The following is a 223,097-nucleotide window of genomic DNA, read 5'->3' as shown; positions in this document are numbered from 1 at the left end:
TCGCCCGTCACGACGGGTGCGGATTCGATGGTGTAGTACACGCCGTTTTCGTCGATCGACGGCACGACCTCTTCACCGACGCCGGGCACGACGTCCGGATCGGTGCCGCGGGCCACGACCGGATTGAAGGTCAGTTGCGCCGTGGTACCAATGATGTCCTTCAACTCGCTGGCACTGCCGATCCCGGGCACCTGAATCAGGATCCGGTCGGTGCCCTGACGCTGGATGGTCGGCTCACGAGTGCCAACCTCGTCGATCCGGCGGCGCACGATTTCAAGTGCCTGACGCACCGTTCGATCATCCGAGGCCAGTTTCTCCGCCTCGGACAGTTTTACGATCAGGGTGTCGCCGTCGGCGCTGACTTCGATATCCGTGGCGCCGACCCCGGTCAGCGTCTGCACCTGACGGGCCAGCCCGCGCACCGCTTCCAGAGCGCTTGGCATTCCGTCCGGCTGGCTGATACGAACGCGAATCTCATCCGGGGCCGAGGGTTGACGGCGGATCGTTCCGACCGTCGCCCGTTCGTCCCGCAGGGCATCACGAACTTCGGGCCACATGGCCTCCATCCGCGTCTCGTAGACATCGCCAACCTGAACTTCGGCCAACAGATGCGCCCCACCGCGAAGATCAAGCCCCAGGTTGACCAATGACGACGGCAGCCAATCGGGCCATTGCCCCGCTTGCGCCTGCATCTCGGGCGTGTCGATGCCCAGTTCGATGGCGGCCCTGGCGTCGTTCGATTGTTCGACCCGCGTGTAAAACGCGTTCGGCAGGGCCATCAGCAGGCCAACCACGCAGACCAGCCAGATCAGGACCCGTTTCCAGGTATCAATTTGCAGCATTACCCTGCCTTTTCAGGAAGTTGCGACGCGAAGTTACTTCGCCGGTTCGGTCTTGTTCAGCACCTGAGCGATGGTCGACTTGACCACACGAACCCGGACGCCGTCCGCGATCTCGACCTCGATCTCGTTTTCGCCTTCCTTGACCTTCGACACTTTGCCGATGAGGCCACCCTGAGTGACGACCTGATCGCCGCGGCGCACTGCCTCGACCATGGCCTGATGTTCCTTCATCTTCTTCTGCTGCGGACGGATCAGCAGGAAGTACATGATCGCGAAGATCAGGATGAGCGGGAGAAACTGGGCGATTGCGCCACCTTCCATGGGACATTCCTTTTTTCTTGAGGTCGCAGAGTGAGCACCGCGAATTTGCCGGGAAACTATGCCTTGAAATCAACCTTTGCAAGCGATGGCCGACTTGGCATGCCGTGCAACAGTGTCACGATCCCCGAAGATGATGAATTACACCGCAGATATCCACTAGGATGGTGCGGGGCTTTGGGTATAGTCAAAGTCAGGGAGGACCCATGCGGAGTTTCGTCAAGTCCCCATTTCCATTGGGTGTTTTGCTGTCCATGCTGTTTGCGGCTTGGGCCTTTTCGGTGCCTGCCATGGCTCAGGATGCCCCGCAGGACGTACCCGAAGCCGACAGCGCCGCCGCCGAGACTTTCATGGCTCCGGTCGTCGTTGACGGCGACACCTTGTTCCACATTCGAGGCTCCAGCGCCCTGCCCGCGCCGGAAAGGGCCGAGAACATTCAGGATGCGATCATCAAGGTCGCCGAATCCTCGGATGCCGCGGATGTCGACATCACCTATCAGGACACCGAGATAGGCACCCGCATTCTGGCGGACGGGCAGATGGTCACCATCGTTACCGAGGCCGATGCCGAGCTGGAGCAGATGGAACTGAGCGTCCTGACGGTCTTGCATGGCGACGCCATCCGTGACGCGATCATGGCTTACCGGGCAAACCGCACGGACGAGGCGCGTGTGTCCGGTGCGATCGAAGCGGCCGCGTGGACGTTGGGGTTCATCGTCTTCGTTCTGGTGATCCTGTGGCTGCACAGACGCATTCGGCGACGCACCCTGATCTTTGTCCGGCGATACCTTAGGGACGTGGAAGAAGCCACCGCGAAAAGTGTACAGGCCGAGGCGATTGCCGCACTGATCCGATACGGGCTGAATTTTGGCCTGCTGATCATCTTCTTTCTGGGTTTCTATTACTATCTGTCGTTCGTTCTGCTGGCATTTGCCGAGTCGCGGTACTTTGCGCAGCTGCTACTGACCTACCTGACCGAACCGGTTCTGCTGATCTTCCGGGGTATCCTCAGCTACATCCCGAACATGATCATGCTGGCGTTGATCGCCTGGGTGACGATGTACATCATCAAAGGCATGCGGGTGTTCTTCGACGCGGTCGAGGCCGGCACTTTCGACATGGGCGATTTCGAGAAACACTGGGTCAATCCCACGTTCAATATCGCGCGTGTCGTGGTGATCCTGATCGCCCTTGTCTTTGCGGTTCCCTACATTCCGGGCTCGGACTCGGCGGCCTTTCAGGGTCTGACCATCCTGGTTGGCGCAATGCTCTCTCTTGGCGCGAACTCGGTTGTCAGCAACATGCTGGCTGGACTTTTCGTAATCTATCGCCGGTCGACCTCGATCGGTGACCGCATCCAAATCGGTGAACACATCGGTGATGTGGTGCAGATCAAACTTATGGAAACCCACCTGAAGTCCATCAAGAACGAGCTGATCTCGATCCCCAACGCCCAATTGATGAACTCGGACGTGGTCAATTTTTCCAAGCAGACCGACGGCAAGGGCCTGCTTTTGCACACGACCGTTGGGATCGGCTATGAAGAGCCCCCCGAAAAGGTCGAAGCCATGCTGATCGAGGCAGCCCGTCGCACCGATGGGCTTCGCGCCCACCCCGAGCCCTTTGTCCTGTGGACCGCGCTGGCCGATTACGCGATCAACTACCAAATCAACGCCTACACGACCCGTGGCAACTCGATCCCGCGGATCAAGTCCGACCTACACCGCAACATCGTTGAGGTGTTCAACGAGAACGGTGTTCAGATCATGACGCCATCTTACGTTGCCGACCCGCCCGAGCCGAAGATCCCGACCCATCCCTGGGACGGTCGACTGGCACATGAAGCGGTTGAAGACACGGACAACTAGGCCGATTTTCCAACCCAGTGCTACACCCTGCCCGTCAGATGGTGCATAAGCGGCCCTAGTGATTCACTTGCCAAGGATCTGACCTATGCACGACATCCGCGCAATTCGCGAAAACCCAGCAGCTTTCGACGCCGCGCTCGCGCGCCGGGGGGAAGCTCCGGTATCGTCAGATCTGCTGCGCCTGGATGAAAGCCGCCGGGCAAAGATCCTGGCAGCCGAAACGGCGCAGGCCGAACAGAACAAGGCCAGCAAGGAAGTCGGCGCAGCCAAGGCGCGCGGCGACGAAGCCGAGTTCGAGCGTCTTCGGGCACTTGTGGCCGAAAAAAAGGCCGAAATCGCCCGTATGCAGACCGAGGCCAAGGATATCGACGCCCTTCTGACTGACCAGTTGGTTCGCATCCCGAACCTGCCGGCCGAGGACGTACCCGACGGCAAAGACGAGAATGACAATGTCGAAGTTAAACGCTGGGGCACGCCGCGGGACTATGACTTTGAACCGAAAGAACACTTCGAGATCGCCTCGGTTCAGAACGGCATGGATTTCGAAACCGCGGCCAAACTGGCAGGATCTCGTTTCGTGCTGCTGTCGGGCGGTGTGGCGCGCATTCACCGGGCGCTCGCGCAGTTCATGCTGGATACGCATACCAACGAGAACGGTCTGACCGAAGTGAACGGCCCGGTTCTGGTGCTCTCCGAGATGATGCAGGGCACCGGCCAGCTGCCGAAGTTCGGCGAAGACAGCTACCAAACCCGCGAGGGGTGGTGGCTGATCCCGACCTCCGAGGTGTCGCTGACCAACATCGTCAACAATTGCGTCATCGAGGAAAGCTATCTGCCGCGCCGCTACACGGCACATTCGCTGTGCTTCCGCTCCGAGGCGGGCTCGGCCGGCAAGGACACGCGCGGCATGCTGCGCCAGCACCAGTTCGAAAAGGTCGAAATGGTTTCGGTCACGCATCCCGACAAATCGGACGACGAACAGCAGCGCATGCTGCGCTGTGCCGAAGGCATCCTGGAAAAGCTGGGCATTCCTTATCGTACCGTCGTCTTGTGCACCGGCGACATGGGGTTTGGCGCGCGCCGGACCTTCGACATCGAGGCCTGGCTGCCCGGCCAGAACACCTATCGCGAGATCAGCTCGGTTTCGACCTGCGGAGATTTCCAGGCCCGTCGCATGAATGCGCGCTTCCGGCCTGAAGGTGGGGGCAAACCTGAATTCGTGCACACGCTGAACGGATCGGGCTTGGCTGTGGGTCGCTGCTTGATCGCGGTCCTGGAAAACGGCCAGAACTCCGATGGCACCGTGACCCTACCCGAGGTTCTTTCGCCGTATCTTGGCGGCAAGCTGACCCTGCAGGCTGACGGCACGCTGGCGTAACCTTTGGCGGTCACCCCAGCCGCGACCGCATTTCTTCAGATCAAGGCAAGGAAGTGACTACTTCTTTGCCTTTTTCTTGGCCTTCTTGTCCTTTTTGTCTTTCTTGGACTTACCGTCGGCCTTCTCTTTTGCCTTCTTGGACTTCTTGTCTTTTTTCGACTTGGCCTTGGATTTTATCTTTTCCTTCGCCTTCGAGATCGCCGCTTCCATCTCTTTCTTTTTCTTTGCTGCCTTTTCGGCCTTGGCTTTGGCCTTGGCCTTCTTCCGGGCCTTGGCCTCTGCTTCGGCTTTCTCGGCTGCCACCTTGGCCTCTGCGTCGGCCTTGCGCGCAGCAGCTGAGGTCCGAGATTGCGCCGTCTGGCGCGTTGGGGCCTTCGGTGGTCGGGTCTTGGCCACGGGTGCAGCGCCGGAGGTGGCCTGTTTGGCGGCGGCGATCAATCCGGGCGCCCGGCGCGCTCCGATACCGGGAACGGCGACCAGCACAGCCGGCTTGGCCCTAGCCAGGTCCTCGGCCGTCTTGAAGCCATTGTCGTTGAGAGCGCGGCCAAGTGCTTCTCCGATGCCGCGAATCTTGGTCACCGCTGTCATTCCAAAACTCCTAAACGATCCAACTTAAAAACTACGTCCGGTAGGCGGCAAGACAAGGCCTCGGTCTGCACAACCTTTGGAGAACCGCCTTTAACTGCCCCGTGCCAGCTCACCGGTTTCACCCTGTCGCGGAAAGGGAACCAGCCGCTTGGCATCTTCATCCCACAGCTTCAGGTTCAGCGCGGCCACCGCCTCGGGAAATTTGATCCGGCGGGGTGTGTATTCGGGTGGCAAGTTGTAGTGACAGGCGCGCAGCCGGTAGGACGGAATGCGCGCATTGAAATGGTGGATGTCATGCAGCGTGATGCAGGCGACCGCATTGTCGAACCACCATCCGAAATCCAGCGCTGACGAACCCTGAAGCGCCGCCAGTTGCGGGTCCAGATCCGGGCGGCGATCCCAGTAGGTGTCCTCGAAGTTGTGCTGAAGATACACCAGAAACACACCCAGCATTCCGCCGAGAAACGAAAAGGCCAGCCAGACGAGTATGCCTGTCATGCCAGCAATCCAATACAACAAACCTAGGAAAACCACGATGGACAGGTTGTGCAGCACGACCCCGCGGACACCGAACCGCACCGTGTTTTTGGGCCAGCGATAGCGGACGAAATACGTGAACAGGGCCCCGACCGGCACCAAGATGAAGGGATTGCGGTAAAGCCTGTAGAACAGACGGGTTTTCCAATCCGCTTCATTCCATTCCCGCAAGGTCATCGTGTTGATTTCACCGGTCTCCCGATGTTCGAGATTGCCGATGCCTGCGTGATGCAGATTGTGGTTCTGTTTCATCACTTCGAAAGGAGCGAAGGTGAACGGCGACAGCACGTGGCCAGCCCATTCATTCTGCCGTCGGGTTTCGAACAGCGAATGATGACCGCAATCATGCTGAAGAACATAGAGACGCACTGCCGAAAAGGCCAACACGATCCCGGCCGGGATCATGATGAACCACTGATCCACATAGACGATCGCCAGCGTCAGCGATGCGAAATACACCACGAACGTCCCGAAATAGCTGAGCGCGGCCAGCCGGTTGTCCTGCACCGCGTACTGTCTCGTATATTCTCTCAGGTCCATCCAGCCCGCTCCCCACGATGGTCCGGTTCAATAGTCCTTGCGAAATTTTGCACGTCACAGGCACGCGCAAACCGCGCGCGAAATGAATGCACGCATGCGAATGCTAGCGCGATGCTTGGGGGCTGTCACGCCCCAAGCCCGAAAATGCTGAAAATTGGCGCAGTTACGCCTTGCCCTTGAGATGTTTAGCCAGCGCACCCGCATTTTTCTTGCGGCGCCCCTTGTAGGGGTTCTTGTCCCCCTGGCCGCGCAGCGTCAGCCGGATCGGGGTTCCGGGCATGTCGAAATCCTCGCGCAGACCGTTGACCAGATACCGCGAGTAGCTTTCCGGCATCTTGTCCGGGTGCGAGCACATGACGACAAAACCCGGCGGGCGCGTCTTTGCCTGAGTCATATAGCGCAGCTTGATCCTGCGCCCCTGGGGGGCTGGCGGTGGGTGCTGCTCCAACATGGCGGTCAGCCAGCGGTTCAAGGCCGCGGTGGGAACCCGACGGTTCCACACATCGTGGGCGCGCAGGATCGCATCACGCAGCCGCTCCAACCCCCTGCCCGTCTTGGCCGACACGGTCACAAGAGGCGCGCCGCGCAGTTGGGGAAGCAGGCGTTCGAACGAGGTTTTGAGCTCGCGCAACTTCTCCTGCTTGTTATCCTCGACATCCCACTTGTTCACCGCGATCACCACGGCACGTCCTTCACGCTCGGCCAGATCGGCAATGCGCAGGTCCTGCTGCTCGAACGGGATCGCCGCATCCAGCAGGACAACCACGACTTCGGCGAACTTGACGGCGCGCAGGCCGTCCGACACCGAGAGTTTCTCGAGCTTTTCCTGTACCTTGGCCTTCTTGCGCATACCGGCGGTGTCAAAGATGCGCATGGGGGTGCCACCCCAGTCCAACTTCAGACTGATGGCGTCACGGGTAATGCCGGCCTCGGGACCGGTCAGAAGACGATCTTCACCCAGGATCTTGTTGATCAGCGTGGACTTGCCCGCATTCGGACGCCCGACAACGGCCACCTGCAGCGGCTTGTCCGGCGTAATTGCAGGGGCTTCGCCTTCGGTTTCCCCATCCTCGTCCAGATCGATATCCGTTTGCGGAACGTCCTCTGGCTGCTTTTCTTCCATGGCGTCAGCCAAAGGCATCAACGCCGCATAAAGGTCAGTCATGCCTTCGCCATGCTCGCCCGAAAGGCGGATCGGCTCGCCCAGACCCAGGTTGTACGCCTCGAGCACACCGGCATCCGCCGCCGCCCCCTCGGCCTTGTTGGCCGCCAGGATCACATGCTTGGACCGCTTGCGAAGAATCTCGGCAAACATCTCGTCGGTCGGGGTCAGGCCCACACGGGCGTCGATCATGAACAGGCAGACATCGGCCATGTCCACGGCACGCTCGGTCAGGCGCCGCATCCGGCCCTGCAGGCTGTCGTCGGTGGCATCCTCCAGCCCGGCCGTGTCGATCACGGTAAAGCGCAGGTCACCCAGCCGCCCTTCACCCTCACGCAGATCGCGGGTAACGCCGGGCTGGTCGTCCACCAGCGCAAGGCGCTTGCCCACAAGGCGATTGAACAGGGTGGATTTGCCCACATTGGGGCGCCCCACGATGGCGAGGGTCAAAGACATGATACTCAACTTTCAAGACTCAGACGCGCCCTTTAACGCATCTCGTCGTCAACGGAAAGCGTGCAGTTGCCCTTTGGTCGAAACCACGTAGAGTGTCTGGTTCGCAACCACCGGTGCCGTTGTCGCCCCACCCGGAACCTCGACCTGATGCACCAGCGTGCCGTCGACAGGGTTGTAGAACCGCAGATAACCGTCGTTCGAGCCGATGACGATGCGTCCACCCGCCATGATGGGGCCGTAATGCGCAAAGATCGGTCCGCGACGGTTGGGCTTGTCCTTGACGAAGCCCGGCAGGTCGATGGCCCAGACCACAGACCCGTTTGACACGTCCAACCGCACCAACTGGCTGCGGTCGCTGATCAGGAATACGCTGTTGCCGACCGGCCAGACGGTATCGACCGCGCCTTCGAAAGCGGTCCAGATCCGTTCGCCCGAGCTGGCGTCGAAGGCGACCGTGCGTCCCGAGTGGTTGCCGATGTAGATCGAGCTTCCGGATACGATCGGGCCGCCTGTCACATCCACGATCTGCGCTGCGGCCCGCCCTCTGCGGCCGCCGGCGACCGACGCGTTCCAGCGACGGATACCGCCTTTGCGGAAAGCAGCCGCCACATCACCGGACCCAAACGCAAAGACTGCGAACTCGTTCGCCAATACCGGCGCCGGAGCTCCCAGGACATTGCCGACGCTGGGCGTGCCCTCGATCTGCCAGGCAATGCGCCCGTCCTTTGCATCAACCGCCCAGCCAGTCTGATCCCCCGCCACAAGGTAAAGCAGGCCGCCAGATACCAGCGGCGCTCCGCTACCGGTCGCGTTCAGTTTCTTTTGCCAGCGAATACCGCCGGTGCGCGCATCCAGAGCGGTCAGACGGCCGAAACCGGACGAAACGTACAACGTGTTGTCTGCATAGGCGATGCCGCCCCCGGTTGCCTGCTCTTCGCCATCCGTGGCGGGGACCAGGTTTGTGCTCCAGACCAGTTGCCCCTGAGGAGAAACCGCGGAAACGGTTGCCGCCGCGTCCAAGGTGTAGATTAGGCCACCTGCGACAACCGGATCAGCAGTGATCCTTTGTTTGCGCCCGTCGCCGGCCCCGATCGAGGTTGACCAGATGCGCTGCGGCGCGGGGCTGAGCGCCGCGTTGGTGGTACGGAAAGCCGCGGTTCCCGGGCTCTGCGACCATTCGGCATTGCGCTTTGCGGCCGGCAGGCTGATCGGTTTGGCACCGGTTGTCTGAACGGTTTCCAGATCCTGGGCCGGGCGGATGTCTTCACGCTCGCCCGGCAGGATCACTTCGGGTTCCTCGCAGGCGCTCAGCGCCGTCAGCGCCAGGGCTGCGACCGGCAAACCAAATCGGGAAAATAATCTTTTTTCCATGAAACTCCGAACTCGCCTGTCTTGGTTCACTGAAATGGGCCGCGTATCAACCCTGCTGTGCGGTGATCGGTTCGGGCGTTCCGCCCAGCGCGACGATCAATTGGGTTGCACGCTGCTGGATGTCGGCACTGACCTCTGCATCCTGACGGATGGCCTGCAGACGTTCCAGCGCGGCCTGAGTGTCACCATCGGTGAGGTCGATCAGGGCCAGTTGCTCCTCTGCCAACAGACGCAGCGGCGCGCCCGGAGCGGCCAGCGACTCGAACTGTTGCCGGCGCTTGGCGGCGGGCATGGTTTCGGACTGCAACAACAGGGCCTTGAATGCAGCGATCGAGCGGTAGATTTCCGGCAGATCACCCTGAACAGCAATCGCGTTCAGCTGTTCAACGGCCTGTTCGGCCGATCCCGACTCGGACAATGCGCCCGAGAGGAGAAAGCCCAAAACAGCCTGCTCGCCGGCCGAATTGGCCGTGACCTGCGCCAACGCACCGGCACGTGCGGAAGCGTCGTTCAGCTGCATCGCGGCCAGAATATCGTCGCCCAGCTTCTGCGCCTGACTGGCGTCGCGCGCCTTGCGATATTCATTGAAAGCCGCACCGCCCACGATCAGAACAACGGCCAGAACACCGACCCAGCCCCATCGACGCAGCTGCAGGTAAAGCCGGTCGCGGCGCACCTCCTCGGTGACCTCATCAATGAAACTGTCGACGTCGCTCATTCCTGCCCCCGGGCGTTGCATTCAGCTTTCTGGCGCCATGTCATACCCCGGCGCCATCAGCAAGCCAAGTACCCGAAATGCACAATTGCTCAGCGTCAGGGCGCTCTTGCGAAAAAAATCAAACCAAACTATTCAGTTCAGTATGGACTTCGCGCACGCACGCCCCCATGTCATTGCGTGCCCACCGGCATTTGTGCGGACATAATATTTTAAGGAGAATGACGGCATGCGATTGATATCCCTCGTCAACGCCGTATTGGTCATCGTTGCATTGTATTTCGTGGTTTTCGAGCGCGATGCCCTGTTTGCATTTGCCGGTCGCGAAGATGCTGCGAGCCAGTCTGACGCTGGCGCTGAGGCAAACGATGCCTCGGCTGTGCAGGCCGTTGGGGTTGTTGCGTTGCGCTCTACTGCGCGCGAAATCGACAGCGCCGTTCTGCTGCGCGGTGAAACCAAAGCAATCCGTCAGGTCGAAGTTCTGGCGGAAACCACGTCGACCGTCATTTCGGAACCCAAGCGCAAAGGCACCTTCGTCGAGGCCGGCGATCTGCTGTGCGAATTGGATCCCGGCTCTCGCCCGGCACAGCTGGCCCAAGCCAAGGCCGCCAAGCTGGAGGCTGAAAGCCGTGTGCCCGAAGCCGAAGCGCGGCTGGAGGAAGCACATGCCCGCGTTGCCGAAGCCGAAATCAACCTGACTGCCGCCCGTAAACTCTCGGAAACCGGCTTCGGCTCTGAAACCCGACGGATCGCGGCTGAGGCCGAGATGAGCGCAGCCAAGGCCGGTATCAAGGCGGCCGAGGCCGAGTTGAAGGCCACCGAAGCCGGCATCGAGGCCGCCGAAGCGGCGGTTGCGGCTGCCGAACTGGAATTGGACCGCATCACCATCGAGGCCCCGTTTCAGGGTCTTCTGGAAAGCGATGCCGCCGAACTGGGTAGTCTGATGCAGCCCGGATCGCTGTGCGCGACCGTGATCCAGCTTGATCCGATCAAGCTGGTCGGCTTCGTTCCTGAAACCGAAGTGAACCGTGTCACCGTCGGCGCTCCGGCGCAGGCACAACTGGTGACCGGACTGCAGGTCGAGGGCCGTGTGACCTTCCTCAGCCGTTCGGCGGACGAAACCACCCGCACATTCGAGGTGGAAATCACCGTTCCGAACCCCGAGCTTCTGATCCGGGACGGGCAGACCGCAAGTATCCGCATCGCGGCCGAAGGCGCCAAGGCTCACTTGCTGCCGCAATCGGCGTTGACGCTGAACAATGAAGGTCAGCTGGGCGTTCGGACGGTCGGAGCCGGTAATGTCGTCGATTTCGTACCCATCCGCCTGTTGCGTGACACGGCCGACGGTGTATGGGTCGGCGGTCTTGCGGAAACCGTAGACATCATCGTGGTCGGACAAGAGTTCGTGACCGCCGGTGTGGTCGTAGCGCCCACCTACAAGGACGTTTCCCAATGACTGGCATAGTCAGCTGGGCCGCCGACAGGGCCCGAATGGTTCTGGCATTCATTGCCATCTCGCTGATCATCGGCGGGTTTGCCTATGTCAGCCTGCCCAAAGAAGGCGAGCCGGACATCGAGATTCCGGCCCTGTTCGTGTCGGTTCAATTTCCGGGCATTTCGGCCGAAGACAGTGAGAACCTGCTGATCAAGCCGATGGAAACCGAGCTTGCTGATCTGGACGGCCTCAAGGAGATGACCGCCACCGCCGCCGAGGGCTATGCGGGCATCGCGCTTGAGTTCGACTTTGGCTGGGACAAGACAGCCATTACCGCTGACGTGCGCGACGCGATGAACAGTGCGCAGGCCGACTTCCCCGAAGGCGCCGAGCAATACACGCTGACCGAGATCAACTTCTCGGAATTCCCGATCGTCATCGTGAACCTGTCGGGTGCCGTGCCCGAACGCACGATGGCGCGGGTCGCCAAGGACCTCCAGGATGAGCTCGAGGCGCTGGATTCGGTCCTTGAGGCCGGGATCGCCGGCAATCGCGATGAAATGCTGGAAGTGGTCATCGATCCGCTGCGGCTTGAGGCGTACAACGTCACCGCGGCCGAGCTGATCAGCGTCGTGCAGAACAACAACCAGCTGATCGCCGCCGGTGAGGTCGAGACCGAACAGGGTGCGTTTTCGGTCAAGATTCCTTCGTCCTTCAAGACCGCACAGGATGTCTACGGACTGCCGATCAAGGTCAATGGCGACCGGGTCGTGACCTTGGGCGAACTGGCCGAGATCAACTACACCTTCGAAGACCGCGAAGGGACCGCCCGCTTCAACGGCGAACCGACCGTGGCGCTGCAGGTCGTCAAACGCAAGGGTTTCAACCTGATCGACACCGTGGCCCAGGTGAAAGAGACTGTCGCCAAGGCCGAGACCAAGTGGCCGGCCGAGCTGCAGGCTGCCGTGAATGTCGGCACTTCGAATGACCAGAGCCGTATCGTCGGTTCGATGGTCAGCCAGCTGGAAGGTTCGGTCCTGACGGCCATCGCGCTTGTAATGATCGTGGTACTGGCTTCGCTGGGTACCCGTGCGGCACTGCTGGTGGGCTTCGCGATTCCGACCTCGTTCCTGTTGTGTTTCGCGTTTCTGGCCATCATGGGGGTCAGCATCTCGAACATCGTCATGTTCGGCCTGATCCTGGCCGTGGGGATGCTGGTCGATGGCGCCATCGTGGTCGTGGAGTATGCCGACAAACGCATCAAGGAAGGCGTCGGCCCGATGCACGCCTATGTCGAGGCAGCCCAGCGGATGTTCTGGCCCATCGTCTCGTCAACCGCTACGACGCTGTGCGCCTTTCTGCCCATGCTGTTCTGGCCGGGCATTCCGGGTGAATTCATGGGGATGCTGCCGGTCACGCTGATCTTCGTTCTGTCGGCCTCGCTGATCGTGGCGCTGATCTACCTGCCGGTGATGGGCGGTGTCTCGGGCCGGTTGAGCCGCGTGTTCGACCGCAGCTCGGATTGGTTGCGCGCGCGGACGCCGTGGTGGGTGCGTGCCGTCTTGGTTCCGCCGTCGGTCTACATGATCTTCCTGGGCGCAATGCAGCTGCTGAACCCCACGTATCTGCTGCCGGAAGGCGCAGGCGGTGGGTTCTTGCTGGGCGCAGTTCTGTTCCTGTTCGGCGCCTTCGCCGGATCGGTCACGCTGAGCGCAGCCCGGATCGAGCGGAAGCCGGACGAACGTGTCCACACGGCCAAGGAACATACGCCCTTCGGTTATGTCATCAAGTTCCTGGTCGGCAATCCGATCATGCCGATCGTCTCGATCGTGGCGGTAGGCTTTGCGGTGATGACGGTGATGACCATGTACGGCCAGAACAACCGCGGCGTCGAATTCTTCGTCGAAAGTGAGCCGGAACAGGCCACCGCCTATGTCCGCGCACGGGGCAACCTGTCGCTGGCCGAGAAGGACGCGCTGGTTTTCGAGGCCGAACAGGTGATCAGCCAGCATCCGGCAGTGATCAACGTGTTCTCGTTCGCCGGTGAAGGCGGCCTAAACCAGAACAACGGCGGGGCGCAGGCTCCGGCGGACACGGTGGGCCGCGTTCAGTTCGAGATCATCCCGTGGGAGGATCGCCCGAACGTGTCAGAACCGGTCGCAGGCGGATTGTTCGATAAGCACACCGTCGCGCCCGAGTATGACGGCGATTTCGTGATCGAGCAGTTGAACGCCGAGCTTGCCAAGCTGCCGGGTTTCGTTGTCGAGATCCTGCCGTTGGAACAGGGTCCGGCATCGGCCAAGCCCGTGCACCTGCGGATCAAGGGCGACAACTGGGACGACCTGACCGGCGCCACGCTGACCGCGCGCGAAGTGTTCGAAAACACCCCAGGCCTGATCAAGATCGAGGACACCCTGCCCTTGCCCGGCATCGATTGGCAGATCGACGTCGACGTGGCCAAGGCCGGCCGGTTCGGCGCCGACGTGGCAACCGTGGGCGCGATGGTGCAGTTGGTGACCCGTGGCATCCTGCTGGGCGAAATGCGCCCCGAAAGCGTGGATGAAGAGATCGAGATCCGCGTTCGCCTGCCCGATCAGGATCGGGTCCTGTCAACGTTGGATACGCTCAAAGTGCGTACACCGGACGGGCTGGTGCCCTTGTCGAACTTCATCACCCGCAAACCGGTGGCAAAGCTGGCCGAAATCAACCGCGTGGATCAAGAGCGCTATTACGACGTCAAGGCCGATGTGGAACCCAGCCTGAGCAAAGTGGTGATCGCCACCCCGGACGGAGAACAGCGGCTGGCCGTGGTGCGCGAAGTGACCGAAGGCTCGGAACCTGAAGGTGCGACGGTCAACGGTGCCGATGGTACGGCCTATTCTCTGGTTCAGTTGACCGGCGCCGAAACCCTCCAGGAGGTGCAGGCCGCCATTGATGACGGCGACGCCCGCCTGACGCTGATCAACCCGAACGAGCGGATCGCGGTACTGACCGAGTGGCTGGACACTCAGCCCTTTGCCAACACGATCACTTGGGAATGGACCGGAGACCAGGAGGACCAAGCCGAGAGCCAGGCCTTCCTCTCCAGCGCCTTCCTGGCCGCGCTGGGTCTGATGTTCGTGATCCTGCTGGCGCAGTTCAACTCGTTCTACAACTCGGTGCTGGTGCTGCTGGCGGTGGTTCTGTCCACCACCGGCGTGCTGATCGGGATGATGGTGATGCAACAACCCTTCTCGATCATCATGACCGGGACGGGCATCGTTGCGCTGGCGGGGATCGTGGTGAACAACAACATCGTTCTGATCGACACCTACCAGGAATACAGCCGCTACATGCCCCGGATCGACGCCATCGTGCGCACGGCCGAGGCGCGGATTCGTCCGGTTCTGCTGACCACGCTGACCACGATGGCGGGCCTGACGCCGATGATGTTCGGCCTGTCACTGGACTTCATCAACGGCGGCTATTCGATCAATAGCCCCACCGCGCTGTGGTGGAAACAGCTGGCGACGGCGGTGGTGTTCGGCCTGGGCATCGCCACGGTTCTGACCCTGATCGTGACGCCCTCGTTCCTGGCGTTGCGGGTGTGGGTGACCACCTATGCCATATGGCTGGGCAAACTGTTGGCCCGCGTGACCGCCGGCCGTTCCAGCCAGATCGCGCAGGATATGGCGATCGGAGACTCGGCCCGCCGGATGCAGGCGACGGAAATCGTCTGGACCCAGGATGAGGCTGCAGATGCCGAGGAAAGCCCGGGCGACACACCGGGGCATCCGCTCAAAGCGGCGGAGTAACAAAAAAACGGGCCGGTACAGCCGGCCCGTTTTCATTTGAAACCCTAGCTGAAGCGGATTCAGGCCGCCTGCGTATCCGATTGCTGGCGGTTCCACAGCTGGGCATAGCGCCCTTCACGGCGCAGCAACTCGTCGTGGGTGCCTTGCTCGATGATTTCGCCCTTTTCCAGAACGACGATCTGGTCGGCCTCGGCAATCGTGCTCAGGCGGTGGGCGATGGTGATCACCGTACGCCCCTCGCCTGCGCGGGCCAGGGCATCCTTGATGTCCTGCTCGGTGTCGGTATCCAGCGCGCTCGTGGCCTCGTCCAACAGCAGGATCGGCGGGTTCTTCAACAGCGTCCGCGCAATGCCCACGCGCTGCTTCTCGCCGCCAGACAGCTTCAGGCCACGCTCTCCCACCTTGGTCTCGTACCCCTCGGGCAGAGAGATGATGAAGTCGTGGATTTGGGCGGCTTTTGCGGCGGCTTCGATCTCGGCCTGCGAGGCCCCCTCGCGGCCATAGGCGATGTTGTATCGGATCGTATCGTTGAACAGCACTGTATCCTGCGGCACCACGCCGATGGCGGCGTGCAGGCTTTCCTGCGTCACGTCGCGCACATCCTGCCCGTCGATCCGCAACGCGCCCTTGGTCACGTCGTAGAACCGGAACAGCAACCGCCCGATGGTGGATTTGCCCGAGCCGGTCGCGCCCACGATGGCAACGGTCTGCCCCCCCGGCACCACCAGAGAGACACCGCGCAGGATCTCGCGGTCCGGATCATAGCCGAAATGCACATCGTCCAGTTCGACCCGGCCTTCGGTGATCTGCAGAGGTTTTGCGTCTGGCTTGTCCACCACCTCGGCCGGCTGCTCCAGCAGCTGAAACATCTGGCCCATATCCACCAAGGCCTGCCGGATCTCGCGATAGACGGTGCCCAGAAAGTTCAGCGGCACGGTGATCTGGATCATGTAGGCGTTGACCATCACGAAATCGCCCACCGTCAACTGCCCGTTCTGAACGCCGATCGCGGCCAGAACCATCACTCCGATCAGGCCACAAGTGATCAGGAAGGACTGACCAAAATTCAGGAAGGCCAGCGAGTATGCCGTTTTCAACGCGGCCTGCGCATAGGCCTTCATCGACACGTCATATCGTTCAGCTTCGCGCCGTTCGGCGTTGAAATACTTGACGGTTTCGAAATTCAGCAGGCTGTCGATGGCGCGCTGGTTGGCCTCGGTATCCTGGTCATTCATCTCGCGCCGCAGCTTCACGCGCCATTCGGTGACCGTGAAGGTGAACCAGATGTACAGCGCGATGGTGACGGCCACCACGACCAGGTACCAGACGTCGAACAGCCACATCAGAACCACCGCCACCAGCAGCAGTTCAAGGATCAGAGGGCCGATCGAAAACAGGAGAAAGCGCAGCAGGAACTCCACGCCCTTGACCCCGCGCTCGATGATCCGGCTGAGGCCGCCCGTTCGGCGGGTCACATGATAGCGCATCGAGAGCTGGTGGATGTGCTGGAAGGTTTCCAGCGCCAGCGCCCGCAGCGCGCGTTGCCCCACCGGCGCGAACAGCGCATCGCGCAACTGCTGGAACCCCACCGTCATCATCCGCGCCACGCCATAGGCCACGGTCAGCCCTACGGCGCCCAGCGCCAAAGGCGGCACGCCCTCGCCCGCCAACGCGTCAACCGCGCCTTTGTACAGGATCGGCGTATAGACCGCGATCAACTTCGCCAGAACCAGCATGGCCATCGCGAAGACCACCCGCCGTTTGACCCACGGCTCATCTTCGGGCCACAGGTACGGAGCCACTTTTCGGATAGTCAGCCAACCCGACTTGCGTTCGTCCATCTGTGGCATGTCTGCGGAATGCATAGGCGCAAGTCTTCTCATGTCTGACCCGGAAAGCTTCGAGGCCGGGCGAAAACCCGGCCCCGCAAGACCTAAGCCTTTATTCCGGGATGGTGAAGACCTGGCCTGGATAAATCAGGTCGGGGTCGCGGATCAGGTCGCGGTTCGCATCGAACAGGCGGACATACAGAACACCGTCGCCAAAACGCTCTCGCGAGATCGCCCACAGGGTATCGCCCTTTTGCACGGTAACGGACCGGATCGGCGTGCTCTGGTCGGCGCCCGGCACCGCATCCTGCGCCTCGGCCGCCTGCAGAACTTCAACCGGCTCGCGCTTGAACGGCGTTTCCAGACGGCTCAGCACCGTTCCGTCCGTGTCGACTTCGTCAACGCGCAGCGTATAGACACCGGGATCGACTTCTTGGATTTCCCCGCGCCAATCACCGTCCTGCCCTGGCGTGATATCGGCCACCAGCTTGTTGTTCAGATAGAGCCGAACCGCAGCACCCTCGGACACACGGCCGGACAATTGGACATCGCCAGCGTCGGAATAGCCGATCGTATCAAGCGCAACCTGCTCGGGCGACGCGTCTTCGGACGACGGCGACTGGACAAGCTCAACCCCTTCCTCACCGGACCGCAAAACGGCCACCTGCTGGCTTTCGCTGGATTGAGTCTCGGTCGTGGCCTCGGGTGAGGTTGCTTCTTCGTCCCGCGCCCCGGAAACGGTCTCGTCCGCTTGCGCGACCTCGGTGTCCTCTGCGACTGCGGCCGCAGACGGCTGTTCCGCCGTTTCGTCCTGCGCTTCGGTGTCCGTGCTGGCGACTTGCTCGTCCTTAGCGGGTGGCGCAGGCGGCTTGGGCAACGCGGCAATCAGATAGTCATCCGATTGCGCAGACCGGGTACCGTCACCGGCTTCAAGAACCAGACCTCGCGCGGCCTCGCTGAAGGGGATGGTGACGAACTCGGCGAACTGGCCGCTGCCATCGACCGTGAAGCTGTGGATCGGCTCGCCATCCAGCAGGATACGAATTTGACTGCCCGGGTCGCCTTTGCCGGACAGCAGCGCATTGCCGTCGGGCTCCACGAATATCTGGTCGAGCGTCGGAGCAGTTGCGGCCGCGTTAGCCTCGGGTGTGGGAGCAGCCTCTGCCGGCTGTTCTTCAACCGTCGCGTCCTGCGCAGTCTGCTCGTCGGTCGCAGTTTTCTCTTCGGCTTCCGGCGCGGTTGCTTCTTCGGTCTCGGTCGAGGTCTGAACCTCGTCCGCGTTGTCAGTTTCCGCAACGACCTGCGAGTCCTCTGCATCCGGGCTTGGTGCCGGTGCAGCGGCTGGCTCAGTCGTCTCTTCGCTGGCGCTTTCGGCGACGGCCTCTTCCGTAGTGGACTGTTCAGACTGCGGCGCAGGACCGAAGACACCCGAAAGATACAAGCCCCCGGCGCCAATCACAGCCAAGATACCCGCAAGGATACCCCAGACGAATGCACCCGACCTACCGCTTCCCGATTTGGCGTCCATGTTTTTTCCTTCACTCCGCAGCGCAAATGCCTTGACTCAAAAGCTTTCCGCCGAACGGTTGAGCCAATTTACCAATCCCGCTATCACGGGTCAAAACCTCTGACACAACCCCGGAGTCGCTGTTTGATGTCCCAGAAATCGATCTGTGTGTATTGCGGGTCACGCAATGGCGCGAATTCGGCCTACACAAAGGCCGCAGGCACCTTTGGACGGCTGCTGGCCGCCGAGGGCTGGCGGCTGGTCTACGGTGCGGGTGACGTGGGCCTGATGGGTGAAGTCGCCCGGGCCACGCAAGCGGCCGGAGGCGAAACCTTCGGCGTGATACCGGTTCATCTGCTCCGGCGGGAAGTGGGAAAAACAGATCTGACGCGTTTTGTGGTCACCGAAACGATGCACGAGCGCAAGAAAGTCATGATCATGAATGCGGATGCCGTGGTCGTGCTGCCCGGCGGACCCGGGTCGTTGGACGAGTTGTTCGAGGCACTGACCTGGCGCCAGTTGGGCCTGCATGACAAACCCATTCTGGTGATGAATGTGGACGGATACTGGGACGCGCTTCACACGCTTTTGGATCAGGTGATCGACGCAGGTTTTGCGGATGCCTCCTTGGCCCGTTTCATTACCTGGGTCGACGACGCCGAGTCCGCGATGGACGAATTGCGCAAGTTATTGAAATAATAGGCGTCACGGGCGGCTTCCCCGCCCGTGAGTCCCGAACTAGCTAGATCAGGCGGTCGAGGTGCGCAGTTGGCGTTGCAGCACCTTTTCGACCTTGTGCAGTGGATGATTGGTCAGGGTCTTGTCGACTTCGGCTACGACTTTGGCCAGAACTTCGCTGTGAAGGCGCCGGCGCAGCAGGCCCAGGACCTGTGGGCTGGCAACCAGAACAAGCCGCTTGTACGCGCCCTTCAGCCCTTTTTTGTTGAGCAGGTTGGCCACATCCTGGACAAACAGGGATTTGGCGTGAGTGCGCCAGGTGTCTTCTTCCACCGCAGATTTCTGGTTCGGCCCGGTATCATTTCGCCGTCCCGCCCGATCCGAGGGCTTGCTCCGCGCGGCGAGATGATCATGTTCCTCAACTGATACGACCACCAGATTGGGGTTCTCGGCATCCGTCACGTTTTCAGTGAACAGTGCTTTTTCCCCGTCGGCGATGATGACCCAAGTACCCTGTGCAAGTGCGACCATTGCGATCTCCCGTTGTGGTTTTCGTGGCCGTCCCCCGCCCGAACAAGAACAGCCAACATCTTGCACCCACGGCACAATTTGGCAGCTATTCCCTCATTGTTTTGGTTTTGGCGGTTCTCTCCTCCCGCAACTAACAGCTAATCACTCTTTGGCGTCTTGCAACGGCGCATGCGCGCAAAAGTTGACGTATCGGCAAGTTTCCACCCGAAGCGCAGATCAGGCCGAAATTTCGACAAGCGTAATCTCGGGTGTAACACCAAACCGGACCGGAAGGATCGAGCACCCAATGCCGCCGGAAACTACCAGATCCTTTCCACCTTCGCGCACCGGGCCGTAGGCATAGCGATTGCCAAACAGCGAGGGCACCACGGGCGACCACCCAAACAGTCTGATTTGACCACCATGCGTGTGACCGGACAGTGTCAAGGCAACGCGATCTGGCACTTGGGGAAATATGTCCGGTTCATGCGCCATCAGGATGACGGGCGCGTCATCGGTAATCTGCCGCAACGTGCCGGACAGATCGTCCAGGCCGCGGTATCGCCCATTGCCCTCCACGATGGCCAGTTGGTCTTCGAGGCCCGCCAGCCAGATTCCCGGACCATCCAGTTTCTGCGCAGAATTGGATAGGACCGGGATGCCACTCGCGGCCAACGCATCGGCATATAAGTTGGGCCCACCGCCCCGGCGTTGAGCGGCCGTATCATCCCACCAGTCATGGTTTCCCAGCACCGCGAAAACCCCATGGCGCGCGGTCAGTCCGGCAAGAACCGGGGTGATGTCCGCCATCGCGACAGGTTTCGAAACCATCCTGTGGCTGGCGGTGAAATCCCCCAGCAGCAAGACCAGATCGGCATCCAGCGCATTTGTGCGCCTTACGACCTGCTTGATACGCTTTACGGTAACGAATGGCTCGCCGGCATGAAGGTCGGCGATGACCGCGATCCGCAGCGGAGGCGCCGTCCAGTCCGCGCGCTTGAGCTTCCATTTGCGAACCCGCAGCCGCATAGCCGGTTCGATAAAGAACCCGTACAGCGAAACAACAAGGCCTGCCAGCGTCACCGCCAGCAGGCCCTTGATGAACCCTCGTCGGGTCAAGAGTTACATCCGCGATGCAACGTTTTCCCAGTTCACCAGGTTGTCGAGGAAGTTCGACAGGTAGGCCGGACGCTTGTTGCGGAAGTCAATGTAGTAGGAGTGCTCCCACACGTCGCAACCCAGAAGCGCCGTCTGGCCGAAGCACAGCGGGTTCACACCGTTTTCGGTTTTGGTAACCGCCAGCGAACCGTCGGCATTCTTGACCAGCCACGCCCAGCCCGAACCGAACTGACCGGCACCGGCCGCGCTGAACTGCGATTTGAACTCCTCGACCGAACCGAAGCTTTCAACCAACGCCTTTTCCAGCTCGCCCGGCATCTTCGACTCGCCCGGACCCATCATTTCCCAAAACTGGTTGTGGTTCCAAAGCTGGCTGATGTTGTTGAAGATCCCGTTCTGTGCGACGGCCGACTTGTCATAGGTGCCGACGATGATCTCTTCCAGCGACTTGCCGTCCCACTCGGTCCCGGCGATCAGCTTGTTGCCGTTGTCGACATAGGCCTTGTGGTGCAGATCATGGTGATATTCCAGCGTTTCCGCCGACATGCCCTTGGCTGCCAGCGCGTCATGTGCATAAGGAAGATCAGGAAGTTCAAAAGCCATCTCGGCCCCCTGTAAATTTGTGTTGCGTTCCCAAGGTTAAATGCTTTGGCAACCGCCGCAGGTCAAGGCCCGAGCGCAGAAAACCCGGAGGTCCGCGATGCTGACGCAGGCGCGCAAGATGTTCTACCGTGCCCGCGGTCATTGTGCAGGCAACCTGAATGGCGAGGTGTTCCGGCTGGACCCCTACCATTCGAAATTCTGGCGCAAGGCCTCAAGCGGCGCGTGGGAGCCCGAGACTTTCGTGGTCCTGGACCAGCACCTGTCGCCCGACCGCGACTATCTGGACATCGGCGCCTGGATCGGGCCGACGGTTCTTTATGGCGCGCGCAAGGCCCGGCATGTCTGGTGTTTCGAACCCGACCCCACCGCCTTTCGCCATCTGGCCTGGAACCTAGACCTGAACGACATCCGCAATGTCTCGGCCTTTGGCGTGGCTTTGTCCGACCGGTTCGGCGTGGCGCGCATGGCTTCAGTCAGGGGCGAGCGCGGCGACTCCACCAGCTCGCTCCTGCATGACGGCGCGCATGGAACCGATGCCCTGACCATCGCCTGGGACCAGTTCACCACAGCGACGGACTTGACATGCATTTCGCTGGTCAAAATGGACATCGAAGGGGCGGAGTTTGCGGTTCTGCCGACGCTCGCCGACTGGCTGCGGGAGCAGAAGCCAGCCCTGTATCTGTCGCTGCACGCGCCCCTGTTGGACCAAAACAACCGCGCCGAACGGGTCGAAGCCCTGCTTGCTACGTTGTCCTTCTACTCGAACATGCACGATGAAGCCGGGCGCCCAATCTCGGCCCAGGACTTGCTGGGCCCGAGCGCTTTGACCCAGTACCGTAGCGTCCTGTTCACGGAATAGAGTTCCGTGACGGAAACTCTACGCAAACGAGAGTTTGCCCTTGAACACCCGACGACGCAGTGTTCATTTTCCTGTATTGATCATTGAAATTACAGGAAAATTGACTTGCGACTTATTCCATTTCTCGCCGCGGTTCTGACGGCACAGGCGGCTGCCGCATCCCCCACGGCTTACAAGTGTACGATCACGAAAAAGGATTGCCACGGCTGGGTTGCACCCGAATATGCCTTTCAAATCGACCCCGAGGCCGGCACGGCCCAAGCCGCCAGCAACTACCATGACTGGACCAACGCGCAGCTTCGGGATCGTTGGGGCCAAGGGCTTTCGGATGATCTGGAACGTGACGCTCAAGAGTACCGAAGGTCAGGCCATTCGCATGCGCTATCAGGCGAATCTTGCGACAGATGGCGGGCTGAAGGTGAGCGGCAGTTTCGTGAATGTCGGGGCATCGAACAAACCCTACGGAACCGGCAGATGCGAGGTCGTCAAATAATGAAAAGCCCCGGTAGTGTCCGGGGCTTTTTCTGTCTGCCAAGGTGGGGTCGGGTTCAGTAGTATCCGACCTCGCTGCCGGGCTGCGCCGCAACCTTCAGCAGCTTGAACACGTAATCCGCCACCGATCGGAAGCACACCACGCGAAAGGATTCCGCGTCGTCCATCCAGAACGCCCCCGCAACCTGCGCCAGGCGCGTGCGCCGGATCTGACCGGGCTGGAAGGCATCGGACGAGAAATCGACGGGCGCAACCTTGCCCAGCACCTCACGCGCGGTCGATCCCGAGACCCGGAACACCGCCCGCGCGTCCGAGACGTTGACCGCCAGCGCGTGAACGCCGCTCAGCGCGCCCTGCATGGCGGCCAGTTTGGCCTCGACCTCGGCGTAAGGAACCAGCACCAGCAGCTCGTCCGGCGACATCCAGCAGACGCCGGTCTCGCCATCGACGAAAGCCTCGCGCTGGCCGGGCATCTTCTGGCCGGTGGCGTCCTTGACCGCCTTGATCACCAGCTTGTCGGACAGATCGCCGCGCAGGGTGATCATCCCCTGCAGGCCGCATTCCTCGATCCGGGCGATGCCGTCAAAGCTTGCGTGGTTCAGTGCGCTGATGGGTTCAGACATTCTGCTTCTCCCCGTCCTTGTCGTAGAACACCGGGTCCACGATCTTGGCCTTGTAGATTTTGTCGTCGGTGCCCGGGAATTCGATCACCTCTCCCATGCGGTTCGGCCCGTTCTTGACCAGCCCCATGGCGATGCCCCGGCCCAAATTGGCCGAGTAATAGGTCGAGGTCACGCGCCCGATCACGTTGCGCTGGCCGTTGGCATTCACGCCCTCGCCCACCGCATAGGCGCCGTCGGGCAGAACCGATCCATCCACAGTTTCCAGACCCACCAGTTTCCAGCGGTCCGGGTCGGTCATGTGAGAGCGTTCCTGCGCCCGCTTGCCCAGGAAATCCTCTTTCTTCTTCGAGATCGCCCAGTGCAGCCTCAGGTCCTGCGGGATCACGGTGCCGTCGGTCTCGTCCCCGATCATGATGAAGCCCTTCTCGGCCCGCAGAATGTGAAGACATTCCGTGCCATAAGGCATCACGCCAAACTCTTTCCCGGCCTCCATCAGGGAATCCCAGAAGGCCTGCCCCTGGCTGGCGGGCACCGCGATTTCATAGGACAGCTCGCCCGAGAACGAGATACGGTAGGCCCGGCAGTCGAAACTGCCGATCTGGCCATCGCGCCACTCCATGAAGGGCAGCGCCTCGCGGCTGACATCCATGCCGCCGAGCTTCTCCAGTACCTTGCGGGCGTTGGGGCCCACCACGGCGACCTGGGCGTATTGCTCGGTCACGTTGGCGACATAGACCTTCCAGTCCCACCACTCGGTCTGCAGCCATTCCTCCATATGGGCATGGATGCGCTCGGCGCCGCCGGTGGTGGTGTGGCACAGCCAGGTGTCCTCGTCGATCCGGGCCACCACGCCGTCGTCGATCAGGAAGCCGTTTTCCGAGCACATCAGGCCATAGCGGCATTTGCCGACCTTCAGCGTGGACATCATGTTGGTGTACATCATGTCCAGAAACTTGCCCGCGTCCGGGCCCTTGACGATCAGCTTGCCCAGGGTCGAGGCATCCAGCAGCCCGAGGTTTTCACGGGTGTTCTTGACCTCGCGGTTCACCGCGTCATGCACGGTTTCCCCGGCTCGGACATAGGCGTAAGGGCGGCGCCAGTGGCCCACCGGCTCCCAATCGGCACCATTCCGGTCATGCCAGTCATGCATCGGCGTGCGGCGGATCGGCTGGAACACCTCGCCGCGCGCCTCGCCCGCGATGGCGCCCATCGAGATGGGCGTGTAGGGCGGGCGGAAAGTGGTGGTGCCGACCTTGGGAATCTCCGACTCCAGCGCATCAGCAAGGATCGCCAGGCCGTTGATATTGCTCAGCTTACCCTGATCCGTCGCCATGCCCAGCGTGGTATAACGCTTGGTGTGCTCGACGCTTTCATAGCCCTCGCGTGCGGCCAGTTGCACATCCGAGACCTTCACGTCGTTCTGGAAGTCCAGCCACGACTTCATGCGCAACTGCACCTCGGCCTTAGCGGGCATCAGCCAGACGGCCTGCATCGGCGCTTCCGTCTCAGTCTCGCCCTGCGGAGCCTTGGTGTTCTTCGGCTTGAACCCGGCTGCCTTGGCCGCGGCCTTGCCCGCGGCGTGGGCATCGGCCAGAACCTCGCCCAGCGCCAGCGGCCCGCTTGCCGAGCCCGCGGCCACAACAAAGCCTGCGCCATTCGCGCCCAGCGGCGGACGGTCAGGATCAGGGCGGAAATGGGCGTTGGCTTCGTCCCAGATCAGCTTGCCGCCGCAATGGGACCACAGGTGCACCACCGGAGACCAGCCGCCCGACATGGCAACCGCGTCGCATTCGACCTCTTCCCGAGCGCCGCCGATGCCTTCCTGGTTGCAGATCGCGACCTTCTTGACCCGCTTGCCGCCCTTGACCTTGGCGATGGCCTTGCCGGGATCGACCCGGATGCCGAGGCTGCGCGCCTCGTCCGCCAGCGGCCCGGCCGAGGGACGGGCATCGATGACGCGCAACACATCCACGCCAGCCTGTTTCAGAATGATCGCGGTTCGGTAGGCGTCGTCATTGTTAGTGGTGACGATCACGCGCTCGCCCGGGGTCACGCCCCAGTTCACGACATAGTCGCGCATGGCCGAAGCCAGCATCACCCCCGGCACGTCATTGCCGGCAAAGGACAGCGGGCGCTCGATCGCACCGGTCGCCGTAACGACCTGTTTGGCGCGGATGCGCCAAAGGCGGTGGCGCGGGCCCTGGGTGCCCGGTTTGTGGTCGTTCAGACGCTCGTATCCCAGCACGTAACCGTGATCATAGACCCCAGCCCCCATGCAGCGCGACCGCATGGTGACGTTGCCCATTGTTTCGAGTTCGGAAACCAATTGTTCCACGAACTTATCCACAGGCTCGTCGTTGACGGTGCCGCCGTCGACAGGCGCGCGCCCCCCCCAATAGGCGGTCTGCTCGATCAGCATGACCTTGGCGCCCGATTGCGCGGCGGCTTTGGCCGCCTGCAGGCCCGCAACACCGCCGCCGATCACCAATACGTCGGTGAAGGCATAGAAGTGTTCATAGGTATCCGCGTCGCGGCTGTCCTTATCGGGCGCCTTGCCCAGACCGGCGGACTGGCGGATGAACGGCTCGTACACATGTTTCCAGAACGGCTTGGGGTGGATGAACGTCTTGTAGTAGAACCCCGCCGGCAGGAACCGCGCCAGAGCCGTGTTCACCGCGCCGATGTCATATTCCAGGCTGGGCCAGTGGTTCTGCGAGATCGCGGTCAGGCCGTTGAACAGCTCGGTCGTAGTGGCGCGCTGGTTCGGCTCGAACCGGTTGCCCTGCCCCAAACCGACCAGCGCGTTGGGCTCCTCGGCGCCGCTGGCCACGACGCCGCGCGGACGGTGGTATTTGAATGACCGGCCGACCATCATCTGATCGTTGGCCAGCAGGGCCGAGGCCAGCGTGTCGCCCTGATAGCCTTGCATCGCGGTACCGTTGAATGAAAACGTGACCGGTTTCGATCTGTCGATCAGGCGACCTTGATTTGCGAGACGGGTGCTCATGTTGCGGACCTTTCGCAGGTGGAGGCACCAAGACCTCCGGCGGATGTGTTCTTGAAAAGACGAAGCATCAGGAGAACTCTCTCCACGTCCAACCCGGCCGTTTGGCCGAAATCGCATCGCGGATCTCCTGCGGCGGCTCGGTGACCTGGGCCGAATAGGTGCCGAACACCTCGAGCGTCGCCGTGCAGCGCGCGGCATGGAACCACTTGCCACAGCCGTTGCTGTGGCGCCAGCGTTCAAAATGCACGCCCTTGGGGTTTTCGCGCATGAACAGATAGTCATGGAAATCGTCGTCCGACGCCTCGGGACCGAAGCGTTTCAGATGCGCTTCGCCACCGGCGGTCAGTTCGGTCTCTTCGGCGTCGACGCCGCAATAGGGGCACTTCAGGATCAGCATGTGGCTACTCCTTGCTTGAAATCTTTCGACCACACGCCCAAGTCTAGGGTATGGATATTTTGACGATAATTCTGACCGTTGTAGGCACGCTTGCCGTCATTGGGCTGATCGCGTTTTTCATTTTCCGGTCTGAGGAAAAGAAGGCCATCAAGCCAAAATCCGACAGCCCGAAAAGTTCTGAGACCATTCACGGAGCACATTGGGGCGACTGACATCAGTGCGCGACCCCGGCGGCGACGCTTTCGTCGATGAAGCGGCCCTCTTTGAACCGGTCCAGCGAGAACGCCTCGGTCAGCGGGGAATGCCCGGTGGCCATCAGCTGCGCCATGCCCCAACCCGAGCCGGGGATGGCCTTGAACCCGCCGGTGCCCCAACCGCAATTGATGAAGCAACCGCCCAGCGGCGTCTTGGACAGAATGGGCGAGCGGTCGCCGGTCATGTCCACGATGCCACCCCACTGGCGCAGCATCTTCAGCCGCGAGATCATCGGGAAGGTTTCGACCAAGGCGCGGACGGTTTCCTCGATATGGTGGAAGCTGCCGCGCTGGGTGAAGTTGTTGAACCCGTCAGTGCCACCGCCGATCACCATCTCGCCCTTGTCGGATTGCGACATGTAGCCGTGTACGGTGTTGGCCATCACCACCACGTCCATGCAGGGCTTGATCGGCTCGGACACCAGCGCCTGCAGGGCCAGCGCCTCGACCGGCAGGCGAAAGCCCGCCATCTCGGCCAGCTGGCCCGAATGGCCCGCGACCACGATGCCCAGCTTGTCACATTCGATGGCGCCCTTGGTCGTCTCGACCCCTGTGACGCGACCGTTTTCAGACCGGACGCCCGTGACCTCACACTGCTGGATGATGTCCATACCCATATTCGAACAGGCACGCGCATAACCCCAGGCCACCGCATCGTGGCGTGCGGTACCTCCGCGCTCTTGCCACAGCGCGCCAAGGACCGGATAGCGCGGGCCGTCGATGTTGATGATCGGGACCAGCTGCTTTACGCGCTCGGGCTCGATCCATTCGGTCTTGACCCCCTGCAGCGCGTTGGCATGCGCCGTACGCTGATAGCCGCGCACCTCGTGCTGGGTTTGCGCCAGCATCATCACGCCGCGCGGGCTGAACATCACGTTGTAGTTCAGATCTTGGCTCAGATCCTCGTACAGACCGCGCGATTTTTCGTAGATCGCCGCCGACGGGTCCTGCAGATAGTTCGAGCGGATGATGGTCGTGTTCCGCCCGGTATTGCCGCCGCCCAGCCAGCCCTTTTCGATCACTGCGACGTTCTGGATACCGTAGTTCTTGCCCAGATAATACGCCGTCGCCAAACCGTGCCCGCCGGCACCGACGATGATCACGTCATACCGTTTCTTGGGTTCTGGCGAACGCCAGGCGCGCTCCCATCCGGTGTGATAGCGCAGCGCCTCTCGCGCTACGGCAAAGGCTGAATAGTGTTTCATGAGCGAATCCGTCCGGTTCGTGATTGGCCGAAGATATGCCGTGCGGCGACAGATTACCCCTGCCGTACAGCGCCGCAATATCGCACTATTGCGACATGTAGGCCATTCGCGGCCATTTGTCCCTTTTTTCCGGGCGCGCGCAGGTCTAAGTGAGGGCAACAATTCCGGAGAGATCATGACATTCTGGGTTCTGCTTCTGCTCTTTGCGCTGTCGATCACCGCATTCCTGGCCTTTGGCCTGACCCGAACCCGCCGGCGACAGGAACATCCGGCGGCCTACGATTTGCGGGTCTACAAGGAACAGCTGGCCAGCGTTGATCGCGATCTGGCCCGCGGAGTGATCGCCAAAGCCGACGCCGAGCGGGTTCGGACCGAGATTTCGCGCCGTATCCTGGCCGCCGACGCGCAAATCCGTACCGGTGACGCGACGACCGGGCCGTCGACCACTGTTCGGTTGGCCGCCATTGGGTTCGTTGCCCTGGTTCTGATCGGCGGAGCGTTTGCTTTGTACCGCCAACTGGGCGCTGCCGGATACCCTGATCAGCCGCTTTCAGCGCGCATGGAGATGGCCGCCGAACTGCGTGAGAACAGACCCGGCCAGGAAGAGGCCGAGCAGATGGCCCCGCCCGTCGAAGCGCCTCAGCTTGAAGACAGCTATGCCAACCTTCTGAACCAGCTGCGCACGACCGTGGCCGACCGACCGGACGATCTTCAGGGTCACATTCTATTGGCGCAGCACGAAACCAACGCGGGCAATTTTCAGGCCGGTTATGAAGCCCAGCGCCGTGCAATCGAGTTGATGGGGGATGAGGCCCCAGCGGACGCCTATTCTAACCTGGCAGAAATGCTGATCCTGGCGGCAGGGGGCTATGTCTCGCCCGAAGCCGAAGCGGCCTTGCGTCAGGCACTGGAACGCGACCCGCAATCGGGACCGGCGCGCTATTACTGGGGACAGATGCTGCTGCAGATCGGACGGCCGGACCAGGCTTATCGCGTCTGGATGGACACGCTGCGCACTTCGCCGCCGGGCGCGCCTTGGGCCAACGCCATTCGCGCCCAGATCGACGAACTTGCCTGGCGCGCCGGCGTGTTCAACGCGCCCGAAATCGCAGCTGCTCCGGCGGGTCCGGGCCCCAGCCAGTCGGATATGGAAGCAGCGGCGGAAATGACGCCCGAGGAGCGTCAAGAGATGATCCGCGGCATGGTTGACGGATTGTCGGACCGGCTGGCGACCGAAGGTGGTTCTCCGCAGGAATGGGCTCGACTGATCTCGGCGCTTGGGGTGCTGGGAGAAACCGAGCAGGCCGCCGCGATCCGCGATGAAGCCGCGACCAAGTTTGCCGAAGACCCTGCCGCGCTTGAACTGATCAACTCGGCCGCGCAGCAGGCTGGTCTGTCGCAATGATCCACGATGTGTTCGAGGATTTCGCAGCCGCACTGCCCCCGTTGCAGGCGCTGATGGGTCTGGACCTGGGCGAAAAGACGATCGGCGTGGCTGTTTCCGACCGCATGCGCGGCGTAGCCAGCCCACTTGAGACCGTGCGCCGCAAGAAATTCAAGCTGGACTCTGCCCGCCTTCTGGAAATCGCTGCCGACCGCGAGATCGGAGGGATCGTTCTTGGCCTGCCCATGAATATGGACGGATCCGAGGGTCCAAGGTGCCAATCGACCCGCGCGTTTGCCCGCAACCTGTCCCAACTGACCGACATCCCGATCGGGTTCTGGGACGAGCGTCTGAGCACAGTTGCGGCAGAAAAGGCACTTTTGGAGGCGGATACGACACGAAAACGTCGCGGACAGGTTATCGACCACGTCGCGGCGGGTTATATCCTGCAAGGAGCGCTGGACAGGCTGCGCTTTCTTTAACGAGCCCGGAGACCGGCGATGACGAACATGATTTGGAAAAGGAACGAGGTCGAAAGCCCCTGTGTCCAGATCTGCGTCGTGCATCCGACCGAGCGTATCTGCACCGGCTGCTATCGCACCATCGACGAAATCACGCGCTGGTCGAAAATGGACAGCTCGGAACGCGCCGAAATCATGAATGACCTGCCTGCCCGCAAGCCTCGCTTGGCCAAGAGACGGGGTGGTCGCGCGGCCCGTCTGGACAAATCCTGACCTTCAAAGGGCTTTGTCGGTCTTCCGGCTCTCTTCTTCATCTTTCGCAGTGTCTGCGCATGTCTTCACACCGGACCGTTGCCCGGCCTTCAATTCACTGCGGAACAAACGGGTGATTTCCGACTTGCTGGTCTGCGACCGTCGAAGACTGGCTTCCTGAAAATCAACTTCGACAGCCGCGCTGGTCATGGATTTTCTTTTCAAAAACTTGATCAGCCGCATACGAGCCTTCCTGAATAAATCTGCGTCGCTGCGGGCCGGTCGAGAGCTCGGAAAAAGGGGGGTCGAGCCGTATAACTATGCGTGAGTGAGTGGCGGCCCGCAGCGACGATTTGCGCATACCGGAGTCAGGCTCTTGAGAAAGGGGGAAAACCTGCCGTCGCGCTTCAATTTTTTTACCAATTAGACAAATCAGCCGGAGAGACTCAACAGTTACAATGCCTTCGCGCCTCGCGGTTGGGCGAAAAGGACGTAACGTAACAAGTTGGACCGGCCCGCGACAGCGTCATGTGTCAATCCAGGATTTGCCCCGGACGCGCAGCGCGGCCCAATCATTCGGGCCGCGCGCCATCGTCATCCGGCAGCCAGCCACGCCTTGGCGTTTTCAATCTCTTCGGACGGGAAAAACTGGGTGCGTGTACCCAGAATGTGACCCCCCACGCGCTGCGCGATGTTCTGCCAGGCCTTGTCGCCGACGATGGCTGCCCGATCCAGCATTCCCACGTGACCGCGGGCCAGACGGAAATGCGCGGCCAGAGCGGTCAGCCCTTGCCAGCCATCGAACTCCCTCAGATCAATCAGCAACCGGAACGCATCCCGGTCACCCAGGATGGCATCCAAATCGGCTTCGGCCTTTTCGTATTCCTCGGGGTCCAGCTTACCCATCAGGCTGACCTGCACGCATGGCCCGCCTAAATCCACAATGTGGATCGCGCCCAGAGATTCACGGATCCAGCGGCGCGCTTCTTCCAGCTCGGCCAGCTCGAACACCTGCACCGGACAGGGCATCAGCGGCGCAGCCAGGCGCACGCTGGTCTGGACCCAGCCCTTGTCTGCGACGACCGCAGCGCGATCGAACCCGCGCCAATGGCTTAGGCCCAGCTTGGTATCTTCCCAAGCAGCGCCCAGATCGTAGCCTTTGAACTCGGGGCCGACGATAACCAGCAGGCGGACGGCGTCATGTTCCGCCAGCGCAGCCTCGATTGCGGGAACCAGAGTGTTTGTGTAATCGGCGCTTGTAACTTCGCCGGACAATTCGATTTCGATCAATGCACCGTCGGAATTCTTGTGGACCGTAATCATTTTGAGCCTCCAAAGCCAAAGAATGGCAGAAGGTTACGGGGATTCGATCCATTCGGCCACACCGCCCGGCAGCTCGGGCCGGAAATAGGCAATCATCCGTCCGTCCGGCCCCGCCGTTGCCCCCGCCCCCCAAGGCGCGACCCCATGCAGACAATGGCGATGCAACACGTAGGTTTCGCCGGGCGAGGCCGACACTTCGATACGCGGGCAGGTTTCGAACACTTCGCGACGAGCAGCCTGATAGGCCTCGGTGATATCGGTCTGCGCCCACTGAGCGCGAGGAACACCGGCCAACGCAGCCCGGAATGCCGCGCCCATGATCCTGTGGCTGCCATCCCAAACGACCAGAGGCGCGGCATCTGCGCTCGCCTGTGTCAGTGGGATACCCAGGACCCATGCGTGAGGTTCGTCGATCTTGCGCCGACGGTCCGGGCCGCCGGGTTTCAGGCCATCCACATGCGCCGCGTCGCGCTTGGCCCGGTATCGGGCCGCCGCCTCGTTCTCGCCCCTGCGCGGGCGCGGATAGCCGGGATAGACGACCGAGACCTGCCCCTTGTGCAATTCGATCGATCCATAGTGTTCATCCAGAAACGCGACAGCCTGCCCGCTCAACGGGGCTGAGGCCCCGACACGCCCTGCCCCGTCATTGGGCAGAGCATCGACGCCGATGAACCAGGTGCCTTCGCAATCCAACCACTGCCGGTGGGCTGGGTCACTGGCGGCCTGCTGCGCCAGTGGTAGGGCGTGGGCCACCCAGTCTGCTATGGGCTGGTCGTAGGGGAATACTTCCCAACCCCGCGACCAGAAAGGCCTTACCACCCTACTGCCTTGCGCAGCATATTCAGGGCCACCAGCGTGAGGAACACGGCAAACACCCGTTTGAGCGGCTTGGGGTCCATCGCATGGGCCAGTTTCACCCCCCAGGGCGCGGTGATCATCGTCATCGCAACAACCACACCAAAGGCCACAAGATTGACGGCGCCGATTGTCAGCGGCGGACGGTGTTCAGCTGCGATCGGCAGAAACAGAAAGCCCAGTACCGAGGGTACGGCGATGATCACGCCAAAGCCCGCGGCGGTCGCAACGGCCCGATGGATCGGTGTGTTGTAGAGGCTCATCAGGGGCACCCCAAAGCTGCCGCCGCCAATTCCCATCAGCACCGACAGAAACCCGACCAAAGGCGAAATCACCAACCGCTTCAGCCCGCCGGGCATGGCATCACCCAATCGCCATTCGGACTTGCCAAGTCCCAGATAGGCGCCAATCACCATTCCAAGGATACCGAACAGCGCCTGCAACGCTTCCGTGCGCAGGGCCGAGGCGACCAGTACGCCAACAATCGCACCGACAGCGATACCCGGACCCCAACCGCGTAGAATATCCCAATCGACAGCGCCTTTCTTGTTGTGACTCAGCACCGAACGAACCGAAGTCACGATGATCGTGGCAAGTGACGTCGCAAGACACAGCTGCATCAGCTGCGGGCCACCATATCCTAGCGTTTGAAACGCGTAGAAGAAGGCCGGCACCAGAACGATCCCGCCACCTACTCCCAAAAGGCCAGCCAAAACACCGGCGAGCGCGCCGATCACAAGCAAAAGGCCCAGCATCTGGGCCAGCAACATCGTATCGGGCATCCGTCCCCCTTGGTCCCCGGCCCGTGGGCCGTCTTAAACTACTTGCGCCGCCTCGGCATCCGGTGCCACGCGGGACAGCGCGCCCAGAACCACGTCGGGTCCGGCATGGTCTTTGACCGCGCCTTCGGACAAAGCACGCCTCCAACCACGAGCGCCCGGGCGTCCTGTGAACAATCCCAGCATATGTCGGGTGATCTGGTGCAACCGCCCCCCGCCGGCAAGATGCCGATCGATATAGGGCAGCATTTTCATCACGACTTCAACCGGATCCGCCTTTTGCCCCGACCCGTAGATCAGCGGGTCGGCATCGGCGAGAATATCGGTCGGCTGATGATAAGCAGCCCGGCCGATCATCACTCCGTCCAGTCCGGCGTCCAGATGCACCTGGGCTTCGGCCAGTGTCGTGATGCCTCCGTTGATCGAGATGTGGAGATCCGGAAAACCGGCTTTCATCCGGTGAACCAGATCGTAGTCCAGCGGCGGTATATCCCTGTTTTCTTTGGGGCTAAGCCCCTGAAGCCACGCTTTGCGGGCGTGTATCGTCACGCGCTGACAGCCGGCGGCGCGAATCCGATCCAGAAAGTCGGGCAATACGTCCTCGGGGTTTTGGTCATCCACGCCGATCCGACATTTGACCGTGACATCGACATCAACAGCTTCCCGCATGGCGGCCACGCAATCGGCGACCCGACCCGCCTCTTTCATCAAGACGGCTCCAAACGTTCCTGATTGAACCCGATCCGACGGGCAGCCGCAGTTCAGGTTGATCTCGTCATATCCGGCCTCAGCCCCGAATGCGGCCGCCTGAGCCAGCTCCCGCGGGTCAGATCCGCCCAATTGCAGAGCAACGGGGTGTTCCTCGGGGTTATGGTCCAGAAGATGCAGCGCTCCACCCCGTACCAGAGCAGGGGCCGTCACCATTTCCGTGTACAAAAGCGTTTCAGCACTGAGCAAACGGTGCAGATACCGACAGTGCCGATCGGTCCAATCCATCATCGGCGCAACCGACAAGCGCGCAGCGCGAGTGACTTCGCTGCGATCAGCATGTGCCCGAGATTGAAACCCAGCCATCAGTGCACGTTCCTTTTTGTGGCCCAGACAAAAGTGCGGCGCCCGGCCAAGCCGGGTCCGCGCTAGGCGTCTACCACTGTTTGACGCCAGATTTCCACCATCGGATTGCTAGGCCCGGACGTCCTTTGGAGATTGTTCCGAGCGCTCGGCAAAACTGCCGCGCGTCCGGTTGGCGAAAGCCACCAGCGACAGCATCACCGGCACCTCGACCAGAACGCCTACCACCGTGGCCAGAGCCGCCCCCGAATTCAGGCCGAACAGGCTGATGGCGACGGCCACCGCCAGTTCAAAGAAGTTCGATGTGCCGATCAGTGCGCAGGGCGCCGCAATCCGGTGCGGCACGCGCAGGGCAAAAGCCGCCGCATAAGCCACCGCAAAGATCCCGTAGGACTGGATCAGGATCGGCACGGCGATCAGCGCTATAACCATCGGGCGGTCCAGGATCACCTGCCCCTGCAGGCCGAACAGGATGACGACGGTCGCGATCAGGCCAACAACGCCCCATGGTTTGATCCGGTCGCGGAACGCCTCGATCCGCTCGGCCGAGCCCAGCCGGTTGCGCGTCCAGACACCTGCCGCCAGGGGCAGCGCCACGAACAGGACAACCGACAGGACCAGCGTCTGCCACGGAACCGAAATGTCGGTCACACCCAGCAGGAAGGCCACGATCGGAGCGAACGCAAAGACCATGACGATGTCATTCACCGACACCTGCAGCAGGGTATAGTTCTCGTCCCCCTTGGTCAGATGCGACCAGACGAACACCATTGCCGTGCAGGGCGCCGCACCCAGCAGGATCAGCCCCGCGATATATTGCTGGGCATCGGCGGGCGCGATCAGGTCGGCGAAGACGTATTCGAAGAACAGCACGCCCAGCGCCGCCATGGTGAAGGGCTTGATCAGCCAGTTGACCACCAGCGTGATCGCCAGCCCCTTGGGCTGTTTTACCACGTCGCGCAGGCTGCTTGGGTCCACCCCCACCATCATCGGATAGACCATGGCCCAGATCAGCACCGCCACCACCAGGTTGACATTGGCCACCTCGGCCGCCGCGATGGCCTGGACCAAACCCGGCGCGAATGAGCCGATGGCGATCCCGGCGGCCATTGCCAGCGCGATCCACAGGGACAGATACCGTTCAAATACGCTCATGCAGAGATCTCCGAAGTTGTGTGGGGCTGCAAGCGCCCCGCAGCCAAGGCGGAAAGCGCGACCATGGCGGCCGCCGTCCCGAGCATCAAGGGCAACCCGCCCCATTGATAAGTCAGGCCGGACAGCAGCGTACCCAACAGCCGCCCGCCCGCATTGGCCATGTAGTAGAAACCCACATCCATCGTCACCCGCTCGGCCCGGGTGAAGGCCAGGATCAGATAGGAATGCAGCGAGGAATTCACCGCAAAGACCGCGCCAAAGGCCAGCAGGCCACCCACCAGCGTCAGCGTCAGCCACGGCGCGGGCTCAGAGGACATCAGCGCAGCCACCGTCAGGACGGCCGGCACGCAGGCCAGCCCCCAGGCCCAGCTGCGCGCCGCTGCGACCAGATCGGCCTCATCCCGCGCCCCTGCCCGCAGCAGACGCGGGGCGGCAGCCTGAACAATGCCGTACAGAATGATCCACAAGGCCATGAACCCGCCGATCAGAAAAAAGGCCGAGCGGTTGCCGACTTCGCTGCCATCCGACAGCACGGCGTAGAAATAGATCGGGATGCCGACGACGAACCAGACGTCGCGCGCCCCGAACAGGAAGACCCGCGCCGCGGACAGCCAGTTCACATTGGCCGATTTCGAAAAGACCTCGGAAAATTTAGCGCCCTTGCGGCCCTTGGGCAGCCCCGGCGGCATCGCCAGCAGCACCGCCACCAGGATCAGGAACAAGACCCCCGCCATGCCCAGCACGGCGCCGGCAAAGCCGAACCCGGCCAACAAGGCCGCCCCCAGCAGGAAGCCCAACCCCTTCACCGCATTCTTCGACCCGGTCAGCACCGCGACCCAGCGGAACAGTCCGTTGCCCTCGGTGGGGGCCAACAGCTTGACCGCCGATTTCGACGACATCTTGGTCAGGTCCTTGGCCACCCCGCTGGCGCCCTGAACGACCATCACGAAGGCGACCGACACACCGATGGTCCAGCCCGGATCCAATTGCGCCAGCGCCAGCAAGGCCAGCACCTGTATCGTCAGCCCCGCGTACAGGGTCGCGGTCAGACCGAACCGCGCGGCGATCCACCCGGCGGCCAGGTTGGTGGCCATCCCGGCGATCTCGTACAGCACGAACAGATAGGCCAGCTGAACCGGTGAAAAGCCCAGCGTGTGAAAATGCAGCAGCACCAGCATCCGCAGGGCGCCATCGGTCAGCATGAAGGCCCAATAGGCAGCCGTGACGGCCATATAGGCCGACAGCCCGTCGGGACGTTGGGAAGCGCTGGTCAAAGCGATGCCCCGACCATCATCGCGACATCCACCAGCCGATGCGCATAGCCCATCTCGTTGTCGTACCAGGCATAGACCTTTACCTGCGTTCCGTTCACCACCATGGTTGACGGTGCATCCACGATGCTGGACCGGGTGTCATTGGTATAGTCGGTCGAGACCAGAGGACGCTCCTCATAGCCCAGAATGCCGGCCAGAGGTCCCTCGGCCGCTGCCTTGAACAGGGCATTCACCTCTTCGGCGGTGGTTTCGCGTTCAACCTCGAACACGCAATCGGTCAGCGAGGCATTCAGCAGCGGCACCCGCACCGCATGCCCGTTCAGCCGCCCCTTCAGTTCGGGATAGATCAGGGTGATCGCCGTGGCGCTGCCGGTGGTCGTGGGGATCAGCGAGTTCAACGCCGAGCGCGCACGGCGCAGGTCCTTGGCCGGGCGATCCACGATCGTTTGCGTGTTGGTCACGTCATGAATCGTGGTGATCGAGCCGTGCCGGATGCCCAGGCTCTCGTGGATGACCTTGACCACCGGGGCCAGGCAGTTCGTGGTGCAGCTGGCCGCGGTCACGATGCGGTGGCGCGCCGGGTCATAAGTGCCTTCGTTCACGCCAAAGACGATATTGGCCGCATCACCATCCTTTACCGGAGCCGAGACCACCACCTTCTTCACACCGGCGTCAAAGTAAGGGGCCAGCTTTGCCTCGGTCTTGAAGACCCCGGTGCAGTCGATGACGACGTCGACGCCCTCAAGCGGCAGATCCGACAGGTTGCGGGTTCCGATGAAGGGCAACCGAACGCCGTCGATGGTGACCGAGTTTTCGTCATGACTGAAGTCGGCGGCCCAGCGGCCATGCACGGTGTCGAACTCCAGAAGATGCGCGTGCATCGCGGGGTCCCCCACCGCATCATTGATCCAGGCGATCTGCGCCCCTTTCTCAAGCAGGGGTTTCAAGGCCAGCTTGCCGATGCGGCCAAGGCCGTTGAGAGCATAAACGGTCATGCGGTTTCTCCGGTATGGGTCTGGCCGATGTCATCCACGGCCTTCTGAAGGGACATACGGTCTAGGGTTTCGAACGGCAGCGACGAAAAGGTCAGGATCCGGTTGCGCAACGCGCCGTAGGCCTGCTGGAAGGCAAGGCGTTTTTGGGCCTCTGTTCCCTCGGCCTTCACCGGATCGGGCATACCCCAATGCGCGCTGACCGGCTGCCCGGGCCAGGCGGGGCAGTCTTCGTTCGCAGCCTGATTGCATACGGTGAACACGAAATCGAACTTCGGCGCGCCCGGGGCCTGGAACTCGCTTACATTCTTGGCGCGCAGGTCCGAGATGTCGTGCCCATTCTGCCGCAGCACCTCAAGCGCCGCTGGGTTCAACTGGGACCGCGGACGTGTACCGGCAGAAAACACGTTGAACCGGTCGCCGCCAAGCTGCTTCAACAGGGCCTCGGCGAAAATCGAACGCGCGGAATTCCCGGTGCATATGAACAATACGTTGTAGGTACGCGGGGCCTTGGCCGCATGCGCGTCAACGCCGTTGAGTGGACTGGGCGCGCAGAGTTCCGGACGCCCACGGCAGCAATCCAGCAGAAGGTAATCGAACGTCTGCCCCACGGCGTCCATATCCACCGAGTAGCGCAAGGACGTCCCGACCCTTTCCTGCGTCACAAGGCCGGCCTGCATCAGCGCGTTTACGTAGTTGGACAGCGTATTCGGCTTGAGGTCCAACGCCATGGCAATCTCGGTCGCGGGTATGCGATCGGGATACCGGCGCATCAACAGCCGGAAAACGGCCAACCGAGCCGGATGACCCAAGGTGGACAGGCGGTCGGGAATCACTTTTTCCATAATTCATGGATATTCGAATTACAGACGAAATCAAGTGCCCGTTTTTTGGCGCGTTTAAACCGCAGGCAAGATTTTACGATTGGCCACAAAGATGCCCCTCGCCCAAAACGGAACGACGGGTGAATTGATATTGAAGAAAATGGTGCGGCCGAGAAGACTCGAACTTCCACGGGTGTTACCCCACAGCGACCTCAACGCTGCGCGTCTACCAATTCCGCCACGGCCGCACTGCCTGTGACTAGGTAGGCGGCGTATAGACGCTTGGCAAAAGGATGTGAAGAGGCAAAAGCAACCGCATTGGAATTCCCGGCCTGCAACCATATCTGTGGGGTCATGAAACCCGATGCCACATCGCAGCAGGAGCATCCGATGACCACACCCGATCCCCGCCCCGTCATCCAAGTCGACATCGTATCCGATGTCGTATGCCCGTGGTGCATCGTCGGGTTTCGCCAGCTTGATCTGGCGCTGGAGCAGGAGAACGTGCTGGCGCAGCTCCGGTGGCACCCGTTCGAGTTGAACCCCGCAATGGGGCCAGATGGCCAGAACCTGCGAGAGCACATCATGGAGAAGTACGGCTCGACCGCCGAGCAGAGCCAGCAAGCCCGAGACCGGCTGACCGCGCTGGGTGCGGATTTGGGTTTCACGTTCAATTTCAATGACGACAGCCGCATAGTGAACACCTTCGCTGCACATCAACTTCTGGACTGGGCCGAAACGCAAGGCAGGCAACACCCTCTGAAGCTGGCCTTGTTCAAGGCCTATTTCACAGATCAGCGGGATGTTTCGAAAGTTGAGGTATTGCTGGATGCCGCTCAGACCGCCGGCCTCGACCCAGACGCCGCCTGCGCGGCATTGGAATCGGGCGCGCATGCAGGCCCGGTAAGGCAAAAGCAACAATTCTGGACCAGCCGAGGCATCACCGGAGTTCCAGCAATGGTTTTTGGCGGCAAGTACCTGCTGACGGGTGCGCAGGGCACCGAGACCTACGCTCAGGTCCTGCAGCGATGCCGGGCCGAGGCCGCCTAACCTCTTTCGCTTGGACAGCAGGACGGCTATGAGGCGCGCATGGAATGGAAGATCACCGACGGACTGACCGACTATGACACCGCCGTCGCCTTCATGGAGGCGCGGGTGGCCGAGATTGCGGCCGGAACCGCGGACGAGTGCATCTGGTTCTTGGAGCATCCGCCGCTCTATACGGCCGGAACATCAGCCAAACCCCAAGACCTGACCGACCCGGATCGATTCCCGGTCTATGCCAGCAAGCGCGGGGGCGAATACACCTATCACGGACCTGGCCAGCGGGTCGTCTATGTCATGCTGGATGTCGGAAAGCGCGGCCATGATGTCCGCCGCTTTGTCAAACAGCTGGAAACCTGGGTGATCTCGGCACTGGCCGAGTTCAACGTCCACGGAGAAATCCGCGAAGGCCGTGTCGGTGTGTGGGTGCCGCGCAAGGACAAGCCGCTGACCGTCAGCGGCGAACCAGCCGAGGACAAAATCGCTGCGATCGGCATCCGCTTGCGGAAATGGATCAGCTTCCACGGCATCTCGATAAACGTGGAACCGGACCTGGAGCATTTTTCGGGCATCGTTCCCTGCGGCATCCGGGAGTTCGGCGTGACTTCGTTGGTGGATCTGGGATTGCCGGTGACAATGGCCGATGTCGATGTGGCTCTGCGCAAAACCTTTACTGAGGCTTTCGGCCCCGAGGCGGCCTGACCCCCTCGCATCGACCATGGTTTCGAATCGCAGAATCTGACCCCGCGGAACGACAATCCTCGATACAGGGTTCTTCTGTTTCTCAATATGGTCGCAAATTTCCGAAGATTGCCGCGAATTGCCTTAAAATTTAGGGAATCTCCTTCTTCCTTCCACACAACAGCCGCAGTTTGAGGTATCATGAATATACCGTTCAAGAGTGAGTGGTATGTTAACCGGTGATCGCGGCCAGCCCGCGAAAATCGATCAAGTGTTTGGTTACGAGTCTGCCGTTCCGACCCCATATCGGAACGGCAATTCTCGTTTTTGGGGCCTCAGTTTTCGCCTGATTGGTCCGCGGCATGGCCGAACCGCATGGTCTTTGGACAGGACCGACCAGCCATTTCCACCTCAAGCGTCAGGTGGCCGATCCCAAAACTGTCGCGCATTGCCTGTTTCACCAGACCGCGCACCTGTTCAGCCTGCGACCAGGCGCAGTCTTCGACCACCAGATGCGCGGTAAGTGCGGGCTGGTTTTCCTGCATGCTCCACAAGTGGACATGGTGAACCTCGCGCACGCCATCCATTGCCTCAATGGCCGAGGCGACCTCCTCGGGGTCCAGATCGGGCGGCGCGCCAAGCATGAGAACACGGATCGTTTCTCCGATCTCGCTTTGGACATGCCACAGGATGTAGAGCGAAATCAGAATGGTGACGGCCGGGTCGACCCAGGTCCAATTGAACAGGATCACAGCCACCCCGGCCACGATCACTGCAACCGATCCCAGCGCATCAGCAACGTTGTGGAAAAAAGCCGCGCGGATATTCATGCTGGTTTTTGCCATGCTATAGGTCAAAAGCGCGGTAGTCAGATCCACCACCAACGCCAGCATGGCAATCCAGACCACAAGCCAGCCGTCAATCGGCTCGGGCTTAAAGAACCGGGTCACCCCTTCGTACATCAGGTACACGGCGATGACGATCAGTGTGGTATAGTTGACCAGCGCCGCGACCACTTCGGCCCGACCGTATCCGAAGCTCATGCGCGGGTCGGCTGGGCGCCGGGCAATCTTGCGGGCAAAGAACGCGATGATCAGTGCAATCGCGTCGGAAAAATTGTGCAGAGCGTCAGCGATGAGCGCCAGCGACCCCGAAAAGATCCCGCCGACCACCTGTGCCAGCGTCAGAAACATGTTGACCGCGATGGCCCATGCCACCCGCGCGTCTCCGGCATCGGCGTCGATTTGGGCGTGGTGTTTGTGTCCGGCGTGGGAATGATCATGCGCCATGATGTCGTGTCCTTGTCTGGGTCATGGTCCATACCTAATTCCTCTAGTGACTAGAGGTTCAAGGGGGATTGCAGAAAATGTTCTCGATCGGGGATTTGTCCCGGCGCACAGGCGTCAAAGTCGCCACGATCCGGTTTTACGAAGAAAGGGGCCTGCTGCCACCGCCGGAACGGACCGCCGGCAACCAAAGGCGTTATGACCGCGGCGCGCTCGAGCGGCTGCACTTTGTCAAACACACGCGCGATCTTGGACTGCCATTGGCCGATGTCGAGGCCCTGCTGTCATTGGAAGGCGCCCAAGGCGCCGATCTGAACCGGGCACACGAAATCGCCGAGCGGCAACTGGCGGACCTGCAGGATCGGATTGCAAAGCTGCGCCGGCTCGAGACCGAACTTGCCCGGATCGCAGCGGCCTGCGACGGGCAGCACGACCACGTCTGCTCAGTCTTGCAGGCGTTTGGGGATCACGATGCCTGTTCAGGGACGCATCAGGTGCCTCCACCCGTCACGCCAGCGCAGCCCTGATGCGCTCGGCGTGTTTGGCGATCTCGTCGAAATCGCCCATCTTTCCGGGCGGGCGCAGAGAGACGCCCTCGTGCCGGGGCAGGACATGGAAATGCAGGTGAAACACCTCCTGCCCTCCGGCCGCCTCGTTGAACTGCTGGATGGTCACCCCTTCGGCGTCAAAGGCGCGCATGACCGCACGCGCCAGTTTCTGAACCGTGGTCATGACTGCGGCCAATTGCTCGGGTGTGGCATCCAGCACGTTGCGGCAAGGCGTTTTCGGGATCACCAGAAGGTGCCCGTCCGCACGCGGCATGATATCCATGAAAGCCAGCGTGTCCTCATCCTCGTAGACGCGGGTCGAGGGGATCTCGCCCCGCAGGATCTTGGCAAAGATGTTTTCGGGATCATAAGCGGTCATGGTGGGTCTCCGACAAAGGGGCTGCGTGCTGTTCTGCGGCCAAGCCCGCAGCGGGTCAAGGCGTGATTCCGCCCTTGGACAGCCCCTGTCCTTGCAATTCGCCCGATCATCCCCAGATACCGGTCATCCAAGGCCGATATCGCGCGGGTGTCCTCCTGCCCCGCGACAATTATTCTTGATCCAGATCAAACTCGGCCATTGAAGGCCGCCCCCTTGCATTCTAAAACCAGCAGGAATCCCGCGCGCCGGAGAGGTCCGGCTGCGCGGTCTATTTGCAACAGGAGGCACCTAAATGGCAGACGCAGCCATTCATGGTCACGATCATGAAGACCAGCGCGGGTTCTTTACCCGGTGGTTCATGTCGACCAACCACAAGGATATCGGGATCCTTTACCTGATCTTCTCGGCCTTTGCCGGGTTCATCTCGGTCGCGATGACCATCTACATGCGGCTTGAGCTGATGCATCCGGGCGTTCAGTACATGTGCCTGGAAGGCTTCATGGCCGACCCCTGCACGCCCAACGGACACCTTTGGAACGTGATGATCACCTATCACGGTGTCCTGATGATGTTCTTCGTGGTCATCCCCGCCCTGTTCGGCGGTTTTGGCAACTATTTCATGCCGTTGCAGATCGGTGCGCCGGACATGGCGTTCCCGCGGATGAACAACCTGTCCTTCTGGCTGTATGTCGCCGGTACCTCGCTGGGCATCGCCTCGCTGCTGGCCCCAGGCGGCAACGATCAGGCCGGCTCGGGTGTGGGCTGGGTTCTTTACCCGCCGCTGTCGACGACCGAAGGCGGCATGTCCATGGACCTGGCGATCTTTGCCGTGCACGTATCGGGCGCCTCCTCGATCCTCGGCGCGATCAACATGATCACCACCTTCCTGAACATGCGTGCCCCGGGCATGACCCTGTTCAAGGTTCCGCTGTTCAGCTGGTCGATCTTTGTCACTTCGTGGCTGATTCTGCTGTCGCTGCCGGTTCTGGCGGGCGCGATCACCATGCTGCTGATGGACCGCAACTTCGGCTTCACCTTCTTTGACCCGGCCGGTGGCGGTGACCCGATCCTGTACCAGCACATCCTTTGGTTTTTCGGCCACCCCGAAGTGTACATCGTGATCCTGCCCGGTTTTGGCATCATCAGCCACGTCATCGCCACCTTCTCGCGCAAGCCGATCTTTGGCTATCTGCCGATGGTCTGGGCGATCATCGCAATCGGCGCACTGGGCTTCGTCGTGTGGGCACACCACATGTACACCGTCGGAATGTCGCTGCGCCAGCAGGCGTACTTCATGCTGGCCACGATGGTCATCGCGGTTCCGACGGGGGTCAAGGTGTTCTCGTGGATCGCCACCATGTGGGGCGGCTCGATCGAGTTCAAGACGCCGATGCTGTTCGCCTTCGGCTTCCTGTTCCTGTTCACCGTCGGCGGTGTGACCGGTGTGGTTCTGTCGCAGGCCGGTATCGACCGTGCCTACCACGACACCTACTATGTCGTCGCGCACTTCCACTACGTGATGAGCCTGGGTGCAGTCTTCGCCATCTTTGCCGGGGTGTACTTCTACTTCTCGAAGATGACGGGCCGTCAGTACTCGGAGTTCTGGGGCAAGGTGCACTTCTGGATGTTCTTCATCGGTGCAAACCTAACCTTCTTCCCGCAGCACTTTCTGGGCCGTCAGGGCATGCCGCGCCGGTATATCGACTATCCCGAAGCCTTCGCTCAGTGGAACTTCGTCTCGTCGATCGGTGCGTTCGTCTCGTTCGCTTCGTTCCTGCTGTTCTTCGGGATCGTGTTCTACGCCCTGTTCCGGGGCGCCAAGGAAACACGCCCGAACCCGTGGAACGAATACGCGGATACGCTGGAATGGACCCTGCCCTCGCCGCCGCCCGAGCACACGTTCGAGCAGCTGCCCAAGCAGGAAGACTGGGACAAGGGCCACGCGCACTGATCCCTTCCCGAAAACAGAAAACCCCGCCTTCACGGCGGGGTTTTTCTTTTACTGTTCGCGCTCTATCGGCCATCGCATTCCGCGGGCCGTCGCAATATCGTTGAAAATCGGGTATCCTTGGGGCGCCGCATGTCCGGCCAATCTCCGAGGTCACCATGCCCGATATTGATTTCTGGTACTCCATCGGCAGCACTTACAGTTTCCTGACCATCATGCGTCTGGACGACTGGTGCGCAGAACATCAGGCGCAGGTTAACTGGCGCCCTTTCGACGTGCGCGCGGTCATGTCTGAACAGAAGAACATTCCGTTTGCGGGCAAACCGGTCAAGTCGGCCTACATGTGGCGCGACATCGAACGCCGCGCAGCCAAGTACCATATCCACGCCAAGCTGCCCGCCCCCTATCCGATTTCGAACCTCGAATTGGCCAACCAGGTCGCGCTGCTGGGAATCCGGGAAGGATGGGGCAAGAGCTTTACCCAAAACCTTTACAGGATCTGGTTTGAGGACGGTATCGAAGCCGGCAGTGAAAACGCCATGTCCGAGGCTCTGTTCCGCTGCCAGCTGGACCCGCTGCCAGTCCTAGCCCGCGCGCGCAGCCCCGAAATCGAAACCGCGTTGAAAGCTGAAACCGAAACGGCGGTGGGCCTCGGCGTATTCGGCGCGCCCAGCTTTGTTACGCGGGGCGAAGTGTTCTGGGGCGACGACCGGCTTGAGGACGCGCTGTCCTGGGCGAGGGTCGGACACGTCGTTTGAAATTGGCAATCGACACCGGATCAGCAGGCGCTATTTTTGCAATATGCCCTACCATTGGAACGACGGCTCGAACTCGGAACAGGAATTGCGCCTTTGGCCGCACAATTCCCTGCCACCGCGCGGCGCGATGGCCGTAGTGCTATCGGTTTTCCTGTTTGGACTGATCCCCCTGCTTGCTGTTCTGGGATCGGTTCTGCTGTGGGGGCTATTGCCGTTCCTTCTGTTGACGGTGGCAGGCCTATGGCTTGCGATCCAGGCAAACTATCGGTCCCGAAACGTGTTTGAGGTCCTGACGCTTACCGGAACCCAAGCACGCCTGATCCATCACAGCGCCCGGACCGGCCAGCAGGAATGGACTTGCAATCGATACTGGGCCCGTCCGGAAATGCACAAGGCCGGCGGACCCGTCCCGAACTATGTGACCCTGTCGGGTGAAGGACGGGTGGTCGAGATTGGCGCGTTCCTCTCAGAGGAGGAACGCATTGCCTTGTACGATGATCTGGTAAAACGGCTGCGCGAACCGGCACCCGAGTAAAGCGCGTCAGCAGTCGCCGTTAGAGGCGGCGCACAGGTGGTCTTTGACCAGCGGCCCCACCTTTCCAAAGTCCATCTGGCCTGTGTAGTTGGCCTTGAGCTCGCCCATGACCTTGCCCATGTCCCGGATCGACCCGGCACCGGTCGCGGTGATCGCCGTCTGGATGGCCTTTGCGACCTCATCATCATCCAACTGCTTGGGCAGGAATTCCTCGATGATCTTCACCTCGCGCAGTTCGCGCTCGGCCAGGTCCAAACGACCGCCTTCCTCATAGGCCCGCGCGCTTTCCTTGCGCTGCTTGCTCATTTTCCCAAGAATCTCAAGAACATCCGCGTCATCGCAGCCCTTGGCCTCTTCGTTTCCGGCCGCGCGCAGCGCGATGTCCCGATCCTTGATCGCGGCATTGACCAGCCGCAGCGTCGACAGACGCTCGGCATCCTTGTCCTTCATTGCTTGCTTCAGGGCAGTGGTCACCCGAGTTCGCATATCCATCTGTTCTGTCCATCCCCATGGCAACGGAACCCCGAACATATCTAAACAAAATCCGAGGCACAACAGCAGACAGATAAGGCTAAATCATTGAAAAACAACAATAGCCCAAAATTTGAACAGGGTTGACCCGAGGCACCAACCCCCTTAGTTATGCGCCGATTTACCCGATAGGAGAGTCGCGCCATGGCCCATCAAGCCACGTCCAAGCCCACCGCATGTCTGGCTCTGGCCGACGGAACACTCTTCTTCGGAACCGGGTTCGGCGCCACGGGACAAACCGTGGCCGAGCTGTGTTTCAACACCGCGATGACCGGGTATCAGGAAATCATGACCGACCCGTCCTATGCCGGGCAGATCGTGACTTTCACCTTCCCGCATATCGGCAATGTCGGCGTCAATCCCGACGATGACGAAACCGCCGATCCGGTGGCCGCGGGCATGGTGGTCAAGTGGGACCCGACCGAGCCGTCGAACTGGCGCTCGGCCGAGCGGCTGACCGACTGGCTGGCACGCCGTGGCCGGATTGCCATCGGTGGGGTCGATACCCGCCGGCTGACCCGCGCGATCCGCCAGCAAGGCGCTCCGCATGTCGCGCTGGCCCATGACCCGCAGGGCAACTTCGACATTGAAGCCCTGGTTGCAGCGGCGCGTGGTTTCGCCGGGCTGGAGGGCATGGATCTGGCCAAGGATGTGACCTGCGCCCAAAGCTACCGCTGGGACGAGATGCGCTGGGCCTGGCCGGACGGCTACCAGCGTCAGGAAGCGCCCGTGCACAAGGTCGTCGCGCTGGACTACGGCGCAAAACGGAACATCCTGCGCTGCCTGGCCTCGGCCGGTTGCGACGTGACGGTCCTGCCCGCAACCGCAACCGCGGCTGAGGTACTGGCGCACGACCCTGAAGGCGTATTCCTGTCCAACGGCCCGGGAGACCCGGCTGCCACCGGCACTTATGCTGTGCCGATGATCAAGGAAATACTCGAAACCACGGATCTGCCGATTTTCGGGATCTGCCTTGGTCACCAGATGCTGGCACTGGCGTTGGGCGGCAAGACCATCAAGATGAACCACGGACACCACGGCGCCAACCACCCGGTCAAGGACCTGGAAACCGGCAAGGTCGAGATCACCTCGATGAACCACGGATTCGCGGTCGACGCCCAATCGTTGCCTGCGGGGGTGGTTGAAACCCACCGGTCGCTGTTCGATGGCTCGAACTGCGGCATCCGCATGTCCGATCGCCCGGTGTATTCGGTTCAGTATCACCCCGAAGCCTCGCCCGGCCCGCAAGACAGCTTCTACCTGTTTGAACGGTTTGCCGCGGCCATGGCCGACCGAAAAGTGCGCGCTTAATCCCGCAGGTTTGCGGGCCGCGTCAACGTTAACCCGGAATTAACCTTGATTGAGCAACTCTGACCCGACACTTCGGGCAGGGTGCTATGATGGTTGAATTGAATTTTCTGGGTCACGGGCCTGCGACCCCGGTTTCCGGCATTGGCCCGCGCAAACCTTTGGGCACTTGCCTGATCGACTTGGGGGTGATCACCCCCGCTCAACTGGATCACGCCCTGAAACTGCAGGAGCGGCAGAACGCTCCTCTGGGCGAAATTCTGGTTGGCGAGCATATGGCCTCGCGCGGCGATGTGTTGTTGGCGCTGGGCCAACAACATGGGCTGCAGATCGCCGATCTGGAAAACACGCCGCCACCCGCTGACCTTTGCGCGCTGCGCCCAATGCAGTTCTGGCTGACGCACAACGCCATTCCGTGGCTGCGAGTCGGGCCCGTGCTCTTGGTCGCGACAGCCTACCCAGACCGCTTTGATGAAATAAGGTCCGGGTTAGCGGATTGCGCCCAGACAGTCCTTCCGGTGCTGGCCGCACCCGATGACATCGACCAAGCCATTGCCCGACATTACGCAAAACCTTTGGCTGAGGCGGCGGAAACACGGGCGCCGCTATCGCAAAGCTGCCGCTCATGGACTGCGAGTTCACGTCTCCTGCCGACCCTCTTGGCGCTGGCCGCGCTTGTGGGCCTGGGTCTGCAACCGAATGCCGGGCTATCCCTGCTGTTTTGGGCCGCAGTTTCAACGCTGATCCTTTTCCTGATTCTTCGGCTGGCCGGGTTGATATCGTATCTCTTCCCCAAAAAGGCCGAGAAACCAGACGGTCTGCTTGCGCAACACCGCCTGCCCTGCGTGTCCATTCTGGTGCCGCTGCACAAGGAACGGGAAATCGCCGGTGCGCTGATCCAACGGCTGACACGCCTGACCTATCCAAAGGCGCTGTTGGACGTGATCCTGGTCTTGGAAGAGCATGATGACGTCACCGGGTCAGCGCTTGCGCAGACCACCCTGCCCAGCTGGATCCGAACGCTGGAGGTGCCCGATCTTGGCAACCTGACCACCAAACCACGGGCGATGAACTATGCGCTGGATTTCTGCCGAGGAGAGATTTTGGGCGTCTGGGACGCCGAGGATGCGCCTCTGCCAGACCAAATCGAGACCGTGGTGGAGCAATTCGCCCGCGCGCCCGATGATGTGGTCTGCCTGCAGGGTGTTCTGGACTACTACAACCCGCGCACCAACTGGCGCTCGCGTTGCTTCACCATCGAATACAGCGGTTGGTTCCGCGTGATCCTGCCCGGAATCGCGCGGTTGGGTCTTGTGGTGCCGCTGGGTGGAACGACGTTCTTCTTCCGCAGGGACAAGCTGTTGGAATTGGGAGGCTGGGACGCTCACAACGTGACCGAGGACGCGGATTTGGGGGTTCGGCTCAGCCGCGCGGGCTATCGCACCGAAATAGTGAAAACCGCCACGTATGAAGAGGCCAATTTCCGCGCCTGGCCTTGGGTGAAGCAACGCTCGCGCTGGCTCAAAGGGTTCATGGTCACATACCTTGTCCACATGCGCTCGCCCCTGGCATTGATGCGCGATCTGGGGATGTGGCGCTTTCTGGGTGTCCAAGCCTTTTTCCTGGGGACGGTCGGACAATTCCTGCTTGCCCCGGTGCTGTGGGTCTTCTGGCTGACCTTCTTGGGGCTGACGAACCCATTTGAAGCTGTATTGGCACCGCAAATCTTGAACGCCTGTGTCTACCTGTTCCTGACCGCCGAGGCCGCGAACATCCTAGTTGGAGGCTTGGGCGTGGTGGCCGGCGGTCGCCGTTTCCTGCTGCCGTGGGTCCCGACCATGGCACTCTACTACCCCTTGGGCGTGGCAGCAGCATACAAGGCGCTGTGGGAACTGGCGGTCAGACCATTCTTCTGGGACAAGACCCAGCACGGACAGGCCAGCGAAGAAGTGCAGCCAGACGAGGAAGCTATTTCTCGCGCCGGATTGCATCCTGCTTCAGCCGGGTCATGAACGCGACCGAGATATGTTCCTTCAGAGCTCGGTCGGCGGCTTCTTCGTCATGAGCCGCGATTGCCTCGACGATCCCCTTGTGCTCACTCTGAGCGATCTCACCGCGGCCCTGCGCGGCCAATGAAGTCGTTGCCATCAGAGCCATGGTGCGATGGACAAGGTCCAATTGCTGAACAAGGTAGCGGTTGTGCGACGCAAGGTGGATCTGCTCGTGGAACCGCCGGTTGGCCCGGGAAAGAGCCACTGGATCATCCACAAGCGCGTCATCGGCTTCGACCATATCCTGGAGGACTTTGATTTCCTCATCCGTGGCGTGGCGCGCGGCCAGTCGGGCCGCCAGCCCTTCCAACTCACGCCGCACGACATACAGCTCGGCCATCTGGTTGTGGTCCAGCGAGGCCACGATGAGCGACCGCCCGTCACGTTCCAGCAGCGACTGCGTCTCGAGCCGCTGCAGCGCCTCGCGGATCGGGGTGCGCGACACGCCGAACCGCTCGGCCAGTTCGCTTTCCACCAGCCGGTCGCCGGGTTTGTACACCCCCACGTCGATCGCTTCGAGGATCAGGCTGTAGGCATCGGTCTGGGGCTGTCGGGACTGGTTCATTGGGTCGGGTCTCTCCTCGTTCGAACCTGTCTATCCGGGCCATGGGTCTGCAATCAAGTGCGCCATTGAAAACCTGGTGGCCGCGTCCTAAACCCAAGCCTATGGTCAAGCCTGCATTTTCACATGTCACCCAATGGGTGTTCGATCTGGACAATACCCTTTATCCGCCTCACATGCGCCTGTTCGATCAGATCGAGGTGCTGATGACGGAATACGTGGTCGAAGCCCTGCGCGTTGACCGGGCCGAGGCTGACCGGCTACGCCAGCACTATTGGCGCGAACACGGCACCACGTTGGCCGGGCTAATGGCCGAACATGATCTGGACCCCGAGCCCTATCTGCACGCGGTTCATCAGGTCGACCTGAGCCACATGGAACCCGATCCTGCTCTGGCCGCGCATATCCGGGCTCTGCCGGGGCGGCGCATCGTCTACACCAACGGCAGCGCGCCCTATGCCGAGCGGGTGCTGGCCTCGCGCGGGTTGGATGGGCTGTTCGCCGCGATCTATGGGGTCGAACATGCGGGATATCGGCCCAAACCGGACAAGGCCGCGTTTGAAACGGTCTTTGCCCGCGACGGCATCCACCCCGACCGCGCCGCGATGTTCGAAGACGAGCCTCGCAACCTGAAGGCCCCGCATGACATGGGCATGCGTACCGTGCATGTTGCCCCCGATCCGCATGACGCGGATCACATCCACCACCACACCGATGACCTGACCGCCTTTCTCGCGCGCCTGATCTGAATCACCCGAAACTGCGACGAAATGCGCCTGCGCGCAGCCCGAAACTGCGACGATCCGCGCATTCTGCAGCTGCAAAGTCGTTCCTACATCAGGCTCAGCGACGAACAGAACTGGAGACGCCCGATGACCGCGATCGAGATGCCCGGCCGCCTGCCTTTTTGGCAGCGCCTGCTTTTTGCAATTCCCCTGTTTGGCTGGCTGGCCCGCGATGCGGCCAATGGCAAGCCCGAGGATCTCGGCTATACCGTTGCGGCGCTGGTCAGCATGTGGGGCTGTTCGGCCCTGTTGTTCGGCCTGCCGGGCCTGTATCTGCCGGCCCTGGCGATGGTGCCGGTGATGTTCCTGATTCTGGTCCTGATTTCACGCGGCTAGACCACGGGACAGGATGTCACTTGGCGCAGGCCCTAGAACCGCACTAGGGTCCGCAGGCAACGGAGAGTGACGCGATGACCGACAGTTGTGACATCCTGATTTCCGGCGGCGGCATCGCCGGGCTGACCGCGGCGGCCGTATTTGGCGCCGCAGGGTTCGACGTGATCTGCGTGGACCCGACCCCGCCCGTCACCGACCGCGACGCCGACGGGTCCGACCTGCGCACCACTGCGTTTCTGCAACCGGCGCACGGCCTACTGCAGCACTGCGGGTTGTGGGACCGGCTGGAACCCCACGCCGCGCCCCTGCAGATCATGCGCATCGTGGACGCTGGCGGCGATATCCCCGAGCCGCGCGTGGTGCGCGATTTCAACGCCGCCGATATCTCGGATCAACCCTTTGGCTGGAACCTGCCCAATTGGCTGCTGCGGCGCGAGATGGTGGCCCGGCTGCACGAACTGCCGAATGTCGATTTCCGCCCCGGCACCGGCACCGTCAGCCTGTTCACGCGCACCGCCGAGGCGCGTGTGGGCCTGTCCGACGGCACGCGCATCCGCACGAAGCTGGTGATCGCCGCCGATGGCCGCAACTCGCCCATGCGCGAGGCTGCGGGGATCAAGGTCCAAACCACGCGATACGGGCAAAAGGCACTGGCCTTTGCAGTGACCCATCCGATCGCCCATGAAAACGTCTCGACCGAGATCCACCGGTCCGGCGGGCCGTTCACTCTGGTCCCCCTGCCCGACTGGCAGGGCCAGCCCTCGTCGGCGATCGTGTGGATGGAGCGCGGCCCGCGCGCGGTCGAATTGCCGAACCTGCCCGAGGCCGAGTTCGAGGCCGCGATGACCGAGCGGTCCTGCGGCCTGTTCGGACCGCTGAAACTGGCCTCGCGCCGGACAATCTGGCCGATCATCAGCCAATCGGCCGAGCGCCTGTCGGCCCAGCGCGTGGCCCTGATGGCCGAGGCCGCCCATGTGGTGCCCCCGATCGGCGCGCAGGGGCTGAACATGTCACTGGGGGATCTGCGCAGCCTTCTGGACCTGGCCCAGGCCCGACCCGACGGTCTGGGAGATGCCCAGATGCTCGAGGCCTATCACAAGGCCCGCCATGCCGAGATCGAACTGCGCGTCAAGGGGATCGACCTGCTGAACCGCGCCTCGATGGTCGAGGCACGGCCGTTGCGCGATGCGCGCGCTGCCGGGCTGAACGCGCTTTATTCGATGCCGGTGGTGCGCAAGACGTTGATGCAGATGGGCCTCGGCGTGCGCTGAGGCCCGTACCGGCCTACAGCACCTGATCCAGCACCCGCTTCAGCCGGGCCACCGTGCCATCGACATCATACAGCTTGTCCAACCCGAACAGGCCCAGACGGAAGGTGCTGAACCCTTCGGGCTCGTCACATTGCAGCGGCACGCCGGCCGCGATCTGCATGCCCAGCGCGGCGAATTTCTTGCCGTTCTGCACCTCGGGGTCTTCGGTATAGCTGACCACCACCCCCGGCGCGCCAAAGCCTTCGGCCGCGACCGAAACGACCCCCTTGTCGCGCAGCATCGCCCGCACCGCGTTCCCCAGCCGCCATTGGGCATCGCGCAGCTTGTCGAACCCATAGTCACGGGTCTCCTGCATCGTATCACGGAACGCCCGCAGCGCATCGGTGGGCATGGTGGCGTGATAGGCATGGCCACCGCCCTCATAGGCCTGCATGATCTGGCGCCATTTCTTCAGGTCCAGCGCGAAACTGTCCGAGGTGGTCTCGGCCAACCGAGCCTCGGCGCGATCGGACAGCATGACCAGACCGGCACAGGGTGAGGCGCTCCAACCTTTTTGCGGGGCCGAGATCAGAACATCCACGCCGGTGGCCTTCATGTCGATCCAGGCGCAGCCCGAGGCGATGCAGTCGAGCACCATCAACGCGCCGACCTCATGCGCGGCGGCAGCCATCGCCGATACATAGTCATCCGGCAGAATGACCCCGGCCGAGGTTTCCACATGCGGCGCGAACACCACGCTGGGTCGCTGGCTGCGAATGGTTTCGACCACCTCGTCGATCGGCGCCGGCGCAAAGGGCGACGGGCTGGAATTCCCCGTTTGACGGGCCTTCAATACGGTGGCCGAGGCCGTCAGCCCTCCGGTTTCGATGATCTGGCTCCAGCGATACGAAAACCAGCCGTTGCGCACCACTAGCACGTCGGCGCCGCGGGCGTACTGTCGGGCCACGGCCTCCATCGCATAGGTTCCGCCACCCGGCACCACGGCCACGCCGTCCGCGCCATAGACCTCACGCAGCATCCCTGAGATGTCGCGCATCACCTGCTGGAACGCCTGCGACATGTGGTTGAGCGAGCGGTCGGTGAACACGACCGAGAATTCTTCGAGCCCGTCCGGATCGACTGTATTCAACAATGCAGGCATGCTGTCTCCTTTTCTGGGTTGCTCACTTTCTGAAGGCTTTGCATCTGTTGGTAAAGTGCTCATTGACCCTCATGCGCTCCCCCTAAGTCAACGGTCAGAAGCTCGGCTGCACACCCGTCTCAGCAGCCTGATAGGCCGAATTGACGCCAATTAGTGTCACCTCTCTCTTTACACCTTGACGTGTTTCTGAACAGATACGCACATCTTGAGCTTGAAAGGATATTTTAGACCGTGAACGTTCAAAAGCGGATCAGTTTTCAATTCGTTCGGGACGAAGTGAAGCGGCGGATCGAGACACGGGTCTGGCCCCAAGGTTCCTTGCTGCCGACCGAAACCCAGCTTGCCGAAGAGTTCAACTGCGCGCGCGCAACCGTCAACCGTGCGCTGCGCGAACTGGCCGAGCAAGGGTTCGTCGAGCGCAAGCGCAAGAGCGGAACGCGGGTCAAGAAATCACCCAGCAAACAGGCCAAGCTGGAACTGTCGCTGGCCCGTCAGATCGTCGAAGACCAGAACCAGACCTACCGCTATGCCCTGGTCGAGCGCAGCATCGACAAGAGCCCCGGCTGGCTCAGTTCGCAACTGGGTCTGCCGCCGCAATCGCAGATCCTGCATCTGGTGTGCATGCACTATGCCGACAACCGCCCGTTTCAGCACGAAGAACGCTGGATCAACATTTCGGCCGTCCCCGAGGTTGAAGATGCCAATCTGGAAGAGGTCGGGCCGCATGAATGGCTGTTGAATGCGAACCCCTTCATTGACGCCGAGCTTGCACTCTACGCCATTTCCGCCGACAGCCACTTGGCAGATTATATGGGAACGACGACCGGGGCCGCGATGATTCAGCTTGAGCGCACGACATGGAAAGACGGACAGCCGGTTTCGTTTGCCCGCCTGACCCACCATCCGGGCTATTGCATCCGTACCCGCTACTGACCGCTAGCCTATCGGCCCGGGCAGGCGTTCTTCGCTCAGCAGTACATTTGCTTCGACGTCCCCGGCCCCCGGCAGGGTCATGATACGCCGACGCAGAACACGCTCGAAATCTGCCAGATCGCGTGCCACCACCCGCAGTCGGTAGTCATACAGGCCCAGTACGTGTTCCACGGTTTGGACTTCGGGAATGGCGCTAACGGCGCGTTCGAAATCCTCGAGGCTGACCTGGCCTTTGCGCGCCAGCTTGACGCCCAGAAATACTGTGACACCGAACCCCAGTGCCTCGGCGTTCAGGCGCAGCCTGCGCCCCTTGATGATGCCCGCCTGCTCCAGCCGCCGGATCCGGCGCCAGGTGGCAGGCTGCGACAGACCGAAACGCCGCCCCAGCGCACCTGCACTCTGCGTCGCGTCCTGAGCCAAAGCGCGCAGCAGTTTGCGGTCCAGTTCATCCAGTTCGATCATACCGGCAGCACCTCGTCCCGCTTGACCCGCGCGATGTGCATCAGGGCCTCGATATCGGCGATATGCGGCAGGGTCAGGATACGATCGCGATAGACCTGCTGATAATGCGCCATGTCCCGCGCGATGACGGACAGGCGGACATCCACCCGCCCCAGAAAGGTCTGGATCTCGATCACCTCGGGCACCTTGCGGGCGGCTTCGGTGAATTCGTCGAAGGCGCGCGGCTGGGTCTTGTCCAGGGTCACCCGCAGCGACACCTCGACCGCATAGCCCATGGCGGACCAGTCGATCACGGCCTCCTGCCCCTGAATGATCCCGGCGGCCTGCATCTTCTCGATCCGCCGCCAGCACACGCCATTGCTGATCCGGCACCGCTCGGCCAGTTCGGCGGTGCTCAGGCTTGGGTCGGCCTGAAAATGGCGCAGGATGCGGCGGTCGATGTCGTCAAGCATGACTCTTTCAAGTTTTCCGGTTTCTAAGAATTATTCTTCGCTTCTGTCGTCAATATCCAATGCCATCGCTCTCGCCAATAGCAATCACTGCAGATAGAACCGCAGCAATCGAAACAGAAAGGACCGGCAAAATGCGCGTCTATTACGATCGCGATTGCGACATCAACCTGATCAAGGACAAGAAAGTGGCCATTCTGGGCTACGGTTCCCAAGGCCACGCCCACGCGCTGAACCTGCGCGACTCAGGTGCCAAGAATCTGGTCGTCGCCCTGCGCGAAGGCTCGCCCTCGGCCAAGAAAGCCGAAGCCGAAGGCCTGCAGGTGATGGGCATCGCCGAGGCCGCGGCCTGGTGCGACGTCATCATGTTCACCATGCCCGACGAGCTTCAGGCCGAGACCTACAAGAAATACGTGCATGACAACATCAAGCCCGGCGCGGCAATCGCCTTTGCCCACGGCCTGAACGTGCATTTCGGCCTGATCGAGCCGAAAGAGGGCGTGGACGTCATCATGATGGCCCCCAAAGGCCCCGGCCACACCGTACGCGGCGAATATGTCAAAGGCGGCGGCGTGCCGTGCCTGGTGGCCGTTCACACCGACGCGACCGGCAAGGCGCTGGAAATCGGCCTGTCCTACTGCTCGGCCATCGGCGGCGGCCGTTCGGGCATCATCGAGACCAACTTCCGCGAGGAATGCGAAACCGACCTGTTCGGCGAGCAGGCCGTTCTTTGCGGCGGTCTGGTCGAACTGATCCGCTGCGGCTTTGAAACCCTGGTCGAGGCCGGCTATGCGCCCGAGATGGCCTATTTCGAGTGTCTGCACGAGGTGAAGCTGATCGTGGACCTGATCTATGAAGGCGGTATCGCCAACATGGACTACTCGATCTCGAACACTGCGGAATACGGTCAATACGTGACCGGCCCGCGCATCCTGCCCTATGAGCAGACCAAAAAGGCGATGAAAGAGGTTCTGAACGACATCCAGCAAGGCAAGTTCGTGCGCGACTTCATGCTGGAAAACCAGGTCGGTCAGCCCACGATCAAGGCCTCGCGCCGTGCCAATGACGAACACCAGATCGAAGAAGTCGGCAAAAAGCTGCGGGGCATGATGCCCTGGATTTCGGCCGGCAAGCTGGTCGATCAGGAAAAGAACTAAGCCCGAACGGCTTGAACCCAAGGGCGGCCCCGGAGGCCGCCCTTTTCATGCAGAACGGATGAACAGGCAGCGATGGTGCCTCAACCCGACATACGCGACTGGAGCGGCGTCATTGCCCTGGGCCTGATCTGGGGCGGCACCTTCATGGTCGTCGCGATGGCGTTGGAAGACTATGGCCCGATCACGGTGGCCACTGCGCGGACGACGCTGGGCGCGGTGATGCTGTTGGCCTTGATGGGGCTGACCGGGCGGCGTATCCCCAGCCTGACACCAAGTCTGGCGTGGTCGGTGATCCTGATCGGCATCCTGTCCACCGCGCTGCCTTTCGTGCTGCTCAGCTGGGGGCAGCAATATGTACCCTCGGCCTTTGCCGGACTGTCCATGGCCGCAATTCCGCTGATGGTTCTTCCGCTGGCGCATTTCTTCTCGGACGAACCCCTGAACGCACGTCGTTTCGTGGGGGTATCGTTGGGCTTCACCGGAGCGCTGGTGCTTATCGGCCCGGGGCTTGCGCAACTGGGCAGCGGGGCCGAGCCGCTGGCCCAACTGGCCTGCATCGGGGCGGCGTTCTGCTATTCGGTGGCGTCGATCCTGACCCGGCGCTGCCCGCCGATCGACCCGGTGGTACTGGCCGCACTGACATTGGTGGTGGGCGCGGTGATCCTGCTGCCGATCATGTTGACGACCGAGGGCGTGCCCGCCCCGCAGGGTCTGCGCCCAACCCTTGCCTTGATCGTGCTGGGACTTGTGCCAACGGCCTTTGCGACGTTGCTGCGGGTGTCGATCATTCGCAGCGCCGGGTCGGTCTTCATGACGCTGGTGAACTATCAGGTGCCGGTCTGGTCGATGATCTTCGGCGCATGGATCCTGTCCGAGGCGCTGCCGCTGCGGTTCTACATCGCGCTGGCGCTGATCCTGACCGGAATGGCGATTAGCCAATGGTTCAGTTTGCGCAGGATGCTGTTGGGCTACTGACGCGCGGCGGCTTCGACCTCGGCCACGATCCCGTCGACCACCTGCGCCAGAAGGACGTCGTCCTCGCATTCCGCCATCACGCGGATCAAGGGCTCGGTGCCCGACTTGCGGATCAGCAACCGCCCCTGCCCGTTCAGCCGCGCCTCGGCATCGGCAATCGCGGCCTTTACCCTGTCCGCTTCCAGCGGGGCCTGCCCCTCACCATAGCGCACGTTCTTCAGCAGTTGCGGCACCGTCTCGAACTGTTGCGCCAGATCCGAGGCCTTGCGCCCCGAATTCACCATCTCGGCCAGGAAATGCAGCCCCGCCATCAGGCCATCACCCGTGGTGGCATAGTCGCTCATGACGATATGGCCGGATTGCTCACCGCCAAGGTTGAACCCGCCTTCCCGCATACGCTCGACCACATAGCGGTCACCGACCGCCGTCCGTTCCAGCCGCAGCCCGCGCGCGCCCAGAAACCGTTCCAGACCCAGGTTCGACATGACGGTCGCAACAAGCGCGCCGCCTTTCAGCCGTTCGGACGAAGCCCAGGCGGTGGCCAGAAGAGCCATCAGTTGATCGCCATCAGCGACCTGCCCGGTTTCGTCCACGATCACCACCCGGTCGGCATCGCCGTCTAGGCAGATGCCCACATCCGCCCCATGCGCCACGACGGCCTCGGCCGCCACGCGCGGCTGGGTCGAGCCGCAGCCCAGGTTGATGTTCTTGCCGTTGGGCGCGGTTCCAACAGGGATCACCTCGGCCCCCAGTTCCCACAACACCTCGGGCGCGGTGCGGTGCGCGGCGCCGTTGGCGCAGTCGATCACCACCTTGAGGCCATCCAGACGCAGCTCGCGCGGCAGAGATGACTTGACCCGCTCGCCATAGCGGAACCGCGCGTCATCGACACGCCGGGCGCGCCCGATATTCTGCGCCTGCGCGGGTTTGACACCCGCTTCGATCAGCTGTTCGATCTCCAGCTCGGCCTGGTCGGACAGTTTGAACCCATCGGGTCCGAAGAACTTGATCCCGTTGTCCTCGGCCGGGTTGTGGCTGGCCGAGATCATTACACCCAGATCGGCCCGCATCGACCGGGTCATCAGCCCGACTGCCGGTGTCGGCACCGGCCCCAGCAGCAGCACGTTCATGCCGGTCGACGTCAGACCCGCCGTCAGCGCGTTTTCCAGCATATAGCCCGACAGGCGCGTATCCTTGCCGATCACCACCCGGTGAACGCCCGAGCCATCCCGGCGGAAGTACCGCCCCACCGCCGCGCCGATCCGCAACGCCATCTCGGCCGTCATCGGATAGGTGTTGGCGGTGCCCCGCACCCCGTCGGTTCCGAACAGCTTGCGCATACCTGCTACTCCACAAAGTCCTGCCTGCGACCCGATTACCGGACAGCGGCCCACAGGCGCAAGGCCTGAGCGGTCTCGGCCACGTCATGCACCCGGATGATCTGCACACCTTGCGACAATCCTGCCAACGCAACGGCGATTGATCCCGGCGCGCGGGCATCCTTGCGCGGTTCCGCGCCGATCCGGCCGATGAAGCCCTTGCGTGACACACCCAGCAGGATCGGGCAACCCAACCCGTGAAACAGGCTGAGATTGCGCAGCAAGGTCAGGTTGTGGTCCTCGGTCTTGCCGAAACCGATGCCTGGATCAACGATGATCCGGCCCCGATCCAGCCCGAGGCCTTCCAGCCGGGCCACCTGCCCGGACAGGAAATCGTAGACGTCCAGCAGAACGTCGTTATAGGTCGGGTTGTCCTGCATCGTGGCCGGGTCGCCCTGCATGTGCATAACGCAGACCGGCGCATTGATTTCAGCGCAGAAAGCCCCAAGCGCGGGATCGAAGGTAAAGCCTGAAACATCGTTGATCAGCCCTGCCCCGGCCTCGACTGCGGCCCTGGCCACGGCGGATTTGCGCGTGTCGATCGAGATCAGCGCCGGTGTCTCAGCCCGGATCGCGCGGATCAAGGGCTGGGTGCGGGCGATCTCTTCGTCCTCGGGCACAAAATCCGCACCGGGGCGAGTGGATTCACCACCGATGTCCAGAATGGTCGCACCGTGCGCGACCATTTCCCGGGCTGCTTCACACGCGGCGTCGGGGGTGTTGTGCTTGCCACCGTCGGAAAAGCTGTCGGGCGTGGCGTTCAGAATGCCCATGATCTGCGGCTGCGCCATATCCAGTCCGGCAATCGCGGCGCGCGGTTGCGTCAGCCGGTCTAGCCACGTTTCAGGGATATCGGCAGCCGCAACAATCCGGGGTGCCGCGTCACGCTGCAGACATTCGGCATGGGTGAACCACAGGTCCTGCCCCGCCAGCAGCAAGGCCCCGTCCGGGCGCGCAGGCCCGTGTTGCACCAATGGGCGATAGTAGCTGGTCACAGTTGCGCCTGCTCCACCGGAACCGCCCGAAGCGGCGTTTTGGGCGACTCGGGCAGTTCCCCGCCAATGACCAGCATTTCGCTGGCCTCAAAGGTGGCGGCGAACCAGGCGGCCAAGGCCACCGCATCGGACGGCGCCGCCGAAGGCCCATCGACCGCATCCAGCACGATCTTGGACGGTGCCCAGACACAGATCTGACCGTTCTTCATGGCCCAGTCCAGTTCGGTCCGGGTCGAGACGACGACGCAGCGATGATCACGCGCGGCCAGCACCCAAGCGTTCTGCTCGATCGCTAGCAGGTCGATCCGGCGCTGGGTCATGGCATGGCCGGTCTGCGGCACCGGCAGATCGGAGGCGCCCACGCAAAGAATCAGCGGTCGCTGCCGATTTTCCAACTGGTCGATCCAGCCCGACAAATTTTTGGACTCAATCGCTGCGTTCGACAGAAAGACCAGCCGGGGATGTGGGCGCTCTTCTTCGATGACATCGTGATGGACGGCATCCTTGCCACGAACGATTTCGACGCCCAAAGCACCCGGACCGCGATCCAGTTTTTCAATGCGTACAAAAGCTCTTACCGCCTGAGGTTCAAGCAAGATCCGCTCAGCTATTCGATCCGCCAGCGTTTCGAGCAAGTTCAGACGCTCGGCCGCCAGTTCATAGGCGATGGCCTCGGTCACCCGGTCATAGGACAGGATGCGATCGACATCATCGTCGATGTTTTCGGTCAGCGGACGCACTTCGACCACAATGTTGAAACAGATGCGCTGGGTGGTGCCCCGTTCGGCCTGAAAGGCGCCGATCTCGACCTCGACAATGTGGTCGCGCAACGAGATACGATCCAGCGGCCCGCGTGGCGCAGTCGCCTCGGACCGTTCGGACGGGTGCGCAAAGGCAAGGCGGATTTCAGTACTCATGGCACGGGCCTTTTCGGGCAGCTTGGACAGGTTTGCCCAATTTAGTGGTTCCGCGCGGCTATAGCATTCAAGCAAACGCCATTCCAGCCGCCGAATGCGGCGTCAGGTGACGCGGTACCAACTCATCATACCCGATGCGGCGTGTCCAAGCATATGGCAATGCAGCAGCCAGTTGCCCGGGTTATCGGTGACCAGCGCGATCTCGCGAGTCTCGCCACGTTCGACCAGAACCGTATCGCGCCATGGCCCAAGACTTCCGTCCGGCAAGATCAGCCGAAAGTGGTGACCATGCAGGTGCATCGCGTGCGGGAATACCGTTTCGTTCACGAAGGCGATCCGGTGAACGCTTCCCAAGGACGCATTCAGAAACGGGTCCTCGGGGCGTTCGGCATAACCGTTCAACGCCCAGAACCGGCCCAGCTGAGCCAGCTCCCGGCCCGAGAGCTCGGTCTCGCCAATCCGCGCGCTTTCAAGCCAGCGCATGGCACCGCCCTGCAACCTCATCTCGTGCCGCGGTGCGTTGTTGAAGTCCGTCAATTCCGGAAGCGGGTTCGGCGGCAATGGCCGAACTCCCGACCGGGGAGTGGAAGCCGCCTGCCCCGCCACCACAAATCGGGCCAAACCAAAGGCGCCGTCACGTTCCTGACTGAACAGGCTGGCCGTTTCCGCATCCGCAGCCAGCACATCCACCAACAAATCCGCACGTTGTGCCGGGGCCAGCGGGAACGTGTCCTCAATCGGGATCGGCTCGGCCAAAGGCATTCCATCCAGCGCGACGATCCATCCGGACATTCCGTCGAGGCCCACGGTGAAGACACGCGCATTCGCGGCGTTGACCAACCTCAGACGCAGGCGTTGGTTTTGTTGAACAGGAAAGGATGGGTCGAATGCTCCATTGACGGTAGTGAGGTTTCCCAGCCGACCAGCATGGCTGAGGTCATGACCGTTGTCGAAGTCTTGGGTAATCTGGGCCGTTTCCGGATCAAGTCGCCAGTCATCGAGCATCAGCACCAGATCCTGCTCCACATCCGGCGCTTCGGACTCGTGCACGATCAAAGGGCCATACAGGCCACGGGCCACCTGTTCGACTGACTTGTTATGCGCATGATACCAATAGGTTCCGGCGTCCGGCACGATGAAATCATAGTCGAAGGTCGCGTCGCTTGGAACCGCTTCCTGAGTAAGACCCGGCACGCCATCCATAGCGTTGTCGATGCGGATACCATGCCAATGAACCGAGGTGGCTTGCGGTAATTCGTTCACCAAGCGGCGCTGAACCCGCTCGCCTTGCTGCAGATGGATTGGGCTGCCTGGCACCGACCCATCAAAGCCCCAGATATCGGTTTCCGGAAACCCCGGAGGGGCAATCAACTGAGCGCCCTCGCGCGCAGTCAGGATCAGCGGCGCGGAGCGCGCCAGCGTTGGAAACACCGCAAGCGCGGCGGCAGATTTCAAAAGGCTTCGGCGGCTCAGATTCATTGCGGATCTCCTTGCCCGCAATATAGCCCTTGGTTTCACCCGCGCCATCAACGTTCCAGCGCGGGTGCGTCAATGCGCGCTAGTTGCTCGCAGTGCGGTAGTTGTGGCGGTAGAAGATATGCACACCGATGCGCGCAGTTTCCTTGTAAACGCGCGACCACGACGGGCGCACCGCCTTGGTGTGGTAATGCGTGGCCCCCGACGTCAGCGGGTCGCTGACCCCCTCGATCGCCGCCTTGGCAACTTTGGCCACCCGCTCATAGGCTTTCTTCTCGTGAATGACTTCCTTGCGGCCGTCACAGGTATAGGTGAACTGGCACTGATATTTCTTGCCTGTTCCCTGACGGATAACGCCGCAGACGGTGTTCGGGAAACGGGTGCTTTCCACCCGGTTCAAAATCACCTCGGCAACCGCGAATTGGCCGCGCACGCTCTCTCCGCGCGCTTCGAAATACAGGGCCTCGGCCAAGCATTTCAGATCTTCGCCACCGCTGGCTTTGGGCTGTTGGTCCAGCCAGGCCTTGGTGTAGGAAATCTCAACCGGTTGGACCTCTTTCCTAGGTTGGAACAGCTTCAGATAGTCGCGAAAGCTTTGTCCCGGCACCTCGTTGCGCGACACCAGTTCGCGCTTGGCAGTCTCGGTGGCTTCCCTCTCGGCAACGGACGCACTCGGCATCACGGTTGCCGCCGCAATGGCAACAGCCAGTATATATCGTAGCATCAGATAACCTCGCACAGGCACTTCACGCGCCATACCCTCCCCCGGCGGGCGCGACGGGGTCTTAACGCAGAAGGCGCGAAAGGTCCAGTTCTGAGGAAAAAGCAAGAAAAATCTTGCCCGCGGGGCCAAAATTAATCAGCCACAGGTCCATCCCGAAACCACTATTCCTAGGGCTTTGACGGCCTGTCAACCCCCAAGTTTTGACGAAATCGCCAACTGAGCGGCAGCCAGCCGAGCGACCGGGACTCGGAAGGGTGAACAGGACACATAATCGAACCCCAAATCCCGACAAAGGGCGATTGATTCGGGGTTGCCGCCATGTTCACCACAGACCGAAAGCGTGACATCGGGCCGAGCTGTACGCCCCCGCTCCGAGCCCAGCTTGAGCAGTTCGCCGACCCCATCGGCGTCCAGAACATGGAACGGATCCTCGGTGAACACCCCCTGCCGAACATAGGCTGACATGAAGCGTCCCGCGTCGTCGCGTGACAGACCATAGGTCATCTGCGTCAGGTCATTGGTGCCGAAACTCAGGAACGAGGCATGAGGAGCGATTTCCTCGGCGCGCAAACAGGCCCGGGGCGTTTCGACCATCACACCCAACCGGTATTCGAACTCCTGACCACGCTCGGCCGCAACGGCTGCGGCAACCGTGTCCACCCGCGCCTTGATCAGTTCGACCTCGCGCTTGGCCGAAACCAGCGGAATCATGACCTCGGGCACCACCGGCGCGCCATTTTTGCTGGCTTCGAGCGTCGCCTCGAAGATCGCGCGGGCTTGCATATCATAGATCTCGGGCACCGTGATACCAAGGCGTACGCCCCGCAACCCCAGCATGGGGTTGTATTCGCTCATTTCGTCCACCCGACGCTCCACATCCGAAACCGGAAGATCCAGCGCTTCGGCCAGTTCGCGCTGCCCGCTGCGCGTGGTCGGCAGAAACTCGTGCAGAGGCGGATCGAACAGTCGGATGCAGACGGGCTGCCCTTCCATGATCCGGAAAAGCTGCACAAAATCATCGCGTTGCATCGGAAGCAACCGCTCCAAAACCGCCGCGCGTCCCGATGAAGTCTGAGCGAAAATCATCTCGCGCATCACGATCAGACGACCGGGGTCGAAAAACATATGCTCGGTTCGGCACAACCCAATCCCCTGCGCCTGGAAGTTTCGCGCAGCCTGCGCGTCGGCAGGAGTGTCGGCATTGGCACGAATTGATATGTCTCGCTCGGCGTCGGCCCAGCTCATCAAGGTCTGAAAACAGTCATCCAGTGCAGCTTCGAGCATCGCCGGCTCGCCCGCCAACACCTGGCCCGAGCTTCCGTCAATCGTCAGAATGTCGCCTGTGGTGAAAACGCGGCCGTCCGGAACGGTAAGCTGCTTTTTCTTGGTCTGGAACCGCATCTCGGACGCGCCGACGATACAGGGCAGCCCCAGCCCACGCCCGATCACGGCCGCATGGCTGGTCATGCCACCCTTTTCGGTCAGTACGGCGACCGCGGCGTGCATGCCGCGCACATCCTCGGGCGAGGTTTCACGGCGCACCAGAATGCAGGGCTCGCCGCGCGCGGCGCTGGCCTGTGCCTCGGCCGAAGTGAACACGATCCGGCCGGTGGCCGCCCCGGGACTGGCCCCGATACCCGTGGTCAGCACGTCACGCTTGGCCTCGGGATGCACCTGACGGTGCAGTAACTCATTCAGAGAATGCGGGTCGATCCGCATGACGGCTTCCTGCGGGGTGATGATGCCATCCTCGGCCAATCGAACAGCGATCCGCATGGCGGCGCGGGCGCTGCGCTGAACGCGGACCCCGTCCAGAATATGCACCTTGCCGTTTTCGATCACGAATTCGACCTGCATCTCTTCGCGCAATTTGCGCCGCATCAACGCCGCATGGGCCTTGAGGTCGGCAAAGGCCTGAGGCGCAACATCCTCGAGCGCTTGCCCGCGCGGGTCCTTTTCAAGGTAGAGGGCCGCAACCCCCTCGCCCAGCGCATCGCGCCCTTGGCTTTGGCTCAGGTAGCGGCCTGTGATCTGCGGCATGCCGGTCGAGGTATTCACCAGCTGCAGCACACCCGATCCGCATTCGCCCTGACCGACGCCCGGGATCATCTCCTGAATGACAAGGCCCAGTCCGGCATCCGCCGGAGCGCCCTTGGCCTGCCGCAGCAGACGGGCGGACGTACCATCCCACGCCCGCGCCATCGAGCGCAGGACCGCCAGCAACTGCTCGCCCCGGTCCTGGGGGAACGCTTCGTCCGTTTCGTCCTCATAGGCGCGCAGGGTCTGGCGCAGGCCTTCGCGACCATCGGCTTCGATGTCGTCGAAAACGTCCGCGTCCAGTCGCGCAACGTGGATCGCATAACTTTGGACGAACCGCAGATACAGTGCGGCAGCGGCCTCGGGACCCATCTTGTCGGACAATTCCACGAAACGGGCATCGTTCATCCCGATGTTCAGAACCGCGCCGGGGCCACCCCAGTCAGGGTCCTCGGAACTGGGGCGAACGCACAGCAAGGCCGATGCGTCGAACTGTTCAAGTATGGCTTCGATTGCCGGGATATCGCCGTCAGCGATCCGCCGCACCTGATCGAAGGACAGAGCCACCGTACGCGGTACGGGAAGGTCCAACCGCACAAGGCGCTGCAGACATTTCGCCCGGCCGCCATGCGTGTCGGCGGCGACAGGAGCATCAGGAGTGATGAGCGTGGTATGCGGATTATTCTGCACTGCGGCACCTTTTGGTTTCACCGCAGCATAAGCGCCCTAGCCTTCCGCGCAAGGGCCTTGTGGGCGCGCCAGAGCGCGCCCACAAGGTCAGCCTTCGATCTTGGTCAGGTCCGCGACGCTGGAGCAGATCTGGCGGATCTGGCTCAGCAGATTCAGGCGGTTGCGGCGCAGCACGGCATTGTCGGAATTGACCTGGACGTCCTCGAAGAACGCGTCGATCGGCCCGCGCAGCGCGGCCATGGCCGCCATCGCCGCCGGGAAATCCTCGGCCTTGAGTGCCGGTGCAATCTTGGCCTGTACCTGATCCAGCGCGGCGAACAGGGCCTTTTCGCTGTCGGTCTCGGCGAATTTCAGGTCGGCACCGAAAGAGTATTCGACCCCGTCCTTCTCCTCGGCCTGGGTCAGGATGTTGTTGGCGCGCTTGAAGCCCTGCACCAGGTTTTCGCCATCCTCGGTCGCGATCACCGCATTCAACGCGCGGGCGCGTTTGACCAGCAGGTTGAGGTCGTCATTGCCGTCCATCGCGATACAGGCGTCGATCACGTCGTGGCGAATGCCCTCGTCGCGGAGGAAGACTTTGAGGCGGTCGTGGAAAAAGGAGAGGAGATCGTCAGATGCGTCTGGGACCTTTTTTTCAAGTTCAAGAAAGGCCGTGGCAGGCAATCCTCCGATTTTGTCCTTGACCGCTTGGAATGCAGCACCAAAGACACCTCGCTCTGCAATTTCTTCCAACAGATCAAGAACGTTAGCTTCCGGCAACGCCTCATTGATTGCGCTTTCTGCTCGAATAAGTTGGCTGTCAAAGAAGCGATCCAACGACAGCCGCAGATCGTTTTCGAGAACCAATCGAGAGATACCCAAAGCAGCGCGACGCAAAGCAAACGGGTCTTTTGAGCCGGTGGGCTTTTCATCAATCGCCCAGAACCCGGTCAGCGTGTCCAGCTTGTCGGCAAGCGCCACGGTCACCGAGAGCGGCGCGGTTGGCACGTCATCCGACGGGCCCAGCGGCGAGTAGTGCTCCTGCGCCACGGCGGCCACGGCGGCGTCTTCTCCAGCCGCCTCAATGTAATACCGCCCCATAAGCCCCTGAAGTTCGGGGAATTCATAGACCATCTCCGAACTCAGATCGGCCTTGGCCAGCCGCGCGGCCTTCTCGGCCTGGTCCGGGTCGGCGCCCGTGACCGTGGCCAGTTCGCGGGCCAGCGCGGCAATGCGGTCGATCCGCTGCGCCTGGGTGCCCAGCTTGTTGTGGAAGGTCACGTTTTCAAGTGCACGGGTCCATTGCGTGATGTCTGCCTTGGCAACCCGCAGGTCGTTCTCCCAGAAGAATTTCGCATCGGCCAGACGCGCCGACAGCACCTTCTGGTTTCCGGCCAGGATGGTCGCACCATTGTCGGCGGTCTCGCGGTTGGCCACGGTGATGAACCGTTCAATCCGCCCCGTTGCGGGGTTGCGGACCGAGAAGAATTTCTGGTGCTCTTTCATCGAGGTCTGCAGTACCTCGGGCGGCAGGTCGAGGAATTCATCGTCGATCTGCCCCATCAGCACCACCGGCCATTCGACCAGCCCGGCCACCTCGGCCAGCAAGCTCTTGTCCTCGACCACCTCCAGACCGGCGGCAAAGGCCATGTTCTGTGCGTCGTTCCAGATGTGCTCGGCCCGTTCCTCGGGCGACAGCACGACGAAGGCGCGCTTCAGCTTGGCGGCGTAATCCTCGAACCCGGTCACGGCAAACCGGCCCGGCGCCATGAAGCGATGGCCCTCGGTGGTGTCACCGGCGGTGATCCCGTCGATCTCCATCGGCACGACCTGCGCGCCGGCTTCATCGCTGAGGATGCACAGGATCGAATGCAGCGGCCGAACCCAGCGCAGGGCTCCGCTGCCCCAGCGCATGGATTTCGGCCAGGGGAAGTTGCGGATCGTGTCAGCCAGAACCTCGGCCACGATCTCGGCCGCCGGGCGACCCGGTTTCTCGATGGTGGCAAAATAGACCGCGCCCTTGGGCGTGTCCCGTTCCTCGAGCTGGTCGCGGCTAATCCCCGCGCCACGCAGGAAGCCCTCGATGGCCTTGTCCGGCGCGCCAACCTTGGGGCCCTTGCGCTCTTCGCGGATGGTGGGGCTTTCGGCCAGCAGCCCCTCGACCGCCAGCGTCAGGCGGCGCGGCGTGGTCAGGGCGTGCGCATGGGCATAGGTCAGACCGGCCTCGACCAGACCGTCGGTGATCCGTTTTTTCAAATCCTCGCCGGCGCGGGTCTGCATGCGCGCGGGGATTTCCTCGGAAAACAGTTCGATCAGCAGGTCGGGCATTTTCGATCCTTAGAAATTGACGATCGTCTGGATGACGATGGCATTGGCGATATCCACGAAGAATGCGGATACAAGGGGGAGCACGATAAAGGCAATAGGCGAAGGCCCGTATCGCTTGGTTACGGCGGTCATATTGGCAATTGCGGTCGGTGTTGCGCCCAACGCGAAGCCACCGAACCCCGCCGCCAGCACGGCCGCGCGGTAGTTCGCGCCCATGACCGGGAACAGAACCCAGATCACGAAAGCCACCGCAAACAAAGTCTGCGCCGTCATGATCACCACGATCGACAGGCCCAGATCGGCGATTGTCCACAGTTGCAGGCTCATCAGCGACATGGCCAGAAACGCGCCCAGCGCGAATTCCGAGATCAGCGCCAGCGACGGCGTGCGCGACACCGACGCGGCGCGCGGGGCCAGCAGCGGGCGCAGGTTGCCGATCACGATACCCATGATCAGGCAGGGCACGAACAGCGGCAGTTTCAAACCCGCGGCCAGGATCACCTCAGACAGAGCATAGCCCGCGATGATGGCCATGTTCAGGTACAGCAGCACCCGCATCACCGTCAGGTGGTCGATCTTCGCGGCTGCGTCTGACGGCTCGTCGGGCACGCCGACGGTATGTTCCTCGTCCGGGCGGTTTGGCGACAGGTCGCGCCCTTCGATCAACAGTCGCGCGATGGGGCCGCCGACCAGCGCAGCCAGGACAAGGCCCAGGGTTGCAACCGCAACGCCCAGCTCGGTCGCGCCCTCAAGCCCGGTGACCTGCGCCACCTCGGGCGCCCAGGCGATGGCGGTGCCGTGGCCGCCGATCAGGGCAGCCGAGCCGAACAGAACGCCGGACTGCGCCGGATAGCCGAAGGCCGCCGCCCCCGCCGCGCCGATCAGGTTCTGCGCCACGATCGTCAGCAACGTCAGGATCAGCAGCAGCACCAGAGGCTTTCCGCCCGCGATCAGATCGGACAGCCGGGCATTCAGGCCGATCCCGGCAAAGAACAGCACCAGCAGGAAATCCCGCGCGGTCAGGTCGAACTCCAGTTCCATACCGAACAGCAGATACAGCGTCAGAACCACCAGCGAGGCCAACAGACCGCCGGTCACGGGTTCGGGGATGTTGAACCGTCGCAGGATCTCGGCGCGGGCGTTGATCTCGGCGCCCATCAGATAGACGGCAAAGCCCAGCGTTGCCGTCAGAAATCCGGGGATTTCAACGATGAACCCCATCCCGACCACTCAGTTTTCCGGTTGGGGCGGGCACTCTTCACCGACAACCGTTCCGTCATAGGCCTTTTCGCCGCAGTTGTTCAGGGCATGCCAGGCAAAGCCCGAACCGTCCTGCGTTACAGCTACGATCCGATCAACGCCGTAGTGGATGTTCTTGACCCCTACGAACGCGCGGGCGGATCCGTTCGCCAACGCCTCGGCCAGAGTAGCCGCATCATAGCAGTCGAACCAACCCGGGGCCGTCAGCGGCTCGGCCTCTTCGGCGCTCATGTAGCGGACGGCCAGCTGTTCCGGCTTCAGATCTGTCTGGAAACAAGCCCGATACCGGATCGGAGAGCTGTCGGCGTCGATCGCCTGAAACGCGCTGTAGGCAATTGGCACCGGTTGGCCGGTCGCGGTTTCGGTCAGAACAACATCCTGACCGGGTGAGGGTTCGACCTCGTAGTAGTAGCCGTAGACCTGCAGGTAATACATGCTGACGCCAGCAATGACGGCGCAAGCGACCAACAGAATTGCCAGCATTTTCCCGGTCATGCGCGATCCTCCTGTGGGGTGCGACGAGCCATCAGGCCTCGAAACCCGCGGCCTCGGTCTGCACGAAAGCATCGGCGCATTGCTTGGCCAGCGCGCGCACCCGCCCGATATAGGCCTGCCGCTCGGTCACCGAAATCACGCCGCGCGCGTCCAGGAGGTTGAAGATATGGCTGGCCTTGATGCACTGGTCATAAGCAGGATGCGCCATGATGATCCGCTTGCCCGTTTTGGGGTCAACGTTTTCCTGGCTCAGGATCGCGGCGCATTCTTCCTCGGCCTCTTCGAAGTGGCGCAGCAAAACCTCGGTGTTGGCCACATCAAAGTTCCAACGGGCGTATTCCTCTTCGGTTTGCTTGAAGATGTCGCCATATGTCAGCGGGCTGGGCGATTGCGGGTCGTTGAAGGGCATGTCCATTACGTGGTCGATGCCCAGAACATACATCGCCAGCCGTTCCAGACCATATGTCAGCTCGCCCGAGACCGGCGCGCAGTCATGGCCGCCGACCTGCTGGAAATAGGTAAACTGGCTGACTTCCATGCCGTCGCACCAGACCTCCCAGCCCAGGCCCCATGCGCCCAGGGTGGGGCTTTCCCAGTCATCCTCGACGAAACGGATGTCGTGCAGGTCCATGTCGATGCCGATGGCCTGAAGGCTGCCCAGATACAGCTCTTGCAGGTCCGGAGGGCTGGGTTTGATCAGCACCTGGTACTGATAGTAGTGCTGCAAGCGGTTGGGGTTCTCGCCATAGCGCCCATCGGTCGGACGGCGCGACGGTTGAACGTAGGCCGCAGCCCAGGGTTTGGACCCCAAAGCCCGCAGGGTGGTTGCAGGGTGGAACGTACCGGCACCGACCTCCATGTCGTATGGCTGCAGGATGGCACAGCCCTTCGAGGCCCAGTAGTTCTGAAGCCGCAGGATGATTTCCTGAAATGAACGTGGTGCGCTGGACGGTTCGGTCATGACATTCCCTTTGGGCGCGGATTTGCCCGGTTCCGGTCGGTTTTGCCCTTCCTATGCAAGGGGCCAAGGGGCGTCAACGGGCCAATGCCCGCCTGCTGTCACTGTGCCGCCACACCAGAAATTCCCCGTATCGTGGGCATAGCGTTTTCACCCCTGAATCGCGTAAGTTGAGGCAAAGCCAAAACACCGCATAAAACGGGCAGAAAATGACACGCATATTCGTTGCAATTCTTTTACTGATTACAGTCGGCATGCGCGCTGCGTATGCTCAACAGGGGGCTGACGCAGGCGTCTGGGTTCAGGTCGAAGCGCAGCCATCGCTGCGCGAGGCACAGGACCGGGCGCAAGTCTATGCCAATGCCCTGCCCGACGTGAACGGGTTCCGCCTGAACAGCGGCTGGTACGCCATAGTGATCGGCCCCTATCTGCGGGCCGACGCCGAGCAGGTGCTGCGCGTCTACCGGGCCGAACGGCAGATCCCCTCAGACAGTTTCATCACCTTTTCAGGCGCCCTTGGGCAGCAGTTCTGGCCAATTGGCGCCAATGTCCTGAACCGCGGGGCAATCACAGCGCCCGTTCAGCCCGAGCCGCAGCCAGAGCAGCCACAGGCCGGTCTGACGCCCCAACCTTCGGACGAGACGAGATCACAGGCCCTGCAGTCCGAGCGGCAGCTGAGCGGACAGGAACGAAAAGACCTGCAAACCGCATTGCAGGCTGCCGGGTTTTACAGTTCGACCATCGACGGGGCATTCGGCCAGGGCACACGTCGGTCGATGGCGGAATGGCAGCGATTCAATGGCTTTGAACCGACCGGAGTCCTGACGACGGCACAGCGCAAGGCTTTGATGGATGACTACAATGCCCCGCTGATCAGCGTCGGCATGGCCCGTCACGTCGATGATCGCGCTGGGATTTCCGTCGACCTGCCGCTTGGGGTAGTTGCCTTCGACCGATACGAGGCGCCGTTCGCGCATTTCAATTCCAGCGGTGATCTGGACGCACGGGTCGTTTTGATCAGCCAGGAGGGCAGCAAAACCACTTTGCGCGCGCTGTTCGAGGCGATGCAATCGCTCGAGATCGTGCCGCTGAACGGCCCGCGTGAGCTGCGTGGCGACAGGTTTACCATCGAAGGCCGTGGCAACGGGATCGTATCCTATACACAGGCCAATCTGAGCGACGGCAAGATCAAAGGCTTCACCCTTGTCTGGCCCGAAGGCGATGACGCACGCCGCGCCCGAGTTCTGGCGGCAATGATCGCCAGCTTTGAAACCACCGATGGTGTTCTTGATGCTGCGGCTGGTGCCAATGCCGAGCAAAGCATCGACTTGATGTCCGGTCTCCAACTCAGAAAACCACGGTTGTCGCGGTCGGGCTTTTTTGCCGATCCCAACGGTCTGGTCCTGACCGTGTCCGAGGCTGTGCAGAACTGCACCCGCGTCACCCTTGAGGACGGTCAGGAACTGCAAACCGCGTGGAGCGATCCCGAACTGGGCGTGGCAGTCCTGCGCCCCAACAAGACGCTGGCACCGATGGCCGTTGCGGCCTTGAACGAAGCCCAGCCTCGCCTGCAATCTGAAGTGGCCGTCGCGGGATACTCATATGGGGGCGCTTTGGGGGCTCCGACCCTGACCTACGGCAAGATCGCCGATATCCGCGGGCTGAACGGAGAGGCCGGTGTGACCCGCCTGAGCCTGACCGCACAACCCGGAGACGCCGGCGGCCCGGTATTCGATGATCACGGCAACGTGGTCGGAATGCTGCTGCCTGCGCGGACCGAGGGGCGCACCCTGCCCCGCGATGTCAGCCTGGCTGCCGCGGCCGACCGCCTTCACGAGATCCTGTCAAAGGCCGGGGCAACGGCTCAGACAGCGCAGGAAACCGGCCAGGTTTCGCCCGACGAGTTGAACCGCCGCGCGACTGGCATGACCGTGCTGGTGAACTGCTGGGGTTGACCGAAAGTCACGAACAGAATTTGAAGGCGCCGCAGGACATTGCGGCGCCTTTTTTCATCCCTTCAAGATATCGGGCGTGACGTGCACAAGGGTCGGCACGGGCGCGTCAAAGGCCGCGCGAACGGCAGCCTGCATTTCAGGTAGCGAGTTTGGAGCGGCCGACCGCGCACCGAAAGCCTCGGCCAGCTTGCAGAAATCAGGGTTGCGCGCGACAACCGCGTTCGGAGCAATCTGGCTGCCGACCATGCTGTCCTCGATCTCTTTCAGCTTGCCGTTGTCCCAAAGGATGATGGGCAGCGACAACCCCAGCTCGACCGCCGCACCCAGTTCCTGCATCGTATAGTGGAACCCGTAGTCACCCGCGATCACGGCAGTTGGCTTTCCGCGCCGCGCAACCGCGCCGCCGATCCCGGCCGGCAGTGCATAGCCCAGAGTGCCGAACCCGGTCGGGTGGTGCCAGTGGTATGGGCGCGCCATGTCCCAGACTTCTTTCGCGACATAGGCGAACTGGGTCATGTCGGAATAGATCATGGTGTCGGCGGGCATCGCTGCACGCAAGGCGTCGGCAACCGGCACGATACCCGGTCTTTCCGCGTCGACCTCGGCGCGCCAGCGCGCTCGGGCTTCGGCCACCTCTTCCGGCGACCAGCCGGTGGCCGGCTTGCAGTCTTGGGTCGCGGACCACAGTGAATGGGCAAAACTTTCGCCGTCGGCCTGCAGCTTGACCGCCGCCCGGTGCCGGTCGGCCAGAACCTCGGGGTCGAGGTCAACCCGCACCAAGGTCGCCTTGTGGCCCAACCGGTCGCGCCAAAGGTCGACCTCACCCAATTCGGTACCGACCGCGATGACCAGATCGGCCGACCCAATCACCTCGGCACTGCCGGGTCGCGGCAAGGTCGCGCCGAAATCCAGGGTATAGCCGGTGCCGACCAACCCACGCCCCGCATAAGTGGTGAAACAGGCCGCACCGAGCTGAGACAGAATCTGGCGCCACAGGTTAGACCTCGACCCACCACCCAATATGAACAGCGGCCGCCGTGCGATGTTCAGCAGCGACAGAACCGGCGCAATGTCCGGCGCCAGAGCCTTGACCCGCACCGCGTCCTGGTTCGGAAAAGGAGCGGGGTCGGCCTCGGCCTCCAACTGCGCGATCGGGACCTGAATATGCTTGGGGCGCGGACGTTTCAGCGCGAACTCCTCAAAGGCGCGTTCGATCAGGCCATAGGCTGATTGCGCGTCGTTTGCCTGGCAGGACCAGTCGGTCACGCATTCAGCGGCCGCGCGCTGGTCTTTCATCTGGTGCAACTGGCCGCGCTGTGCCTGCGTTTCGCTCAGACAGGAGGACAGAACCAGCATCGGAACCGAGTCGGTATAGCCCTGCCCCATCGGCGTCATGACGTTGCACAGGCCAGGACCGGTGATCACGTAGGCCACGCCGGGCTTGCCCGTCGCCCGTGCATAACCGTCAGCCATGAAGCCCGCGCCCTGCTCATGCCGCGCCAGCACATGAGTAATGCCCGCTTCTTCGATTCCACGGTACATTTCCTGATTGTGCACACCGGGAATGCCGAAAATGACTTCGACCCCCCGATCCTTGAGCATGTGCGAGATTTGGGCGCCCAATGGTCTTTTCATCAGCCTCTCCAGAACCGAATGGTGAACAGGACATACACGGCCATCAGCTCCAGCCGGCCGGTCAGCATTCCGAAGGTCAACAACCACTTGGCCGTGTCGTTCAGCCCGGCAAAATTCCCTGCGGGGCCGATCTGATCACCCAAACCGGGGCCGACATTTGCAAGCGCCGTCGCTGCACCGGATACCGCTGTGATGAAATCCAGACCAGTCAGCGCCAGCGCCCAGGACAGCGCCCCCAGCGACAGCGCGAAGAACATGAAAAAGCTCATGACCGATGTCAGGACATCGCGGCTGATGGCGCGGCCATCATATTTGGGCACGAACACTCCGTGCGGCGACCGGATCCGACTGATCTGAGCCTTGATGGAAGCAATCAGCAATTGATAGCGGAAGATCTTGATGGAGCAGGCCGTAGAACCGGCGCAACCGCCGATCAGGCCGATCATGAAGAACATCATGATCGGAAAACTGCCCCAGGTCATGTAATCGACACTGGCGTAGCCGGTGCCGGAAATGATCGAGGTGATGTTGAACAACGACTCGCGCACCGCCTGTTCCCAGTGGTGCGGAAAGACCGATGTAAGAAAGACAGCCATGATCGCCACCAGAACGGCGATCGTGGCCAGAAAGGCCCTGATCTGGCTGTCTTCCAGGATCGAGCCTGTCCGGCCGTTGACGAATTGCACATACCGCACGAACGGCAGCGCAGCCAGGATCATGAATATGGACGCGGCGTATTCCGCGGGCCCCGAGAACGTACCGAACGAGGCGTCATAGTTCGAGAACCCTCCGGTGGACATGGTTGTGAACGCATGAACGACCGCGTCGAAAAAGTTCATTCCCAAGCCGGCATAAACCAGGGCGCAGGCTACGGTCAGGAATACATAGATCAGCGAAATCTGGCCCGCGATCTCTTGCGCGCGAGGAAGGATTTTCCCCATGGTTTCAAACCCTTCCGAGCGGAAGATCTGCATTCCGCCGACCTTGAGCTCGGGCAGGAAAACCATGGCCACGACAATGATGCCGATCCCGCCCAGCCATTGCAGCAAACCGCGCCACAAAAGCAGGCCACGCGGCAGATCATCCAACCCGGAGATTACGGTCGACCCGGTGGTGGTCAGCCCGGACATGGCTTCGAAATAGGCATCGACAAATCGAAGCTCGGTCTCACCGAACACGAAGGGGATTGCCCCGAACAGCGGCAGCGCGACCCAAACGCCAGTGGTCAGCAAAAAGGTCTGACGGATGGTCAGCCCCTCGCCCACACCGTTCGAGCAGCTCATGGCCAGAACCACGCCGGTCAGGATCGTGATGACACCGCTTTCAAAGAAAACGTTCCACTCGCCCCGACCCTCGATGATGTCCGCAAGCATCGGCAACAGCATGGTCGCCCCAAGTATGGCGACCAGCAAGCCAATCACATATCCGACCGGGCGAAGATCCATCATGACGGGCAGCGTTGGCGCGCCGGCCCGAAAGTGTCAAGCAGATGATCTGTGATCAGTCGTCCATTTTTTCAGCCACGGGCGGCATGGCCGGTGGCTTGGACGGCGCACGCGTGCGGCGCGTGGCCGGTTTCGGTGCCTCGGCGGGTTTGGTTGTTGCAGCCGCTACGGGCTTTTTGGCCTTGGCTTCTTCGGTTGAAGCCGCAGGTTTTGCCTCGGTGGGCTTGGCCTTGGGCGTCACGGCCGTTGCGGGTTTCTCCGATGCGACCGGAGTGACGCGCTGTGCAGGAGTGGCCGTTGCGACGGGCTGCGGCGGTTTTTGAGCCGTTGCAGGCGGCGTTTTGGGCTTGGCTGTGGCCTTCGTGACCGGTTTCGGTGCGGCTTTTGCGGGTGCCTTCGGCTTCGGAGCCGGCTTTGCGACCGTCTTGGCCTTGGCCCGGACCACAGGTTTCGCCTTCTTCGCGGCGGGTTTGGCCGTGGTTCGCGCCACCGGTTTCTTGGCCGACTTCACGGCCGGCTTCGTTGGTTCGGTGACCGACGCAACCGGGATCGGGAACACGGTTTGAGCAAATGCCTGCATCATTTTCATCTGGCTGGTCACGGCATAGCCGGCCAGACGCACGGCGGCGGCCTGCAGCTCAAGCTGTTGGGCAATGGGATTCATTCCAAGTCTCTCCTGTAGCAATGAAGCAGCCCGATTTCCGAGGTAGAAAAGCCCTTGCCGTTCCGATCGCGCGGACGGACGAAGGTGTATTGCAGTCCAAGGCGTAACACGTCCCGGCTTCCTTTCGGGGTGGTGCGCCACAACTGACATGGCGCGCCACAGCTGCATTCATCTTCAATGTATGCAAATAATCGCGCGCATGCAGCATTTTCCGCTGCATTGCGGCAAAAAGGCGCCTACCGCCCAATATACGCCGGTTTTCGCGGCGTTTTTTGGGTCAGCCGACGTGGAACAGCGTCGTGAACAGGCGCGGGTCCAAGCTGGTGGATGCAAATGTCGGCCCCTCGGTCAGAATCGACACCGCATCGTGGCTGTGCAGACTTTCCTGATGGCTGGCGATGACGCGGAAGTCACCGACGTGATGATCGGCCAGCAGCTCGGCACAGAACAGACGCGCGGCGTCTTCGACAAAGATGGGGTTGGCGGCGTTCAGCTCAGCAAAGGCCTGTTCGTCTTCGCGCTTGACCATCACCTGGGTTTCGGTGGGGACGGCGCGGCGGCACAGGGCGATCAGATCCTCGAACCACAGGCAATCGGCGTCACAATCGACCACGACCGAAATGCGCGCCACGGAACGCTGCGAATGCGGCGTCGCAAGCTGTCCGCGCACCGACCGGGCGTGTTCGCTGAGTTCCAGCGAGCATGGGCAGGTCGAAGAATAGACATAGTCGAGATGCATGATCTTCTGACGCACGCCGCCCTGTTCGACCAGTTCAAGCGCGATGTCGTAATACTGATATCCCTCAAGACCCGAACGCAGGCTTTTGACCCGATCGGGATAGGAGAAGCGCATCTGAAGCCTTGCATCGAAACTGTCGAGGTCGGTCAGATAATCGCTCAGCGCAGATTCCATCACCTCGAAACTGAACGTACGCTCGGCATGCTTGTAGAAGGACCGCATGATCCGGGACATGTTGATGCCCTTTTTCTCGGCTTCGAGGCTGACGGTGCCCGTAACCGAGGTTTCCAGCGTCAGGTCCGGACCGTTCTTGCTGTGAAATCGGATCGGCAGGCGGAAATTCGAGATGCCCACATGCTGGATCTGCTGTTTCGCACCGCGGATCAGGCTGGACGGGCCGTTCTGGAGATCCGGCAACGCAGATTTGTAGGCTTCGTCGACTTTGAAGTCTTCGGGGTATTCACGTGACATCGAAGGGTAGTTGTCCGGAATCAACCCGGGCACCAGGCGGGCCACGGCTGGATCAAGCTGGCTGATCTCGGCCTCGCTGGCGCCCTTTGCCCATTTCCGCAGAACCTTGAGAGCCTCAGCGGCCTCGTTCCGATCTGGTTTTTCGTCAATGTCGCGCGAATGAATGTTCATTGGCTGCGTATCCTCGGTGTGTCGTCAGGCTATCTCTGACTGCGGCGGAAACCGCAGTGTAACCCAATACGGGTCAGATAGCAGCCCGGATCGAAAAAACCATCGCAAAACCGCCATTTCCGAACGGATTGCGCCCTTTTACCCGGGCGACATTGCGCGGTTGCCGATGTGTTCAACGGCGCGTGTGCGCCGTCACACCGCAGCAGCCGACAATGCCTGCCGGATATCCTCCAGCAGATCGTCGGCATCTTCGAGTCCGACAGAAAAGCGGATCAAACCGGGCGTGATGCCCAATTCGTCTTTCTGCGCATCGCTCAACCGCTGGTGCGTGGTCGTTGCCGGATGGGTTGCGATGGACTTGGCATCGCCCAGATTGTTCGAAATTACCGGGATCGTCAGCGCGTTAAGGAACCGGAAGGCCGCGTCCTTACCCCCCTTGATGTCCAGCGACAGGACCGTACCGCCCTTGCCCCCCAGTTGGCTCTGCACCAGAGCGTTCTGAGCATGAGATTTCAGGCCCGGATACATGATCCGCTCCAGCGTCTCATGGCCTTCCAGCGCGTCGGCCAGTTTCTGCGCCGTCTCGGCCTGGGCATTGACTCGCAGGGCCAACGTTTCCAGCCCCTTGAGCATGATCCACGCGTTGAACGGGCTGAGTGCGCCGCCCGTGTGTTTGAGGTACGGCTCGACCGTTCCGCGAATGAACTCCTTGGCGCCCAGGATCACGCCGCCCAGCGCGCGTCCCTGCCCGTCGATATGCTTGGTGGCCGAGTAAACCACCACATCCGCACCCTGCGCGATCGCTTGCGAGAACACCGGGGTCGAGAACACGTTGTCGACGATCACGGTGGCCCCCACCGCATGGGCCAGTTCTGCCACCGCGCGAATGTCGATGACTTCGAGCGTGGGGTTCGACATGGATTCGAAGAACACGGCCTTGGTGTCGGGCCGGATCGCGGCCTTCCATTGGTCCATGTCCGTACCGTCGACAAAGGTCACCTCGACACCATAGCGGGTCAGGATATTCTCCAAAATGTACAGGCAGGACCCAAACAGGGCCTTGGCCGAAACCACGTGATCGCCCGCCTGCAGCATCGAGGCCAGCGCCCCGTTCACGGCCGCCATACCGGACGCCGTCGCAAAACCATCTTCGGCCCCCTCAAGCGCAGCGATGCGCTGCTCGAACATCGCAACCGTCGGGTTGCCATAGCGGGCATAGATGAACTCGTCCGGGCCAGTCTCGATGAACCGAGCTTCGGCCTGCTCGGCGGTGTCGTAGACGAACCCCTGCGTCAGGAATATCGCCTCGCTGACTTCGTTGTACTGGCTGCGACGGATACCGCCGTGGACGGCTTGGGTGCGTTTGTTCCAGCTTTCGCTCATGTCTTTACCTTTCGGCCCCGAAACCCGAGGGCAAATCAAAAAAAACCCCAGACGCGGTCAAGCGAAAGGGGTCTTTCATCCTGACCTTTTAGCGGTGTTGTTTAGCGTGGCCCGCAATCCGGTAACAAATCGCCACGTGGTTTCTGGATTGCGCATACGCCTCGGGCGCGCGGGCGTCAAGGCGCGACATCCACCGCGCACTTGCCCTTTGCAGCGAATGGCTCATGATCGTCCCGCAACACGGAGGCCCCATGACACACCCGATCGATCTGTATTTCTGGCCCACGCCAAATGGCTGGAAAGTATCCATTGCCCTTGAAGAGATGGGGCTGCCCTACCAGACCCACCTCATAAACATCGGCAAAGGCGATCAGTTCGCGCCCGAGTTTCTGAAAATCTCACCCAACAACCGGATGCCTGCGATCGTCGACCCAGACGGCCCGGATGGCGCACCGATCTCGGTTTTCGAAAGCGGCGCGATCCTGATGTATCTGGCCCGCAAGACCGGCCGGTTCTACGGGTCGACCGAGCGTGACCGGATCGCGGTCGAGGAATGGCTGATGTGGCAGATGGGTGGCGTCGGACCGATGGCCGGTCAGGCACACCACTTTCTGAAATATGCCCCCCAGTTGGACCCGCCGCAGGACCTGCCCTATGCCAAGGACCGCTATCGCACCGAGGTTGCGCGCCTGTACCGCGTTCTGGACCGGCGCCTTGCCGACAACGAGTATGTTGCCGGCGACTTCTATTCGATCGCCGATATGTCGATTTGGGGCTGGGCGAGCCTGTGGGAGGGTCAGCAGCAGACGCTGGAGGACAAGCCCCACTTTGCCCGGTGGCTGGAAACCGTGGGAGCCCGCCCCGGAGTTCAGGCGGGACGTGCCCTGCATGCCGAGCTGCGCGGAGACCATCGCAGCAAAGACGCGCAGAACGTTCTGTTCAAACGGTAGCGTTCACCAAATGCTGAAATTTCAGGCAACTTGGAGCGTATCGCACCTCTTTCTGCATCAAGACCCTGACGACAGTTGAATTGCGCGTTGGCCGTTCTGTAACTACAAGCGGTAACAAGGAGTTAAGGTTTGGCGACATTCAATTTCACGGTTCCGATTTACGGGTTCGACCAATGGACCGGCGCATCGACGAACAACACTGTCGGCTATCCTGTCGGAACGACCTTTTCCCTGAATGCTGGTGCAGCGCTGACCGTCATCAACGTCGAGGATGACGACGGCACGGCCAGCCAGCTGTTTTCGGACGGTTACATCGACACGCCCGGCGACGGGTCGTCGCCCAGTACGGCCAACAACGACCAGGTATTGAGCCAGGCGGTGACGATCAACGGACAGACCTTTCAGCCCGGCGATCAGGTCGAGCTTGAGTTCGGTTTTACGACAACCTCCGGCGACACGTTCTGGGTCATTCGCATCGATGGCGTGAATGTCGGCATAAGCGGCCCCGTCCTGCCAACGCCCGGTACGACCTATGAGGTTGCCGGCAGCAGTGATGGTCAGGCATCGCCGATTTCGAATGTCCCATGCTTTACCGCCGGCACACTGATCACCACCAAGGACGGGACAACAAGGATCGAAGACTTTTCGGTCGGAGATCTGGTTCTGACCTACGCCGGCAGCTATGAACCGATCCGCTGGATCGGGCGCCGTGAGCTGGACAGCGTCGACTTCTCCGCCAATCCGAAACTGGTTCCAATCCGGATTTCCGCCGGCGCGCTCTGCGCAGGGCTGCCAACACAGGACCTGATCGTTTCACCCCAGCACCGCATTCTGGTGCGGTCAAAGATCGCGCAGCGCATGTTCAACACCAACGAGGTGCTGGTTTCGGCCAAGTCGCTGCTGCCGCTGGACGGCATTGACCGGGTCTGTGCCACGGAGTCCGTTTGCTATTTCCACCTTCTTTTCGACACGCATCAGGTCATCTTTGCCAACGACACCCCATGCGAAAGCCTGTTCGCCGGTCCCGAAGCGCTGAAATCCATCCCCGAGGCGGCTCGCGCCGAGATATTGGCCCTGTTCCCCGAGCTTGAGGACCCCGGCTTTGAACCGCGGCCAGCCGCCCTGATTCCAAAAGGTCACAAGCAGCGCGGTCTGATTTCGCGTCACCTCAAGAACGGTCAGGCGCTGTTGGCCTGATCGTCATTGGGTTTTTTCTGACCCGGGTCGGATTGTGCGCGAGCTACCGTCAGGTCTTTCGGCAGACGAACGTGGTCGCTGACAGTGGCATCGTCATGCCCTGCGGACCAAAGACGCGCTTCAATTCAGAGAACATCCGCGCGGCCACGTCCGTGGGATCCACGCCGCCGCGCTCTCGTATTTCATCGACCAACGGGTTTCCAAAAACCAGAGCGTGGGCAAAGGCTTCCGGGTTGACGATGGTCTTCGTCAACCGGATCGTTTCGTGTTCCATATCCGTCCAGCCTGCGGCCCTCAGATCGGCCCGGACGGCCTCGGGGTCACCATAGTGAAACGGTACCTTGTAGAATCCCGGCGGATCCTGCGGAAAGAAATGCGCCCCCACATCGTGCGCGACCTGCGAGAACGGGTTTTCGGACATCGGGCTCCACACGTTGAAAACATAGCGCCCACCCGGTCTGAGCACCCGCGCCGCCTCATGGAACGAAGCGGGTTTGTCGGGAAAGAACATGACCCCGAACTGGCAGGTAATCAGGTCGAACGCGCCGTCTTCGAACGGTAGATCCATCGCGTTGACGACCGCGAACTCGACGTTGTCCGCCGCCGAGAATTTGGCCTTTGCAACCTCCAGCATGGGCGCGTTCAGGTCCGAGATCAGAACTTGGGCCTCGCTCGGCAACACATCGCACAGCTTGCGGCTCAGGATCCCCGTACCCGCGGCCAGTTCAATGGCCTTGGCCACCGGCTCTTCGGCGCAACGGGCGGCAAGTCTGTCTGCGTAGTCAGTGAAGATATTCGGGCCCAACCCCGCGTCGTAATGACTTGGAATATTGCCCACGAAACCAGCCGAATTTGTTGACATCTGCGCTCCCCCCCCGGCAACCGCATGATGCAAAAGACTAGCCGAAATTGCGCGTTTTGGCGAACTCATTGTGCTCTGCAGTCGGCTGGGGCCGGTAGGCATCCGCCCCGTCACCCCGCACCAGCAGGTCCAGCATGCCCGATATGTCCTCGATCTCTTCCGCGATCACATGGGTCACCGCATGGGCCCGCTGCATCCGCCCGGTTACCCGCAGCAACCGCCCCGAGATCACCGCTCGGCGGAACCGCTCATAGATCTTGCGCCAGACAATCACGTTCACGATGCCGGTCTCGTCTTCGAGCGTGATGAAGATCACCCCTTTGGCCGTACCAGGCCGCTGCCGCAGGATCACCAATCCCGCCACAGCAACCCGCGCACCCTCGGGCGGGTCGTCCAGTCGGTCGGCTGGAAGGCAAGCCGGTGGTCTGGGCCATGGGCGGCCCGAACTGGGCTGTGGTGTCGATGCGATACGCATAAGAACAAAAATAGAACAAATGCCCTGAATGTCCAGATGCAGGGGACCGAAACCACAGCCAGAAAGGTCATGCGCTACGCGCGACCACAGCGCAGACAAGGGTCACTTGGCGTCATGCGCGTTGAACGTGGCCAAACCTTCCCGCAGAACCGCCTTGGCCTTGGCCAAGTCATCCCCGTCCAACGCATCCAGCGCCCGCAAAACGTCACTGCGCAACCGCAGAGCCTTGGGGCCCGGTGCTCCGACCGGATGAAGCTCATCGTCATTCGCTGCTGCCAATGCACCATGGCTGATCCCGTCGATCACCTCCACGATTTTCGCCTGGCTTTCGCCAAACCACGCGGCAATGTCATGCTCGGCATCGCCCCGCTCGTTCATCCCAACCACAATCTTTGCGTCCTGAACCGTCAACGGCATCTGCTCACTCCCTTATCAAATCACGGTCACACGACCAGAACACAAATCCATGCACGCAACAATCGAAACCGCTATCCGAGCCTCAACCTTTGATGGAATAAACCGGTCAAACCACTCGGTTGCGGCGCGAACGCGTGGAATTTGGGCGACAATGACGGACCGTTTGCCCGATCACGCCCCGATTGGTCGCAAATGGCACTGGAAAGACCTAAATCCCTTGACTAATGAGGAACCTGAACACCGCAGAAGGAAGACGCGAGCAATGGCAAAGATCACCTATGTCGAGCATGGCGGCAACGAACACACAGTCGAGGTCGCCAACGGCCTGACCGTCATGGAAGGCGCCCGTGACAACAACATTCCCGGCATCGAGGCCGATTGCGGCGGCGCTTGCGCCTGCTCGACCTGTCACGTCTACATCCATCCCGATTGGGTCGAGAAACTGCCTGCCAAGGACGACATGGAAGAAGACATGCTGGACTTCGCCTACGAGCCCGACCCGGCCCGTTCGCGACTGACCTGCCAGATCAAGGTGACTGACGAACTGGACGGGCTGGTCGTCCAGATGCCGGAAAAGCAGATCTGATGCGACGACGCATGCCCCGCTCGTCCGGCGGCATGCGCTGCGGCTTCAAAGCGCCGCGTCCGGCGGTGCGCTTTTGGCCATGCCGGGTGCGCGGCGCGCTGATGGCTGCATGCCTGTGGCTGGCAGGTCCTGCCTTGGCCGCCGAAACCATAGCGACCGCCCGCTACACGGATCCGACCAACCGCTATCCCCACGGCGTTCTGGGTGACCAGATCGAATGGGGTTCGATTGAACTCACGCTTTCAAATGGCAAGCGCCGCAGCTTCGCGCTGCCCGATCATCTGGTGTTCGAAGACCTCGTGCCCCGCGTGTTCGACGTCACGGGCGACGGTCTTCCAGAAGTCATCGCGGTGGAGAGTGACGCACGACAGGGCGCGCGCCTTGCCATCTACGGCCCGCAGGGCCGCATGGCGGCGACACCGCATATCGGCAGCCGTTTCCGCTGGCTAGCTCCGGTCGGAGCGGCAGACCTAGACGGCGACGGAAATATCGAAATTGCCTATGTCGATCGTCCCCACTTGGCAAAAATCCTGCGCATCTGGCGCTTTGCCGACGGCCAACTGACGGAAATCGCCGCGCTCCCCGGCCTGACCAACCACCGGATCGGAGAGGATTTCATTTCAGGCGGGCTTCGCTCCTGCGACGGCAAACCTGAATTGATCGTCGCCAGCGGCGATTGGCGCCGGATCAATGCCGTCCGCTACGATGGCGGCTGGCAAACCCAGGATCTTGGCCCGTTTAAAAACCGACAAGCCCTTATGAGCGCGCTGAACTGCTGATCCGGGGATTCATCTGGTCAAGAAATCCCAAGGTGCGGCCGCCGGCCGAGCCCCCATTTACCAGCGGGCCCTCAAACCGTCAAAGCGCCCGCCACCCGATATCGCGGCGATGGAAGCCGCCCGGCCAATCGATGGCCTCGACCATCGCATAAGCGTTGTCACGCGCCTCCTGCAGTGTCGCTCCGCGCGCCGTCACGTTCAGAACCCGGCCCCCTGAGGCCACAACCTGCCCGTCCTGCGCCTTGGTGCCTGCGTGGAAAACCATATGGCTGCTGTCCTCGGGCAAGTCATCCAGCCCGTTAATCACGCTGCCTTTTTCATACGCCCCGGGATAGCCCTGAGCGGCCATCACCACGGTCAAGGCGTGATCGTCGGCCCAGTTGACCCGCGCCTCGTCCAGCCGCCCTTCGGCCGCCGCATGCATCAGGTCCAGCGCCTGTGCCCCCAACCGCATCATCAGCACCTGACATTCCGGGTCGCCAAAGCGCACGTTGTATTCCACCAGCCTCGGCTGCCCGTCCTTGATCATCAGCCCGGCGTACAGCACCCCTTGAAACGGCGTGCCGCGCCGGGCCATCTCGGCCATCGTCGGGCGCACGATCTGTTCCATCGCCCGCTCCTCAATCTCAGAGCTCAGAACCGGAGCCGGAGAATAGGCGCCCATGCCGCCGGTGTTCAGGCCGGTATCGCCCTCGCCCACGCGCTTGTGGTCCTGCGCAGTGCCGACCGACAGGATGTTCTCGCCGTCACACAGCACGAACAGCGAGGCTTCTTCGCCGTCCATGAATTCCTCGATCACCACCTCGGCCCCGGCCCCGCCGAAGGCGCCGCCGAACATGTCGTCCACGGCCTCCAGCGCGGTCGCCTCGTCCATCGCCACGATCACGCCTTTGCCAGCGGCCAGACCGTCGGCCTTGACCACGATCGGCGCGCCCTGCTGACGGATATAGGCCTTGGCGGGCTCGGCCTCGGTGAACCGGGCATAGGCGGCGGTCGGTGCACCGGCCGCATCGCAGATTTCCTTGGTGAAACTCTTCGAGGCTTCCAGCCGCGCCGCCTCGGCCGAGGGACCGAACACCAGGATGCCCGCCTCGCGCAGCCGGTCGGCCACCCCGGCGGCCAAGGGCGCCTCGGGGCCGATGATCACGAAATCAATCGCGTTTTCCTCGGCGAAACCGACCACCGCGCCGCCATTCTCGATATCCAGCGCGGCACAATCGGCGATCTGCGCGATCCCGGCATTGCCGGGCGCCACGATCAGGCGGTCGCATTTGGGGTTCTGCATCACCGCCCAGGCCAGGCTGTGTTCGCGCCCGCCGCTGCCGAGAATGAGGATGTTCATGAAAGTCTCCGATCTGCTTGGCCTTGCCTGCGCGGCGTTCTAAGCTGCGCGGGCAACCGAAACAAGGCGCTGAAATGTCCGACCTGCTTGACGATCCGATTCCCGGCCAGAATACCCCCGAATACACCGTGTCCGAGATCTCGGGCGAGGTGAAACGCACGCTGGAAGGCACATTTGGCCGAATCCGCGTGCGGGGCGAGGTCGGGCGCGTGTTCAAGGCGCGCTCGGGGCATTTGTACTATGACATCAAGGACGACCGGAACGTGCTGGCCTGCACCACGTGGAAAGGCCAGATCTCGGGCCTGTCGGTGGTGCCGGAAGAGGGGCTCGAAGTCGTCGTCACGGGCCGCCTCACCGCTTTTGGCGCGCAGTCGAAATACAACCTGAACGTCGACGAGGTGGCCGTAGCCGGGCAAGGCGCGCTGATGGCGCTGCTGGAAAAGCGCAAGAAACAGCTCGAATCCGAAGGCCTGTTCGCGCCCGAGCGCAAGAAACCCCTGCCCTTCCTGCCGCAGATCATCGGCGTCGTCACCTCGCCCTCGGGCGCGGTGATCCGCGACATCCTGCACCGGCTGCGCGACCGCTTCCCGCGCAAGGTGCTGATCTGGCCCGTGGCCGTGCAGGGCGCCAATTGCGCGGCCGAGGTCGCCAACGCCATCCAGGGTTTCAACCGCCTGACACCCGGCGGCGCACTGCCCCGCCCCGACCTGATCATCGTCGCCCGTGGCGGTGGCTCGATCGAGGATCTGTGGGGTTTCAACGAGGAAATCGTGGCCCGCGCGGCCGCCGCGTCCGAGATCCCGCTGATCTCGGCTGTGGGGCACGAAACAGACACAACCCTGATCGACTATGTCTCGGACCGCCGCGCGCCGACCCCCACAGCCGCCGCCGAACTGGCGGTGCCGGTACGGATGGAGCTGCTGGCCTGGACCGGCGAACAGGGCGCGCGCCTGTCCCGCGCGGCCACCGACGCGGTACAACGCCGGGCGCAACGCCTGCGCGATCTATCGCGCGCCTTGCCGCGCCCCGAGACCCTGCTAGACGGGCCGCGCCAGCGACTGGACCTTATTGCCGATCGTCTGGCCCCGGCGTTGCAACGCGGTGTGCAGAACCGCCGCTTGCAGGTGGTGGAACTGTCGGGGCACCTGCGCCCGTCAACGTTGCGCAACCTCGTGGCCGCGCGGCGCGACACGCTGCGCAACCTGTCCTCGCGCCTGTCGATCCGCCCGATCCAACGCGACATCCAGCAGCAGCGCGACCGAGTCAACCAACTGGCCCAGCGCATGACGGCCGCGCAGACTCTGCGGGTGGACCGGCTCCGCCAGCAACTAGATGCGACTGACCGGTTGCGCGAGACGCTCAGCTACAAAGCCACGCTTCAACGCGGCTACGCCGTGGTGCATTCCGAAAGCGGCGTGGTCACCACAAAGGCGCAAGCCAGCAAGCACGCTGCACTGACCATCGAGTTTGCCGATGGAGAATTGAAGACCGAACCGCTGTCCGGGACAACCCCGACCGCCAACAAACCGTCCAAGCCACCGGCCCCGGATCAAGGATCGTTGTTCTGACGAAGACCCACGTTCAGACGCCGACCTCGGGTCCGTAACAGATCATATCTTCGTCGACGTCGGCTGCTTCGTACAGTTCGGTGGCTTCGGGGTTGCCCTCGAACTGCGCGATTAACCCCTGGGACGAGCGGGTAAAGACCCAGCATTGCGGGTCGGTGCGATCTTCGTAAACAAAGCAAATCTGGCCGTTCTGTTCGTACCAGATGCCCTCCTTGCAGTCGCCATCCAAAAACGACCAGACTACGCGCCGGTTGGGCAAATACCGTTCGACGCCATAGGTCGTTCCACCGAAGCCGTAGAACAGGGTTTTGCCGCGTGTATAGGCATCGAATTCTGCCCCTGACAGAGACTGCGCGACGACCGGCTGGGCCAGCAAAGATCCGAGAATCAACGAACGTATCCACATCGTTTCATTCTGGCAGATGCCACGGCCGCGCGCCAATCTTGGAACGCCCTGCCCCAACGTTATGGGTTGAGCGTGAACTCAGTTCGCGGCGACACTGAATCGCATCGGAGCCATCGGAAGGCAGGACATGACGATACTCGTACTCGCAGCGCTGGCCTGTGCCCTGGCCTACCTGGCCCTGACGGCCCGTCCGGCCAGCCTGCTACGCACGGCGCTGAAAACCGCAAGCGTCGCCCTGTTGGCGGTCGAGGCCGCGGTGCAGTCCGGCCCTCTGCTTCTGATCCTGGCGCTGTCTCTCTGCGCCTTGGGCGACGCCCTTCTGTCGCGCGAAACCGACGGCACCTTCATGGCCGGCATCGGGGCATTCGCCGCCGGGCATCTGGTATACATCGCCCTGTTCCTGACGCATCCGTCAAGCGACACCGACCTGATCCTGGACAAACCCGGATACGCCTGGACGCTGGTCATTCTGGGCATCGTGATGGCCACGCTGCTGGCCCAGCGGGCCGGTGATCTGCGCGGACCGGTCCTGGCCTATATCCCGATCATTCTGGGCATGGGCATCACCGTTCTGGCCCTGCCCGAGGCCGGAGCGCTGCGATGGGCGTTGCCGGCCGCGATGGCCTTCATCGCCTCGGACCTGATCCTGGCAACCGAAAGGTTCCTGCTGCCGCCGGGACACCCAGCTCTGCGCCTGACGCCCTATCTGGTCTGGCCGCTGTACTGGGGTGCGCAGTTCGGCTTTTTCCTGGCCTTCACCTGACCCTTTGCAACTGCCGCCATTCCGCATTAGGTGAAGGGGACACCTGCGGAGACCAAGATGGCGTTTTTTACCAAGCTCAAGGACCGGCTGTTCAAATCCTCGTCCCGCCTCGAAAAGGGGCTTGAGGCAATCGTCGAGGACGGCGGCGAAGAAACCACCGCCCCTGACCCGGTGATCCCCCAGCCTGAGCCCGAGCCGCAACCTGTCCCGGAAATCCCCGAACCCGCGCTCACACCGCAACCGGTCGAGACACCGTCGCCCGAGCCGGCGGACCCACCCCCCGCACCGCCTCCGCCGGAACTGCCGGAACAGGCGCAGTCCAAGGGCCTGATCGGGCGTCTCTTCGGTCGCGGCGATTCCGGGCCGGTGGTGCGCCGCACGCTGGACGACGACATGCTCGAACAGCTCGAAGAACTGCTGATCGCGTCGGACATGGGTGTCGACACCGCCCTGCGCGTCACCGCCAACATGGCCGAGGGGCGCTATGGCCGCAAACTCTCGACCCAGGAAATCAAGCAACTGCTGGCGCAGGAAATCGCCCGCGTGATGGAGCCGGTCGCCAAACCGATGCCCCTCTACCCCAAGCGCCCGCAGGTGGTGCTGGTGGTGGGCGTCAACGGCTCGGGCAAGACCACGACGATCGGCAAGCTGGCCAGCCAATTCAAGGCCGCCGGCAAAAAAGTGGTGATCGCTGCGGGCGACACCTTCCGGGCCGCCGCCGTGGAACAGCTGCAGGTCTGGGGCGACCGCGCCGGTGTACCGGTCCTGACCGCGCCCGAAGGCTCCGACCCTGCCTCGCTGGCCTTCGATGCCCTGACCAAGGCGCAAGCCGAAGGCGCCGACCTGCTGATGATCGACACCGCCGGCCGCCTTCAGAACCGCGCCGATCTGATGGAGGAACTGGCCAAGATCGTCCGCGTCATCCGCAAGATCGACGAAACCGCGCCCCACAACACCCTGCTGGTGCTCGACGCCACCACCGGCCAGAACGCGCTCAGCCAAGTGGACACCTTCCGCAAGCTGGCCGATGTCTCGGGCCTTGTCATGACCAAGCTTGACGGCACCGCCAAGGGCGGCGTGCTTGTGGCGCTGGCCGACAAGTTCGGCCTGCCGATCCACGCCATCGGCGTCGGCGAACAGATCGACGATCTGGCCCCCTTCGACCCCGAGGAATTCGCCGCCGCCCTGACCGGACTCGCCCCCAACTGACCTTCATCTGGCCCCAAATATCCTCGGGGGTCTGGGGGTGGAAAACCCCCAGCCTCTCCACCAGCGAAAGACCCGCAGCGTGAGCGACTGGCTGATCTCCCTCGAAGGCACCGAGGCCGGACACAGGCTGGCCCTTGGCCTCGCCCTTATGGCGGCCTTCCTACACGCGGTTTTCGGCGCGCTGCAGAAGGGTCGGCATGACCCCTGGCTGTCGCGCGGGGCGATCGACGCCTGCTATTGCCTGATGGCCGCGCCCTTTGCGTTCTTCGTCGTGCCCTGGCCCGAACCTTTCATGTGGCCGATATTCGCCGTGGTCTGGCTGATCCATGTCGCCTACAAGACGCTGCAGGCGATGGCCTATACCAAGGGGTCCTACACCGTGGTCTACCCGGTGGTGCGTGGCACCGGCCCGCTGTTCACCGTCATCGGCGCCTATCTTCTGTTCAATGAAACCTTCTCGCCCACCCAATGGCTGGGCGTTGCCGTGCTGCTGACCGGCATCTTCGGGCTGGCCGCCTACAATTTCCGCTTCCTGGAAACCAACCGCGAGACTTTAGGCATCGCATTGGCCCTTGCGGTTGCAACCGGCCTATTCGTGGCGCTCTACACCACGTATGACGCCTACGGCATCCGCGCCACGGCCGATCCGTTCACCTTTCTGGCCTGGTTCTTCATGATCGACGGGGCGACAATGCCGATCTACGCCTTCCTGCGCTGGCGGGCGATGGTTCACCGTCCGGCAATCGGGCCGTTGATGCTGCGGGGGCTTGCAGGCGGGCTGATCGCCCCCATGTCTTTCGGAGCGATCATGCTGGCCACCCGGCTGGACAAGGTCGGCGAAGCCGCGGTGCTGCGCGAAACCTCGACCGTCTTTGCCGCCCTGATCGGCTGGCTGGCCCTGAAAGAGACCGTGGGGCCTCGGCGCATAATCCTGATGGCATTGATTGCATTGGGCGCGGTAATAGTTGAAATGGGCGGGTGAACAGCAGGACGACAGGCATGGCAGACAAGAAAGAGATCAATCCGTTTCTGAAACAGGTGCTGGAACTGGGACCACCGCTGGCCTTCTTCTTCATCTACCTGGGCCTGCGCGACGACAGCTTTCTGATCGGCGGCACCGAATATTCCGGCTTCATCGTGGCCACCATCATCTTCGTTCCGCTGATGCTGGGGGCGATGGGCATCCTGTGGTATCTGACCGGCAAGCTCAGCCGGATGCAGATCTTCACGGCCATCATGGTCATCTTTTTCGGTGGCCTGACCGCCTGGTTCAACGACGAGCGGTTCTTCAAGATGAAGACGACGCTGGTCTACGGGTTCTTCTCGCTGATACTGGGCATTGGTCTGCTGCAGGGCAAATCCTACCTCGCCTATGTGCTGGACGAAATGCTGCCCATGCGCCACGAGGGCTGGATGATCCTGACCCGCCGCCTTTGCGCCTGTTTCGCCGTGCTGGCGGTGGCCAATGAACTGGTCTGGCGCACCCTGTCCACCGATTTGTGGGTCAAGATCGAAACCTTTGGCTTTCCGATCGCTTTGATGGGGTTCCTGATGCTGCAATTCAGCATCCTGCAAAGCTATATGGACGATCCGGACAAGCAGTAATGCGTCCCTGACACGGGCCGGCGGACCTTGGGGAAACATTAGGAAAACCGGATAAAATCCTTGGCTTAGCTCCAAAGCTGTGGAAAGCTGGGAAACCACCCACACCACTCATCCGGAGAACCGTGTCTTCCATGACCGCCTTTCCGAACAGCGGGTTCCTGTCCGAAGCTTCAGACCGGCTTCGTGATATGCTCTCTGCGCTAGCCACTTCTGTCTCGCTGGACCGCGGCGAGGTCTTGTTCGAACAAGGCGACGAGGGGGACGCCCTCTACGCTTTGCTGGAAGGCGCTTTGGAGGTGTCCTTCCTGGCCATGAGCGGGCGCAAGTTGGCGCTCAGCCTGATGCGCCCGGGCGAAGTGTTCGGTGAAATCGCCCTCTTCGACAGCGGCCCGCGCACCGCCACCATCACCGCAGCCGAGCCGTCGCGTGTACTGCGCGTGCGCCGCAAGGATCTGATGGAACAAATCCGCAAGCACCCCGAACTGGCCGAGGACATGATCCGGCTGGCCGGACTGCGCATGCGCTGGATGGGGGCGCAGTTGAACGAGCAGGTGTTCCTGCCGATGCCTGTGCGACTTGCGCGAAAGCTTCTGCTTCTGGCCAACCAGCAGGACGCGCCGTCCGAACGCATCGCCCTGTCGCAGAGCGAGCTAGCGGAATTCGTCGGCGCGACGCGCGAGGCGGTATCCAAGACGATCTCGACGTGGAAACGCTCGAACGTGGTTGAGGCTTCACGCGGTGGGCTGCAGATCCACGACTTTGACGCCCTGCGCCAACTCGCCGAATCCGATCTGATCTGACCTGCTGCCCGGAAAATGGCCCGGATGTGATCCGCTTCACATACAACGGGATTCGCTTCCATTAGGTAATGAATTGTTACCGTAGGGTGCCAGAGTATCATCCCCGATATCTGTCCACTGGCATCTCCCTGCACCAGAGCCACGCGCCTCCCCGGCGTGTGGCTCTTTTGATTTCTGCAGCCAAAACGAAAATCGGCCGGAGCATCTGCCCCGGCCGATCATTTTGACCAAACTGGCTGTCCTACTCTTCAAGGCTCAGCGCAACGAAGCGCGGATCGCCACCACGGCGCACCAGCAGCAGCAGGGACTTGCGCCCCGCCTCCCGAGCCTCGTCCATCCGATCCTCGAGATCGGAGATCGACGACACTTTCTGCTGACCAGCCTCGGTGATCAGGTCGCCTGCCCGCAGGCCCTTGGCGTAGGCTTCGGAGGCTTCATCCACATCCGTCACAACCAGACCATCCGCGTCCGCGTCCAGACCCAGATCTTCGCGCAACGTGTCGGTCAGCGGCGAAATCGTCAGGCCAAGAATGTCGGCATTTTCGTCCAGCGGCGCCTCTTCCGCACCATCATCATCGCCGGTTTCCGCACGCTCGGCATCCTCGCGACGCCCCAGAGTGACAAGCACGGTCTGAGTGCTGCCGTCCCGCTGAACGACCACGCGCACGGACTTGCCGACCGGCGTCTCACCGACCTGCCGCACCAATCCACGCGTGTCCTTCACTTCGACACCATCAAAGCTGAGAATCACATCCCCTGCGAGCAGACCCGCTTCTTTGGCAGGGCCGTCCGGCACATCGCTGATCAGCGCGCCGCCCGGCTTGTCCAGGCCCATCGCCTCGGCCATATCCTCGGTCACGTCCTGAATGCGGACACCCAGCCAGCCGCGGCGGGTTTCGCCGAATTCCCGCAACTGATCGACAACCTTGGACACCACGTTCGACGCCATCGAGAACCCGATACCGATCGACCCGCCATTCGGCGACAAGATCGCGGTGTTCACACCGATGACCTGACCGTCCATGTTGAACAGAGGACCGCCCGAGTTGCCCCGGTTGATGGCCGCATCCGTCTGGATATAGTCGTCATAGGAACCGCTGAGCTCGCGATTGCGCGCCGACACGATCCCGGCAGATACCGAAAACCCCTGCCCCAGCGGGTTGCCCATGGCAACCACCCAGTCCCCTACAAGCGCTGTGTCGCTGTCGCCGAAAGTGACGTATTTCAGCGGACCCGACGCCTCGACCTTGAGCAACGCAATGTCCGTTTTCTCATCCGTTCCGATGACCTTGGCCGGCAGCTCTTTTACCGGCTGACCATCGCCGGGGAAGAACTCGATCAGAATTTCATCCGCCTCTGCGATGACGTGATTGTTGGTGACGATGTAGCCATCCTCGGAAATCACGAACCCCGATCCCAAGGCATTGCTGCGGCGCGGGCGATTGTCCTGGTCGCCATTGCGGTCCTGGAACTCGCGGAAAAAGTCCTCGAAGGGGGACCCTTCGGGAACGATCCCCTGCGCGCCCGACTGCCCCTCGATCAGGGTCGTCGTGGTGATGTTGACCACGGCCGGGCTGATCCGGTTGACCAGCGGCGCCAGGCTTTCCTGACGGGCCTGTGCAGCCAACGTCTGGAGCAACAAAAGGGAAACCGCGGCAAAGGCCAGCCACAAAAGCCGCGCCATCGTCACCACATCGTCCCGGCGGACGGATACACTGCGTGCTACTGCCTGCACTTGGTCTCTCCTTGTCGACATTGTTCTGTTGGTGGCTGCCTGAGCAGCTTGCTGGGAAACAATGTAGTCAGTTTGTGACCGCCCGCAACTCGGGAAGTTGAGGAATTCACTGCCAGTTTACTCCAACCGATCAAAACCCCAGCCGATTGGCCGTCCACAACAGGACGAAGCCACTGACCACACACAGAAGTCCGACCAGTCTGCGGGCCGGCTCGGGAATGCTGCGCAAGGCCTCAAGCATCCGCTCGACAAGCGAAGGGGCCAGCGCATAGGCCAGCCCCTCGACAATCAACACCAGCCCGAAGGCCAGCAGGATCATACCCATTACTGGGAGGCCGGCGCGGCGGGCGCCGAACGGCCTTGTGGAGATCCGAGGTAGTTGAAGAACTCGGAATCCGGGCTGAGCACCAGCGAGCTGTTGCCGCCTTTCAGAGCGTTCTCATAGGCCGAAAGCGAGCGGTAGAACTCGAAGAACTCCGGGTCCTTGCCATAAGCTTCCGCAAAGATCGCGTTCCGTTCGGCATCAGCCTCACCGCGAACGATCTCCGCCTCACGGCGGGCCTCGGAGACCAGTTCGACCACGGTCCGGTCAGCCTGGGCACGGATCCGCTGTGCAGCTTCTTCACCGCGCGCCACTTCGTCGGCCGCCTCGCGTTCCCGCTCGGCGCGCATCCGGGCAAAGGTCGCTTCGAGGTTGGCCTGCGGCAGGTCGGTACGTTTCAGGCGAACGTCGATCACCTCAAGGCCCAGATCGCGGGCCTCGGCGATCGCGCCGTTGCGAATGCGCAGCATCAGCGCCGCCCGGTCCGAGCTGAGAATGTCATTCGAGCTTACCGAACCCAGAACCTCGCGGGTTTTGGCGCGCAGGATCGAATCCAGACGCTGCTCCGCTGTGTCGATGCCACCGGCACCCACGGCCTCACGGAACTGCCGCACATCGGTGATCCGATAGCGCGCGAAGGCGTCGACCACCAGGCGGCGGTCATCCAGCGGCGTGACTTCCAGCGGCCCGACCTCGCGGCTTAGAATACGGTCATCGTAGCGCACGACCTCCTGAATGACCGGAATCTTGAAGGCCAGGCCCGGGTCTTCCTTGACGTCGATCACGCGACCGAATTGCAGAACCAGCGCTTTTTCACGCTCGTCCACGATGAAGATCGCTGAGAGGGCGATCACAATAACCACGAAAATGGCAGGTAGGAGAAAGGTTGATTTACGCATGTCTTAGTTCCCCTCACCCGAGTTGCGGCGCAGTTCGTTCAGCGGCAGATAAGGCACGACGCCCTGCCCCTGGCCTGTTGCGCTGTCATCCAAGATGATCTTGTCCACGTCGCCCAGAACCTGCTCCATCCGTTCAAGGTACAGACGTTTGCGGGTCACATCCGGAGCTTTCGAGTATTCTTCGAGAACCGCGCCAAACCGGCTGGCCTCACCCTGAGCTTCGTTCACGACCTGTGCCCGATAGCCTTCGGCCTCTTCCAGCACCTGCGCGGCTTCACCACGCGCGCCGGCCAAAACCCGGTTCGCATAGGCATCGGCCTGCTTCTCCAGCCGGTCGCGTTCCTGTCCAGCCGACTGAACCTCGCGGAAGGCATCCTTTACCGGTTCCGGTGGGTCGGCGCCGTCAAAGTTCACACGGACGATGTTGATACCCGAGTTGTAGCTGTCCAGAGTCGACTGGATCAGTTCCTCAAGCCGTTCGGCGATGATAGCACGGTCGCGGTTCAGGATCGGCGCGAGGTCCGACTGCGCGATGATCTCGCGCATGGCCGACTCAGACACGGCCTGGATAGTTTGTTTCGGGTCGCGCAGGTTGAACAGGTAGTCCGCAGGATTCGAGATATTCCAGACCACCTGGAAATCGATATCGACGATATTTTCGTCGCCCGTCAGCATCAGACCGGCGTCCGAACCGCGACCGCCAGATCCGATGGTTTCGGTCTGTTCGACCTTCACCGGGATGACTTCGGCCGTGACGACAGGCCACGGGGCAAAGTTCAGGCCTTCGGTGCCGATTCCGGTAAAGCGACCGAACAGCAGCTCAACCGACTGCTCTTCGGGCTTGACCGTATAGGCGCTGGCAAAACCCCACAGAACCAAGGCGGCAACCCCGCCCAACAGGATCGTGCCCTTGGTAATCGCCGGGCCGCCACCGCCGCCCTGACCGGATCCGTTGCCGCCTCGGCCACCGCCGCCGCGCCCGCCCATCAGCACGCGCAGCTGCTCCTGGCCTTTTTTCATCAACTCGTCGATCTCGGGGATCTGCGGCCCGTCGCCTTCGGGCGGGCGTCGCCCGTCCCCATTGTTTCCCCGGTTTCCTCCGCCACCGGATGAGCCTCCGCCCCCCCAGGGGCCTCCGCTGTTGCCCGCCATGTGTTTCATTTCCCTTGTTTTGGCCCGTGTGCTTACGGGATCACTTGTAACCTGTGTGCGCGCGCTTGCAAATCAAGCGGTACGCACGGGTTGCCGCATGGTTACCAGTTCTTCGGCCATCACCGGATGAACCGCAACCGTGCGATCGAAATCTTCCTTTGTCGCGCCCATTTTGACCGCGATGCCCGCCAACTGGATCATTTCGCCCGCGCCGGGGGCGACAATGTGACAGCCCAGCACCTTGCGGGTGGCCTGGCTGACGATCAGCTTCATCAACACTCGTTGCGTGCCGCCTGCGAACGCCTTCTGCATCGGCTTGAACGAGGTCGCGTAAACCTCGATCGGCTCCTGCTCGGCGGCCTGCTCTTCGCTCAGGCCCACGGTGCCCATCTCGGGCTGGGTGAAGATCGCGGTCGGGATCAGCTCATGATCCACCGGGGTGGGGTTGCCCTTGAATACGGTCTCGACAAAGGCCATGCCCTCGCGGATGGCGACCGGAGTCAGGTTTACCCGGTCGGTCACGTCCCCGATGGCATAGATCGAGGGCACCGCGGTCTGGCTGTATTCGTCCACGACAATCTGCCCTTTGCGGCCACGTTCGACGCCCAGCGCCTCAAGGCCAAGATCATCGGCATTCGGCGCCCGGCCCGTGGCATACATAACCACATCGAACAGCTGTTCAGACCCGTTGGTCGCCTTGACCCAGATCTTGTCGCCCTGCTTTTTCATTTCGAGCACATTGGTGCCCAGATGCACATCGATCCCGTTTTGGCACATCTCTTCGCAGATCAGGCCGCGCGCCTCGTCGTCGAAACCCCGCAGGATTTGCGCGCCGCGATAGAACTGCGTGGTCTTGACGCCCATGCCGTTCATGATCCCGGCGAATTCGCAGGCGATATAGCCGCCACCGACGATCAGCATGGTCTCGGGCAGTTTCTCAAGGTGGAAGATATCATTCGAGGTGATGGCCAGATCTGAGCCGGGGAATTCGGGCACCACGGGGCGCCCGCCGGTGGCGATCAGAATGTGCTTGGCGGTCTTTCGAGTTCCGTCAGCCAGCTCGACCGTATGCGGATCGAGCAGTTTCGCGCGCTGGTCAAAGGTTTCGACGCCGTTGTTCTTGAGGATATTGCGATAGATGCCTTCCAGCCGGTCGAGTTCGGCATGCAGCTTGCCGCGGAACTGCGGCCAGTCGAAAGCGCCCGGCTGAATATCCCAACCATAGGCACGAGCGTCCTCGACCATTCCCGCGTATTCGCTGGCGAACACCATCAGCTTTTTGGGAACGCAGCCGCGGATCACGCAGGTTCCGCCATAGCGGTCCTCTTCGGCCAGCGCGACCTTGGCGCCGTTTTCGCCCGCCGCCACACGCGCCGCGCGGACACCGCCCGAGCCGCCTCCAATGACGAAAAGATCATAGTCAAAGCTCATGCCGCGTTCCTTTTGTCAGCCTGCCTGAAATTGCCCTGAGTATTTGGGGGCGTGAATGATCGTGCCAACCCCTTGGCCCGGAAATCGCACACCGCTGTGAAGCCGGGTGCGCGGTTGGCTCAGTCGGCCAGGTCCGAAAACAGGTTGTCGTGTTCGTCGCCCAACCGATCCAGCTCGATCGTACCGCTGTTGAAATCGCGCAGCTCGACCCGGCTGTCGCCGTGGCCGATCACGACCTTGTCGCAGATGTCGATGAACAGCCCGTTTTCGACCACCCCCGGTATCTGGTTCAGCACCAGTGCAAGTTGCCTCGGGTTGCCGATGCGTTGCAGGTGCAGGTCGAGTATGTGATTGCCCTCATCCGTCACGGTCGGCGCCTCGCTGTTCATCCGCAGGGTCGCCGACGTGCCCAGCACGTCCATCGTGTCCAGCAACTCCTCGATCAGCGTGCGCGTGGTCTGCCAGCCAAAGGGAATGACCTCGACCGGCAGCGGGAACGCGCCCAGCGCCTCGACCTCTTTCCCTGCATCGGCGATCACGATCATCTGGTCGCTGGCCGTGGCCACGATCTTTTCCTGCAGCAACGCCGCGCCGCCGCCCTTGATCAGGTTCAGCTCGCCGTCGAACTCGTCGGCGCCATCGATCGTCACGTCCAGCCAACCCGCCTGATCCAGCGAAACAACCTCGATCCCGACCTCGCGCGCAAGCTGCGCCGTAGCCGTCGACGTCGGAACGCCTTTTATCCGCAGACCTTCGTCCCGCACCCGCTCTCCCAGACGACGCACCAACCATGCCGCGGTCGATCCGGTACCCAAACCCACGCGCATCCCGTCTTCGACCATCTCGGCCGCGCGATAGGCGGCGACACTCTTGGCCCGGTCGATGGGTGACAACTCTGCTGTCATAGCGGCTTCCCCTCAGTTCTTTGGGGAACTTATACGGAAAGCCCTGCCCGACTGCGAGGCCCAAAATCCGCGGGACCGGCGCAATAATCGATACACGAATACGCGTTTCCCATCGGAAACGTCGCAATCAAATCTTCAGTGGTCGGCTCGGTTGTGTAAATAAAGCGCATACAGTTTCCTAGCGGTTCGGGCGCTTCAAACCGGCCCGGCCGCCAACTCGCCACAAGGCTCAGCGACCAGACATGTTTCTATCCGTCTTCGATATGTTCAAAGTGGGCGTTGGCCCATCCTCGTCCCACACGATGGGGCCGATGGTGGCGGCTGCGCGGTTCCTCGATCTGATGCGCGCCTCGCCATTCGAATTCGCTGGCTTGCGCGCGTCTCTGCATGGATCTTTGGCCTTCACCGGCGTCGGCCACGCCACGGACCGCGCCACGATCCTGGGGCTGGCTGGGTTTGTCCCCGACAGCTATGACCACGGCCGTGCCGAAGCGGCACTGGCCGCAATTGCCGAAACCGGCACTGTCACACCCGAGGGTCTGCCAACCCTTCAGTTCGACCCAAAGGCCGATCTGATCTTCGACTACGACAACACCCTACCCGGCCATGCCAACGGCATGATCCTGATGGCCACCGACGCGCAGGGCGACGTGATCTTGCGGCAGGTTTATTACTCGGTCGGCGGCGGCTTTGTCCTGACCGAAGAGGAACTGACCGAAGGCAAGGACACCAATGACGGCCCGCCGGTGCCCTTCCCGTTCAAGACCGCCGCCGAAATGCTGGAAATGGCGCGCAGCAGCGGCAAGACCATCGCCGAAATGAAACGCGCCAACGAGATCGCGCGCGGCTGCGCCGACAGTTTCGCGAAGGGCACGGCCCGCCTGTGGGAGGTGATGAACGCCTGTATCGAGCGCGGGCTGAGCACCGAAGGCATCCTGCCCGGCGGCCTCAAGGTGCGGCGCCGGGCCAAGGCGATCCACGACGCCCTGATGGCCGAGCGCGGCATGAACCTGAATGCGCCGCACACGATCAACGACTGGATGAGCGTCTATGCGATGGCGGTGAACGAGGAAAACGCCGCCGGCGGTCAGGTCGTCACCGCCCCCACCAACGGCGCGGCGGGCGTGCTGCCCGCGGTGCTGCGCTATTACCTCGACCACGTTCCCGGCGCATCGGAAAGCCATATCGAGGATTTCCTGCTGACCGCCGCCGCCATCGGCGGTCTGGTGAAGTACAACGCGTCGATCTCGGGTGCCGAGGCTGGCTGCCAGGCCGAGGTCGGCAGCGCGGCCGCAATGGCCGCGGCTGGTCTTTGCGCAGTGATGGGCGGCACACCGGAACAAGTGGAAAACGCCGCCGAGATCGCGCTGGAGCATCATCTGGGCATGACCTGCGACCCGGTCGCCGGGCTGGTGCAGGTTCCCTGCATCGAGCGCAACGGGCTGGGCGCGATCAAGGCGGTTTCGGCGGCGTCGCTGGCCCTGCGCGGAGACGGGCAGCATTTCGTGCCGCTGGATGCGGTGATCGAGACCATGCGCCAGACCGGCCATGACATGCACGAAAAGTACAAGGAAACCTCACTGGGCGGACTGGCCGTCAACGTGCCAAACTGCTGAGGGAACAAACAGGGAGGGCAGCTCAATGCGTGGACATTGCCTGTGCGGCAGAATCGGGTTCGAGGTCGACCCTCCGGTCCTGTCTTGTGTTTCCTGCCATTGTGACAGCTGCCGCCGCCAGTGTGCCGCGCCGATGACCACATATTTTGGGGTGCGCGACGGTCAGTGGCGTTGGACCGGAGAGGAACCGAAGCGGTTCAACTCTTCCCCCGGTGTCGAGCGCAGCTTTTGCCCGCATTGCGGAACGCCGATCTCGTTCCGATCCACTACGATGTCCGACGTTTTGCACCTTTATGTAGCGACACTGGAGAACCCCGAAGCCCTGCGGCCAACGCTGCATGTCGCCTATGAAGAGAAACTGACGTGGCTCGAACTGGGTGACGAGCTGCCCACTTGCCTCGGTCCGGACTACACAAAGGTTCAGCCCTTGCCCGAGGACTGACGACGGGCCTTTCCCATTCTGCGGGAAACGTCTAGCGTCACGCCCATGACACAGGATCGTCCCGTCTTCGGCATCGTTTTGATGCTTGGTTTCTGCGTGCTTGCACCGCTGGGCGATGCCTTGGCCAAGCTGTTGGGAGAAACCACTCCGCTTGGCGTTCTTGTGCTGGTGCGTTTTGCGGTGCAGGCGGCCATCCTGATTCCGCTGGTGGCGCTGACGGGTCGGACCTGGCGAATGCGCGGGCGCGTGCTGCGGCTGACCGTGCTGCGCACTCTGCTGCACATTGTCGGAATCGCAGCGATGTTCAGTGCGCTGCAGTATCTGCCGCTGGCCGATGCCGTCGCCATCGCCTTTGTCATGCCATTCATCATGCTGCTGCTGGGCAAGTATGTGCTGGGTGAAGAAGTCGGGCATCGTCGTCTGATCGCCTGCATTGTCGGCTTTGCTGGCACGTTGCTGGTCATCCAGCCCAGCTTTGCCGAGGTTGGTGCTCCGGCCCTTTTGCCGCTGATCGTGGCTGTCGTCTTTGCCCTGTTCATGCTGGTGACCCGGCAGATTGCCAAAGAAACCGATCCGATTGCCCTGCAGGCCGTGTCCGGGCTGCTGGCCACCGCGGTCCTGGCTCCAGTGCTTGCGATCGGGGCCCTGACGGGTCTTCCGGATCTGGCACTGACCCTGCCGCAAGACAACGCTCATTGGTTGCTGTTGGCCATCGGTGTTCTCGGAACCGTGGCACATCTGCTGATGACATGGGCGCTGCGGTTCGCGCCTTCGGCAACGCTGGCGCCGATGCAATATCTGGAGATTCCGGTGGCGACGCTGATCGGCTGGCTCATCTTTCACGATCTGCCAAACGGCCCGGCGGCCCTGGGGATCGCCATCACGATCGCGGCCGGGCTTTATGTCATCCTGCGCGAGCGGGCCAGCGCCCGGTCTGCGCCGACGCAAACGCCCGCATGACAGCATCAAGAGCGTCGCGCGGCACCATGACCAGCAACCCGGGTCCGTCGACCTCGAGGGTTACCTGAGCCAGCGCACGGTTCGATGTTCCGACCCGTCCGTCCGGCTCAAGTACCAGACCGTCGATCGGCCACTCCAACCCCGAACTGCGTCCGGTTACCCGCTGAAATGGAAACAATGACACTGTGTCGCCCGGCGTGAGCGACAGTGATATGCTGGGCGGGGCGTGAAAGACCACTTCGCGTGCGCCCAGCAGGACGCACGGCCTGTCTTGGTGGCAAACCAGCGTATTGAGCACCGCCAGTTGGTGGTCCAGCCGACCTCCGAGAAACCCGACGCCCAAGACCAGCGGCGCGCGGATATTGCGTAAGGCCTTGTCGAAATCAGTGCTGTCCTGTTCCCGGATCGGAAACAAACGGTCCTCTGGTATCAGTGCAAGATAGGCGCGTTCCAACGAATCGAAGTCGCCTATTACCGCATCCGGAACGCGCCCCGAATCGATCAACGCGGCGGCCCCGCCATCCGCAGCAACAGCGCCGTTGACGCGATTCAGCGCCAGATTCAGGTCATCGGGGCCGATTTCCCCTCCTCCGAACAGGGCAATTGGTCTTTTGGAATGAACAATTTCGCCGTTTTTTCCAAGATTGACCATTTTTCCCGCTTTTGGACACATTGAGACCACAAAATGATAGGTTCTTTAGAACAGGTTCGAGCTGACAGACGCGCCCAGCGTCGCGCGGGTTGGCTCTGTGTAGTTTGTAGAGGACGTGCGTCTGATGGTACAGAACAACAAGGTATTGACCGTTTCCTACGGAACCTTCTCATGCACTTTGGAAGGCTTTGACGATTCCTTTGAGACGATGAAGGCGATTGCCGAATACTTCCGCGATCTTGCTGCGGATGACAGGTATTTCGGCTCCGAGCCTCCGCAACCAGACGCAGAAATGTTGACCCGTATCGCTCAGCGTGACGCTTCGCGCCGTGTGGAAGCCAAGCAGAACGACACCGGACTGCTGCTGCGCGCCACGGATGAAGCCCATGATGCGGCCCCGCAACAACCCGCACCCGCAGCCAGCACACCGGCGCCCGCCAGCCCTGACCTGAGCGTGGTCGACACAGCACCGGCGGCTGGTGCTGCCGCATTCTTTGCCGATGCCGAGCCAGTCGAATCCGCAGCCCCCCAAGGCGCCGACAGCATCGCCGCCAAGCTGCAGCGCATCCGCGCGGTCGTCTCGCATAATGACCAGACGCCCCCCGCCTACAGCGAAGACGAAGACAGCGGTTTTCTAGCCTCGCCCGAGCCCCAGATTGACGCCATCTCGGCCGCATTCGAAGCCGGAGCGCTCAGCCCCGAAGATCTGGATTCAACTGAAGAGGTGATGCAGGAAGATGCTCCGGTAGAAGCCACACAACAGCCCACGGACCCGTTTGTCGACCTGGCCGAGGAAGAACCTCAGGCCGCGGTCGAATTCGAAGCGGAAGAAGAATTCTCGGCAGCATCGGAAGTCGAAGCGGAGGCTGATGAAGGCGCCGAGGATGCTCCGGAAGTTGAAGCTGATCTGGAAGAGGCTGAGGAAGCCGCGGCGGAAGAAACGTCCGAAGACGACCAGGCCGCCAGTGATGAAGAAGCCTCGTCCGAGATTCTCTTTGCTGATCTTGAAGAGGACACCGACTCGGAGCCCGAGGCTGACGACATCCTCAACATTCTGGGTGATCAGCCCGAAGATGCCGATGAGGAAGTCTCTGAACTCACGGAAGACGGCGTCCTGACTGCCGAAGACGAAGAGAGCATCCTGGGTGAGATCTCGGAAATCGAAGCGGAAATGGATGCGCGCTCGAAACGCGACGCAAACAAGCCTCAGGACGTGGACTCGGACGTGTTGCGCCTGATGGAGAAGGCCGACGCCCAAATGGACGACCCGGCCACTTCGGACAAGCGGGAAACTTATTCCCACCTGCGCACAGCTGTGGCAGCAACCGAAGCTGAAGGCGGCAAGGCCCGCGATGCGGATGAGGACGAAAACCAGAAATATCGTGGAGACCTGGCCTCGGTCGTCAGCCCCCGTCGTCCCGAAATCCATGTCACCAGCATGCGCCCCGAGTCGGATACGGCCGCGCCGCTCAAGCTGGTTGCCGAGCAGCGCATCGATACGCAGGACGCGGACGCCGGTCCGGTCACCCCACGCCGCGTGACCGCAGCACAAGACGACGACGCATCCGAAGAAGGCGGCTTTGCCCATTTCGCTCAGGAGCAGGGCGCACAATCCCTGCCCGACCTGCTGGAGGCGGCGGCGGCCTACCTGTCTTTCATCGAAGGTCAGGAGCAGTTCTCGCGTCCGCAGCTGATGAACAAGGTGCGGTCACTCAAGCAGGATGAGTTCAACCGCGAAGAAAGCTTGCGTTCGTTCGGCCAGCTTCTGCGCGATGGAAAGATCGAAAAAGCCGGCGGAGGGCGCTTTGCCGCCTCGAACCAGATCGGCTTCCGCCCCGACGACAAGCGCGCCGCGGGCTGACAAGACCCCCCAACTGCCCAAGACAGGCCGGAGATCCTCTCCGGCCTTTTTTGCATTTTGCGTGAAAGCTCAGAACTTGAACGCCAACGCCACGTACGGGCCGGTCAGTATAAGATCGACAACGTTGCGGCCGTCCTCAAAATCAACGCTCAGATGACGGTAGCCGGCTGCAACATCGATGGTCTCGGTCCAGCTCCAATTGGCTTGAACGAGGGCTTCCCACTGGAATTTCGACCCATAGCCAAAACCACCGATGTTGCCCATGGCCGCAAGTTTCCACCGCTCATTCAGCGCACGAGAGTATCGCGCCCCGATGATTGGATCTGTCCAGCTTTGGTCAGTGCTTGCCGGGAAACCGGCCACGGTTGTCGACAGATCAAGATCCCAATGGCGCAGCCCGCCCAGCACCTCAATTCGGGACTGGCTGTCCTCTGCCACCGCGTAGCTGCCCGCGAGCGAGGTCATTATCCCGTCCAGCTCCCAGCTCGCGGCGTTGCTGAATGGTCCGATGGAAACGGTGTCGCCCAAATTCAGATAGTTGAACTCGCCTCCGATCGACCAACGCCCTTTCCGGGCCTCGCCCGCGATCAGGAATGCGCTGTTTAGAATGTCGAAGATGGATTTGCTGCCATCAACCGGAGGGTTCGGCCCAATATCCAGCGAGGTTCTGAAATCCGGCCCCCAGAGGTAAGGGGCAATGACGAGTTCCCAATCATCAGCCCAGACGGCACCCGAACTCAGGGTTGAGAGGCTGGTCAATGTGACCAAAACAGCATTTTTCATCAAGGATCCACCTGCCGACGTGTGCTTTTCGAAACTGTTTTTCGGACAAGCCTGTCACGTCGGCAGGTTTCTTACAACGGTCTGGTCTATTGCTGATCTTGATCCGGGTCTTCTTTGCCAACGCCACGAAACACAAATTTGAATGGCAGCGCCCACAGAACACCCAAAACCACATAGACCAGCAGTTCGACCAGGATTGATGGTCGGTCCAGCCAGTTCACGATGGTGACCACCGCCACAATGTAAAGCGGCAGCCCCACCAGCAACAGAACCAGTGACCACCGTCTGCGGGCCTTGTAGCTGAGGCCGGGTTTGTCCGCGCCTGCCATCAGTCGGCAAACGGGTCGGTCACCAGGATGGTGTCGTCCCGCTCCGGGCTGGTAGACAGCAGCGCCACCGGGCATTCGATCAGTTCTTCCACCCGGCGAACGTATTTGATGGCGTTTGCCGGCAAGTCTGCCCAGCTGCGCGCGCCTTCGGTGGACTCGCTCCAGCCCGGCATTTCTTCATAGATCGGTGTGCACCGCGCCTGCTGATCCGCAGCCGTCGGCAAATAGTCCAAACGCTTGCCGTCCAGTTCGTAAGCGACACAGATTTTCAGCGTCTCGAACCCGTCCAGAACATCGAGCTTGGTCAATGAAATTCCGTTGACGCCGCTTGTGGCGCAGGTTTGCCGCACGAGGCAGGCGTCAAACCAGCCGCAGCGCCGCTTGCGGCCTGTCGTGGTGCCGAATTCATGTCCGCGCTCCCCCAGTCGCTGCCCGTCGGCGTCGTGCAGTTCGGTCGGGAACGGTCCTTCGCCAACACGGGTAGTGTAGGCCTTCACGATACCCAGAACGAAGTCGATCGACCCCGGACCAATCCCCACGCCCGTCGCCGCTTGCCCTGCAATCACGTTCGACGAGGTCACAAACGGATACGTACCGAAATCGATATCCAGCAATGCACCCTGAGCGCCTTCGAACAGGATGCGCTTGCCCGCTTTGCGCTTTTCGTTCAGCACTTTCCAGACGGGGGCCGCAAAAGGCAGGATCTGCGGCGCGATTTCCTTCAATTGGGCGATCAGTGCGTCACGATCCACGGCGTCGATACCCAAACCCTTGCGCAGCGGGTCGTGGTGTTGCAACGCCCTATCGACCCGGGCCTCGAGAGTCGCCTCATCCGCAAGATCGGCCACACGCACCGAGCGGCGACCAACCTTGTCTTCATAGGCCGGGCCGATCCCGCGCCCGGTCGTGCCAATCTTGGTGCCCTTGCTCGCTGCTTCCTCGCGCGCGCGGTCCAGCTCGCCGTGGATCGGCAGGATCAAGGGTGTGTTTTCCGCAATCATCAGCGTTTCAGGTGTGATCTCGACGCCTTGCGCGCGGATCGTTTCGATCTCTTTCAGCAGATGCCAGGGATCCAGGACAACCCCGTTGCCGATGACGCTCAGCTTGCCACCACGCACCACACCAGACGGCAGTGCATGCAGCTTGTAGACCTCACCATCGATGACCAGCGTATGCCCGGCGTTGTGCCCGCCCTGAAAACGCGCGATCACGTCTGCCCGCTCGCTGAGCCAGTCGACGATCTTGCCTTTTCCTTCGTCACCCCATTGGGCGCCGACAACAACCACATTGGCCATATCCGGTCCTTTTTGCGCTGAATTACCAAACCCGGCCCATATAGCGGGGCGCAGGCAACAGGGAAACCGGTAATTCGCCGCAGCCACCAATCGCGCCGACGCTCAATGCTCTTGTCGGGGATCATGGCCACCGGACGGAGTCCGCGCCGTTGTTCATCTGGCCGGGAACACACGTGGAAAAGGCCCTGAACGGGCAACACCTTGAAAGCCAACTTGCGCTACACGCGCACCGGCATTCCGTGAGGCGTCTTCAGATACGCCTCCTCCCAAGCTGCGCGCATTTCGTGGATTTCTTCGGGCAATGCCGTTTCCTGCTCGGCCAAAACGGACTCGAGCGTTTCGAGCCATGCCATGAAATAATCGTCGCCCCCGTCCAGCTCGCGGTTCAGCCCGTGGCGCCGCAAAGTCTCGGAGAACCGAGCGGCCCAATCGCTCCAGGAAATCCGGCCGGCCTCATTCAACGCCACCGTCACCGCAAACACCTGAGCGTGCCAGGGGCTCTCAAAAACCGGACTTGGGGCGTTGTGATCGGGACAGATGCTCATGCGGGTTCCAGATAGCTTTGCCAGAGATCCAGAATCACCTCGTCGTCCGGGTGTTCGGGATTGGCCCACAGTTCCGACGCGGGAAAAGCAACGGCATAAAGCGGCTCGGGCGCTTCACCCAGACCATGCGCGCTGGAGTCCGGCAAGACATGTGTGCCGTGAAACCGCAAAATGCGTCCGGTCGCGCCCGCTCCGTATGCGGGCAGCCGCGTGTGCCCCCCTTCAACAAGACGATTGGCCGAAGGGCGCAGCGTGCGAACGGTCTGGCCGACCTCAAAAGCGGCAGGGATGTTCGACGGGCGATCGGCCGGTCCACCTTTGGCCAGAACTCTGGCCACCGCATCTGCCGGCAGCTTTCGCGGAGCAAGCGGATGTGGCCCGTCAACGCCCTGCCCGCGCAGATCCTCGATCCGCAGAACCCCGGTCTCGACCAACAGGTTGGCCAGGGCCGAAATCCATTTCTCGTAATAGCTGAACCGGGCATAGTCCTTGGGGGACAGCCTTTCCCGCGCATGGCGCGAAGTGTCGATGTTCCATTGGCCCAACGCGCCCGCAGCCAGCGTCACTGCAAGGGCCCGCGCGTGCCAGTCTTCGGCAAAAACCGGCGCGTCCTCAGGCTCGGGGCGTACCGGCCCGTCACCGAACCGCCCGCCCATGTCGTGGACACGGGTCATGCCGACACCTTCGGCAAACCCGTGCCGATCATGCTGTCGCGCGTGACCAGCGCGGCCAAGTCCTCTTCGCTCAAACCGTCAGTGCCTTCTGGGCGCATGGGCAAGACCAGATACCGTACTTCGGCAGTCGAATCCCAGACACGAACCGTGGTACCTTCGGGCAGTTCAACTCCGAACTCAGCCAGGACGCGGCGCGGCTCGCGCACGGCTCGGGCGCGGTAAGCGTCAGATTTGTACCAGCCCGGGGGGATACCCAACAGCGGCCATGGGTAACAGCTGCACAAGGTGCAGACGACCATGTTGTGCGTCCGGGGAGTATTCTCGACCACGACCATATGCTCGCCCTGCCGGCCATAAAACCCCATCTCAGAGAGCACAGGCGTAGCGTCGTCCAGCAGGGCGCGTTTGAAGTCCGGGTCAGACCAAGCTTTGGCGACAACCTTCGCACCGTTTTGCGGGCCGATCCGGTTCTGATAGGTGTCTATGATCTCGTCCAGAGCGACCGGATCGATCAAACCCTTGCGGGTCAGGATCGTCTCGAGCGCTTTGACGCGCAAAGCGGGGTCCGGGGGCAGCAAAGCGTGCGGGTGGTCGTGGTCGTCATGTGGCATGGCCGCAGCCTGAGCCAGGCACCGCCGGGTGTCCAGCCCCATTTGGCCTGTTCGGCACAATCCCCTGCGGTGATGGCAACTCGTGGCTTGCCCCCGGCCTCAAACTTGCTTAAGTACCCGGCGATACACGCCACGCCGCACAGGAACACCATGGAAAACGTCGTTCTCATCATCCACCTTCTTTTGGCTTTGGGCCTGATCGCCGTTGTTCTGCTGCAGCGGTCCGAAGGCGGTGGCCTGGGCATGGGTGGCGGCGGTGGTGGCGCCATTGCAGGACGTTCGGCAACGACGGCACTGGCAAAGGTGACCTGGATCCTTGCAGCCTGCTTCATCGTCACCTCGATCACCCTGACGATTCTTGCCGCGGAAAAATCGGCTGGAAGCTCGGTCATCGACCGACTTGGCGTTCCGGCTCAGGACGCGACCGAAGAGAGCACACCTGCTGTTCCCTCGGCCGAGGACCTGCTGCCGCCGGCGCAGGGCGACAACGCGCCGCTGATCCCACAGGCCGACTGATCCACAAAACCTAGAAATCTGAAAGAGAACCACAACAGCATCTTGCGGTTCTCTTGCGCTTTTTGCGCGAATCCTTTATACGTGAAGTCCCGTGATGCTGCGGTTTTTTCGAACCGCCGGGCAGTTGATGTTGACGTCTCACGGGGGCAGCCGAAGAAACATGGCACGATTTATTTTCATCACTGGTGGTGTTGTTTCATCCTTGGGCAAAGGGCTGGCGTCCGCTGCTCTGGGTTCGCTTCTGCAGGCTCGGGGATACTCGGTTCGGCTGCGCAAGCTGGATCCCTACCTGAATGTCGATCCCGGCACGATGTCGCCGTTCGAACATGGTGAGGTTTTCGTCACCGACGACGGGGCCGAGACCGACCTGGACCTGGGACACTACGAGCGCTTCACGGGTGTTGCCGCACGAAAGACCGACTCGGTCAGTTCGGGGCGGATCTATTCAAACGTTCTGGAAAAGGAACGCCGCGGCGACTATCTGGGCAAGACCATTCAGGTGATCCCGCACGTGACCAACGAGATCAAGGACTTCATCGCCATCGGCGAGGATGAGGTTGATTTCATGCTGTGCGAGATCGGCGGCACCGTGGGCGACATCGAAGGCCTGCCCTTCTTTGAAGCCATCCGCCAGTTCAGCCAGGACAAACCGCGCGGCCAGTGCATTTTCATGCACCTGACCCTGTTGCCTTACATCAAGGCCTCTGGCGAGCTGAAGACCAAGCCCACCCAGCACTCGGTCAAGGAACTGCGCTCAATCGGCCTGGCGCCCGACATTCTGGTCTGCCGTTCCGAAGGACCGATCCCGCAGAAAGAGCGCGAAAAGCTGGCCCTGTTCTGCAACGTGCGCCCCGACGCGGTAATCGCCGCGCAGGATCTCTCGACCATTTACGACGCGCCGCTGGCCTATCACCGCGAAGGTCTCGATCAGGCCGTGCTTGACGCATTCCAGATCAGCCCGGCGCCCAAGCCCGACCTGTCGAAGTGGGAAGACGTCAGCGACCGCATCCACAACGCCGAGGGCGAAGTGAAGGTCGCGATCGTCGGAAAGTACACCCAGCTGGAAGACGCCTATAAGTCCATCGCCGAGGCGCTGACCCATGGCGGCATGGCCAATCGCGTCCGGGTCAAGGTTGAGTGGGTCGATGCCGAGATCTTCGACACCGAAGACCCCGGCCCGCATCTGGAAGGGTTCCACGCCATTCTGGTGCCCGGCGGTTTTGGCGAGCGCGGCACCGAAGGCAAGATCAAGGCTGCGCAATATGCCCGCGAACACAAGGTGCCGTATCTGGGCATCTGTCTGGGCATGCAGATGGCAGTGATCGAGGCCGCGCGCAACGTGGCCGGCATTTCCGGCGCGGGGTCCGAGGAATTCGACCACGAGGCCGGCAAAAAACGCTTTGAACCGGTGGTCTATCACCTCAAGGAATGGGTTCAGGGCAACGCCAAGATCGAACGCAAGGTTGGTGACGACAAGGGCGGCACCATGCGTCTGGGTGCCTACAACGCGGTTCTGACCGAAGGCTCGAAAGTTGCCGAGGTCTATGGCAGCACCCAGATCGAAGAACGACACCGCCACCGCTATGAGGTGGACACCAAGTATCGCGAACAGCTTGAGAAAGCGGGTTTGAACTTCTCGGGGATGTCACCCGACGGACGCCTGCCCGAGATCGTCGAATGGTCGGATCACCCGTGGTTCATCGGCGTGCAGTACCACCCGGAACTGAAATCCAAACCTTTCGATCCGCACCCGTTGTTCCGCGACTTCGTTCGCGCGGCCAAGGACACGTCGCGTCTGGTCTGAGGCGGACTGTACGGCTTGGTCTTGCTTTGCAAAGCGTTCCGGTTCAGTTTGAGCCGGAACGGACAAAAGGAGCAGACCGCGTGAGCAAAGGATACTGGGTGGCCCATGTCGACGTAGACGACATGGAGACCTACAAGACCTACATCGCTGCCAATGGCGAGGCTTTTGCCGAATACGGTGCCCGTTTTCTGGTCCGCGGTGGAGATCGGCAGGTGCGGGAAGGCGCAGCGCGGGCGCGAACCGTCGTTATCGAATTTCCCAGCTACGAGGCCGCCCTGGCCTGCTATGAAAGCGACCTGTACCAAAAGGCTAAAGCCTTGCGCGATCCTGTTTCATCCGGTGATCTGGTGATCATCGAAGGGTATGACGCCTAGCACGGACACGGTGACAGAAATACGGATACCCCAATGCCACTGCTAAAGAACTTCCTGCAGGCTTTGCGCCCTCCTCAGCAGACCACGCTGCCGGACCCTGATGCGGAACTGGCGCTTGGCGCTTTGCTGGTGCGTGTCGCGCAGGCCGACCGCGACTACAAGATCGAGGAAATCAGCCTGATCGACCGCATCCTGGCACGGCTGTACCAGCACAACGCGATCGAAGCCGCCAAGGTCCGCGCCACCTGCGAGAAGCTGCACGCCGCAGCCCCCGACACGGATACGTTCGGCAAACTGATCCGCGAAACGACGGATTTGCACGAACGTCTGGCCGCGATGGAGGCCCTTTGGGAGGTTGTGCTGGCCGACGGCAATTCGGACGAGGGCGAGATCAAGATCGTCGAAGAAGCGCGTATCGCAATGGGCCTCAGCTACAATGACAGCCAAGCCGCGCGCGAACGGGTGCAAAGCCGCTTGGACGCGGGCTGAGTGGCCGCTATATCTAGGCCATGTTCAACGCCTTCCTGTCCCGGCTGACCCAGCCGCAGCCCGACCCACTGACCGATGACGACGCCCGGCTGGCCTTGGCCGCCCTGCTGGTTCGCCTTGCCCGGTCCGATGATGACTATGCCGATACCGAGATGTCGCGCATCGACAAGGTTCTGGCCGAGCGCTACGGCCTGTCCCCGTTCGAGGCCGCAGGGCTGCGCGCCCAGGCCGAAGATCTGGAGGCCGACGCCCCTGATACCGTCCGCTTTACCCGTGCGATCAAGGATGCGGTGCCGTACGACCATCGCCTCGGCGTGGTTCAGGCGCTGTGGTCGGTGGCGCTGGCTGACGGTCAGCGCTCGCAGGACGAGGACTCGCTGCTGCGGCTGGTCGTCAGCCTCCTGGGCGTCAGCGACGTGGATTCAGCTCTAGCCCGGCAGAAGGCCGCCAAATCGTGACGGCGATGCTGGGCATGTACGACATGCCCGCTTTGCAACCGGCCAACGATCGCTTTTGGAGTTTGATTCGCGCACATTTGGGCGAAGGTCCGAACCATCTGACCCGTGATCGCGATTTCTGGGAGATCTGGCAGGACCCTGACCTTGTCTTTGCCCAGACCTGCGGCATGCCTTATCGCACGCGCCTGCACGGCAAGGTGCATCTGGTCGGCACTCCAGATTATGACCTGCCGGGCTGTCCGCGGGGACACTACTGCTCGGTTTTCGTGGCCCGCGCTGAAGACGCGCGCGATCTGCCTGAACTGGCGGCCGGTTTTTTTGCTTTTAACGAGGCGCTATCCCAATCGGGTTGGGCCGCCCCGGTCACGCATCTGTCCGAACTGGGCCTTGCTCCGGCGCGCCTGCTGGAAACCGGTGGACACGCTTTGTCGGCGCAGGCCGTGGCCGATGGACATGCCGATTTCGCATCGCTGGACGCGCTGACATGGGTGCTGCTGCAAGAGCATACCGATCTGGGCAAGCGCCTGCGCCCGGTGGAAAGCACGCGCCCCACCCCGGCGTTGCCCTACATCACCGCGATCACGCGCGATCCGGTCCCGGTCGCCACCGCGGTTCGCGCCGCGATTTCAGACCTTTCCCCGGCTGATCGGGCAGCGCTGCACATCCGCGGGTTGATCGACATTGCAGCCGATCTCTACCTGGCCGTTCCCAACCCGCCATCGCCTGCGGCTTTGCTGCCTGAAAGCTGACCAATTTGACCACTGACCGTGGCCGAATCGGAGGTTTCGGGACTTGAACTTGTCATTTGCGCATTGCATTGCTCTTGTTTTTCGGCCCTAGTACCGCACCAACGCAATCAACAACACCAGGACGACCCGTGACAGACAGCACTCCCGTCATCGAGATCAAGAACCTGCACAAAAGCTTTGGCAATCTCGAAGTCCTCAAAGGAGTGGACATCACCGCCCATCGCGGCGACGTGGTGTCGCTGATCGGATCATCCGGGTCGGGCAAGTCCACCCTGCTGCGCTGTTGCAACCTGCTGGAAGACAGCCAGGAGGGCGAGATCCTGTTCAAAGGTGAGCCGGTGCGTTGGACCGGAACCCGCGATCACCGCCGCCCCGCCGATCCCAAACAGGTGCTGCGCATCCGTACCAACCTGTCGATGGTGTTCCAGCAGTTCAACCTTTGGGCCCACATGACCATCTTGCAGAACGTGATGGAAGCCCCGATCACCGTGCTGGGCCGTGACCGGCACGAGGTCGAGGACAGCGCCCGCAAATACCTGGACAAGGTTGGCATCGGCGACAAATGCGACGCCTATCCCGCGCAACTGTCGGGCGGCCAGCAACAACGCGCCGCGATCGCGCGGGGACTGTGCATGGAGCCCGAGGCGCTGCTGTTCGACGAGCCGACCTCGGCACTCGATCCCGAGCTGGAACAAGAAGTGATCAAGGTGATCAAGGATCTGGCCGCCGAAGGCCGCACCATGATCATCGTCACGCACGACATGCAGATGGCCGCCGACATCTCAAGCCACGTGGTGTTTCTGCACCAGGGCCTGATTGAAGAAGAAGGCTCGCCCGAAGATATTTTCACTGCTGCCGAATCCGAAAGGCTTCGGGGCTTTCTCTCCGCCACAAAGGCGGCGTAAAATCAGGACAGAACCAAACAGGGGAGTTACCAATGAAAAACCTGATTCTGACCACTGCAGCGCTGGCGCTTGGCGCTGGTATGGCCATGGCCGACACGGTCCGCATGGGCACCGAGGGCGCCTATCCTCCGTACAACTTCATCAACGACGCCGGCGAGATCGACGGCTTCGAGCGTGAGGTCGGCGACGAGCTGTGCAAACGCGCCCAGCTGGAATGCGAATGGGTCAAGAACGACTGGGATTCGATCATTCCGAACCTGGTCTCGGGCAACTACGACACCATCATCGCGGGCATGTCGATCACGGCCGAGCGTGATGAGGTCATCGACTTCACCCAGGACTACTATCCGCCGACCGCTTCGGCCTATGTCGCAACCTCGGCGGATGCTGACGTGACCGGCGGCGTCGTCGCCGCACAGACCGCGACCATCCAGGCCGGCCACGTGGCCGAGTCGGGCGCAACTCTGGTTGAGTTCGCGACGCCCGAGGAAACCATCGCCGCCGTGCGCAACGGTGAGGCTGATGCCGTTCTGGCCGACCGCGACTACCTGGTGCCGCTGGTCGAGGAATCGAATGGCGAACTGGTCTTTGTCGGCGATCCGGTTCCGCTGGGCGGTGGCGTCGGCATGGGCCTGCGCGAAAGCGATGCCGAACTGCGCGGCAAGTTCGATGCCGCCATCACCTCGATGAAAGAGGACGGCACCCTGAACGAGATGCTGAAAAAGTGGTTTGGTGAAGACACCGCCACCTACGCACCTGACGGCTCGGTCGTCACCAACTAAGCATCCGGTCCTGCGGTTCGGCGCCACGCGCGCCGAACCCACCCCGGCCCGCGCCGGACCCGACGTTCGAAAGACGCCCCATGTTTTCCTACTGCGCTGATCCCGACACGCTCGGCACGTTCCGCTGGTTTTCATGCTATCTGACCAACGGCGTGCACTGGTCGTTCTACCTGTCGTTCATCAAGGTTCTGGCCTTGCTGGCGGTGACGGCCCCGGTGGCGTTGGCTTTCGGCTTTGCGGGGGCCATGGCGGCGCGGTCGCATGTCCCGCCACTCGGTTGGCTGGGCAAGGGCTATATCGCCATCGTGCGCGGTGTGCCCGACATTGCGTTTTTCCTGTTTTTCGTGATCGCCCTGGACCAGGGGTTCGAGTGGATGCGACATCAGGTGCTGTGTCCCGACTGGACCGATCCGATCCGCCAGGGCAACGATTTCCTCGTCTGCCCCCAGGCCAAGCTGCCGCTGGGCACCGCACCGGAATGGGTGCACGAAACCTACGGCTTTTTCCTGGCCGTCATCACCTTCTCGATCGTGTTTGGTGCCTTCGCCGCCAACGTGCTGTTCGGCGGCATGCGCGCCGTGCCGCTGGCGCAGCTTGAAACCGCCGAGGCCTATGGCATGACGCGCCGCCAGACCTTCTGGCGCATTCTCGTGCCGCAGATGTGGGTCTATGCCCTGCCCGGCCTGTCGAACCTGTGGATGGTGCTGATCAAGGCCACGCCGCTGCTGTTCCTTCTGGGGGTCGAAGACATCGTCTATTGGGCGCGCGAGCTGGGCGGCACCAAGACCTCGAAATTCACCGCCTATCCGCATGGCGACTGGCGCATGTGGTACTTCCTGTTCCTGCTGGTTTTCTACCTTGGCATGACCCGCGTTTCCGAGATCGGCCTCGAACGGCTGATGCGCCGGCTATCGCACGGTCAGGCCACATCGGGCGGAGAGCTGCTGCGCAAGGAGACCACCGCATGAGCTGCCTGCAGACCATCCAGGATTACGGCCTGCGTTCGATCGGGTTTGGCGAGCGCCTGCTGCCGCGCAGCGATTTCACCCTGTGCGAACAGTTCACCCTGATCGGTTCAGGGATGATCTGGAACATCTATTTCGGCGTGATGGCGCTGGCCACCGGGTTCTTCCTGGCCACGGCCGTGGCCCTGGGCAAGGCGTCCAGCCGCAAGTGGCTGCGCAAACCCTCCGAATGGTTCATCTTCATCTTCCGCGGCTCACCACTGTTCATCCAGTTCTTCTTTGCCTACTTCCTGTTCCTGTCGCTCAAGAAGACCTACCCGATGTTCGACGCCTTCACCTCGGCCTGGCTGGGGGCGCTGATCGTGCTGTTCCTGAACACTGCCGCCTATTCGGGCGAGATCTTCTATGGCGCGCTGCGGTCGATCCCCAAGGGAGATATCGAGGCCGCCGATGCCTATGGTATGTCCGGCTGGTCCCGCTTCCGCCGGATCGTGTGGCCCACCATGCTGCGGTTGGCCTGGCCCGCCTACACGAACGAGGCGATTTTCCTGTTCCATGCCACCACGCTGGTCTTCTTCTCGGCCTTTCCGGCCTGGCAGCAACGCGGGGACGCGCTGTACTATGCCAGCTATTTCGCCGACAAGACGTTCAACCCGTTCGTCCCCTACCCGATCCTGGCGTTCTATTTCATCCTGCTGACGCTGGTGATCGTGGGCGTGTTCGGCCTGATCAACAAGCGGCTGAACCGGCACCTGCCGGTGGCGCGCAAGGCCAAGATTCGGTTTCGCCTGAACCTGGCGCGCTGAGGCGCCGGGACTCAGGCCATCCGCAACCGGCCCAGCATCGGGCAATCCACCGAGCCTTCGGCGCAATTTGCCGTCAGCTCGCCCAGGGCGGCCTCCAGCCGTTGCAGTTCGGCGATCTTGCGGCGGACGCTGTCCATGTGACCTTTGGCCAATGCGCTGACCTCGGCACAATCGGCCGCGCCGCCCTCGGACAGGTCCAACAAGGCCTTTGCATCGCCCAGCGAAAACCCAAGGTCACGGCAGCGTTTCAGAAACCGCAACCGCCCCACATCCTGCGCGGAATACAGCCGCCGATTGTTGGCCGCCCGCGCCGGGCGCGGCACGATGCCTTTACGCTCGTAATACCGGATGGTTTCGATTCCCATGCCGCTTTGACGGGCCGCTTCACCGATCGCAATCATGTGACCTCGTTTCGCTTGATCCTGTAGTGGCTACAGGATTTATACCTCTGCCCACACGCTGCGGCAATGCTGCGGCCCCTGAATGACGGAGGAACAAAATGCGCGGATTTCTCGGCCTCAGCTTTGCCGGATCCCTGTCGGCCCTGGGTGTGGGCGCATGCTGCGTGCTGCCGATGACGATGATGTTGCTGGGCCTTGGCGGCAATTGGCTGGCCGTCTTTGGTCAGATCGCGGCGCTCAGCTACTATGTTCTGGCGGCCTCGACGGTGCTTATCGCGGTGGCGTGGCTGGTGGCCTATCGGCGCGACAAGATGCGCCATCTGAAATGGGGCTTGGCGGCCAGCACCGCGATGACCGCCCTCGCCTGGGTCGTCGTGTTCAACGAGGCCCGCATCAACGAATTTCTGATCCAGCAGATGTGAGACCATGGCAGACACGCCCGTAACGCTTGAAAGCACTCTGACCTGCCCCGCCTGCGGCCACGCGCAGACCGAGACCATGCCCACCGACGCCTGCCAGTGGTTCTATGAATGCAGCGCCTGTCACACGGTGCTGAAACCCAAGCCGGGCGATTGCTGTGTCTACTGCTCGTACGGAACCGTAGCCTGCCCGCCCATTCAGCAAGGCGACAGCTGCTGCGGATAATTTGATCAAATATCGTGACAAGGGCGTAAAGCTCGACTAGGTTTGCCGCAGCACAGCTACGGAGCCCCAGATGGACCTTGCCGCCCTGCATACATTTCGCGTCGCCGCCTGTGACCTGAACGGCCAGATGCGCGGCAAACGCGTGCCCCCGTCTTACGCCGACAAGCTGGACAGCGGCGCGGTGCGTATGCCGTTTTCGGCGCTGAACGTCGATCTGTGGGGCGCCGATATCGAGGGCAGCCCGCTGGTGTTCGAAACCGGCGACGCCGATGGTGTACTGCGCCCGACCGAGCGCGGCCCGGTGCCGATGCCCTGGCTGACCACACCCACGGCGCTGGTGCCGATGTGCCTGTACGACGATCACGGCACCCCCTTTGCCAGCGACCCCCGCCACGCGCTGGCCGCAGTCCTGTCGCGCTATGCCCAGCGCGGATGGAAAGTTGTTGCCGCGACCGAGTTGGAGTTCACGCTGCTTGACTCCTCGGATGTGCAACCAAAGCCCCCGCACAATCCGGTCACCGGCCGTCGGCTACGCGGCGAGGCGGTGCTGTCGATGGCCGAAATGGACGCCTTCGACGCCTTCTTCACCGAACTTTATGACGGGTGCGCCGAAATGGGGATTCCCGCCCAAACGGCAATCTCAGAGAGCGGTATCGGCCAGTTCGAAATCAATCTGAACCATCAGGATGCCATGCGCTGCGCCGATGATACGTGGCTTTTCAAGGCATTGACCCGTGGGTTGGCCCGCAAGCACGGCTTTACCGCGACCTTCATGGCCAAACCCTATGCCGATGATGCTGGGAACGGAATGCATGTGCATTTTTCCGTGCTGGATGACCAGGGACGCAACGTGTTTGACAATGGCGGGCGTGAAGGGACCGAAATCCTGCGCTCTGCCGTCGCCGGCTGTCTGGCCGCCATGCCCGGCAGCACGCTGATCTTTGCTCCGCATGGCAATTCTTACACGCGGCTCGTGCCCGGAGCCCATGCCCCCACAGGCGCGGCCTGGGCCTATGAGAACCGGACCGCGGCAATCCGCATTCCGGGCGGTGCGCCCGCTGCCCGCCGGATCGAGCACCGCGTGGCCGGCGGCGACATCAACCCTTATCTGATGCTGGCCGCGGTTCTGGGCGCGGCTCTAATCGGCATCGAGGACGGCCTTCAACCCCCGCCCCCGATCACGGGAAATGCCTACGAGATCGAAGGGCTTCCGCAATTGGCAGGGGACTGGGATTCGGCCATTTCGGCATTCGAGACGGACCCGATCATCGCGCGCATCTTCTCCGGGGATCTGATCCGCAACATGGTGATGACGAAAAGGCAGGAATCCGCACGCTTTGCCGACATGGACCCCGACAGTCACTGGCTGAGCTATCTGGAGTCCGTATGATCCTCTTGCCCGTGGATCGAGACTCGGGTAGATTGAATTTGATCAAATTTGGTGACTCATGAAAATCGGCATACTGCAGACCGGCCACGCGCCCGAACCGCTGGAACGATCGTTCGGCGACTACGACCTGATGTTTCAACAGCTTCTGGACGGCAACGATTTCGAGTTCGTGACCTATGCGGTGGTGGATGATGTGTTCCCCGACAGCGCAAGCGACTGCGATGGATGGGTGATTACCGGCTCGCGGCATGGCGCCTACGAAGATCATCCGTGGATCCCCAAGCTCGAGCAACTGATCCGCGAGATCCAAGCGGCACGGAAACCGTTGATCGGGGTCTGTTTCGGCCATCAGATCATCGCTCAGGCATTGGGAGGCAAGGTTGAAAAGTTCGACAAGGGTTGGGCGATCGGACGCACCGAGTATGACTATGACGGGCGCAAGGTTTCGTTGAACGCATGGCACCAGGATCAGGTGACGGCCTTGCCCGACGGCGCCCAGCTATTGGGTAGCAACGCGTTCTGCAAGAACGCGATGGTTGCCTACGGGGACACGATCTGGACGGTGCAGGCACATCCCGAATACTCCAACGATTTCATTCAGGGCCTCATGGAGACACGTGGTAAAGGCCTGGTACCCGACGCCCTGATGGACGACGCAAAAACCCGATGGAACGCTCCGGATGACAACGCCAATATCGGGCGTTTCATGGCAGAGTTCCTGAAGAAAGAGAGGGCCTGATGGCCGACTGGACAGACCAACTTCCACAAGCAGCTCGGGATTACATCGAAGGGCACCGGCTGGACGAGGTCGAGTGCATCATCTCGGACCTGCCGGGGATTGCCCGCGGCAAGGCGGTTCCGGCATCGAAATTCGCCAAGCAGGCCTATTTCCATCTACCCGACAGCATTTTCTACCAAACCATCACTGGTGACTGGGGCGAGGCCGCGGGCGAGGATGGGTTCATCGAACGCGACATGATCCTCAAGCCCGATTTCAGCACGGCCTCGGCAGCACCGTGGACCGGTGACTGGACCCTTCAGGTGATCCATGACGCCTATGACCGCGACGGCGATCCGATTCCGTTCAGCCCGCGCAACGTGCTGAAACGCGTGGTCCAGCTGTACAAGGACAAAGGGTGGAAACCGGTTGTCGCGCCCGAGATGGAGTTCTTTCTGGTTGCCCGCAACGTGGACCCGGCCAAGGGGATCGAGCCGATGATGGGCCGCTCGGGCCGTCCGGCTGCCGCGCGGCAGGCCTATTCCATGACCGCCGTGGATGAATTCGGCCCCGTGATCGACGACATCTATGATTTCGCCGAGGCACAAGGGTTCGAGATCGACGGCATCACCCAGGAGGGCGGCGCCGGTCAGCTTGAGATCAACCTGCGCCATGGCGACCCGGTCAAGCTGGCCGACGAGGTGTTTTATTTCAAACGCCTGATCCGCGAGGCTGCGCTGCGCCACAACTGCTTTGCCACCTTCATGGCCAAACCGATCGAGGACGAGCCGGGATCGGCCATGCACATCCATCACTCGATCATCGACATGGAGACGGGCAAGAACCTGTTCTCAGGGCCTCAGGGCGGCGAGACGGACGCGTTCTACAACTTCATCGCCGGTCTGCAACTGCACCTGCCCGCCGGGCTGGCGGTGATGGCGCCCTACGTCAACTCGTACCGGCGCTACGTCAAGGACCACGCCGCCCCGATCAACCTGGAATGGGCGCGCGACAACCGCACCACGGGCATCCGCGTGCCACTGTCAGGCCCCGACAGCCGCCGGGTGGAAAACCGCATCGCCGGGATGGATTGCAACCCCTATCTGGGCATCGCCGTGTCGCTGGCCTGCGGCTATCTTGGCCTGGTCAATCAGGACCGGCCGCGCCGTCAGTTCTATGGCGACGCCTACGAAGGTGACGGCGACATCCCGCAGGTCATGGGCAACGCGCTGGATCTGTTCGACGAGGCCGAAGCCTTGCATCAGGTTCTGGGCGCCGAGTTCGCCCGCGTCTACAGCATCGTCAAACGCGCCGAGTACGAGGAGTTCCTGCAGGTGATATCGCCGTGGGAGCGTGAACACCTGCTGCTGAACGTCTGAGCCATGTGCGCCATGAACCTGCTGTACAGCAATGACAAACGCGGCACCTACCCGCCCAGCTGGTATGCCGCCACCGCGCACCCGCGAACCTCGACCGAGCCGCTGCGCGGCGATGTCACCGCTGACGTTTGCGTCGTGGGTGGAGGGTATACGGGTCTTTCGACCGCGCTGCACCTGGCCGAGGCCGGGTTCAAGGTGGTCCTGCTTGAAGCGCATCGCGTGGGTTTCGGCGCCTCGGGGCGCAATGGTGGCCAATTGGGCAGCGCCCAGCGCATGGATCAGGAAGACCTGGAAAAGCTGGTCGGACGCGACGACGCGGCCAAGCTGTGGGATCTGGCCGAAGACGCCAAGACGCTGGTCAAATCGCTGATCGAACGCCACGGCATCGATTGCGACTTGAAACCGGGCATCGCCACGTTGGGCTTCAGCGACGGCGAACGCGCCGAATTGCACGCTCACGCCGATCACCTGAAAACCGCCTATGGCTATGACCAGATCGAGCAGCTGGATGCCGAAGCCGGGCGCGTGCTTTGTCCCTCGCCGGCCTATGCGGGCGGATATCTGGACATGGGCGCGGCCCATCTGCACCCGTTGAACTATGCGCTGGGTCTGGCCGAGGCCGCCTTGGCCGCCGGTCTGACGCTGCACGAAAACACCGAAGTACTGGGCATCGAAGAAGGCCCGCGCGTCACCGTTCGCACCGAACAGGGTTCGGTCACGGCCGACCATCTGGTTCTGGCCTGCAATGGCTATCTGGGCAACCTGAACCGCAAGGTCGCGGCGCGGGTCATGCCGATCAACAATTTCATCGCCGCGACCGAGCCGCTGGGCGCCGAGGCCGCAAAGGTTCTGACGCAGGACGTGGCGGTTGCCGACACGAAATTCGTGGTGAACTATTTCCGCCTCAGCGCCGATGGGCGGCTGTTGTTCGGCGGTGGCGAGAGCTATGGCTATCGTTTTCCGTCCGACATCGCCACCAAGGTCCGCAAACCGATGACCGAGATCTTTCCGCATCTGCGCGACGTGCGGATCGACTATGCCTGGGGCGGCACGCTGGCCATCACCATGCGGCGGATGCCCTACCTGACGCGTCTGGCGCCGAACATCCTGTCGGCCTCGGGCTATTCCGGTCATGGGGTCGGCACTGCAACCCATGCCGGTCAGTTGATGGCGCTGGCCATCCAGGGTCAGGCCGAAGGGTTCGACACGATGGCCCGCGTGCCCGCTCTGCCTTTTCCCGGAGGCTCGGCCCTCCGCAGCCCTCTGCTGGTGCTGGCGATGACTTGGTATGCCCTGCGTGATCGGCTGGGCCTTTGACCCGCAACTTGTGACGGTTCGGTGAAATTTCGCCCAACAGGCGAATGAAGACTTGGTTTGCTCAGCTTTTCATTTTATCTTTTCCAAACATAGAATTTGGGATTATCAAATATGACGCTGCCACCCAACGTCCATGACGCCGAACCCATCCCTGCCGCTGCCAAAGACGCGATCGAGTCCCTGATGCAATCCGGGGACCTGTTCCGCTATACCGCGCCGCAGGACGCGCCGGTTGCTTTGCTTGAGGCAGAGTTCGCCGAGTTGCTGGGCAGCAAATACGCGCTGGCGGTGTCGTCCTGTTCGGCGGCTCTGTTCCTGTCGCTCAAGGCGCTGGGGCTGCCGCGGGACGCGCGGGTGCTGATCCCGGGCTTTACCTTTGCGGCGGTGCCCTCGTCCGTGGTGCATGCCGACTGCGTCCCGGTCCTGTGTGAGGTGGGCGACAATTACCGCATCGACATTGACGATTTCGCGACCAAGCTCGACGGCGTTCAGGCGGTGATCATCAGCCACATGCGCGGCCATACCTCGGACATGGATGCAATCATGGCGCTGTGCGACGCGCACGACATCCCGGTGATCGAGGACGCGGCCCATTCGCTGGGCACCACCTGGCATGGCCGCAACATCGGCACCATCGGCAAGGTGGGCTGTTTCTCGTTCCAGTCCTACAAGATGATCAACGCGGGCGAAGGGGGCATCCTTGTCACCGACGACCCCGACCTGGTCGCCCGCGCTGTGATCATGTCGGGCGCCTACGAGCACAACTGGAAGAAACACAAAGGCCCGCACGGCCAGAATACACCTGATCTGGAGCAAGCTTTTGCGCGATGGCAGAACAAGCTGCCGCTTTACAATCTGCGTATGAGCAACCTCAGCGCTGCGGTGATCCGCCCCCAACTGCCTGAACTGGCGCGGCGGGTGCGCGACGGGCTGGCCAACCACGATTATGTCGCGCAGCGCCTGAACAGCTCACCGCACATCCACGTACCCGACCCGCTGACACCGGAACGACGTGCGCCGGACTCGATCCAGTTCAACCTGGTCGATCTAAACAAAGACCAGATCAAGGCATTTGCCGCCGCCTCCGAGGGCCGTGGCGTCAAGGTGCAGGTCTTTGGTCTGAGCGAGGACAACGCCCGCGCCTTCTGGAACTGGCAGTTTCTGCCAGAGCAGGTCGAGCTGCCTCGAACGCGCGCAATGCTGATGTCGGCCTGTGACGTGCGCCTGCCGGTGCGCCTGACCCGCGCGGAACTGGATGTAATCGCTGACATCATCCTGGCCTCGGTCGGCGAGGTTACCGCGCCCGAAGTGGCCTTCGGCACCTGACCCCAACGCCAGAAAGAAAAGGCCCGGATTGTCCGGGCCTATCTGGTATCAACTGAGCTTGGAAAGCTTCTGCTGCAACTCGGCCAGTTGTTTCTTGATGTCGTCCAGGTCTTCTTTGGACTCGGACTTGCCTTCTTCGTCCTTGTCCGGCCCGGACCAATTGCCCGACAGCCCGCCTGTCATGGCCTTCAGGAACGCCTGCTGCTGCGCCTGCATTGCTTCGAACCCGGGCATGCTGCTCATGGGGTTCATCGCACTCATGTTTTCCATCATCTTGGCCTGGCTTTCGCGCAGCATCTCAAAGCTGGATTGCAGGAATTGCGGCATCATGCCCCCGCCCGGCACCATGTAGCTGCGCACAAGGTCATTCAGCACGTTCACAGGCAGAACGTTTTCACCCCGGCTTTCATGTTCGGCAATGATTTGAAGCAGATACTGTCGTGTCAGGTCGTCGCCGGTTTTCAGGTCGATAATCTGAACCTCGCGCCCGTCGCGGATGAACCCAGCGATGTCCTCGAGCGTGACGTAGTCGCTGGTCTCGGTGTTATACAGCCGACGGCTTGCATACCGCTTGATCAGCAGAGGTTTATCTTTGTCCGACACCGTTTACCCTCCCCAAGGATGATGCGTTGCAGCAGAGGTTATGCGACTGCAGAACAAAAAGAAAGGGCAGGTCAATGGACCTGCCCTTAGCGATTGCACCAATTTGGGAGGGATGGGTGCGTTTCGCGGATCTTGCTTACTTGGCAGCCGTTGCTTTCTTGGCAGCAGCGGTCACTTCGTTGGTGGCTTTCTTGACGGCCGCGGTGGTTTCTTCCGCAGCTTCTTTGCCAGCAGCCATCAGCAGTTCGACGGTTTCCGACTGAACTTTCTTGGCGATTTCAGCGAAAGCAGCCAGGTTCTCGGCAGCAACTTCAGCCGAAGCGCTGGCGAAATCGGTTGCTGCTTTGGCGTAGTCGGCCGGCTCTGCTTTGGCTTTCGACATCTCGCTCAGCTTGGCCAGAGTTTCCTTGGTCCATTTGTTCGAGATTTCAGCCGATTTCTCGGCAGCTTCCAGAGCAACACCCGACAGCTTTTCGTTCAGCGAAGCGGTCGATTTGAATGCATTTTCAACGGCGGAGGTGTCCACCGGGAACGCGCCCATCATGTCTTTCATGATCGCGGTAAAGTCTTGGGTCTTTGCCATTGTCCTAATCCTTTCAGCCGGTCCGGGCCCACCCCGGGTTTCATCAGCTTGAGGACAATATGATTGCTGCGGCGCAGCATTTCAAGTTTTTTGTTGCTGCACCGCAGAATTTTTTAGTTTCAATGTGAAATCAAGACTTTGGTTTGGCGACTACATAGGTTCCCGGCGCCGGAGCCAACGGTGGATGGCTCGAATCACCCGGTTCGCGTGCCGGAACCTGCTTGCCAGACCGCTTCTTCAACCAAGCCTCCCAGCGGGGCCACCACGAGCCTTCGTGGAAGCTTGCCTCTTTCATCCAGGTATCGGCACCCGCCTTGAGATCGGGGTTGGTGTAGTGACCGTATTTCTTTTTGCTGGGCGGATTGACGATGCCTGCAATATGTCCCGATTCCGAAACGATGAAGGTTTTGCTGCGGGAACCCATTTTCTGCACACCGCGATAGCAGTCCTTCCAAGCGGCGATATGGTCCGTCTCGCAGGTGATCGCCATCAACGGCACATCCACGTCGCGGACATGCAGCTTGTGGCCCATCAATTCGAACCCGTCCGAGGCGAACTCGTTGCGCTGACACAAGCCACGTAGATACTGCACGGCCATTTTCGCGGGCAGGTTCGCGCCGTCCCCATTCCAGTACAAAAGGTCAAAGGCGGGTGGCGTCTCGCCCAGCATGTAGCTGCGGATCGCCGGTCCATAAACCAGGTCGCGAGACCGAAGGAACGACATCGTGCGCGCCATGATCCATGACCGCAGCACACCTTCCTTGTTCACCTCTTCCTCGATCCCGTCGATGAAATCATTCTGCAGGAAGGGGGTAAACTCGCCCTGATCCGAAAAATCGGTCAGCGCCGTGAAGAACGTGGCGGATTTGATCGACTTGTCACCGCGCTGTTTCAAAAGCGACAGAGTGAGGCTCAAGGTCGTTCCGGCAATGCAGTACCCGACCGCATTGACCTGTTTGACCTTGCAGATCTTCTTGGCCTCTTCGACCGCCGTCAGGAATCCGTCCTGAACGTAGTCTTCCATTCCCGTTTCGGCATAGCTGGAATCCGGATTGACCCAGCTGACGACGAACAAGGTATAGCCCTGATCGGTGATCCACTTGATCAGACTGTTTTGTGCCTTCAGATCCAGAATGTAGAACTTGTTGATCCAGGGCGGGAACAGAACGACGGGGGTTTCATAAACCGTCTCAGTCGCAGGACTGTACTGGATCAGTTCCATCATCCGATTTCGATAGACGACTTCGCCGGGCGTTGTGGCCAGGTTGCCGCCCACCTTGAACGCGTTTTCGTCCGCCAGCTTGACGATCAACTCGCCATCATTCGCTTCGAGATCGGCAACAAGATTCTCCAGCCCCTGGATCAGCGACTGGCCATCGGTTTCGATCGCCTTCTGCAGAGCGTCCGGGTTGGTCGGCAGGAAATTCGTCGGCGACATCATGTCGACAATCTGCTGCGAGAAGTATTTCAGCCGCCGCTTGTCCTTGGCGTCCAAGTCCTCGACCGACTCCACCGCGTTCGCGATGGCTTCGGCATTGGTCAGGTATTGCTGACGGACGAGACGGAAATAGGGGTTCGTATCCCACAGCGGGTTCGAGAAGCGTTTATCCTTGCTCGGAGCCTCGTCCGCTTCGCCTTCGCCGGCCAGCAGGGCCTGCTGCGCCGCAGCAAAGTTCAGGACGGACTTTCCCCAGTATTCCAGCTGTTGTTCCAACAACTTGGCCGGGTTCTGCAGGGCCTCGGCCCAATAAGCTGTTGCTGCTCTTGCAAAAAGCTCCTGATTCGGGCCGTCCAGCGCGGGAGTATGAGCTTTTTTTGACGCCATCACCTCGATCAGCCGCTTGGACAGGTCTTCGACTTTCAGCATGTTTTCCTTAAGGCGTTCAACGTGTTCGTCGCTTAAGTCGGGCATGTGGCCTTCACTTGTTGTCATTTTAACAAATCCCCCCTAACCTCGCTGCTGTGCAGAATATCGTCGTGGGCACCGGGGGGCAAAGCGACGAATGGTCCGAACTCTCAGGCTGACATTTAGGAGGCCATTCCCGTGCGTTACATGATGACCTACGACCTGATGGAAACCATGCGCAACACCAACCAATGGCTTGGTGCAACCGCAAGCGCGATGGCGTCCTACCCCCAGTTTTCCATGATCCCCAACCCGGCATTCAACTGGATGGCCGCGTGGGGCGAAGTAACCGAACGCACGTTTCAACGCATGGTCGTGAAACCCGATTGGGGTATCCGAACGTTTACCTGCGAAGACGGCAAAGATCATCTGGTGGATGTCACCTCCGTGCTTGAACGCCCGTTTGGCGATCTGGTCCACTTTCGCGTGAATGGCCGCAAAGAGCAACCGCGCAAGGTGCTGTTGGTTGCGCCGATGTCCGGACACTACGCCACCCTGCTGCGCTCGACCGTCAAGAGCCTGCTGGTCAATTGCGAAGTCTACGTGACCGATTGGCATAACGCGCGCGACATCCCCGTGTCCGAAGGCAAGTTCGATGTCGAGGACTACACCCTGTACCTTGTCGATTTCATGAAGGAGCTGGGGCCGGACACGCATGTCGTCGCTGTCTGCCAGCCCGCGCCCCTGACCCTTGCGGCGACGGCGTACCTTGCCGAAACCGACCCCAAGGCGCAGCCCAGCACGCTGACGCTGATCGGTGGCCCGGTTGACCCTGACGCAACCCCGACCGAAGTCACCGATTTCGGCCGCCGGGTGACCATGGGCCAGCTTGAGGAAACGATGATCCAGCGGGTGGGCTTCAAATACAAGGGCGTGGGACGCATGGTTTATCCCGGGCTTCTTCAATTGGCATCCTTCATGTCGATGAATGCCGAGCGCCATGGCAAGGCGTTCTCCGACCAGATCCAGCGCGTCATGCGGGGTGAGGCGTCGGATCATGACGCCCACAACCGTTTCTACGATGAATATCTGGCCGTGATGGACATGACGGCAGAGTTCTACCTCTCGACGGTCGAGCGGGTGTTCAAGAACCGTGAGATCGCCCGGAATGAGTTCATCGTGGCTGGCCACAAAGTCGACATCGGCAAAATCACGGATGTGGCGGTCAAGACGGTCGAAGGCGCCAATGACGACATCTCGGCCCCCGGTCAGTGTATCGCGGCGCTGGACTTGTGCACCGGCCTGCCCGACAGCAAGAAGGCCAGCCATGTCGAACCCGGCGCGGGCCATTACGGTATCTTCGCCGGACGCAGTTGGCGTGACAATATCCGCCCGCTGGTCATAGACTTCATGAACGAAAACAGCCGCAAACCGCGCCGCCGCGCGGCCAACAGCAACAAGGTTGCTTGATGTCCGCAGACCCGGCGCCTGCCCTTCCGTTCGCCTGCAACTGCGGTGAGCTTAGCGGCGAGATCACGGCCAAAGGGGTGTCCAGTGGCACCCATGTCGTCTGTTTCTGCCCAGATTGCCGCGCCGGACAGCTGTATTTCGGTCAACCTGACCCCGCACCGGGGCCGGTAGACATTTTTCAGATGTCGCCCGAATATATCCGCATCACCAAAGGCGCCGAGAACCTGGCCGTGATGCGGCTGGGACCCAAAGGTCTGTTTCGATGGTACGCCAAATGCTGCAACGCGCCTTTGGCGACCACCACCAGCAGCATGAAATTCCCCTTTGCCGGATTTGATGTCGCCAGGTTTTCCGATCCATCCCCTCTGGGGCCTGTGAAGACCCGCGCCCATGTCCCGCAGGCGAATGGCAAATGGAAGCACGAGAATGTGGCTCCTGCTGTTCTCGGCATGATCCGCAGAGTCATTGCGGCGCGCCTTTCCGGTCGTTGGAAGCAAACTCCGTTCTTCGACGTCGTAACCGGCGATCCGGTCGTGGCTCCGCATGTCATCAGCCTTGAAGAACGCAAGGCGCTGTACGACTAGAAAGCCCGCACGGGTATGTTCAACCAGTCGGACAGCGCGTCGGTGGTTTCACCCGGCGCTTCAAGCGTCGGAAGATGCCCCGCCATGTCCACCACATGCAAGGCTGCACCGGGGATCAACTCGGCCATGAAACTGTGTTTTCTGACCGGCGTCAGAGTGTCGTGTGCCCCGCACAGAACCAATGTCGGCACCTTTATTCGCCGCAATGTGCCCTGCTGATCCGGGCGGCGCTGCAGAGCGCGCATTTGGCGCACGAACAGTTCCGGTCCCAGCTCCAGCGCCATTTCCAGCATGTCGTTCAATATCGGGATCCGCTGCGGTCCGGGGGCCAGCGTGTCCGAACCCAGAACCTTGCGCATGACATCCTCAAGACGGCCAGCCTGTGCCGCAACGATCAGCTCTTCGCGGTCAGCGGCGATCTGGGGGGTATCGGCCTGCGCATCCGTCGCCATGAGGCAAAGGCGGGTCACGCGTTCCGGGGCGCGGCGCACCAGTTCCAACGCAACAATGCCCCCCATGCTCAGACCAGCCAACGCAAAGCGGTGCGGCAACTGGTCCAAAAGCGCCGAGGCAATCTCTTCGATCCGATCACCGCCGCCGATCGGCGCGACCATTACCGGCCTGGTCTGAGACAGCCGGGTTGTCTGTGGCTGAAACAGCCGTGCATCGCACATCAATCCTGGCAACAGGACCAGCGGCTCGATCACGCAGGGCCTCCTTGTACTGGCCGATCGGCTCGGCCGTTTTGTTGATCAGGATGAGAGTTTCGGCGCAGACGGGCAAGAAAAACTTTAAGGATAGCGGATTGCGCGAAATTCGGGAAAGTCCGCATAGCGCCGCCGGCGTTCGCTCAGAGTCTCATCCGGATCGGCACCGGCCCTGAGCAGACTGCCACGGGGCGCAATGTAGCTGTCGATCCGGCGCAGCGGGGTGGGCCGCCACACCAGATTGAAGGCGCAGAGTTTGGGAAAGAACCAGATCTCGGAATAATCCAGATGATCGTGCATCCACCAGGCCAGATCGCGCCAGTCCCTGCCTTGCGCGTAACGGTCGGCAAACCATGGAATCACGATCGAGGCTCCGGCAATTCGCGCCTCGCCTGTGCCGCGGTCCCAGATGTGGCATTCAAGGGGATGATCGTTGCGGGCGCAGTTCAACTTGTTCTCGTTTCCAAACCGGTTCAGCGAGGGCGACCGGTATCCAGACCGGACGGCAACACGCCCGAATGTTTCCTCCAACGGGTCCAGAAGGGTTTCGCAAAATGCACGGCCGGTTTCGATGGCCAGATCCGGGTTGTCCGGCAGGTTCTGTTTTTCGTGAAAGCTCCCGATCTCGGAATACAGGAAATCGCGCATGAAGAAATGGCGCGACAGGCGCACGCGGCCCAAGGTCTCGAGGCTCCACATGCTGCCTGGTCGGCGCATTTTCAGTACCCGTTCCAACGAAAGGCCCCATCCGGCGCGAGGGCCGAGTACGGGTTGAACGCAACTTCCCAGATCGAACCATCCGGTGCCCGAAAGTACCCATGGTGCCCGCCCCAGAACACGTCCGAGGCTGGTTTCAGGATTTCGGCCCCCGCTGCCTCGGCAGCTTGCAGCAGTTCGGCGACACCCTCCTTGGATCGGCAATTGTGGCTGAGCGTCATCGCGCCGCGACCCAGGGTTTCAACGCCAACCCCGATTTCTTCGGCCAGCGCGGTCAATGGGTACAGACCCAGCGTCTGGCCGATCAGGTCAAAAACGATCACCCCGTCCGGGCTGTCGGTGCGGCGCCAGCCCAGCGCCTCGTAAAAGCGGGCTGCGGCTTCGGGATCTTCGGCCCCGATCGTGATCAGGCTGACGCGTTGCTCCATCACTCCACCCCAAAACCGTTCAGCCATTGCAGAATACCTGCCACCGTCGCATCGGTCTGCCCCGGCGACATCAGCCGTCCGGCAATGACGTGCGATTGCGGGTCGTCACCCGACCCCATAGTTACGGTCTGAACGGTCGCAGGTGCCCCCCAGTCTTCTGCAACTTTGTGAGTCAGGTCGGGCCGAACCACCTGATCGTCATCCGAGAACCAGAACAGAGCCGGCACCAGTGCGCCTGAAAAATCCAGCTCGTAGACGGTATCGACCAGCACTGACATCGGAACCACCGCCTCCCACGGATAAGAGGACGACCAGTACAGATTCTTTTCCGGATCAGGGCCCGACACGTCGCGGGTTTCGCCCATCAGCAACGGCAGCCAGCTGCGCGCCCACGGCAGCGACGGGATCCAGGATCCGGCCGCCTGCACCCCGAAATTGGGCGAGATGAACACCATCCCGACCACGTCCTTGCTCAGTTCGGGGTCCAGCGCCGCGGCTGCCGCCAGGGTCCCCCCGGTCGAGGTCGAGACCACGATGACCTTGTCGCCCACGGCGCGGGCGGCGGCCAGGCCTTCGGCCGTGTCCCGCATCCAGCCCGAGGCCGTCCCTTCGGCCATTGCCAGCCCGTCGCGCCCGTGCCCCTGCAGGCGCGTATAGACCAGATTGGCCCCGAGCGCGTCGGCGATCCTGTCGGGCACCGGGCGGATTTCCTCGGACGAGGCCGAGAACCCGTGCACATAAAGCACAGAATAGGGTGTGCGCCGTTCCTTGAATCCGTCCCGCCAGATCACCCGCTTTTCGACACCCGGCACGATATCGTCATAGGCGGACTCGATGCTTTCGAAATAGACCTGAATCCCCTCGCCGAACTTGCGCGGATCGAACCGCGGGTGCAGATCCACCTCTTCGCGCGGGCCCAACCAGTAGATCAGCCCGCCGACCACCACCAACGCCAGCAAGGCCCGCCCGAGAAACCGCCCCAGCCGCCGCATCAGTTGCCCCCCATCACGTCGCGAACCGCATCTTCGATCAGCCCCAGACACGGCCCGTCCGAGAACCGGTGATCCGCATCCTTGACCAACAACAGCCGCATGTCCGGACCGCTGGCATGGTCGAGCAGCCGTACCGCCGTCTCGGTGGAAACCGCCGTATCCGCCGTGCCTTGCAGAAACCGTACCGGGAACGGCAGGTTCAACGGCGACCGCAACACCAGCCGCGTCCGCCCATCCTCGATCATCCGCTTGGTGATGATGTAAGGCTCCATGTAGTCCGAGGGCAGTTCAACATGCCCGACCGTCTCCAGCACCTGTTTCTGTTCGTCGCTGAACGAGGCCCAATAGCCGTCCTCGGTGAAATCCGGCGCCGCAGCGATGGTGACCATCCCCGCGATCCGCTCGGGCATGGCCCGCGCCAGCAGCAACGCCTGCCACCCGCCCATGGACGAACCCACCACAATCAGCGGCCCTTCGGTCAGCGCTGAAACCGCCGCAACCGTGTCCTCATGCCAATCCCCGATGCACCCTTCCTCGAACCGGCCGGAACTTTCGCCATGCCCGGAATAGTCGAACCGCAGATAGGCCTGCCCACGTGTCCGCGCCCAGTCCTCGAGATGCACCGCCTTGGTGCCCTCCATGTCCGACTTCAGGCCACCCAAGAAAACGACCGTGGGCCCCGCCCCTTCGCTCTTGTGATAGGCCAGCCGCCGCCCCTGCGGCGTTTCCAGAAATGTCGTTGCTGCCATGAAATCCCCACATGCTTTTCCAGCATCATGCACGCGCCGCGCCCAAGTGCAATTCCCGCCCCTCCGTCATCTGGCGGCAGATATCCCGCGGCACGCTCGGAGCAGAGCCCTCTGCCCGCCAACGCTTGACACAGCCACTACCACCTGCCAAACGGACCCGACACCATAACCCGCAACCGGGCGTTCTGTGGGCGCCAAACCGACGAGGAGAGCCAGATCATGGCCCTGGATACGAAATCCGTCTCTCTTACTTTCCCCGATGGCAATTCCCGATCCTACGCGGCAGGCGTCACGCCGGCCGAGGTCGCTGCCGACATCTCCACCTCGCTGGCGAAAAAGGCCATCTCGGCCACCGTCAACGGCCAGCACTGGGACCTGCAGTGGCCCATCGAACAGGATGCCGAAATCGCCCTTCACACGATGAAGGACGAGGCTCAGGCCAACGAGCTGATCCGCCACGACTTTGCCCACGTGATGGCCCGCGCGGTGCAGGAAATCTGGCCCGACACCAAGGTCACCATCGGCCCGGTCATCGAAAACGGCTGGTACTACGACTTTGACCGCGCAGAGCCCTTCACGCCCGAAGATCTCGGCCTCATCGAGAAAAAGATGAAAGAGATCATCAACAAGCGCGATCTTGTCACCACCGAGATCTGGGACCGCGAACGTGCCATCGCGTTCTACAAGGCCAACAACGAGCCCTACAAGGTCGAGCTGATCGAGGCGATTCCGGGTGACGAGCCGGTGCGCATGTATTGGCACGGCCATTGGCAGGACCTGTGCCGCGGCCCGCACCTGCAGCATACCGGCCAACTACCCGGCGACGCGTTCAAGCTGATGTCCATCGCCGGCGCCTACTGGCGTGGCGACAGCAACCGCCCGATGCTGCAGCGTATCTATGGCGTTGCCTTCACCGGCAAGGAAAAGCTCAAGGCGCACCTGCACATGCTGGAAGAGGCCGCCAAGCGCGACCACCGCAAGCTGGGCCGCGAGATGGACCTGTTCCACATGCAGGAAGAGGCCCCGGGCCAGATCTTCTGGCACCCCAACGGCTGGACCATCTACACCCAGCTTCAGGACTATATGCGGCGTGCCCAGCACCGCGGCGGCTATGTCGAGGTCAACACCCCTCAGGTGGTCGACCGCAAGCTGTGGGAACGCTCGGGCCACTGGGACAAGTACCAGGAAAACATGTTCATCGTCGAAGTCGACGAGGAACACGCCCGCGAAAAGGCCGTGAACGCGCTCAAACCGATGAACTGCCCCTGCCACGTGGAAATCTTCAAGCAGGGCCTGAAATCCTACCGCGACCTGCCGCTGCGCATGGCCGAATTCGGATCCTGCGCGCGCTACGAACCCTCGGGCGCGCTGCATGGCATCATGCGGGTCCGCGGCTTTGCTCAGGACGACGCGCATATTTTCTCGACCGAGGACCAGATCGGCGATGAATGTGCCCGCTTCATCGGGTTTCTGACCGATGTCTACAAGGATCTGGGTTTTGACAGTTTCAAGGTCAAATTCTCGGATCGCCCCGAACAGCGCGCCGGCTCGGATGAGGTCTGGGACAAGGCCGAAGAAGCCCTGCTGACCGCCACCCGCGCTGCGGGGGTCGAGCCGGAACTGAACCCCGGCGAAGGTGCTTTCTATGGGCCGAAGCTGGAATTCGTCCTGACCGACGCAATCGGGCGTGACTGGCAATGCGGCACATTCCAGGTGGATTTCGTCCTGCCCGAACGGCTGGACGCCACCTATATCGGCGCCGATGGGGCCAAACACCGTCCGGTGATGCTGCACCGCGCCTGCCTGGGGTCGTTCGAACGGTTCATCGGCATCCTGATCGAAGAACACGCCGGCAAACTGCCGTTCTGGCTGGCGCCGCGCCAGGTCGTCGTGGCCTCGATAACCTCCGAGGCCGATGACTATGTTCTGGAAGTGGTCGAAACGCTCAAGGCTGCCGGTGTCCGGGCCGAGGCCGACATCCGCAACGAGAAGATCAACTACAAGGTCCGCGAACATTCCGTCGGCAAGGTGCCGGTGATCCTGGCCGTCGGCCACCGCGAGGTCGAAGAGCGCACAGTCAGCGTCCGCCGCCTGGGCGAGAAGCAGACCCAGGTCCAGCCGCTTGACGCTGTAACAAAAGAGCTGGCGCACGCGGCAACGCCCCCCGATCTTCTGTAACAATCGGCACAGTCTTGCCGCCAATCCGGCCCCCAGCACGGGGCCGGATTGAAACATTTCTGGATTTCCTAATTTATTACAGTGTGTTAACTTGCAAGGGGCATTAACGCTCCCTGACACAGCCGTGAGACACGGGCTCGTGAATTCAACAGAGCAGTGTCAGCCGTTACCTTTGTCACTGTCACAAGCAGACATACGCAATCACGAAAAGGATTACCTGAGATGTCGAACACCGCCAAAACCCTCGTAATCGCAAGCGCCGTTGCCGCAGCCGTTGCGGGCTCTGCAACCACCGCCGCCGCTCAGGCCAAAGAAAAATGCTATGGCGTATCGCTGGCAGGCCAGAACGACTGCGCCGCCGGACCGGGCACCACATGTGCCGGCACCTCGACCGTGGATTACCAAGGCAACGCCTGGACGTTGGTCGATGCGGGCACCTGCGCCGACATCGAGCTGCCCAAATCCGCGGACGGAACGCCCCGCAAAGGCTCGCTCGAGCCGCTGGAACGCGATCTGCCGGCATAAGGCACGGGAAGGAATGTCAGGGGCGGGCTAAACCAAACAGCCCGCCCTGTTTCTTGCTGAGAAGGATCACGCGATGTTGGATGACGCCCGCAGAATGCAACGGCTGCCCGCCGCGCCCGGGGTCGGCTACAAGCCGCAGCACTATGCCGAGATCCTTGACCAGCCCGGCCCGGTCGGCTGGCTGGAAATTCACGCCGAAAACTACATGGGCGACGGCGGCCGACCGCTGGCGCAGCTACGCCACCTGTCCGAACGGTTTCCCATTTCCGTGCACGGCGTGGGCCTGTCCATCGGTGGCGAAGGCCCGCTGGACGCCGAGCACCTGGCCCGCCTGAAGCATCTTGTGGGCTGGCTGAACCCGGCCAGCTTTTCGGAGCATCTGGCATGGTCCACCCATGACAGCCAGTTCCTGAACGATCTGCTGCCCCTGCCCTATACCGACGCCACACTGGCCCGCATCTGCGATCATATCGACCAGGTACAGCAGACGGTGGGCCGGCAGATGTTGCTGGAAAATCCCTCCAGCTATCTCGCTTTTACCGAAAGCACGTGGTCCGAACCCGACTTCTTGCGCGAGGTTGCGCGCCGGACCGGATGTGGCCTGCTGTTGGACGTCAACAACGTCTTCGTCTCGGCCACCAATCTGAATTACAGCCCGCGGGCCTATATTGACGCCTACCCTCTGGACCAGGTTGGCGAGATCCACCTGGGTGGCCATGACGAGGATCAGGACGATCACGGCCAACCCCTGCTGATCGACAGCCATGGCCGCGCCGTCGTCGATCCGGTCTGGGCGTTGCTGGATTATGTGCTCGACCAGTCGGGCCCCAAACCCGTGCTGATCGAATGGGACAATGACGTGCCCGACTGGCCCACCCTGCGCGCCGAGGCAGAACGCGCGCAATCCGCGCTGGACCGGATCCCGGCATGAGCGTCTCGCAATCAGAATTCCGGGCGGCCCTGCTGGATCCGACGGCTCCCGTGCCCGAGGGGTTGCTGGACGATCAGGCCCGCCCCGCCGGACGCCGCTTCAGCGTCTACCGCAACAACGTGGCCGTGTCGCTGACCGAGGCCATGCACCAGGCATTTCCGGTCATAACCAAGCTGCTGGGTCCGCAGAATATGGACGGTCTGGCCGGGATCTATCTGCGTCGGAACCCGCCTAGCTCTCCGCTGATGATGTTCTATGGCGAGAACTTCCCCGAATTCCTCGCCGACACCGAGCAACTGGCGCATCTTGGCTATCTGCCCGACGTGGCACGGCTGGAGTTGGCATTGCGCCGGTCCTACCACGCCGCCGACAGCCAACCGATCGCGCCCGACGCGCTGGCCGCCCTGCCGCCCGAAGACCTGATGCAGGCCCGGCTGGGCTTTGCCCCGGCCATGCAGTTGATCCGATCCGACTGGCCCATCCACTCCATCTGGCGGTTCAACACCGAAGACGGCGCGCCAAAGCCTCAGCCCGGTGCGCAGGACGTGCTGATCACGCGCCCCGAATTCGACCCGTCGCCACACCTGCTGCCGCCCGGCGGGGTCGACTGGATCACCGCCATGCAGGCCGGCCAGACCATTGGTCAGGCCTTCGAGGCAACCACCGCCCGGACTCCCGCGTTCGACCTGGGAACCACCCTGGCACTGCTGTTGCAGGGCAGTGCAATTACTTCAATGACTATCGAAAGGCCGGAAACATGACTGCCCTGATCTCTATGCATAATTCCGCACTTGGAAAGCTGGACCACGCCTCGAACTGGCTGACACCGACCGTGGCGCGGCTGACTTTCATAGCGGTTCTTCTGGTCTATTACTGGAACTCGGCCATGACCAAGCTGGGCAGCGGCTTTTTCGGGTTCCTGTTCCCCTCGGATGGGGCCTATGTCCAGATCTTCCCCAAGGCCATGGAGGCCGTCGGCTACGACAGCTCGCAGCTAGGGTTCTTTACCTGGCCCGTTGCCGTCGCCGGAACCTGGGCCGAGTTCGTCCTGCCTGCGTTGCTGCTGGTGGGGCTGCTGACCCGCCTTGCCGCCCTGGGCATGATCGGGTTCGTCTGGGTCCAGACCTTCACCGATGTCACCGGGCACGGGGTCAAACTGGGTGGTCTGTTCGACAACACCATCACTCTGATGGATCAGCGGGTCATGTGGACCTTCCTGTTCGTGGTGATCGTGATCAACGGCGCGGGCCCACTCTCGCTCGACCGGGTCCTGCGCCTGAAATGATCTAGAAATGCGCTTTGGGTTCGTCCGGCTTGCCCGCGGCGATCCCAAGCAGCCCGGCGACGCCGGCGAAGGCAATCGGGAACATGGTGAACACGCCAAAGCCAAAGGCATAGTACATCCCCGCAGCGGAAATCAGCAGAAGCACTCCCGCCACCAGCGCACGCGCATGCGCCATGGCCCCCCCGGCAATCGCCAGCAACGGCGCCAAAAGCGATGCTGTCTTGATAAGCTGGGGGTTTTCCACCTGCTCTGCCAACCCCTCGATCTCGCCGTAACGATCCACAAGCTCGACAAACCCGTACCCAAAAAAACCGACGATCATTCCGACCAGACCGGCAATGACACCCAATATCATGGCTGCGTTTCGCATGAATTATTCCTGATTGTTGCGCCGGTTCAGATAGTCACCCGATCAAGCAATGCCAAGGGCTGCGCGGGTTTGCGTGGTCCAGCCCAGGAACAAGTGACCGTCACGTTCGATCAGCGGACGCTTCATCAGGGCAGGATGATCAGCCAGCAGTTCCAGCGGTGGTCGCGAGCGTTGATCGTCGTCCAATCCACGCCAGGTTGTCGAGCGGGTGTTGAGCAAGGCTTCGCCGAACTGGTCAAACGCTTTGGCCAGCACCTCCGAAGGAACACCCGCACCTCGGACATCAATGAATTCGGAATCAGGCAGTGATTTCAATGCCTTACGGCAGGCATCGCAGGTCTTCAGGCCAAAAAGGCGCATGATGTATCTACTCCGGTCGTTGCAGCAATTTCGGGCAAAACGAATAGGTTAACCCAGTATTCCTTGATTTTTTACTTCACCGTGCAATGTTGAAAAAGGCGAAACACACAATTTACGCCGTCTCGTTCGTTCGGAACTGCGTGGGTTTGTGGTCGCTTTGACTATGCCCTGCCGATTTGCTGGGTGACGCGCAAGGAGAAGGAGACACGGGAAATGCCAACCGGCACCGTGAAGTGGTTCAATACGACCAAAGGCTATGGTTTTATTGCCCCCGATGAAGGGGGTAAGGATGTGTTTGTGCATATCTCGGCCGTAGAACGATCCGGCCTGACCGGACTCGCCGACAATCAGAAAGTCTCGTACGAGTTGCAGGACGGACGTGACGGCCGCCAAATGGCGGCTGATTTGAAGCCATTGTAAAAGGGCCCGCCAACTGGCGGGTGCGACGAAACAAGGTCAACGGCCAATTGACAGGCCGTTGTCCACCCTCTTCCCGGATAGTCTAACCTCGCGTCGGGTCGGCCTCGTTGCGGTTTGTCCAGTTATCGCCCATGGCCACAATGCAGGACGTCCCGGTCGCATAGGTTACGACAAGGGTCCAGTCACCGCGACGGCTGGTCCACACCTCCATGATCTGCTCGGGTCCGCGAACACCAGAGGCGGTTTGCTGCGCGCCGAATTGGTGGCGCAGTTTGTCATGCATCCGCGCCGTGGGCTCACAGATCACCTCAGCGATTGGCGACTTTGCGTAGGCCGGCTGGCACAGCAACAAAGCGATCGCCGCAGTTCTAAACATCAAGCTGAACGTCATGCCCAAAGTGTAACAGGATCATGACAATCCGAACAGGTGGCGATCAGCCTTCGCGGATCACCGCTTCGAACTCGCGCCATTCGCGCGCGGTCATGCCCGAGTTTTCCTGCGTCACCTGCTCGCCCTTCAGCATCCGACGCAGCGCTTCGACCATCTGTGCCGACAGGTTGACCGCACCCAGGCGATAGTCTTCGAACGCCTTGTACGCGAACGGTACCCAGTCGGCCACGATCTTGCACATGGTTTCGGCATAGACGCGGATTTCGTATTGCGCATGCGGATCTGCCCGCAGGCGCAGGAAGTGGAACAGATTGTGCAGGTCCACCTTCCAATACCACTGCGTGTAGATGTTTGCCGGCAGGTTCATCCGCGCCAGTTCGCGCGCCAGACCCTGCTGGCCATCCTGGCCGATCATCGCTTCGTAATTGTCGTAGCAGCGGGCGCTGTCGGCCTTGAGAATCTCCAGCACGCGCGCAGCCTCTTCGCCCTGAAGCGCCTCGCCCCGCCCCTGATTGTTGATCGCTGATTGCGCAGCCAATTGATCCGGCGCGGGAATGTAGAATTCCCGATCAAGGATCGAATAGCGAGCAGAGTATTCGTTGACGTTGGCCGTCCGGTGGCGGATCCACTGGCGGGCCACGAAGACCGGCAGTTTCACGTGCAGTTTCACTTCGCACATCTCGAACGGGGTCGAGTGCCAGTGGCGCATCAGATAGCGGATCAACCCCTCGTCATTCTGTACGGACTTCGTACCTTTGCCATAGGACACGCGGGCCGCCTGGCAGATCGCAGCATCATCGCCCATATAGTCGATGACCCGAACGAATCCGTGGTCCAGAACAGGATGCGCAGTGTAGAGGTGCTGTTCCATACCCGGAGCCACAACACGGCGGGTCGACTGCGTTTGTGCGCGTTGCTCTTCGATCTCGGCCAGTTGTTCGGCGGACAGCGGCATGGACATACCTCGTTTTTGAAATGAGTCGCCGACCACTATATATCGGCAACATCAGCACTGAAACCGCCATATGTGCGCTGCGTCGCGCATTTTTCGGTTTCTCTGCGACCGCCCCCTCGACACGCCCCTGCAGCGCGCTAAGCTGCACACAATCATCAACACCGAAAGGATCGCCGAGATGGGGCTGAGATACCTCCACACCATGGTGCGCGTGAAGGATTTGGAAAAATCCATGGCCTTCTACAAGCTGCTGGGACTCCAGGAAACCCGCCGTTACGACAGCGAGGAAGGGCGATTTTCGCTGATCTTCATGGCCCCTCCGGGTCAGGAGGACAGGCCGATCGAGCTGACATGGAACTGGGATGGCGATGAGGGTTTGCCAAGCGACAGCCGCCATTTCGGCCACTTGGCCTATGGGGTCGACAACATTTACGAGACCTGTCAGCACCTTGCCGACAATGGTGTCGTCATCAACCGCCCTCCCCGCGATGGGCGCATGGCGTTCGTGCGCTCGCCTGACAACATTTCGGTTGAACTGCTGCAGAATGGCGATGCCTTGCCCCCGGCCGAACCTTGGGCCAGCATGGAAAGCACCGGCCACTGGTGATCCGCTGGCTGACAGGATTGGGGCTGGCCGTTCTGGCCAGCTCTGCTGAGGCCCAAAACTGCCGGCTGGCCTTGGCGCTTGCTTTGGACATATCCGTTTCGGTCGACGCCAAAGAAGACGCCCTGCAGCGGCAGGGCCTGGCTTCAGCCCTGATCGCTCCTGAAGTCCGGAAAGCGTTCTTTTCCTCGCCGCTGCCCGTAGCCCTGACGGTTTATGAGTGGAGCGGTCGCGACGCCCAGTACATCGTCCTTCCCTGGCGCCTGATCGAGACCGAGGCTGATCTGCTTGTTGTAGCGACACAGGTGAGCGAGTCCCAAAGATCTGACAGCGGCTCGGCCACTGCCATGGGATATGCCCTGGCTTTCGGGGCCTCTCTGATGGAGCAGGCTCCGCAATGCCTGTTTCAAACGATTGACCTGTCCGGGGACGGCTCGAACAATGACGGCTACAGTCCGCAGATCGCCTATCGCCACTTTCCCTTCGACCGCATAACCGTGAATGGGTTGGTCATAAATGCGGCGGATTTCGAAGGGGAGCTGTTCCTCATCCCGTTTTTTGAGAACAACGTCTTGCATGGGCCAAACGCCTTTTTGGAAATCGCGCAAGGGTTCGAAGACTTTGAGCGCGCCATGCGACGCAAGCTGGAACGGGAATTGACCAGCCTTCAGGTCGGCGCGTTGGGGCGCAACGCAAAATGATTACCCGTGCGCTGGCTCTGTGTTGTTTGGCCTTGGGCAGCCCGGCCGCTGCTCAATGCCGGCAAGCCCTGGCGCTTGGGTTGGATGTTTCAGGCTCAGTCGACAGCAACGAATACCGACTTCAATTGGACGGCTTGGCCGCTGCATTGCAACGGCCGGAGGTGGAACGGCTGATCCTGTCGAATCCCGAAGCCCCCGTTCGGATCGCCGTTTTCGAATGGAGCGAAGCAGGTTTCCAGCGGCTGTTGGTCGGCTGGACCGACATTCGGTCCCCGACCGATTTGTCCGGGATTGCGCAACGTCTGCAATCCACGCGTCGGTCATCGGCACCTCAGGGCACAGCGGTGGGGTCTGCCATGCAGTACGGGGCTGATTTGTTGGATGCCCAAGCCGCCTGCTTGAAGCGGACGCTGGACCTCTCAGGAGATGGCAAGCACAATGTCGGCCTCCATCCCAGAGAAGCTAAAGCCCAACTGCAGGCAACCGGCATCACGATCAATGGGCTCGTGATCGGAGCCGATGATCCCAGCACCGGGGACAAGCGGTATGTGCAAATCGGAGAGTTGTCGGCCTATTACAACGCTTGGGTCATTCTGGGGCCCGGAGCCTTCGTCGAAACCGCTTTGGGATTTGAAGCCTACGAAGACGCGATGACGCGCAAGCTGATCAGAGAGCTGGATTCGCTGACCCTGTCCCAAGTTTTGCCATTGAACGGCGTTAGTCAGTAGATGTACCGGATCTGATCCGTCCAATACCGTTCAACCCGGCGCAAAGCGCTGGTAATCTCTTCGATCCCTTCGGTGCCAAGGACACCTTTGGCCTGTAGCCCTTCGGCGTGCCGCGAGAAGAGATCGGCCACGATGTCACGGATTTCCCGCCCCCGAGGTGTCAGACGCACCCGCACCGAACGTCGGTCAATCTCGCATCTCTGGTGATGCATGAACCCCATCTCGACCAGTTTCTTGAGGTTGTAACTGACATTGCTGCCTTGATAATAGCCGCGGCTTTTGAGTTCACCGGCAGTCACCTCGTGGTCACCGATGTTGAACAGCAGCAGCGCCTGCACCGCGTTGATTTCCAGAACGCCGACCCGCTCGAACTCGTCCTTTATGACGTCCAGAAGCAACCGATGCAGACGTTCAACCAATGCCAGCGCCTCAAGATAGCTGGACATGAACCCTTTGGTTCCGGGTGCGGAGACCTGCAATTCCAAACTCATCCGATCCTCCGATTCAATCGCGCCGTTCAGGAAACTTTGACGCGAAATCCCGAAGAATCTGTTAAGTCTGTTTTGCCATTATTTTTGAAATACTTGCGAGATATCGAAGATCATGCTCGCGTAGTGTTCAGGGGCGGCGACCTGCCCGGTTACCCATTGGTAGAGGTCCTGATCGTTTTCGTGCAACAAAGCTTCGTACAGGTCCAATTCGGTCGCAGACATCCGCTCAAGCCGCTGGTCGGCATAGGCAGACAGAATTATGTCCATTTCCTTGATGCCGCGCCGCATCGACCGCATCTTCAGCCGCTTGATCCGGATGTCGTTCATTCGCCTTTCTCCAGCTTCAGCCGCAGCGTTTTCTCGACCCGCGCAAGGCGCTCGGAACTGGCCCGCATCTCGCCCCGGATGGCGCGCAACTCCGCGACCAGCGGTGCCAGCTCCATATCCGCGGCTTCCGCGACGTCCGGAGCATCCATGCCCTCGCCTTCACCGGTTAGCAGCCACATGATCGACACGTTCAACATACCTGCCATCATCGACAGCTTGTTGGCGCGCGGTTCTGACAGGTCATTCTCCCAGGCCACCACAGTGGACTTCTTGACACCCAGCCGGCGGGCCAGTTGGGTCTGGGTCATGCCGGCGGCTTCGCGCGCGCCGGCCACGCGGTCTCCGAATGTCGCGGCCTCGGGTCCGAACCAGTCGGTTTCGTCGCTCATCAAACTCTCCAGTTCTTCAAAAGCATATCGCTTGATCGTGTTTCGGCGGCACCCTATGACAGTCCTGAGCAACATACAAACCGGGGCCCACCATGAGCTTTCTGTCTGCGACACTGTCGCGCGTCAAACCTTCGCCGACCATTGCCATGACGGCCAAAGCCGCCGAGTTGAAGGCCGCCGGACGGGACGTCATCGGCCTCAGCGCAGGTGAGCCCGATTTCGACACGCCGCAGAACATCAAGGACGCAGCCGTTGCCGCAATCGCCGCCGGTAAAACGAAATACACCGCGCCTGACGGCATTCCCGAGCTGAAACAGGCCGCTTGCGCCAAGATGAAACGTGACCACGGGCTGGACTACACGCCCGCACAGATCTCGGTCGGAACAGGTGGCAAGCAGACGCTGTACAATGCGCTGATGGCGACGATGAATCCGGGCGACGAAGTTATCATTCCCGCCCCCTACTGGGTCAGCTATCCGGACATGGTGCTGCTTGCGGGCGGTTCGCCTGTCGTGGTTGAGACCACACTGGAAAACAGCTTTAAGCTGACCCCAGACCAGTTGGAAGCCGCAATCACGCCAAACACCAAATGGTTCATCTTCAACTCGCCGTCGAACCCGACCGGCGCAGGGTACAGCCGCGCCGAACTCAAGGCTCTGACCGATGTTCTGATGCGGCATCCTCATGTCTGGATCATGTCGGACGACATGTATGAACACCTCGCCTATGACGGGTTTGAGTTCTGCACGCCAGCCGAAGTCGAACCCGGGCTGTATGATCGCACGCTCACGTGCAACGGTGTCTCCAAGGCCTATGCCATGACCGGCTGGCGTATCGGCTATGCCGCAGGCCCTGTCGAGCTGATCGCGGCCATGCGCAAGATCCAGTCGCAATCCACGTCGAACCCTTGCTCGATCAGCCAGTGGGCCGCGGTCGAGGCCCTGAACGGCACCCAAGACTTCCTTGCCCCGAACAATGAAACTTTCAAACGCCGACGCGATCTTGTGGTCGGGATGCTGAACCAGATTGACGGCATCACCTGCCCCACTCCCGAGGGCGCATTCTACGTCTATCCGTCCATCGCCGGGTTGATCGGCAAGACCACGCCGGCCGGCACGGTCATCGACACCGACGAGGCCTTCGCGACTGCCCTATTGGAGGAAGCCGACGTAGCCGTAGTTTTTGGAGCGGCGTTCGGCCTCAGCCCCAATTTCCGCGTCAGCTACGCGACTTCAGACGAAGCCTTGACCGAGGCCTGCACCCGCATCCAGCGGTTCTGCGCGTCCCTGAGCTAAGACCGAGGTTCAACATGTCCGCAGCACTGCCCGAATATTACTTTCGCGTCCGCGAGAACGGCGCGGTCGTGTTCAAGATCGACACGGAGAACCGGCAGCGCCGGATCGAAATGGACCAGATCGCGGTGATCAACATCCGCAACGGCGAGGTCAAGCCGCATGGTCAGGGTACCCTGACCGAAGCGGACAAAACCGAAATCGCCCGTTGGATGGACGAACGCAAAGCCCTGCTTGCGCGGCGCGACGTCGACGACATCCACCGCACGATCGATCACCTGAACCTGACCACGCAATGGGCCCAGTCCAAGGCGACCGATACCCAATTGGAAGACATCACGGACCGGTTGCTGCTGGCGATGCACGACTTGCGCACGGTACTGGTGCGCAAGAAGGCCGACCGGCTGGAGAAGGGTTGAGCCTGGCGGTTGTCGCTACGCGGCGGGCGCACCTACCACGCGGACGGATCGCAGCCAGAACCGTCCCATCAGCATGACCGCCGCGCAGGCAAGGCCCAGAACAAGGCCAAGCCAGACTCCGATCCCGGCCATGCCTTGCACGAAACCAAAGTAGTAGGATGCGGGGATCCCCACGACCCAATAGCTGAGGCCTGCCATAACCATGGGCACCTTGGCGTCTTGCAACCCGCGCAGAAGGCCCAGAGCGATTACCTGCGCGCCGTCCACCAGCTGGAACAGGGCCGCCATGGCCAGCAGACCGGTCCCGATGGCCAGAATCTGGGGACGCTGCGGGTCGTCCGGTTCGACAAATACCGAGATGAGCGGCTCGGCGCAGGTCAGGAACAGGATGATTGTCAGCACGGACACCACAAGGGACATGCCCGTGACCGCGATTGCGCCTTTCTCGAGATGCGGTCGATCCTTGCGCCCCAGCGCATTGCCGGCCCGGATCGTTGCTGCATTCGACAGGCCCAGATGCACCATGAAAGTGGCCGAGGCCAGGTTCAGCGCAATCCCGTGCGCCGCCAGCGGCACCTGCCCGATCCACCCCATCATGAAGGCGGACATGGCGAACAGAGACACTTCGGCCAACAAGGTCAGACCGATGGGCACACCCAGCTTCAGGACGCTCAGCAACATTTCCCAATCCGGGCGCCAGAACCGCTGGAACAGGTTATGCTCCGGCAGGACTTTCACCGCGTAAATGATCACCGCCACCAGCGACACGGTCTGCGTGACGACCGACGCAATCGCGGCCCCCATCACGCCCAGTTCCGGCGCGCCCCAGTTGCCGAAGATCAGCGCATAATTCGTAAGTCCATTGACCACTGCCGCCGCGACGGTAATCCACAGCACGATCTGCGTACGCTCCAACGCGGCCAGATAGGATTTAAGAACCATCACCACCAGCGCGGGAAACAGGCCCCAGCCCGCAACCCGCAGATACTCGGACGCGGTTTGCGCCACTTGTGGATCCTGATCCGTGGCGATCAGAATCGGGTAGGACCACCACAGCAGCGGCATGACCAGCATGCCATACAGCAGAGACAGCCACAGACCCATTCGGGTGCTGCGGCGAATGCTGGTTTCATCTTCCTCGGCGGCCGCGGTCGCGACCATCGGCATGACGGCTAGGCCAAATCCGCCTCCGAAAAGAAACAGAACAAAGTAAAAGCTGCTGGCCAGCGTCACCGCGGCCAGTGCCTCGACGCCATACCAGCCCAGCATGATCGTATCCGTCAGGCCAATGGCGAATTGCGCCAGATGACCACCGATCAACGGCAGCCCCAGCACAGCAATGGCCCGGAAATGGGCGGGATATGTCATGACCTTTCTCATCCCGCCAGCCATATGCGCGGCCCCGAGCCGGGGCAAGGGGAGATCTCTGAAATTTCACTTCGAGACCTCGGTGACGCCCGTCGGGCCAATCAGGTGACGCGCGCCTCGGGATGGATCGCCGTACCAAGGATGTGATCCGACCGGTGGACCACATGATGTGCCTGCCCCACGATCAGAGGATCGGGCTGGCCCACGATGCCATGATCCTTGTCCGGATAATCCAGCGTCGACAGGAAATGCCGCATGCAGTTCAGCCGGGCGCGCTTCTTGTCGTTCGACTTGACGATGGTCCAAGGCGCGTCGGCGGTGTCGGTATAGAAGAACATCGCCTCTTTCGCCTCGGTGTAGTCATCCCATTTGTCCAAGCTGGCCTTGTCGATGGGCGACAGTTTCCATTGCTTCAGCGGGTCCGTCTCGCGGCTTTTGAAACGGCGCAGCTGCTCATCCCGTGTCACCGAGAACCAGTATTTATAAAGCTGGATTCCCGACCGAACCATCATGCGCTCCAACTCGGGCGTCTGGCGCATGAACTCGAGGTATTCGTTCGGGGTGCAGAACCCCATCACCCGCTCGACCCCGGCCCGGTTGTACCAGGACCGGTCATAAAAGACCATTTCGCCGACGGTGGGCAATTCCTGGATATAGCGCTGGTAATACCACTGGCCCTTCTCCTCCCAGGTCGGCTTGTTCAGCGCCACCACCCGAGCCTGACGCGGGTTCAGATGCTCCATGAACCGCTTGATGGTGCCGCCCTTGCCGGCGGCGTCGCGACCCTCGAACAACAGCACGAACTTCTGCCCGGTCTCCTGCGCCCACAACTGCACCTTCAACAATTCGGCCTGCAACTGGGCCTTCTGCTTTTCATAAGCCGCCCGGGACAATTTCGAGCGATACGGATACTCCCCGCTTTCAAAGGCCTGCCGGATCTTTTCGCGGGTGGGCGCTTCGGTGTCCGCGTTCGGTTTGGCCATGACGGCCACGGGGGCTGCGGTCGTCTTTTTTCGGATCACTGCGTCCATATGCTCTCTCCTGTGTCACTGTCCGCCGAAACGCCTAGCAGATCTGCATCTTTTCCGCGTTGATCCGTATCAAGTTGACTTCGGCGACGGCTCCGAAAACTCTGCAGGTGTGAACTCAGTCAGGGGCATCCCGCATGGACAGCGAATTCTTCGACCTCAACGGCCACCCGTTCTTCGTCCGCCGCTGGGGCGATCCCAACCTGCCTACGCTTTTGATGTTGCACGGTTTCCCGGAGTATGGCGGCGCGTGGTCCGACCTGGCCCCGCACCTGTCGGACCGCTTTCACTGCATCGCGCCGGACCAGCGTGGCTATGGTCAAAGCTGGGCCCCCGAGGGTATTTCGAACTATGCGCTGTCAAAGCTGGTGTCGGACATGGCCGTGCTGATCGAGCAGGTTGGCGACCCCGTCACTGTGCTGGGACATGATTGGGGCGCCTCGGTGGCTTACGGAATTGCCATGTTCCACCCCAAGTTGGTCAGCCGCCTGATCATCGCCAACGGTGTTCACCCTGTCCCGTTCCAGCGCGAACTTGCGGCAGGAGGCAAACAATCCGAGGCCTCTCAATACATCAACCGCCTGCGCGCGCCCGATGCAGCCGAATTTCTTTCGGCCGGCAACTTCGCCAAGCTCGAACAATTCTTTCGGCATGGCATGGGGTTGGACTGGATGAGCGACGCGCGCATGGGCGACTATCGCACCGAATGGGCCCGCCCGGGACGGCTCGACGCCATGCTTAACTGGTACCGGGCCTCACCCCTTGTGGTGGCTGAGCCAGGCGCGCCCTGCACGGACCTGCCGGAACTGCCCGTTGACAGGCTGAGGGTCCGCTGCCCGCATTTGCTTCTGTGGGGGCCGCGGGACAAAGCCTTGCTTCCCGAATGCTCCGATGGGCTGGAAGAGTTCGCTCCCAACCTGACCCGCATGCAGATCGACGGTACAGACCATTGGCTGCATCACCAGAAACCTCAGGCGGTGGCCGACGCTATTCTCGATTGGGTTCAGGACAACTGAGCCAACTCTTCGCCCGACGCCGAAGGACGCAAGAGGCAGCGCCCTTCACCGATGGCCCCAGTCATCCGGATTGTCCGAATTGTTCGGGGACAACCCCAGAATGTCGCCCTTGGTCGAACAGCCAAGCCCCAGAACGGTGCGGTTGGCATAGGAGAAATAGGCGCAAACCTGATTGATCTCCAGGATCTCACCATCATCCCAGCCAACAGATCGCAACGCGTCGATATCCGCCGCCGCCAGGCCAGCCGGGTTCTCGGTCAGTTTTCGGGCATATTCCATCGCCGCCATCTGTGCGGGGTCCAACGGCGCCGTCTCGGGTGTTTCCGCCTCGACCGCCGCGCGGATGGCCAAACCGCGCTGCTCGTCCCCCAAGAGTCGCTGCAACCCGCTGAAATGATGCTCGACACAATAGCCGCAGCGATTCAACGAGCTGACCCAGACCCCGAGCACTTCCAGAAACCACTTGGGAACCGAGTTTCCTGAATGGTGCAGCACATTCTTGTAGAGCGCCATGTGACCTTCCATCGAATGTGGACGCAGGGAATGCACCATCATGATGTTGTCCACATTGTTCCCAGGCCCCGTGACCCGGTCATACAGCGTCTTCAACCGACCGCGTGCCTCGTCGAATGGTATCGTCTTGATCCAGCTCATCACCTGCTCCTCCAAGATTTCCGCATCTCAGCGGGAAAACCACCCGTTTTGCAACCCGCCGCCGCCCGCAAGTTTGATACAACACCTCGCGTCCCTCTTCCCCCGACCCACATCACCTGCCATAATGGGCCCAACCCAAAAACAAGAGCAGCACCCATGCCCGACGACCTGTTGACGCCCGAATCCACCACCACCTACGACGCCTCCTCGATCGAGGTCCTCGAAGGTCTGGAGCCCGTGCGCAAACGCCCCGGCATGTATATCGGCGGCACCGACGAACGGGCACTGCACCACATGGTGGCCGAAATCCTCGACAACTCGATGGACGAGGCCGTTGCCGGCCATGCCAACCGTATCGAGGTGGAACTGCACGACGATTACGCCCTGACCGTGCGGGACAACGGCCGCGGTATTCCGATCGACCCGCACCCGAAGTTCCCCGACAAATCCGCGCTTGAGGTGATCCTGTGCACCCTGCACGCGGGCGGCAAGTTCTCGGGGAAGGCCTACCAGACCTCGGGCGGTCTGCACGGCGTGGGCGCCTCGGTGGTCAACGCGCTGTCGGATTCGATGGTCGTGCAGGTGGCCCGCAACAAGGAGCTGTACGAACAGCGCTTTTCGCGCGGCATCCCGCTGGGTCCGGTCGAAAAGGTGGGCTCGGCTCCCAATCGGCGCGGCACCACCGTCACCTTCCACGCCGACCCCGAAATCTTCGGCCACCACAGGTTCAAACCCGCCCGCCTGTTCAAATCGATCCGCTCCAAGGCCTACCTGTTCTCGGGCGTTGAAATCCGCTGGAAAACCGCCATCGACGACGGCGAGACACCCACTGAGGCCACCTTCCACTTCCCCGGCGGCCTGTCGGACTACCTCAAGGAGACGATGAACGGCTCCTCGACCTATTCCGAACAGCCCTTCGCCGGAACCGTCGATTTCAACGAGAAATTCGGCACCCCCGGCAAGGTGGAATGGGCGATCAACTGGACACCGTCGCGCGATGGCTTCATCCAGTCCTACTGCAACACCGTTCCGACGCCCGAGGGCGGCACCCACGTGGCGGGCTTCTGGGCCGCGATCCTCAAGGGCATCAAGGCCTACGGTGAACTGATCAACAACAAGAAGGCCGCCCAGATCACCCGCGATGACCTGATCACCGGGGGCTGCGCGCTGGTCTCGTGCTTCATCCGTGAACCCGAATTCGTCGGCCAGACCAAGGACCGTCTTGCCACGGTCGAGGCACAGCGGCTGGTCGAAAACTCGGTCCGCGACCATTTCGACAATTGGCTGGCCGCCGACACCAAATCCGCCGGCGCCATTCTGGATTTCCTCATCCTGCGGGCCGAGGAACGCCTGCGCCGACGGGCCGAGAAGGAAACACAACGCAAGTCCGCCACTAAGAAACTCCGTCTTCCCGGCAAGTTGGTGGACTGTAGTAGTTCAACACGCGACGGCACCGAATTATTCATCGTCGAGGGCGACTCGGCTGGCGGTTCGGCCAAGATGGCCCGCGACCGCAAGACACAGGCCCTGCTGCCCCTGCGCGGCAAGATCCTGAACGTCCTTGGCGCGGCCAGCTCGAAACTGGGCACCAACGCCGAGATCAATGACCTGACGCAGGCGCTTGGCGTAGGGCTGGGCACCAAGTTCAACATCGACGACCTGCGCTATGACAAGGTCATCATCATGACCGACGCCGACGTGGACGGCGCGCATATCGCCTCGCTGCTGATGACCTTCTTCTTCACCCAGATGCGCCCGATGATCGACACGGGCCACCTGTACCTGGCCTGCCCGCCCCTCTACCGCCTGACCCAAGGCGCCAAGCGCGTCTATTGCCTGGACGAAGCCGAGCGCGACGAATGGCTGGAAAAAGGTCTGGGCGGCAAAGGCAAGATCGACGTCAGCCGCTTCAAGGGTCTGGGCGAAATGGACGCCAAGGACCTGAAAGAAACCACGATGGACCCCAAATCGCGGAAATTGATCCGCGTCACCATCGACGAGGACGAACCCGGCGAAACCGGCGACCTTGTCGAGCGCCTGATGGGTAAGAAACCCGAACTGCGGTTCCAGTATATTCAGGAGAACGCGCGGTTCGTGGAGGAGTTGGATGTGTAGTGGAACAAAACGTCTCTACTACTTCACCGGTCCAGAGCATGCCTTAGAAAACGTTGAAATGCGTCACTTAAAACTGTCGTTCCCAGACAAGGTGAACGATATCTTCGAGATGATGCCTTTTGACTTTGGCAAAGACAAAGCATCTAGAATCGCCTGGAAGAAAGCTATCTCAGATGTTTCACAGATTTCCGGGTTTATCTCTTTTAGTAGCGAATGGAACGGTCCATCTATGTGGGGGCACTATGCTCAATACCACAAAGGCGCTTGTCTTGGTTTCGACGTCGCGCGCGACATAGTTGCAAAGATAAAATACAAAAAGAAGTTTGAGAAATTCAACTATGAGATATTTAAATCAAGCGGGCAGTTGTTGGACAAGGTGTCTTACGCTCAAAAGACAAAGAGTGTTCACTGGAAGTATGAAAAGGAATGGAGACTATACACTGGGTTGACTACTGAAGAAAAAGAGCAAAAGCGCAATGGAACTAACTTGTTCTTTCGTTCCTTCAATCAACAACTGGCGCTCCGAGAGGTTATTTTAGGCGCAGATTCGCCGTTAACTTCTCAGCAATTTCAAAAGGCCCTCATTGGTTACGATCAAGTCGAAGTGAAGACCGCTAGACCATCGTTTCGTGGCTTTAAAATCGTAGAACAGTAATCCGCAAGATTGCAAAAGTAGCATCCAATTCACTCTGGATGAGACAAATATTTTTGTCCTTTTTGAGAACCTCGCGCCCGGCCCGAGGGTGGGTGCGGAACGCGCCCGCCCATGGGGGCGGGTCGGGCGCATGCTTGATGCTTTGCATCAAGCATTGGGATTATAGCGTGGCATGTCTCCACAAGCCGCCCGCAAAACCCTTGCCTAACCCGTTGATCTCGTTCACACTTACCCTCAATCCGTCAACCAAGAACGAGCTTTGAGGTTCCGAGCGTCCAAGACCCAATTTGAAAATCGGATATCCGAACGGGAGGACGACATGAAAACTTTGACCCTCGGGCTGGCCCTGACCCTGATGGCCTCGGCAGCCCCCGCGCAGCAGATGCTCAGCACCGCATCCCCCATCCCCGACGGCGCCGAGACCCGGTTCTGCTATTACGAAGGCATGGCCTATTCCGAGGATGCCTTTGTGCTGATGGTCGGTGACAACACCGTCACCAGCACGGTGAGCACGGTGCAGGAACGCCTGTTGCGTTGTTACCGTGAAAGCGACGGCGTGCTGCGTTGGCGGCCGCAGAGCACGTTTCAGGTCAGCAAATAACGCCTGAAGGGCCCCTAGCCCAGCTTCTGGTCCAGCCAGTCCGCGATCTGTGCGGCTGGCTTTTCCCAACCGGGCTCCATGAACAGAAAATGCGCATGACCTTCTGCGGACAGAAAGGTCGCGCGGTCGCCATAGAGTTTCGCCAAGGCACGGCAGGTGTTGGGGTTCACCGCCCTGTCCTCCGAGCCTGAAACGATCAGAACCGGGCAGTCGACCTTGTCGATATCAACCTTCATCGCGTGGTGATCGTCGAACATCCAGAAAAACATCTCGAACATCACCCGCCCGCTTTCCGGGCCAAGCTGATCGAAGACCGCATGCTGCTGGGCTTCGGGCATTTTGTTCAATGCAAATGGGGCCATCAGGTCGAAGTCGACGCGCATGGGCTGCTTCCAGAAGGCCCCGCCCTCCATCAAGGCGCGCGGCACGGCGCGTTCGTCATCGGTTTCCGGCAGGGTGCCCCAGGCCGCGTTCGGGTTGATCAACACGATGGCGCTGGCTAACCCGCGAGACGCAACCTGCTGGGCAACGACGCCCGCAATGGCATGCCCAAGGATCACGGGTTTGCTGTCCAACCCCTGGACGAATTCTGCAATGTCGTTGGCATAATCCAGCACGCTGGTGTCGGTCAGACCCGCATCGGGCTCGGCTGCGGGATCGCCGCCATGGAATCTCAGCGCCGGGGTGTGCGCCGTCCATCCACGGGCGCGGAAGAACTCCGCATAGTCCGCCATGCACCACGGCCCGGCAAACGCCCCGTGGATCAGCACAATCTCTTTGCTCATCACGTTCTCCCTCCGGCTCCTGACCCGAGTATGGGCATCCTGACACGCGTTACAACTGCACGTGATCGCTGTTGCGTGGGAAGACTGACCACTTAAACTCGGGTGCATGAGCTTCATCACCGACTATCAGCTGCCCCTGCTGTTGCTGTTCTTTCTGGCCGGATCGATTGGCACCGCGTTCCTGTTTCGCAAACCAGCGGGTCACCGGGCATGGAAGCTGGCCGACCTCGTGTGGGTCGTGTTGGGTGGGCTGGGCGCGCTGGTGGCGGTCATGGCGGGGCTCTACAAATCCGACAGCTCAAGGTTGGACAGGCAGATCGACGTTGCCTATGCGGCGACACTGGCCTTCGATCGCGACGCCGCGCGGTTCCGGCTGCGGTTCTGCGATCCGGCCTACGATCCGGACACGGCGGTTTTGTGCGACAAGGTCGAGTTCCTGTCGGCCTCGACCGCCAGCAACGCCGACCTGCCGCTGTTCATCGCCGTCACCAACGAAGTTGCGCCGCTGCAGGGCCTGAACTTTATCTTCGGCGCACGGTCCCGAGACCAGATGGGTGACATTCAGGACATGGCTGCCAAAGCCGATGCCTTCGACATCGAGCAATTCCTGGTATTCACCACGCTGGACGAAGAAACGCAGACCGCTATCGACAACATGCGGCGGAAAGTGCCGGCAATCGCCGGAGACTATATGATCCTCGCGCAAAGCTATGATGACCTGATCGCTCAGGTCGCCAAACTGAAGGGAGAGTGGGAGTATCTTCAGGAAAACGCCCACATTCTCGTGCTACAGATCATCGCGCTGTGTCTTGTCAGCTTTGCGGCACCATTCCGGTTGGGCAAATCTGTTGTCGAGTTGCGGTCCAACCTCATCGCCGAGCCGACGGCGCGGCAGCCACCCCCTGAAGCATCTGTGACCGGGGTTACTGAGGTGGCGCCTCAGGACGCGTCCGACCACGGCGCCCGGCACCTGTAATGGCACGCGCCCGCAACAGAGTCGCGCGCGGCAGAGAGCGCATGAACGCCTCCTCCTTCCCCGGTTGATCCGGATATCCGCCGGCGGCCTTGTACAATTGCGCCGGCAGCAGCAGACCTTGATCACCAGACGCCAGTCCGAAGACCCAGCTGCGCAGATTGGCCCAACCTGCCGTCAAACTCGGCATCAGGCCTGAGGACCGGAACCCAAGGAGGAACACACCCGGACGCCGCGTTACAAGGTGCTCGGCCACCGCGTCGGTCCATCCCGGCTCAAGCTCGGTCCCCGGACGGATGATCAGCAACCAGTCGCCCACCGCGGCGTCGCATCCCACGCGCAGCTGCGCGGTACGGGACCCGGCCCCGGCAACGATCCGGGTACCTGCTTCATCGGCAATACGCAACGTATGATCGGTCGACCCTCCATCGGCGATGACAAGTTCGCGGATCAGACCGGCGTGCAGACCTTCCATCAGGGTCATCAGCGAGCGCGCGAGTTCGGTTTGGGAATCGAATGTCGGAATCACGATACTGATCGGGGCGGACACGTTCGAAACCTCTGGTCTTGGCAACGGGTTCGCTTATATCACCGCTCTCAGGGCAATGACGAGGACCCAAAGATGAGCACCCGCCGCATTTTGCGCCTGACCGGCACGGATACCGACAGCTTCTTGCAAGGTCTGGTCACCAATGACACCCGCAAGCTGGACGATGGTCTTGTCTACGCGGCCATCCTGACCCCGCAGGGCAAGTACCTGGCCGATTTCTTTCTGAAACGCGATGGCGACTCGGTACTGCTGGACGTGGCTGAGGGGATGGCGGATGCACTGATCAAGCGGCTGAACATGTACAAGCTGCGGGCGGACGTGCGTATCGAGGAAACCAACTTGTACCTGCAACGCGGAACCGGGCCCGCACCCGAAGGCGCCCTGCCCGATCCTCGTCACCCCGATATGGGCTGGCGCGCGTATTCTGACGCCCCCGAAGCCGATGATGGAACGGATTGGGACGCAATTCGGGTGCGTCATTGCATCCCGGAAACCGGGATCGAGCTGACACCGGACACGTATATCCTCGAGGCCGGATTCGAGCCGCTCAACGGCGTCGATTTCAAAAAGGGCTGCTATGTCGGGCAAGAGGTAACCGCTCGCATGAAGCACAAGACCCAGTTGCGCAAGGGGCTGCGGGTTGTCGCCATCGACGGCGCGGCTCCGGTCGGCTCCGAAATCCTCTCGGCGGGAAAACCAGCCGGTACGCTGTTCACGCAATCGAACGGACAGGCCATCGCCTATCTGCGCCTTGATCGGGCGGGCGACGACATGCAGGCCGGAGACGCCCGGCTGCGTCTGCTGGATTGAGCCTGTTGCCCAACCGGCACGACCACTAACCGGGCTGCTTTGCAAACGTTTTATCCGGCCCGGCCACACGGTAAGACTTGAGGCACTTGGCTGATCGGGTGCCTGCATGCTCCAACTGTATTCAGCCATCTGGCGCGCCAGCGCCGGACGGCAAGTCATACTGATCCTGTTGTCCTTGTCGGTCGCAGCTCTTGCCGCGGCCCCGTTGGAGTTTCAACGGGACATCATCAACCATCTGACCTCGGACAATATCGAGGCGCCTCATCTCCTGCTGCTGGGTGCCGGCATGATGGGGGTGATCCTGCTGAGCCTCGCTCTGAAGTGGGTGTTGGGATATCGCGCGGGGACATTGGGCGAAGACATGATCCGTCGCATTCGCCAGCTTTTGCTGGCCCGCACCGTGGACGTGGACGAGTCGGGCGAGAATGTCCGCAAGGGAACCATGACGACGGCCATTTCTGCCGAAGCCGAAGAACTGGGCAAATTCGCAGGCGGCGCGTTCTCGGACCCGGTCGTACAAATCGGAACCTTGGTCAGCGTGATTGGCTACATCTCGTCGACGCAACCCTGGCTGGGACTGATTGCCCTTTCGATGATCGCACCGCAGATCCTTATCGTTCTCGTCTCGCAGAGAAAGGTGAACGTGTTCGTGGCGGACCGCGTCCGCATATTGCGTAGCGCGACCGACCATCTGACGATCGAAAACATCGAGGCCGTGACTCAAGAAGTGCACGACCAGTTCGACGCGATCTACGACACCCGGCGGCGGATGTTCCTGTGGAAATTGTCGGCCAAGTTTCTGCTGAGCGTGATCAACGGTGCAGGCACCGTCGGTGTTCTGATGCTGGGCGGATGGCTGGTTCTGCAAGGAGAAACCGACGTGGGAACCGTGGTCGCCGCGACCAGCGGTCTGGCCCGGATCCAGGGGCCGACCGGGTTTCTCATCGCTTTTTACCGGCAGGTCAGCGCCAATCGCATCAAGTTCGAGCTGTTGCTGGAACTGTTCGGCCCGGACCGCGCCCGCTACCGCCGGGGCGGGGCCGCCTCGCAAGAAAAAAACCGCGCCGAATAGCGGCGCGGTTTCTTGGTCTTTCTCCGAGTATGACGCGACGTTACGCGCGCTCGGAATATTCCATGGTCTCGGTGTTCACGACGATCATCTCGTCCTGCGCGATGAACGGCGGCACCATGACTTTGACCCCGTTGTCCAGAACCGCCGGCTTGAACGAGTTCGCCGCAGTCTGACCTTTAACGACCGGTTCAGTCTCGACGACCTTGCAGACGACTTTCTGAGGCAGCGTCGCGTTCAGCGCCTCGCTTTCATAGAATTCGACCACGATGGTCATCCCGTCCTGAAGGAACGGACGACGGTCACCCAGCAAATCTGCAGGCAATTCAATCTGTTCATAGGTCTCGGCATCCATGAATACCAGCATCCCGTCGCTTTCATACAGGAACTGCTGGTCTTTCTGCTCCAACCGAACACGCTCGACCTTGTCCGCTGAACGGAACCGCTCGTTCAGTTTCGAACCGTTGCGCAGGTTCCGCAATTCCACCTGTGCAAAGGCACCGCCTTTGCCCGGTTTGACGTGATCGACCTTGACCGCCGCCCACAGACCGCCGTTATGCTCAAGCACATTGCCCGGGCGAATTTCGTTCCCATTGATCTTGGGCATGACATATTTCCTTCACACATGGTTGATGCGTCAGTTGTCGTCCCTATATCTGGCGGGACCGATCCATGCAATACAACGAAACCTAGTGCTGCACCTGCAGAGAGCCATGCAAATGACGCAACGCAACTATGCAAATTAGGTGTATCCGAATCGCACTAAATAGGTCATAAGGACCGCCACGCCGAAAATTACAAGAGCAAGAACAACAAGGAAAACGAGATGAGAGATTTCGTTGACGGCACCGCCTTTAACAATGAGCAAGGCAACCGTGCCCGCAAACTTTTCGCGGCCGTTGTGCTGGCTGCACTCGATGATGCCATCGCCGATGACAAGAAATACGGCAATGGCCCGGAACAAATCGCCCGCTGGGCACGCTCGCGCGATGGTCGCGAAGTGCTGTCTTGCGCTGGCATCGACCCGAACGAACGGGTTGTCCACGGACTGATGGAGTTCGTTGGCCGTGGCGTGCGTACGTCCGTCGCCCTGTCGCGCGAAGAAAGCGAACGCCGCAACGCTGCACAGCAGGCCGAAGCCGCCTAAGGCTTTGCCCGACCCAAAAACGCGCGCCGTTACTTTCGGCGCGCTTTTTTTTGCCCTGTACGCAGCGGAATGGTCGCATTCGTCGTGCAAATGGCCCGATCCACGCTTTCGTCGGCTGAATAAATGCGGTCATCTGCCAACATCCGCAGGAGGCTCAGATGGTTCGCGCGATCATGATTCAGGGGACCGGCAGCAACGTCGGCAAGTCGGTGCTTGTGGCCGGGCTGGCCCGGGCCTTTGCGCGGCGAGGCTTGAAGGTTGCCCCCTTCAAACCGCAGAACATGTCCAACAACGCCGCAGTAGCCGCAAATGGAGGCGAGATTGGCCGCGCCCAGGCGCTGCAGGCCCGGGCGGCGGGGCGCCCGCCGCATACGGACATGAATCCAATCCTTCTGAAGCCGGAAACCGATACCGGTGCGCAAGTGATCGTTCAGGGCAAGCGGGCGGGAACGATGCGGGCCAAGGACTATCGCAGGGACAAATCCAAGCTTCTGAACGCTGCGCTCGAGAGCTTTGCCAGGCTTTGCCAAGATGCCGACCTTGTGCTGGTCGAGGGCGCCGGCAGTCCGGCCGAGACCAACCTGCGGGCAGGCGACATCGCCAACATGGGCTTTGCCTGCGCCGCGAATGTGCCCGTCATATTGGTGGGAGACATTCACCGGGGCGGTGTCATAGCGCAGATCGTCGGCACCCATGCAGTGCTAGAGAACGCTGACCTTGCAATGATCCGCGGCTTTGCGATCAATCGTTTCAAGGGAGACGTCAGCCTGTTTGATGACGGGCGCGACGACATTGCGGCACGCACCGGATGGCCTTGTCTGGGCGTCGTTCCCTGGTTTGGCGATGCTTGGAAACTACCGGCCGAAGACATGATGGATATCCGCTCGCACGCCGGCGGCACCTGCAAGGTTGCGGTGCCGCAGTTGGAGCGCATGGCGAATTTCGACGATTTGGACCCGCTGTCTGCCGAGCCGGGTGTTTCGGTCGAGATCATTCCGGCTGGCCGCCCCCTTCCCGGTGACGCGGATCTGGTGATTCTCCCGGGCAGCAAATCAACGATCGGAGATTTGGCCTTTTTCCGCAAACAGGGTTGGGACATCGACCTGTATGCCCATGTACGGCGGGGCGGCCATGTTCTTGGCCTCTGCGGCGGGTATCAGATGCTGGGCCGGGTGATCGCCGACCCCGACGGAGTGGACGGCAGACCCGGCAGCGTCGATGGGCTGGGTTTGTTGGACGTGGAAACGGTTATGTCCGGGGAAAAGCGGGTCGAACTGCGATCAGCGCAGGCCTTGCCCGGCGGCGAGCCTGTCACCGGCTACGAAATCCACATGGGGCGCACCCAAGGTCCGGATACTGCCCGCGCATGGTTGCAGGTGGAAGGGCGCCCGGAAGGCGCCGCATCGAGAGACGGGCGCGTTCTGGGAAGCTATTTGCACGGCATTTTCGCGTCAGACGCCTTCCGCGCGTCGTTTCTGCAGCGGTTTGGAGCCAAGTCGGAACTGGCATACGAAGTCAGTGTTGAGCAAACGTTGGAGTCTTTGGCCGATCACCTTGAACAGCATATGGACCTTGATGCCCTGCTGTCACTGGCAGCTGAGCCTCGGTTCGGCTGAGCGTCAATCCAAATTCTGAGCGGCCAAAGCGCGGTTGATCTCGCGCCGCACCAGCTTGCGAATGTTGCGGGTGATACGTTCACCCAGCGCGCCCTGCAGTTCCTGACGGACGATGTCTGCGATCAACTCACGCAATTCGTCTTCATCCATCGTGCCGGTCGCCATCGCCGGCGTTTCCTGATCCAGCTTTACCTCGGCCTCAGAGGCATCCCGGTTGTCCCGGATAAACGTGGCAGGCGTTGTTTCCTCGTCGCTGTCAGCGTCCATCTCAGCTTCGGACGCAGCCGCATCCTTCGACGTCGAAAACCCGGCGTCCGAGGCCCAACTGACCGTGTCGGTGCGCGTGCCGGAATAAGCGTCGTCGCTTTCACCGTCAGGCTCCCACTGATCTTCGGTCCGCGCAATCGCAGCCTCAAGAGCCGCGATCTTGGCGCTCAGACTTCCGGCCAGATCCCTGCGGCCTTCGCGATCATCCGAAGACTCACCGCCAATGTCATTGATTGCCGGCGTTCCGGGACGAACGATATCGCAAGACCGCAACCGCATAGGTTGTGACAGGTCGTTGGCCGGGCGCACCGCGCCGACATTCGCAGCATGCTGCGAGGCCGCCTCAGCCGAGATCTTTTGGGCCAGTTTCAAAGGTGCTTTTGGATCCTCGGCCGGTGTGCCAACCCGCAGGGCATCCGTCAAAACCAGGCGTCCCGGCTTGCGAGCCGCAGTCGCTTTGATCAGGTTCGGGACCTTGCGCCCTTCTTCGCTGACCAAACGCTTGATCGACGACAATACGTCTTCGACACCTGCTTTGACACTGCTATCCGTCATTGTTCTCTACCGCTCTGACCTTTTGGACCAGTGTATCCAATCCGGTCGAACCTAACAACAGATAGTGTGGCTGATCACTCGCGCCGCAAAGCTTTGAGAACTCGATCCAGGTCGCGGCTTTGCTTGCTGATCTGTGCTGGCGCTTTTTTGACCAGGTTGTAGTAGAGCGTCGGGTCGTAAATCTGTACCGCCAATCCAAGACGCTCGGCAGTCAACAGACCTTGTGCCTGCAACAACTGATAGGCAGCCAAAGACCGTTCCGTCCGCGAGGCAACTTCGGCCAATTGTGCGTCCAGCAAATCCTGCTGAGCGGTCAGAACGTCCAGCGTGGTCCGAGCCCCCAACGTGGCCTCTTCGCGAATCCCGTCAAAGGCGACCTGCGATGCGCGTACCCGTTCGACGGATGCCCGCAGACTGGCAGTGGCCGTTTCGAAGCGCACATAGGCGTCGGTCACACCCTGAGTGATGTCTTTCTGCACATTCAGAAGGTTGGCGCGCGATGCGTCCCGCTGAGCCATTGCGCGGCGCACGTTGGCCGCCAATCGACCACCGGCATAGATGGGCTGATTGAAATTCAACGAGATGGACGCATCGTTGGTATAGTCGTCGTTGTCATAGCTTTCCGTGATCCCCGCGTCTGCGTTCAAGCTGACATTCGGACCGAGACCCGCGCGCTGCTGCTGCACGGTCAGATCCAAGGCACGCACCTGATGCTGCGCCGAAAGGATTGCCGGATGGTTTCTTTGTGCCAGGCTGATGGCCTCGGCCAATGAACCGGGCAGCTTCGGCAGACGCGGCTGGCCCGCAGTACGACCAGGCTGTTTGCCGACGGCATTCACGTATTCCGCTTGGGCGGTGCTCAGGTCGCCTCGCGCATCGGCCAAATCAGCCTGCGAGCTTGCCAACTGCGCTTCGGACAGCGCGACGTCGGTCCGGGTGACCTCACCGACTTCAAAACGGTCCTGCGTGGCCCGCAGTTCCTCGCCCGAGAGATTGACGTTGTTCTGGCGAATCTGAACCGTTTCTTCCTGCAGCAGAACACTCAGATAAGCCGTCGTTGCGCGGAACAGAACCTGTTGCTCAATATCGATCAATGCCTGGCGGGTTGCCAGAACTGTTTCCTGAGCCGACTGTTTCCCGAGAATCGATGCACCGCCGTCATAGACCAACTGGCTCAGCGTTAACCCCGAGAAGAAGCGCGATGGTTCGACCGTCGACACCACAGTTCCGGCGCGGGTCTTGGCGTAATCCTGGCTGACACGGACGGTCCAGTTGATGATCGGGCGCAGGGCCGACAACGCGATTGCAACGTCTTCGTCGGCTGCGCGCAGCAAGGCGCGGTTCTGTTCCAACAGCCCGCTTGTGTTGTATGCACCGATGAACGCGTCGGTCAGATTGTCCGCCAAAACCGAGCGCCCCGGCATCACGCTCAGCGCGATTCCCGCCGTCAGAGCGACTGCCTTGACCAGCTTCCCTCCAGCCGTTCCAAGCATACCCAAATCCTCTCAAATCAAAATAACGCAAGCCCGCAGGCAGTTTGCGCCTTTGTTTTCAACTAATCAAGGGACCGCGGAAAACCGCTGATCGACTATAGCGAAAATGCACACTCGGCCGAAAACGCCGGCAGTACCGGGGCGTTTGCGTTGAAGCCATGACGCCAAGTCACCCGCCCATCGGACTTTCGACCAATGCGAACGGTGCCCAGATTGCCTTCGACGAACAGGCAGGCGATGCGGCCATGATCTTTCAGTTGATCGAGTAGGGCATCGGGCAGACGTTCCACACCGCCTTGGATGATAATGACATCATAGGGGCCATGCTCGGCCGCCCCCTGCTCCAAAGGTCCGACATGAATGATCGCGTTGTCGATATCCGCCTCCATCAGGCGGGACTGCGCGTCGGCTGCGTTGGCCTCGTCATCCTCGACGCCCACCACAAGCTGCGCCATGTTCGCGGCCACGGCGGTCGAGTATCCGAACGCTGGGGCGATATCCAGAACCACCTCGTCATTCGAAATATTCAATGCATCCAGCATCTTCGCCAGAGTCCTCGGCTCCAGCAGGCAGCGCCCGTTTCCCAGGTCGATCAGGTCGCCAGCATAGGCCACTTCGCGACTGGCATCCGGCACGAAGTTCTCACGCTGGACCTTCAGCATTGAATCGATGATCGGGAATTTGGTGACATCAGAGGGCCTGATCTGAGTGTCTACCATCGTGTGGCGTCGGGCTGCGAAATCCGTCATGTGACCGCTCGTATATTTCCCATGGTTGCTCGGCTTTTGCCACATCCGATCCCGCCCGGCAACGGCCAGCCCGGCAAAAATTGCAGGCCGCGACAAAAGTTGCCACTGCGCTGACCGACCATCCAACGCCGTGGTCGGCGGAATTTTCAGCAACCCTCTGGACGTTGTTCGGGAAAGCTGCTAGAACCGCGTCTGCACCACGTCAAGTAATTGAAATTGCTTGAAAAGGCGAGTTGGCGGAGTGGTGACGCAGCGGATTGCAAATCCGTGTACACCGGTTCGATTCCGGTACTCGCCTCCAACTTTCCAGCCTCGCATTGCATCGCTGTTCTCTGGTCCTGTGATAGTCGCCTGGACCAGTTTGTTGATACGAAACGCCAAAATACGCGCGGAGATGGTTAGCGCAGCCGAGCTAACCAGTAATTTCCGGGCAAGGATTTAGTCCGCGCTGGGTCACCAGCGACGCGGTCGGTACATGCGAGCCCCCCCGGAAAGGGCGTGCCTTGCGCTGACCGTCGGCTCAAACTGTGCTTCGGCCTTGAGGAATCACCTCATACCCCGGCTCTTCCGGTTCATCGTCCTGCATCTCGGCCGGAAAACCGGGCGCGGTAATGCTCAGCCCGGTTGCATCCTCGAGCCGTCGAATGACGTTGGGCGACAGCTCGCGCGCGCCATAGCGGGCGATGGCGTCGTCGAAGATCTTAATCATCAACGGGTTCATCTCCAACGGCACGCCGACGCGGTCGGCGACCTCCTGGAACAGGCCGATATCCTTTTTCACCAGGTCCATGGTGAAGGAAATATCGCGCGAGCCGTTCAGGATCACCTGGCTTTCGGTCTCATGCACGAAGGACGTGCCGGACGAAATCTTGATCGCCTCGTAGGTGGTGTTCAGGTCCATCCCGGCGGCCTTGGCGGTCACCAGCGCCTCGGCGCAGGTGATCAGGTTGGCAGTGGCCAGATAGTTGGTCAGCACCTTCAGAACCGAGGCCGTGCCCAGATCGCCGGTATGCAGAATGCGCCGGCCCATGGTCGTAAGGAACGGCAGGATACGCTCGAACGTGGCCCGGTCGCAGCCCGCGAAGATCGAGATATTGCCCGTGGCCGCCCGGTGGCACCCGCCCGAAACCGGGCAGTCCACCGCCGCCCCGCCGCGTTCGATCACCATGGCCCCCAGGCGTTTGACCTCGGCCTCGTCGGTGGTGGACATCTCCATCCAGATCTTACCGTGGGTAACCTCGGGCAGCATCTGCTGCATCACTGCGTCCGAGGCAGCGGGCGACGGCAGGCAGGTGATGACCGCATCGCAATCGCGCATCATCTGGGCCGGGCTTTCACCGGCTTTTGCTCCCTTGGCGGCGAACTCCGCCACAAGATCGGGGTTCAGGTCGTGTACCGTCAGGTCGATACCGTTGCGCAGCAGCGACCCCGACAGCTTGCCCCCCACATTGCCCAAACCGATGAACCCGACCTTCATGTTCTGCCCTCCTGCAGGCGCGTTTTCGTTGGCCTGAGTATTTCCGTTGCCCTGCAACAAAAGAAACGAATAAAAAGTCGATCTAGATGCAAAATATTTTGGTGCTGAATGGACCGCCTGCCCAATCCGGCCTGGCTGCGCAGCTTCGAAGCCGCCGCCCGCCATCTGAATTTCACCACCGCCGCGCAGGAACTGGGCCTGACCCAGACGGCGGTGTCGCTGCATATCCGCTCGCTCGAGGCGGACCTCGGGCAGCCGCTTTTTGCCCGCAACGCCCGACACCTGTCGCTGACCGAGCTGGGCCAGTCCTATGCGCTGACCGTGCGCCGGGCGCTGTCGGATATTGCGCTGTCCACCAACAGCTTGTTCGGCCCCGCCTCGCGGCAGGCGCTGACCATCCGGGCGGCGATATCGACGATGACCTACTGGATCGCGGCCGAGCTGCCCGCGTTCAGCGCCCAGCACCCCGAGATCCCGGTGCGGCTGGTGTCACATATCTGGAACGACTCGGCCGCGCCTGCGGATGTGGACGTGGAAATCCGGCTGGGCTATGGCGACTGGCCCGGAGTTGCGGCCGAACAGCTGTGCTCGGAACGGCTGGTGCCCGTCTGCCGGGCGCAGGACCCGGCGCCAGACCTGCAAAACGGCCCGTTGATTCACATTCTGGGGTATGAGGACAACTGGGCGCGGTACTTCGAGGCCACGGGCACCGACCTGCCCGACCGCCCCGCGCGTAATTCGGCGGATACGACCGTCACGGCGCTGCAACTGGTGATGGCCGGCGCTGGCTATGCCACCGTTCTGGAGCGGTTCGCGCGCAACGCCATCGCCCAGGGCGCGCCGATCCGGGTTGCGGGGCCGGCGATTCCCTTTGCCCAGTCGCATTATCTGATCCGCAGCGTCAGCGCGGCGCCTCCGTCCATCCCTGCCCAGTTGTTCCTGGCCTGGCTGCGCGACCGGCTGGCCGGCGATGCCGCGGATTGATCCCGGCAAGTCGCTTTTTCTATCCGACGCGAGGCACTTGGCCCCGCGCGCTTGACAACCCCCCTGCCCGTGCCGCATGTCGCTTGCGTTGGTGTCTGTGCAAGCAGATGAAAAGGGAATGCGTCAGCGGTTTTCCGTCAAACGCAGCCGCCCCCGCGACCGTGACCGGAGAGGGTGCCCAAATGCCACTGGCTGCTGGCCGGGAAGGCGGGACATCCGACAGAGCGCCGCTCTGACATCCGCAAGCCGGGAGACCTGCCAACGCCCGAAGACAAACCGGACGGGGTGTTCCGGTGTCGGGCCCATGTCCGCAACGTGGCCCGCGCATACCCCGTCCCCCGACAACCGAGTGAGGGGGGATGAGAGACGTGACCGAGACCACACCAGTTGAACTGCTGGTCTGCACCACCTGCCGACGCGGGCTACCCATCGAGGATGACGCCCAGCGCCCCGGCACGCTGCTGCACAAGGCACTGGCAGCCGCCGACCTGCCCGCGGGCATCACCCTGAAGCCGGTCGAATGCCTGTCGAACTGCGATCAGGGCTGCTCTATCGTTCTGCGCGGCGGGCCGTCGCGCTGGACCTTCGTCTATGAAAACCTGAACGAATCCGACCATGTCGAGATCATCGTCGAAGGCGCCACCAAATATTTGGCCTCCGATGATGGCCTTGTGAAATGGCGCGACCGCCCTGAACATTTCCGCAAGAACTGCGCCGCCCGCATTCCCCCGATTGGAGCCTGAGCATGAGCACCCTCGAAAAACTTCCCGTCACCGTCATCACCGGCTTTCTCGGCTCGGGCAAGACCACGCTGATCCGCCATCTGATGCAAAACCCGCAGGGCAAGCGGCTGGCCGTGGTGGTCAACGAATTCGGCGATGTGGGCGTCGATGGCGAGATCCTGAAAAGCTGCGCCATCCCCGACTGCCCGGCGGAAAACATCATGGAACTGGCCAATGGCTGCATCTGTTGCACCGTGGCCGATGACTTCATCCCCACGATCGAGGCGCTGATGGCGCTCGACCCGCGCCCCGATCACATCCTGATCGAAACCAGCGGTCTGGCCCTGCCGAAACCGCTGCTCAAGGCGTTCGACTGGCCCGACATCCGTTCCAAGATCACCGTGGACGGCGTGATCGCTCTGGCCGATGCCGAGGCCGTGGCCGCAGGCCGCTTCGCCCCGAATGTCGCGGCGGTGGATGCCCAGCGCATGGCCGATGACTCGATCGACCACGAAACGCCCCTGTCCGAGGTGTTCGAGGATCAGATCGCGTGCGCCGACATCATCCTGCTGACCAAGCCTGACCTGGCCGGCCCCGAAGGCGTGGCCAAGGCGCGCGAGATCATCGCCGCCGAGGCGCCCCGCCCCCTGCCCGTGGTCGAAGTGGCCGAGGGTGCGGTGGACGTGCGCGTGGTGCTGGGGCTGGAGGCCGCAGCCGAGGACGACATGGACGCCCGCCCCTCGCATCACGATGGCCATGACGACCACGAACATGACGATTTCGAAAGCATTGTGGTCGAGCTGCCAGAACAGACCGACCCGGCGCAGCTGGTCGCCAATATCGAGCGTCTGGCGAACGAGCTGAACATCCTGCGGGTCAAGGGCTATGCCGCCGTTCAGGGCAAGCCGATGCGCCTGCTGGTCCAGGCGGTCGGCGCGCGGGTGCGGCACCAGTATGACCGCCCGTGGAAACCCGAGGAAGAGCGCCGCTCGCGCCTTGTGGTCATCGCCGAGCATGACGACATCGACGAGGCCGAGATCCGCGGCATCCTGACGGGCGTCACCGAGGCCGCCGAGTAAGCACCGATGCACGTCGTCTTCCGCGAAAGCCACGGGCTCGAAGAAACCGAGACCCCGACCGATCTGGGCCAGAGCCCGGCGGATCTGGTGGTGCTGTCCTTTTCGGACAGCGACCTGGGTGCTTTCGCGGCCGGCTGGCATCGCGGCGGCGGGCCCGAGGGGCGGATGCCCTCGTTGCGGCTGGCCAACCTGACGGCGCTGAAGCACCCATTGTCGGTCGATACCTATGTCGAGCAGACGCTGGAGGGTGCCAAGGGCATCCTGATCCGGCTGATCGGCGGAGTGCCCTATTGGTCCTACGGGTTGCAGCAGGTGCTGGCGCTGGCGCAGGCCAAGGGCATCGCGCTGGCGGTGCTCCCCGCCGACGGGCGCGAGGATCCGCGGCTGGACGACTATTCCACCCTGCCGGTCTCGACCCTGCGGCGGCTGGCGCATCTGTGCGACACCGGCGGCGAGGTGGCCGCGCAGGCGGCGCTGGCGCAGATGGCGCTGGCGGCGGGGCTCTATGCCGGGCCGGTGATGGGGGCTAAGACTCTGCCCGACTGCGGCGCGTGGTGCCCGGATCGCGGCGTGATTGCGCCCGAGGACGCATTCGCGGGCGAAGGCCGGCGCATCATCGTGACGTTCTACCGCGCCTACCTGACCGCGGCCGATACCGCGCCGGTCGCGGCCCTGATCCGAGAAATCCGCGCGCGGGGTCATCAGGCGGTAGGGCTGTTCGCGCCCTCGCTCAAGGCGCCTGCGGCGGCGGAATGGCTGGCCGAGATTATCCCCGAGATGACGCCCTCGGCGATCATCAATGCCACCTCGTTTTCGGGCAAGGGCGCGTCGGGCACATCGCCCTTGGACGTGGCGGGCGTGCCGGTATTTCAGGTCGCGCTGGCCACTTCGCGCCGCAAGGCCTGGGCCGAGGCAGAACGCGGCCTGTCGCCCGCCGATCTGGCCATGCATGTGGTCCTGCCCGAGGTGGACGGGCGTATCACAGCCGGTGTCGCCTCGTTCAAGGAGCCGGGCAAGCGCGACCCGCATCTGGAATATTCCCGTTTCGCCCACCGACCCGAGCCCGACCGGATCACCGCCATCGTCGACCGGGCGATGGCCTGGGTGGACCTGGCCGAGAAACCAAAGGCGCAACAGGTCCCCGCGCTGGTCCTGTCCACCTATCCGGGCAAAGACTGGCAGATGGCCCATGCGGTGGGGCTGGACGCGCTGGCCTCGGCCGAGGCGATCCTGTCCGACCTGCAGGGCGCCGGCTATGACACCGCCCCCGCCGAACCGATTGCCGATACCCTGCTGGACGCCCGGATTTCCTGGCCGGTCTCGGCCTACCGCGCGGCGCTGGCGCAACTGCCCGAGGCGTTGCGCGCCGATCTGGAAACCGTCTGGGGCGCACCCGAGGACGACCCGACCTGTGCCGATGGGGCCTTCCACTTCACCGCGCTTCGGCGCGGCAAGGCGCTGGTGGCGTTACAGCCCGAACGCGGCACTCCGGAACTGCGCGACGACGAATACCACGACCTGTCGCGCACGCCCCGGCACGGCTACGTAGCCTTCTACCTGTGGCTGCGGCACGGGTTGGGCGCGGATGCGCTGATCCATATCGGCGCCCACGGTACGCTGGAATGGCTGCCGGGCAAATCGGTGGCGCTCTCGGCGGAATGCTGGCCCGAGGCGCTGATCGGCGATCTGCCGGTGATCTACCCGTTCATCGTGAACGACCCGGGCGAGGCCGCGCAGGCCAAGCGCCGGATCGGGGCGGTGACGCTGGGCCACATTCCTCCGCCGATGAAGCAAAGCAGCACGCCCGACCGCATGGTGCGGCTGGAATCGCTGCTGGACGAGTTCTCGAACGCCGACGGGCTGGACCCCAAACGGCGCGACCGGTTGCAGGCCGATATCCGTGATGAGGCGCAGGCCATCGGGCTCGAGGCCGATCTGGGGCTGGATCAGGCCACCAGCACCGCCGAGGCTATCACCCGCATCGACCGCTTCGTCTGTGACATCAAGGAAAGCCAGTTCGGCGACGGGCTGCACGTCTTTGGCCGCGCGCCGCAGGTTGCGGGCAATTTCGATACTGCCGCGTCAGCACAGACCGAACGGCAGGCCCTGCTGGATGCCTTGGCCGGCAAACGGATCGAGGCTGGCCCGTCCGGCTCGCCCTATCGCGGGCGCACCGACGTGCTGCCCACCGGGCGCAACCTGTTCACCACCGATCCGCGATCGGTCCCCACCCGCGCCTCCTATGCGCAGGGGGTGAAGCTGGCCGAAGAACTGGTGCGCCGCCATCTGCAAGAGGAAGGCGATTATCCCAAGGGCCTGATCGTCGATCTGTGGGGCTCGGCCACGATGCGGACGGCGGGCGAGGAATTCGCAATGGCATTGCACCTGCTGGGCGTCAAACCGGTCTGGGATCCGGGGTCCGAGCGCGTAAGCGGGATCGAGGTTCTGCCGATCACTGACTTGGAGCGCCCGCGGCTGGACGTGACCCTGCGTGTCTCGGGCTTGTTCCGCGACGTGTTCCCGACCCTTTCAGCGCTGTTCGGACAGGCGGTCCGGGCGCTGTCGGAACGCGACGAGGCGCCCGACTGGAACCCCTATGCGGGCCAACCGCCCGCCGCCCGCGTCTATGGCCCGGCGCCGGGCAGCTATGGGCTGAACATGACTCACCTGTCGGAAACCTATACCGACGAGGCCCGCGCGCAGGCCGGTCAGGCCTGGCTGGACGCCAGCGCCTTCGCCTTCGAGGGCGAGCACATTGCCCACGACCCCGACGGGATCACCCAGCGCGTGGCGCAGGCCGACAGCTTCGTGCACCTGCAGGACCTGACCGAGACCGACCTTCTGCTGGCCAATGACTATGCCACGCATGAGGCCGGATTTGCCGCCGCCAAAAAGCTGACCGGCGGGCAGGCGCAGCTGTACCACCTGGACAATACCCGCCCTGAAACGCCCCGCGCCCGCACCCTGCCCGAGGAAATCAGCCGCGTGGTCCATGCGCGCGCCGCCAATCCCGACTGGATCGCCGGGATGCAGCGCCACGGATTCCGCGGCGCGGCCGAGATCGCCGCGACGCTGGATCACATGGCGTCTTTCGCACATCTGTCGGGCAGCGTCGCCCCGCACCTGTTCGACCTCTATCACGATGCCACCCTCGGCAACCCGGAGGTGGACGCCTTTTTGCAGCAGGCCAATCCGCAGGCCCATCAGGCCATGCAGGACCGGTTCCGCGCGCTGTACGAGGCCGGGCTGTGGAACACCCGCCGCAACTCAATCCGCGCCGATCTGGAGGGGTTGGGATGAGCGCCCCGGTCGTTCAGGGCTGGTGCCCCGGCGCGCATCGCCCGATGATGTCCGGCGACGGATTGGTGGTGCGGGTGCGCCCGCGTCTGACGCGGCTGAGTGCCGCGCAGACGCTGGGGCTGTGCGATCTGGCGCTGCGGTTTGGCAACGGCACCATCGACCTGACGAACCGCGCCAACCTGCAACTGCGCGGCGTGGCCGAAGACGAGCATCAGCAACTGCTGGCCGAGTTGTCGGCGCTGAACCTGCTCGATGCCGAACCGGGCATCGAAACCCGGCGCAATATCCTTGTGTCGCCGCTGTACCAACCCGGCGACCTGACCGCGCGCCTGACACAGGCATTGATCGACCGGCTGGGCGATCTGCCTGCCCTGCCCGCCAAGTTCGGCTTTGCGGTGGATACCGGCGAGGCGCGGCTGCTGGCCGGGGACTCGGCCGATATCCGGCTGGAGCGGGGAGCTTCGGGCCTGATCCTGCGGGCTGACGGAGCCGGGACCGGCCGTTTGGTGACCGAAGATGAGGCGATCGACCGCGTGATCGATCTGGCCCGGTGGTTTGCGGAACGTTTCACTTCTGACACGCGCCGCATGGCCCGCCTGATCGCGGTGCAGGCTCTGCCCGACGAATGGCAGGGCCACGCCCCCGGCCCCACGGCACCGGCGCTGCAACCCGGCAACGGCGCAATCGGCCCGATCTACGGCGCGGCCTTCGGGCAACTGCCCGCCGCCGAATTGCGTGCATTGGTCCAGGCCTCGGGCGCCGCCGCCCTGCGCGTCACGCCCTGGCGGCTGTTCTTGCTGGAAGGCGGAGCGACGCTCCCGGCCCCGGCCTTCGTGACGGATGGCACCGACCCGCTGCTATCAACCGACGCCTGCCCCGGCGCGCCATTCTGCCCGCAGGCGCAGGCCGAGACCCGGGCCATCGCCCGCGCGTTGGCCCCGCGCGTGTCCGGCAGCCTGCATGTCTCGGGCTGCGCCAAGGGCTGCGCACGCATGGCCGCGGCGGACCTGACGCTGGTGGGCCGCGACGGGCGATTTGATCTTGTAAAACACGGCCGCGCAGGGGATGAGCCCCTCCAGCGCGGGCTGGACCCCGAAACACTGAAGACCATGGACCTGACCTGATGCCTTATGAATACGAAACCGACGGCGCGGCGATCTACAAGCAATCCTTCGCCACGATCCGGTCCGAGGCCGATCTGGCCCGTTTCGACCCCGACGAAGAACAGGTCGCCGTCCGCATGATCCATGCCGCCGGGATGGTCGGGCTGGAAGAATTCATCCATTTCTCGGACGGCTTCGTGCGCACCGCCCGCACCGCGCTGGAAAACGGCGCGCCGATCCTGTGCGACGCGCGGATGGTGTCCGAAGGCGTCACGCGCTTTCGCCTGCCCGCCGACAACCAGGTCATCTGCACCCTGCACGACGACCGCGTGCGCCCGCTGGCCGAGAAGATGGGCAACACCCGATCCGCGGCCGCGCTGGAACTGTGGCGCCCGCATCTGGAAGGCGCGCTGGTGGCCATCGGCAATGCGCCCACGGCGCTGTTTCACCTGCTGAACATGCTCGAGGACCCCGACTGCCCCCGCCCCGCCGCGATCATCGGCTGCCCCGTGGGCTTTGTCGGCGCGGTCGAATCCAAGGACGCCCTGTGGGAGGCCCAGCCGGTGCCCAGCTGCATCGTCAAGGGCCGCTTGGGCGGCAGCGCCATCACCGTTGCCGCGATCAACGCCATCGCAAGCCGGGCGGAATGAGCATGGGCACGATCTATGGCGTGGGCCTCGGCCCAGGCGACCCCGATTTGATGACCGTCCGGGCCGACCGCCTGTTGCGCGGCGCGAAACACGTGGCCTATTTCCGCAAGCCCGGCCGCACCGGGCAGGCGCGCAAGATCGTGAACGGGATGATCCGCGACGATGCGGTCGAGTTTCCCATGGAATACCCGGTCACGACCGAGATCCCGGTCACCGATCCGCGCTACAACGCGCTGCTGGCCGAGTTCTACGAACGCTGCACCGCGCGCTTGAAAGAGCTGGCCGATCAGGGCGAGGACGTGGTGGTGCTGTGCGAGGGAGACCCGTTCTTCTACGGCTCGTTCATGCATCTCTACAGCCGCCTGCGCGACGTCGTGCCCGTCGAGGTGGTGCCGGCGATCACCGGCATGTCGGGCGCATGGACGGCCTCGGGCGATCCGATCACCTGGGGCGATGACATCCTCACGGTGCTGATGGGAACCCTGCCCGAAGATGTTCTGGCAGACCGCATGGCGCGCACCGACGCGCTGGTGGTGATGAAGATCGGCCGCAACATCGACAAGGTGAAACGCGCGCTGAAAACGGCGGGCCTGTTCGACCGGGCCTGGATCGTGGAATACGCGCAGATGCCCAACCAGACCGTTCGCAAGCTGAGCGACGCCTGCACCGAGGTCACGCCCTATTTCTCGATCATCATCGTGCACGGACAGGGGCGGCGGCCATGAGCGGCTGGGTCAAGATCGCCGGGCTTGGCCCCGGAAACGAGGCGCTGGTGACCTCCGAGGTGACCGCCGCCTTGGCCGAGGCGACTGATGTGGTGGGCTATATTCCCTACGTCGCGCGGGTGGCCAAACGGCCGGGCCTGACCCTGCACGCCAGCGACAACCGAGTCGAGATCGACCGCTCGCAGCACGCGCTGCGCATGGCGGCCGAGGGCAAGCGGGTGGTCGTGGTCTCGTCGGGCGATCCGGGCGTGTTTGCCATGGCCGCCGCCGTGTTCGAGGCGCTGGAAACCGGCCCGGACACCTGGCGTGAAATCCCTGTCGAGGTTCTGCCCGGCATCACCGCCATGCTGGCCGCGGCAGCCCGGGCGGGCGCGCCGCTGGGCCATGATTTCTGCGCCATCAACCTCAGCGACAACCTCAAGCCATGGGCCGTGATCGAGAAACGCCTGCGGCTGGCCGCGCAGGCCGATTTCGCAATGGCCTTCTACAATCCACGCTCGAAGTCGCGGCCTGAAGGCTTTGTGAAGACACTGGAAATCCTGCGACAGGAATGCGAGCCCGAGCGCCTGATCCTGTTCGCCCGCGCCGTATGTCGCCCAGACGAGGCGATCCACATCGCGACCCTGGCCGAGGCAACGCCCGACATGGCCGACATGCAGACGGTGGTGATCGTCGGCTCGTCGCTGACCCGCGTCATCGACCGGCCCATAGGCCCCATCGTCTATACGCCAAGGTCCACGCCGGAATGAGCCAGCCAGTCCAAAACCCGCGGCACGCTCGTCAACTCGACCCGGCGGGGCAGCCTGGGCCGGTCGATCATCAGCACCGGGATGCCCAGCGCTCGCGCGGCGTCCAGCTTGGCGCGCGCGCCGGTGCCGCCGGCGTTCTTGGACACCACCAGTTCAGTTCGGTGCCGGCGCATCAGCGCCGTGTCTTCTTCAACCGTAAAAGGCCCGCGCGAAACGACCACGTCGCAATCGGCAAAGGGCAGCGAGCCGGGTTCGTCGACCAGCCGCAGAAGATAGTGATGCTGGGGCTGCGCCGCGAAATCCTCGAGATGCATGCGCCCCACCGCAAGGAACACCCGACGCGGCGGCCCGGCCAGCGCGGCAACGGCGCTGGCGATGTCGGGCACGCGCTGCCACCGGTCGCCGGGCGCGGCCGTCCATTCCGCGCGGGTCAACGCGGCCAGCGGCGTCTGCGTCTGCTGGCAGGCGGCGATGGTATTGCGGCTCATCCGCGCGGCAAAGGGATGGGTGGCGTCGATCACATGGGTCACGCCGTTGTCGCGGATGTGACGCGCCAGACCCTCGGCCCCGCCGAAGCCACCTACGCGCGTAGGCAGCGGTTGCGGCCGCGGGTTGTCGACCCGGCCCGCATAGGAATAGGTTGCCGCCACACCCAAATCCGCCACGGCGCGGGCCAATGCGTTGGCCTCGGTCGTGCCGCCAAGGATCAGGAGGTTGGGCATGTCTGAAACTCCGTGGCTGACCATTCTGGGCCTGGGCGAGGATGGACTGGATGGCCTGTCGGCCGCAAGCCGTCAAGAGCTGGAGCGCGCCGAGGTCATCATGGGCCCACCCCGGCACCTGTCACTAGTTCCCGAAACCGGGGCCGAACGCATCGAATGGCCGGTGCCGTTCGCCGACGGGCTGCCCATCCTGCAGGACCTGAAGAGCCGGCGCACGGTGGTTCTGGCCTCGGGTGATCCGTTCTGGTTTGGCGCCGGGTCGGTGATCGCGCGCAATTTCGCCCATTGGGAGTGGGTGGCACGGCCGGGGCAGTCGACCTTCTCGCTGGCGGCGGCGCGATTGGGCTGGCCTCTGGAAAACGTTGCCACCTTCGGCCTGCACGCTGCCCCCCTGACCCGCCTGCGTCAGCATCTGTCGCGCGGCCTGCGCGCCATCGTCCTGCTGCGCGACGGGGCCGCTGTGGCCGAGCTGGCCCGCTATCTGACCGAGACCGGGTTCGGCGAAACGACCCTGCACGTGATGGAGGCCCTCGGCGGCCCTCGGGAACGCGCGCGCAGCATGTCCCTGACCGAAGCCCTGCTGGGCGCGTTCGAGCATCCGGTCTGCGTTGCGCTCGAGGTTTCGGGCGACGGGCGTGAGCTGCCCTTGGCCTCTGGCAAACCCGACGAGATTTTCGAAACCGATGGGCAGATCACCAAACGGCCGGTGCGCGCGCTGACACTGTCGGCGCTGGCGCCTGCGCGGGGCGAGCATCTGTGGGACATCGGCGGCGGCAGCGGATCGATCGGCATCGAATGGCTGATGTGCGACCCGTCCCTGACGGCCACCACGATCGAGCCGCGCGCAGACCGCGCCGCGCGAATCCGCGCCAATGCCGACGCGCTGGGACAGGATCGGTTGCAGGTCATCCACGGCCGGGCACCCGATGCGCTGGACGGCCTGCCCTTGCCTGACGTGGTGTTCATCGGCGGTGGGCTGAGCGACGCGCTGCTGGGCTGGCTTGCGGCCAACCTGCCCTCGGGCACCCGGCTGGTCGCCAACGCCGTGACGCTGGAAAGCGAAGCGGTGCTGAGCCAATGGCACGCCAAGCTGGGCGGAGACTTGCTGCGGATCGAGCTGGCGCAAGCCGGCGAGCTCGGCCCCCGGCGCGGTTGGAAATCGGCCTATCCGGTCGTTCAGTGGAGCGTGACCCTATGATCGTGGCCGGGCTTGGATTTTCGTCCACCGCGACCTGCGCCAGCCTGCGGGCCGCGTTCGACCGCGCCACCGCCGGGCACGCGGTGGACGCGCTGGCCACCGCCGCCGACAAGGCCGGCCATCCGGCGCTGGCCGAATTTGCCGCCGCCTGCGCCCTGCCCCTGCATTTCGCGGACCCGGCCGATCTGGCCGGGCAACGCACGCTCACCTGCTCGCCCCGCAGCCGCGCCACCCATGGCACCGGCAGCGTGGCCGAAGCTTCCGCCCTCGCCGCCGCCGGACCGGGCGCGCGGCTGCTTTCACCCCGACAGATCTCGGACGACCGGCTTGCCACCTGCGCGGTCGCCATCGGAGGACAGACATGACCGTTCATTTCATAGGCGCCGGACCGGGCGCCGCCGACCTTCTGACCCTGCGCGGACGCGACATCATCGCCGCTTGCCCGGTGTGCCTGTATGCCGGGTCGCTGGTGCCCGAGGAGATCCTGGCCCACTGCCCCGAAGGCGCCCGGATCGTGAATACCGCGCCGATGGATCTGGATCAGATCATGGCCGAAATTCAAGCCGCCCATGACGCCGGTCAGGACGTGGCCCGGCTGCATTCGGGCGACCTGTCGGTCTGGTCGGCGATGGGCGAACAGATCCGGCGCCTGAAACAGATGGGCATTCCAGTCAGCGTGACCCCCGGCGTTCCGTCCTTTGCCGCCGCGGCAGCCGCTTTGGGCACCGAACTGACCCTGCCCGGGCTGGCGCAATCGGTGGTGCTGACGCGGACGCCGGGGCGCGCCTCGTCCATGCCCGCGGGCGAAACGCTGGAAAACTTCGCCCGCACCGGCGCCACGCTGGCCATCCACCTGTCGATCGGCAATCTGGACAAGGTGGTGGCCGACCTGACTCCCGCCTATGGCGACGATTGCCCCGTGGCTGTTGTGTACCGCGCGAGCTGGCCGGATGAGCGGATCATCCGCGCCACGCTGGGCACGTTGAAGGACTCGCTGGACGAAAGCATCTCGCGCACCGCGCTGATCCTGGTCGGGCCGGCACTGACCGGTGATGGATTCGACGAAAGCTGTCTGTATTCAAAGACCTATGACCGTCGCTATCGTCCGCAAAGCGCCGACAGCCCGTGGTCGAGCTGGAGTCACGGCGATGACTAACCCGCCCGGACTGCTGATCTCGGCCCCATCCTCGGGCACGGGCAAGACCACGGTGATGCTGGGCCTGCTGCGCGCGTTGGCCGAGGACGGGCTGACGGTGCAGCCCTTCAAGAGCGGTCCCGACTACATCGACCCGGCCTTTCACCGGGCGGCGGCGGGGCGGGCCTCGTTCAACCTGGACAGCTGGGCGATGGGCGCGCCGTTACTGGGCGCGATTGCGGCGCAGGCCGAAGGCGCCGACATCGTGGTGGCCGAAGGGTCGATGGGCCTGTTCGACGGGGTCGCAAAGCCGGGCGAGCTGGGCCACGGGTCCAGCGCCGAGACCGCGCTGCGCATGGGTTGGCCGGTGGTTCTTGTGCTGGATGTGGGCGGTCAGGCGCAATCGGCCGCCGCTACGGCGCTGGGGTTCCGGATGTACAACCCCGACCTGCCCTTTGCCGGTGTGATTCTGAACCGCTGCGCCAGCCCGCGCCACGAACGCCTGACCCGTCTGGGGATGGAGCGCGCGGGCCTGCCGGTTCTGGGCGTATTGCCCCGGCGCGGCGACCTAACCCTGCCCGAGCGGCATCTGGGCCTGATCCAAGCGGTCGAGCACCCCGATCTGGAAAGCGCGATTGCCGGCTACGCGGCCTTTCTGCGCGCGCATGTGGATCTGGAGGCGATCAAGAGGGCGGTCTCCTCGGGCCCCGCGGGGCCGTCGTCGGCCGCGCTGTCGCGCCCTCCGGCGCAACGGATCGCACTGGCCCGGGACGCGGCGTTTTCCTTTACCTATCCGCATCTTCTGGAAGGCTGGCGGGCGGCCGGGGCCGAGATTCTGCCGTTCTCTCCGCTGGCGGACGAGGCGCCGGCCCCGGATGCCGATCTGGTCTGGTTGCCCGGCGGGTACCCCGAACTGCACGCCGGAACCCTGGCTGCGGCAGACCGGTTCCTGACCGGCTTGCGCAATCATGCCGAAACGCGGCCCGTGCATGGCGAATGCGGCGGCTACATGGCCCTGGGCGAAGGGCTGATCGACAAGGATGGCACCCGCCACCGGATGGCCGGGCTGCTGGGTCTGGTCACCTCGTACGAGAAGCGCAAGTTCAACCTGGGCTATCGCCGGGCCGAGTTGCTGGCCGACATGCCCGGGTTCTCGGCCGGGACCGCGCTGCGGGGGCACGAGTTCCACTATTCCTCGATCGTCGAGCAGCCCGACGCGCCCTTGGCACGGGTTTTTGACGCCGAAGGCGCCGAAGGTCCGCAGACCGGATCGCGCCGCGGACATGTCACCGGTACGTTCTTCCATCTGATCGCAAAGGCCAGCGCATGAGCGGTTACGTTTCCTTCATCGGGTCCGGTCCCGGCGACCCGGAATTGTTGACCCTCAAGGCCGTGGACCGGCTGCAAAAGGCCGATGCGGTACTGTTCGACGATCTCAGCAGCGGGCCGATCCTGAGCCATGCGCGCAAGGAGGCCGACCTTGTGGGCGTGGGCAAGCGCGCCGGGCGGCCCTCGCCCAAGCAGGACCATGTCAGCCGCCTGCTGGTCGAGTACGCCCAGACCGGCCAGCGGATCGTGCGGCTGAAATCGGGCGATGGCGGCCTGTTCGGACGGCTAGAGGAGGAACTGGTGGCCCTGCGCGCTGCCGGGGTCGCCTACGAGATCATTCCGGGCATCCCCTCAGCCATTGCCGCGGCTGCCGCGGCAGGCATCCCGCTGACCCGGCGGCTGACCGCGCGGCGCGTGCAGTTCGTCACCGGCCACGATGTCAGCGGGAAGCTTCCCGAGGACTTAAACCTGCCCGCGCTGGCCGACCCGGGTGCGACGACGGTGGTGTTCATGGGCAAGCGCACCTTTCCACTGCTAGCCGGCGCGCTGCACGCGCATGGGCTGCCGCTGGATACCCCCGCGCTGATGGCCGAGTCGGTCTCGACGCCTGAGCAGTCGCTGCACCGGTCCACCGTCGGTGCCTTGGCCGAGCGCCTGGGTTCCGAGATCGGCACCGCGCCAGCGCTGATCCTTTATGGTCCGCTGGCGGAGTTCGACGATGATTGATCTGGTCTTGATCGGGATCGGCACCGGCAACCCGGACCACGTGACCTTTCAGGGCGCGCAGGCGATCCGCGCGGCCGATCTGATCCTGATCCCGCGCAAGGGCGCCAACAAGGCCGATCTGGCCGGCGTGCGCGAGGAAATCATCCGCAAGGTCACCGGCACACCGCCCCAAATCGCCTATTTCGACATCCCCGAGCGCCGGTCGCAAGATGGCTACCTGCGCGGCGTGGATGAATGGCACGACGCGATCGCCCTGCGCTGGCAGGAGGCGATGGCCCGGCACCCCGACGCGCGCACCGTCGCCCTGCTGATCTGGGGCGACCCGTCGCTCTATGACAGTTCGCTGCGAATCGCGGCGCGGCTGGACCCGCAGCCGAACACCACGGTGATCCCCGGCATCACGGCGCTGCAGGCGCTGACGGCGGCCCATGCCATGCCAATCAACGAGATCGGCGCGCCTTATCTGGTCACCACCGGCCGGCGCATCCGCGACGAGGGCTGGCCCAGCGACGCCGATACGGTTGCGGTGATGCTGGATGGCGAATGTTCGTTCCAGATGCTGGACATGGCCGATTTTGACATCTGGTGGGGGGCTTACGTGGGTATGCCCGAGCAGACCCTGATCAAAGGTCCGCTGGCCGATGTGGCCGATGAGATCCTGCGCACCCGCACCGAGGCCCGCGCCTGGCACGGGTGGATCATGGATATCTATGTTCTGAAAAAGCGCGGGAATTGACGCGAAAGGTCGCAAATGGCGATTGCGCCACAGCGGCATTCACGTCTAAATGGACGGGTCTGGTCCTGCCGGAGACATCCGGATGCTAAGAGGGAATTTGGTGCGGCCTGCGCGCAGGTCAAATCCGAAGCCGCCCCCGCGACTGTAAGCGGTGAGCCCTGTTCAACCAGCCACTCCCGATCCGTTCGGGGGGAAGGCGAACAGAGGCGCTGACCCGCAAGCCAGGAGACCTGCCAGGCGAACAATGAAACACCGGCCGTCGGGTGCGGCGGCACAGGAGGACAGAAAATGACGACACAAACGCAAACCGCATCAACGGCACGCGCTGGCATTCTTTCGGCAGTGTTCGCGGCAGCTCTGGGCCTGGGGATCATCACCCTGGCCGGTCACGTTCAGGCATCGGCGCTGCATGACGCCGCCCATGACGTGCGCCACGCAACCGGCTTCCCCTGCCACTAAACCAATGTTCAGTCGCATTCTGACCAGCGCGTTGTTCGCTGGTGCTGCAGCCGGGTTGATCGTCGCCCTGCTGCAGTTGGTATTCGTGCAGCCCGTGTTGCTGCATGCTGAACTGTATGAATCCGGAGAGCTGGTGCATTTCGGAGCCGAGGCCGTCTCGGCCCATCCCGAGCTGCCGGGCATGTTCTCGGACCTGACCCGCGACGGGTTGAGCGTGGTGTTCACCATGCTGACCTATACCGGCTATGCGCTGGTTCTGGTCGCCCTGATGTCGCTGGCCGAGGCGCAAGGCCACCCGGTTGACGGGCGCACGGGCGTGCTATGGGGGCTTGCCGGTTTCATCGCCTTTCACCTGGCGCCGGGCTTCACCCTGGCCCCCGAGGTTCCGGGCGTTGCAGCAGCCGATGTGTTTGCGCGGCAGATCTGGTGGTGGGCAACCGTCGCGGCCGCTGGTGTGGCCATGTGGCTGATCGCCTTTGGCGGCGGCATCGTCAGCTATCTGGTTGCGGCCGTGCTGCTGATGGCCCCGCACCTGATCGGCGCGCCGGAACCCGACGTGTTCACCGGGCCGGTTCCGACCGAGATCGGGGCCCTGTTCGCCGCACGCGCCTTCGGAGTGGGCCTTGTGGCCTGGGTGCTGCTGGGTTCGTTTGCCGGGTATTTCTGGCAAAGCGAGGGCAAGCGCGTCGAAGCCGCGGCCTGATCCCCGAAATCCCACGACCCGCCGGCGCTCAACCGGCAGGTCATTTGCTTTTCAAGGAAACACGATGACACGCTCGCTTGCTCTTTTCGCGATCGGTCTGGTCTTTGGCGGGGGCGCCGGGTTCGTGCTGGCCGCGGCCAACGGCGTCACCTTCGACGGCCACGACCATGCCGACCCCGCCCAACATGGCGGCCATCACGCCGAGGCCATGGCCCATGACCATAGCACCGCCATCAACCTGCCCGCCGGACCGGACGCGCCGGGGCTGGAGATCGCCGTCTCCCCCGACCCGATGGCGGGTTGGAACCTGCATGTGATGCCAAAAAACTTCCGCTTCTCGCCGGAGAACGCCTCGCTGGACAACAAGCCCGGCGAAGGCCATGCGCATGTCTATGTAAACGGCGTCAAGCTGGCCCGGCTTTATGGCAACTGGATGCACATTTCGGACCTGCCCAAGGGCGACACTACCATCGAGGTCTCGCTGAACGCCAACAGCCACAGCCCGCTGGCCGTGGATGGGGTGCCGGTCAGCGCCTCGGTCACGGTTCAGGTGGACTGAAACGCGGGGATCCGCGCCCGCAGACACAAGCGAAGCCGCCCGCACGGCCGGGCGTCTTCGATCCAGCCATTCGGGCTGTTCAGAATGGTCCGGCAGGTCGCCGCAATGTCATCGGCATCGGCAACCGGATCGATCCCCGAAAACACGTAGGACGCCAGGCTTTCCCCCTGCATCGCCACCACGGTCGGCTCGTCGCAGCCGCTGAAACAGGCGTGCTCGGCGATCTCGATCTGCCCGTCCAGTCCCGCAGCGCGCAGGGCGTCCGATACGGCCTGACGCTCGGCCGGCAAGTCGCGCTCGCCCGCGCAGCTGCTGCAGATCAAAACACGCATGCCACTCGCCTGCCTTTTCCGTTTCACACTGTCGCTTGTGCGGGTTTCGCACCCCCGGCGCAAGCCCGCCACCCACGATATTGTGACTGTACGCACCCGGGAATTCGGGAAGACTTGGGCCAACCACGACCTGGAGAGCCCGTGATGAAACATCTTGTGTTTTTCCTCGGCCTGCTGGCGCTTCCCGCGCTGGCGGCCGATATCGAACCCCGGCCGGGTTGGGCCGTCCACCCGACGACCAAGGCCTATGACGCGCTGGTGGCCGACACGATCGCGGCGGTCAAGGCAAACGGGATGGCCGTGGTCACGCAGGCCGGGCCCACCAAGGCCGCCGCCGCGCGCGGCATCACCATTCCGGGCAATCGGGTGATCGGCGTCTTCAACAACGACTATGCGGTGCGGGTTCTGGAACAATCGGTGCCCGCGATGATCGAGGCGCCGATCCGCCTGTACGTCACGGAAAACGAGGACGGGACCGCGACGCTGTCCTACAAAACGCCCACTTTGGTCTTTGCCCCCTACAACGGTGGCTCCGACGCCTTGCCCGCGATTGCCGCAGAGTTGGACGCCAAATTCGCCGCCATCGCCCAGATGGCTGTCAAATAGTCACACTGACGTGATGCGGCTTGCACCGGCCCGGAACCTCCGCAATCTGCTGCGCAACGGAACTTACGGAGCTTGTTCGATGCAGGACCTGTCCCCCCGCGCTGCGGACCTTCTGGCGCAACGGCTGTACGAGGCCGGGTGCCGCCACGCATTCGGCATGCCCGGGGGCGAGGTGTTGACCCTGGTCGATGCGCTGGAACAGGCCGGGATCACCTTTCACCTGACCAAGCACGAAAACTCGGCCGGTTTCATGGCCGAGGCGGTGCACCACCGCGACGGCGCGCCGGCGGTTCTGGTGGCGACTCTGGGTCCTGGGGCCATGAACGGCATCAATGTCGTGGCCAACGCGCTGCAGGACCGGGTGCCGATGATCGTGCTGACCGGCTGCGTCGATGCCGACGAGGCGCTGACTTACACCCATCAGGTCATGGATCATGCGCAGGTCTATCGCTCGATCACCAAGGGCACGTTCACCCTGACGGCCAAGGGCGCCGACATCATCGCCGACAAGGCCGTGTCGCTGGCCACGCAGCCACGCCCCGGGCCGGTGCATATCGACGTGCCGATCTCGGTCGCCGATACACGGGTGTCGGTCGCCAAGCGCCGACGGCTGACCCGGGCCGCCCGCGTCGCGCCCGAGGGCACATGCCTGGAGAAGGCCCGCCGATGGGTCGCCGACGCCGAGCGTCCGCTGGCGATCATCGGGCTGGACGTGCTGTATGACGACTCGCGCAGCGTGGTGCGGGCGTTTCTGGAACATTTCGGCATCCCGTTCGTCACGACCTACAAGGCCAAGGGCGTGGTGCCCGAGGATCACCCGCTGTGCCTGGGGGGCGCGGGGCTGTCGCCCTTGGCCGACACGCAGCTTGTGCCGCTGGTCGAACAGGCCGACCTGATCCTGTGCCTGGGCTATGACCCCATCGAAATGCGCCCCGGCTGGCGCGAGATCTGGGACCCGGACGAGAAACGCGTGATCGACATCTCGGCCGTGGTGAATGACCACTACATGCATCAGGCGGGGCTGAACCTGGTGGCCGATACCGGCGCCACGCTTGAGGCGATCGCCAAGGGCAAGCCCGCCCGCTCGACCTGGCCCCAAGGCCAGCCGGCGCAGGCCAAGGCCGCCTTGGCCGCAGCCTTTCCGACCGATGACGACTGGGGCCCCGCCGCCGTGATCGCCGAGGCCCGCGACACCCTGCCCCCCGAAACCTTGGCCACCGCAGACAGCGGCGCGCACCGCATCCTTCTCAGCCAGATGTGGCAGTGCCCGGAGCCGCGCGGCCTGATCCAGTCGTCGGCGCTGTGTACGATGGGGTGCGCCGTTCCGATGGCGATCGGCCTGAAACTGGCCGAACCCGACCGCCCGGTCATCAGCTTTTCCGGCGATGCCGGGTTCCTGATGGTGGCCGGTGAGTTATCGACCGCCGCGGAAATGGGAGGAAACCCGATCTTTCTGGTCTTTGTCGATGCCAGCCTGGCCCTGATCGAGCTGAAACAGCGCCAGCGCCAGATGGGCAACCGGGGAGTCGATTTCGACCGGCATGACTATGCCGCGATGGGCCGGGCGTTCGGCGGCAACGGCCACACCGTGCGCAACCGCGCTGAACTGCGCGCGGCGCTGCAGGCCGCGATGGCCGCCGACACGTTCACGGTGATCGCAGCCGAGATCGACCGCGGAGGCTATGATGGCCGCATCTGACGGGCCGCTGAAGGGCGTCAAGGTTCTGGATTTGTCGCGCATTCTGGCCGGCCCGACCTGCACGCAGCTGCTTGGCGATCTGGGCGCCAGCGTGATCAAGGTGGAAAACCCGGCCACCGGTGGCGACGATACCCGCCAGTGGGGGCCGCCCTATATCACCGATGCGGATGGCAACCCGACCGATCAGAGTGCCTATTTCATGGCCGCGAACCGCAACAAGAAGTCCGTCGCCATCGATATCGCCACGCCAGAGGGGCAGGCACAGATCCGGCGGCTGGCCTCTCATGCTGACATCCTCATCGAGAATTTCAAACCCGGCGGGCTGGCCAAATACGGGCTGGACCATGAAACCCTCTCGCGGGACTTTCCGGGGCTGATCTACTGTTCGATCTCGGGCTACGGCCAGACCGGCCCGAACGCGGCCAAGCCGGGCTATGACCTGATGGCGCAGGGCTATGGCGGGATCATGTCGCTGACGGGCGAACCGGACGGAGCCCCTATGAAAGTGGGCGTGGGCATCGCCGACGTGATGTGCGGCATGTACGCGACCGTCGGCATTCTGGCGGCGCTGCGCCACCGGGACCAGACCGGCGAAGGTCAGCAGATCGACATCGCGCTGGTCGACAGCCAGATTGCATGGCTGATCAACGAGGGCGTGAACTATCTGACCTCAGGCCAGGTTCCACAGCGGCGCGGCAACGGGCACCCCAACATCGTGCCCTACGATGTTTATGAAACGGCTGATGGCCACGTCATTCTGGCCGTGGGAAATGACAGCCAGTTCCAGCGCTTCTGCGGCTTTCTGGAGTTGAGCCACCTGCCCGACGACGCGCGGTTCGCCACCAACCCGGCCCGGCTGGAACATCGCGACGCCCTGAACGCCGTTCTGCGGCCCGCGCTGCAGCGGCTGGAGACCAAGGCCGTCATCGATGGCCTCGAGGCATTGAAAGTGCCGGTCGGGCCGGTTCAGACGCTGGATCAGGTCTTTGCCTCGGATCAGGTGGCAGCGCGGGGGATGCAAGTGGATATGCCAGCCCGGCCCGGCCCGGTGCGGCTGATCGGGAATCCATTGAAGTTGTCCCGCAGCCCGGTGACCTACCGCTCTGCTCCGCCCGAGTTCGGCGCTGAAACGCAAGCGGTTCTGAACGCGGAAAACCCCTTCGAGGATTGAAACACTCTGCCTTTTTCGGCGGCAAGTCGCTGAAACATGTCATTGAATCGGCGATTTTTTTCGCTTTTTGCGAACACAAGCTTTCACCAATTCGAGAGCAGGCCCGATACTGTTACGTCCCGTCTGCACACTCTGCTAAGTCCAAGAGTGTGAGTTTTTGCAACCAGATTGGACCCAAGCATGCAGCAAGATGTTTTCGGACAGATGAACACCCTGACCCACCCGGACAGCGCCGAAGCGTGGAATGGTGTTCTGCTTGGCTTCATGGCTCACGCAGCGGTCACACCTCAGCATCTGGGCAAGGTGCTTGAGCTTGAACCGGGCTTTGCGCTTGGACATGCCATCAAGGGGCTGTTCATGGTTCTGTTGGGTCGCAGGGAAATGATGGAGGTCGCCCATCAGGCCGCCGCCGCCGCAAAGAATGCGGCCGCTGAGCAGCCGATTTCGGCCCGCGAGACATTGTATCTTGAGGCCCTGGATCACTGGCTGGCAGGCCAGCCCACCCGCGCCGTGCAAATCTTCGAGGCAATTCTGCGCACTCACCCCGAGGACACGCTGGCCATGAAACTCAGCCACGCGACCCGTTTCGTGTTGGGTGACTCCGCAGGAATGCGACGCTCGATCGAACGGGTTCTGCCAGCCTATGCGCCCGATCACCCCGGTCGTGGATACCTGCTTGGGTGCCATTCCTTTGCGTTGGAAGAAACCGGTGCCTATGAAAAGGCTGAGATCGCAGGGCGGCAGGCTCTGTGGATGGTCTCGGACGATGCGTGGGGCCTACACGCAGTCGCCCACGTGCACGAAATGACGGGCAATGCGCAATCCGGTCTGGACTGGCTGGCCGGGCGCGAGGCTGCCTGGTCCCACTGCAACAACTTCCGGTATCACGTGTGGTGGCACAAAGCGTTGATGCATTTGGATCTGGGTCAGATCGACCAGGTGCTTGATCTGTACGACCACGAGATTCGCCAGGACAAGACAGATGACTATCGCGATATTTCGAATGCGACCTCGCTGTTGTCGAGGCTCGAGCTTGAAGGGGTGGACATTGGCACCCGATGGGAAGAACTGGCCGACCTGAGCGCCGCCCGCACCGAAGACGGCTGTTTGATCTTCGCCGATCTGCATTACCTTCTGGCACTGACTGGTGACAACAGGCCCGACTCGACTGCCAAGTTGCTAGCCCGCATTCACAAGGACTCGCAACAGCCCGCAACCGACACGGCACGTCGCATGGCCGACCCGGGCTTGGCCGCCGCCATTGGCCTCGAGGCATTTGGAAAAGGCGATTATCTCCAAGCCTTCGAGCATCTTGCAAATGCGCGAAATTCGATGCAATTGGCCGGCGGCAGTCACGCCCAGAGGGATGTTTTTGAACGCATTACAATCGATTCCGGCCTGCGTGCCGGACGCCTCGATGATGTCGAGCGCATTTTGGACGACCGCAAGGCCAAACGGTCCGGCACCGAAGACAATTACGCCCTCGCGCGCCGCGCTCTGATCAGTTCGGCCCGCGACCAATCCGGTGTGCAAAGCGTACCGGCTGAATAACAAGACGACCACAAAGGACAGAGAGACGAATGGCGACCGCATCGCCCGCTTCTGATTTTGCACCGGTGGCGGCATCCTACGCCCCTGCTGCCACAACCCGCGACCCGCGGCTGGATTTCTATCGCGGTATTGCGATGTTCATCATCCTGATCGCGCACATCCCGAACGACCCTTGGGCCAGATGGATCCCGGCCCGGTTTGGATTCTCGGACGCGACTGAAATCTTTGTTTTCTGCTCGGGCATGGCTTCGGCGATCGCCTTTGGCGGCGCGTTCGAACGCAAGGGCTGGTGGATGGGGACCGCCCGGGTCAGCTTCCGCATCTGGCAGGTCTACTGGGCCCATATTTGCCTGTTTTTCTTTGTCGCCATGTCCATGGCGGCACTGGATCTGTCCGGAGCCTTCGACAAAAGCTATGTCTCGGGATTGAACCTGCAGCATTTCTTCAACGACCCGATGCCACAGATGGTGGGGCTTTTCACCCTGACTTATGTGCCGAACTATTTCGACATCCTGCCGATGTACCTGGTCGTTCTGGCAATGATGCCGATGTTCATGGGCTTGTCGCGCCTCAGCATCTGGGCGGTCGGGTTGGTCTCGGTCGCGATCTGGGTGGTGGCGCAGACCGGTATGCTGGCGCTTCCGGCCGAACCGTGGTCGGACCGCCAGTGGTTCTTCAACCCGTTTGGATGGCAGTTGCTGTTTTTCACGGGCTTTGCATTCATGCGGGGCTGGATTCCTGCGCCGCCGGTTTCCAAGACGCTGATCTGGGCCGCGGCATTGTTCCTTGTCCTCTCAGCCCCGTTCGGATCGTGGAAAGTGTTCTTGTGGGTCCAGGCGGCCGCCCCGGATCTTGCCGAGAACATCCGAAAGGTCTGGCCCCTGACAAGCGAGCTGCGCGAAAAAACCGATTTCGGCCTGTTCCGGTACATGCACTTCCTGTCGCTGGCCTACCTGGGGTGGGTGGCTGCAGGGCAACATGGGCATCGCCTGATCGCCACCGGCAACACGATCGGCGCGCAGCTGTGGCGATGGATCCTGAAGCAGATCACCAAAGTGGGCCAGCAGTCCTTGGCGGTATTTGTATTTTCCATGGCAGCAGCACGACTTATCGGCGTTTTCCTCGACGAATTTGGGCGGGATTTTGCCACCGTTCTGGCCGCAAATCTAATTGGATTTGCATTGATCATCGGCGTGGCTTATCTGGCCGCTTGGTTCAAATCACACCCATGGAAATCGAAGTCATGAAGTTCACGCGTCGTGCATTCCTTGCGTCGACTACGGCGCTGGCCTTCGCCCCGGCCACCTTTGCCACCGGTGGCGAGGTGCCATTCGACCGGGCCGACATCATCGCCCTTGCCCGCGATCTGGCCAGCCGCCCCTACGAGGCGCGCGAAACCGTTCCGCAGGCGTGGCAGGACCTCACTTACGAACAGTACCGCTCCATCCGTTTCCGGCTGGACCGTGCGCTCTGGTACGGGACCGATACGCCGTTCAACGTCGATTTCTTCACCCCCGGCCTCTACTTTCCGCGAACCGTTCAGGTCTCGGCGGTTGAGAACGGGATGACCGCGCCGGTTGCCTTCGACCTCGAGATGTTCGACCGGGCCGAGGATGTCCCCGATCTGCCCGTAGACGAAACGCTGGGTTTTTCGGGTTTCCGGTTGCGCACCGAGATGCATCGCCCTGGCAAGACGGACGAGTTCTGCGTCTTTCAGGGAGCCAGCTATTTCCGTGCCATCGGCCTGCACGAGGTCTATGGTCTGTCGGCCCGTGGTCTTGCACTAAAAACCGGGGATCCCGAGGGTGAAGAATTTCCGGATTTCATCCGATTTTGGCTGGAGCGCCCAAAGCCCGGCCAGCGCAACATGATCGTTCACGCCCTGATGGACAGCCCCAGTGTGACCGGCGCCTATCGGTTCGATATCTCGGCCGGCGCTGACTGCATCATGGAGGTGCAGGCAACCTTGTTTGCTCGGGAAGAACTTCCCCATGTTGGGATCGCTCCGGGGACGTCGATGTTCCTGTTCGATCAGACCAATCACAACCGGTTCGACGATTTCCGTCCGGCCGTGCACGACAGCGACGGGCTGATGATCCGAAACGGGGCGGGAGAAGTGATTTGGCGCCCGCTCGCCAATCCCAAGAGATTGCAGGTGTCCTCATTTGTCGACATGAATCCTCGCGGGTTCGGACTGATGCAGCGCAAACGCGCGTTTTCCGACTATGCCGACCTCGAGGCGCAATACCACAAGCGCCCCGGCCTTTGGGTCGAGCCGATGGGCGATTGGGGTAAAGGTACGGTCACTCTGGTCGAAATTCCGGCCGATCAGGAGATCTACGACAACATTGTCGCCTATTGGCGTCCCGCTGAACCGGTCGCTGCCGGTGCTCAGCTCGACTTGTCGTACCGCCTGATCTGGGGCGAGGAACCTCAGCGGACCGCCATGCCGCGGGTGATCAACACCGCAATGGGCGAGAACACTTTCGGGGAAGGACGGCTTGCGGTGATCGACTTCGAAGCCAGCGAGTTGTTCGACGATCTGGACGCCCTCAGCGTGTTCGTGCAGTCGCCTCATGCGGAAACCTCGGACGGGGTTCTGCAACGCAACCCGGATACGGGCGGTTTGCGTCTGGCCTTTTCGTTTCAACCCGGCGACCGCGACCACGTAGAATTGCGCGCGCAACTGAGGCTGGGTGACGAGCCCGCCTCGGAAGTCTGGATGTACAGATGGACAGCATAATCCCGGACCTGAAAATCATGCCGCCCGAGGCACCGCTGGCAATGCCGGAGCAGGACTTTGGCGCCGGGTTTCGGGACGCCCAAGCGCCTGCGGATGCCCGCCGGTCGTCGGCGGGCCTTTGGCGCGCATTGGCGTTTTCCCCGGCCATGGCCGCCTCGGTTGCTTTGCTGTGGGTCATGGCGGACTGGTTCGACGCCGAAGGGATAAACGTGGTCGAAGCCATCCTGTTGGCATTGATTTCGTTCAATTTCTTCTGGATTTCCTTCACGGTCTGCACCGTCCTGCTGGGAATGGTCTCTCTAGCCCGGCAAGAGCGTCCGGTACGGCAGGGTCGCGCGCAACCACTGCGGGTCGCTTTGCTGATGCCCGTCTACAACGAAGTGCCGTGGAACGTGTTGGGCAATGCCCGCACGATGCTGGAAGAACTGCGCGCCCGAGGGGGCAAGCATCACTATGCGATGTTCATCCTGTCCGACACCCGCGATCCGGAAATCGCGGCCCAGGAACAGGCCAGCATCGAGGCGCTGCGTACCACGCTGGCCCCGGGTCTTGAGCTGTATTACCGACGCAGGGAACAGAATACGGACCGCAAGGTCGGCAATATAGCTGATTGGGTCAGCCGCTGGGGTGGCGCTTGGGATGCAATGCTGGTTCTGGACGCCGACAGCTTGATGACCGGGCGCGCGATCGCGCGGCTGACCGACGCGCTGGCCCGCGATCCCGGCGCCGGCCTGATCCAAAGCTATCCGCAACTGATCGGTGCCCAGTCCGTCTTTGCCCGGATGCAGCAGTTCGCCAATGGTGTATACGGCATCGCATTTGCAGAGGGCCTGTCCCGTTGGTGTGGCCAGGAAGGCAACTATTGGGGCCACAACGCCATCATCCGCACCAAGGCCTTTGCGACCTGTGCGGGTCTGCCCAAGCTGCGCTCGCTCTCGGGCCAGGAACAACTGATCATGAGCCACGACTTCGTCGAGGCCGGGTTGCTGCGCCGCGCCGGTTGGGGCGTTCGCTTTCTGCCGCGCATCCGAGGCTCGTACGAGGAAACACCGCCGACATTGATCGACCACGCCCTACGCGACCGCCGCTGGTGCCAGGGCAACCTGCAGCATCTGCGTCTGCTCGGCTCGACCGGGTTTCGGGCCGTGTCGCGGTTTCATCTGTTCCACGGCGCCGTCGGATACCTGATGTCACCCTTGTGGTTCGCACTGCTGGTCATGTGGGCGTTGATCGGTCAGGGCAAGGATGCTTCGGTGCTGCACTATTTCAGCCCCGACAATCCGATGTTCCCCCAGTGGCCGGAAATGACCGAAACGCGGCATGTTCTGATCATCCTTGTCATGTACGCGATGCTGCTGGCCCCCAAAATTCTGGGTGCACTGGCATTGCCCCTCAGCGGTGTTCGCTATGAAGATTTCGGCGGCCGGACCCGGTTTCTTGCGTCATTCCTGTTCGAGGTCGTGCTGTCGATCCTGTACGCACCGATCCTGATGGTGCAGCAGATGATCGCCGTGTTCCGCACCGTTCTCGGTGTGCAAAAAGGCTGGACCCCGCAGGCACGGGATGGCGGCACTTATGGGCGGCGGACGCTGATCGTGTGTCACGCGCTCGAAACCATCAGCGGCTTCGCGCTGAGCGCGGGCATCCTGGCCGGGTTGGTCTCGGTCTGGTTGGCTCCGATCGCCATCAGCCTAACCTTTGCGGTACCGCTCTCCGCACTCAGCGGCGTATCTGCGGCAGCAGCGCGTCGCATGGTCGGCATGCCCGAGGATTTCCACGAGCCCGCCATCACGCGGGCGGCACGTTCGCATCGCAACGAGTTGAAACGCCTGATCGAGGGCAAAGGAACCATGACCCCGGCGGAATGATCACCCGCCGGGCAACCCTTCGTACCAATCCAGCATCATGTCGGCCCAGCCCCGCGGAACTGTATGACCGCCGGGAAACAGAGCGAACTCCAATGCGCTGCCGTCAGCACAGGCGGTCCACTTGCGGCGCATGAATTGGCCTGTCGTTGAATACCCGTCCGGACGGTTGTCGGCGCATTCGTTGGCCTGCCGCCAGATTTCAAGCCCGGCGAAGATGTCGCCCTGAAGGAACCGACCGCCGCCCAGTGCGCGCCCCTCCAGCGGCACCACGTTGTCGGTCCAGCCATGTGTGTGGAACAGGCGCGCGGGCCCCGCACAACTTTCGGGATGCGGGCGCCAGAATCCGCCTGAGACCGGCACGTAGGCCGAGAATGCCTCGGGATCGGCGCAGGCCAGATAGTTCACCATGAAGCCGCCGGCCGAGAATCCTCCCAGCACCACGCGATGGTCATCGATCCCGAACCGTTGGACCGCATCCGCAACAACCTCCTTCAGGAACGCGGCTTCGTCTCGCCCGTCCCACCCCGGATAGAAGTTCCAGCTCTTTCGCCCGTTGCGCTCGGCCCCCTCGGGTGCCATGACCGCATATCCCCGCGCCAGCAAGGGTTCGACCATGCCGCGGTTTTTCATGGTTCCCTGCGCGCTACCGCCATACCCGTGCAGGAACACGACCAACGGCGGGTTGGAGTCTTCCGGCAGCTCGATGCGATAGCTTCCGGTTTTAGTCTCGCAAACACCCTGATCCTGCCCACACGCGGCCAATGCCGGAGTTGCGGCGGTTGCGATCAACACAGCCAACAGATCCCTGAGCCTCATCACGCCCCCTCCGAATACGCCTGCACCGGCAGCCCGGCCCGCACCCAGCCCGGACCTGCGGCTGACCCCAGCATCCCTTCGGGCACGTCAAGAATGTTGCCGTAGCCCGCCTCGGTCAACCTGTTGCCCAGCCGCGCTGACCGCACACCACGGGCGCAGATCAAGGCAATCGGCCGCCCCTTGTCACCGCCAGACAGGCGATCCAACACATCCAGAAAGTCTTCACGGCGCATGTCCAGCGGTTGGGCGCCCTGCCCGATGCCTGAGGCCCGCCATTCGCGCGGGGTCCGAATGTCGAGCAACAGGATTTCCCCTGCAACAGCCTTTTCGTGCGCCTGAGCGACGGTCAACGTACCGCCAGAAAAGTCTTCGGGGATCAGACGGTATTCACGGATCGCAAAACCCGCGAGAACAGCGGCCGCGCCCCCAAGGAACACGCCTCTGCGGCTGAGCCTGGTTGTGATCGCCAATGTGCACCCTCCGGTTTCTCCAAGCCGGTTTTATCACGGGTCCGCCTCCGACGCTGCGCCGAAAAGCCGGGTACGGATCAAGTTCGCGTCATTTTCGCGCAGGCTTTGGCCAAAAATTCGCGGGGAGTAGTGCAAGGTGAAAAACTTGCAATAGCTGGACAGTCAATAAATTATCCTTACAAAATCAACAGCACCCTGACCGCTCAGCCCGGAGTATCGCAGTTGTCCCTATTCCTTATCGCGGCCCTTCCCTTCCTCGGAGCTGTCTTTCCCGCCCTGCTGATCCGCGCCGGGCGCAACGCAGCCGCGTCGGCAGCGGGATTGACCACGTTTCTGGCCTTGATGGGGCTGCTGATTCATATCCCGGACGTCATGAACGGCACGGTGGTCACCGCGCGGTTCGACTGGATTCCAGGGCTGGGGTTGAATGCCAATTTCATGCTGGACGGGCTAGGATTTCTGTTCGCGCTGCTGATCCTTGGCATTGGTCTGCTGATCATCCTGTACGCGCGGTTCTACCTGTCGCGTGAAGACCCAATGGGGCAATTCTATACCTATCTCCTGCTGTTCCAGGGCGCGATGGTCGGTATCGTTCTGTCCGACAACATACTGCTTTTGCTGGTTTTCTGGGAATTGACCTCGCTCAGTTCGTTCTTGCTCATCGGCTATTGGAAACACCTGCCCGAAGGCCGCCAGGGCGCGCGGATGGCGCTGGCGGTCACCGGGTCCGGCGGGCTGGCGATGATTGCGGGGATGCTGATCCTCGGCAATATCGTGGGGTCCTATGACCTGAGCGTGATCCTCCAGAACCGCGAACTGATCCAGTCTTCGCCCTACTACCTGCCGGCGTTGATACTGATCCTGCTGGGATGTTTCACCAAGTCGGCCCAGTTCCCGTTCCATTTCTGGCTGCCGCATGCAATGGCCGCTCCAACGCCGGTTTCGGCCTATCTGCACTCGGCCACGATGGTGAAGGCTGGCCTGTTTCTGATGGCGCGCATGTGGCCGGTTCTGGCCGGAACCGAGGCGTGGTTCTACATCGTCGCCACCACCGGCCTGGTGACCATGCTGATCGGCGCGGTGATCGCGCTGTTCAAGGATGACCTCAAGGCGTTGCTGGCCTTTTCGACGGTGTCGCATCTGGGGCTGGTCACGATGCTGCTGGGCTTTGGCACCAAGATCGCGGTCGTGGCCGCCATCTTTCACATCATCAACCACGCCACCTTCAAGGCCGCCCTGTTCATGACCGCCGGGATCGTGGACCACGAAACCGGCACCCGGGACATCAAGCGCCTGGGCGGCCTGCGCCATTTGATGCCGATCACCTTTTCGATTGGAACAATCGCCGCATTGTCCATGGCAGGGATTCCACCTTTGAACGGATTCCTGTCGAAGGAAATGATGCTGGAAGAAACCGTGCACACGGTCTGGCGAAACTCGCACTATCTGGTGCCAGCCCTTGCCCTGGTAGCCGCGATCTTCTCTGCCGCATATTCCTTCCGGTTCGTGTCCCACGTCTTCCTGGGCCCTGAACGCGAGGATTACCCTGCGCACCCGCATGACCCGCCGGTGGGGCTGTGGCTGGCTCCGGCATTCCTGGTCGTGCTGGTCGTGCTGATCGGCCTGAACTCGGCCGCCATCGTCGGCCCCTTGGTTGCAGTTGTGTCTTCCGCAGTGATCGGCGGCGAGAAGCTGCCCTATTACTCACTGAAGCTGTGGCACGGGTTCACGCCTGCCTTGTACATGTCGATCGTCGCAACTTTTGGCGGCCTCTTCCTGTTGGCTTTGCACCGCCGCGGCGAGCAGGTCTGGAATATCCTGCCCCGCCCCGAGGCCAAGACCATCTTCGACGCCGTGATCGGCGGATTGATCGCCGCCAGCCGGTGGATCACGGACGAGCTGCACAACGGTGTCATCAGCCGCTATGCGATCATCCTGATCGCCTTTACGGTCGGCCTTGGATACTATGCCTATTCGACCGGCACGATTGGCGTGGAAACGCGGGTTCCGCTGCCGGCTCCGATCATTCCGATCATCGGCTGGCTGTGCCTGATCGTGGCGACGATGGGCATCATGTGGTTCCACCGGAACCGTTTGCTGTCGCTTGTTTTGATCGGTGTCGTCGGCCTGATCGTGTCGATGGCCTTCAACTATCTGTCCGCGCCTGATCTAGCCCTGACGCAGATCTCGGTCGAAGTCGTCACGATGATACTGCTGCTGCTGTCGCTGAATTTCCTGCCGACCGAGACCCCATGGGACAGCAGCGCGGCACGGCGTTGGCGTGATGCCGCCATTTCGGTAGTGGCCGGTATCGGCGCCGGGGGCTTGATCTATGCGCTCATGCTGCGCGATTTCGCCTTCCCGACGATTTCGGAGTTCCACCTGGCCAATTCCTACAAGGGTGGCGGAGGCACCAACGTGGTCAACGTGATCCTGGTGGACTTCCGGGGATTTGATACCTTCGGCGAGATCATCGTGCTGGGGATCGCGGCCTTGATCATCTTTGCCCTGACCGAGGCCGTGCTGGGCACCAGTGTCCGCGCCTACCTGCTGAACCGCAAACCGCACTGGCCCCAGTCAGGTGACTCACACCCACTGATGATGGTTGTTGCCACACGTGTGATGATGCCGATCGCCCTTATGGTGGGCGCCTACATCTTCTTCCGGGGGCACAACCAGCCCGGAGGCGGGTTCATCGCCGGTCTGGTGGTCGCGATCGCCTTCCTGATGCAGTACATGGCCAGCGGCTATACCTGGGCGATCGAGCGGCAGCGGTTCTACTACCATGGCACCATCGGCTGGGGTGTTCTGATCGCTGCGGCCACGGGTTTGGGCGCCTGGTTCAACGAGCGGCCCTTCCTGACCAGCGATTTCGGCTATCTGCATTGGCCGCCGCTGGAAGAGTTCGAATGGGCCACGGCCATGCTGTTCGACACAGGCGTGTTCCTTGCCGTTCTGGGCGCCGTGATGTTGGCACTGGACAGCCTGTCGCGCTTTGCGTGGCGGCCGGGCATGGCACAGGAATTCCCGATGGACATCAACCCGTTGCGGGATGATCTGGCCGAAGAGCAAGAAAAAGCGAAGGAGCAGGGCTGATGGAAGCACTCGTCGCATCGGCCGTTGGCGTTCTGACCGCCGCAGGGATCTTTCTGATCCTGCGCCGTCGGACCTTTCCGGTCATCCTGGGCCTGTCTCTGCTGACCTATGCGGTCAACGTGTTCCTGTTCGCCACGGGACGGCTGGCCGTGAACGCGCCTGCAGTTCTGAACAAATACGAAGAGGTTCCCTATACCGATCCATTGCCGCAGGCCCTTGTTCTGACGGCGATTGTGATCTCGTTCGGGATGACAGCTGTGATCGTGATGATCGCTCTGGGCGCCTACCTGTCTTCGAAGGATGACCATATAGACATGGCCGCGCAGGACAGCGTGGATGACACAGGAGAAGACGCATGAACCACTGGATCGTTGCGCCGATCGTCCTGCCCGCGATCCTGGCCCCCTTCATCATCATGGTTCTGCGGTACCATCTGGACCTGCAGCGTATCTTTTCAGTCGCCGGTGTGGTGGGTCTGCTCGGCATCGCACTGACCATCACTGCGCAGGCAGCGGGCGGCGAGATTCATGTCTACGAGCTGGGTGATTGGCCGGCCCCGTTTGGCATTGTTCTGGTCCTTGACCGGTTGTCCGCGATGATGGTGTTGCTGACGGCGTTGCTGGCCTTGCCTGTCGTGCTGTACGCCATCGCGTCCGGATGGGACGAACGCGGCAACCACTTTCATCCGCTGTTCCAATTCCAGCTGATGGGTGTCTGCGGCGCCTTCCTGACCGGCGACGCTTTCAACCTGTTCGTGTTTTTTGAGGTATTGCTGATCGCCTCCTACGGCCTGATGACCCATGGCGGCGGCGCGGTACGCCTGAAGGCCGGGGTGCAATACGTCACCTACAACCTCTTGGGGTCAACTCTGTTCCTGTTTGCATTGGGCACGATCTATTCGGTTACCGGTACCCTGAACATGGCCGACCTGGCCGTGCGCGTCGCGGAAATTCCGGTCGAAGACACCGCCCTGTTGCGCGTGGGTGCGGTTCTTCTGCTGCTGGTCTTCTGCATCAAGGCCGCTGTCCTGCCGCTGCATTTCTGGCTGCCGGCCAGCTATGCCAACGCGCCGCTGCCAGTTGCCGCGCTGTTTGCGATCATGACCAAGGTGGGGGCCTATTCGATCCTGCGGGTCTATACTTTGGCATTCGGCCCGGATGTTGCCGTCACCGAAGGACTGGTTGGTGACTGGCTACAACCTGCCGCGCTGGTGACCCTTGCCATCGGCTCGATCGGTATTCTGGGCACGCGGCACATCGCGCGCATGGTTGCGTTTTGCGCCATCGCCTCGATGGGAACGCTGCTGGTGGCTATTTCCTTGTTCACCGAGACGGCCACAGCCGCCGCTCTGTACTACGTCTACCATTCAACCCTTGCGACCGCACTGCTGTTCCTGGTGGCCGATCTGGTGATGGAACGTCGAGGAGGGGCCATTGCGCCCCGCCCGCCGATGCCGCAAAGCGGGCTGATCTCGGCGCTGTTCTTCGTAGGAGCCATAGCGATGGCGGGCATGCCGCCGTTGTCGGGGTTCATCGGCAAGCTTCTGGTGCTGGATGCGTCTTGGTATGCGCCGGATGCCACCGCAGTCTGGGCGGTCGTTCTGATCGGGTCCTTCGTCACCATCGTGGGACTGGCTCGCGCCGGATCCCTGATCTTCTGGAAAAGCTATGACGCCAGCACCCAGATCGAACCGGAACCCGAAACCGAGGCCACCAACGATGATGAACCCCCGCACCGGCCCGCGCCTGAACCGCAGCCGGGGCTGGCGTTCACCTCGGTGTTCGGAGTGGTTCTGGGCCTCGTCCTGCTGACCCTGTTCGCCGGACCCTCGCTGGACTACACTCGCAAGACCGCCGCGCAACTGTTCGCGCCGGAACAGTACATCTCGGCCGTATTGGGAAGGGAAGACTGATGAAACTGCTGCGCCGGATATTTCCCCACCCTCATCTGAGCTTCCTGCTGACTCTGGTCTGGGTGTTGTTGGCCAACGCGCCCTCGCTGAACTCGTTGGTGTTTGGGTTGCTTCTGGGGATCATCATTCCCTTCATCACACAACCCTACTGGCCCGACCGGCCCGTCCTGCGGAACTGGCCCATGGTCGTTGAGTACATGATCGTGGTTCTGTGGGACATCGTGGTGGCCAACGTGACCGTGGCCCGCATCATCCTGTTCAAACGCGACGCGGACAGACAACCGAACTGGATCTCGATCCCGCTGGAACTGCGCACACCCGAAGCGATCACGGTACTGGCTGGAACCATCACCATGACTCCGGGCACCGTCAGTTGCGACCTCTCGGCCCAAGGGCATTGTCTGCTGGTCCATTGCCTGGACGCTCCGGATCCGGGCGCGGTACGAGACCAGATCAAGCAGCGTTACGAGCGCCGCCTGAAGGAGATTTTCGAATGATCGAATATGCAATCTATTTTGCCTTTGCCTGCTTTGGGGCCGCGATCATGATGTGCCTGTGGCGGATCATCACCGCCGACGGTGTGGGAACGCGAGTGCTCGCCCTTGATACGATGGTGATCAACACCATCGCCCTGATGATCCTGTACGGCCTGCATCTGGGCACCGAGATCTTTTTCGAAGCCGCTATGATCATTGCCATGCTGGGCTTTGTTTCGACCGTGGCCTATGCGCGCTTTATGCTGCGCGGCAACATCATCGAGTGAGGCCGCCATGGAATTCATCTTCGAGCTTCTGATTGCATTTTTCCTGATCGTTTCAGGGATTTTCGGCTTTGTCGGGTCTTTTGGCATGATCAAGCTGAAGGATCCGATGTCGCGGCTGCACGCCCCGACCAAAGCCACCACGCTGGGCGTGGGCGGTGTGTTGCTGGCCTCGATCTTTCATTCGATCCTGATCGAACAGCGCCTTTCCATGCATGAACTGCTGATCACGCTGTTCCTGTTTCTGACGGCTCCGATCACGGCTCTGTTCATTGCCAAGTGGCACATTCACCGCCATGAAGCCCCCGAGGATCTGCCGGACGCGGGCGAAGACAAGCTTTGGGCCACCCACGCGGTCGAGCAGGTCGAAGACGTCCCGGATCACAGCGCGAACTGACTTCATGAAGACACCTTCGTTGCCACTTACCCGCGATCTGGTTCTGGTGGGCGGAGGTCATACGCACGCGCTTTTCCTTCGGAAATGGGGGATGAACCCCCTACCCGGCGCGCGGTTGACCGTGATCAATCCTGGCCCGACCGCGCCCTATTCCGGGATGTTGCCCGGATATGTCGCGGGGCACTATGCCCGCCGCGACCTGGACATCGATCTGATCCGGCTGGCACGGTTTGCAGGGGCCCGGATCATTCTGGGTGCCGCGATCGGCCTGGACCTGAACCGGCGGCTGGTGAATGTGGCGGATCACCCGGATGTCGCTTTCGATGTCGCCTCGATCAATGTCGGAATAACATCGAACATGCCGTCTTTGCCCGGGTTCACGGAACATGCCATCCCGGCAAAACCTCTTGGTCCCTTTGCCTCAAAATGGGCTCAGTACCTGGAGACAACCGACCCTGCTTCGGCGGCGGTCATTGGCGGCGGCGTCGCGGGCGTTGAACTGGCGATGGCCATGGCTCATGCCCTGCGCGCCAAGGGTAGGCAATCAACGGTCACTCTGATCGACAAGGCGCAAATCTTGACCGCGATAAACCCCAAAGCCGCCCAGACCATTCGGCGGACGATGGAACAGCTTGGCATCGACTGCATCGAACAGGCCGAAATTGCGCAGATCACACCAAAAGGCGTGCAACTGACCGATGGGCGTCACATCACGGCTGATTTCACAACCGGCGCGGCGGGCGCCCGTCCCTATGACTGGATCGGCCAGACCGGACTGGACCTGCACGACGGCTTTATCCGAGTGAACGGGTATTTGCAGTCCAGCGATCCATCGGTCTTCGCAGTCGGCGACTGCGCTCATCTGGATGACACGCCGCGCCCCAAGGCCGGTGTCTTTGCCGTGCGAGAGGCTCCTGTTCTCTTCAACAACCTGCGCGCAGCTCTCGGCGCTGGAACCATGCGCCGGTACAAGCCGCAGAAGGATTACCTGAAGCTGGTCTCGCTGGGGGAACGCTCGGCACTGGCCGAGCGCTTTGGGACGTCATTCAGCGGACCTGTGATGTGGCGGTGGAAAAACCATATCGACCAGAAGTTCATGCGTCGCTTTCGTGAGCTGCCCCAGATGCCAGGCCCCGCGCTTCCCCGTCATCATGCGGATGGCCTGCGCGATGCTCTGGGCGACAAGCCCATGTGCGGCGGTTGCGGCGCCAAGGTAGGTCGCGGCGCCTTGCAGGCCGCGCTATCCGCGGTACAGAGATCCGATCGTCCGGATATCACGCCCCTGTCCGGGGATGATGCCGCAATGCTGACCTTTGGAGGCGTCCGGCAGGTGCTGACGTCAGATCATTTGCGCAGCTTCGTTCCGGACCCTGTTCTGATGACCCGCATCGCGGCCATTCACGCACTGGGGGACATCTGGGCGATGGGTGCGACCCCACAGGCCGCGACGGCCACTCTGATCCTGCCGCGCATGTCCTCCCAGCTGCAACACCGCACCATGGCTGAAATCATGGCAACCGCGACCGAAGTCATGCGCAGCGCCGGCGCTGAGATCGTCGGCGGCCATAGCTCGATGGGCGATGAGCTTACCATCGGTTTCACCATCACGGGTTTGTGCCAGTCTGATCCGATCACCCTTTCGGGTGGGCGGCCCGGTGATGTGTTGATCCTGACCAAACTTATTGGCAGCGGAGTCCTGATGGCCGCAGAAATGGCAGGGCAAGCCAACGGCGAGTGGGTAGTGTCCGCCTATGACCACATGACGCGGCCGCAGGGTGACGCCGCACGCATTCTGGCCCAAGCCCATGCCATGACCGACGTCACCGGATTTGGACTGGCCGGGCATCTCGTTGGACTGTGCGAGGCATCCAACTGCGGCGCAGTCCTGAATCTCGACGCAGTCCCGGTCATGGAGGGGGCGCTCGAGCTCAGCCAGCAAGGTGTCCGGTCCAGCTTGTTCAACGACAATCGTTCCATCGCGCCCGAAGTTCCAATTGACGGCAAAGCCGATCTGCTGTTCGATCCTCAGACCGCGGGTGGGTTGCTGGCTGCCGTTTCGGCCGACGACGCACTAAATATCTGCGACCATTTACGTGCCGCTGGTTACCCGGCTGCAGTCATCGGTGTATTGAGCGACACACCCGGCCTGCGCCTTCAGAGCTGAGCCACAATCCCTTCAATTTCCGACGCGACCTGATCCAGCCCGTCTGTAGTCAAGGACGTGGCATGCACGCGCGCAATCACATCAAACTGGTGGTTTTTCCGCGACTTTTCGTAAGCCGGGTCATAGTGCTGCTCCATCAAGGCGCGCGTCAGAGCTTTCTTGTTGCCCTCGGCAATCTGAGCCATCCACGCATCCACGACATCATGCCCCCGGTGAAACCGCAGCGGCGACAGGCGGTCCTGCAAACGCTCGGCATCGGACAGAATGTCGTCATAGGCAGCGACCAGATAGTCCGTTCGCGCCTCGATATCTGCCGTGACAAGGATTCGCGGCGCTTGGCACAGGTTCTGCCAGACCGCAGGGGGCAAAATCAACGAACCGATTTTTGACGACTCGGCCTCGACCAACACAGGCCGTGCCGGATCAAGGGCGCACATGGCCGACGCCAAGGCAGATTCGAACGCTTTCTGGCTGGGTTGTCCGCCGGGTTGCTCGCCCAGCAGCGAACCGCGGTGATTGGCCAACGCTTCGAGATCCAGAACCTGCACCCCGCGCGTTTGCAACTGGGCCAGAAGTTCCGTTTTTGCAGTGCCGGTGTAGCCATCCAACGCCACCAGCTTGAACGGCAGCGGGTCATCGTAGAGGTACTGCTTCACCAGACGCCGATAGCTGCGGTATCCGCCCTCGATCACCTCGGCTCGCCAGCCGATCTGCTGCAGCATCCAGGTGAAGGATCCTGACCGCTGACCGCCACGCCAGCAATAGACCAAAGGGCGCCAACCGCCCTCGTGGTGGCTGAGTTGCGTCTCGATATGGGTGGCGGCGTTGCGAAACACCAACGCGGCCCCCAGCTTGCGCGCCAGAAACGGGCTCTGCTGAACGTAGATCGTGCCGACACGTGCGCGTTCCTCATTGTCCAGAACCGGGAGGTTGATGGCGCCGGGCAGATGGTCTTCGGCAAACTCTGCCGGGCTGCGCACATCGATGATCGTATCGAACGGATGCGCGTACAGCTGCGGCAGGTTTGAGAATTTCAGGGCCATGACAGGGGTTTAGCGCGCAGGATGGCAAAAGAAAAGAAGGCCCCGCCGATGTCATTCATCGGCTTCGGGCGCGATCAGGTCCGGCCCACTGGCCCGGTTGGAGTTTACGGCCGTGCCGACCCTGTGAAACTGCAACACATCCTCGGCGCCGGGTTTCATCAGGAGGGCTGCCCCCTTGCCGACCTCGCCCAGCCACAAGGCCCAATCCGCCTGTTCGATGATCAACGGCATTCGGTGATGAACCGCACGCACATTGTCGTTGGCTGCGGTCGTGACGATCGCGCAGGTCGCCTGCCGCGCCTCACCCTCGCCCCAGTTCTGCCAGATGCCGGCAAAGGCGATGGGCGCACCATCGCTGCGGTGGAAGTACCAAGGCAGCCGCGCACCGTCCTTGGTCTTGGTCCATTCGTAGAAACCCGTGGCCACGATCAGGCAACGCCGATCGCGGCAGGCTGCGCGAAATGCCGGTTTCTGGGCCAGGGTTTCGGCGCGGGCGTTGATCAGCAGCGGACCGTCGTTTTGGGTTTTGTACCAATGTGGCAAGAAACCCCACCGCAGCGGGTCCAACTGCCGCCCTCCCTCTCCTGCGCGCACGACATGCACCTGATTTGTCGGGCAGATGTTGTAGTTGGGCACCGCCGGCAACGCGTTTGAAGGCCGCGCAGCAAACAGCTGCGCCATGGCATCGTTGGGAAGAGTTATTGCAAACCGTCCGCACATGGGTAATGAACCAACAACAAAAGTTTCAATCAGGCACAGGGTCTCGCGCAGTCAGATGACAAATCAAGCACCAAATTCCCTCAAGGCCAAGGCGGTGGCGGATCTGGACTCCGGCAAGCTTCCTCAGGCTCTGAAGAAAGCTACCCTCGGCATCAAGAAATTCCCGAAAGACGCGGACTACCACGCGATTGCCGGGTTCGTTCTGACCGAGATGAAGCAGTACAAGAAATCGCTGCCGCATTTCCAGGAAGCCGCCCGCCTGAAACCGGACGACCCGCAATTCGTCGAAAACATCGCGAATGCCCTGATGCAGACCGGCCAGATCGCGCGAGCGTTGGCCTATGCCGAAAAGATGGCCGAAAAGATTCCCGGCAACCGCGAGATCGTCCGGGTGATCGATGAAATCACGCTCAAGGGCAAGAACTGGCGCAGCATCATCGAGAACGCCACCAAGCGACTGATGACCGATCCGGACAACCCCAAGCTGCTGTCCACCCGCAGCAGGGCCTATGGGCGCGTCGGCTTCGTGGATGCGGCCTCGGCCGATATTGCGCGCGCATACGAACTGGATCCCGACAACATCGAAATCGCCTTCCGCCGAGCGGTGGACCTGCACCAGGCTGGCGACAAGAAAGGCTGTACTGACATTTTGTGGCGCGTGCTGGACAAGGATCCGTATCACGCATCGGCGTTGTTCCAATTGTCGTCGATGGTAGACGCCGAACAGGCCGAAGCATTGCTGCCCCGGGTCGAGGCCGCGATCGCAAAGCGGAAACACCCCAATTCGACTCTGGAATTCACGCTGGCGCAGCTTCAATCGAAGATCGGTGGGTTAGAGGCCGCTCTTGCGCAGTTTGCAGTCGCAAACAGGGTGCAGCACGACGAAAACCCATACGATTTCGAAGAAGAAGAGCGCAAACTACGCCGCATCTGTGGTTTGTTTCCCGACAGCACGTCGGTCCCAAGTTCCGGGATCGAGGAAATGCCCTTGCCGATTTTCGTGATCGGACAGCCTCGGTCGGGCACCACGTTGATGGAAATGATGCTGAGTTCCGCCCCCGATATCGCGGGATGTGGAGAGCTGAACCTCGGGTCCGACCTTTCGGCGCCATACTCGAACGAAAAGAAAGCTTTCTCGGACGCAGACGCCGCGGAATTCGCCAAGCTTTTCCGCGAGTTGATGCCCCCGATCCCCGAGGGTTCGATCGCTTTCGTCGACAAGATGCCCCACAACTACCAGCGGGTTGGTTTTCTTTTGGCAGCGTTCCCCAACGCCAAGATCATCAACATGCTGCGCGATCCGCGGGACGTCGGCCTGTCGAAATGGATCCGGCGTTTTCCAGCGGGCGGAATGCGATACGCATCGAACCTGAACTCGATCGCGCACTCGGCCAACATGTATCGCCGCTACATGCAGCATTGGGATGCCATCTTCGGGGATCGCATACTAACGGTGCCCTACGAAAAACTGGTGGCCGATCCCGAGACCTACAGCAAGCAGGTTGCAGAATTCTGCGGGATCGAATGGCGCGAAAGCATGATGCACCCGGAAGAAAACAAGAAACAGGTGCGCACGGCCAGTATCGACCAGGTGCGCAACAAAATCTCGACCAAATCGGTTGGCGGCTGGCGTCAGGTTGCGGATTATATCCGGCCCATGTTGGACGGTTTCGACCCCGAGTTGTGGCCCGAATACGAATTCGACTAAGCCGAAACCCAACAAAAAAGGCCGCATCCTTGGATGCGGCCTTTTCTTTCTCTGTGTCAGCAATCACTTCTGCTGGATACGTCCATCCAGATAGGGCGTGTAGGGAGCATTGGCCGCAAGGTATTCCGCGGTCACATCCGCAAGATCGGGACCGAAGTCGTAGGCATTCTTGTCCTCGCCAGAGAACATCTTGTACCCGTCGCCACCGTTGCGGACATAATTGTTGGTCACCACCAGATAGGTCTTGGCCGGATCGATCGGCACATAGCCATCACCTTCGGCCACCATGACCTCGGTCACGCGGCCTTCGTTGGGGGCAACCGACGGATCCCAGGTGAACTTCAGCCCTGCCACCTGCGGGAAGCGGCCCTTGACCTCTTCCACTTGGCTGACGCCGTTTTCCAGCGCATCGATGATGCCCTGACCGCTGATCTCAAAGGTCGAGAGCGTGTTCTGGAAGGGCAGAACGGTCAGCACCTCGCCCATGGTCACGTCGCCCGCGTCGATCGAGGCGCGCAGGCCACCCGAGTTGGCGATGGCGATCTGAACGCCCTGATCGGCGACCCGCGCCAGCATGGCATCGGCCACCAGATTGCCCATCTCGCATTCCTGCACGCGGCAGATCGACCGGTCACCTTCGATCGGAGCCGCGGCGTTGGCCACGACCTTGTTGCGGATCTCGTCCAGCGGTTTGGCCAGTTCTGCGATGCGGTCCAGGGCAGCCTGATCCTCGGTCACGGTGTTGTCCATGATCAGCGGTTCACCCACCGCCTCGACCACGTTGCCGTCGTCATCAAAGGTCACGTTCAACTCGCCGAGGAACTTGCCGTAGGCATAGGCCTGAACGATCTGCACCCCGTTCACTACGGTCGGGTACGGCCCGGCGGCCTTGTCTGAAGTATTCGACAGGTAAGTGTTCGAATGTCCGCCCACGATCACGTCAACACCCGTGGTTTCCTGCGCGACCCGCTGGTCGACGCCATAGCCCGAGTGGCTGAGCACGATGATCTTGTTGATGCCTTCCGCCGTCAGCTTGTCCACCTCGGCCTGAACCGCCGGAACAGGATCAGAGAACACGACATTCGGCCCGGGTGAAGCCAACTCGTCGGTGTCTTCGGGGGTCAGGCCGATCAGGCCAATCTTCTCTCCACCCACTTCGATCACGGTCGAGGGCATAATCCTGTCGGTCAGCAGTTCCTCGTTCTCGATGTTCGCATTCGACATCAGAATCGGAAATTCGACCGCATCAACGAAACCGGCCAGAACCTCGGGGCCATCATCGAATTCGTGGTTGCCCACGGTCATCGCATCATAGCCCAGCTTGTTCATGAACTCGGCCGCGACCTTGCCCTTGTAATAGGTATAGAACAACGACCCCTGAAACTGGTCACCGCCGTCCACGAGGATCGAGTTTTCGGCCCGCGCGCGGGCGTCGTTGACCGCGGTCACCAAACGCGCCGAACCGCCGAAGCATTTGCCCTCGGCATTGTCCTCGGCGCCACAGCCGCTGTCATATTTGTTGATCGGCTCGAACCGGGAATGGAAGTCGTTGGTGTGCAGAATGGTCAGCTTGTAGTCGGCCGCCGCCATGCCTGCAGTCAGGCCAAGGGCCGCCACGGATGTCAGGAAACGGGTAATCATTTGAAACTCCCTGTTATTGATTGTCAGGATCGTGCGCCGAGGGCGGCAAAGAGTCAAAGGGGGAAATGCGGCTTGATTCTACCCCGCGCGCGGGGCATCACGGCGCCATGCTGATCTACAAGATATTCCGGGCCGAGGAATGGGCGGCCCTGCAGGCACAGGGCGAAACCCGGGGCGCGCCCATCGATGTGGCGGATGGGTTTGTGCATTTCTCCACCGCAGAACAGGCGGCCGAGACCGCGGCTAAACACTTTGCCGGGGTCGAAAACCTGACCCTCGTGGCCTGCGATGCCCAGAAAATGGGCGATGATCTGAGATGGGAGGTCTCGCGCGGCGGGGCCTTGTTCCCGCATCTCTATCGCAACATGCGCATGGCGGATGTGGTCTGGGCCAAGCCGCTGTCGCTGGAAAACGGCGCGCACCGCTTCCCCAAGGAGATGCAATGACCGGCCATATCGACCCCGACCGCGCCGAGTTCGAGGCGTTCAAAGCGCTGGACCGCGATCACCCGATCGAGATGCTGAACCTTGTGCAGTTCCGCGCCAAGGCCGTCTATCCCGCAGGCCACGACCTGGCCGGCGCGGGGCTGAGCGGCGCAGAAGCCTATCGCCGGTATGGTGCCGAAACCGCCCCGATCATCGCGCGGCTGGGGGCCTCGATCATCTGGCGCGGCACGTTCCAGACAACGCTGATCGGCCCGAAGGGCGAAGCGTGGGACGAGATGTTCATCGCCCGTTACCCCTCGGCCCATGCGTTTCTGGAGATGGTGACCGACCCGGCTTATCGCGCGGCGGTCATTCACCGGCAGGCGGCGGTGGCCGACTCGCGCCTGATCCGCACCGCCCCTACCCCAACCGGAGCGTCCTTCGGATGAAACTGACCGAGAAACTGGCCCTGGCCGCGCTACATCGCCTGGACCCAGAAACCGCGCACGGCCTGTCGATCAAGGCGCTGAAAACGGGTTTGACCCCGGCGCCCGGTCCCGTCACCTCGACGCGCTTGCGCACGCAACTTGCCGGGCTGGACCTGCCCAACCCGGTGGGGCTGGCCGCCGGGTTCGACAAGAATGGCGAGGTTCTGGGCCCGCTGTCGCGCGCGGGCTTCGGATTCATTGAGGTGGGCGCCGTGACCCCGCGCCCGCAGCCGGGCAACCCCAAGCCGCGACTGTTCCGCCTGACCGAGGACCGCGCCGCCATCAACCGGTTCGGCTTCAACAACGAAGGGATGGAGGCGATGGCCCGGCGTCTGGCGCACCGCCCCAAGGACGCGGTGATCGGCCTGAACCTGGGCGCCAACAAAGACAGCACCGACCGGGCGCGGGATTTTGCGCATGTGCTGGCCCATTGCGGGCAATGGCTGGATTTCGCCACGGTGAATGTCTCGTCACCCAACACCGAAAAGCTGCGCGACCTGCAGGGGAAAGAAGCGCTGAGCGCCCTGCTGGCAGGTGTGCTGGACACCCGCGATGCCTTGGCGCGGCGGGTCCCGGTGTTTCTGAAGATCGCCCCCGACCTGGCGGATGACGAACTGCGGGACATCGCCGATGTCGCCCGTGACACGGGCATCGACGGTGTCATCGCCACCAACACGACCTTGTCGCGCGAAGGGCTGCGCAGCCTGCACAAGGATCAGGCCGGCGGATTGTCGGGCGCGCCCCTGTTCGAGAAATCGACCCGCGTTCTGGCTCGGCTGAGCCAGTTGACCGACGGGCAGATCCCGCTGATCGGCGTGGGTGGCATCGGCACGGCCGAACAGGCCTATGCCAAAATCTGCGCCGGGGCCTCGGCCGTGCAGTTCTATACCGCGATGGTCTATGGCGGCCTGTCGCTGGCGGCCGAGATCGCGCGGGGGCTGGACGCCCTGCTGGCGCGGGACGGGTTCAAGTCGGTGGCCGACGCCGTCGGCAGCAAACGAGAGGATTGGCTGTGATCGAATACTGGCACAACCCACGCTGTTCAAAATCGCGCGCCGGGCTGGCCCTGCTGCAGGACCGCGGCGCCGAAGTCACCGTTCGCAGATACCTCGAGGACGCGCCCAGCGCGGATGAGCTGCGCGCGGTGCTGTCCCGGTTGGGCATCCCGGCGATCGAGATGATGCGCAGGGGCGAGGCGCGGTTCAAGGAACTGGGGCTGAGTAGGGAAACACCCGAAGAGGCCTTGGTTCACGCCATGGCCGAGAACCCGATCCTCATCGAACGCCCCATCGGGATCACCACCGACAAGGCCGCAATCGGTCGCCCGCCCGAGACCCTGCTGACCCTGCTCTAGGCCACCTGCGCCTCGAGCCGGGGATAGCGCAGGCCCAGCGTCACCGCGCGGGCGGTGTTCAGCACCATCAGCGCGGCCCACAGCCCGTGATTGCCCATGGTCGGCACCAGCAGGAACAGCGCCACCACATAGATTGCCACCGACTGGATCATGGCGATGCGCATGGCGCGGGTCCAGGTGGCGCCGATGTAGATGCCGTCGAACATCCAGCTGGCAACGCCGACCACCGGGGCCAGCGCCGCCCAGATCAGGTATTCGCGCGCCGTGATCCGCACCTCGGGCGCGGTGGCCATCAGGTCGATCAATGCGGGCCCTGCCACAAAAAACGTGGCCCCCAGCACCAGAGCCCCACCGACGCCCCATTGCGACGCCATGACCGAGGCGCGCCGGACCTGGTATCGGTCCTTGGCTCCGACGGCGCTGCCTACCAATGCCTCGGCAGAAAAGGCGAACCCGTCCAACGCAAAGGCGGTGATTTCCAGGAACTGCAGCAGCACCTGGTTGGCGGCCAGCGTCACGTCGCCCAGATCGGCGCCCACGAACAGAAAGGTGGTGAAGGACCCGGTCAGCAGGACCGACCGGATCATGATGTCGCCATTGACCTGCATCATCCGGCGCAGGCGGGCGGGGTCGAAGATCCGCGCCCAATCGCGCCATTGATTACCCCCGAACGCATCTCGGCACAGCCACAGACCCAGCGCCAGACCCGTCCATTCGGCAATCAGCGTGGCCACCGCCACCCCTTCGACGCCCCAGCCCAGCCCCAGCACGAACCACAGATCCAGCAGGATGTTCAGCCCGTTCATCCAAACCTGCAGGACGAACACGCCGCGCGTGCGCTCGACCGCGATCAGCCAGCCGGTCACGGCATAAAGCGCAATGGTCGCGGGCGCGCCCCAGATCCGAATCTCGAGGTATTTGCGCGTCAACGCCTCGACCTCGGGGCTGGCGGGCGACAGCGCGAAGGCTCCTGCGAATACCGCCACCTGCGCCACGATGAAGAACAGCCCCGCCGCACCGCCCAAGAGCAGGCCGCGCATAAGCAGAGCACCGGTTTCGGCCCTGTCCCCCGCGCCTCGGGCCTGTGCGGCCAGGCCGGTCGTGCCCATGCGCAGAAAGCCGAACACCCAGTAGATCGTGGCCAGAATGACCGCGCCAATGCCAACCGCGCCGATCGGGGCGGCCTGCCCCATCTGGCCGACCACGCCGGTATCTACCGCGCCCAGAATCGGCACCGTCGCGTTGGACAGCACGATCGGCACTGCGATCTTCAGCACCCGTCTGTGCGTAATGGGTGCCGAGGCGTCCCGCATTTTGCTCAACTCTTGGCCGAAGGCTCTTGCGGCATCAGGAAATGCCCTGTGGCCTGCGCGAACAGCTTGGCGTGGTTGTCCTGCCAAGCCTCGACGCGCACCGAGGCATACCGCCGACCCGCCCGGCTGATGAAGGCGCGTGCATAGGCATCGCGCGGCAGGCCCGAGCGCAGGTAATCCACCGTGAAATCGATGGTCTTGGGAAAGCGGATACTGTGATCCGAGATGATGTCTTCGGCGTCGATCTCACCGCTTTCAATGCGTGGAAACAGGTGTTCCCAGCTGAGCGTGATCACCGCCGTCACCTCGAGAAAGGCCGCCGTAACGCCCCCATGAATCGCCGGCAGGAACGGGTTGCCGATCAACTTTTCGTCGAAATTCAGAACACCGGTCAGTTCGTCTCCGCGCCGGTCAAAGCTGATATTGAGGAACCGGATATACGGGACCCCCTCGACCAGCGCCTTGAGGGCCGCGTCGCGGCGCTGTTTCACCACCTGCATCGGTTCGGGACGGGGTCTTGCCATCTCACTTCCCCTCGACTGTGAAGGCGCCCGAGGCGGTGGCCACCGGGCGATCCTGATCGTCGTCCATGGCAGTTGCGCGCACGAAGGCCACATTGCGCGTGATGTGATAGCAGGTCGCGCGGGTGGTGATCGTCTGGCCGGGCGTTGCGGCGCGCATGTAGTCGATGCGCAGATCGATGGTTGCTGTGCCGCCCGGCGCCGCCGGGTGGCTCATGACCGCAGCCCCGCAGCAAGTATCCAGGCTGGCCGACACAGCCCCGCCGTGAATCACGCCAGTGCGGGGATCGCCGATCAGATCCTCGTTGTAAGGCATGGTGATCTCGGCCTCACCCTCGCCGATATGGGTCAGCGTCAGGCCCAGGGCCCGCGCATGGGGGATCGCCTCGATGAACTGGCGGGCGAGTACTGTCTTGTCGACCATGAGGTTCAGTCCTGTTGTCCTGCCCCTTTATGATCTGCTCTGCGCGCAAAGGGCAAGCCCGCCTGTTGCGCTTGTCCGCACAACGCCCTAGGTTGCAACCGAGGAGAACAGGAATGTCCGACAAGCGTTTGTCATTCAAAGAGATGTGCGCCGAGTTCGACGTGACTCCGCGCACCCTGCGCTACTACGAGTATATCGAGCTGCTGCAGCCAGACCGGGAAGGACGGTCCCGGTTTTACGGTCCGCGCGAGCGCGCGCGGATGAAGCTGATCATGCGTGGCCGCAAGTTCGGGTTTCCACTTGAGGAAATCCGGCAGTGGTTGTTGATCTACGAAGATCAAGGCAACAAGGCCCAGATGGCTACCTTTATCGAAATGGCCGACCGCCAGATGGAAGAGCTGCGTCAGCAGCGTCAGCAACTGGACGAAGCTATGGACGAGTTGCAGCGCCTTCGCGATCAAACGGCCAACTCCCTGACCTAAATCGGCCAGTTCGAGCCCCCAAATCCATCCTTCATTACACCGGAAATCTGCATTTTTCGGCTGGCGCCCTGCCGCCTGCCCGTCGGCTTCGAACCGCGCCGGTACAGTGGATTTGGCTGACCCAACGGAAAGAAAATTGCCAACCCGCCGCTTTACGCGACCGGAAGTTACGTCAATTTCTTTGTGACGCAGCGTCTGGATTACGTAAACGTCAATCTCATGTTGTAAAGCGGCCATCGACTGCGCAACTTTCTCATGACGCCAGCGACGAGAGGGTGACCAATGACCGAAGATCTTATGACCATCCGCGAGATGTGCGAGACCTATGACGTCACGCCGCGGACCTTGCGGTTCTACGAAGCCAAAGAGCTTCTGTTTCCGATCCGTGAGGGCCAGAAACGGCTGTTCACCAAACGTGACAGGGCGCGGCTCAAGCTGATCTTGCGCGGCAAACGCTTTGGTTTCAGCCTGGAAGAGATTCGACAGCTTCTGGATCTGTACCATGTCGGCGACCAGCAACTCACCCAGATGACCCGCACCTATGAAATCGCGTGCGAGCGTCTGGCGGACATGGAAGCCCGCCGCGAGGAACTGACTCAGGCCATTGACGATCTGAAAGAGCAGTTGCGCTGGGGCGAGAAGGTCATCGCCTCGATGAAACAGGAAAAGAAGGCGGCCGAGTAACTCCGCGCCGCCTGCCACCCGGACATCTGAATTAAGGGAGCTTCAAATGCCCGTTTACAACGCGCCTACCAAAGACACGCAATTCGTTCTGCATGACGTTCTGAAAATCTCGGCCTCGGATATTCCGGGCTATGATGAGCTGGAGCCCGAGTTCACGGGCGCCGTTCTGGAGGAGGCCGGCAAGGTCGCCGTCAACCTGCTGCACCCGCTGAACGTGGTCGGCGACACCGAAGGCTGCCGGCTGGAAAACGGCGTCGTCTACACCCCGACCGGGTTCAAGGACGCGTTCGAGCAGGTCAAGGAAGGCGGCTGGACCGGTCTGGATATGCCCGAGGAATATGGCGGCCAGAACATGCCTTATGTTCTTGGCACGGCCGTGGGCGAGATGTTCTCGGCCGCAAACCAGGCCTTCACCATGTATCAGGGCCTGACCCACGGCGCGGCCTCGGCCATCCTGGCGCACGGCACCGATGCGCAGAAAGACACATATCTGCCCAAGATGGTCAGCTGTGAATGGACCGGCACCATGAACCTGACCGAGCCGCATTGCGGCACCGATCTGGGCCTGATGCGCACCAAGGCCGAGCCGCAGGGCGATGGCAGCTACAAGATCACCGGCCAAAAGATCTTTATCTCGTCCGGCGATCACGACATGGCCGACAACATCATCCACCTGGTGCTGGCCAAGATCCCCGGCGGCCCCGAGGGCATCAAGGGAGTGTCGCTGTTCATCGTGCCCAAGTTCCTGGTGAACGAAGACGGCAGCCTGGGCGAGCGCAATGGTGTTTCGGTCGGCAAGATCGAAGAAAAGATGGGCATCCACGGCAACTCGACCTGCGTAATGAACTATGACGGCGCAACCGGTTACCTGCTGGGTCAGGAACACAAGGGCATGCGCGCCATGTTCACCATGATGAACGAAGCGCGTCTGGGTGTCGGCATGCAAGGTCTGGCTCAAGCCGAGGCCGCCTATCAGAACGCGCTGGAATACGCCAAGGACCGTCTGCAAGGCCGCGACGTGACCGGCGTCAAGAATCCCGACGGCCCGGCCGATCCGCTGATCGTACATCCCGACATCCGCCGCAGCCTGATGGACCAGAAAAGCTTTGTGGAAGGCGCGCGGGCCTTCATCCTGTGGGGCGCGACCCTGATCGACAAGGCGCACCGCGCAGGCGACAAGGACGCCGACGGGCTGATCTCGCTGATGACCCCGGTCATCAAGGGTTTCCTGACCGACGAGGGCTATGACATGACCGTTCAGGCCCAGCAGGTCTATGGCGGCCATGGCTACATCGAGGAATGGGGCATGTCGCAATACACCCGCGACGCCCGCATCGCCATGATCTACGAAGGAGCCAACGGCGTTCAGGCGCTGGACCTGGTCGGCCGCAAGCTGGCGCAGGACGGCGGCAAGCATGTCATGGCCTTCTTCGACATGGTCAAAACCTTCTGCAAGGAAAACAGCGGCAAGGACGAAGCCTATGACAAGGCGTTCATCGAACCGCTGAAGGCCGCCTCGAAGGACCTGCAGGCCGCCGGCATGTATTTCATGCAGAACGGCATGACCAACCCGAACAACGCTCTGTCGGGCTCGTATGACTTCATGCACATGTTCGGTCATGTCTGCCTGGGCCTGATGTGGGCGCAGATGGCCAAGGCCGCACAGGAAGCGCTGGATGCCGGCGCGTCCGACAAGGACTTCTACGAGACCAAGATCGCCACCGGCCGCTACTACATGGCGCGCCGTCTGCCGGCCACGGGCATGCACCTGGCACGGATCCTGACCGGCGCCGACACGGTGATGGCACTGGACGCGGCGAACTTCTGATCCCAGTCTGGTTCCGGGCGACCCCGCCCGGAACCAGCGCTCATGGAGGAGATGACATGCCCAAACGCTTTCGCCTGACCCGCCGCTTTCCTGTCGCCATGACCGAGGAAGGTTATCGAAAACTCAGGGGGTTTGCCCGCGAGGCCGGGCTGGACGAAGGAGAGGCGCTGTCATTCCTGTTCGAGAACTTCAACAGCGTGATCGACGAGGAGAACCTGACCCACCGGCTGCGCATCTTCAATTCCGAGCTTGAGGCGCGCAAACGCTAGACGACCCCAATGCCTGGCCCAGGCCCGGCGTGTTTTCAGCAAGACAAGTCCGAACGCGGCTGCGGTCCGCGAGACAGGTCTTTCTTGAAACACGTGCGTGACGAAACCGTACAAACCGCCTTGGGAGGGGTGAGTGCATGAAGATAAAACTGCATTGCTTCGGAGAAAGCGGAAACTCATACAAGGCTGCCTTGGCACTTGAGATGTCGGGGCTGGAGTGGGAGCCGGTCTTTGTCGATTTCTTCAACGGCCAGACCCGAACCCCCGAATACCGCGCCGAAGTCAACGAAATGGGCGAAGCGCCGGTGTTGATCGACGGAGATTTCCGGACCAGCCAATCGGGCGCGATTCAGGCCTATGTCACCGAGAAGTCCGGGAAATTCGGCGGAAAGACGCGGGAAGAGACCTATGACATCCTGCGCTGGGTGCTGTGGGACAACCACAAGTTCAGCTCGATGGCTGGCATGACCCGGTTCCTTATCAACTTTCTGCCTGAACAGCACCGCAACCCGGATGTGATCGCCTTCAACCAAGGCCGCCTGAAAGCCGCCTATCAGGTGCTGAACGCGCATCTTGAGGGCCGCGACTGGATCGTCGGCGACAGCGTGACCAACGCCGATCTCAGCTGCTGCGGCTACCTCTATTACCCCGAACCCTTCGGCTTTGACCGCGCCGAATGGCCCCATATCGACGCCTGGCTGACCCGCCTGTCCGAGCAGCCAGGATGGAAACACCCCTATGACCTGATGCCCGGCAATCCGTCGGATCGAGCTTGAGGAGAGAAGTATGACCGAAGCTTACATTTATGATGCCCTGCGCACCCCGCGCGGCAAGGGCCGCAAGGACGGCAGCCTGCACGAGGTGACCTCGGTGCGCCTGTCGGCGGTGGCCCTGAACGCCATCAAGGAACGCAACAACCTGGAGGGCCACGCCGTCGAGGACGTGATCTGGGGCAACGTGACCCAGGTGATGGAACAGGGCGGCTGCCTGGCGCGCTCGGCGGTTCTGGCCTCGGGCCTGGATGAATCGATCCCCGGCCTGGCCATCAACCGGTTCTGCGCCTCCGGGATGGAGGCCGTGAATCTGGCCGCCAACCAGGTCAAGGGCGGCGCGGGCGAGGCCTATATCGCAGGTGGCGTCGAGATGATGGGCCGCGTGCCCATGGGCAGCGACGGCGCCGCCATCGCCGTCGATCCGTCGCTGGCGATGGAGACCTATTTCGTCCCGCAGGGCATCTCGGCCGACATCATCGCCACCGAATACGGTTTCAGCCGTGACGATGCCGACGCGCTGGCCGTCGAGTCTCAGAAACGCGCGGCCAAGGCGTGGGAAGAGAACCGCTTTGCCAAGTCGGTGATCACCGTCAAGGACCGCAACGGCCTGACCATTCTGGACCGCGACGAATACATGCGCCCCGGCACCGACATGCAGAGCCTCGGCGCGCTGAACCCGTCCTTCCAGATGATGGGCGAGCAGATGCCCGGTTTCGACAAGGTGGCGATGCTGAAATACCCGCACCTAGAAAAGATCAACCACATCCACCACGCCGGCAACAGCTCGGGCATCGTGGATGGCGCGGCGGCCGTTCTGATCGGCAACAAGGAATTCGGCGAGAAATACGGCCTGAAGCCGCGCGCCCGCATCAAGGCCACCGCCAAGATCGGGACCGATCCGACCATCATGCTGACTGGCCCGGTTCCGGTGACCGAAAAGATCCTGGCCGAAACCGGCATGAAGATCAGCGATCTGGACCTGTTCGAGGTCAACGAGGCCTTCGCCTCGGTCGTGCTGCGGTTCCAGCAGGCGTTTGACGTCGATCCGGCGCTGGTCAACGTCAATGGTGGTTCGATCGCCATGGGCCACCCGCTGGGCGCCACCGGCGCGATCATCATCGGCACCCTGTTGGACGAGCTGGAGCGCCAGGACAAGGAAACCGGTCTGGCCACCTTGTGCATCGCATCCGGCATGGGCGCGGCAACCATCATCGAACGTGTGTAACGGCGGGGTTCAGGAGAAGAAAAATGGCTGATTTTACACTGACCAAAGACGCCGACGGCGTTGGCATCATCACCTGGGACGTCCCCGGCAAGACCATGAACGTGATGTCGTTCGACGGCCTGTCCGAACTGAACGACTGCATTGATCAGGCCCTGGCCGATAACGAGATCAAGGGCATCGTGATCACCAGCGGCAAGGAAGGATCCTTTGCCGGCGGCATGGACCTGAATCTGCTGGCGGTCATGAAGGAACAGGCGGGCGACGACCCGGCCAAGGGCCTTTTCGAAGGCACGATGAAAATGCACGCTCTGCTTCGCAAGATCGAGCTGGCCGGCATGGACCCCAAGACCAAGAAAGGTGGCAAACCGATCGCGGCCGCCCTGCCCGGCACCGCCGCCGGCATCGGCATGGAGCTGCCGCTGGCGACCCATCGCATTTTTGCCGCCGAGAACCCCAAGGCCAAATACGGCCTGCCGGAAATCATGGTCGGCATCTTCCCCGGCGCGGGCGGCACCACCCGGATGGTCCGCAAGGTGGGCGCCATCGCGGCGGCTCCGCTGCTGCTGGAAGGCAAGATGCTGGACGTGAAAAAGGCCAAGGGCGCAGGCTACATCGACGAGATCGCAGCCGATCCGCTGGCCGCAGCCAAGGAATGGGTGCTGAACGCCAAGGATGCCGATCTGGTCAAGCCGTGGGATGCCAAGGGCTACAAGATGCCCGGCGGTGCGCCCTATCACCCGGCGGGCTTCATGAACTTCGTGGGTGCCTCGGCCATGGTAAACGGCAAGACCCAAGGCGCCTTCCCGGCGGCCAAGGCCCTGCTGAGCGCGGTCTATGAGGGCGCACTGGTCGATTTCGACACCGCGCTGAAGATCGAGGCGCGCTGGTTCACCTCGGTGCTGATGAACCCGTCCTCGGGCGCGATGATCCGTTCGCTGTTCCTGAACAAGGAAGCGCTGGAAAAAGGCGCCGTTCGTCCGCAAGGCATTCCGGATCAGTCGGTCAAGAAAATCGGCGTACTGGGTGCGGGCATGATGGGCGCGGGCATCTCGTTAGTCTCGGCGCAGGCCGGGATGGAGGTCGTGCTGATCGACCGCGATCAGGCCGCCGCGGACAAGGGCAAGGCCTATACCGAAGCCTATCTGGACAAGGGCATGAAGCGTGGCAAGGTCACGGCCGAGAAGAAAGAGGCCATGCTGGCCCGCATCACTGCCACGCCGGACCTCGAAAAGCTGGCGGGCTGCGATCTGATCATCGAAGCCGTGTTCGAGGATCCCAAGGTCAAGGCCGAGATGACCCAGAAGGTCGAGGCGATCATCCCCGAGGACTGCATCTTTGCCTCGAACACCTCGACCCTGCCGATCACCGAACTGGCCAAGGCCAGCAAGCGGCCCGATCAGTTCATCGGCATCCACTTCTTCTCGCCGGTCGAGAAGATGTTCCTGGTCGAGATCATCAAGGGCAAGGAAACCGGTGACCGGGCCGTGGCCAAGGCGCTGGACTATGTCCGCCAGATCCGCAAGACGCCGATCGTGGTCAATGACGCGCGGTTCTTCTACTGCAACCGCTGCATCATCCCCTACATCAACGAAGGGGCGCGGATGATCACCGAAGGCGTCAGCCCGGTTCTGGTCGACAATGCCGCCCGTCAACTGGGCTTCCCGGTTGGTCCGGTTCAGTTGACCGACGAAACTTCGATCGACTTGGGTGCCAAGATCGCACGCGCGACCAAGGCGGCAATGGGCGACGCCTACCCGGAAAGCCCGGCGGACGATCTGATCTTCTGGATGGAAGAACAGGGTCGCCTGGGCCGCAAGTCCAGGGCCGGGTTCTTCGATTATGACGAAAACGGCAAGCGCATCGGCTACTGGAAAGGTCTGCAGGACAAGTATCCGCTGGCCGAGCAGCAGCCCGACTTGATCGAGGTGCAGGAGCGCCTGATGTTCGCACAGGTTCTTGAAGCCGTGCGCGCGCTCGAAGAAGGTGTTCTGGAAGACATCCGCGAAGGCGATGTCGGCGCCATCCTGGCCTGGGGCTTTGCGCCCTGGTCGGGTGGTCCGTTCAGCTGGCTTGATATCATCGGTGCGCCCTACGCGGCCGAGCGTTGTGACCAGTTGTCGGAGAAATACGGTGACCGCTTCGCCTGCCCGCCGCTGCTGCGCGAGATGGCCGAAAAAGGTCAGACCTTCTACGGCCGCTTCGACCCCGAAGCCAAGGCTGCCTGAACAAGTGATGCTGGCGCATGATCCCATGCGCCAGCATCTTTCTTAGAGTGTTTGGTCAGGTCTGCCATTCAGGCCGCAGAAACAAGGCCGGCACGTTGGGCCGCCCCGGACGTCCCGGACGCCGCACCCCCGATGGGGGACGTATCGGAAAGATCGGTTCCTGCGGGATGGGTGCAGGCAGTGCACCCAACGGGTTTGCAAGGGCCGACAGTCCGCCGGCCTCTGCGATAGATGTGACGAGGCTCCGCGCCTCGGATTCTTCCAGCACCGCGTAGGATCGTCGGGACGGGCCAGACAGCGAACGGATGCGGCACGAGGAACAGAAGGCTTGAAAGCCACCCTCGATGAAGACCACTTCGTCCTGCTCAAAAAACAGCGATGTGACCTGGAATTCCTCTGCCGGTGTCCGAGAGGAAAAGCTGAAGTGCCCGCTCAGCAGACGCGCCGGAATGATCGCCAGCCCCTCGTCTATGTTGAAATCAGAAGACAAGGCTACGGCCATTCCCTGCTCGGGCATCAGCCAGACCGCACGACCGTTATATGCCGCGCGGGACGGCACGCGCACTGGCAAAAAGTCAGGTCGAACCTCGCCAGCCGGTACGGCTATTCTGTCGTGGGACACGCGTTTCACTTCCTGAAACCCGTTGTCCATCGTTCTGACCAGATCGCCGGCAACCAATGCCTCGGCCAGTTTCCAGCCACTGGTGGTGGCAACCTTCGTCCCGTGCAGCAATCCGCCACGCCTGACCGAAACGGCGTCACCCGGTACGGTCTGGATATTATTTTCGGAAAACCCCGAAACACTCACTACTTCCAACACGTGCCTACCCCCTTTTGGCACTTTCAAACTATCCCATTGTGCTAGCACGAAGTTTTCGGGAGTGACTTAGTTTTGCCATATTTAGGGCCAATTTGGGCCTTTTTCGCCCCATTAGTCGCGTTTTTTTATAAACAAAAGCCTGTATTTGTCAGCGTTTCGCGCAATTCGGGAAATAATCGACCAGCCTTATTCGAACCGATATTCGAATCTCTCTATGTCTTCGCGACAGGCGTCAAACACAGCCTTTTTTGCCTGGACCGAGTAGTAGTTGGCGTATTCCGCCCCCCGGGCTGACCGGTTTTCATGCGGAAGGTCCAGACGAAACCCCAGATGATCGAACAGTGGGGCCGCATCCCGCTGAAAGCTTTCGATCCGAATGTATGCGCGACAAAGATCGGTTCCGGTGGCGTCTCTGACATAGGATGGGAACGGGTTTTCCCGAAAGGACTGCTGGATTTTAGGGTGCAGAACAAAGGCCTCAAAATCCAGCCGCCCGGCCAGATGGACTGCTGGGTGATCAAAGGACTGATCCCTCAGCCAGTAGTAATAGCTGACCATCCGGTCCCACGGGTTGCGGATCAGCGTGAACACGAACATCTCTTGCATCTGCTGGTCGGGCAAAAGCCCCCGCAAATCGGTCAGACGGGAGTGTTTCCACAGCCTTCCCGCCGTCTTCAGTGACCTGTTGCGTTTGTTTCTGCGCTGCGCCTTGGGGGTGTCGCCCACCAGGATATCGTCCTTCATGGCCCGCTGCTCGAGCGCCAGCGCCAGCGATGTTCCCCCGGTCTTGGGAATATGTATGAAGATGTAGGTCCGCCCTGTTGATAGAATCATTGCGCCGGTTCCCGTTGGGGAACCACGCTCGCCCGCCACGCCAGCACTGCGCCGGCCGCGGCGATCAGGGCGATGCCCGCAATCTGCAGCGGTCCGATCCCCTGCCCCATCACCACCCAGGCAAAAACCGGCCCGAAGATCATGACCGAATACTCGAACACCGCGACATATGACGGCTCGCCCAGTTGGTAGGCCTTGATCAGCATGAATACCGCAGCCGTGGACCCAACCGCCTGCAATGCGACCCACGGCAGAGCGGCCTCCATCGGCCAGACCCAGCCCCGGGTCACAAAACCGGCCGGGCCGTCAGACTCCACAACCGGCAAAACCGAAAACACGGCGAGGCCAAGAGCGCCGGCCAGCCCAAGCGTGACAATCATCGCAGCCAGCAAGGCGACGGTGCTTTCGTTTGCACAATGCGTTCGGGTCAGGATCGCACTGAGCGCATAGAAAAAGCCGCCTGCCACCGGCAATAGGCTGGTCGCATCAAAGGCATTGGGGTCAGGCTGCAAAACACAGAGGATTCCGACAAACCCCATAAGCACAGCCAAGACCCGCCAGGGGCCGATCTTCTGGTCCAGCAACAGCGCGGAAATCAACAGAACGAAAATCGGTGATGTGAACAGCCCCGCAAGGGCCTGAGCAATTGGCATCAAAGCCAGTGAGCTGAAATAGAACAACATCGCCAGGGTGATCAGAACACTGCGCAGCAGGACCGCCCAAAACCTCTGAGGTCGCAGCCCTCCAAACCCAAGAAACGACAGTCCAACGATAAGAGGCAGCATCATCACGGCCCGGCTTAGGTGGAATTGCCACAGACCGATCGTTTCTGCCAACCGAATGACGAAATTGTCCACGACGCCGATGATTGCCATGGCCGAGACCATCAGAACCGATGCAAGAACCGGTGAAGAAGGATGTGCTGTCTGCATGTGGCCTTGGCCTCCGGGCCCTTTGGCCGAAACTACGCGTCCCGGTTATCGAGCACATTTCCAAATCACCACGCAACAGGTTTGCGCGGATTAATCTCTCCGTGCTAGGAATCGACAAAAGAAAAAACGAGCAGACCTCATCGAAATGACGGCACTGAAACAATACCAGCGGATCGAGGCTACCGGTCTGTGGCGCCCGTCGCCCGACGAGCAGCGGCGCGAAGTGGTTGTTTCGATCGGCGAGGCAACGTTGACCATCACCGATTTCAACGATCGCGCGCTGACGCACTGGTCGCTTGCCGCACTTGAAAGGCAGAACCCGGGCAAGTTCCCCGCAATATTCAATCCAGACGGCGACCCGGATGAGACACTGGAGCTGGAGCAGTCCGAAACCACCATGATCGAGGCAATCGACCGCTTGCAACGCGCCATCGAACGGGCGCGCCCGCATCCCGGACGCCTGCGGTGGGCCAGCGTCGGCGGCGTGGTTGCGGCTGTCGCGGCGGTCTTGCTGTTCTGGCTGCCCGGCGCCCTGCAAAGCCATGTCGAAAAGGTCGTGCCCGAGATCAAACGGCAGGACATCGGGAACACGATTCTGCAACGGATCGAACGGGTTTCGGGCCGGGCCTGCGCCTCGGCGGACGCGCAGCCGGCGCTGCAGAAGCTGGCCCAGAGAACAGGTGTGCGACAGATCGTTGTGTTGCCGGCCGGGGTGCGGGAAAGCCTGTCACTTCCCGGAGGGATCGTGCTGCTGAACCGAGCGCTGGTTGAAGACAGTGAAGATCCCGCGGTTGCCGCCGGTTACGTGATAGCTGAACGCACGCGGGCCAGGCTGCATGATCCGTTGGACGATCTCCTGGACAAAACTGGGCCCACTGCAGCGTTTCGCCTGCTGACGACGGGCGAACTGACACCCCAGATCGTGGACACCTATACCGAACAGGTTCTGGCCGAACCCCGCCCCGCAGTTCCGGAAGACGACTTGCTGGAGGCGTTTGCGTCCGCCTATTTGCCCTCAACCCCATATGCCTATGCGGTTGACATAACCGGCGAAACGGTTCTGGGTTTGATCGAGGCCGACCCGATGGCGGGTCAGCCTTTGGATCAGGTTATGCCCGACCGGGACTGGGTACGGCTGCAGAACATCTGCAGCGACTAGGCGCGCCTATTTGGTGCCGAACATCCGGTCTCCGGCATCGCCCAGACCGGGCATGATGTAGCCTTTGGAATTCAGCTCGCGGTCTAGTGCGGCAGTCACGATCTTGACGTCGGGATGCGCTTCTTTCATGCGGGCCACGCCTTCGGGGGCGGCCAGCAGGCACAGGAACCGGATGTCGGTAGCACCGGCCTGTTTCAGAAGGTCGATCGCTGCGGCCGAGCTGTTGCCGGTGGCCAGCATCGGGTCAACCGCAATTACCAGCCGATCTTTAAGGCCTTCGGGGGCCTTGAAGTAGTACTGCACCGGCTGCAGCGTTTCTTCATCGCGATACAGGCCCACAAATCCGACCCGCGCCGAGGGCACCAGCTCCAGAACGCCGTCCAGCATCCCGTTGCCCGCGCGCAGGATCGACACCAGCGCCAGCTTCTTGCCCGCCAGGATCGGCGCGTCCATTTCCTCCATCGGGGTTTCGATATGGCGCGTGGTCAGGGGCATTTCGCGCGTGACTTCATAGGCCAGCAGCAGCGTGATCTCGCGCAGCAATTGCCGGAACGAGGCGGTCGAGGTGCCCTTGTCCCTCATGAGCGTCAGTTTGTGCTGAACCAGCGGGTGGTCGACGACGGTCAGATGTTCGCTCATGTGTTCTCCAGTCTTTTTCTAACCCTTGCGCGGGTCTCTTCATCGCAGAATGCGGCATTCAGGGCGGTGTCGTTCAGCGCGGCGAAATCCTCGGCGTCCCAGCCGAAGGCCTGGGCCAGCATGTCATATTCGCGGCGCAGGGTGGTATGAAAAAACGGCGGGTCATCGGTGGATACCGTGACCTTCACACCCGCCTCGCGCAGCCGCGCGATCGGGTGGGCGGCAAAATCAGGGTACAGGCCCAGCACCACGTTCGAGCCCGGGCAGAGCTCGAGCGTGACGCCCCGGTCGGCCAGTTCATGTACCAAATCGGGGTCTTCGATGGCACGAACCCCATGGCCCACACGTTCGACCCCCAGCGCGCGGACCGCATCGCGGACGCTTTCAGGGCCGCCGAATTCGCCGGCATGGGTAGTCAGGCGCAATCCGGCCTCGCGCGCGCAGTCGAAGGCCCATTTGAAATCGGCCTGCTGGCCCATGGCCTCGTTCCCGCCCATACCGAACCCGGTGATCCAGTCACCCGCGGTTTCGGCGGCGCAGCGCGCGCTGCGCTTGGCCTTGTCGGGTCCGAAATGGCGCACGCAGGTCACCACGCCGCGCAGGGTGATGTCGAACTTGTGCTCGGCCTCGTCAGCGGCGTCCTGAATGGCGGCCAGATATTCGCGCCAGGCATACAGATCGCCCCCGCCGCAGAAATCGGGGCTGAGGAAGGTTTCGGAATAGACCACCCCGTTCGCCGCGCTTTCTTCCAGGATCGCCAGCGTCAGGCGGCGGAAATCCTCGGGCGTTTTCAACACCTCGCAGGCGGCCTCGTAGACGCTGAGGAAATGCGCGAAATCGCGGAAGTCATAGCTGCCGTCGGGCTTGAAGATGCCGCTCAGGTCAACCTTCTTTTCATGCGCCAGCTGGCGGATGAAGGCGGGCGGGGCCGCGCCTTCGTGATGCAGGTGCAGTTCGATCTTGGGCAGGTCTGAGACGGTCATAGAAAGGTCCTTCCCGGCCCTTGCGCCGGAATGTTCAGGTGCTGTGCGATGCTGGCGGCCACGTCGGCGAAATTGACCTGCCCGATCCGACCGCCCCCAAGGCCGGCGATCAGCACCGGCACCTGCTCGCGCGTGTGGTCGGTGCCGACCCAGCTGGGGTCGTTGCCGTGATCGGCGGTCAGAAGAAACAGGTCGCCCGGACGCAGCCGGGGCAGGATACGGCCGATCTCGGTGTCGAACCACTCCAGCGCGCGGGCATAGCCCGAGATGTCGCGCCGGTGGCCGTACTGGCTGTCAAACTCGACGAAATTTGCGAATGTCAAGCTGCCGTCCTCGGCGCTGTCCACAAGGCGCGAGAGGTGACCCATCAGTTCGGCGTCCGAGCCCTTGTCCAGCGTGTCGATCCCCTGCATCGAGAAGATGTCGCCGATCTTGCCCACGCCATGCACCTTGCGTCCGGCATCCTGCGCCCAGTTGGTCAGCACCGGTGCGGGCGGCGTGATGGCAAAATCCTTGCGGTTGGTGGTGCGGACAAACCCCTGTTCGGGCGATCCCACGAAGGGGCGGGCGATCACCCGGCCCACCTTCATCTTGTGCAGAATGGGGGCGAGGGTCCGGCACATCTGGTACAGGCGCTCCAAACCGAAAGTCTCCTCATGCGCAGCAATCTGGAACAC

General features: G+C 62.1%; 229 protein-coding genes, 2 tRNA genes and 3 riboswitches (2 of these 234 running past the window's edge). Of the genes, 123 read left to right on the top strand and 108 right to left on the bottom strand.

What is annotated here, in order from left to right; genetic code table 11:
- Both secD and yajC read right to left on the bottom strand, forming a co-directional pair.
- A protein-coding gene (gene secD, locus ACR0LD_RS02765; protein WP_480635569.1) for a protein translocase subunit SecD crosses the window boundary here: on the bottom strand, positions 1-842 show its 5' portion. The gene continues 820 nt to the left of window position 1, outside the view; 842 of the gene's 1,662 nt are visible here — the first part of the coding sequence; it begins with the start codon at positions 840-842; its stop codon lies beyond the left edge, outside the window.
- 33 nt (positions 843-875) lie between these two features.
- Positions 876-1,163, bottom strand: coding sequence for a preprotein translocase subunit YajC (gene yajC / locus ACR0LD_RS02760; RefSeq protein ID WP_093962445.1), 288 nt, complete (start codon positions 1,161-1,163; stop codon positions 876-878).
- Between the two features lie 203 nt (positions 1,164-1,366).
- Here yajC and ACR0LD_RS02755 point away from each other — a divergent pair, with 203 nt between their 5' ends.
- Positions 1,367-3,028 carry a mechanosensitive ion channel family protein gene (locus tag ACR0LD_RS02755; RefSeq protein ID WP_480635568.1) on the top strand — a complete coding sequence of 554 codons (1,662 nt, stop codon included), beginning with the start codon at positions 1,367-1,369 and terminating at the stop codon, positions 3,026-3,028.
- Between the two features lie 85 nt (positions 3,029-3,113).
- Positions 3,114-4,406, top strand: a complete 1,293-nt coding sequence (serS, locus tag ACR0LD_RS02750; protein ID WP_480635567.1) for a serine--tRNA ligase — start codon at positions 3,114-3,116, stop codon at positions 4,404-4,406.
- A 57-nt stretch (positions 4,407-4,463) separates the two neighbouring features.
- On the opposite strand, the gene ACR0LD_RS02745 is transcribed toward serS, so the two are convergent.
- The 5 genes from ACR0LD_RS02745 to ACR0LD_RS02725 form a co-directional block, all read right to left on the bottom strand.
- Positions 4,464-4,994 (bottom strand): helix-hairpin-helix domain-containing protein, encoded by a 531-nt coding sequence (locus ACR0LD_RS02745; RefSeq protein WP_480635566.1) that lies wholly within the window; start codon positions 4,992-4,994, stop codon positions 4,464-4,466.
- Between the two features lie 90 nt (positions 4,995-5,084).
- On the bottom strand, positions 5,085-6,071 hold the full coding sequence (locus ACR0LD_RS02740; protein WP_480635565.1) for a fatty acid desaturase: 987 nt from the start codon (positions 6,069-6,071) through the stop codon (positions 5,085-5,087).
- 163 nt (positions 6,072-6,234) lie between these two features.
- Positions 6,235-7,689, bottom strand: coding sequence for a ribosome biogenesis GTPase Der (gene der / locus ACR0LD_RS02735; protein ID WP_170338000.1), 1,455 nt, complete (start codon positions 7,687-7,689; stop codon positions 6,235-6,237).
- A 48-nt stretch (positions 7,690-7,737) separates the two neighbouring features.
- Positions 7,738-9,060, bottom strand: a complete 1,323-nt coding sequence (locus ACR0LD_RS02730) for a PQQ-like beta-propeller repeat protein (RefSeq protein ID WP_480635564.1) — start codon at positions 9,058-9,060, stop codon at positions 7,738-7,740.
- A gap of 46 nt (positions 9,061-9,106) precedes the next feature.
- Positions 9,107-9,778, bottom strand: coding sequence for a hypothetical protein (locus tag ACR0LD_RS02725; RefSeq protein WP_480635563.1), 672 nt, complete (start codon positions 9,776-9,778; stop codon positions 9,107-9,109).
- 226 nt (positions 9,779-10,004) lie between these two features.
- Between ACR0LD_RS02725 and ACR0LD_RS02720 the strand changes: the two genes are divergently transcribed.
- Together ACR0LD_RS02720 and ACR0LD_RS02715 are read left to right on the top strand one after the other, a co-directional pair.
- Positions 10,005-11,231 carry an efflux RND transporter periplasmic adaptor subunit gene (locus ACR0LD_RS02720; RefSeq protein ID WP_170431999.1) on the top strand — a complete coding sequence of 409 codons (1,227 nt, stop codon included), beginning with the start codon at positions 10,005-10,007 and terminating at the stop codon, positions 11,229-11,231.
- Positions 11,228-15,004, top strand: a complete 3,777-nt coding sequence (locus tag ACR0LD_RS02715) for an efflux RND transporter permease subunit (RefSeq protein WP_480635562.1) — start codon at positions 11,228-11,230, stop codon at positions 15,002-15,004. Before ACR0LD_RS02720 ends, ACR0LD_RS02715 begins: the two co-directional genes overlap by 4 nt.
- A gap of 59 nt (positions 15,005-15,063) precedes the next feature.
- On the opposite strand, the gene ACR0LD_RS02710 is transcribed toward ACR0LD_RS02715, so the two are convergent.
- The gene (locus ACR0LD_RS02710) at positions 15,064-16,869 is read right to left on the bottom strand and encodes an ABCB family ABC transporter ATP-binding protein/permease (RefSeq protein WP_480635561.1); all 1,806 of its coding nucleotides are present in this window, start codon (positions 16,867-16,869) and stop codon (positions 15,064-15,066) included.
- Between the two features lie 76 nt (positions 16,870-16,945).
- Complete coding sequence (locus ACR0LD_RS02705) at positions 16,946-18,361, bottom strand: LysM peptidoglycan-binding domain-containing protein (protein ID WP_480635560.1); 1,416 nt, start codon at positions 18,359-18,361, stop codon at positions 16,946-16,948.
- A gap of 126 nt (positions 18,362-18,487) precedes the next feature.
- Between ACR0LD_RS02705 and ACR0LD_RS02700 the strand changes: the two genes are divergently transcribed.
- A complete protein-coding gene (locus ACR0LD_RS02700; RefSeq protein WP_170338492.1) occupies positions 18,488-19,039 on the top strand; it encodes an LOG family protein in 552 nt (183 codons plus the stop codon).
- Positions 19,040-19,087: 48 nt separating this feature from the next.
- Here ACR0LD_RS02700 and ACR0LD_RS02695 read toward each other — a convergent pair whose 3' ends face one another.
- The 3 genes from ACR0LD_RS02695 to ACR0LD_RS02685 form a co-directional block, all read right to left on the bottom strand.
- A complete protein-coding gene (locus tag ACR0LD_RS02695) occupies positions 19,088-19,549 on the bottom strand; it encodes a host attachment family protein (RefSeq protein WP_170338489.1) in 462 nt (153 codons plus the stop codon).
- 216 nt (positions 19,550-19,765) lie between these two features.
- Entirely contained in the window at positions 19,766-20,647 is an 882-nt protein-coding gene (locus ACR0LD_RS02690; RefSeq protein ID WP_170366377.1) for a metallophosphoesterase, read from the bottom strand.
- A 3-nt stretch (positions 20,648-20,650) separates the two neighbouring features.
- On the bottom strand, positions 20,651-21,250 hold the full coding sequence (locus tag ACR0LD_RS02685) for a superoxide dismutase (RefSeq protein WP_093962459.1): 600 nt from the start codon (positions 21,248-21,250) through the stop codon (positions 20,651-20,653).
- Between the two features lie 97 nt (positions 21,251-21,347).
- Here ACR0LD_RS02685 and ACR0LD_RS02680 point away from each other — a divergent pair, with 97 nt between their 5' ends.
- Both ACR0LD_RS02680 and ACR0LD_RS02675 read left to right on the top strand, forming a co-directional pair.
- A complete protein-coding gene (locus tag ACR0LD_RS02680) occupies positions 21,348-22,109 on the top strand; it encodes an FkbM family methyltransferase (RefSeq protein WP_480635559.1) in 762 nt (253 codons plus the stop codon).
- Positions 22,110-22,386: 277 nt separating this feature from the next.
- Positions 22,387-22,602: a hypothetical protein gene (locus tag ACR0LD_RS02675; RefSeq protein ID WP_480635558.1), complete on the top strand. Its 216-nt coding sequence runs from the start codon at positions 22,387-22,389 to the stop codon at positions 22,600-22,602.
- A gap of 55 nt (positions 22,603-22,657) precedes the next feature.
- Here ACR0LD_RS02675 and ACR0LD_RS02670 read toward each other — a convergent pair whose 3' ends face one another.
- The 4 genes from ACR0LD_RS02670 to ACR0LD_RS02655 form a co-directional block, all read right to left on the bottom strand.
- Positions 22,658-23,224 (bottom strand): sarcosine oxidase subunit gamma, encoded by a 567-nt coding sequence (locus ACR0LD_RS02670; RefSeq protein ID WP_170528948.1) that lies wholly within the window; start codon positions 23,222-23,224, stop codon positions 22,658-22,660.
- Positions 23,217-26,231, bottom strand: a complete 3,015-nt coding sequence (locus ACR0LD_RS02665; protein ID WP_480635557.1) for a sarcosine oxidase subunit alpha family protein — start codon at positions 26,229-26,231, stop codon at positions 23,217-23,219. The genes ACR0LD_RS02670 and ACR0LD_RS02665 overlap by 8 nt, the downstream gene beginning before the upstream one ends.
- A gap of 67 nt (positions 26,232-26,298) precedes the next feature.
- On the bottom strand, positions 26,299-26,628 hold the full coding sequence (locus ACR0LD_RS02660; protein WP_480635556.1) for a sarcosine oxidase subunit delta: 330 nt from the start codon (positions 26,626-26,628) through the stop codon (positions 26,299-26,301).
- 214 nt (positions 26,629-26,842) lie between these two features.
- Positions 26,843-28,087 carry a sarcosine oxidase subunit beta family protein gene (locus tag ACR0LD_RS02655; RefSeq protein ID WP_170366392.1) on the bottom strand — a complete coding sequence of 415 codons (1,245 nt, stop codon included), beginning with the start codon at positions 28,085-28,087 and terminating at the stop codon, positions 26,843-26,845.
- Between the two features lie 175 nt (positions 28,088-28,262).
- Between ACR0LD_RS02655 and ccmI the strand changes: the two genes are divergently transcribed.
- The 3 genes from ccmI to ACR0LD_RS02640 are packed head-to-tail and all read left to right on the top strand — an operon-like array spanning position 28,263 to position 30,205.
- A complete protein-coding gene (ccmI, locus tag ACR0LD_RS02650) occupies positions 28,263-29,492 on the top strand; it encodes a c-type cytochrome biogenesis protein CcmI (RefSeq protein WP_480635555.1) in 1,230 nt (409 codons plus the stop codon).
- Positions 29,489-29,953 (top strand): Holliday junction resolvase RuvX, encoded by a 465-nt coding sequence (gene ruvX, locus ACR0LD_RS02645; protein WP_170358658.1) that lies wholly within the window; start codon positions 29,489-29,491, stop codon positions 29,951-29,953. Before ccmI ends, ruvX begins: the two co-directional genes overlap by 4 nt.
- 18 nt (positions 29,954-29,971) lie before the next feature.
- Positions 29,972-30,205, top strand: a complete 234-nt coding sequence (locus ACR0LD_RS02640) for a DUF1289 domain-containing protein (RefSeq protein WP_170337967.1) — start codon at positions 29,972-29,974, stop codon at positions 30,203-30,205.
- Positions 30,206-30,208: 3 nt separating this feature from the next.
- Here ACR0LD_RS02640 and ACR0LD_RS02635 read toward each other — a convergent pair whose 3' ends face one another.
- The 10 genes from ACR0LD_RS02635 to ACR0LD_RS02590 all read right to left on the bottom strand — a co-directional run bounded on the left by ACR0LD_RS02635 (position 30,209) and on the right by ACR0LD_RS02590 (position 38,705).
- Positions 30,209-30,427, bottom strand: coding sequence for a hypothetical protein (locus ACR0LD_RS02635; RefSeq protein WP_170418149.1), 219 nt, complete (start codon positions 30,425-30,427; stop codon positions 30,209-30,211).
- Between the two features lie 351 nt (positions 30,428-30,778).
- Complete coding sequence (locus ACR0LD_RS02630) at positions 30,779-31,507, bottom strand: SpoIIAA family protein (RefSeq protein ID WP_170363182.1); 729 nt, start codon at positions 31,505-31,507, stop codon at positions 30,779-30,781.
- Positions 31,508-31,540: 33 nt separating this feature from the next.
- Entirely contained in the window at positions 31,541-32,260 is a 720-nt protein-coding gene (locus tag ACR0LD_RS02625; RefSeq protein WP_480635554.1) for a hypothetical protein, read from the bottom strand.
- A 59-nt stretch (positions 32,261-32,319) separates the two neighbouring features.
- Positions 32,320-33,144, bottom strand: coding sequence for a sulfite exporter TauE/SafE family protein (locus tag ACR0LD_RS02620; RefSeq protein ID WP_170337959.1), 825 nt, complete (start codon positions 33,142-33,144; stop codon positions 32,320-32,322).
- Positions 33,145-33,177: 33 nt separating this feature from the next.
- Positions 33,178-34,215 carry a tRNA dihydrouridine(20/20a) synthase DusA gene (dusA, locus tag ACR0LD_RS02615; protein WP_480635553.1) on the bottom strand — a complete coding sequence of 346 codons (1,038 nt, stop codon included), beginning with the start codon at positions 34,213-34,215 and terminating at the stop codon, positions 33,178-33,180.
- Between the two features lie 108 nt (positions 34,216-34,323).
- Positions 34,324-35,367, bottom strand: coding sequence for an ACR3 family arsenite efflux transporter (arsB, locus tag ACR0LD_RS02610; RefSeq protein ID WP_170358628.1), 1,044 nt, complete (start codon positions 35,365-35,367; stop codon positions 34,324-34,326).
- Positions 35,364-36,599: an organoarsenical effux MFS transporter ArsJ gene (gene arsJ, locus ACR0LD_RS02605; protein ID WP_480636268.1), complete on the bottom strand. Its 1,236-nt coding sequence runs from the start codon at positions 36,597-36,599 to the stop codon at positions 35,364-35,366. Before arsJ ends, arsB begins: the two co-directional genes overlap by 4 nt.
- A 38-nt stretch (positions 36,600-36,637) precedes the next feature.
- A complete protein-coding gene (locus tag ACR0LD_RS02600) occupies positions 36,638-37,636 on the bottom strand; it encodes an ArsJ-associated glyceraldehyde-3-phosphate dehydrogenase (protein WP_480635552.1) in 999 nt (332 codons plus the stop codon).
- Positions 37,633-38,478: an arsenate reductase/protein-tyrosine-phosphatase family protein gene (locus ACR0LD_RS02595; RefSeq protein ID WP_480635551.1), complete on the bottom strand. Its 846-nt coding sequence runs from the start codon at positions 38,476-38,478 to the stop codon at positions 37,633-37,635. Before ACR0LD_RS02595 ends, ACR0LD_RS02600 begins: the two co-directional genes overlap by 4 nt.
- Positions 38,479-38,618: 140 nt before the next feature.
- Positions 38,619-38,705: transfer RNA gene (locus ACR0LD_RS02590), tRNA-Leu, on the bottom strand.
- Positions 38,706-38,847: 142 nt separating this feature from the next.
- Here ACR0LD_RS02590 and ACR0LD_RS02585 point away from each other — a divergent pair.
- A complete protein-coding gene (locus ACR0LD_RS02585) occupies positions 38,848-39,507 on the top strand; it encodes a DsbA family oxidoreductase (RefSeq protein ID WP_480635550.1) in 660 nt (219 codons plus the stop codon).
- A 39-nt stretch (positions 39,508-39,546) separates the two neighbouring features.
- Positions 39,547-40,203: a lipoyl(octanoyl) transferase LipB gene (gene lipB / locus ACR0LD_RS02580; RefSeq protein WP_093962478.1), complete on the top strand. Its 657-nt coding sequence runs from the start codon at positions 39,547-39,549 to the stop codon at positions 40,201-40,203.
- A gap of 314 nt (positions 40,204-40,517) precedes the next feature.
- Here the strand turns inward: lipB and ACR0LD_RS02575 are convergent, their stop codons facing one another.
- Positions 40,518-41,471: a cation diffusion facilitator family transporter gene (locus tag ACR0LD_RS02575; RefSeq protein ID WP_480635549.1), complete on the bottom strand. Its 954-nt coding sequence runs from the start codon at positions 41,469-41,471 to the stop codon at positions 40,518-40,520.
- A 77-nt stretch (positions 41,472-41,548) separates the two neighbouring features.
- On the opposite strand from ACR0LD_RS02575, the gene ACR0LD_RS02570 reads away from it, so the two are divergent.
- Entirely contained in the window at positions 41,549-41,995 is a 447-nt protein-coding gene (locus ACR0LD_RS02570; protein WP_480635548.1) for a MerR family transcriptional regulator, read from the top strand.
- Here the strand turns inward: ACR0LD_RS02570 and ACR0LD_RS02565 are convergent.
- A complete protein-coding gene (locus tag ACR0LD_RS02565) occupies positions 41,976-42,395 on the bottom strand; it encodes an HIT family protein (protein WP_093962481.1) in 420 nt (139 codons plus the stop codon). The two genes, ACR0LD_RS02570 and ACR0LD_RS02565, sit on opposite strands and share 20 nt — an antisense overlap.
- Before the next feature lie 292 nt (positions 42,396-42,687).
- Here ACR0LD_RS02565 and ctaD point away from each other — a divergent pair, with 292 nt between their 5' ends.
- The 3 genes from ctaD to ACR0LD_RS02550 all read left to right on the top strand — a co-directional run bounded on the left by ctaD (position 42,688) and on the right by ACR0LD_RS02550 (position 45,636).
- Positions 42,688-44,346 (top strand): cytochrome c oxidase subunit I, encoded by a 1,659-nt coding sequence (gene ctaD, locus ACR0LD_RS02560; protein ID WP_170337942.1) that lies wholly within the window; start codon positions 42,688-42,690, stop codon positions 44,344-44,346.
- 155 nt (positions 44,347-44,501) lie between these two features.
- The gene (locus ACR0LD_RS02555; protein ID WP_170438771.1) at positions 44,502-45,101 is read left to right on the top strand and encodes a 2-hydroxychromene-2-carboxylate isomerase; all 600 of its coding nucleotides are present in this window, start codon (positions 44,502-44,504) and stop codon (positions 45,099-45,101) included.
- A 43-nt stretch (positions 45,102-45,144) separates the two neighbouring features.
- Positions 45,145-45,636, top strand: coding sequence for a DUF2244 domain-containing protein (locus tag ACR0LD_RS02550; RefSeq protein ID WP_480635547.1), 492 nt, complete (start codon positions 45,145-45,147; stop codon positions 45,634-45,636).
- A gap of 6 nt (positions 45,637-45,642) precedes the next feature.
- On the opposite strand, the gene ACR0LD_RS02545 is transcribed toward ACR0LD_RS02550, so the two are convergent.
- A complete protein-coding gene (locus ACR0LD_RS02545; protein WP_170338416.1) occupies positions 45,643-46,128 on the bottom strand; it encodes a GatB/YqeY domain-containing protein in 486 nt (161 codons plus the stop codon).
- A 183-nt stretch (positions 46,129-46,311) separates the two neighbouring features.
- On the opposite strand from ACR0LD_RS02545, the gene carA reads away from it, so the two are divergent.
- Positions 46,312-47,478, top strand: coding sequence for a glutamine-hydrolyzing carbamoyl-phosphate synthase small subunit (carA, locus tag ACR0LD_RS02540; protein WP_480635546.1), 1,167 nt, complete (start codon positions 46,312-46,314; stop codon positions 47,476-47,478).
- A gap of 89 nt (positions 47,479-47,567) precedes the next feature.
- A complete protein-coding gene (locus tag ACR0LD_RS02535; RefSeq protein ID WP_480635545.1) occupies positions 47,568-49,487 on the top strand; it encodes a glycosyltransferase family 2 protein in 1,920 nt (639 codons plus the stop codon).
- On the opposite strand, the gene ACR0LD_RS02530 is transcribed toward ACR0LD_RS02535, so the two are convergent.
- Positions 49,444-50,091, bottom strand: coding sequence for a GntR family transcriptional regulator (locus ACR0LD_RS02530; protein WP_093962488.1), 648 nt, complete (start codon positions 50,089-50,091; stop codon positions 49,444-49,446). The two genes, ACR0LD_RS02535 and ACR0LD_RS02530, sit on opposite strands and share 44 nt — an antisense overlap.
- A 101-nt stretch (positions 50,092-50,192) precedes the next feature.
- Here ACR0LD_RS02530 and ACR0LD_RS02525 point away from each other — a divergent pair, with 101 nt between their 5' ends.
- From ACR0LD_RS02525 to ACR0LD_RS02515, 3 genes are all read left to right on the top strand, one after another.
- A complete protein-coding gene (locus ACR0LD_RS02525) occupies positions 50,193-50,837 on the top strand; it encodes a pyrimidine 5'-nucleotidase (RefSeq protein WP_480635544.1) in 645 nt (214 codons plus the stop codon).
- A gap of 123 nt (positions 50,838-50,960) precedes the next feature.
- Complete coding sequence (locus ACR0LD_RS02520) at positions 50,961-51,209, top strand: hypothetical protein (RefSeq protein ID WP_093962490.1); 249 nt, start codon at positions 50,961-50,963, stop codon at positions 51,207-51,209.
- A 74-nt stretch (positions 51,210-51,283) separates the two neighbouring features.
- Positions 51,284-52,480: a UbiH/UbiF family hydroxylase gene (locus tag ACR0LD_RS02515; RefSeq protein WP_480635543.1), complete on the top strand. Its 1,197-nt coding sequence runs from the start codon at positions 51,284-51,286 to the stop codon at positions 52,478-52,480.
- 13 nt (positions 52,481-52,493) lie between these two features.
- Here ACR0LD_RS02515 and ACR0LD_RS02510 read toward each other — a convergent pair whose 3' ends face one another.
- On the bottom strand, positions 52,494-53,621 hold the full coding sequence (locus tag ACR0LD_RS02510; protein WP_480635542.1) for an aminotransferase class V-fold PLP-dependent enzyme: 1,128 nt from the start codon (positions 53,619-53,621) through the stop codon (positions 52,494-52,496).
- 231 nt (positions 53,622-53,852) lie between these two features.
- On the opposite strand from ACR0LD_RS02510, the gene ACR0LD_RS02505 reads away from it, so the two are divergent.
- Positions 53,853-54,554 (top strand): GntR family transcriptional regulator, encoded by a 702-nt coding sequence (locus tag ACR0LD_RS02505; RefSeq protein ID WP_170363152.1) that lies wholly within the window; start codon positions 53,853-53,855, stop codon positions 54,552-54,554.
- A 3-nt stretch (positions 54,555-54,557) separates the two neighbouring features.
- Here the strand turns inward: ACR0LD_RS02505 and ACR0LD_RS02500 are convergent, their stop codons facing one another.
- Together ACR0LD_RS02500 and ACR0LD_RS02495 are read right to left on the bottom strand one after the other, a co-directional pair.
- Positions 54,558-55,016: an Lrp/AsnC family transcriptional regulator gene (locus ACR0LD_RS02500; protein ID WP_170363151.1), complete on the bottom strand. Its 459-nt coding sequence runs from the start codon at positions 55,014-55,016 to the stop codon at positions 54,558-54,560.
- Entirely contained in the window at positions 55,013-55,468 is a 456-nt protein-coding gene (locus tag ACR0LD_RS02495) for an Lrp/AsnC family transcriptional regulator (RefSeq protein WP_170366436.1), read from the bottom strand. Before ACR0LD_RS02495 ends, ACR0LD_RS02500 begins: the two co-directional genes overlap by 4 nt.
- 131 nt (positions 55,469-55,599) lie before the next feature.
- Here ACR0LD_RS02495 and ilvC point away from each other — a divergent pair, with 131 nt between their 5' ends.
- A complete protein-coding gene (gene ilvC / locus ACR0LD_RS02490) occupies positions 55,600-56,622 on the top strand; it encodes a ketol-acid reductoisomerase (RefSeq protein WP_093962496.1) in 1,023 nt (340 codons plus the stop codon).
- A gap of 72 nt (positions 56,623-56,694) precedes the next feature.
- Complete coding sequence (locus tag ACR0LD_RS02485; protein ID WP_170372248.1) at positions 56,695-57,597, top strand: DMT family transporter; 903 nt, start codon at positions 56,695-56,697, stop codon at positions 57,595-57,597.
- On the opposite strand, the gene glmM is transcribed toward ACR0LD_RS02485, so the two are convergent.
- The 10 genes from glmM to ACR0LD_RS02435 all read right to left on the bottom strand — a co-directional run bounded on the left by glmM (position 57,591) and on the right by ACR0LD_RS02435 (position 70,838).
- Positions 57,591-58,937 (bottom strand): phosphoglucosamine mutase, encoded by a 1,347-nt coding sequence (gene glmM, locus ACR0LD_RS02480; RefSeq protein WP_480635541.1) that lies wholly within the window; start codon positions 58,935-58,937, stop codon positions 57,591-57,593. The genes ACR0LD_RS02485 and glmM overlap by 7 nt on opposite strands.
- A gap of 35 nt (positions 58,938-58,972) precedes the next feature.
- Entirely contained in the window at positions 58,973-59,971 is a 999-nt protein-coding gene (folP, locus tag ACR0LD_RS02475) for a dihydropteroate synthase (protein WP_480635540.1), read from the bottom strand.
- The gene (locus ACR0LD_RS02470) at positions 59,968-60,888 is read right to left on the bottom strand and encodes a dihydroneopterin aldolase (protein WP_170366440.1); all 921 of its coding nucleotides are present in this window, start codon (positions 60,886-60,888) and stop codon (positions 59,968-59,970) included. The genes folP and ACR0LD_RS02470 overlap by 4 nt, the downstream gene beginning before the upstream one ends.
- Before the next feature lie 102 nt (positions 60,889-60,990).
- Positions 60,991-62,367, bottom strand: coding sequence for a multicopper oxidase family protein (locus ACR0LD_RS02465; RefSeq protein WP_480635539.1), 1,377 nt, complete (start codon positions 62,365-62,367; stop codon positions 60,991-60,993).
- Positions 62,368-62,446: 79 nt separating this feature from the next.
- Positions 62,447-63,088 (bottom strand): cell wall hydrolase, encoded by a 642-nt coding sequence (locus tag ACR0LD_RS02460; RefSeq protein WP_170337909.1) that lies wholly within the window; start codon positions 63,086-63,088, stop codon positions 62,447-62,449.
- A gap of 186 nt (positions 63,089-63,274) precedes the next feature.
- Complete coding sequence (locus ACR0LD_RS02455) at positions 63,275-65,836, bottom strand: putative PEP-binding protein (protein ID WP_480635538.1); 2,562 nt, start codon at positions 65,834-65,836, stop codon at positions 63,275-63,277.
- A gap of 66 nt (positions 65,837-65,902) precedes the next feature.
- Positions 65,903-68,122, bottom strand: coding sequence for a glycine--tRNA ligase subunit beta (gene glyS, locus ACR0LD_RS02450; RefSeq protein WP_480635537.1), 2,220 nt, complete (start codon positions 68,120-68,122; stop codon positions 65,903-65,905).
- Positions 68,123-68,131: 9 nt separating this feature from the next.
- Positions 68,132-69,343 carry a sodium/glutamate symporter gene (gene gltS / locus ACR0LD_RS02445; RefSeq protein ID WP_480635536.1) on the bottom strand — a complete coding sequence of 404 codons (1,212 nt, stop codon included), beginning with the start codon at positions 69,341-69,343 and terminating at the stop codon, positions 68,132-68,134.
- Between the two features lie 9 nt (positions 69,344-69,352).
- Positions 69,353-69,877 carry a DUF6446 family protein gene (locus tag ACR0LD_RS02440; RefSeq protein ID WP_170370725.1) on the bottom strand — a complete coding sequence of 175 codons (525 nt, stop codon included), beginning with the start codon at positions 69,875-69,877 and terminating at the stop codon, positions 69,353-69,355.
- 31 nt (positions 69,878-69,908) lie between these two features.
- Entirely contained in the window at positions 69,909-70,838 is a 930-nt protein-coding gene (locus tag ACR0LD_RS02435) for a glycine--tRNA ligase subunit alpha (protein ID WP_093962505.1), read from the bottom strand.
- A 206-nt stretch (positions 70,839-71,044) separates the two neighbouring features.
- Between ACR0LD_RS02435 and ACR0LD_RS02430 the strand changes: the two genes are divergently transcribed.
- Positions 71,045-72,790 carry a serine protease gene (locus ACR0LD_RS02430; RefSeq protein WP_480635535.1) on the top strand — a complete coding sequence of 582 codons (1,746 nt, stop codon included), beginning with the start codon at positions 71,045-71,047 and terminating at the stop codon, positions 72,788-72,790.
- Between the two features lie 54 nt (positions 72,791-72,844).
- On the opposite strand, the gene ACR0LD_RS02425 is transcribed toward ACR0LD_RS02430, so the two are convergent.
- From ACR0LD_RS02425 to metZ, 5 genes are all read right to left on the bottom strand, one after another.
- Positions 72,845-74,425, bottom strand: coding sequence for a thiamine pyrophosphate-binding protein (locus ACR0LD_RS02425; protein ID WP_480635534.1), 1,581 nt, complete (start codon positions 74,423-74,425; stop codon positions 72,845-72,847).
- Positions 74,425-75,873, bottom strand: coding sequence for a TrkH family potassium uptake protein (locus tag ACR0LD_RS02420; RefSeq protein WP_170370728.1), 1,449 nt, complete (start codon positions 75,871-75,873; stop codon positions 74,425-74,427). The genes ACR0LD_RS02425 and ACR0LD_RS02420 overlap by 1 nt, the downstream gene beginning before the upstream one ends.
- A 52-nt stretch (positions 75,874-75,925) precedes the next feature.
- A complete protein-coding gene (locus tag ACR0LD_RS02415) occupies positions 75,926-76,534 on the bottom strand; it encodes a hypothetical protein (RefSeq protein ID WP_170437976.1) in 609 nt (202 codons plus the stop codon).
- 277 nt (positions 76,535-76,811) lie between these two features.
- Complete coding sequence (gene folE2 / locus ACR0LD_RS02410) at positions 76,812-77,915, bottom strand: GTP cyclohydrolase FolE2 (RefSeq protein WP_170363134.1); 1,104 nt, start codon at positions 77,913-77,915, stop codon at positions 76,812-76,814.
- 192 nt (positions 77,916-78,107) lie between these two features.
- The gene (gene metZ, locus ACR0LD_RS02405; RefSeq protein ID WP_480635533.1) at positions 78,108-79,298 is read right to left on the bottom strand and encodes an O-succinylhomoserine sulfhydrylase; all 1,191 of its coding nucleotides are present in this window, start codon (positions 79,296-79,298) and stop codon (positions 78,108-78,110) included.
- Positions 79,299-79,366: 68 nt separating this feature from the next.
- Positions 79,367-79,444, bottom strand: a riboswitch (SAM riboswitch).
- A 105-nt stretch (positions 79,445-79,549) separates the two neighbouring features.
- Here metZ and ACR0LD_RS02400 point away from each other — a divergent pair.
- Together ACR0LD_RS02400 and ACR0LD_RS02395 are read left to right on the top strand one after the other, a co-directional pair.
- Positions 79,550-80,248, top strand: coding sequence for a glutathione S-transferase N-terminal domain-containing protein (locus ACR0LD_RS02400; protein ID WP_480635532.1), 699 nt, complete (start codon positions 79,550-79,552; stop codon positions 80,246-80,248).
- A 129-nt stretch (positions 80,249-80,377) separates the two neighbouring features.
- Positions 80,378-81,445 (top strand): Hint domain-containing protein, encoded by a 1,068-nt coding sequence (locus ACR0LD_RS02395; protein WP_480635531.1) that lies wholly within the window; start codon positions 80,378-80,380, stop codon positions 81,443-81,445.
- A 49-nt stretch (positions 81,446-81,494) separates the two neighbouring features.
- Here the strand turns inward: ACR0LD_RS02395 and ACR0LD_RS02390 are convergent, their stop codons facing one another.
- From ACR0LD_RS02390 to ACR0LD_RS02380, 3 genes are all read right to left on the bottom strand, one after another.
- Positions 81,495-82,307: a class I SAM-dependent methyltransferase gene (locus ACR0LD_RS02390; protein WP_170366462.1), complete on the bottom strand. Its 813-nt coding sequence runs from the start codon at positions 82,305-82,307 to the stop codon at positions 81,495-81,497.
- Between the two features lie 37 nt (positions 82,308-82,344).
- A complete protein-coding gene (locus ACR0LD_RS02385) occupies positions 82,345-82,782 on the bottom strand; it encodes an OB-fold nucleic acid binding domain-containing protein (RefSeq protein ID WP_170358563.1) in 438 nt (145 codons plus the stop codon).
- Between the two features lie 102 nt (positions 82,783-82,884).
- Positions 82,885-83,199 (bottom strand): hypothetical protein, encoded by a 315-nt coding sequence (locus tag ACR0LD_RS02380; RefSeq protein WP_093962513.1) that lies wholly within the window; start codon positions 83,197-83,199, stop codon positions 82,885-82,887.
- 262 nt (positions 83,200-83,461) lie between these two features.
- On the opposite strand from ACR0LD_RS02380, the gene ACR0LD_RS02375 reads away from it, so the two are divergent.
- Both ACR0LD_RS02375 and ACR0LD_RS02370 read left to right on the top strand, forming a co-directional pair.
- On the top strand, positions 83,462-83,785 hold the full coding sequence (locus tag ACR0LD_RS02375; protein WP_170338356.1) for a 2Fe-2S iron-sulfur cluster-binding protein: 324 nt from the start codon (positions 83,462-83,464) through the stop codon (positions 83,783-83,785).
- A 32-nt stretch (positions 83,786-83,817) separates the two neighbouring features.
- The gene (locus ACR0LD_RS02370; RefSeq protein WP_480636266.1) at positions 83,818-84,564 is read left to right on the top strand and encodes an FG-GAP repeat domain-containing protein; all 747 of its coding nucleotides are present in this window, start codon (positions 83,818-83,820) and stop codon (positions 84,562-84,564) included.
- Between the two features lie 79 nt (positions 84,565-84,643).
- Here ACR0LD_RS02370 and purD read toward each other — a convergent pair whose 3' ends face one another.
- Positions 84,644-85,906: a phosphoribosylamine--glycine ligase gene (gene purD / locus ACR0LD_RS02365; protein WP_480635530.1), complete on the bottom strand. Its 1,263-nt coding sequence runs from the start codon at positions 85,904-85,906 to the stop codon at positions 84,644-84,646.
- 74 nt (positions 85,907-85,980) lie between these two features.
- Here purD and xseA point away from each other — a divergent pair, with 74 nt between their 5' ends.
- Positions 85,981-87,474, top strand: a complete 1,494-nt coding sequence (gene xseA / locus ACR0LD_RS02360) for an exodeoxyribonuclease VII large subunit (protein WP_480635529.1) — start codon at positions 85,981-85,983, stop codon at positions 87,472-87,474.
- 13 nt (positions 87,475-87,487) lie between these two features.
- Here the strand turns inward: xseA and ACR0LD_RS02355 are convergent, their stop codons facing one another.
- Positions 87,488-87,880, bottom strand: a complete 393-nt coding sequence (locus ACR0LD_RS02355; RefSeq protein ID WP_170338349.1) for a hypothetical protein — start codon at positions 87,878-87,880, stop codon at positions 87,488-87,490.
- 127 nt (positions 87,881-88,007) lie between these two features.
- On the opposite strand from ACR0LD_RS02355, the gene ACR0LD_RS02350 reads away from it, so the two are divergent.
- The 5 genes from ACR0LD_RS02350 to ACR0LD_RS02330 all read left to right on the top strand — a co-directional run bounded on the left by ACR0LD_RS02350 (position 88,008) and on the right by ACR0LD_RS02330 (position 92,257).
- Entirely contained in the window at positions 88,008-88,643 is a 636-nt protein-coding gene (locus ACR0LD_RS02350; RefSeq protein ID WP_480635528.1) for a lysoplasmalogenase, read from the top strand.
- Between the two features lie 57 nt (positions 88,644-88,700).
- Positions 88,701-89,852, top strand: coding sequence for a signal recognition particle-docking protein FtsY (ftsY, locus tag ACR0LD_RS02345; RefSeq protein ID WP_480635527.1), 1,152 nt, complete (start codon positions 88,701-88,703; stop codon positions 89,850-89,852).
- Positions 89,853-89,931: 79 nt separating this feature from the next.
- Positions 89,932-90,834 carry an EamA family transporter gene (locus tag ACR0LD_RS02340; RefSeq protein ID WP_093963009.1) on the top strand — a complete coding sequence of 301 codons (903 nt, stop codon included), beginning with the start codon at positions 89,932-89,934 and terminating at the stop codon, positions 90,832-90,834.
- Between the two features lie 17 nt (positions 90,835-90,851).
- Entirely contained in the window at positions 90,852-91,457 is a 606-nt protein-coding gene (locus ACR0LD_RS02335; RefSeq protein ID WP_480635526.1) for an inner membrane-spanning protein YciB, read from the top strand.
- A 131-nt stretch (positions 91,458-91,588) separates the two neighbouring features.
- Positions 91,589-92,257: a Crp/Fnr family transcriptional regulator gene (locus ACR0LD_RS02330; protein WP_170337872.1), complete on the top strand. Its 669-nt coding sequence runs from the start codon at positions 91,589-91,591 to the stop codon at positions 92,255-92,257.
- Between the two features lie 241 nt (positions 92,258-92,498).
- Here ACR0LD_RS02330 and ACR0LD_RS02325 read toward each other — a convergent pair whose 3' ends face one another.
- From ACR0LD_RS02325 to rpiA, 6 genes are all read right to left on the bottom strand, one after another.
- Positions 92,499-93,992, bottom strand: a complete 1,494-nt coding sequence (locus ACR0LD_RS02325) for a Do family serine endopeptidase (protein ID WP_390895962.1) — start codon at positions 93,990-93,992, stop codon at positions 92,499-92,501.
- Positions 93,993-94,122: 130 nt separating this feature from the next.
- Positions 94,123-94,317, bottom strand: coding sequence for a DUF2065 domain-containing protein (locus ACR0LD_RS02320; protein WP_093962522.1), 195 nt, complete (start codon positions 94,315-94,317; stop codon positions 94,123-94,125).
- A complete protein-coding gene (hflC, locus tag ACR0LD_RS02315; RefSeq protein ID WP_170338336.1) occupies positions 94,317-95,213 on the bottom strand; it encodes a protease modulator HflC in 897 nt (298 codons plus the stop codon). The genes ACR0LD_RS02320 and hflC overlap by 1 nt, the downstream gene beginning before the upstream one ends.
- A 3-nt stretch (positions 95,214-95,216) precedes the next feature.
- Positions 95,217-96,365 (bottom strand): FtsH protease activity modulator HflK, encoded by a 1,149-nt coding sequence (hflK, locus tag ACR0LD_RS02310; protein WP_170338334.1) that lies wholly within the window; start codon positions 96,363-96,365, stop codon positions 95,217-95,219.
- A 72-nt stretch (positions 96,366-96,437) separates the two neighbouring features.
- A complete protein-coding gene (gene gor, locus ACR0LD_RS02305; RefSeq protein ID WP_480635525.1) occupies positions 96,438-97,796 on the bottom strand; it encodes a glutathione-disulfide reductase in 1,359 nt (452 codons plus the stop codon).
- Positions 97,797-97,915: 119 nt separating this feature from the next.
- Positions 97,916-98,701, bottom strand: a complete 786-nt coding sequence (rpiA, locus tag ACR0LD_RS02300; protein ID WP_170358547.1) for a ribose-5-phosphate isomerase RpiA — start codon at positions 98,699-98,701, stop codon at positions 97,916-97,918.
- A gap of 242 nt (positions 98,702-98,943) precedes the next feature.
- On the opposite strand from rpiA, the gene ACR0LD_RS02295 reads away from it, so the two are divergent.
- The 3 genes from ACR0LD_RS02295 to ACR0LD_RS02285 are packed head-to-tail and all read left to right on the top strand — an operon-like array spanning position 98,944 to position 101,719.
- The gene (locus ACR0LD_RS02295; RefSeq protein ID WP_480635524.1) at positions 98,944-100,317 is read left to right on the top strand and encodes an L-serine ammonia-lyase; all 1,374 of its coding nucleotides are present in this window, start codon (positions 98,944-98,946) and stop codon (positions 100,315-100,317) included.
- Positions 100,250-100,759 carry a GFA family protein gene (locus ACR0LD_RS02290; RefSeq protein WP_480635523.1) on the top strand — a complete coding sequence of 170 codons (510 nt, stop codon included), beginning with the start codon at positions 100,250-100,252 and terminating at the stop codon, positions 100,757-100,759. Before ACR0LD_RS02295 ends, ACR0LD_RS02290 begins: the two co-directional genes overlap by 68 nt.
- Positions 100,760-100,804: 45 nt before the next feature.
- The gene (locus ACR0LD_RS02285; RefSeq protein WP_170402210.1) at positions 100,805-101,719 is read left to right on the top strand and encodes a DMT family transporter; all 915 of its coding nucleotides are present in this window, start codon (positions 100,805-100,807) and stop codon (positions 101,717-101,719) included.
- Here ACR0LD_RS02285 and ACR0LD_RS02280 read toward each other — a convergent pair.
- A complete protein-coding gene (locus ACR0LD_RS02280) occupies positions 101,664-102,371 on the bottom strand; it encodes a thiamine diphosphokinase (RefSeq protein ID WP_480635522.1) in 708 nt (235 codons plus the stop codon). The genes ACR0LD_RS02285 and ACR0LD_RS02280 overlap by 56 nt on opposite strands.
- A gap of 124 nt (positions 102,372-102,495) precedes the next feature.
- Between ACR0LD_RS02280 and ACR0LD_RS02275 the strand changes: the two genes are divergently transcribed.
- The gene (locus tag ACR0LD_RS02275; protein WP_480635521.1) at positions 102,496-104,232 is read left to right on the top strand and encodes a hypothetical protein; all 1,737 of its coding nucleotides are present in this window, start codon (positions 102,496-102,498) and stop codon (positions 104,230-104,232) included.
- Between the two features lie 69 nt (positions 104,233-104,301).
- Here the strand turns inward: ACR0LD_RS02275 and ACR0LD_RS02270 are convergent, their stop codons facing one another.
- From ACR0LD_RS02270 to nthA, 6 genes are all read right to left on the bottom strand, one after another.
- Positions 104,302-105,015, bottom strand: coding sequence for a porin family protein (locus tag ACR0LD_RS02270; RefSeq protein WP_480635520.1), 714 nt, complete (start codon positions 105,013-105,015; stop codon positions 104,302-104,304).
- Between the two features lie 86 nt (positions 105,016-105,101).
- The gene (locus ACR0LD_RS02265) at positions 105,102-105,344 is read right to left on the bottom strand and encodes a DUF2842 domain-containing protein (protein ID WP_093962533.1); all 243 of its coding nucleotides are present in this window, start codon (positions 105,342-105,344) and stop codon (positions 105,102-105,104) included.
- A complete protein-coding gene (locus tag ACR0LD_RS02260; RefSeq protein WP_170337852.1) occupies positions 105,344-106,639 on the bottom strand; it encodes an adenylosuccinate synthase in 1,296 nt (431 codons plus the stop codon). The genes ACR0LD_RS02265 and ACR0LD_RS02260 overlap by 1 nt, the downstream gene beginning before the upstream one ends.
- 218 nt (positions 106,640-106,857) lie before the next feature.
- Positions 106,858-107,184 carry a nitrile hydratase accessory protein gene (locus tag ACR0LD_RS02255; RefSeq protein WP_480635519.1) on the bottom strand — a complete coding sequence of 109 codons (327 nt, stop codon included), beginning with the start codon at positions 107,182-107,184 and terminating at the stop codon, positions 106,858-106,860.
- Positions 107,181-107,858, bottom strand: a complete 678-nt coding sequence (nthB, locus tag ACR0LD_RS02250) for a nitrile hydratase subunit beta (RefSeq protein WP_480635518.1) — start codon at positions 107,856-107,858, stop codon at positions 107,181-107,183. The genes ACR0LD_RS02255 and nthB overlap by 4 nt, the downstream gene beginning before the upstream one ends.
- A complete protein-coding gene (gene nthA, locus ACR0LD_RS02245) occupies positions 107,855-108,469 on the bottom strand; it encodes a nitrile hydratase subunit alpha (protein ID WP_170446662.1) in 615 nt (204 codons plus the stop codon). Before nthA ends, nthB begins: the two co-directional genes overlap by 4 nt.
- A gap of 150 nt (positions 108,470-108,619) precedes the next feature.
- Here nthA and secG point away from each other — a divergent pair, with 150 nt between their 5' ends.
- The 10 genes from secG to ACR0LD_RS02195 all read left to right on the top strand — a co-directional run bounded on the left by secG (position 108,620) and on the right by ACR0LD_RS02195 (position 116,317).
- Positions 108,620-108,985: a preprotein translocase subunit SecG gene (gene secG, locus ACR0LD_RS02240; RefSeq protein ID WP_093962537.1), complete on the top strand. Its 366-nt coding sequence runs from the start codon at positions 108,620-108,622 to the stop codon at positions 108,983-108,985.
- A 160-nt stretch (positions 108,986-109,145) separates the two neighbouring features.
- Complete coding sequence (locus ACR0LD_RS02235) at positions 109,146-110,789, top strand: CTP synthase (protein WP_093963011.1); 1,644 nt, start codon at positions 109,146-109,148, stop codon at positions 110,787-110,789.
- 80 nt (positions 110,790-110,869) lie between these two features.
- On the top strand, positions 110,870-111,163 hold the full coding sequence (locus ACR0LD_RS02230; RefSeq protein WP_170363112.1) for a DUF1330 domain-containing protein: 294 nt from the start codon (positions 110,870-110,872) through the stop codon (positions 111,161-111,163).
- A gap of 39 nt (positions 111,164-111,202) precedes the next feature.
- Positions 111,203-111,652 (top strand): tellurite resistance TerB family protein, encoded by a 450-nt coding sequence (locus tag ACR0LD_RS02225; RefSeq protein WP_170340012.1) that lies wholly within the window; start codon positions 111,203-111,205, stop codon positions 111,650-111,652.
- Positions 111,653-111,672: 20 nt separating this feature from the next.
- Positions 111,673-112,110 (top strand): tellurite resistance TerB family protein, encoded by a 438-nt coding sequence (locus ACR0LD_RS02220; RefSeq protein WP_480635517.1) that lies wholly within the window; start codon positions 111,673-111,675, stop codon positions 112,108-112,110.
- 5 nt (positions 112,111-112,115) lie between these two features.
- Positions 112,116-112,859, top strand: coding sequence for a phosphate/phosphite/phosphonate ABC transporter substrate-binding protein (locus tag ACR0LD_RS02215; protein WP_170366772.1), 744 nt, complete (start codon positions 112,116-112,118; stop codon positions 112,857-112,859).
- Positions 112,860-112,987: 128 nt separating this feature from the next.
- The gene (locus ACR0LD_RS02210; protein WP_093962540.1) at positions 112,988-113,764 is read left to right on the top strand and encodes an ABC transporter ATP-binding protein; all 777 of its coding nucleotides are present in this window, start codon (positions 112,988-112,990) and stop codon (positions 113,762-113,764) included.
- Between the two features lie 32 nt (positions 113,765-113,796).
- Positions 113,797-114,546, top strand: a complete 750-nt coding sequence (locus tag ACR0LD_RS02205) for a transporter substrate-binding domain-containing protein (RefSeq protein WP_093962541.1) — start codon at positions 113,797-113,799, stop codon at positions 114,544-114,546.
- An 80-nt stretch (positions 114,547-114,626) separates the two neighbouring features.
- Positions 114,627-115,514 carry an ABC transporter permease gene (locus ACR0LD_RS02200; protein ID WP_170358530.1) on the top strand — a complete coding sequence of 296 codons (888 nt, stop codon included), beginning with the start codon at positions 114,627-114,629 and terminating at the stop codon, positions 115,512-115,514.
- On the top strand, positions 115,511-116,317 hold the full coding sequence (locus tag ACR0LD_RS02195) for an ABC transporter permease (RefSeq protein ID WP_170366496.1): 807 nt from the start codon (positions 115,511-115,513) through the stop codon (positions 116,315-116,317). Before ACR0LD_RS02200 ends, ACR0LD_RS02195 begins: the two co-directional genes overlap by 4 nt.
- A gap of 11 nt (positions 116,318-116,328) precedes the next feature.
- Here the strand turns inward: ACR0LD_RS02195 and ACR0LD_RS02190 are convergent, their stop codons facing one another.
- A complete protein-coding gene (locus tag ACR0LD_RS02190; RefSeq protein WP_480635516.1) occupies positions 116,329-116,718 on the bottom strand; it encodes a MerR family transcriptional regulator in 390 nt (129 codons plus the stop codon).
- A 98-nt stretch (positions 116,719-116,816) separates the two neighbouring features.
- Here ACR0LD_RS02190 and ACR0LD_RS02185 point away from each other — a divergent pair, with 98 nt between their 5' ends.
- The 7 genes from ACR0LD_RS02185 (at position 116,817) to ACR0LD_RS02155 (ending at position 123,493) form a co-directional block, all read left to right on the top strand.
- Positions 116,817-117,140: a hypothetical protein gene (locus ACR0LD_RS02185; protein ID WP_170443229.1), complete on the top strand. Its 324-nt coding sequence runs from the start codon at positions 116,817-116,819 to the stop codon at positions 117,138-117,140.
- Positions 117,141-117,144: 4 nt separating this feature from the next.
- On the top strand, positions 117,145-117,363 hold the full coding sequence (locus ACR0LD_RS02180) for a GDCCVxC domain-containing (seleno)protein (RefSeq protein WP_480635515.1): 219 nt from the start codon (positions 117,145-117,147) through the stop codon (positions 117,361-117,363).
- A gap of 70 nt (positions 117,364-117,433) precedes the next feature.
- Complete coding sequence (locus ACR0LD_RS02175; protein ID WP_170368724.1) at positions 117,434-118,753, top strand: glutamine synthetase family protein; 1,320 nt, start codon at positions 117,434-117,436, stop codon at positions 118,751-118,753.
- Positions 118,754-118,811: 58 nt separating this feature from the next.
- Positions 118,812-119,492, top strand: coding sequence for a type 1 glutamine amidotransferase (locus ACR0LD_RS02170; RefSeq protein ID WP_170435029.1), 681 nt, complete (start codon positions 118,812-118,814; stop codon positions 119,490-119,492).
- Positions 119,492-120,850: a glutamine synthetase family protein gene (locus ACR0LD_RS02165; RefSeq protein ID WP_170366502.1), complete on the top strand. Its 1,359-nt coding sequence runs from the start codon at positions 119,492-119,494 to the stop codon at positions 120,848-120,850. The genes ACR0LD_RS02170 and ACR0LD_RS02165 overlap by 1 nt, the downstream gene beginning before the upstream one ends.
- A gap of 12 nt (positions 120,851-120,862) precedes the next feature.
- Positions 120,863-122,167 carry an NAD(P)/FAD-dependent oxidoreductase gene (locus ACR0LD_RS02160; protein ID WP_480635514.1) on the top strand — a complete coding sequence of 435 codons (1,305 nt, stop codon included), beginning with the start codon at positions 120,863-120,865 and terminating at the stop codon, positions 122,165-122,167.
- A gap of 111 nt (positions 122,168-122,278) precedes the next feature.
- On the top strand, positions 122,279-123,493 hold the full coding sequence (locus tag ACR0LD_RS02155) for a DegT/DnrJ/EryC1/StrS family aminotransferase (protein WP_170358517.1): 1,215 nt from the start codon (positions 122,279-122,281) through the stop codon (positions 123,491-123,493).
- Positions 123,494-123,541: 48 nt separating this feature from the next.
- On the opposite strand, the gene phaR is transcribed toward ACR0LD_RS02155, so the two are convergent.
- From phaR to ACR0LD_RS02140, 3 genes are all read right to left on the bottom strand, one after another.
- On the bottom strand, positions 123,542-124,096 hold the full coding sequence (gene phaR, locus ACR0LD_RS02150; protein ID WP_170337829.1) for a polyhydroxyalkanoate synthesis repressor PhaR: 555 nt from the start codon (positions 124,094-124,096) through the stop codon (positions 123,542-123,544).
- A 136-nt stretch (positions 124,097-124,232) separates the two neighbouring features.
- Entirely contained in the window at positions 124,233-124,679 is a 447-nt protein-coding gene (locus tag ACR0LD_RS02145; RefSeq protein WP_170338288.1) for a phasin, PhaP, read from the bottom strand.
- Between the two features lie 130 nt (positions 124,680-124,809).
- A complete protein-coding gene (locus tag ACR0LD_RS02140; RefSeq protein WP_170366505.1) occupies positions 124,810-126,612 on the bottom strand; it encodes a PHA/PHB synthase family protein in 1,803 nt (600 codons plus the stop codon).
- Between the two features lie 111 nt (positions 126,613-126,723).
- Between ACR0LD_RS02140 and phaZ the strand changes: the two genes are divergently transcribed.
- Together phaZ and ACR0LD_RS02130 are read left to right on the top strand one after the other, a co-directional pair.
- Entirely contained in the window at positions 126,724-127,995 is a 1,272-nt protein-coding gene (gene phaZ / locus ACR0LD_RS02135; protein WP_170337826.1) for a polyhydroxyalkanoate depolymerase, read from the top strand.
- Positions 127,995-128,579: a DUF6151 family protein gene (locus tag ACR0LD_RS02130; RefSeq protein ID WP_170366506.1), complete on the top strand. Its 585-nt coding sequence runs from the start codon at positions 127,995-127,997 to the stop codon at positions 128,577-128,579. Before phaZ ends, ACR0LD_RS02130 begins: the two co-directional genes overlap by 1 nt.
- On the opposite strand, the gene ACR0LD_RS02125 is transcribed toward ACR0LD_RS02130, so the two are convergent.
- The 5 genes from ACR0LD_RS02125 to ACR0LD_RS02105 all read right to left on the bottom strand — a co-directional run bounded on the left by ACR0LD_RS02125 (position 128,576) and on the right by ACR0LD_RS02105 (position 132,172).
- A complete protein-coding gene (locus ACR0LD_RS02125) occupies positions 128,576-129,286 on the bottom strand; it encodes an alpha/beta fold hydrolase (RefSeq protein WP_170358510.1) in 711 nt (236 codons plus the stop codon). The genes ACR0LD_RS02130 and ACR0LD_RS02125 overlap by 4 nt on opposite strands.
- Before the next feature lie 84 nt (positions 129,287-129,370).
- Positions 129,371-129,985: a hypothetical protein gene (locus ACR0LD_RS02120; RefSeq protein ID WP_480636264.1), complete on the bottom strand. Its 615-nt coding sequence runs from the start codon at positions 129,983-129,985 to the stop codon at positions 129,371-129,373.
- 20 nt (positions 129,986-130,005) lie between these two features.
- Positions 130,006-130,431 carry a VOC family protein gene (locus ACR0LD_RS02115; RefSeq protein ID WP_170443239.1) on the bottom strand — a complete coding sequence of 142 codons (426 nt, stop codon included), beginning with the start codon at positions 130,429-130,431 and terminating at the stop codon, positions 130,006-130,008.
- Positions 130,431-131,423, bottom strand: a complete 993-nt coding sequence (locus ACR0LD_RS02110) for an alpha/beta hydrolase (RefSeq protein ID WP_480635513.1) — start codon at positions 131,421-131,423, stop codon at positions 130,431-130,433. The genes ACR0LD_RS02115 and ACR0LD_RS02110 overlap by 1 nt, the downstream gene beginning before the upstream one ends.
- The gene (locus ACR0LD_RS02105) at positions 131,423-132,172 is read right to left on the bottom strand and encodes an alpha/beta fold hydrolase (protein WP_480635512.1); all 750 of its coding nucleotides are present in this window, start codon (positions 132,170-132,172) and stop codon (positions 131,423-131,425) included. Before ACR0LD_RS02105 ends, ACR0LD_RS02110 begins: the two co-directional genes overlap by 1 nt.
- Positions 132,173-132,391: 219 nt before the next feature.
- On the opposite strand from ACR0LD_RS02105, the gene thrS reads away from it, so the two are divergent.
- From thrS to ACR0LD_RS02080, 5 genes are all read left to right on the top strand, one after another.
- Positions 132,392-134,350: a threonine--tRNA ligase gene (gene thrS / locus ACR0LD_RS02100; RefSeq protein WP_480635511.1), complete on the top strand. Its 1,959-nt coding sequence runs from the start codon at positions 132,392-132,394 to the stop codon at positions 134,348-134,350.
- Positions 134,351-134,572: 222 nt separating this feature from the next.
- On the top strand, positions 134,573-134,875 hold the full coding sequence (locus ACR0LD_RS02095; RefSeq protein ID WP_005982123.1) for a BufA1 family periplasmic bufferin-type metallophore: 303 nt from the start codon (positions 134,573-134,575) through the stop codon (positions 134,873-134,875).
- Positions 134,876-134,948: 73 nt separating this feature from the next.
- A complete protein-coding gene (gene bufB / locus ACR0LD_RS02090) occupies positions 134,949-135,806 on the top strand; it encodes an MNIO family bufferin maturase (protein WP_170366511.1) in 858 nt (285 codons plus the stop codon).
- On the top strand, positions 135,803-136,567 hold the full coding sequence (locus ACR0LD_RS02085) for an HvfC/BufC N-terminal domain-containing protein (RefSeq protein WP_170438692.1): 765 nt from the start codon (positions 135,803-135,805) through the stop codon (positions 136,565-136,567). Before bufB ends, ACR0LD_RS02085 begins: the two co-directional genes overlap by 4 nt.
- Positions 136,564-137,091: a DoxX family membrane protein gene (locus ACR0LD_RS02080; protein WP_170370759.1), complete on the top strand. Its 528-nt coding sequence runs from the start codon at positions 136,564-136,566 to the stop codon at positions 137,089-137,091. Before ACR0LD_RS02085 ends, ACR0LD_RS02080 begins: the two co-directional genes overlap by 4 nt.
- Before the next feature lies 1 nt (position 137,092).
- Here ACR0LD_RS02080 and ACR0LD_RS02075 read toward each other — a convergent pair whose 3' ends face one another.
- A complete protein-coding gene (locus ACR0LD_RS02075) occupies positions 137,093-137,461 on the bottom strand; it encodes a hypothetical protein (protein WP_170358498.1) in 369 nt (122 codons plus the stop codon).
- 42 nt (positions 137,462-137,503) lie between these two features.
- Positions 137,504-137,821, bottom strand: coding sequence for an ArsC/Spx/MgsR family protein (locus ACR0LD_RS02070; RefSeq protein WP_480635510.1), 318 nt, complete (start codon positions 137,819-137,821; stop codon positions 137,504-137,506).
- A gap of 213 nt (positions 137,822-138,034) precedes the next feature.
- On the opposite strand from ACR0LD_RS02070, the gene ACR0LD_RS02065 reads away from it, so the two are divergent.
- Entirely contained in the window at positions 138,035-138,241 is a 207-nt protein-coding gene (locus ACR0LD_RS02065; RefSeq protein WP_008758035.1) for a cold-shock protein, read from the top strand.
- 82 nt (positions 138,242-138,323) lie between these two features.
- Here ACR0LD_RS02065 and ACR0LD_RS02060 read toward each other — a convergent pair whose 3' ends face one another.
- Positions 138,324-138,617: a hypothetical protein gene (locus tag ACR0LD_RS02060; protein WP_170358496.1), complete on the bottom strand. Its 294-nt coding sequence runs from the start codon at positions 138,615-138,617 to the stop codon at positions 138,324-138,326.
- A 58-nt stretch (positions 138,618-138,675) separates the two neighbouring features.
- A complete protein-coding gene (gene thyX, locus ACR0LD_RS02055; protein WP_170358495.1) occupies positions 138,676-139,587 on the bottom strand; it encodes an FAD-dependent thymidylate synthase in 912 nt (303 codons plus the stop codon).
- 178 nt (positions 139,588-139,765) lie between these two features.
- Between thyX and ACR0LD_RS02050 the strand changes: the two genes are divergently transcribed.
- The 3 genes from ACR0LD_RS02050 to ACR0LD_RS02040 are packed head-to-tail and all read left to right on the top strand — an operon-like array spanning position 139,766 to position 141,620.
- On the top strand, positions 139,766-140,194 hold the full coding sequence (locus ACR0LD_RS02050) for a VOC family protein (RefSeq protein WP_170337804.1): 429 nt from the start codon (positions 139,766-139,768) through the stop codon (positions 140,192-140,194).
- A complete protein-coding gene (locus ACR0LD_RS02045; protein WP_480635509.1) occupies positions 140,191-140,892 on the top strand; it encodes a DUF1194 domain-containing protein in 702 nt (233 codons plus the stop codon). Before ACR0LD_RS02050 ends, ACR0LD_RS02045 begins: the two co-directional genes overlap by 4 nt.
- Positions 140,889-141,620: a DUF1194 domain-containing protein gene (locus tag ACR0LD_RS02040; RefSeq protein WP_480635508.1), complete on the top strand. Its 732-nt coding sequence runs from the start codon at positions 140,889-140,891 to the stop codon at positions 141,618-141,620. Before ACR0LD_RS02045 ends, ACR0LD_RS02040 begins: the two co-directional genes overlap by 4 nt.
- Here ACR0LD_RS02040 and ACR0LD_RS02035 read toward each other — a convergent pair.
- The 3 genes from ACR0LD_RS02035 to ACR0LD_RS02025 form a co-directional block, all read right to left on the bottom strand.
- Complete coding sequence (locus ACR0LD_RS02035; RefSeq protein WP_093962569.1) at positions 141,614-142,111, bottom strand: MarR family winged helix-turn-helix transcriptional regulator; 498 nt, start codon at positions 142,109-142,111, stop codon at positions 141,614-141,616. The two genes, ACR0LD_RS02040 and ACR0LD_RS02035, sit on opposite strands and share 7 nt — an antisense overlap.
- Positions 142,112-142,189: 78 nt before the next feature.
- Entirely contained in the window at positions 142,190-142,438 is a 249-nt protein-coding gene (locus ACR0LD_RS02030; RefSeq protein ID WP_170338258.1) for a succinate dehydrogenase assembly factor 2, read from the bottom strand.
- Entirely contained in the window at positions 142,435-142,827 is a 393-nt protein-coding gene (locus tag ACR0LD_RS02025; protein WP_170337797.1) for a helix-turn-helix domain-containing protein, read from the bottom strand. Before ACR0LD_RS02025 ends, ACR0LD_RS02030 begins: the two co-directional genes overlap by 4 nt.
- A gap of 92 nt (positions 142,828-142,919) precedes the next feature.
- Between ACR0LD_RS02025 and ACR0LD_RS02020 the strand changes: the two genes are divergently transcribed.
- The gene (locus ACR0LD_RS02020; RefSeq protein WP_170363090.1) at positions 142,920-144,122 is read left to right on the top strand and encodes a pyridoxal phosphate-dependent aminotransferase; all 1,203 of its coding nucleotides are present in this window, start codon (positions 142,920-142,922) and stop codon (positions 144,120-144,122) included.
- A gap of 14 nt (positions 144,123-144,136) precedes the next feature.
- Positions 144,137-144,538 carry a hypothetical protein gene (locus tag ACR0LD_RS02015; RefSeq protein ID WP_093962573.1) on the top strand — a complete coding sequence of 134 codons (402 nt, stop codon included), beginning with the start codon at positions 144,137-144,139 and terminating at the stop codon, positions 144,536-144,538.
- A gap of 15 nt (positions 144,539-144,553) precedes the next feature.
- On the opposite strand, the gene ACR0LD_RS02010 is transcribed toward ACR0LD_RS02015, so the two are convergent.
- Complete coding sequence (locus tag ACR0LD_RS02010; RefSeq protein WP_170370764.1) at positions 144,554-145,906, bottom strand: MATE family efflux transporter; 1,353 nt, start codon at positions 145,904-145,906, stop codon at positions 144,554-144,556.
- A gap of 101 nt (positions 145,907-146,007) precedes the next feature.
- Positions 146,008-146,889: a polyphosphate kinase 2 gene (ppk2, locus tag ACR0LD_RS02005; protein ID WP_254429372.1), complete on the bottom strand. Its 882-nt coding sequence runs from the start codon at positions 146,887-146,889 to the stop codon at positions 146,008-146,010.
- Between the two features lie 182 nt (positions 146,890-147,071).
- Here ppk2 and ACR0LD_RS02000 point away from each other — a divergent pair, with 182 nt between their 5' ends.
- On the top strand, positions 147,072-147,950 hold the full coding sequence (locus ACR0LD_RS02000) for an alpha/beta fold hydrolase (protein ID WP_480635507.1): 879 nt from the start codon (positions 147,072-147,074) through the stop codon (positions 147,948-147,950).
- A gap of 45 nt (positions 147,951-147,995) precedes the next feature.
- Here the strand turns inward: ACR0LD_RS02000 and ACR0LD_RS01995 are convergent, their stop codons facing one another.
- Positions 147,996-148,604 carry a carboxymuconolactone decarboxylase family protein gene (locus ACR0LD_RS01995; RefSeq protein ID WP_170358483.1) on the bottom strand — a complete coding sequence of 203 codons (609 nt, stop codon included), beginning with the start codon at positions 148,602-148,604 and terminating at the stop codon, positions 147,996-147,998.
- Between the two features lie 156 nt (positions 148,605-148,760).
- Here ACR0LD_RS01995 and parE point away from each other — a divergent pair, with 156 nt between their 5' ends.
- From parE to ACR0LD_RS01980, 3 genes are all read left to right on the top strand, one after another.
- Positions 148,761-150,719 (top strand): DNA topoisomerase IV subunit B, encoded by a 1,959-nt coding sequence (gene parE / locus ACR0LD_RS01990; RefSeq protein WP_480635506.1) that lies wholly within the window; start codon positions 148,761-148,763, stop codon positions 150,717-150,719.
- Positions 150,712-151,374: a DUF2971 domain-containing protein gene (locus ACR0LD_RS01985; protein WP_480635505.1), complete on the top strand. Its 663-nt coding sequence runs from the start codon at positions 150,712-150,714 to the stop codon at positions 151,372-151,374. Before parE ends, ACR0LD_RS01985 begins: the two co-directional genes overlap by 8 nt.
- A gap of 319 nt (positions 151,375-151,693) precedes the next feature.
- Positions 151,694-151,975 (top strand): DUF1496 domain-containing protein, encoded by a 282-nt coding sequence (locus ACR0LD_RS01980; protein WP_170338238.1) that lies wholly within the window; start codon positions 151,694-151,696, stop codon positions 151,973-151,975.
- Positions 151,976-151,989: 14 nt separating this feature from the next.
- On the opposite strand, the gene ACR0LD_RS01975 is transcribed toward ACR0LD_RS01980, so the two are convergent.
- Positions 151,990-152,760 (bottom strand): alpha/beta hydrolase, encoded by a 771-nt coding sequence (locus tag ACR0LD_RS01975; protein WP_480635504.1) that lies wholly within the window; start codon positions 152,758-152,760, stop codon positions 151,990-151,992.
- A 106-nt stretch (positions 152,761-152,866) separates the two neighbouring features.
- On the opposite strand from ACR0LD_RS01975, the gene ACR0LD_RS01970 reads away from it, so the two are divergent.
- Positions 152,867-153,736: a hypothetical protein gene (locus tag ACR0LD_RS01970; RefSeq protein ID WP_480635503.1), complete on the top strand. Its 870-nt coding sequence runs from the start codon at positions 152,867-152,869 to the stop codon at positions 153,734-153,736.
- Here the strand turns inward: ACR0LD_RS01970 and ACR0LD_RS01965 are convergent.
- Positions 153,684-154,283, bottom strand: a complete 600-nt coding sequence (locus ACR0LD_RS01965) for a glycosyltransferase (RefSeq protein WP_480635502.1) — start codon at positions 154,281-154,283, stop codon at positions 153,684-153,686. The two genes, ACR0LD_RS01970 and ACR0LD_RS01965, sit on opposite strands and share 53 nt — an antisense overlap.
- A 72-nt stretch (positions 154,284-154,355) precedes the next feature.
- Between ACR0LD_RS01965 and ygfZ the strand changes: the two genes are divergently transcribed.
- Positions 154,356-155,093: a CAF17-like 4Fe-4S cluster assembly/insertion protein YgfZ gene (gene ygfZ, locus ACR0LD_RS01960; protein WP_480635501.1), complete on the top strand. Its 738-nt coding sequence runs from the start codon at positions 154,356-154,358 to the stop codon at positions 155,091-155,093.
- A gap of 106 nt (positions 155,094-155,199) precedes the next feature.
- Complete coding sequence (locus ACR0LD_RS01955) at positions 155,200-156,165, top strand: ABC transporter transmembrane domain-containing protein (protein ID WP_170338230.1); 966 nt, start codon at positions 155,200-155,202, stop codon at positions 156,163-156,165.
- 40 nt (positions 156,166-156,205) lie between these two features.
- Here ACR0LD_RS01955 and efp read toward each other — a convergent pair whose 3' ends face one another.
- Entirely contained in the window at positions 156,206-156,769 is a 564-nt protein-coding gene (gene efp, locus ACR0LD_RS01950) for an elongation factor P (protein ID WP_093962584.1), read from the bottom strand.
- Positions 156,770-156,988: 219 nt separating this feature from the next.
- Between efp and ACR0LD_RS01945 the strand changes: the two genes are divergently transcribed.
- Both ACR0LD_RS01945 and ACR0LD_RS01940 read left to right on the top strand, forming a co-directional pair.
- The gene (locus ACR0LD_RS01945; protein ID WP_093962585.1) at positions 156,989-157,309 is read left to right on the top strand and encodes a DUF6280 family protein; all 321 of its coding nucleotides are present in this window, start codon (positions 156,989-156,991) and stop codon (positions 157,307-157,309) included.
- A gap of 158 nt (positions 157,310-157,467) precedes the next feature.
- Positions 157,468-158,925, top strand: a complete 1,458-nt coding sequence (locus tag ACR0LD_RS01940; RefSeq protein ID WP_480635500.1) for a cobyric acid synthase — start codon at positions 157,468-157,470, stop codon at positions 158,923-158,925.
- 3 nt (positions 158,926-158,928) lie between these two features.
- Here the strand turns inward: ACR0LD_RS01940 and ACR0LD_RS01935 are convergent, their stop codons facing one another.
- From ACR0LD_RS01935 to ACR0LD_RS01925, 3 genes are all read right to left on the bottom strand, one after another.
- On the bottom strand, positions 158,929-159,747 hold the full coding sequence (locus tag ACR0LD_RS01935; RefSeq protein ID WP_480635499.1) for a hypothetical protein: 819 nt from the start codon (positions 159,745-159,747) through the stop codon (positions 158,929-158,931).
- Positions 159,748-159,821: 74 nt separating this feature from the next.
- Positions 159,822-161,240, bottom strand: a complete 1,419-nt coding sequence (locus ACR0LD_RS01930; protein ID WP_170338225.1) for a TolC family outer membrane protein — start codon at positions 161,238-161,240, stop codon at positions 159,822-159,824.
- Between the two features lie 95 nt (positions 161,241-161,335).
- A complete protein-coding gene (locus ACR0LD_RS01925) occupies positions 161,336-161,989 on the bottom strand; it encodes a protein-L-isoaspartate O-methyltransferase family protein (protein ID WP_170338223.1) in 654 nt (217 codons plus the stop codon).
- Between the two features lie 227 nt (positions 161,990-162,216).
- Here ACR0LD_RS01925 and ACR0LD_RS01920 point away from each other — a divergent pair.
- Positions 162,217-162,290, top strand: a tRNA-Cys gene (locus tag ACR0LD_RS01920).
- Between the two features lie 219 nt (positions 162,291-162,509).
- Here the strand turns inward: ACR0LD_RS01920 and ACR0LD_RS01915 are convergent.
- Positions 162,510-163,466, bottom strand: coding sequence for an NAD(P)-dependent oxidoreductase (locus ACR0LD_RS01915; RefSeq protein WP_480635498.1), 957 nt, complete (start codon positions 163,464-163,466; stop codon positions 162,510-162,512).
- Positions 163,467-163,574: 108 nt separating this feature from the next.
- Between ACR0LD_RS01915 and ACR0LD_RS01910 the strand changes: the two genes are divergently transcribed.
- From ACR0LD_RS01910 to cobJ, 8 genes are all read left to right on the top strand, one after another.
- Positions 163,575-164,450, top strand: a complete 876-nt coding sequence (locus ACR0LD_RS01910) for a LysR family transcriptional regulator (RefSeq protein WP_170438054.1) — start codon at positions 163,575-163,577, stop codon at positions 164,448-164,450.
- A gap of 72 nt (positions 164,451-164,522) precedes the next feature.
- A riboswitch (cobalamin riboswitch) is annotated at positions 164,523-164,727 on the top strand.
- A gap of 82 nt (positions 164,728-164,809) precedes the next feature.
- Positions 164,810-165,193, top strand: a complete 384-nt coding sequence (locus tag ACR0LD_RS01905; RefSeq protein WP_480635495.1) for a DUF1636 family protein — start codon at positions 164,810-164,812, stop codon at positions 165,191-165,193.
- A gap of 2 nt (positions 165,194-165,195) precedes the next feature.
- A complete protein-coding gene (gene cobW / locus ACR0LD_RS01900) occupies positions 165,196-166,251 on the top strand; it encodes a cobalamin biosynthesis protein CobW (protein WP_480635493.1) in 1,056 nt (351 codons plus the stop codon).
- Between the two features lie 6 nt (positions 166,252-166,257).
- Positions 166,258-169,551: a cobaltochelatase subunit CobN gene (gene cobN / locus ACR0LD_RS01895; protein WP_480635491.1), complete on the top strand. Its 3,294-nt coding sequence runs from the start codon at positions 166,258-166,260 to the stop codon at positions 169,549-169,551.
- The gene (gene cobG, locus ACR0LD_RS01890; RefSeq protein ID WP_480635489.1) at positions 169,548-170,675 is read left to right on the top strand and encodes a precorrin-3B synthase; all 1,128 of its coding nucleotides are present in this window, start codon (positions 169,548-169,550) and stop codon (positions 170,673-170,675) included. The genes cobN and cobG overlap by 4 nt, the downstream gene beginning before the upstream one ends.
- Positions 170,675-171,304, top strand: a complete 630-nt coding sequence (locus tag ACR0LD_RS01885) for a precorrin-8X methylmutase (protein ID WP_170337738.1) — start codon at positions 170,675-170,677, stop codon at positions 171,302-171,304. Before cobG ends, ACR0LD_RS01885 begins: the two co-directional genes overlap by 1 nt.
- Positions 171,301-172,029, top strand: a complete 729-nt coding sequence (locus tag ACR0LD_RS01880) for a precorrin-2 C(20)-methyltransferase (protein ID WP_480635487.1) — start codon at positions 171,301-171,303, stop codon at positions 172,027-172,029. Before ACR0LD_RS01885 ends, ACR0LD_RS01880 begins: the two co-directional genes overlap by 4 nt.
- A complete protein-coding gene (gene cobJ, locus ACR0LD_RS01875; protein WP_170438064.1) occupies positions 172,026-172,778 on the top strand; it encodes a precorrin-3B C(17)-methyltransferase in 753 nt (250 codons plus the stop codon). Before ACR0LD_RS01880 ends, cobJ begins: the two co-directional genes overlap by 4 nt.
- Here the strand turns inward: cobJ and ACR0LD_RS01870 are convergent.
- Positions 172,751-173,500 (bottom strand): cobalt-precorrin-6A reductase, encoded by a 750-nt coding sequence (locus ACR0LD_RS01870; protein ID WP_170443302.1) that lies wholly within the window; start codon positions 173,498-173,500, stop codon positions 172,751-172,753. The genes cobJ and ACR0LD_RS01870 overlap by 28 nt on opposite strands.
- Between ACR0LD_RS01870 and cbiE the strand changes: the two genes are divergently transcribed.
- From cbiE to ACR0LD_RS01825, 9 genes are all read left to right on the top strand, one after another.
- Positions 173,499-174,698, top strand: coding sequence for a precorrin-6y C5,15-methyltransferase (decarboxylating) subunit CbiE (cbiE, locus tag ACR0LD_RS01865; protein WP_480635484.1), 1,200 nt, complete (start codon positions 173,499-173,501; stop codon positions 174,696-174,698). The genes ACR0LD_RS01870 and cbiE overlap by 2 nt on opposite strands.
- Positions 174,695-175,063 (top strand): cobalamin biosynthesis protein, encoded by a 369-nt coding sequence (locus tag ACR0LD_RS01860; protein ID WP_170370991.1) that lies wholly within the window; start codon positions 174,695-174,697, stop codon positions 175,061-175,063. The genes cbiE and ACR0LD_RS01860 overlap by 4 nt, the downstream gene beginning before the upstream one ends.
- Positions 175,060-175,854: a precorrin-4 C(11)-methyltransferase gene (gene cobM / locus ACR0LD_RS01855; protein WP_480635482.1), complete on the top strand. Its 795-nt coding sequence runs from the start codon at positions 175,060-175,062 to the stop codon at positions 175,852-175,854. Before ACR0LD_RS01860 ends, cobM begins: the two co-directional genes overlap by 4 nt.
- The gene (locus tag ACR0LD_RS01850; protein WP_480635481.1) at positions 175,847-177,163 is read left to right on the top strand and encodes a cobyrinic acid a,c-diamide synthase CobB; all 1,317 of its coding nucleotides are present in this window, start codon (positions 175,847-175,849) and stop codon (positions 177,161-177,163) included. The genes cobM and ACR0LD_RS01850 overlap by 8 nt, the downstream gene beginning before the upstream one ends.
- Positions 177,160-177,888 carry a uroporphyrinogen-III C-methyltransferase gene (cobA, locus tag ACR0LD_RS01845; RefSeq protein ID WP_170595520.1) on the top strand — a complete coding sequence of 243 codons (729 nt, stop codon included), beginning with the start codon at positions 177,160-177,162 and terminating at the stop codon, positions 177,886-177,888. Before ACR0LD_RS01850 ends, cobA begins: the two co-directional genes overlap by 4 nt.
- Complete coding sequence (gene cobF / locus ACR0LD_RS01840) at positions 177,881-178,624, top strand: precorrin-6A synthase (deacetylating) (RefSeq protein ID WP_480635480.1); 744 nt, start codon at positions 177,881-177,883, stop codon at positions 178,622-178,624. The genes cobA and cobF overlap by 8 nt, the downstream gene beginning before the upstream one ends.
- A 43-nt stretch (positions 178,625-178,667) precedes the next feature.
- A riboswitch (cobalamin riboswitch) is annotated at positions 178,668-178,876 on the top strand.
- A 36-nt stretch (positions 178,877-178,912) separates the two neighbouring features.
- Complete coding sequence (locus ACR0LD_RS01835; RefSeq protein ID WP_005981986.1) at positions 178,913-179,083, top strand: CbtB domain-containing protein; 171 nt, start codon at positions 178,913-178,915, stop codon at positions 179,081-179,083.
- A 4-nt stretch (positions 179,084-179,087) separates the two neighbouring features.
- Positions 179,088-179,786, top strand: a complete 699-nt coding sequence (locus ACR0LD_RS01830; protein WP_170417904.1) for a CbtA family protein — start codon at positions 179,088-179,090, stop codon at positions 179,784-179,786.
- A gap of 64 nt (positions 179,787-179,850) precedes the next feature.
- Complete coding sequence (locus tag ACR0LD_RS01825) at positions 179,851-180,345, top strand: hypothetical protein (protein ID WP_480635478.1); 495 nt, start codon at positions 179,851-179,853, stop codon at positions 180,343-180,345.
- Here the strand turns inward: ACR0LD_RS01825 and ACR0LD_RS01820 are convergent.
- Positions 180,333-180,677: a DUF1636 family protein gene (locus ACR0LD_RS01820; RefSeq protein ID WP_480635476.1), complete on the bottom strand. Its 345-nt coding sequence runs from the start codon at positions 180,675-180,677 to the stop codon at positions 180,333-180,335. The genes ACR0LD_RS01825 and ACR0LD_RS01820 overlap by 13 nt on opposite strands.
- Positions 180,678-180,821: 144 nt before the next feature.
- Between ACR0LD_RS01820 and ACR0LD_RS01815 the strand changes: the two genes are divergently transcribed.
- The 7 genes from ACR0LD_RS01815 (at position 180,822) to mdoH (ending at position 190,315) form a co-directional block, all read left to right on the top strand.
- A complete protein-coding gene (locus ACR0LD_RS01815) occupies positions 180,822-181,283 on the top strand; it encodes a DUF302 domain-containing protein (RefSeq protein ID WP_480635474.1) in 462 nt (153 codons plus the stop codon).
- A 79-nt stretch (positions 181,284-181,362) separates the two neighbouring features.
- Positions 181,363-182,982, top strand: a complete 1,620-nt coding sequence (locus tag ACR0LD_RS01810; protein ID WP_480635472.1) for a thiamine pyrophosphate-binding protein — start codon at positions 181,363-181,365, stop codon at positions 182,980-182,982.
- Positions 182,969-184,153 (top strand): CaiB/BaiF CoA transferase family protein, encoded by a 1,185-nt coding sequence (locus tag ACR0LD_RS01805; protein WP_480635470.1) that lies wholly within the window; start codon positions 182,969-182,971, stop codon positions 184,151-184,153. Before ACR0LD_RS01810 ends, ACR0LD_RS01805 begins: the two co-directional genes overlap by 14 nt.
- Positions 184,154-184,333: 180 nt before the next feature.
- Positions 184,334-185,704: a tetratricopeptide repeat protein gene (locus ACR0LD_RS01800; RefSeq protein ID WP_170599303.1), complete on the top strand. Its 1,371-nt coding sequence runs from the start codon at positions 184,334-184,336 to the stop codon at positions 185,702-185,704.
- A 29-nt stretch (positions 185,705-185,733) separates the two neighbouring features.
- Positions 185,734-186,951, top strand: coding sequence for an OpgC family protein (locus ACR0LD_RS01795; protein WP_480635469.1), 1,218 nt, complete (start codon positions 185,734-185,736; stop codon positions 186,949-186,951).
- Positions 186,948-188,447 carry an OpgD/OpgG family glucan biosynthesis protein gene (locus ACR0LD_RS01790; RefSeq protein ID WP_480635467.1) on the top strand — a complete coding sequence of 500 codons (1,500 nt, stop codon included), beginning with the start codon at positions 186,948-186,950 and terminating at the stop codon, positions 188,445-188,447. The genes ACR0LD_RS01795 and ACR0LD_RS01790 overlap by 4 nt, the downstream gene beginning before the upstream one ends.
- Positions 188,435-190,315 carry a glucans biosynthesis glucosyltransferase MdoH gene (mdoH, locus tag ACR0LD_RS01785; RefSeq protein WP_480635465.1) on the top strand — a complete coding sequence of 627 codons (1,881 nt, stop codon included), beginning with the start codon at positions 188,435-188,437 and terminating at the stop codon, positions 190,313-190,315. Before ACR0LD_RS01790 ends, mdoH begins: the two co-directional genes overlap by 13 nt.
- On the opposite strand, the gene ACR0LD_RS01780 is transcribed toward mdoH, so the two are convergent.
- On the bottom strand, positions 190,316-191,131 hold the full coding sequence (locus ACR0LD_RS01780) for a CE1 family esterase (RefSeq protein WP_480635463.1): 816 nt from the start codon (positions 191,129-191,131) through the stop codon (positions 190,316-190,318).
- On the bottom strand, positions 191,131-191,601 hold the full coding sequence (locus tag ACR0LD_RS01775; RefSeq protein ID WP_170402048.1) for a rhodanese-like domain-containing protein: 471 nt from the start codon (positions 191,599-191,601) through the stop codon (positions 191,131-191,133). Before ACR0LD_RS01775 ends, ACR0LD_RS01780 begins: the two co-directional genes overlap by 1 nt.
- A gap of 222 nt (positions 191,602-191,823) precedes the next feature.
- Between ACR0LD_RS01775 and ACR0LD_RS01770 the strand changes: the two genes are divergently transcribed.
- The 7 genes from ACR0LD_RS01770 to selD are packed head-to-tail and all read left to right on the top strand — an operon-like array spanning position 191,824 to position 199,930.
- The gene (locus ACR0LD_RS01770) at positions 191,824-194,697 is read left to right on the top strand and encodes a monovalent cation/H+ antiporter subunit A (RefSeq protein WP_480635461.1); all 2,874 of its coding nucleotides are present in this window, start codon (positions 191,824-191,826) and stop codon (positions 194,695-194,697) included.
- Positions 194,697-195,056: a Na+/H+ antiporter subunit C gene (locus ACR0LD_RS01765; protein WP_480635459.1), complete on the top strand. Its 360-nt coding sequence runs from the start codon at positions 194,697-194,699 to the stop codon at positions 195,054-195,056. The genes ACR0LD_RS01770 and ACR0LD_RS01765 overlap by 1 nt, the downstream gene beginning before the upstream one ends.
- On the top strand, positions 195,053-196,609 hold the full coding sequence (locus tag ACR0LD_RS01760; protein WP_170402042.1) for a monovalent cation/H+ antiporter subunit D: 1,557 nt from the start codon (positions 195,053-195,055) through the stop codon (positions 196,607-196,609). Before ACR0LD_RS01765 ends, ACR0LD_RS01760 begins: the two co-directional genes overlap by 4 nt.
- A complete protein-coding gene (locus ACR0LD_RS01755) occupies positions 196,609-197,106 on the top strand; it encodes a Na+/H+ antiporter subunit E (protein WP_093962616.1) in 498 nt (165 codons plus the stop codon). Before ACR0LD_RS01760 ends, ACR0LD_RS01755 begins: the two co-directional genes overlap by 1 nt.
- Entirely contained in the window at positions 197,103-197,372 is a 270-nt protein-coding gene (locus ACR0LD_RS01750; RefSeq protein WP_093962617.1) for a K+/H+ antiporter subunit F, read from the top strand. Before ACR0LD_RS01755 ends, ACR0LD_RS01750 begins: the two co-directional genes overlap by 4 nt.
- A 7-nt stretch (positions 197,373-197,379) precedes the next feature.
- Entirely contained in the window at positions 197,380-197,766 is a 387-nt protein-coding gene (locus ACR0LD_RS01745; protein WP_093962618.1) for a Na+/H+ antiporter subunit G, read from the top strand.
- A gap of 4 nt (positions 197,767-197,770) precedes the next feature.
- On the top strand, positions 197,771-199,930 hold the full coding sequence (gene selD, locus ACR0LD_RS01740; RefSeq protein WP_480635456.1) for a selenide, water dikinase SelD: 2,160 nt from the start codon (positions 197,771-197,773) through the stop codon (positions 199,928-199,930).
- Here selD and mnmH read toward each other — a convergent pair.
- A complete protein-coding gene (gene mnmH / locus ACR0LD_RS01735; RefSeq protein ID WP_480635454.1) occupies positions 199,921-200,973 on the bottom strand; it encodes a tRNA 2-selenouridine(34) synthase MnmH in 1,053 nt (350 codons plus the stop codon). The two genes, selD and mnmH, sit on opposite strands and share 10 nt — an antisense overlap.
- A 51-nt stretch (positions 200,974-201,024) precedes the next feature.
- Entirely contained in the window at positions 201,025-201,693 is a 669-nt protein-coding gene (locus tag ACR0LD_RS01730; RefSeq protein ID WP_480635452.1) for an SOS response-associated peptidase, read from the bottom strand.
- A gap of 55 nt (positions 201,694-201,748) precedes the next feature.
- Between ACR0LD_RS01730 and ACR0LD_RS01725 the strand changes: the two genes are divergently transcribed.
- On the top strand, positions 201,749-203,401 hold the full coding sequence (locus ACR0LD_RS01725) for a tetratricopeptide repeat-containing sulfotransferase family protein (protein WP_480635450.1): 1,653 nt from the start codon (positions 201,749-201,751) through the stop codon (positions 203,399-203,401).
- A gap of 63 nt (positions 203,402-203,464) precedes the next feature.
- Here ACR0LD_RS01725 and ACR0LD_RS01720 read toward each other — a convergent pair whose 3' ends face one another.
- Entirely contained in the window at positions 203,465-205,042 is a 1,578-nt protein-coding gene (locus ACR0LD_RS01720) for a bifunctional metallophosphatase/5'-nucleotidase (protein ID WP_170522913.1), read from the bottom strand.
- Positions 205,043-205,149: 107 nt separating this feature from the next.
- Between ACR0LD_RS01720 and ACR0LD_RS01715 the strand changes: the two genes are divergently transcribed.
- Genes ACR0LD_RS01715 through arsC form a run of 4 tightly spaced genes read left to right on the top strand, consistent with a single transcriptional unit; the run spans position 205,150 to position 207,309 of the window.
- Positions 205,150-205,488 carry a DUF952 domain-containing protein gene (locus ACR0LD_RS01715; protein ID WP_170359235.1) on the top strand — a complete coding sequence of 113 codons (339 nt, stop codon included), beginning with the start codon at positions 205,150-205,152 and terminating at the stop codon, positions 205,486-205,488.
- Positions 205,485-205,916 carry a DUF1330 domain-containing protein gene (locus ACR0LD_RS01710; protein WP_170366556.1) on the top strand — a complete coding sequence of 144 codons (432 nt, stop codon included), beginning with the start codon at positions 205,485-205,487 and terminating at the stop codon, positions 205,914-205,916. Before ACR0LD_RS01715 ends, ACR0LD_RS01710 begins: the two co-directional genes overlap by 4 nt.
- Positions 205,913-206,971, top strand: coding sequence for a quinone-dependent dihydroorotate dehydrogenase (locus ACR0LD_RS01705; protein ID WP_170366557.1), 1,059 nt, complete (start codon positions 205,913-205,915; stop codon positions 206,969-206,971). The genes ACR0LD_RS01710 and ACR0LD_RS01705 overlap by 4 nt, the downstream gene beginning before the upstream one ends.
- Complete coding sequence (gene arsC, locus ACR0LD_RS01700; protein WP_170337675.1) at positions 206,968-207,309, top strand: arsenate reductase (glutaredoxin); 342 nt, start codon at positions 206,968-206,970, stop codon at positions 207,307-207,309. Before ACR0LD_RS01705 ends, arsC begins: the two co-directional genes overlap by 4 nt.
- On the opposite strand, the gene ACR0LD_RS01695 is transcribed toward arsC, so the two are convergent.
- Genes ACR0LD_RS01695 through ACR0LD_RS01685 form a run of 3 tightly spaced genes read right to left on the bottom strand, consistent with a single transcriptional unit; the run spans position 207,306 to position 209,567 of the window.
- Complete coding sequence (locus ACR0LD_RS01695; protein WP_170366558.1) at positions 207,306-208,622, bottom strand: MATE family efflux transporter; 1,317 nt, start codon at positions 208,620-208,622, stop codon at positions 207,306-207,308. The genes arsC and ACR0LD_RS01695 overlap by 4 nt on opposite strands.
- Before the next feature lie 5 nt (positions 208,623-208,627).
- Positions 208,628-209,146 carry a PaaI family thioesterase gene (locus ACR0LD_RS01690; RefSeq protein WP_170368762.1) on the bottom strand — a complete coding sequence of 173 codons (519 nt, stop codon included), beginning with the start codon at positions 209,144-209,146 and terminating at the stop codon, positions 208,628-208,630.
- A gap of 1 nt (position 209,147) precedes the next feature.
- A complete protein-coding gene (locus tag ACR0LD_RS01685; RefSeq protein WP_170358398.1) occupies positions 209,148-209,567 on the bottom strand; it encodes a PaaI family thioesterase in 420 nt (139 codons plus the stop codon).
- Between the two features lie 113 nt (positions 209,568-209,680).
- Between ACR0LD_RS01685 and ACR0LD_RS01680 the strand changes: the two genes are divergently transcribed.
- From ACR0LD_RS01680 to ACR0LD_RS01650, 7 genes are all read left to right on the top strand, one after another.
- A complete protein-coding gene (locus ACR0LD_RS01680; protein ID WP_170337669.1) occupies positions 209,681-210,049 on the top strand; it encodes a MerR family transcriptional regulator in 369 nt (122 codons plus the stop codon).
- 282 nt (positions 210,050-210,331) lie between these two features.
- Positions 210,332-210,733 carry a MerR family transcriptional regulator gene (locus tag ACR0LD_RS01675; RefSeq protein ID WP_093962630.1) on the top strand — a complete coding sequence of 134 codons (402 nt, stop codon included), beginning with the start codon at positions 210,332-210,334 and terminating at the stop codon, positions 210,731-210,733.
- A 46-nt stretch (positions 210,734-210,779) separates the two neighbouring features.
- Positions 210,780-212,561, top strand: a complete 1,782-nt coding sequence (locus tag ACR0LD_RS01670) for an acyl-CoA dehydrogenase C-terminal domain-containing protein (RefSeq protein ID WP_480635446.1) — start codon at positions 210,780-210,782, stop codon at positions 212,559-212,561.
- Between the two features lie 56 nt (positions 212,562-212,617).
- A complete protein-coding gene (locus tag ACR0LD_RS01665) occupies positions 212,618-212,830 on the top strand; it encodes a hypothetical protein (RefSeq protein WP_480635444.1) in 213 nt (70 codons plus the stop codon).
- A 137-nt stretch (positions 212,831-212,967) separates the two neighbouring features.
- Complete coding sequence (locus tag ACR0LD_RS01660; protein WP_170358390.1) at positions 212,968-213,606, top strand: glutathione S-transferase family protein; 639 nt, start codon at positions 212,968-212,970, stop codon at positions 213,604-213,606.
- A 10-nt stretch (positions 213,607-213,616) separates the two neighbouring features.
- The gene (locus ACR0LD_RS01655; RefSeq protein WP_480635442.1) at positions 213,617-214,828 is read left to right on the top strand and encodes an acetyl-CoA C-acetyltransferase; all 1,212 of its coding nucleotides are present in this window, start codon (positions 213,617-213,619) and stop codon (positions 214,826-214,828) included.
- A gap of 23 nt (positions 214,829-214,851) precedes the next feature.
- Positions 214,852-217,053 carry a 3-hydroxyacyl-CoA dehydrogenase NAD-binding domain-containing protein gene (locus ACR0LD_RS01650; protein ID WP_480635440.1) on the top strand — a complete coding sequence of 734 codons (2,202 nt, stop codon included), beginning with the start codon at positions 214,852-214,854 and terminating at the stop codon, positions 217,051-217,053.
- Between the two features lie 55 nt (positions 217,054-217,108).
- Here the strand turns inward: ACR0LD_RS01650 and ACR0LD_RS01645 are convergent, their stop codons facing one another.
- The 3 genes from ACR0LD_RS01645 to ACR0LD_RS01635 form a co-directional block, all read right to left on the bottom strand.
- On the bottom strand, positions 217,109-217,873 hold the full coding sequence (locus ACR0LD_RS01645; RefSeq protein ID WP_480635439.1) for a Hint domain-containing protein: 765 nt from the start codon (positions 217,871-217,873) through the stop codon (positions 217,109-217,111).
- A gap of 186 nt (positions 217,874-218,059) precedes the next feature.
- Positions 218,060-218,707 carry a sulfotransferase family 2 domain-containing protein gene (locus tag ACR0LD_RS01640; protein WP_170358384.1) on the bottom strand — a complete coding sequence of 216 codons (648 nt, stop codon included), beginning with the start codon at positions 218,705-218,707 and terminating at the stop codon, positions 218,060-218,062.
- Positions 218,704-219,639 (bottom strand): DMT family transporter, encoded by a 936-nt coding sequence (locus ACR0LD_RS01635; RefSeq protein WP_170337656.1) that lies wholly within the window; start codon positions 219,637-219,639, stop codon positions 218,704-218,706. The genes ACR0LD_RS01640 and ACR0LD_RS01635 overlap by 4 nt, the downstream gene beginning before the upstream one ends.
- A gap of 145 nt (positions 219,640-219,784) precedes the next feature.
- On the opposite strand from ACR0LD_RS01635, the gene ACR0LD_RS01630 reads away from it, so the two are divergent.
- Positions 219,785-220,798, top strand: coding sequence for a hypothetical protein (locus ACR0LD_RS01630; protein ID WP_480635436.1), 1,014 nt, complete (start codon positions 219,785-219,787; stop codon positions 220,796-220,798).
- Between the two features lie 6 nt (positions 220,799-220,804).
- Here the strand turns inward: ACR0LD_RS01630 and upp are convergent, their stop codons facing one another.
- The 3 genes in view from upp to ACR0LD_RS01615 are tightly spaced (each overlapping or abutting the next) and all read right to left on the bottom strand, a layout consistent with a single transcriptional unit that may run on beyond the window.
- Entirely contained in the window at positions 220,805-221,437 is a 633-nt protein-coding gene (gene upp / locus ACR0LD_RS01625; RefSeq protein WP_093962638.1) for a uracil phosphoribosyltransferase, read from the bottom strand.
- Positions 221,434-222,420, bottom strand: a complete 987-nt coding sequence (locus ACR0LD_RS01620; RefSeq protein ID WP_480635434.1) for an adenosine deaminase — start codon at positions 222,418-222,420, stop codon at positions 221,434-221,436. The genes upp and ACR0LD_RS01620 overlap by 4 nt, the downstream gene beginning before the upstream one ends.
- Positions 222,417-223,097: the 3' portion of a phosphopentomutase gene (locus ACR0LD_RS01615; RefSeq protein WP_480635432.1), read on the bottom strand. Its footprint extends 531 nt past the window's final position; the window shows 681 of its 1,212 coding nt (coding positions 532-1,212); the start codon falls outside the window, past its right edge; its stop codon occupies positions 222,417-222,419. Before ACR0LD_RS01615 ends, ACR0LD_RS01620 begins: the two co-directional genes overlap by 4 nt.

This window comes from Ruegeria sp. BF8 (assembly GCF_056538625.1).
This window is presented reverse-complemented; position numbering and strand designations above follow the sequence as displayed.

Coding starts and splice junctions, on each gene's coding strand:
- ACR0LD_RS01925 (WP_170338223.1), bottom strand. CDS start 161,989: ATGACGGATTTCGCAGCCCGACGCCACACGATGGTAGACACTCAGATC.
- ACR0LD_RS02290 (WP_480635523.1), top strand. CDS start 100,250: ATGACATGCACGAAAAGTACAAGGAAACCTCACTGGGCGGACTGGCCG.
- ACR0LD_RS02655 (WP_170366392.1), bottom strand. CDS start 28,087: ATGAAACACTATTCAGCCTTTGCCGTAGCGCGAGAGGCGCTGCGCTAT.
- ACR0LD_RS02190 (WP_480635516.1), bottom strand. CDS start 116,718: ATGATTGCGATCGGTGAAGCGGCCCGTCAAAGCGGCATGGGAATCGAA.
- ACR0LD_RS02510 (WP_480635542.1), bottom strand. CDS start 53,621: ATGCCTGCATTGTTGAATACAGTCGATCCGGACGGGCTCGAAGAATTC.
- ACR0LD_RS02130 (WP_170366506.1), top strand. CDS start 127,995: ATGTCCGCAGACCCGGCGCCTGCCCTTCCGTTCGCCTGCAACTGCGGT.
- ACR0LD_RS01805 (WP_480635470.1), top strand. CDS start 182,969: ATGGCCGCATCTGACGGGCCGCTGAAGGGCGTCAAGGTTCTGGATTTG.
- ACR0LD_RS01670 (WP_480635446.1), top strand. CDS start 210,780: ATGCCCGTTTACAACGCGCCTACCAAAGACACGCAATTCGTTCTGCAT.
- carA (WP_480635546.1), top strand. CDS start 46,312: ATGGCCCATCAAGCCACGTCCAAGCCCACCGCATGTCTGGCTCTGGCC.
- ACR0LD_RS01685 (WP_170358398.1), bottom strand. CDS start 209,567: ATGGTCGACAAGACAGTACTCGCCCGCCAGTTCATCGAGGCGATCCCC.
- selD (WP_480635456.1), top strand. CDS start 197,771: ATGAAGACACCTTCGTTGCCACTTACCCGCGATCTGGTTCTGGTGGGC.
- ACR0LD_RS02235 (WP_093963011.1), top strand. CDS start 109,146: ATGGCACGATTTATTTTCATCACTGGTGGTGTTGTTTCATCCTTGGGC.
- ACR0LD_RS02665 (WP_480635557.1), bottom strand. CDS start 26,231: ATGAGCACCCGTCTCGCAAATCAAGGTCGCCTGATCGACAGATCGAAA.
- ACR0LD_RS02200 (WP_170358530.1), top strand. CDS start 114,627: ATGTTTTCCTACTGCGCTGATCCCGACACGCTCGGCACGTTCCGCTGG.
- ACR0LD_RS01970 (WP_480635503.1), top strand. CDS start 152,867: ATGAGCTTCATCACCGACTATCAGCTGCCCCTGCTGTTGCTGTTCTTT.
- ACR0LD_RS02620 (WP_170337959.1), bottom strand. CDS start 33,144: ATGCCCGATACGATGTTGCTGGCCCAGATGCTGGGCCTTTTGCTTGTG.
- ACR0LD_RS01830 (WP_170417904.1), top strand. CDS start 179,088: ATGTTCAGTCGCATTCTGACCAGCGCGTTGTTCGCTGGTGCTGCAGCC.
- ACR0LD_RS01880 (WP_480635487.1), top strand. CDS start 171,301: ATGAGCATGGGCACGATCTATGGCGTGGGCCTCGGCCCAGGCGACCCC.
- ilvC (WP_093962496.1), top strand. CDS start 55,600: ATGCGCGTCTATTACGATCGCGATTGCGACATCAACCTGATCAAGGAC.
- ACR0LD_RS02635 (WP_170418149.1), bottom strand. CDS start 30,427: ATGCGGCTGATCAAGTTTTTGAAAAGAAAATCCATGACCAGCGCGGCT.
- glmM (WP_480635541.1), bottom strand. CDS start 58,937: ATGCGCAAGCTGTTCGGAACCGACGGGGTGCGGGGCACCGCCAACACC.
- ACR0LD_RS01665 (WP_480635444.1), top strand. CDS start 212,618: ATGCCCAAACGCTTTCGCCTGACCCGCCGCTTTCCTGTCGCCATGACC.
- ACR0LD_RS01915 (WP_480635498.1), bottom strand. CDS start 163,466: ATGAAGGTCGGGTTCATCGGTTTGGGCAATGTGGGGGGCAAGCTGTCG.
- ACR0LD_RS01800 (WP_170599303.1), top strand. CDS start 184,334: ATGCAGCAAGATGTTTTCGGACAGATGAACACCCTGACCCACCCGGAC.
- ACR0LD_RS02435 (WP_093962505.1), bottom strand. CDS start 70,838: ATGACCGAACCGTCCAGCGCACCACGTTCATTTCAGGAAATCATCCTG.
- ACR0LD_RS02415 (WP_170437976.1), bottom strand. CDS start 76,534: ATGAATCCCATTGCCCAACAGCTTGAGCTGCAGGCCGCCGCCGTGCGT.
- ACR0LD_RS02630 (WP_170363182.1), bottom strand. CDS start 31,507: ATGATTACGGTCCACAAGAATTCCGACGGTGCATTGATCGAAATCGAA.
- ACR0LD_RS02705 (WP_480635560.1), bottom strand. CDS start 18,361: ATGGACGCCAAATCGGGAAGCGGTAGGTCGGGTGCATTCGTCTGGGGT.
- efp (WP_093962584.1), bottom strand. CDS start 156,769: ATGCCCAAGATCAATGGGAACGAAATTCGCCCGGGCAATGTGCTTGAG.
- ACR0LD_RS02565 (WP_093962481.1), bottom strand. CDS start 42,395: ATGACCGCTTATGATCCCGAAAACATCTTTGCCAAGATCCTGCGGGGC.
- ACR0LD_RS02425 (WP_480635534.1), bottom strand. CDS start 74,425: ATGAAAAGACCATTGGGCGCCCAAATCTCGCACATGCTCAAGGATCGG.
- ACR0LD_RS02550 (WP_480635547.1), top strand. CDS start 45,145: ATGCCCTACCATTGGAACGACGGCTCGAACTCGGAACAGGAATTGCGC.
- lipB (WP_093962478.1), top strand. CDS start 39,547: ATGGAATGGAAGATCACCGACGGACTGACCGACTATGACACCGCCGTC.
- ACR0LD_RS01690 (WP_170368762.1), bottom strand. CDS start 209,146: ATGGCAAGACCCCGTCCCGAACCGATGCAGGTGGTGAAACAGCGCCGC.
- ACR0LD_RS01985 (WP_480635505.1), top strand. CDS start 150,712: ATGTGTAGTGGAACAAAACGTCTCTACTACTTCACCGGTCCAGAGCAT.
- ACR0LD_RS01825 (WP_480635478.1), top strand. CDS start 179,851: ATGACACGCTCGCTTGCTCTTTTCGCGATCGGTCTGGTCTTTGGCGGG.
- ACR0LD_RS02485 (WP_170372248.1), top strand. CDS start 56,695: ATGGTGCCTCAACCCGACATACGCGACTGGAGCGGCGTCATTGCCCTG.
- ACR0LD_RS01635 (WP_170337656.1), bottom strand. CDS start 219,639: ATGCAGACAGCACATCCTTCTTCACCGGTTCTTGCATCGGTTCTGATG.
- ACR0LD_RS02175 (WP_170368724.1), top strand. CDS start 117,434: ATGGACCTTGCCGCCCTGCATACATTTCGCGTCGCCGCCTGTGACCTG.
- ACR0LD_RS01870 (WP_170443302.1), bottom strand. CDS start 173,500: ATGCCCAACCTCCTGATCCTTGGCGGCACGACCGAGGCCAACGCATTG.
- cbiE (WP_480635484.1), top strand. CDS start 173,499: ATGTCTGAAACTCCGTGGCTGACCATTCTGGGCCTGGGCGAGGATGGA.
- ACR0LD_RS02430 (WP_480635535.1), top strand. CDS start 71,045: ATGACACGCATATTCGTTGCAATTCTTTTACTGATTACAGTCGGCATG.
- glyS (WP_480635537.1), bottom strand. CDS start 68,122: ATGCCCGACCTGCTGATCGAACTGTTTTCCGAGGAAATCCCCGCGCGC.
- ACR0LD_RS02035 (WP_093962569.1), bottom strand. CDS start 142,111: ATGAGTTTGGAATTGCAGGTCTCCGCACCCGGAACCAAAGGGTTCATG.
- ACR0LD_RS01810 (WP_480635472.1), top strand. CDS start 181,363: ATGCAGGACCTGTCCCCCCGCGCTGCGGACCTTCTGGCGCAACGGCTG.
- ACR0LD_RS01720 (WP_170522913.1), bottom strand. CDS start 205,042: ATGATTACCCGTTTCCTGACATCCGTGGCGGCCCTTGGCCTGACTGCA.
- ACR0LD_RS02715 (WP_480635562.1), top strand. CDS start 11,228: ATGACTGGCATAGTCAGCTGGGCCGCCGACAGGGCCCGAATGGTTCTG.
- ACR0LD_RS01620 (WP_480635434.1), bottom strand. CDS start 222,420: ATGACCGTCTCAGACCTGCCCAAGATCGAACTGCACCTGCATCACGAA.
- ACR0LD_RS01715 (WP_170359235.1), top strand. CDS start 205,150: ATGCTGATCTACAAGATATTCCGGGCCGAGGAATGGGCGGCCCTGCAG.
- ACR0LD_RS02470 (WP_170366440.1), bottom strand. CDS start 60,888: ATGAGTACTGAAATCCGCCTTGCCTTTGCGCACCCGTCCGAACGGTCC.
- ACR0LD_RS02385 (WP_170358563.1), bottom strand. CDS start 82,782: ATGCGTATCGCATCGACACCACAGCCCAGTTCGGGCCGCCCATGGCCC.
- ccmI (WP_480635555.1), top strand. CDS start 28,263: ATGACATTCTGGGTTCTGCTTCTGCTCTTTGCGCTGTCGATCACCGCA.
- ACR0LD_RS02050 (WP_170337804.1), top strand. CDS start 139,766: ATGGGGCTGAGATACCTCCACACCATGGTGCGCGTGAAGGATTTGGAA.
- ACR0LD_RS02585 (WP_480635550.1), top strand. CDS start 38,848: ATGACCACACCCGATCCCCGCCCCGTCATCCAAGTCGACATCGTATCC.
- ACR0LD_RS02280 (WP_480635522.1), bottom strand. CDS start 102,371: ATGGTCAATCTTGGAAAAAACGGCGAAATTGTTCATTCCAAAAGACCA.
- ACR0LD_RS02215 (WP_170366772.1), top strand. CDS start 112,116: ATGCTGGGCATGTACGACATGCCCGCTTTGCAACCGGCCAACGATCGC.
- ACR0LD_RS02065 (WP_008758035.1), top strand. CDS start 138,035: ATGCCAACCGGCACCGTGAAGTGGTTCAATACGACCAAAGGCTATGGT.
- ACR0LD_RS01910 (WP_170438054.1), top strand. CDS start 163,575: ATGGACCGCCTGCCCAATCCGGCCTGGCTGCGCAGCTTCGAAGCCGCC.
- ACR0LD_RS01885 (WP_170337738.1), top strand. CDS start 170,675: ATGCCTTATGAATACGAAACCGACGGCGCGGCGATCTACAAGCAATCC.
- ACR0LD_RS02025 (WP_170337797.1), bottom strand. CDS start 142,827: ATGAGCGACGAAACCGACTGGTTCGGACCCGAGGCCGCGACATTCGGA.
- bufB (WP_170366511.1), top strand. CDS start 134,949: ATGTTGGATGACGCCCGCAGAATGCAACGGCTGCCCGCCGCGCCCGGG.
- ACR0LD_RS02535 (WP_480635545.1), top strand. CDS start 47,568: ATGGTTGAATTGAATTTTCTGGGTCACGGGCCTGCGACCCCGGTTTCC.
- ACR0LD_RS02320 (WP_093962522.1), bottom strand. CDS start 94,317: ATGGGTATGATCCTGCTGGCCTTCGGGCTGGTGTTGATTGTCGAGGGG.
- ACR0LD_RS02670 (WP_170528948.1), bottom strand. CDS start 23,224: ATGTCTGAACCCATCAGCGCACTGAACCACGCAAGCTTTGACGGCATC.
- ACR0LD_RS02000 (WP_480635507.1), top strand. CDS start 147,072: ATGGACAGCGAATTCTTCGACCTCAACGGCCACCCGTTCTTCGTCCGC.
- ACR0LD_RS02105 (WP_480635512.1), bottom strand. CDS start 132,172: ATGGCAGCAACGACATTTCTGGAAACGCCGCAGGGGCGGCGGCTGGCC.
- ACR0LD_RS02180 (WP_480635515.1), top strand. CDS start 117,145: ATGGCAGACACGCCCGTAACGCTTGAAAGCACTCTGACCTGCCCCGCC.
- cobM (WP_480635482.1), top strand. CDS start 175,060: ATGACCGTTCATTTCATAGGCGCCGGACCGGGCGCCGCCGACCTTCTG.
- ACR0LD_RS02185 (WP_170443229.1), top strand. CDS start 116,817: ATGCGCGGATTTCTCGGCCTCAGCTTTGCCGGATCCCTGTCGGCCCTG.
- ACR0LD_RS01815 (WP_480635474.1), top strand. CDS start 180,822: ATGAAACATCTTGTGTTTTTCCTCGGCCTGCTGGCGCTTCCCGCGCTG.
- hflC (WP_170338336.1), bottom strand. CDS start 95,213: ATGCGTAAATCAACCTTTCTCCTACCTGCCATTTTCGTGGTTATTGTG.
- purD (WP_480635530.1), bottom strand. CDS start 85,906: ATGAACATCCTCATTCTCGGCAGCGGCGGGCGCGAACACAGCCTGGCC.
- ACR0LD_RS02545 (WP_170338416.1), bottom strand. CDS start 46,128: ATGGATATGCGAACTCGGGTGACCACTGCCCTGAAGCAAGCAATGAAG.
- metZ (WP_480635533.1), bottom strand. CDS start 79,298: ATGAGCGAAAGCTGGAACAAACGCACCCAAGCCGTCCACGGCGGTATC.
- ACR0LD_RS01780 (WP_480635463.1), bottom strand. CDS start 191,131: ATGAGGCTCAGGGATCTGTTGGCTGTGTTGATCGCAACCGCCGCAACT.
- ACR0LD_RS01790 (WP_480635467.1), top strand. CDS start 186,948: ATGAAGTTCACGCGTCGTGCATTCCTTGCGTCGACTACGGCGCTGGCC.
- mnmH (WP_480635454.1), bottom strand. CDS start 200,973: ATGGCCCTGAAATTCTCAAACCTGCCGCAGCTGTACGCGCATCCGTTC.
- ACR0LD_RS01640 (WP_170358384.1), bottom strand. CDS start 218,707: ATGATTCTATCAACAGGGCGGACCTACATCTTCATACATATTCCCAAG.
- ACR0LD_RS01940 (WP_480635500.1), top strand. CDS start 157,468: ATGGTTCGCGCGATCATGATTCAGGGGACCGGCAGCAACGTCGGCAAG.
- ACR0LD_RS02160 (WP_480635514.1), top strand. CDS start 120,863: ATGAACCTGCTGTACAGCAATGACAAACGCGGCACCTACCCGCCCAGC.
- folE2 (WP_170363134.1), bottom strand. CDS start 77,915: ATGAACATTCATTCGCGCGACATTGACGAAAAACCAGATCGGAACGAG.
- ACR0LD_RS02420 (WP_170370728.1), bottom strand. CDS start 75,873: ATGATGGATCTTCGCCCGGTCGGATATGTGATTGGCTTGCTGGTCGCC.
- ACR0LD_RS02465 (WP_480635539.1), bottom strand. CDS start 62,367: ATGAATCTGAGCCGCCGAAGCCTTTTGAAATCTGCCGCCGCGCTTGCG.
- ctaD (WP_170337942.1), top strand. CDS start 42,688: ATGGCAGACGCAGCCATTCATGGTCACGATCATGAAGACCAGCGCGGG.
- ACR0LD_RS01730 (WP_480635452.1), bottom strand. CDS start 201,693: ATGTGCGGACGGTTTGCAATAACTCTTCCCAACGATGCCATGGCGCAG.
- ACR0LD_RS02030 (WP_170338258.1), bottom strand. CDS start 142,438: ATGAACGACATCCGGATCAAGCGGCTGAAGATGCGGTCGATGCGGCGC.
- ACR0LD_RS02570 (WP_480635548.1), top strand. CDS start 41,549: ATGTTCTCGATCGGGGATTTGTCCCGGCGCACAGGCGTCAAAGTCGCC.
- ACR0LD_RS02495 (WP_170366436.1), bottom strand. CDS start 55,468: ATGCTTGACGACATCGACCGCCGCATCCTGCGCCATTTTCAGGCCGAC.
- ACR0LD_RS02295 (WP_480635524.1), top strand. CDS start 98,944: ATGTTTCTATCCGTCTTCGATATGTTCAAAGTGGGCGTTGGCCCATCC.
- ftsY (WP_480635527.1), top strand. CDS start 88,701: ATGGCGTTTTTTACCAAGCTCAAGGACCGGCTGTTCAAATCCTCGTCC.
- ACR0LD_RS01860 (WP_170370991.1), top strand. CDS start 174,695: ATGATCGTGGCCGGGCTTGGATTTTCGTCCACCGCGACCTGCGCCAGC.
- xseA (WP_480635529.1), top strand. CDS start 85,981: ATGTCCGACCTGCTTGACGATCCGATTCCCGGCCAGAATACCCCCGAA.
- ACR0LD_RS02745 (WP_480635566.1), bottom strand. CDS start 4,994: ATGACAGCGGTGACCAAGATTCGCGGCATCGGAGAAGCACTTGGCCGC.
- ppk2 (WP_254429372.1), bottom strand. CDS start 146,889: ATGGCCAAACCGAACGCGGACACCGAAGCGCCCACCCGCGAAAAGATC.
- ACR0LD_RS02255 (WP_480635519.1), bottom strand. CDS start 107,184: ATGAGCATCTGTCCCGATCACAACGCCCCAAGTCCGGTTTTTGAGAGC.
- ACR0LD_RS01655 (WP_480635442.1), top strand. CDS start 213,617: ATGACCGAAGCTTACATTTATGATGCCCTGCGCACCCCGCGCGGCAAG.
- thyX (WP_170358495.1), bottom strand. CDS start 139,587: ATGCCGCTGTCCGCCGAACAACTGGCCGAGATCGAAGAGCAACGCGCA.
- ACR0LD_RS02400 (WP_480635532.1), top strand. CDS start 79,550: ATGACACACCCGATCGATCTGTATTTCTGGCCCACGCCAAATGGCTGG.
- ACR0LD_RS02275 (WP_480635521.1), top strand. CDS start 102,496: ATGGTACAGAACAACAAGGTATTGACCGTTTCCTACGGAACCTTCTCA.
- parE (WP_480635506.1), top strand. CDS start 148,761: ATGCCCGACGACCTGTTGACGCCCGAATCCACCACCACCTACGACGCC.
- ACR0LD_RS01955 (WP_170338230.1), top strand. CDS start 155,200: ATGCTCCAACTGTATTCAGCCATCTGGCGCGCCAGCGCCGGACGGCAA.
- ACR0LD_RS01975 (WP_480635504.1), bottom strand. CDS start 152,760: ATGAGCAAAGAGATTGTGCTGATCCACGGGGCGTTTGCCGGGCCGTGG.
- der (WP_170338000.1), bottom strand. CDS start 7,689: ATGTCTTTGACCCTCGCCATCGTGGGGCGCCCCAATGTGGGCAAATCC.
- gltS (WP_480635536.1), bottom strand. CDS start 69,343: ATGGGGTTCATCGTTGAAATCCCCGGATTTCTGACGGCAACGCTGGGC.
- ACR0LD_RS01795 (WP_480635469.1), top strand. CDS start 185,734: ATGGCGACCGCATCGCCCGCTTCTGATTTTGCACCGGTGGCGGCATCC.
- ACR0LD_RS01930 (WP_170338225.1), bottom strand. CDS start 161,240: ATGCTTGGAACGGCTGGAGGGAAGCTGGTCAAGGCAGTCGCTCTGACG.
- ACR0LD_RS02110 (WP_480635513.1), bottom strand. CDS start 131,423: ATGCGGCGGCTGGGGCGGTTTCTCGGGCGGGCCTTGCTGGCGTTGGTG.
- ACR0LD_RS02370 (WP_480636266.1), top strand. CDS start 83,818: ATGCGCTGCGGCTTCAAAGCGCCGCGTCCGGCGGTGCGCTTTTGGCCA.
- cobA (WP_170595520.1), top strand. CDS start 177,160: ATGAGCGGTTACGTTTCCTTCATCGGGTCCGGTCCCGGCGACCCGGAA.
- ACR0LD_RS01945 (WP_093962585.1), top strand. CDS start 156,989: ATGAGAGATTTCGTTGACGGCACCGCCTTTAACAATGAGCAAGGCAAC.
- ACR0LD_RS02660 (WP_480635556.1), bottom strand. CDS start 26,628: ATGCTGATCCTGAAGTGCCCCTATTGCGGCGTCGACGCCGAAGAGACC.
- ACR0LD_RS02145 (WP_170338288.1), bottom strand. CDS start 124,679: ATGGCAAAGACCCAAGACTTTACCGCGATCATGAAAGACATGATGGGC.
- nthA (WP_170446662.1), bottom strand. CDS start 108,469: ATGCCACATGACGACCACGACCACCCGCACGCTTTGCTGCCCCCGGAC.
- ACR0LD_RS01705 (WP_170366557.1), top strand. CDS start 205,913: ATGAAACTGACCGAGAAACTGGCCCTGGCCGCGCTACATCGCCTGGAC.
- ACR0LD_RS02260 (WP_170337852.1), bottom strand. CDS start 106,639: ATGGCCAATGTGGTTGTTGTCGGCGCCCAATGGGGTGACGAAGGAAAA.
- dusA (WP_480635553.1), bottom strand. CDS start 34,215: ATGGCTGGGTTTCAATCTCGGGCACATGCTGATCGCAGCGAAGTCACT.
- mdoH (WP_480635465.1), top strand. CDS start 188,435: ATGGACAGCATAATCCCGGACCTGAAAATCATGCCGCCCGAGGCACCG.
- ACR0LD_RS02375 (WP_170338356.1), top strand. CDS start 83,462: ATGGCAAAGATCACCTATGTCGAGCATGGCGGCAACGAACACACAGTC.
- ACR0LD_RS02530 (WP_093962488.1), bottom strand. CDS start 50,091: ATGAACCAGTCCCGACAGCCCCAGACCGATGCCTACAGCCTGATCCTC.
- ACR0LD_RS02015 (WP_093962573.1), top strand. CDS start 144,137: ATGTCCGCAGCACTGCCCGAATATTACTTTCGCGTCCGCGAGAACGGC.
- ACR0LD_RS02725 (WP_480635563.1), bottom strand. CDS start 9,778: ATGAGCGACGTCGACAGTTTCATTGATGAGGTCACCGAGGAGGTGCGC.
- nthB (WP_480635518.1), bottom strand. CDS start 107,858: ATGACCCGTGTCCACGACATGGGCGGGCGGTTCGGTGACGGGCCGGTA.
- ACR0LD_RS02600 (WP_480635552.1), bottom strand. CDS start 37,636: ATGACCGTTTATGCTCTCAACGGCCTTGGCCGCATCGGCAAGCTGGCC.
- cobJ (WP_170438064.1), top strand. CDS start 172,026: ATGAGCGGCTGGGTCAAGATCGCCGGGCTTGGCCCCGGAAACGAGGCG.
- ACR0LD_RS02085 (WP_170438692.1), top strand. CDS start 135,803: ATGAGCGTCTCGCAATCAGAATTCCGGGCGGCCCTGCTGGATCCGACG.
- ACR0LD_RS02520 (WP_093962490.1), top strand. CDS start 50,961: ATGACCGCGATCGAGATGCCCGGCCGCCTGCCTTTTTGGCAGCGCCTG.
- ACR0LD_RS02575 (WP_480635549.1), bottom strand. CDS start 41,471: ATGGCGCATGATCATTCCCACGCCGGACACAAACACCACGCCCAAATC.
- ACR0LD_RS02095 (WP_005982123.1), top strand. CDS start 134,573: ATGTCGAACACCGCCAAAACCCTCGTAATCGCAAGCGCCGTTGCCGCA.
- ACR0LD_RS02595 (WP_480635551.1), bottom strand. CDS start 38,478: ATGGAAAAAGTGATTCCCGACCGCCTGTCCACCTTGGGTCATCCGGCT.
- ACR0LD_RS02685 (WP_093962459.1), bottom strand. CDS start 21,250: ATGGCTTTTGAACTTCCTGATCTTCCTTATGCACATGACGCGCTGGCA.
- serS (WP_480635567.1), top strand. CDS start 3,114: ATGCACGACATCCGCGCAATTCGCGAAAACCCAGCAGCTTTCGACGCC.
- ACR0LD_RS02080 (WP_170370759.1), top strand. CDS start 136,564: ATGACTGCCCTGATCTCTATGCATAATTCCGCACTTGGAAAGCTGGAC.
- yajC (WP_093962445.1), bottom strand. CDS start 1,163: ATGGAAGGTGGCGCAATCGCCCAGTTTCTCCCGCTCATCCTGATCTTC.
- ACR0LD_RS02700 (WP_170338492.1), top strand. CDS start 18,488: ATGTCCCAGAAATCGATCTGTGTGTATTGCGGGTCACGCAATGGCGCG.
- ACR0LD_RS01695 (WP_170366558.1), bottom strand. CDS start 208,622: ATGCGGGACGCCTCGGCACCCATTACGCACAGACGGGTGCTGAAGATC.
- ACR0LD_RS02460 (WP_170337909.1), bottom strand. CDS start 63,088: ATGCTACGATATATACTGGCTGTTGCCATTGCGGCGGCAACCGTGATG.
- ACR0LD_RS01760 (WP_170402042.1), top strand. CDS start 195,053: ATGAACCACTGGATCGTTGCGCCGATCGTCCTGCCCGCGATCCTGGCC.
- arsB (WP_170358628.1), bottom strand. CDS start 35,367: ATGAGCGTATTTGAACGGTATCTGTCCCTGTGGATCGCGCTGGCAATG.
- ACR0LD_RS02710 (WP_480635561.1), bottom strand. CDS start 16,869: ATGCATTCCGCAGACATGCCACAGATGGACGAACGCAAGTCGGGTTGG.
- ACR0LD_RS02020 (WP_170363090.1), top strand. CDS start 142,920: ATGAGCTTTCTGTCTGCGACACTGTCGCGCGTCAAACCTTCGCCGACC.
- ACR0LD_RS02070 (WP_480635510.1), bottom strand. CDS start 137,821: ATGCGCCTTTTTGGCCTGAAGACCTGCGATGCCTGCCGTAAGGCATTG.
- ACR0LD_RS02640 (WP_170337967.1), top strand. CDS start 29,972: ATGACGAACATGATTTGGAAAAGGAACGAGGTCGAAAGCCCCTGTGTC.
- ACR0LD_RS01750 (WP_093962617.1), top strand. CDS start 197,103: ATGATCGAATATGCAATCTATTTTGCCTTTGCCTGCTTTGGGGCCGCG.
- ACR0LD_RS02205 (WP_093962541.1), top strand. CDS start 113,797: ATGAAAAACCTGATTCTGACCACTGCAGCGCTGGCGCTTGGCGCTGGT.
- ACR0LD_RS01725 (WP_480635450.1), top strand. CDS start 201,749: ATGACAAATCAAGCACCAAATTCCCTCAAGGCCAAGGCGGTGGCGGAT.
- ACR0LD_RS02330 (WP_170337872.1), top strand. CDS start 91,589: ATGACCGCCTTTCCGAACAGCGGGTTCCTGTCCGAAGCTTCAGACCGG.
- ACR0LD_RS02195 (WP_170366496.1), top strand. CDS start 115,511: ATGAGCTGCCTGCAGACCATCCAGGATTACGGCCTGCGTTCGATCGGG.
- ACR0LD_RS02115 (WP_170443239.1), bottom strand. CDS start 130,431: ATGGAGCAACGCGTCAGCCTGATCACGATCGGGGCCGAAGATCCCGAA.
- ACR0LD_RS02675 (WP_480635558.1), top strand. CDS start 22,387: ATGACTGGACCAACGCGCAGCTTCGGGATCGTTGGGGCCAAGGGCTTT.
- ACR0LD_RS02695 (WP_170338489.1), bottom strand. CDS start 19,549: ATGGTCGCACTTGCACAGGGTACTTGGGTCATCATCGCCGACGGGGAA.
- gor (WP_480635525.1), bottom strand. CDS start 97,796: ATGAGCTTTGACTATGATCTTTTCGTCATTGGAGGCGGCTCGGGCGGT.
- ruvX (WP_170358658.1), top strand. CDS start 29,489: ATGATCCACGATGTGTTCGAGGATTTCGCAGCCGCACTGCCCCCGTTG.
- ACR0LD_RS02740 (WP_480635565.1), bottom strand. CDS start 6,071: ATGGACCTGAGAGAATATACGAGACAGTACGCGGTGCAGGACAACCGG.
- cobW (WP_480635493.1), top strand. CDS start 165,196: ATGAGCACCCTCGAAAAACTTCCCGTCACCGTCATCACCGGCTTTCTC.
- ACR0LD_RS02285 (WP_170402210.1), top strand. CDS start 100,805: ATGACACAGGATCGTCCCGTCTTCGGCATCGTTTTGATGCTTGGTTTC.
- ACR0LD_RS02440 (WP_170370725.1), bottom strand. CDS start 69,877: ATGACCGGGAAAATGCTGGCAATTCTGTTGGTCGCTTGCGCCGTCATT.
- thrS (WP_480635511.1), top strand. CDS start 132,392: ATGGCCCTGGATACGAAATCCGTCTCTCTTACTTTCCCCGATGGCAAT.
- ACR0LD_RS02515 (WP_480635543.1), top strand. CDS start 51,284: ATGACCGACAGTTGTGACATCCTGATTTCCGGCGGCGGCATCGCCGGG.
- ACR0LD_RS01675 (WP_093962630.1), top strand. CDS start 210,332: ATGACCGAAGATCTTATGACCATCCGCGAGATGTGCGAGACCTATGAC.
- ACR0LD_RS01710 (WP_170366556.1), top strand. CDS start 205,485: ATGACCGGCCATATCGACCCCGACCGCGCCGAGTTCGAGGCGTTCAAA.
- ACR0LD_RS02380 (WP_093962513.1), bottom strand. CDS start 83,199: ATGCCGTTGACGGTTCAGGACGCAAAGATTGTGGTTGGGATGAACGAG.
- ACR0LD_RS02355 (WP_170338349.1), bottom strand. CDS start 87,880: ATGTGGATACGTTCGTTGATTCTCGGATCTTTGCTGGCCCAGCCGGTC.
- secG (WP_093962537.1), top strand. CDS start 108,620: ATGGAAAACGTCGTTCTCATCATCCACCTTCTTTTGGCTTTGGGCCTG.
- ACR0LD_RS01995 (WP_170358483.1), bottom strand. CDS start 148,604: ATGAGCTGGATCAAGACGATACCATTCGACGAGGCACGCGGTCGGTTG.
- ACR0LD_RS02730 (WP_480635564.1), bottom strand. CDS start 9,060: ATGGAAAAAAGATTATTTTCCCGATTTGGTTTGCCGGTCGCAGCCCTG.
- ACR0LD_RS01650 (WP_480635440.1), top strand. CDS start 214,852: ATGGCTGATTTTACACTGACCAAAGACGCCGACGGCGTTGGCATCATC.
- ACR0LD_RS02525 (WP_480635544.1), top strand. CDS start 50,193: ATGGTCAAGCCTGCATTTTCACATGTCACCCAATGGGTGTTCGATCTG.
- arsJ (WP_480636268.1), bottom strand. CDS start 36,599: ATGGCCGTCACGGCTGCCTATTGGGCCTTCATGCTGACCGATGGCGCC.
- ACR0LD_RS02075 (WP_170358498.1), bottom strand. CDS start 137,461: ATGCGAAACGCAGCCATGATATTGGGTGTCATTGCCGGTCTGGTCGGA.
- ACR0LD_RS01850 (WP_480635481.1), top strand. CDS start 175,847: ATGACTAACCCGCCCGGACTGCTGATCTCGGCCCCATCCTCGGGCACG.
- ACR0LD_RS01835 (WP_005981986.1), top strand. CDS start 178,913: ATGACGACACAAACGCAAACCGCATCAACGGCACGCGCTGGCATTCTT.
- cobG (WP_480635489.1), top strand. CDS start 169,548: ATGAGCGCCCCGGTCGTTCAGGGCTGGTGCCCCGGCGCGCATCGCCCG.
- ACR0LD_RS02720 (WP_170431999.1), top strand. CDS start 10,005: ATGCGATTGATATCCCTCGTCAACGCCGTATTGGTCATCGTTGCATTG.
- ACR0LD_RS02140 (WP_170366505.1), bottom strand. CDS start 126,612: ATGACAACAAGTGAAGGCCACATGCCCGACTTAAGCGACGAACACGTT.
- ACR0LD_RS02165 (WP_170366502.1), top strand. CDS start 119,492: ATGGCCGACTGGACAGACCAACTTCCACAAGCAGCTCGGGATTACATC.
- ACR0LD_RS02680 (WP_480635559.1), top strand. CDS start 21,348: ATGCTGACGCAGGCGCGCAAGATGTTCTACCGTGCCCGCGGTCATTGT.
- ACR0LD_RS02040 (WP_480635508.1), top strand. CDS start 140,889: ATGATTACCCGTGCGCTGGCTCTGTGTTGTTTGGCCTTGGGCAGCCCG.
- ACR0LD_RS02060 (WP_170358496.1), bottom strand. CDS start 138,617: ATGTTTAGAACTGCGGCGATCGCTTTGTTGCTGTGCCAGCCGGCCTAC.
- ACR0LD_RS02755 (WP_480635568.1), top strand. CDS start 1,367: ATGCGGAGTTTCGTCAAGTCCCCATTTCCATTGGGTGTTTTGCTGTCC.
- ACR0LD_RS02390 (WP_170366462.1), bottom strand. CDS start 82,307: ATGTCAACAAATTCGGCTGGTTTCGTGGGCAATATTCCAAGTCATTAC.
- ACR0LD_RS02170 (WP_170435029.1), top strand. CDS start 118,812: ATGAAAATCGGCATACTGCAGACCGGCCACGCGCCCGAACCGCTGGAA.
- ygfZ (WP_480635501.1), top strand. CDS start 154,356: ATGAGCACCCGCCGCATTTTGCGCCTGACCGGCACGGATACCGACAGC.
- ACR0LD_RS02555 (WP_170438771.1), top strand. CDS start 44,502: ATGCCCGATATTGATTTCTGGTACTCCATCGGCAGCACTTACAGTTTC.
- ACR0LD_RS02335 (WP_480635526.1), top strand. CDS start 90,852: ATGGCAGACAAGAAAGAGATCAATCCGTTTCTGAAACAGGTGCTGGAA.
- upp (WP_093962638.1), bottom strand. CDS start 221,437: ATGAGCGAACATCTGACCGTCGTCGACCACCCGCTGGTTCAGCACAAA.
- ACR0LD_RS02265 (WP_093962533.1), bottom strand. CDS start 105,344: ATGGCAGGCGCGGACAAACCCGGCCTCAGCTACAAGGCCCGCAGACGG.
- ACR0LD_RS01660 (WP_170358390.1), top strand. CDS start 212,968: ATGAAGATAAAACTGCATTGCTTCGGAGAAAGCGGAAACTCATACAAG.
- ACR0LD_RS02270 (WP_480635520.1), bottom strand. CDS start 105,015: ATGAAAAATGCTGTTTTGGTCACATTGACCAGCCTCTCAACCCTGAGT.
- ACR0LD_RS02220 (WP_480635517.1), top strand. CDS start 111,673: ATGTTCAACGCCTTCCTGTCCCGGCTGACCCAGCCGCAGCCCGACCCA.
- cobF (WP_480635480.1), top strand. CDS start 177,881: ATGATTGATCTGGTCTTGATCGGGATCGGCACCGGCAACCCGGACCAC.
- cobN (WP_480635491.1), top strand. CDS start 166,258: ATGCACGTCGTCTTCCGCGAAAGCCACGGGCTCGAAGAAACCGAGACC.
- ACR0LD_RS02120 (WP_480636264.1), bottom strand. CDS start 129,985: ATGTGGAGCCTCGAGACCTTGGGCCGCGTGCGCCTGTCGCGCCATTTC.
- ACR0LD_RS02155 (WP_170358517.1), top strand. CDS start 122,279: ATGACGCTGCCACCCAACGTCCATGACGCCGAACCCATCCCTGCCGCT.
- ACR0LD_RS01980 (WP_170338238.1), top strand. CDS start 151,694: ATGAAAACTTTGACCCTCGGGCTGGCCCTGACCCTGATGGCCTCGGCA.
- ACR0LD_RS01680 (WP_170337669.1), top strand. CDS start 209,681: ATGTCCGACAAGCGTTTGTCATTCAAAGAGATGTGCGCCGAGTTCGAC.
- ACR0LD_RS02350 (WP_480635528.1), top strand. CDS start 88,008: ATGACGATACTCGTACTCGCAGCGCTGGCCTGTGCCCTGGCCTACCTG.
- hflK (WP_170338334.1), bottom strand. CDS start 96,365: ATGGCGGGCAACAGCGGAGGCCCCTGGGGGGGCGGAGGCTCATCCGGT.
- ACR0LD_RS02010 (WP_170370764.1), bottom strand. CDS start 145,906: ATGACATATCCCGCCCATTTCCGGGCCATTGCTGTGCTGGGGCTGCCG.
- ACR0LD_RS01820 (WP_480635476.1), bottom strand. CDS start 180,677: ATGCGTGTTTTGATCTGCAGCAGCTGCGCGGGCGAGCGCGACTTGCCG.
- ACR0LD_RS01765 (WP_480635459.1), top strand. CDS start 194,697: ATGGAAGCACTCGTCGCATCGGCCGTTGGCGTTCTGACCGCCGCAGGG.
- rpiA (WP_170358547.1), bottom strand. CDS start 98,701: ATGACAGCAGAGTTGTCACCCATCGACCGGGCCAAGAGTGTCGCCGCC.
- ACR0LD_RS01905 (WP_480635495.1), top strand. CDS start 164,810: ATGAGAGACGTGACCGAGACCACACCAGTTGAACTGCTGGTCTGCACC.
- ACR0LD_RS01630 (WP_480635436.1), top strand. CDS start 219,785: ATGACGGCACTGAAACAATACCAGCGGATCGAGGCTACCGGTCTGTGG.
- ACR0LD_RS01745 (WP_093962618.1), top strand. CDS start 197,380: ATGGAATTCATCTTCGAGCTTCTGATTGCATTTTTCCTGATCGTTTCA.
- ACR0LD_RS01935 (WP_480635499.1), bottom strand. CDS start 159,747: ATGACGGATAGCAGTGTCAAAGCAGGTGTCGAAGACGTATTGTCGTCG.
- ACR0LD_RS02500 (WP_170363151.1), bottom strand. CDS start 55,016: ATGATCGAACTGGATGAACTGGACCGCAAACTGCTGCGCGCTTTGGCT.
- ACR0LD_RS01755 (WP_093962616.1), top strand. CDS start 196,609: ATGAAACTGCTGCGCCGGATATTTCCCCACCCTCATCTGAGCTTCCTG.